The organism is Spiroplasma endosymbiont of Seladonia tumulorum, from assembly GCF_964020235.1.
In the GTDB taxonomy this organism is placed as follows: domain Bacteria; phylum Bacillota_I; class Bacilli_A; order Mycoplasmatales; family Mycoplasmataceae; genus Spiroplasma.
On sequence record NZ_OZ026545.1, the window covers coordinates 1,326,445 to 1,557,130 of the forward strand.

Here is a 230,686-nt window from a genome sequence, read left to right on the forward strand (position 1 = left end):
AAATTGGTCCTGGTTTAAATATTAATGAAGCAGATTATTTGGATTTAGGAACTTTTAAAATTAATTTAACTTATATTAATGTTTATGGTATGGGTTTGTCAGGAAATGTTAAAGGTAGTGATGATGAAGATTTGATGATAACTTTGCAATTATCAAAAGCAGCAATTGATAAAAAATTAAATAATTGAGGGAAAATTATTATTGCTTTTTGAAAATATATAAATAGTTTAAAAATTACAACTCAGGCAGTTGAACTTAAAGTTTCTAATTTACTATTTAAAAAGTTATTAGATAAAAATCAAAGAGATGGATTAAAAGGAGTAACAAAAATTTTATTGGATGATTTTAAAAGTTCTGAGGCAGCAACGGATTTAGAAGACATTGAATTATTTAATTTAATATCACATCCATTATTTGAGAGAGCAAAAGGAGAAAAAATAGTTGATATTAATAAACGAGAAGGCTCAGTTTTAGAATGAAAATATTCTGAAAACGAAAGTTGAGCTACTTTATTTACTTTTGGAAAAAATTTAAATAGTGGTTTATATTATTCTTTTGCTGGGATTGGGGAAAATAAATTACCAAGTAATTGTGTTTTATTTCTAATATATCCAATAGTGAAATAAATGATTAAAAAATATATTAAGAATAATTTATTGTTAAAGATAGATAAATTTAAAAACTTAATCTTTTAATTGATCTTTTAATTCAGAGAGGACAATAAATTATGAAAAAGAACTTAGAATTATTATTACCTAGATTTTTTTTGTTAAATACTAATTTATTTTATAAAATAAGAAAAAAAAGAAAAAAAATAAATTTAATAAAAAGAAAAAATAATATAAGTAAAAAAAATATTATTTGTGAAAAAATTAAATTAAAAACACCTGTAACTAAAGTTGATGGTTTTGCAAGAATAAATTTTAGTGAAAATGTATTTTTTTGAACTAAAGAATTATTCCCTAAAAATAAATACTCATTATTTCAAATAAAAGGATTAATCAAATAGTTATGAAGGATGAGCAGAAGGAACTAGTTTTGACTCACAAACTAGCAATGGTTGGGTGAATTTATTTTCATTTGACTCTTCTGAAAAAATAGTATCGGGAATACCTTTAGTAAGCGAAAAAAAATATTGGTAATATTTGATATACAGCTGATAAAGATACATATGCTATCGCATATGGCGAATTATTTTTAGATTTTGAATATGTTAATAATACTATTAATGTTAAATTAACAGCTAAAGCAACTGCTGCTAATCCAACCTTCTTGGGTTGAACCAAGACGCAGACAAAATTTTACTTTGAAATTATAATTTCTTAATTACATTATTTAAAAGCAAATTATTAACTTAATTACAGTGTGTTAATAAATCAAAATAAAAACTAAGCATTTTAAAGTTTAGTTTTTTCTTAGTATATGATATTATGGCAAAAGAATTAACTATGAAAATATTAAATTTATATTAAAAAAATGAAAGGAAAACATAAATGAAAAAAATATTATGTTTAATAAGTGCAACAGCAATTGGAATTAATGGGATGTCTTTTACAGTTGCTAATAATTCATATGAACATATAACTACTAACAAACAATTAGAAAAATTAAAACCAAACCAAATTATTAATTTAACTAAATATAATGATCAAAAATTAAGCAGGTCAGAAAGAAAAACACTAGAAAAATTTAAAATAGTTTCATCTTCGGCACGTCCTATTGTAGAATTAGAATTAGATAAACAATTAGCAAGGTTAGTGCCAAAAGTAATGCCAAAATTATTAACTGCTAACCAGTATTCTTTTCAAAAAATGCTTTTGAAAAATATTATAAATTTTTGTCATCGGACTTATTAAAATTAACAATAACAGCTAAGACTTGAATGGAAATAGTTGTTTTATTTATGTTAAATTTAAAAGAAGATTTTATAATTAAATTGAAAAATGGAATTGCTAATTTTCATAGAAAAGATCATAGTGCATGATGAAATTCAATTACAGACAATAATATAAATTCTTTTGCTTATTTAATTTGAGAAAATTTTCCTTACTATTATGACTTATTTCTTAATTTAGACCTTGATTATCAAACTGTAAAAATTACTTCTTATTCTGGATATACATATTATTATTAAGATCAACAAAATCCTTGAAAATATAACGATATTCTTGGTAAAAGAACAGAACTAAAAAATAATCAAGACGACCTTACCTTCCAGCAGGAATTGAATACAGCTGTTTAAGAAAGATATAGATATGATAATGACCAATGTATTGGAAAAAATAATGTTGTTGAATGATCAACAAGAACAAAAATTAAAATTAAAATTAACAAAATTATTTGAGAGAAAATAAATACACTTTTCTTTTCCAATGGTAAATATGATTTTATTAGTAAATTAACAAATTTATTATCAGTCTTTCCTTCTGCATATAATGATACTAAATATAAACTTAATTTAAAAGAGTTAAATTCTTTTGCTGATTTAATATGAGAAAATTTTAGTTATTATTATAATAGTTCTTTAAAATTAAAAAATAATGAGTCAATTCGAATAACTTCATATATTGGATATAAAGGTGGTTTTTGACAACGTGATTATTTTGAATATTATAATGAAATTGTTGATAGCAATAATGATATTGTTGAATGAAAAAAATGGAAGAAAAATCCAAAATAGTCAAGTTAAAATAATAGCGAAAATACATGATGAATTTCGGAAAAAAAGACAAACAACAGAGCACCCTGATATGACTACTCCTTCAACTAGTGGGATGACACAGTCAAACTTAGATGAAAAATTAGCAAAAGTGTTAACAATGACAATAAATAAGTCATTAGGTGCAGAGCAAAGACCTTCAACAAGTGGAACTTCTTCAATTTTAAATAAAATTGATAATTATTTAGATGAGACAGAAACACAAGAGGATAAAGGCTCAAATGAATTAGAAGATTCTATGCTTCCTTTAATAATAAGTGAAATTGATAAATATTTTGAAAGTTCTGAAGGTGAGTTGGTATTATTAAAAAATGAAATTAATAAAAATTTTGATAAAAGAGAAAGGATTGAGGCAGGCTTAAAAAATGAAATTGATAATTACTTTCGCAATAGATGGAGTGTTTCAGATTCACTACGAGATAAAATTAATCAATATTTTAGTGATAAGGAAATCCAAAGTAAAAGTATTTGAAAAAATGTATAAAAATATGAAAAAACCATTTAAAACTATAAAAGAGTTAATTTCAAGAACAAATCAAGAATATGAATCAATGAGTTGCAGTCAAGAATATTTTCGTCAACATGAAGAGATTGAAATTGAAGATGACATAACGCCATTGTTACCAGTAAGAAATAATTTTATTTTAAAATTTATAATATTAGCTATCATTGGTGATATATTAGGTGCCAGAGTATTAAAAGATTTAAATTTGATTTAAAAAATAATTTAAAATAATTAATAGAATATGCATTTAAAGAAGTCAGTATCCTTAAAAAATTTTACGAACTTTTTAAAAGAGATGCATTTTTATTTGGAGAAAATTAATTACAATAATAATTTGATTATATTAATGTTACTTATTAAATTTATATAAAAAAAGTTAAAAAAGTTTAACTTTTTTTATGTTTAGTGTAAGATATAACTAATAGTTTTTAAATAAAAATAATATTATAGTAAAAAAGAATGGATTAGGGAAGTATAAATATGGCAGATCAGGTTACCACAGATCAACAGTTATTACAAAAAGAAAAAAATGTAAAAAATGAATTAAATACTATTCGTACAAAATGCCGCATTATTCTGGGAATTATGTATGGATTAATTTCTGCAGTTGGGTATTCTATTGTCCTATTAATGCTATATATTATTCCAGAACAAGGACCATATGGTAATTTAGCAGCGCCAATTAATGCCACTTTTTATGTGACAGTTCAAGAAATAATGGCAACTTTTGTGATGTTTATTTTTTATAAGCCAAAAAAATTTATTAATTTTTTAAAATTACTTCGTCACAAAGAAACTTGACTAATAGTATTATATGGTTTTTTAGGTGGTCCGGTTGCAATGGTATTTTTTCAGTTATCAGTTTTATTAACAATTAATCATCAAGGTGGTACAGATGGAACTGTTCCAGGATTATTGTTAAATTTAAATGTTATTTTAACGCCAATTGGAAGTGTTATTTTCTTTCGTGCTCGTCAAAGTAAATATACCTGAACTGCTTTAGCAATTTCTACATGTTTAATTTTAGGAATGTCAATTCATTTTGCAATTAAAGAAGGATTAGCTTGATCATCGATTGGAGGGATGTGTTTAGCTTTAGTGACCGCTGGCTTTTATGCAATGGAAGCATTAGGAATGTCCCATTTAATGAGTTCTTCAAAAATTAAATTTACAAATCATGAAACAGTATCAATTAAAACTAGTTCTTCAGCGATATTAATGTTATTATTAGGGACACCAATTGCTGCAGTTTTTTCCTATCAAAGTTTCTTAGATGGTTATAAAATTTTTGCTAATTTTCAATATTATGATTATGCATTAATTGTTCTTGTTGGAGGAATTATTATGGGTAGTTCTCGAATGCTATATTATGCATGTTTAGCAATGTCTGGACCCACCTATACAACTTCAACCCAATTATTAATGTTTTTTTGAACCCCAATTTTTCAATATATTTTTATTGCAGTAAATGTTCCAAATAAAATTTCAGAACCAACATGATATTATTGAGTGTATGTTATTCCAATTGTCTTTTGTACTTTTATTATTTCTAGCAATGAATTTTTAGTTCATGCTAGTAAAGTTGGATGAAAGCGGGTCTTTCATGAATTATTTGGTAAGATTCCAAAACAAAATACAAACTAAGGTTAATAAAAAATAAAAATGTAAGGTATTTTACATTTTTATTTTGGAAATTATATGATTAAATATTAATAGCAAGCAAAGGAATGAACAAATGAAACAAATAGTCTTTTATTTTTACGTGCGGTCCAGTTAGCTGTGATTGCTTCATATGAATTGGTTGGCAAAAATGATAAAAATATGTTAGACCAAAAAGCAGTTGATATTATTAATAAATTGTTAACAAGTAATGATGTTAAAGCAAAAATTGCAATTGGCGAAGGTGAACTTGATGCAACACCAATGTTATATCAAGGGCAAACTTTTTCTTATCAACAAGCAATTACGATTGATATTGCAGTTGACCCCATTGAAGGGACAATACCGGCTAGTAAAAATGAACCGGGTTTAATTTCATGTATTGCTGTTGTTAAAAATAATACAATGTTACAAATCCTAGAAATGTATATGGAAAAATTGTTTTTATCACAGGACTTAGCTGTAATAGTTGATTTTAATCAATTAATTGAAGCAATTTTATTGACTTTATTAAAAATTAAGCAAAATTTATCATGTATTATTTTAAATAAACCGCGTCATCAAAAAATAATAAAAACAATGCGTCAATTAGGCATTAAGGTTGAATTAATTAATGAAGGAGATGTATTAGGAGCAATTGATGTTGTTTTAAAGAAGGCTGATTTTTTGTATAGAATTGGTGGTGCACCAGAAGGAGTTCTAATGAGTGCATTAGCAATTGCAACTAATTATAAAATGTTTGCACGTTTAATTCGGTATGAGCAAATTTGACCAAATGAAAAAGAAACAGCATTACGAATGAAAATTGAACAGCAAGGTTTAGAACAAAAAAATTAGTTACAACACAATTTTTTCTGAACAAGATTTAGTTGCTGATAAACAAGCAATTTTTTTTGCCGCTAGTTTAACAGGTGGAACAGTTTTAAAACCATTACAAATTATTGAGAAAGAATATGTTGTCTAGAGTGCACCCATTTTAGTAAGTACTAATAAAAAAGTATTTACTTTTTTTAATTATATCTTTTTCTTTACGATTTGAATATCATGTATTTCATTTTATAACATCTTGTATATATTCTTCATGTGAATTATATATTTTATTATGGATTGTAGCTTTCTTAAGTAATGAATGAAAACTTTCTATAACAATATTATCTGCACAGTGGTAATTTTTTCCCATTGAAATTGTAATACCGTTAGATAAACATTTATCGTGATAAATAGTGGATGTATATTGATATCCGTGATCTGAGTGAATTATTATTCCATTCAGATCTTTTTTTATTAATTTTATTTTATTAATTGCATCATTTAAATTATCCATTACTAATTTATTGTCATTATATTTAGATCACTTTACATCAACTATTTCTTTAGTATATCCATCAATAATTGTTGATTGATAATATCTTTCTCCTTTTCAAATTAAATATGTTACATCAGTATATAGTACTGAAAACCTTGTTTTTATATCATTGAATTTACGATTAATTAAATCAGGATATTGCAATAAGCTTTTTTCTTTATTCTGTTTATATTTCATTTTTCTTCTCATTTTTTTTACATATTCAGGTTGTATTTGATTATCACGCATAATTCTTAAAACTTTTTTTGAATTATATTTTATACCATAATCTTCCTTTAAATATTTAGTAATTCTTCGATAACCAAATTGTTTTAAATTTTCTTCATAGACTTTTACAATATCATTTATTGCCTTTTTTTCTTTTTTGCTACTGTCATAATTTTTATATTTATCTCAATAACTACGTTTTAACCCTGTTACTTCTAGTAATAATTTTATTGAATATTCACAAAAATTTTGTTTAATAAAAGAGACAATTCTTAGTTTGCTTAATTGTAAAAGTCATGGAGCTTTTTTAATAATTCATACCTTGTTTTATAATATTCTAAATTTCTTTTGCCAAAAGAAATTTTAGGTCCTTTAGGATTGTTTAATTTTCCTTTTTTATGATTTGCTCATCAAGATTCTACTGTATTTGCATTTATATTATATTGTTTTGCTACTATTCAACAACTTTTTTGTTTAATTTCCTCAATGATTTTTGTTCTAAATTCTGATGTATATTTGTTATATTTTTGTCCTTTTTTTGCCATATAAAAATGCACCCCCTATAAAAATTTAGCAAAATCTTTTTTTATTTTACTTACTTTTTGGGGTGCACTCTAGTCATTCTTTTATTGGTTATAATAATATTTATCATCAAATTATATTAAAATATCCAATAACAGATAATGTTGAAGAGTTATTAAAACAATATAGTAAATAATTTTAGAGGAGGTTAGAACAATGCCATTTCGCTTAGAGAAAATTGCATTTGGAACTTTATTTTTTAAAAAAGAAGAGGCGATTATTAATGCTTTACAAAATGGTTATAAAATTATTGATACTGCTAAAGTTTATCAAAATGAAGAAATTGTTGGACGAGCAATTAAAAAATATTTAAATTCTAATAACCAAAGGCGAGAAGATATTATTATTGAAACAAAAATTTGTTGTGATGATATTGAGACAGAGAATAATACCAATGCTGTGCTAGAGTCGTTAAAACGATTCAATGTTACTTATTTAAATATTGTTTTAATTCATTGCCCAAATTTAAATTTTTACAAAACTATCAAAGCCTATACCGAATTGCTACAATGCAAAGCGAAAGGGTTAATTAATGTTGTTGGTGTAAGTAATTTTGATAAGGATATGATTGAAATTTTGTTTGAAGAAACGAATATTTATCCAAATTTAAATCAAATTGAATTTAATCCTTTTAACCAAAGATGAGATCGTGGACAATATTGTCAAAATAAAAACATTTTGGTACAAGAATATTCACCAATTGCTAATACAATGGAAAATCAAATTCTAGTTGCCGAAGCTAAAAAATATAATTGTACTGTTGCTCAATTAGTTTTAGCTTGAATCCAATATTTTAGTATTCAACCAATTGTTAAAGCAGAACTATTACGTCATATCCAAGAAAACAAGCAGAGTGAAAAGATTAGACTAACTAAAAAAACAATTCAAATCTTACAGAGTCTTAATATGTATGATAATATTTATCCCGAAACATTTGATAGGTTTTAATGAAAAATATTATTATTTTTATAAAATAATAAAAAACAATAATATAAATTATTGTTTTTATTTATAAATTTAAGTATATTCTTTCTTAGTGCAAAAAAATTGAAAGAATTTTTAAATAAATTATTAATTATTAGTGTTTTTTCGTTTCTTATTAAAAAGTTTGTTATTTTAAAGGATTGTAACATTTTTCCTTGGTGAAGGATTTAATTTTTGTCATTTTTTGAATTTTTGTTATCTGTATTTGTTTTATCTTTTTTTAGGTCTTTTGCAGTATTTTGAGTTTGCTCTGGTTTTTTACAAGCTGTTAAACTTGATGCTGATATACTAAATATTCCAATTGCACCTAAAATACTAAATAATCTTTTCATAGATTTAAAATGGTACCTCCTTTCTAAAAAATAGTTTAATTAAAAATTAAACTATTAGTAATATCTTATAAAAAATAATAAAATCAAAAGTAAATTTTGTTTTTATCAAATTATTTGTAAATTAAATTTATAATTTTAAAAATAATTTGATATTTTTTAAAATATCTTATTTTTAAATTTCTATGCTAAAATTCACAATGGTAATGAAAACTTAAAAAATGTTATAATATAAGTATAGGTAAATAGGTCCAAAATGGAGGTATAGAAAATGGCAGAAAAAACAATGGCTGAGATTTTAGCTATAGCTAAAAGAGTTAAAACATCAATTGATTCTCCCCAAACTTTAAATAAAGAAAAACCTTTTGATTTTAGACATTTAACCCTTGAACAAAAGTTAAAATTAAGACAAGCGGCTAATAATCCAAAAGATCCAAATTATAAAATTTGACTACAATTAAATCACAAAAAACAAGCGTCTAATTGAATTAAAATTGATAAAAAGAAAATAAAAGATTTAATTGAAGATGATAATAATTAATAAAATTTTATTAAACTAAAAAATAGTTTCTAATAAGGTAATGTTATTATCAAGTTGGTTATTAGAGAGATCCTAATAGCCATAATCATCTTGTTAATATTAATATTTTAACATCCGTACCCCACGGATGTTTTTAATTAGAATTAAATGAATGTAATTTTTAATTTAGATAATATTTTGTTATAATGCTCTAGTGCGATGTAATATTTTATTAACTTTAAATAATGAAAAAATATTTTTATACCTATCAAAATTAATTTTATTTAAGGAGAAAGGTTATGAAAAAAAATGAAGATATTACAATAATTATTATTTTAATAACTAGTGTAATAATTATCTTTTCTATTGGAGGATTATTTTGATGTGTTTTAAAAGACGATAATGAAATTGACTATGCTAAACATAGTGATTGTTTACTATACCGTAATCATAGTAAAGAAAAAATAAATTTATCTAATTTAAATAATAACCAATTAGTAAAAGGAACATTACAATCTTTTAATAGTAAATTTAAAAAAAGATATCGTTAACTGATGAAGATTTTGCATTTATTCATCATTGTGAAAATAATATGACTTATCAAGCAAGCCAGATGTCAATTAACAATTTTAACAAAAAGAAAAAATTTAACCATTTTCAAACATTTGCTAATGTTGTGCATGGAGTAACAAATAATCAAGTTTATTCTTATCAATTTGCGGAAATGGTTACTGCTGTTGCTTCTGATAGGCAAAAGTTATTTATTAATAATTTAATTACTTTTGCTAATTTATTTGTTAATATTTATGGTTTTCCAATTTTTCAAAAATTATGATATAGTATTGAATTTAATAATGATATTATTAAAAGTAATGGCAATAACCCTTTTGCAGTAACAAAGTTAAAAAAGAATGGCCATTATTTAGCCCAATGTATGATTATTAGTGGCCGAACATTGCAAGAGCATGTAAACAAAAAACAATATGAAACTGGTTTTTATTCAACAGCAAATAATATTTCAACAATTATTCATGAAATAGGACATGCCATTGCAAATTATGCATCAGTTTGGCCCTCTGATCGAATTTATTTTAATCATAATATTAATGTTGATACTGGTAAATGTATTTGTGAATCTAGTAGCGAGCAACTAAATATTCGTGCATTTATTACTAATCCTGGTGATTTATTAGTTCAATATTTAGGACATCAAGTTGGAATTAGCAATAAATACTCCGTTTCAACAACAATTAGCAGCATGGTCGTTTATTCAATCTGGTTATGGACGAACTAGTGATAATGATGAATTATTTGCAGAAGGATTTGCCCAGTGAATGTTAACACCTGATGAAGAAAAAGGACTTAATTGAGAAATTTTAAATGAATTTTATAGTACGTACTTTAGAAATTATTATTATTTAAATTAAAAGCCAACTCTAGCAAGAGTTGGTTTTTAATTTACAAAAATCATAAAATAATTTAGTTAAATCCTAAAGGTTTCTAATAATATATAAGGAACTTTGGTCTCAATAGTTGTTAGTTGTTGTTGATAAAACTAATTCATCGTTTTCATTCATTTGTTGATATTTTGTATGAAAATTAGAATAGTGTTCATATATTAAATTAGTAATAGTTTGAATATTATCATTTGTAATTGATCTTCCCGCACAAGAATGATCTTCTTCTGGGATATTTCAAATAGTTGCATTTAATTAAACCATAAATTCTGACTTATTTTTATTTTCAAATTTATTTATTATTTCTTCAACTTGATAAAAACTTAATTTAACTTTTAAAACATCGGGTGCTAAAAATTTATATCATTTTTCAAAAATTTCATCTTTCATCATTTTGTTTTTGTTTATTAATAAGTAAATATCATCAAAATATTGTTGAATATAAATATTATTATTTATTTTATCAAAATAAATTTTTCTTATACCTTTTCCTGTTATTAAATCTAATTCAATAATATTTACTTCGTTATTTTTTAAATAATAAATCATATCATTTTCACCAACAAGATAAAGAGTATTGTTTGCAGTTGTTATTAATGAGATTTTTCCTCTTACCTCATTTATTTGTTCTGGATTTGTTTCGTCATTTTTAATACATAAGCACCAAAATCAGTTCCAAAATAAATATCATTGTTGATAATTTCAATTGTTCAAACATTTTCATCAATACCATTTATTTTAGTGGCAGTTGTTTCGCCATTTTTTAAAACATAAAGACCCTGATTCGTTGCAAAGTATACATTATGATTTTTATCAATTTCTAATAAATGAACACTTACATAGTCAAGTCCATTTATTTTAGTGGCGGTTGTTTCGTCATCAGTTAAAAAATAAATTCCATCAAAAGTGCTAAAATAAATTTGATTGTTAACTGTTATTCCATTAACATATTGAGTATTAATATTTTTTATCTTAGTGGCGGTTGTTTCCCGATTTTTTAAGATGTAAACACCATCATCACTTCCAAAATAAACATTCTTGTTAAGAACATTAATTGTATTAATTTTTATATTATTAATGTTATTTATTTTAATAGCGGTTGTTTCCCATTTTTTTAAGATATAAGCGCCTTTCTCAGTTCCAATGTAAGTAATATTTTTATGAAAAGTAATAGTTTTAACCAATTCATTAATTCCATTAATCTTTTGTTTTTTTTTGTATTCTTATACTGCAAATAATAAAGTTCATTTTTAGTGCCTATAAAACTATTACCTTTATCGTCAAAAGCAATAAATTGTACTGTTTCTGTATTAATTTTTATTGTAGAAACCACAAACATTTTGTACTTTTGTGGTATTTACATTTTTAGAAACAAATTTTATTAATATTTTAAATAAGGAGTTGAAATTATGCAAACAAAGCAATATTTTATTTTGCGGTCGCTAGTGAAAAAGTATGGTAAAGATATTGTTATTAATACTGTCAATAAGATTGCAAAAGATATTGAAATTAAAAAGTAAAAGAATAAATTATTCCGCGTAATTTATTAGCGGATAATTTATTCAATAATGTTTTTAAGTGGAGCGAAGCGACAACGAGCAGAGCGAGTTTGCAAATTTCAATTTTTTAATTTATGAAAGGAGTTATATCATGCCAGTATGATTAACATGAATATTTAGTATTTTGATTTTGTTAGGTATTTTTGCGTGAATTGGTTTATCAATTTATCAAAAAGTTAGACAAATTCAAGGTAAGAAAAAAGAAAAAAAAGAACTTGAAAAAAGGAGGATAGAAAATAATAAATTTTTTAGCAGATGCAGTTACTTTTGGGACTGGAATGGATTCTATTTGAACTGGGTTAGGTAATGCAATGGGTAAAGTAAAAGATGCTGTATATGGTATTTTACCGCAGTTAATGACTTTTTTAGGTGATGCGTGAATTATTTTAATTCCATTTGGATTATTTATTATTATTAAGATATTAAACTTTTTCCGTCATATGGTTAAAGGATTTTAATAGAATATAACACTATATTTTAAGTTATTTTAAACAAAATTAAGGCACACTAATTTATTTATTTTTTATTAATTTATTTTATATAACTATTACTTTAAAACTTAATAGTATTTTTCAGTGTGCCAATTTTTACTGTTTGTAAATTGTACTATGAAGTGTAGCACTCTACTTATTTTTATTATAACACCAATAAAATAAATGTTCAATATAATTTATTTTTAAAAAATTTAGTAGTTTTGTTTTAAATTTATGAATTTTGGCACACTGAAAAATAAAATGATTAAAATTTTTATAGGTAATTATATTAAAAATTAAACATTTGTATAAAAACTTCTTTTAAAGATAGTCAATGTAAAGATTTTTTAAGTTTAGAGTTTATTATATTAGCAACTTCTTGATAATAATTTCTTGAATAAATACTTAAATCAATTCCTTTGGAAAATCAATGTCTAAAATCACGAATTGCTCTTTCAACTTTTGCTTTTTGTGTTGGAGTTCCAGCATCACAAAAATATACTTTAGCATTTGTTATTTTTTCAATTTTTTCTCAATCAGCAAATTCTTTGCCTTGATCTGTTATTATTCCTTTGCGTCTATCTTTAAAAAATCTGTTAGAAAAAATTCGTTTTAATGCGTTTGTAACTTCTTTTGTTGTTTTTTCTTTTAATGGTTCAATGATTTTAAATTGCGTTAATTCTTCGATTAAAACTAAACAAACACTATTATTTTTACCAACCATAGTGTCCATTTGAAATCAACCAAATTCATATTTATCATGTTTTGCTTCTTCAATAGTTCTAAAATTTCTTATTTTACCGCGATTATCAATCCTATTTTTTGTTTTATATTTTCTACCATGAAAATACAAATTATATTTTTTGAAATTTAAAAATCCCAAATGAATATATTTATATAAAGTTTTAAAACATACTGGAAATTTAATACCAAACTCTTTTTCATATTTTTTACAGATTTGTTCTGGTGAATCATGAAATTTGTTATATTTTTCATCTAGTCATTCTAAAATATTTAGCAATAATGATGATTTTTTAAAACATTTTTGTCGTTTTTGTAAATAATCTTCGTGTGCTAATTTAGCGTCATATTCATTATCTTTTAACCTTTTTATTTCTTGTCTAATTGTATTGCGATTTTTATGCAATATTTTTACTATTTTAGATATATTGGGTTGACCATTTTTTCTTTTTAAAGAATCAAGTTCTAATAAATCTTTTAACATTACTCTTTCTTTAAAAGTAAAATGATGCTTTGTTTTATCCAGTTTAAAAAATCCTTTCTTTTATATACAAAGTTAATTGTATAGTTTTTTGAGTTTTTGGGCGAGCGGTTGATTTTCTTAAATTTTTGTGATAAAATGACTTATAAGTTAAAAAAGTTTTTGAGATTCTTTCAAACAAATTTGGGAACCTTTATAAAATTCTTCGCTTAATGCTTAGAATTTTTCCCAAGTATTTTGAAAAGCGCGGCAAAAGTTTTTTTAAATTTTAAATAATTTTTCACAAAACTATAGAAAATCACCGCGAGCCCAGATTTAGTACAATATAATCAAAATAATAACCATTATAATTCATCTCCTTTCTAAAATAGACTTCTTGCGATACCTGGTTATTTATGCTTAAAAATTAATTAAAATTTTTAAAAATGATTATTTTAAAGTTTAATTTAAATTTTTTAATTTGTAATTATCTTTATTTTTGTTAGTATCGCAAGAAGTCTAATATATTTAAAAGCGCTTGTATATATAATGTCAATAGATCTTGAAAAAAAGTTTCAAGATGAAAGAAAGGAAATTATATTAAATAAAAAAACTTTTAAGTTTATTAAGTGTATTAACTATTAGTGGAACTGCTGCACCAACAACAATTGCCGCTAGTCCTTATGAAAAAGAAAAAAATTAAATAATAACATTGATTATTTACAAATAGATAATTCAGAAAATTTAATTAGAAATAAAAGACAAAATAGATTATTTAAAAATTATAATAATAAATTAACTATTGATAGAAATGATATAAATATAAATTATTTATTAATGAATTAATTAATTATTTAATAAATGAAAATATTATTGAAATCATATTTGAAAGTAACAACAATAATATATATCAAATAAGAAGAAATTATAGTAGTAATATTAATAATTATTTAATAATACCTGTTGAAATTATTGACGGTAATGTAACAAGAAATATAGAATTAGTTATAAGATTAAGTAATTTTTATTTAGTTGGATTTATTGTTGGTACTGGAACTTTTCAAGGAAATACTATTAGAAATTATTATTATTTTACAGAAAACAATAATATGGATTTAACACATATAGAAAATACTATTGCAGCTGATTTTAGTTTAAATTATAATGGAAATTATAATACCCTTATTAATACAAATAATTTTTCACTTAGTTGAGGTAATATTTTTGATGCATTTATTATTTTATCTAAAACAAATACAAGTAATCGAAATTGAAATAATTTATGACTACATTTAGCGCGTGTTATTGTAACTACATCTGAGTCAATAAGATTTAGAAGTATATTTAATTTAATTTCAAATGAAATTCAAACTTATAGTGGTGAATTATCTTGAAATAATGATATTAGTAATATTGTAACTAATTGACAAAGTAGAAGTAATAATATTATTGATGCAATTAATAATATTTAATCAAGATTTGGTAATAACAACGGGGTTATTAATGAATGATTTTATAATTTATTATCACAATTACCATTAAATACAATTGCTCAAGCTCTTGCAAATACAGATGTTAGAGTTATTCTTGAATTACTTTTACAACCAACATTAAATTGTAATAGAAAAACAAGAAGTATAAATAATAACATAAAAAATGAATATTGTGATGCAATTAAAGATAAAAATGAAGGTTATAATTTAGGTAACAGAAAAGTAACTGTAGTTAAAATATTAAATGAAAATACAAAAGTAGGAAAATTACAAGCTGGTGATATTTATATTGGAACTACAAGCGGTGTATTTCTTTGATTTAAAAGAGATAATCAAATTAATGTTCATAAATTTAATGGCTTGGATTCTAATATAGAAGATATGTGATTTGATGGACAGGGAAGTATTTTTGTTAAAACAAATAACTTAAAATATCATTTAAATTTACATGGATGAGATAATCAAGCAGTATGTACAAGTGCTGAAGCACTTGGAATTGTTGGAAAAAATACTGCAAAAGGCGCTATAACAGAAGCTCTTATCGGCGCGTCTGTGGGTACAGCTATTTTTCCAGTTATTGGTACTGGAATTGGTACGTTTATTGGTTCTGTTTTTGGATCGGGTGCAGGCGCTAGTTATTCTATTGTAGATAGAATAAGTCATGATAAATGTTATTAAATATTTTAAAAAATAAATATGAAAAAAATATTAAGTCTTTTAAGTTCAAGCGTATTAATTGGAACAAGTACAACCAGTTTAGTTGCTTGTAATACATCACAATATACAGAAAAAGAATTATCAGATTTAAAAGAAAAAAATAATATAGAAACAAACGATGGTATTTTAGAATGAATAGCACCACAAGAAAAACCTTTTAAACAATTAGGTAATAAATATTATTTTGTAATATGACGTGGTGATGAAAATTTTGATTGACGTATTATTAAATTTAAAAATGATACAGATGTAAGTTTTTCACAAAAGACAATTGATAATTTAAAAGATCAATATTATTTAATTTTAAGCAGTTATTTAGGTGTGCGTGCCGTTAATTTATATATACACCAACCGGGATTTACTGGTTTTACACATTTATGAGTTAAAAATGATAATTATTTTAAATTTGTTTATTGTTGAAATGATGATAAAGAACCAAATACACCATTTATTTTACCTAAAACAGGGCAAATTATAGACTGAAATTTAAAGCAACAAAATAATATTAATGGTAATGATGAAATTAAAGTAACTATTAAAAACAAAGATATTTCAGAAAACCCTATTTATCAATTAGAAACAAATTATTTTAATTGATTATCAATAACAAATGAATTAGAAACAAATAATATTCCTTCTTTTATTCCGGCAGAAATTAAACTATCAGATGGTGAATACGGCAAATATTTAACAAATTTAATTATCTCTAATGACAAAATAGAAGAATATTTAAACTATTTTTCTCAATGATATAGATTACTTTATTCTAAGGCAATTTGAATGCGTATGACTAAAAATTTAGTTGAAGATAATATTAAAATAACTTATGATGAAAAACTTTTTACTTTAAATCAAATTGAAATATCGGGTATATGGGGTTATGGAAATTATGATATTACAATTTTTATTGAAAAACCAAATGAAAAAATTATTGAAGGAAAAGATATTAACCTTAGAATTAATTCAAAATACTACTATTGGAACTAAAGACAGCGGAAAAGATAGAAATACATACTTGCAATTAATTGAAGATAATACATGATATTTGTATAAAAATGGTATTGAAGATGAAAATTCATATTCAAATATTGCAGTTGTTAATTTTCTAAAACAATCAAATAGTGTAATATTTTCCTATTCACCCACAAAAGAAAAAATTAATATTAATAATTTACAATTATTTAATAAAAATAACGAAAAATTATCATTAATTACATTAGAAATATAAAAAGTTATTTTCAACATCTTTATTTGGTTCTTTATCATCATTTCAACAATAAACAAATTTAAAATAATTATCATTTTTAACTCATAAATGTGTAAAACCAGTAAATCCCGGTTGGTGTATATATAAATTAACGGCACGTACACCTAAATAACTGCTTAAAATTAAATAATATTGATCTTTTAAATTATCAATTGTCTTTTGTGAAAAACCTACATCTGTATCATTTTTAAATTTAATAATACGTCAATCAAAATTTTCATCACCACGTCATATTACAAAATAATATTTATTACCTAATTGTTTAAAAGGTTTTTCTTGTGGTGCTATTCATTCTAAAATACCATCGTTTGTTTCTATATTATTTTTTTCTTTTAAATCTGATAATTCTTTTTCTGTATATTGTGATGTATTACAAGCAACTAAACTGGTTGTACTTGTTCCAATTAATACGCTTGAACTTAAAAGACTTAATATTTTTTTTCATATTTATTTTTTAAAATATTTAATAACATTTATCATGACTTATTCTATCTACAATAGAATAACTAGCGCCTGCACCCGATCCAAAAACAGAACCAATAAACGTACCAATTCCAGTACCAATAACTGGAAAAATAGCTGTACCCACAGACGCGCCGATAAGAGCTTCTGTTATAGCGCCTTTTGCAGTATTTTTTCCAACAATTCCAAGTGCTTCAGCACTTGTACATACTGCTTGATTATCTCATCCATGTAAATTTAAATGATATTTTAAGTTATTTGTTTTAACAAAAATACTTCCCTGTCCATCAAATCACATATCTTCTATATTAGAATCCAAGCCATTAAATTTATGAACATTAATTTGATTATCTCTTTTAAATCAAAGAAATACACCGCTTGTAGTTCCAATATAAATATCACCAGCTTGTAATTTTCCTACTTTTGTATTTTCATTTAATATTTTAACTACAGTTACTTTTCTGTTACCTAAATTATAACCTTCATTTTTATCTTTAATTGCATCACAATATTCATTTTTTATGTTATTATTTATACTTCTTGTTTTTCTATTACAATTTAATGTTGGTTGTAAAAGTAATTCAAGAATAACTCTAACATCTGTATTTGCAAGAGCTTGAGCAATTGTATTTAATGGTAATTGTGATAATAAATTATAAAATCATTCATTAATAACCCCGTTGTTATTACCAAATCTTGATTAAATATTATTAATTGCATCAATAATATTATTACTTCTACTTTGTCAATTAGTTACAATATTACTAATATCATTATTTCAAGATAATTCACCACTATAAGTTTGAATTTCATTTGAAATTAAATTAAATATACTTCTAAATCTTATTGACTCAGATGTAGTTACAATAACACGCGCTAAATGTGGTCATAAATTATTTCAATTTCGATTACTTGTATTTGTTTTAGATAAAATAATAAATGCATCAAAAATATTACCTCAACTAAGTGAAAAATTATTTGTATTAATAAGGGTATTATAATTTCCATTATAATTTAAACTAAAATCAGCTGCAATAGTATTTTCTATATGTGTTAAATCCATATTATTGTTTTCTGTAAAATAATAATAATTTCTAATAGTATTTCCTTGAAAAGTTCCAGTACCAACAATAAATCCAACTAAATAAAAATTACTTAATCTTATAACTAATTCTATATTTCTTGTTACATTACCGTCAATAATTTCAACAGGTATTATTAAATAATTATTAATATTACTACTATAATTTCTTCTTATTTGATGTATATTATTGTTGTTACTTTCAAATATGATTTCAATAATATTTTCATTTATTAAATAATTAATTAATTCATTAATAAATAATTTATATTTATATCATTTCTATCAATAGTTAATTTATTATTATAATTTTTAAATAATCTATTTTGTCTTTTATTTCTAATTAAATTTTCTGAATTATCTATTTGTAAATAATCAATGTTATTATTTAATTTTTTTTCTTTTTCATAAGGACTAGCGGCAATTGTTGTTGGTGCAGCAGTTCCACTAATAGTTAATACACTTAATAAACTTAAAAGTTTTTTTATTTAATATAATTTCCTTTTCTCTCATCTTAAAACTTTTTTCAAGATACATAGAAATTATATATATAATACAAGTATTTTTGAATATTAGTAGTAAAGAAGTGGTAATTTTACAAAAGCTGAGGTTTTATAAAAAATATAAATCACAAATTATGAATAAAAAATGATAAAAAGTTAATTAAATTTTCAAATGTTATAATTAACATAGTTATGTTATATATTTTTTTAAAAATGGGGGTAAATTAATGAAATATATTATTAATGATTTTAATTTAAGTGATTTACAAGCTAAATTGCAATATTTTTTAAGTAAAAACTATCAAAATAAATATTATAAAAGAATAAAAAAGAAAATATTTGTATATATTAATTTATGTAAGGATTTTTTTCTTGAAACTAAGTTGTTATTAAAAGACTTGATTAAAAAATATTTTAAAAATAAATTTTCAACTTTTTATTACTGAGCAAATAAAATTTTACTTGCATATGCAAATAATAATTTTGAAGATTTATTATTAAAATCAACAGCTCCTAATAATATTAATTATCAATATAGTAATGATGTTCGTGAAAATATCTGTGATTTATATTTTGAGTATTGTAATAAACATGCTGGGGGTGTTTTATCTTTGTATTATAATTTAAAAAAGGAATTCATGGCGAAGAATTAAAAAATAAAGCACCTAAAAATTTAAAAACATTTTTCCGTTGACTTAAAAAAGATAAGCGTTGATTAAAAATAAAAAATAAAATTAAAGAAATTAAAAGACAACATTCAAGATATGAAGTTAAAGAATTAGAATTATTAGAAATGGATGCAAAATATTTTATGCCAAGTAAATTTCCATTTGATAAAAAATATTATGTTTATGATTTTATTGATGAAAGAATCAGAGGAGTATTCGGTTATATTTATGATAAATTATGCACTGAGAATTCTATTGATGCCGTTAAAAGAGCAATCAGTGATTTTAAAAAAATATTTGGTATTAAAATAACACGAATTAGAACTGAAAACGGTTTTGAATTTATTAATAGTCATCGGAATAATCAAAAAAGTACTGTTAAAGAAACTAATTTTACTCAATTTTTAACAGATAAAAATATTTTACATCAAACAACACCTGTTCGTTCTCCTCAGTCAAATGGTAAAATTGAAAGATTTTATCAAAATTATACTAAGTTATTTGTATTTGATGAAAAAATATTGGATGCAGTTGGTTTACAAAATAAATTAAATGATTACTATTATTTTTATAATTTTGAAAGAGTACATAAATCTTTAAATTTTCAGACACCATTTGAATTTTTAACTAATTTAACTAAATAATTTTAAATTTATAAAGTTTTATTTAAACTATTTTTTAGTGTGTCAATTTTAAAATTTTTATTTATATATGTATCATTTTAAATAATATTTTTATATTTTAAATTATATATTTTATTATTTTTTTTGCAATCTCCAAAATGTGTGTGGTATACTACATGTATTAATTTTTATTAACTTAGCATATTCAGTTTCAGTATTAATAAAGTTTGTTAAAATTTCATTATTATTATTATTATTATTAGGTTTAATAGCAGTAATTGTGCTTATTCCATTTAAAATAGCTGTTGACATTGTTAAGATACTTAATATTTTTTTCATATAATTTTCTGCTCCTTTCTTTTGCTATATTAATCAAAATTATTTTTTAAAAAATAAAAATAACAAATTATTTTCATAGAAACAAAAATGATATAGGTGTTATTATAAAATTTTATTATGAAAATATTTATTATTCTTAAATATTCAATACTTCCAATTTTAATTTAATTAATATAACAGCCTAAATCATTTTTCTGATTTAGTAATTGTATTTTAGCATTAAAAAAATGAAAATATTTTTTAATTGTTTTAAAGATAAAAAAAGAAATGTTTTTAAACATTTTCTCCTTTTAATAGTTTTTGTAAATAATCACCAACGCCGCCTTCATCATTAGTTAAGTGTGTAATTCCCCGAGCATTAGTTTTTAAATTGTCATTTCCATTTTTCATTGCGATTCCATAACCAACATTTTGCAATAGTTCTAAGTCATTCATTTCATCACCAAAGGCAATAACATCACGAATATCAACGTTATAATATTGTGCTAAAATATTAGCTGCAAATCCTTTTGAAACAAGTTTATTTGTAATGTTAATCATTATTTGCACCTGACCGCTACTATAATGCCCAATGTTAACTTGGACAGAGTTTTTAAAATTTTCAAAAATTCGTAAAATTTGATCTTTTTCATTAGCATTGTTTAAATATAAGGCCATATTACTAGCTGGACCTTTTCAAGCAGTATAAGGATTGGCAATAAAATATTCATCATCAGCCACATCATCAAGATGAAAGTAATTTTCAATTGCCTCATCTTTTTTTCAACAAATTGCTTTATCATAATGTTCAATTAAGACATTTGCAACAATATTTTTTACATCAGGATGGTTGATAATACTCATAATAACATCATAAGAAATTGGAAAAACTAAACGTTTAAACTCTCGTTTTAATGGGTCATGAATATGACCACCATCAAAGTTTGTTAATAAGGTGTCTAACCCTAATTCACGATAAAAGCGAATACTTGCTCGATGAGGGCGACCAGTTGTAATACATACTTTATGCCCAGCTTTAACAGCTTCTTTGATCACATCTTGTGTTTTTGGATGGATTGTTTTGCCATCATTCATCAATGTTGTACCATCTAAATCAATTAGAATTAAACGTTTTTTATTTAAATGTTGTAATTTCATGGGACTCCTTTCTAAAAAATAATTATGTTTCTAATCCCTGTATCTCTTATTATATCTAATATTTTTATATTTATATTATTTTTAAAAATTTAGCAGTATTTAATTGACTTTGCTAATTAGTATGATAATATATAATTGTAAAATTAGCAAACAAGCATATAGAGTGCTAAAAATTAAAGGAGGCAAAAGTATGGATTTAACACAACAATATGAACCAGGTAAAGATCCAAAAGTTCTTGAAAAATTTGCCAAAAATCTTAATAAAGAGGCTCTTGCTGGAAAATTAGACCCAATTATTGGACGTGAAGATGAAATTAATCGAGTAATTCGAATTTTATCACGAAGAACAAAAAATAATCCGGTCTTAATTGGTGAACCTGGTGTTGGGAAAACAGCGATTGTTGAAGGACTAGCACAGCGAATTGTTAAAGGTGATATTCCTAGTAATTTAAAAAATAAAACAATATATGAATTAGATATGGGAGCATTAATTGCTGGTGCGAAATTTCAAGGTGAATTTGAAGAACGTTTAAAAGCAGTTTTAAATAAAGTTAAAGAATCAAATGGCGATATTATTTTATTTATTGATGAGTTGCATTTAATTGTGGGAGCTGGTAAAACACAAGGTAGTATGGATGCTAGTAATTTATTAAAACCAATGTTAGCGCGTGGCGATTTGCATTGTATTGGTGCAACGACTTTAGATGAACATCGTTTATATATTGAAAAAGATGCTGCGTTAGAGCGACGCTTTCAAAAAGTAGTTGTCAGTGAATCAACCATTGATGAAAGTATTTCAATTTTACGAGGTTTAAAAGAACGATTTGAAACCTTTCATGGGGTTAAAATTCATGATAATGCTTTAGTTGCATCAGTTAACTTATCGTCTCGGTACATTACTGACCGGTTTTTGCCAGATAAAGCAATTGACTTAATTGATGAAGCTTCTGCAACAATTAAAACAGAAATTGCATCAGTTCCAACCGAATTAGATAATTTAAATCGGCGAATTGTTCAGTTAAAAATTGAAAAAGCAGCTTTGCAAAAAGAAACTGATAAGGCATCTAATGAACGGTTAGTTGATATTGAAAATGAATTGAAACCATTAAAAGCAAAACAACAAAAATTAGATATTCAATGAAATTCGGAAAAAGAAAGTATTACTAAATTAAAAAACTTAAAATCACAAGTTGAACAATTGAAAAAAGAGTTAGAGCAAGCGCAATTAAGTGGTGATTTTAATCGTGCTGGTGAAATTCAATATGCTTTATTACCAAAACTAGAAAAACAATTACATGAACAAAAAAAACAAGCTTCAGGTTCACATCTTTTGAAAGAAGATGTAACTGAGCGTGATATTGCTGCAATTGTTGGAAAGTGAACTGGTATTCCAGTTGACCGTTTAGTAGAAACAGAAAAGGCAAAATTATTAAATTTAAGTAAGATTTTACGACGTCGTGTTCGCGGTCAAAACGAAGCAATTCAAGTAGTTGCTGATGCAATTATTCGTAGTCAAAGTGGAATTAAAGACCCAAATAAACCAATTGGTAGTTTCTTATTTTTAGGACCAACAGGAGTTGGGAAAACAGAAGTTGCCTGTAGTTTAGCATATGTTCTTTTTAACTCAGAAAAACAAATGGTACGATTAGATATGTCTGAATATATGGAAAAACATTCAGTAAGTAAATTAATTGGGGCGCCACCAGGTTATGTTGGTCATGAACAGGGTGGACAATTAACCGAGGCTGTTCGTCGAAGCCCATATTCAATTGTTTTATTTGATGAAATTGAAAAAGCACATCCTGATATTTTAAATATTTTGTTGCAAATTTTAGAAGATGGTCGTTTAACTGATTCATTAGGTAAAACTGTTGATTTTAAAAATACAATTATTATTATGACTTCTAATATTGGGTCAGAATATTTATTAAATGAAAATAATGATGATGATGGTTTATTAATTCAAAAAGAATTAGCTAGAAAATTTAAACCAGAGTTTTTAAATCGAATTGATAATGTTGTGACCTTTAATGCTTTATCAAAAGATGTTATTAAAGAAATTATTGAAAAAGAATTAGCTGAATTAACACAACGAATTGAAAATAGTAAAAACATTCGTATTAGTTATTCTGAAAAAGTATTAGAAAAAATTTTAAACGAAGGATATGATCGTGAATTTGGAGCACGGCCAATTAAGCGATATATTCAACGAAATCTTGAATCGTTAATTGCTCATGCTATTATTTCAGAAGAAGTTCAAGAGGGTAAATTTTATACAATTGATGTAGTTAAGAACGAAATGGTTATTAAGAATAGCACAAAATTAAATTAGCACTTGCATTCTTTAAATGATAAATTTATAATATTAAGTGTTAGCACTATTTAGTGTTAATTGCCAAATATTTATAAGAATTGTAGAATGGAGGTGTTGCTGGTGTTAACCCAACGACAAGAAAACATTTTAAAAGTAATTGTAGAAGAATACACAAAAACAGCACAGCCTGTTGGAAGTAAAGCTATTATAGCTTCGTCCTTAATAGATTCTTCTTCTGCAACAATTCGTAATGAATGTGCAATTTTAGAAAAAGAAGGTTTTTTAGAAAAAGAACATGCTTCATCGGGAAGAATTCCATCAACAAAAGGTTATCGTTATTATGTTGATAACTTGATGGTTGAGAAAAATATTGATGATATTAAAAACCGGATTGAAGCCTTATTTGTTAATCGAAATATGTCAATTAATGATATTCTTGATCAAACAGGCCAAATTTTAAGTGAAATGACAAATTTAACAACAGTTGTTGTTGGTCCAAACTTTCAAGAAGAATTATTAAAAAAAATTGAATTATTGCCAATTTCTGAAACACAAGCAGTTGTTGTCTTTGTTTTAACAAATGGGCATGTTGAGAATAAAATGTTTACAATTGATAAAAATAGTTCAATGAACGATTTAAAAATTTCTGTTGAACTATTTAATACACGGTTAGAAAATACTAAAATAACTGATATTCCAACAAAATTTGAGGTAATTCGTCCAATTTTAGAACAACAAGTAAAACATTATGAATATATTTTAAAACAATTTGTTAACGCTTTAACAAGTATTGTTAAACCAAGTTATTCAACTCATGGGATTCAATATATGCTCCAAAATCCGGAATATAATAACTCAGAACGAATTAAACAAGTTATTCGCTTAATTGAAACAATTTCACCGTTTGATTATTTTAAAAAACAACAGAATAACCCAAGCGAAAATCTTGTTTCAATTCAAATTGGGAATGAAACAGGGTTTAACAATGATGATATGGCTTTGTTGACAACAACTTATAAGGTTGATGATATGCAAGAAGGAGGAATTGCTTTAGTAGGGCCAAAGCGGTTAGAATATGATAAGCTTTATGAAGTTCTTGAATGATTAGCTTATCGGATTAAAGAAGCATATCAAAAAGAAGAAAGAGAGGGTGAGATTAATGAGTAATGAAAAAAATGATAAATCTTCGCCAAACCAATTAAAAGAAAAAATTCAACAATTACGGAAAGAATTAGCAAATAATCAACCTGCTGATTCACCGTCAGAATCAGGGAAAACAGCAACAGCACCGACAGCTGAAGCAAATAATTTGGCAATTATTGAAGATTTAGAACATGAAATTGATTTATTATTAAAAGACAATTTACGCTTGCGAGAAGAAAAATTATTAGCTTTAGCTGATGGTGAAAATTTAAAGAAAAGAATTCATGAAGAAGTTGCTGATATTAAACGTTATCGTGCAGCAGGGATGGCAGAAAAATTATTGCCAACATTAGATAACTTTGAACGTGCTTTGCAAGTTACTAATGTAACACCAGAAGTGAAAAATTTTTTAACAGGGTTTGAAATGAATTATCGTATGTTTAAAACGGTTTTTGAAGAAGAAGGTATTACCGCAATGGAGACAAAAGTAGGAGAACACTTTAATTTTAATTTCCATTCGGCAATTGAAATTATTGAAACAACTGATGTTTCATCAGGATGTATTGTTAAAATTTTACAAAAAGGATATATGATTCATGATCGTGTCTTACGTCATGCATCAGTGCAAGTTGCAAAATAATTAATTTAAAAGAGGAAGGTATGATAATATGGCAAAAATTATTGGTATTGATTTAGGAACAACAAATTCATGTGTTGCTGTGATGGAAGGAAAAGATTTTAAAGTTTTAGAAAATCCCGAAGGGCAAAGAACAACACCATCAGTTGTTTCATTTAAAAATGAAGAAATTATTGTGGGAGATGCGGCAAAACGGCAAGTAGTAACAAACCCAAATACAATTAGTTCAATTAAACGTAAAATGGGGACATCAGAAAAAGTTCATGTTAATAATAAAGATTATAGTCCTGAACAAATTTCTGCTGAAATTTTACGTTATTTAAAAAACTATGCTGAGAAAAAAATAGGACAAAAAGTTTCAAAAGCAGTTATTACTGTTCCAGCTTATTTTAATGACGCACAACGACAAGCAACAAAAGATGCTGGAAAAATTGCTGGATTAGAAGTTGAAAGAATTATTAATGAACCAACTGCGGCAGCATTAGCTTATGGAATTGATAAAGTTAATAAAGAGCAAAAAGTTTTAGTATTTGACTTAGGGGGAGGAACTTTTGATGTTTCAATCTTAGATTTAGCAGATGGAACATTTGAGGTTTTAGCAACTGCTGGGGATAATCATTTAGGAGGAGATGACTTTGATGAAGTTATTATTCAATGAATGGTTGATGAATTTAAAAAAGATAATGGTATTGATTTAAAAACAGATAAAATGGCAATGCAACGATTGAAAGAAGAAGCAGAAAAAGCGAAAAAAAATCTTTCTTCACAATTACAAACTGAAATTGCAGCACCATTTATTACTGCGCGTGATGGAAATCCATTACATTTAAACCTAACATTAACAAGAGCAAAATTTGATGAAATGACAAAAAGCCTTGTTCAATGAACAATTGAACCAGTTCGTAAAGCATTAGCTGATGCAAAATTAAAACCTAGTGATTTAGACCAAGTTTTACTAGTGGGAGGAAGTACGAGAATTCCAGCGGTACAAGAAGTTATTAAACATGAATTAGGAAAAGAACCAAACCGCACAATTAATCCTGATGAAGTTGTTGCAATTGGTGCAGCAATTCAAGGGGGAGTTTTAGCTGGTGATGTAAAAGATGTCTTATTATTAGATGTTACACCATTATCATTAGGTATTGAAACATTAGGAGGAGTCTCAACTGTTTTAATTCCTCGTAATGCCACAATTCCAACATCAAAATCACAAGTGTTTTCAACCGCTGCTGATAATCAACCAGCTGTTGATATTCATGTTTTACAAGGGGAACGTAAAATGGCAGCAGATAATAAATCATTAGGACGATTCCAATTGTCTGGGATTGAACCAGCACCAAAAGGAATTCCCCAAATTGAAGTTAAGTTTTCAATTGATGCAAACGGAATTGTATCAGTTACTGCAAAAGATTTAAAAACAAGTAAAGAACAATCAGTTACCATTACTAATGGTGGTGGTTTAACAGAAGAAGAAATTCAACGAATGATTAATGAAGCAGAACAAAATAAAGATAAAGATGAGCAAAAATTAAAAAACATTGAATTGCGTAATAAGGCAGAGTCATATCTTTCAACAATTACACAAGCTTTAGAAGGAAAAAAGGATAAAATGGATCCTGAACAGTTAAAAGCTTCTGAAGAAATGGCCAAAGAAATTAAAGAATTGTTAGAAAAAGAAGATTATGCTGGTTTAGAAGCAAAAACAGCAGCATTAGAACAAGCAATGGCTGAAGCTTCAAAATTTATAAATGACCAACAAGGTGATCAATCTGAACCAGAAGTTACGAATGATGATGACAAAAAAGATAAATAAGACAATAATGATGACTAAAATTCTTTTAGTTATCTTTTCTTTAAAAGAGAAAGTAGGAAGATGGTAATGGGAAAACGAGACTATTATGAAGTATTGGGCGTTAATCGTAATGCCACTGATGATGAAATTAAACGTGCTTTTCGACAATTAGCAAAAAAATATCATCCTGATGTTTCAAAAGAGAAAGATGCCGAAGCAAAGTTTAAGGAAATTAATGAAGCTTATGAAGTTTTATCTGATCCAAATAAACGTCGCAATTATGATCAGTTTGGTCATGCTGGAACTGACCCCAATGGTTTTGGTGGTTTTGGTGGCTTTAGTCATGGTTTTAGTAGTACGGGAGATTTTGAAGATATTTTCTCTGGTGGTTTTGGTAGTTTTGGTGATATTTTTGAAAACTTTTTTGGTGGTGGTAAAAAACGCCGTGGTTTTAGTAATCAACCAATTAGAGGGGAAAATATTGCTGCACGTGTTACGTTAACGTTAAAAGAACAAATGTTTGGGAAAAAAATAAACCTAGATTTAAATATTGATAAAAAATGTGAAATGTGTGATGGAACTGGAGCAAAAGGCCCTAAAAAAGACATTCATACTTGTACAACTTGTGATGGTTATGGTTATGTTAACCTTGAACAGCGTAGTATTTTTGGTGTGATTCAATCACAACAACCTTGTCATGATTGTAAAGGGCGCGGAAAAGTAATTACTAATAAATGTTCAAAATGTAAAGGTCAAGGGAATTATCGTGGAAAAAAAACAGTAGAAATTGAGTTACCGAAATCAATTTATGAAAATCAACGGTTGCGAATTCGTGAAAAAGGAAACTACGGTCTAAATAATGGTCCACGGGGAGATATTTTTTTAGAAATTTCAGTAAAACCAAATAAATATTTTAAGCGGGTTAATGATAACCTTGATTTAAATTTACCAGTATCTTATTTAGATGCTTTACTAGGAGCTGAAATTAAAGTTCCAACTTTTGATGGGGATGTTCATTTGAAATTACCACCAAATACAAAAACAAATAGTATTTTTAATATTCCAAATCATGGGTTTTTCAAATCACCAACATCGACAAAACGAGGAGATTTAATTGTTAATGTGATTGTAGCAATTCCAACAAAATTATCGCCAGAAGAAAAAACAATTTTACAAAAGTTAAGAAATAATAGTTCGTTTAAAATTACTGATAATTTCTATGAGGATTTATAATTATTAAAAAAAGTTTTAATTATGATATTAATATCATGCTTAAAACTTTTTATTTTTTTGTTTCTTGTTCTTTTCAACGGTAATAACCATAAATCCCAGTTCTTAAAACATAAGCATTATGATATCCTAATTGTCGTAGTTCTAATGCTGCTTCACTACTGCGATTACCACCATTGTATAATGTAATAATTAATTGGTTTTTGTCTGATAAGTAACGCGATGGATCTTGGAGCAAATCAAAAATATAAACATTGATTGAATTTGGAATTTGTCGTAACGCTTTAAATTCAATCTCAGTGCGGACATCTAATAATAAAGCTTGTTCTTTTTGTGTTTCAAAGATTTCATTATCCATATAGACTGCTTTTTGGTTCATTATGTACTCCTTTTTTTTGTATATTTATATCATATCGTAAATATAAAATAATGTGTGATAAAATTAAGAAGATTAAGTATCATAGAGAGGAATTAAGAGTTTTGATGGCAAAACAAGTATTTAAAAAAATAATAAATAATCAGGAACTAATTGTTAAGCATGGCCAATTAGCAAAACAAGCAAGTGGCTCAATTTTAGTACGTTTTGGTGATACTGTTGTTTTAGTAACCACAACAGTTAATAACAAACTTAGTGAAAGTGATTTTTTTCCTTTAACAGTTGTTTTTCAAGAAAAATTATATTCAGTCGGAAAAATTCCGGGTGGATTTTTAAAACGAGAAGGGAAGCCATCTGAATATGGTACTTTATCAGCACGAGTAATTGACCGTGCTTTACGGCCATTATTTTCAGAAAATTTTCGTAATGAAGTTCAAATTGTTATTAATGTTCTTGCTGTTGATAATGATCATGATGTGCGGGTGGTTAGTTTATTTGCGGCATCATTAGCACTTAGTATTTCTAAAATTCCATTTGCTGGTCCAGTAGCGGGAGCATTGGTAACTGTTGATCAAAATAATAATATTATTATTAATCCAACATTAGAACAAATTAATAATGGCAAAATGGAATTAATTGTTGCTGGAACAGCGGAGGCAATTAATATGGTTGAAGCGGGGGCAAAAGAAGTTTCTGAAAGTTTAATGTTGCAAGCAATTTTAGCGGGACATGATGTTATTCGACAATTAATTACTTTTCAGCATGAAATTATTGCAAAAGTTGGGGTACCAAAAATGGAAGTTGAGTTGTTTCAAATTCGCCCTGAAATTATTACTTATGTTAATAACAATTATGCAAAAGAGTTAATTACAGCTGCTCGAATTAAAGAAAAAACAAAACGTTATGAAACAATTGAACATTTAGTTGAACAAGCAATTAATAATTATTCTATTCCAGTTCCACTTTCAGAAAAAGAACAGAAAAAATTGACTCTAGAATTAAAAACAGCTTTACATAATATTATTCGTCAAGAAGTGCGTCGCCAAATTTTAATTGATAAAACACGCTTAGATGGCCGAAAATTAGATCAAATTCGCCCATTAAGTAGTGAAATTGATATATTACCAGTTGTTCATGGTAGTGCTTTGTTTACTAGGGGTGAAACACAAGTTTTATCAGTTGTAACATTAGGTGCATTAGGTGAAAATCAAATTATTGATGGAATTACCGATGAAGAAGGTAAACGTTTTATGCATCATTATAACTTTCCACCATTTTCAGTTGGTGAAACTGGGCGGATGGGTCCTCCTTCACGACGAGAAATTGGTCATGGCGCATTAGGAGAAAAAGCATTATTACAAATTATTCCTAGCGGAAAAGTGTTTCCATATACAATTCGAATTGTTTCCGAAGTTTTAGAATCAAATGGTAGTACTTCCCAAGCATCAATTTGTGCTGCTACATTAGCTCTAATGGCGGCTGGAGTGCCAATTACAGCTCCAGTAGTTGGGATTGCCATGGGTTTAATCAAAGAAAAAAATAACTATACTATTTTAACTGATATTCAAGGGATGGAAGATCATCTTGGTGATATGGACTTTAAAGTAGCCGGAACTGCAAAGGGAATTTGTGCCTTACAAATGGACATTAAAATTGCAGAAATTAATAAGGCAATTCTCCAAGAAGCTTTAGAAGCGGCAAAAGAAGCACGGTTAACAATTTTAGATAATGTTTTAGCAACTATTTCTGAACCACGAGCACATTTAGCACCAACAGCACCAAAAATGAAAACATTTATGATTCCTGTTGATAAAATTCGGGAAGTTATTGGTCCGGGTGGTAAAATGATTACAGCTATTATTGAAAAATCAGATGATGTTAAAATCGATATTGAGGATGATGGCCAAGTGACAATTTACCATAGAGAAAGCACAGCGATTGAAAAAGCATATCAGTTAATTAAAGCAATTGCAATGCCAGTTATTGTTGGTGAAGAAATAATTGGACCAGTTGTTAAAATTGAAAAATTTGGTGTTTTTGTTAATTTAAAAGAAAATCTTGATGGTTTAATTCATATTTCTAAATTAGCTAAACAACATGTTGAAAAAGCAGAAGATATTGTTCAATTAAACGATATTGTTAAAGTTAAAGTAATAGAAATTGATGGGAAAGGGAAAATTAAGTTACAATTAATTGAAATATTACCTAAAAAGTAACTTAATTTTTTAATGTTGGTTCTTAAATAAATAACTAAAATATTTGTTATAATTAAATAAGGAGTTAGGTGATTTAATTATGAGTAAAATTGCAATTGATATGATGGGAACTGATTTAGGCATTAAACCAATTATTGACGCTTTGAAAGTTTTTATGAAGAAATATGACGATGTTACTTTTATTTTAATTGGAGCTGAGAAGGAACTGAAGGCTGCCACCGCAGCAGCAAAGTTAGATAATACAAAATATGAAATTTTTGCTACAACAGAAGTAATTGCAATGACAGAAGGTATGATGGAAGTTCGTCGTAAACCAAATAGTTCAATGGTTCGTGGAACTGAATTATTGCGTGAACAAAAAGTAGATGCTTTGGTATCTGGTGGTTCAACTGCAGCTTTTTTAGCAGCGTGTCATTTTATTGTGGGAGAAATTTCCGGAGTTTCACGGCCAGCTTTTATGCCTTTTATTCCAACAGTTAACAAGAGAAAGCCTGTTTTAATGCTAGATGTTGGTGCTAATTTAGAAAATGATGCCCAAGATCTTGTTAATTTTGCAATTATGGCTAGTGTTTATGCGCAAGAAATTATACACAATCCAAAACCAAGTGTGGCAATCTTAAATATTGGTGAAGAAGCATCAAAAGGAAAAGATTATCATAAAGAAGCTTATAAATTATTAGCAAATAATAAAAATATTTTTTTTAAAGGAAATATTGAGCCACGTGATATTACTAGTGATGTTGTTGATATTATTGTAACAGATGGTTTTACTGGTAATATTGCTCTAAAAACATTGGAAGGAATGGCTAAAAATTTAATGGGTGTTATTAAACACGAATTAACAAAGAATTTTTATCGAAAATTAAAAGCTTTTTCGTTACGAAAAGCTTTTCGGGGAGTTCGTGAAACCTTTGATTATCGAAATAATGCAGCAGCATTAGTCTTAGGATTAAGAGCAATTGCTGTTAAAACGCATGGTAGTAGTGATGAAAAATCATGAATTAGTACATTAGAATTAACTCGTACCGCAGTTGTCAATGATTTTGTGCAAAAAATGACAGTTAAATTGTTAAAGGGGGATTAATTATACGATGCAGTTTATAAACAAACAGCCAGAACAACTTTTTTTCGAGTTAAAAGTTTTTTTAAAACAGCATCATGTTTTTATTAAAGAACCACAATATTATTTAGAAGCCTTAACTCATAATTCTTATGCAAATGAAAATAATTTAAGTTATACTTATCAACGAATGGAATTTTTGGGTGATGCAATTTTAGCAAAAGAAATTTCCTTATACTTATTTTTAAGTTTTCCTGATAAAAATGAAGGTGAAATTACTAATTTACGTAGTAAAATTGTTCGGGAAGGAACATTAGCAGAATTAGTTCGTCGAATGAATTGAGCACCTTTCTTATTATTAGGAAAAGGAGAAATTAAAACAAAAGGATATGAAAAAAATCGTATTTTAGCTGATATTTATGAGTCAATGATTGCTGCATTATATCTTGATTTGGGTGAAGAAGTTGTTCGTAATTTTATTAATGACACCCTTATTCAAATGGTTTCTAATCCTGGTTTTTTTGATCAAATTCGAGATTACAAAACTGAATTACAAGAATTTTTACAAGCTGGTGATGCGCGAACATTAGAATATAAATTAATTAAAGAATCACCACCATTAGAAGGAAATCGAGTTTTATATACTGTGGTTGCAGAAATTGGGGGAATTCGTTATGGCGAAGGATGCGGTTACACTCATAAAGAAGCTGAGCAATTAGCTGCTCGTGATGCGCTACAAAAATTAGCAACAAAATCAAAATATCATTTCGAAAATAAATAACAATGTAATATGACTAAACTAATTTAAGTATATGGAGATGAAAAGTAATGATGATAAGACATTTGTTTAAGAATTTTTGATTAAGTTTTACTAGAAATAGTTTACAAGTTTTAGGCCTATTTTTAATGTTAGGAATTATTATTACCTTGTTTGGGGGAATGATTATGTCAAGCAGTTTAAGTACGGTTCAATTAGAATTAATTGGTAATGACTTGTATGATACTAATATTTCATTTCAATTTAATCATAATTTAAAAATTGTTTCAAACCATCAAAATTTATCATATGGTTTAAACAATATTAATTATATTAACGAAGATGGAGATTTAGACAATAATAAAGTAGAAAGTCCTTATTTTCAGTTAAAACCAAATGGCAAAGATACTTATCAAATTGTATTGGATTCAGAAAGTAACCAGTCAGGAAAATGGCTTGCTTCAAATAGTTCAAATTCATATTTTATGGAACAGTTAAAGAAAAACGGTGAAGTAATATTAAACTTTAATACTAATATTGTTCCTGATAGTGTTTATTTTTTTAGTAATGCTGATTATCATGAATTGGTTAGTTATTTACAAAATCCAGCAAACTTGATTCCATTCGTAAGTTCACCAGATAATCCTAGATTAGTCACAGATACATTAATTTTTACTAATGCTTATAAGGATTTTAGTACAAATCAGAAACGAATTTATAACTTACAAACTCGTCTTTTAAATTCTGTTATTATTGGTTCAGTTGCTGATCGTGCTCTAATGAGTGAAACAATGCGACTTTACGATATTTTTAAAGCAGAAAACTTTTATATTCAAAGTGTGCAACCATATTATTGGACAACACCAATTATGGTAAAAGGAAATTATCAAGATTTTTTAAATTATCAGGTAAGCGATGATTATCCTTCAATTATTATTAATAATTCTTATGCTTCACATAATAAAATCAAGATTAATGATCTTTTTAATATTTATGGTTACCAATATCGTGTGATTGGTTTTGCCACAAATGCTTATGTTAATAGTGCAGCAAATGAGTCAACTTTTATTTATAACCCATATTTATGACTTCGTGGTCCTGAATATACAAATTTATTAACAAAAATCACTAATGATGCACCACAGCTTATTAACAGCATAATTAGTATTCACGCTGCTTTTGCATCAACAGAACTAAATCCTGGTTTTTTGCATGCTCAAAATAGTTGAAGTGATATTGCAAATGTTTATGATAATGCTACTTTTTCACGTTCTGCAGTTGCTTATACACCATTACATCATATGAAAGAACTTATTAAAAATAAAGAAGATATTATTTGGTCAATTTTAATTGCAATTTCATTATTATTAATAATTTCATCTTTCATTATGATTAGTATGATTGTTAATAAACTATTATTAAACCGGGGAATTATTGGTAATTTAAAAGCACAAGGATACGGAACGGGAACAATTGCGTTTTTACTTCTTTCTTGTTTTTTATTATTAATGTTTATTATTTCTTCATTATCATTAATAACAAGTTGAATCTTCTCTTTTATCTTAAATATTACTTATCAAGGTTTTTTAGAATTTACTACTTATATTTCAGTTCCCCCTTGGTGATTAATAGTTGGAACATATTTGTTACCTAGTTTTGTTGTTTGTTTCTATGCTTTTTTATTCATTATTATTGAAGTGTCACGACCAACATTAGTTTTACTAAAACCAAAAGTAGTTAAAACACGAATTCCAAAAGGTCATCATTTATTACATTTAAATTTTAAATATAAAATTAGTCTTAAATTTGCGTTAGATGCTAAGTGAAAATTATTATTAACACTTGTTGTAACAACGTTAACCGGAGCAATGTTGTTTACAGGATTAACAACAATTATTAATTTTAGTCAAATTAATCTTAATTTAAAAACAAATGCAAATTGGAAGTATGTTTATCGTTATGATAATAATTATAATTATGGTGCTAGTGAAACACCACCATATGATTATTTAGTTTATGAAAATCCCGAGACAGTTAAAGAACCGGATGTTTCTGGATATTATTTATTACAACCCGAAATACGACAATTTACAGAAGAATTAGTATTAAAAAAATATAATATTTTTGGTTTTGGTGATCCAGTATGTGGGCCATTTGTTGGTGACAGTAATATTATTAAGTCGTTTAAATACAAATGATTTAAAGCAAGATCTTATGAATGATATGTTGAAAATTGTAAAGATACCCAGTATTATGAACAAATTACCAAATTTATTAAGGGAACAGTTTATGAATATTTTATTAATCAACTAAGTAAGGAAGATGGAATTATTACGATAGGTTATCAACCAATTATTTATGGTCCATATCAATCAGAAATTTTTGCAAATACCGAAAATTTATATGCACGAGAAGCAATAAACTATAGTTTATTAGAACAGTTTTTAAACGAATATCAAATTGCTAACACAAATTCAAAAATTAATTTATCAATTCCAACCTTTTATTGGAATTTTATTAGTCATAGAAATTTAAAAAGTCTATATGGTAGTACTATTGAATTTTATGATTATAAAAATAATACAACGTTATTTTACCCAAATGTTGAGAAAAAAACAGATATTAATTGATTCTTTAATAAAATTAAGAGTTTTGATCAACCTGATGATGATAGCTTATTACGAGCAGCACAAACTAATCATTTTAGTCCAGTTGTTAATTATGCGATTTTGCAAGTTAATGAAATGAAAAAATTAATTCAAAGTAAAAAATGATTTCATGGTAAAAATCCTAATTAAGATCCAAAAAATTATCGGATTCAATTATACCCAATTATTATTAATCATGCTTATCGTTATTTAAATAATATTAATATTGGTGACATTTTATTAGATAATTTTAATGATCGAAGTGCGATATTTTATATTGTTGTTAATCAATTTGATAATGGAATGAAAAATATGTTTTTAATTAATAAGTATAATAATCAACGCTTAACGCCAAAACGTTTAGCAAACCTATATTCTGCATTACGCGATAATGAAACATATCATTATATTGGTGTTTATGATAAAAATAATAATTATGATGCTTCATTTGAAACAGAGTATGAATCAGCACCAATTTATAATGGAACACAAAATTTAAAAATTTTATTGCAACAAACAGTTAATTTACAAATTATTTTATTCTTAATTTATTTATTAATTTTAGTTGCTTCAATTGTGGCATGTATTTTCCAAATTTTTATTATTACAAATATCATTTTAAAAGATAATTTAAAAGTTTTGAATAGTTTTAAAGCACTAGGGTATTCTAATTTATTAATTTTTAATCGGATGTTTTTGATTTATTTACCAATTATTTTAATTAACTGAGTAATTTCAATTCCCATTGGGATAACCATTATTGGCTTAATTCGCTATCAAATTATTTTTAATATGTTATCATATGTGTCAGGAACTGTTAATATTGGTGATTATTTGATTAGTTTTTTAGTATTACTTGTAATGTTTATTATTGCTTTTGTTTTAAATAAAAAATTTATAGACCATCGTTATCCAATTTTAAAAACAATGAATTGAAATTAATGAGGAGATTATTTATATTTTGTTATTAATGTTTAAAAGGAGAGTTAAATGGATACATATTTATTAAAACAATTGCAGATTTTAGCAACCGATGAAAAAAATTTAACAAATCAAACAATTGCTCGTTATATTTTAGATAATATTACAACAATTAGTAAGTTAACTACGAATGAATTAGCTAATCATTGTTTTACTTCAACAGCGGGTATTATTCGATTCTGCCAAAAATTGGGATTAGAGGGAATTAATGAATTAAAATTTAAATTAAAATACTTAACAGAAAATGTTACATTAAATTCGCAACAATTTAGTGCAAATAAACAATTAGTACAAAATGAGACATCTTTTTTTGATGAATATTTGAAAATTAAGATTGAATCTGCACAAGATTTACATGCTAATTTTTTTGAAACTGATTTATCAGTTTTAATTGAAAAAATTATTACCGCAAAAACAGTTTTTATTTTTACTTTTAATTTAGCATATAATGTTTCCCGAAATTTTGTTCAGAGATTACGGTGAATTAATAAAAATGTTATTCATCAAAATGATTTAAATTCAATTGAATCATATTTGCCAATGATTAATGAAAATGATATGGTTCTTTATATAACATTAAGTGGACAATCAACTTTCATTGCAACAATTGCAAAACAAGTTAAACCGATTGTGTATTCATTTGGTATTATTGGGAAGAAAACTGAGTTAATTACTAGTTTAAGTGATTATTTTGTTATTAATTCTCGGGAAAATGATATTTGAGATGTTTTTTCAATTCGTTCACAAACTGTTATGCAGTTTTTAGATTATTTATATGCAAAAATTATTCGGAAAAATATTTAATAAAATTAATTACATTTTTTAGAACTATATTTCAAAATATAGTTTTTTTCTTGTTAAAAATATTGTTTTTGCTTTAATAAAAGGAAGAACAAAAACAGTTTAATATTTTAATTTTAGGAGGTCAATATGAGTAATAAAAACAAAAATAATCTTTTTTTATTAGAACAAATTATTTTAAATTCATCTGCAAAAACTCAAGATGAAGCATTTCATGAATTAGCAGCAGTAGCGTATCAAGCGGGTTGCATTGATAATTCCGAAAAATTAGTAAAAGCATTATGAGCGCGCGAACATGAAACATCAACTGGTTTAGAAGATGGTTTTGCAATTCCACATGCTCGAATTAAAGACATTAAAAAGCCAGCTGTTATTTTTGTTCGCTATCAAACTGGATTAGTATGGTCAACTTTTGATAATACAAAGGTTCAAGTTGCCATTGCACTAATTATTCCGACTAATAAAAAAAATGACATTCACTTAGAAGTTTTAAGTAATGTTGCTAAAAAATTATTAAATTCAAATCTACGTCAAGTTTTAAAAACATCAACTAATAAAATTGAAATCTTGGAATTATTACAGGCAGTTGATAATGAAAAGATAGTTAACAATGAAAGCTATCAAGGTTATGTTTTAGGAATTACAGCTTGTCCAGCTGGAGTAGCGCACACTTATATGGCTGCCAAAAAAATTGAAGATGAAGCGAAAAAATTAGGATATGCTGTAAAAGTTGAAAAACAAGGTGCTAATGGATATGAAGATAAATTAACACCAGAGGATATTTCAAATGCTAATGTTTTAATTATTGCTGCTGATATTGCAGTTGGTGAACAAGAACGATTTGTTGATATTCCTATTTTAAAAGTAGCAGTTACTGAACCATTACATGATATTGAAACGGTTTTTCAAAAAGCCACACAAATTATGCGACCGTTACCTAACCAACAGATTCCAACTAAAGAATTTAAAAAAGATAAAAAAGAAAAAGGATGATTTAAATTACATTTTAAAGCTGGCGCTGTTAGTTTAAAAAATGCTGTTTTAACAGGGATTTCCTATGCAGTGCCTGTCATTGTTGCTGGAACAGCAATTCAAGCTTTAATTACAATTATTACTCAAATTGCGGGTGTTGATTATATTAAGGAACATGCTAATTGATTAAATAATTTAAGTGATGTTGCTGGTAAAAGTTTAAGTATTTTATTAGCTCCAGTGTTAGCAGCCTATATTGCATATGCTATGGCAGATAAGCCAGGTTTAACACCAGGTTTTTTAGGAGGATTAGCTTGTGTTTATGTAACAAAAACCGCCAATGATGGCACTGTAATTGTTGATGGACTAGGTTTTTTAGGTGGTTTAATTATTGGCATTGTTGTCGGTTATATGATGAAAGGATTTAAAAAGTATCTTGTTAATAAAAAAATGCAAGGTGTCTTAACTTGATTTGTTTATCCTGTTTTAGGATCGTTAATTAGTATTTGTTTAATTCTCTTTGTGATTGGTCAACCAATTGCCTTATTAATTAATGTTATTTTTAGTGGATTGACAACTTTACAAACTTCAAATTTAGCAGCAATATTGGGAATTATTATTGGAATGATGTGTGTTTTTGATTTGGGAGGTCCTTTTAATAAAGTGGCATGAACTTTCTCATTTGCATCATTTTCACAAGCTTTTACAAGTGGACAATTGACTAATCCAACCTTGTTAGTTCCATATGCATGCTTTTGAGCTGCTGGAATTGGAACTGGATGAACGACTACTTTAGTAACTTTTATTGGTCGTCGGTTTTCAAATCAATATGAAAAAGAAGCTGGAAAAATGTCATGAATCTTATCTTCGTTAGGAATTACTGAAGGAGCAATACCATTTGCTTTATCAGACCCATTCCGTGTGATTCCTTCTTTTATGATAGGAAGTGCTGTATCTGGGGGTTTATGCGCAGCTTTTAATTTAGGTTCAACCATTACGGGAGGTGGTTTTATTACAATGGCAGGAATCCAATCAACAACAGGAACTGTTGCAATTGGTGTTGCCATTCTACTGTGATTAATTTTTGCAATTATTGGTTGTGCAATTTCAACAACATTATTATTGGGATTAAAATATATTAAAGCAAAACCAGCTTTAGAGCAAAAAGTGCATACTTGGACAATTAATATTATGTCATTGGGAATTGCTCCAAGTATTAAAAAACAACAATTAAAAAAATATAATAAATTATCATCAAGTGAACAAGAAAAATATTTAAATCAAAAACAGAAAAAAAAACAAAGATTAAGGTAGAAAGGTAAAGATAAATTTGCGATGAAATATAATTTTGATATTATCATTGATCGAACAAAAAATTCCGAACGAAAATGAGATCAAACATATATTGCAGATAATTATCATTTAACTGGTGATAATATCATTAATTCATCAATTGCTGATTTAGATTTTCTTACACCACAGCCAATTACCAATGCTATTTTAAATCGTGCAGAAAAAGGAGTATATAGTTATACTTATGTTAGTAATGATTTTTATGAAGCGGTAAGTATTTGATATTATTATCAACATCAACTTACAATTCCAAAAGATAAAATCAAACTTGTACATGGGACAGTTAATGCTCTTCATCAACTAATTCAATGTTTAACTGATGTTAATGATTATGTTTTAATTCAAACGCCAGTTTATGGCCCCTTTGGGCGGGCAGTTTTAAATAATAACCGTCAATTATTAACAAATCAATTAAGATGAGAGGATAATCGTTATCAAATAGATTTTGTTAATTTTGCAAACATTATAAAAAAATATCAACCAAAAATATTTATTTTATGTAATCCGCATAATCCTGGTGGGCGTGTTTGAACAAGAGCAGAATTACAAAAAATAATTGCAATTTGTCAACAATATCATGTTTTAATAATATCAGATGAAGTACACGGCGATTTAGCATTACCAAATGTTAAATTTAATTCGTTGCTATCATTTTCAATTCAAAATAATGAGGTTATTGTTTGTAATTCTCCAAACAAGGCTTTTAATCTTGGCGGATTAAAATCATCATATTTAATTACATTTAACGACAAATTACGAAAGAAAATTGATGAACAATATGAATCTGCTTCGATTACATCACCAAATGTTTTTACAATTCCAGCTTATTTTGCTGCATATACTAATCCAGAAGTATTAACTTGAAAAACAACTATGTTAAAATATATTATTAAAAATTATATTTTTGTAAAAACAACCTTAGAACAAATTCGGGGGTTAAAAATAATGCAGTTAGAAGCCTCATATTTGGTTTGGATTAATTATAAAGGGACTAAAATGTCACCGCAGGAAGTTAACAAATTATTATTAAAATATAAATTAATTGTTAGTAAAAATGATGATTTTGTTGAAGCACCAATAACTTGCTTTCGAATTAATATTGGGACTTCATTTGCGATGGTAACAAATATCATCAATATTTTAACAATGATTTTTAAAAAGTCAGAAAGGAATGATTAATTATGAGTAAAAAAATTATTTCAACACATTTGGCGCCAAAAGCAATTGGGCCATATTCACAAGCAGTTAAAATAGGGAACTTCTTATATGTTTCTGGTCAATTGCCATTAGATTCAACAACAATGATGATTGAAGGAACAACAATTACAGAACAAACAAAATGTGCTTTAGAAAATTTAAAAGCAATTGTACAATCAGCAGGTTACAGTTTAACAGATGTTGTTAAAGTTAATATTTTCTTAAAAGATATTAATGATTTCCCAACAATGAATGAAGTTTATCAAAAATATTTTACAGAAAATTTTCCAGCTCGTTCTGCTGTTGCAGTTGCAAATTTACCTAAAAATGCTTTAGTTGAAATTGAAGCAATTGGATGTTTAAGAGAAGAAAATTAAAAAACTATGTTTTAAAAAAGAGAAAATTGAATTTTCTCTTTTTTATTTTTAAAATGTATTCATTAATGAAGTTATAATCTAATGACAAATTATTATTTAAATTTTCTTCTTATTTTGCAAATAATTTGATAAAAATAAATTCTAACTTTTTTTGTTTAACTTTTTTATATAATGGCATCGTGTACGATGAAGCGGCAAAAAACAACTCTTGTTAAGGTTGTTTTTTATTTGAAATAAAACAACTCCTAAAAGGAGGCAATGATAATTAAACAACAAAAAATATGTGATGTTAATGATTGTTAAAAAAAGTATCATTCATTACCGAAGAATTTTTATCAAATAAAGTTTTATGAACTTGTGAAAAACATAAAGATTTATTGAATAAAGTAAAAGATAAAACACAAAAGCGGTTTTATAAACGCTTAGAAAATTCAAAAATTATCTTTGATTGAGAAACTGGTTCTTTAAAACTTAAATTTTATAAAACAACTTAATGCAGTGTGGGACGGTTATTTTAAATAACTAAGTGTTTCCATAAGAACATGAGTATCAACTCATTCCCACCGCCGGCCGAGGCAAGTACTGAAATAGTGTATGAGGAAATATGTAAATCGGCGCTGGTTTTATAACTAAGCGATAGTCGTGATAAGTGCGAGGTCAACATCGAACGACAATAAAATAAAGAGATGATCACTTTATAAATAAATTTGCGATTAGTATTAGGCTCTTCAAGGTGCAAGTAAATTTATTTTAAAAACTGAACGCTTTGACCTTAAATGGTGCGGATGAAGAGAGAGAAAACTCTCTGGCGTAAAAAACAAAAAACAACTGTGGATTATTAAATGATCGATATTTTAGATTTAGCTTCCGATGGATGAAAAATATTACAAATTGACCAAAAAATAAAAGGAATAATTTAGGAGGTAAATATGAAAAAGTTAAATAAAATTTGTCTTAAACAAAAATATTGAGGTTATTGCTTTAAATGCGATCAAAAAAATAAATTACAAGAATTAATGCTTAAAAGTTATTCAGTATCATTTGAAGATATGACTGATGAACATTGTGCATTAGGTAGAAAGAATTAAGATTAAAAAATCTATGAAATGTCAAAGAATTAATTGTATTGATAATGGTTTTTGAGGAAATAGTTATTTAGAAAAAAATAACTTAAATAATCAATTTGAATACAATATAAATTACAAAAAATCAATAATCTTATGTCAAAAACATTGATTACAAATTTATAATTTAGAAAATTTAATTGTAAATAAAAAGAACTTAGGATAAATAATTATGGAAAAAAGATATTTATTAGTAGCAAAAAATAGTTTTGGAATAAACACTACATATTTTTACACAATTAAAGAAACAAAAGCATATTCTAAAAATTTAAAGTATAGTAAAACAACTATTATTGATTTAGAAAATGAAAATATTAAATGACAAGGATGTGAATAATAATGATAAATTTAAAAGAATTATTGAATGAATTATTTGATAACTACCCAGAAGCGGCACAAGATTATAGTTTAGATATTTGAGATAGATATTACCTTGAATTTGGTAGTATTCATTATTCTTAGGTTTTTAATAAAATTAAGTAATTAGAAACAAATTAAGTTTCGCTTATAATTGAATGATAACAAAATTTATAAAAAATTCAACTTTTTTTTAAAATATAATTTTTAGTTGAAAAAATAATTTATAAAATTATGAATTTTGACATACTAAAAAATACTTTTTAAAGTTATTGCTAATTTTAAAAGGTTTTTTATTTTTTATAAAGATAAAAATTGATTTTGAAATTGATTTAAATTAAATATATTAAATTCAATCTTTTCTTTATTTTTATTAGTTTTATCAACTTTCTCATCATTAATTTGATTATTAAATCTTAACATAGAAGCAATTAACATATTGATAAATGTTTCTTTACAATATATTTTTGCGCCACGCCCTTTAACAGCCTTAATATAATGCGATACATCATTCTCAACATAACAACCAATATTATATTCTAATGATTGATTTACAATACCTTCTTCATTACTTTTAATTAATTCAATGATTTCTAATAAAAATATTTTTTTATTACCATTAACATATGGTAAATGACATATTAAAAAATCTAATAATAATTTATAATTTCCAGTAAAGAAATATATTTTTGCTAATTTATATTTTATTCTATGAATTTTGATTCTATTTCGATTTGGGAATAATTGTTTAAATCTATTTGATAAATGAAATTTATCTAAACTATATGATACAGTGTTATTTTTATATTTTGCTTTTACTGCTCTATAAATTTTTTTAATTTGTTTTTCACCATCACTTAATATTAATATTTTAGTATTTTGATTAATATCTGGTGCAGAAGATAACATATTAGGTTGCACTGATAAAATATATAACATTGCTAAAAATGTTGTTAGGCCACCAATAATTTCTTTTTTAAAAGTTGTTTTTAAATCATCAAACCTAAAAAAGCTTCAATCTTTTTTAAAACATATATTTTTTTCTCCATCTAGCTCTATTTGTAAAAATAAAAAACATTAACCTTGTTTAATTAACATAAGTTAATGCAAAATGAAGCATTAACCTATAGAGTCTTCTTATAAATGGTAAGACGTAGAAACACTAGACCATATTACTAGCATATATAGGAATTGTTTAATACATTTACTTTTTAAATATACCGAATTTCATAAAAAATTACAATCCCTTTAATAAAAACATATTACATTTTCAGAAAAAGGAAAAAATGCTTTAAAACTAGTATAAGTTTTAAAAGACTTGATAAATTCTGTTGGTAAATAGTCTATTCCTAATGCTATTAAATTTTGACGATAATTTTCTACTAAATTCGCTCAACAAAATCATCCCAAAATCAAATAAACAATGCCAATAATAGATAAAATTTGAATTGTAATGTCAATTGCATTAATAACAGTATTGTCTTTTAAAAACTGTATTAAAATAACTAAAATTGTTGCTACAATAAATAAAAATATTGTAAACAACAAAAATCATGACAAAAATTTTAATCAAAAAAAGCATTTTGATTGTTTTGTTTTTTGGTTATAAACATAATAAAAATGAAAAATCATATCATAAATTTTTACAATACTTTGGTCTTTATCATCAGTACGACGAATAATGACAGCATTACTTATTTTTGAAAAATTCCGTGCTTTAACAATATGGTTTTGTTCTCCAATATTAATATCTTGTAAATCATTGTCATCTAACATTTTTCGTAATAACATCCGTGGTTTTAATGTTGTTTTTTTCTTTTTAAACCTTAATAAAATAAGACCAAATATTAATCAACCTACAAAAGCAGTCCAATTACAATAATAAAAATAAAATAAACTAATCCTGTTATTTGCGTTAAATTAAACATTTTTTAATCACGTTCCTCTCCCATATACATCAATCATACCGTATTTTTTAAAAAACAGCATTTTAAAATGTTATTTTTTTATATTCTTTCATTAATTTATCATTATTTTACAGTACCTATTGGTAGTATGACATATGTATTAAATCTACCCTTTGCATTTTTTCCCAAACAAGTAATTTCTATTTTTCTTGGAATTGTTAAATCAAAAGAAAGAGTATCAATTTTATTATCTTTGATATAAAACTCTTTTGGGAAGATAGGAGTTACATCATAATCATTTTTTGTTAATTTAGTGCTTAGTTCTGCATGCAATGTTGCTAAAATTGCATCACGAATTGGCTCTGATCATTCAAAAAACTGAACATCTTTAATATTCTTAACATTAACTTTTTTAATTAGGTTAATTTTAGTAATACCACTAATATCAATTGGAAATTGTAATTTTATTTCCTCTTTTTTTGGATTATTATTATTTATTAATAACAAAGGAGCTTTATCTGAATCTTTTCTTTGCTTTTCTTCTTCCAATTTGTTTTGTTTTGAATAACTACAAGCACAAGAAACAATTGTTATTCCACTTATGCTCATTATTCTTAAGGTCATTAAATATGTAAATAGTTTTTTCATTAATAAAATATAAGTTCCTTTCTAAAATTTAATGGCATAAATAATTTAAACTATTACTTAGAATTTGCACTGTGTAAATTCAAGCAGCAAATTCTGTCTCTTGTTATTATATCATTATTAGGTGTTGCTGTTATGTTTATATATGAAACACGCGATGGTGATTTAGATATTATGTTAAGTACTGCTTTATTTACTAATTTTGTATCTAAAATTAATGAAGAAGAACAAGCAGCAGATATTTGAATATTACCTAATCAAGATAATACTGGTTATATATTTCATGTAATTATTAATGATAAATATATTCAAATTGATTCATATCCTAATGATGAAAATATTCAAGCAGGAGCAGTTAATGGAAAAATAAAAGAAAGTTTAAGAATTGAAAAAAGAACATATATTAATAAATTAGGTCGTTTTCCATTAATACAAATTCCTAACTTTATTCGTGTTAATCAACAAGGACAAACAAGTAGTACAATGTTAAATGCTTATCCAGATATTTACCCTACTATGTGATTAATTGAAGATTTACAAGATAATTTATTTATTAAAAAGAAAACAAGAAGATTTTCAAGAGCAAGAGGATATATTCAAGCAACTGCTGCTGAAATTAGTAATGTAAAAGATAAGAAAAAAACCTGAGATGATTATGAAAGTGATTTTGTTATTCAAAATGTAAATAATAATTATGATGAAAAAAGTGGTAATGCAACTGTTAATTATACGCAAGGACAATATAATTCTAGTGATTATAATCTAGATACTGACCATATTTTAAAAATTGTATTTCGTGGTATTGGTTTATCATGACAAGCAGATGAACAAGGAACTTATACTAATCAAAATCAAACATTAATTATGCAAGCAGAAGATATTGAATCGCAAGCAGTAGCAGTATGACAAGAGTTCTTATTAGATTATTTATATCGTTTATTTGATTGTTGATGAATATTTCATAAATATTGAAAAGTTGAAAATAACAATTGAGATAAAAGTGAACGCCCCTAGAGTGCACCCATTTTAGTAAGTACTAATAAAAAAGTATTTACTATTTTTTTAATTATATCTTTTTCTTTACGATTTGAATATCATGTATTTCATTTTATAACATCTTGTATATATTCTTCATGTGAATTATATATTTTATTATGGATTGTAGCTTTCTTAAGTAATGAATGAAAACTTTCTATAACAATATTATCTGCACAGTGGTAATTTTTTCCCATTGAAATTGTAATACCGTTAAATAAACATTTATCGTGATAAACAGTGGATGTATATTGATATCCGTGATCTGAGTGAATTATTATTCCATTCAGATCTTTTTTATTAATTTTATTTTATTAATTGCATCATTTAAATTATCCATTACTAATTTATTGTCATTATATTTAGATCACTTTACATCAACTATTTCTTTAGTATATCCATCAATAATTGTTGATTGATAATATCTTTCTCCTTTTCAAATTAAATATGTTACATCAGTATATAGTACTGAAAACCTTGTTTTTATATCATTGAATTTACGATTAATTAAATCAGGATATTGCAATAAGCTTTTTTCTTTATTCTGTTTATATTTCATTTTTCTTCTCATTTTTCTTACATATTCAAGTTGTATTTGATTATCACGCATAATTCTTAAAACTTTTTTTGAATTATATTTTATACCATAATCTTCCTTTAAATATTTAGTAATTCTTCGATAACCAAATTGTTTTAAATTTTCTTCATAGACTTTTACAATATCATTTATTGCTTTTTTATCTTTTTTGCTACTGTCATAATTTTTATATTTATCTCAATAACTACGTTTTAACCCTGTTACTTCTAGTAATAATTTTATTGAATATTCACAAAAATTTTGTTTAATAAAAGAGACAATTCTTAGTTTGCTTAATTGTAAAAGTCATGGAGCTTTTTTAATAATTCATACCTTGTTTTATAATATTCTAAATTTCTTTTGCCAAAAGAAATTTTAGGTCCTTTAGGATTGTTTAATTTTCCTTTTTTATGATTTGCTCATCAAGATTCTACTGTATTTGCATTTATATTATATTGTTTTGCTACTATTCAACAACTTTTTTGTTTAATTTCCTCAATGATTTTTGTTCTAAATTCTGATGTATATTTGTTATATTTTTGTCCTTTTTTGCCATATAAAAATGCACCCCCTATAAAAATTTAGCAAAATCTTTTTTTATTTTACTTACTTTTTTGGGTGCACTATAGGGGCGTTCACTTTTATCTCAATTGTTATTTTCAACTTTTCAATATTTATGAAATATTCATCAACAATCAAATAAATGATATAAATAATCTAATAAGAACTCTTGTCATACTGCTACTGCTTGCGATTCAATATCTTCTGCTTGCATAATTAATGTTTGATTTTGATTAGTATAAGTTCCTTGTTCATCTGCTTGTCATGATAAACCAATACCACGAAATACAATTTTTAAAATATGGTCAGTATCTAGATTATAATCACTAGAATTATATTGTCCTTGCGTATAATTAACAGTTGCATTACCACTTTTTTCATCATAATTATTATTTACATTTTGAATAACAAAATCACTTTCATAATCATCTCAGGTTTTTTTCTTATCTTTTACATTACTAATTTCAGCAGCAGTTGCTTGAATATATCCTCTTGCTCTTGAAAATCTTCTTGTTTTCTTTTTAATAAATAAATTATCTTGTAAATCTTCAATTAATCACATAGTAGGGTAAATATCTGGATAAGCATTTAACATTGTACTACTTGTTTGTCCTTGTTGATTAACACGAATAAAGTTAGGAATTTGTATTAATGGAAAACGACCTAATTTATTAATATATGTTCTTTTTTCAATTCTTAAACTTTCTTTTATTTTTCCATTAACTGCTCCTGCTTGAATATTTTCATCATTAGGATATGAATCAATTTGAATATATTTATCATTAATAATTACATGAAATATATAACCAGTATTATCTTGATTAGGTAATATTCAAATATCTGCTGCTTGTTCTTCTTCATTAATTTTAGATACAAAATTAGTAAATAAAGCAGTACTTAACATAATATCTAAATCACCATCGCGTGTTTCATATATAAACATAACAGCAACACCTAATAATGATATAATAACAAGAGACAGAATTTGCTGCTTGAATTTACACAGTGCAAATTCTAAGTAATAGTTTAAATTATTTATGCCATTAAATTTTAGAAAGGAACTTATATTTTATTAATGAAAAAACTATTTACATATTTAATGACCTTAAGAATAATGAGCATAAGTGGAATAACAATTGTTTCTTGTGCTTGTAGTTATTCAAAACAAAACAAATTGGAAGAAGAAAAGCAAAGAAAAGATTCAGATAAAGCTCCTTTGTTATTAATAAATAATAATAATCCAAAAAAAGAGGAAATAAAATTACAATTTCCAATTGATATTAGTGGTATTACTAAAATTAACCTAATTAAAAAAGTTAATGTTAAGAATATTAAAGATGTTCAGTTTTCTGAATGATCAGAGCCAATTCGTGATGCAATTTTAGCAACATTGCATGCAGAACTAAGCACTAAATTAACAAAAAATGATTATGATGTAACTCCTATCTTCCCAAAAGAGTTTTATATCAAAGATAATAAAATTGATACTCTTTCTTTTGATTTAACAATTCCAAGAAAAATAGAAATTACCTGTTTGGGAAAAAATGCAAAGGGTAGATTTAATACATATGTCATACTACCAATAGGTACTGTAAAATAATGATAAATTAATGAAAGAATATAAAAAAATAACATTTTAAAATGCTGTTTTTTAAAAAATACGGTATGATTGATGTATATGGGAGAGGAACGTGATTAAAAAATGTTTAATTTAACGCAAATAACAGGATTAGTTTATTTTATTTTTATTATTGTAATTGGACTGCTTTTGTAGGTTGATTAATATTTGGTCTTATTTTATTAAGGTTTAAAAAGAAAAAAACAACATTAAAACCACGGATGTTATTACGGAAAATGTTAGATGACAATGATTTACAAGATATTAATATTGGAGAACAAAACCATATTGTTAAAGCACGGAATTTTTCAAAAATAAGTAATGCTGTCATTATTCGTCGTACTGATGATAAAGACCAAAGTATTGTAAAAATTTATGATATGATTTTTCATTTTTATTATGTTTATAACTTACAATATTTTTATTTATTGTAGCAACAATTTTAGTTATTTTAATACAGTTTTTAAAAGACAATACTGTTATTAATGCAATTGACATTACAATTCAAATTTTATCTATTATTGGCATTGTTTATTTGATTTTGGGATGATTTTGTTGAGCGAATTTAGTAGAAAATTATCGTCAAAATTTAATAGCATTAGGAATAGACTATTTACCAACAGAATTTATCAAGTCTTTTAAAACTTATACTAGTTTTAAAGCATTTTTTCCTTTTTCTGAAAATGTAATATGTTTTTATTAAAGGGATTGTAATTTTTTATGAAATTCGGTATATTTAAAAAGTAAATGTATTAAACAATTCCTATATATGCTAGTAATATGGTCTAGTGTTTCTACGTCTTACCATTTATAAGAAGACTCTATAGGTTAATGCTTCATTTTGCATTAACTTATGTTAATTAAACAAGGTTAATGTTTTTTATTTTTACAAATAGAGCTAGATGGAGAAAAAAATATATGTTTTAAAAAAGATTGAAGCTTTTTTAGGTTTGATGATTTAAAAACAACTTTTAAAAAAATTATTGGTGGCCTAACAACATTTTTAGCAATGTTATATATTTTATCAGTGCAACCTAATATGTTATCTTCTGCACCAGATATTAATCATCCAAGTGATCCAAGTCAAAATATGGCATTTGGAGGGATTTTTATTTTCACGGCAATTGGTGCTTTTATTGCTACTTTAATTATGGGTTTATCAGCGAATATGCCAGTTGGAGTAGCACCTGGAATGGGGCTAAATGCTATTTTTACTTTTAATGTTGCTAATAATAGATTAGGATATCAAGGGGCTTTAATTGTTGTAATGCTTTCAGCAATATTTTTCTGCCTTATTTCAATAACTAAATTACGAACAATTATTATTAATGCGATTCCAGATTCATTAAAATTAGCAATTGGTGCTGGAATTGGTTTTTTATTGCTTATATTGGTTTACACAATATTGGATTTGTTGGCGATAATGCCGTTGCTTCAGATGGGGTTGTCGTTAATGGCGGAATTCCGGTTGCAACATTAGGAAATTTAAAAACTAACTGACCAATAATTTTAATGGGATTTGGTGTTTTAATGTTAATTTTAGTTTTACATTTTTAAAAAATTCCGGGAGCCTTTGCCATTGCAATTTTGGGAGGATTAGGAGTTTCTTTGATTATCGGAAATGTTGTTGATAATGATTTTATTCGTTACAATTTTGCGCATTGAAAGGGATGAAGTTATAGTGATTTTAATGGTTTTAATACCACTTTAAAATCAACATTTGCAGCATTTGCTAATCCAAAAATTTGAACATCACCAACGATGTATATTTCAATTTTTGTTTTCCTATTTGTTGATTTTTTTGATACAACAGGAACGTTATACTCTGTTTCAACTCAAATTTCATTAACAACTGGTGAAAAATATGAATTAAAATCACGTGCTTTAATGGCAGATTCAGTAGGAACTTTAACTGGAAGTCTTTTAGTCTGTTCTCCGGTTACTAGTTTTGTTGAATCAACAACGGGAGTTTCCCAAGGAGCTCGAAGTGGTTTTTCTGCTATTATTACAGGGTTAATGTTTTTAGTAGCAATTCCACTTTTTCTAATTTTTAAATTAATTACTCCGGCAATTGCTGGAGCTGCCGTGATTTTTGTTGGTACATTAATGGTTAGTCAAATTAAAGATATTGAGTAAGTTAAACCAAAATTTGGAATTTCAGCCTTCTTTACTATTATCATTATGATAGTTACATTTTCAATTACAAATGGGTTGGCACTTGGATTTATTGCTTATGCCTTTATTTGTTTAATTACTAAAAAAGTTAAAACAGTTGCCACTCCAATTTACATTTTAGATCTTTGTTTTATTGGCTATTTTATTGCTTTTGCTTTTGTCCAAACTGGTTAAAAACAAAATAAGATAAATAATGATTTAATATATAAAGATTATTCTAATTAATTTTCTATAAATAACAATGTTTTATAATTTTATTATGTCTAATAAAGTAAGAAAATATTAATAAATCAGGAGCATTATCCTGATTTTATTTTATTTAAATAACCACCTCAAATTAAAAAGCCAATGATGCTATTTGCAATAAAAAAACTTGCTTGAATTAACATATTAATATTAATTGTTATTGGATAATTACCACCAATACTATTAACTCCTGCAAACATTGCAAATTGTAAAATATTTGAAAGTAATCATAAAATTCATTGTTCTTTTAGTCGTAAAAACATTAAAATTGAAGTAATAATTGCAATGCTATTGATTGTACTGTCAAAAATATGAGCAATAGGTTGGTTTAAATAAACATAATCTGTTTTTACTAATGCATAATGAAAAGCTGGAATTTCATAATATCAAGCAATCGCAAGAATAGCACAAATACCTAAAGAAATTGGTAAAATTATTCATCATTTTGAGTTTCGAATGTTTAATGAGGAATCTTGTTCAAAAATAAAAGTTTTTTGTCATGTATATCAACCAATAAATTGAAATGGTAAATAAAAAAATAAATTTAATTGAGCATAACCAGTATAACCAAAACCAAATGAAAAAAGACCAAATGTAGTCACACTAATTAATCCTCAAAAATAATTGCTCATTTTACCAAAACTAATTAAAACAACATTTAAAATACTTGTAAAACTGACTAAACCACTTAATGAATAAAGTGTAGCGTCAATTCATTTAGGAATATTTCCTAAATAAGGTTTGGGAGTATTTAAGATATTAACAATACTAAAAAAAGAAGGATTATGGTTAGCATCAATAAAATGATTAAAATCAAAAAAAGATAAAAAAGTAACAATAATCCCAATGCAAATTAAAAGAATTTTAAAAGTTTTTGGTAACTCTTTGATATCTTTACCAATTGTTTTGATTCCTAAAAAGTTAATTGGTTTTGTAATAATAAATCATTTTTGCTGTTCATTTTTCATTTTTTGTATAAGTATCTTGTTTCTTTCTTTCATTATTTATCAAGTCTATAACTATATCTTAACAAAAAATAATATGTTTTATTCTTTTAAATGAAATCTTTTTGAAGATATAACTCATAAAAAAAAATCCTAAAAATAGTTGCTTGTTTTTTTATTTTTAGTATATAATGAGTAAGGCTAAAAAGATATGCCATGCCTAGTTAGCTCAGTAGGTAGAGCACTCGGCTGTTAACCGATCGGTCGCAGGTTCGAGTCCTGCACTAGGCGCCATTATTTTTTTGAAAATTTTTATTGATATTTACCGGCCTGTTGGTGAAGCGGTTAACACACATGCCTTTCACGCATGCATTCACGGGTTCAAACCCCGTACAGGTCACCATTTTCGGGTGTTAGCTCAGTTGGGAGAGCGCCTGCCTTACAAGCAGGTGGTCAGCGGTTCAAGTCCGTTACACCCGACCATTTTTTATATTAATAAGCTGGCTTAGCTCAATAGGTAGAGCAACTGACTTGTAATCAGTAGGTTGGGAGTTCAATTCTTCTAGCCAGCACCATTGTCTGTCTCCTGTTAGCTCAGTCGGTAGAGCAACTGGCTTTTAACCAGTGGGTCAAAGGTTCAAGTCCTTTACAGGAGACCATTTTTAAAACAGAGTAACCGGGTGTGGCGGAATTGGCAGACGCACCAGACTTAGGATCTGGCGGGGTAACTCGTGGGGGTTCAAGTCCCTTCACCCGGACCATAATTAAAAAACAAATTAGCACTTTCAGAGTGTTTTTTATTTGTAAAATTATGAATATAAATATAATACTTAAAAAATAATTTAGATCATTATTTTAATTTAAATACATATAACAATTATAGCCTTTTGAACAATTAATATTTTATTAAATAATAATAATTCTAACGAAAGGGAATATCTAAAAATGAAAAAAATAGTGAATTTATTAATCGGTATTAGTTTAATAGGAAGTAGTTGACCAATGGTCAATACTAATAGTAGTTATAATCCACAAGTACAAATATTAAACCGAAGTAAACGGCAAGGAAATTTTAAAGCATTAAATGAAGAAATTAAAAATTGAATCTTAGGTGAGTTAGTTGATAATTTGCCAGAAACAATTTTAAAAAAATATATAAATTAAATAAAAAAATTAAAAAAAAATAGTTTAAGAATAATTAATGTTAGGGAAAACGTAGCTAGAATAATTTGAGATGAAGATGTTGATAGCACAACAAATTTTACTGATGTTTATTTTACAGTTTATGATTCAAGTAATTCAGTATTTTATAATGATAATCCAAGTTTAGAAACTTGTCAGTCTTTAGCGTCTACTTCACATGAAGAAACTAACAAAAATCAAATTGGAGAACCAATTTATGCAACAGTTTTGCCAAAAAGTCAAAGAAATAAGCAAGATAATGTTGCGCCACTGGTTTTACCTCGAAAATTAAATAATCTTTTATTAAATACAGAATTAGGTGATTTACCGGATAATTTACCAGAAACAATTTTTGAAAGAGTAATACTTTTAAATACGGATATTGATTTAGATGAGGTTGTTATTCATGACATTACACATGATTTAACAATAATTAGTAGTAATTCAAATAGCACTAGATATTATGGCAGAGTTATTGTTCATTTTACTTTAAATAATAAGGAAGTAAAAACAATTAAAGAAAATAAAAATAAACAAGATCCAAATTCGGATGCTAATGATAGTGTTAATAAATTAATTAGTAAATTTAATAAATTATGTTCAAATAACGAAATTAATAATTTAAATCCTAAAAAAGTTCTAACGGGAAATATGGTGGTGGTCGTTTACATGCAGGAGATACATATCTTGGGACAAACAATGGTATTTATTTAAAACATGGTCATGGTCAAATTGACAAGTTTGATGACTTGGAGTTTCCTATAATTGCAATTGAATTAGATAAAAAAAGAAGCGCTTATGTTTTAAACAATACTGGTAAAATTTATCATTTGGATTTATATGGTTGAGGACATTACCAAGTGTCAAAAATAATCACAAACAATATAAACTTAAATTGAAAAATAATGGGGCCAATAACAGATGATACAAAAGTATGAGAAAAAACAATAAATTTAATTAAATGATCAGATTATGCTAATAGTTTGCAAGAATTTAAAGAAAAATACAAGTATATTGAAATTAATAATGTTGATTCTTCTGCAAATGGTCAGGGGACAACAATTTCTAATATTAAAACAAATATTAAGTTTAATACAGAAAACATTAAGGAAAATTGAAATTCTAATCAAAATCATGTTTCTCTTTTAAAGTACAATATTAAAGGATAATCATCGGTTTAGTCGGTTAACAAAAAAAACAGTTAATTCAATTCAAAAAAAGGAATCCCTTTTGTTGTTACAACAGGGCGCCTAGCTAATGATGCAATTCGTCAAGCGCGAAAACTAAAAGTTCATAAGTATGATGGTTATGTTTTGGCAAATAATGGAGCAAGTGCTTATTCTTTTAAAACTAATAGTTTTTTATGAATGATGATTTTTACAACAGCAGAAATTAAAACCATTTTTGATTTTACTTATCGCAAATATAAAGTTCATTTTTTTAGTAATAATAGTACTTATGTTTACGAATATGGTGAGAATTCTTATTATTGATCAAAAATAATGCGAACAAAATATAAAATTATCACCAAGGTCGCTGATATTACAGAGGATATTACACATGCTAGTGTTATTGCCCATCAGTCCTTAGATGATAAGGGTGCTAGTGAATTAATGACAAAGTTACGACAATTATTACCGCAATTAGATATTACTCAATATAATAATCGTGTTTTTGAAATTGCATGCAAGGGGATTTCAAAAGGTAGTGCCTTGCAATTTTTATCCCATCATATTGGAATTGATATTAGTCAAACTTATTCATTTGGTGATTCTTATAATGATCTTGAATTAATTCGCCAAGCTGGAGTTGGAATTGCGGTTAGCAATGCGATTGATGAGTTAAAAACAATGGCAAATGAAGTAACATTATCAAATCGTGAAAATGGGCCAGCAAAATATTTGCAACAGTTTTTCTTAAAAAATAGTACTTTTATGATATGATAAAAAAGCAAGAGAATTCAGTAAAGGAGAGAATTAAAATGGCTGTAAATGAAGTAAAAAATATTGATGAATTCGAAAAAACAATTAGTGATGCAAAGTTAACTTTAGTTGATTTTTATGCTGATTGATGTGGACCATGTAAAATGATTGCTCCAATTATTAATGAATTAGCAAAAACGCGTAGTGATGTTAATTTTATTAAAGTTAATGTTGATGTTTTACAAGATCTTGCTCAGCATTATGGAATTTTATCAATCCCAACATTAATTACCTTTCAAAATGGAAATGAATTAAAACGTAAAACAGGATTTGTAACTGCTAACGAAATTGAACAAGATTTATTAAGTTAACAAAGTTTTTACTAATAATTTAAAAAGGAGAAGGTGAATAAAAAATGGCAATGTCAATGAAGAAACGTCGTCGTTTAATGGCAGAAAAAAAAGCGGCGAAAATCTTGACTCGTAAAGAAGCTGCAAAAAAACAAAAAGAAGAAACAAAAGTTTCAAAGTAGGATATTTAATCTTTAATGGATAATGTTTAATTTAATGAAGATATAGTAATGAACTTTTTAAATCAAAAATTTATTAAATCATTAATTGTAACCCTAATTTATCTAAGGATTTTTATAAAATTAAAAAATATTTTACAATAAAAAGCACTTAATTATGTTAAATTTTTTAAATATAATTAAGTGTTTTTTTATTTAAAAACAGTTTATAAAATAGTAATAATTTAAAATAATAAATTTAGAAATAAAAAAGTAGTTTTTATTTTATCCTAAAATAGAAAACACAACAGCAGAAATTAAAGCAAAACCAAAGTTAATTCCAAGCGTAGCAAGCAGAATAAAACCTTTTTTCTTTAAATATCAGACATAACCATTATATTCCGTTTTCAAATGTGAATATTTTGTAATAATATGAAAACCAAGGTCTGCTTGTCAGGGTGCTAATTCTTTTGTTGTATTTAGTTTTCGGAGTGGATTTTTAACTAAAATTCAGTTAGTAATAAACATTACTAAAATAATAATAATTAGAATACCAAAGAAAATTTGCGATAAGTCACTATTACTTAACTGTAATTGTTTTTTACATAATATTAGTGGCGTCATGATGCTAACTTGGATTAATAAAAAAATAATATTAGTAATTAAACTAATAATTCAAAAATTTTTAAGAGATGTTTTCATTAGTTAATTAAATTTTTTAGGAAAATTTTTATTAAGTAAGTTAAAAAATGCTAACAAATTCATCCTCAGCAATTCGTAAACGAGGGAAACTTGTTCCTTTAACATTATCATCATAATATCCAAATAACATTCCTAACGATAAATGTCATTTTGTTGGGTCCACAATATTATGTTCTGTAAAAAATGAGGTTGCTTGCAGTGGCGTAATTCCGCCCATAATACTTGATCCAATTTTTAATTCAGCAGCTTGTAATGCCATAAAACTAGCGACAAGATGTGTTTGTTCATCCGAAAACATATCTGGACTTGGATAACTTTTTAAGTAATTATTCATTCCTCGCACATTTGTTTTTAATGTTTCACCACTAAAAATTCGTTCTAAGCGATTGGTTAAAAATTCTTCAGATGTTAAATAATCACCATTTGTTCCTAATAATAATGCTAAAATTGGGGCATCCTTTACTTTTTGCTGATTGCCAGACATAAAACAGTTTAATGCTGCTTGTTCTTTTAATTTCTGATCTTTGATAATAATAACTTTTACTGGTTCTAAGCCATTAGAACTAGGTGCTAAGGCTCCAGTTGTTAAAATTGTTTTTAAATCACTTTCACTAACTGCTTTTGTTTTATCATAGATTTTAATTGCTTTTCGAAACTTTGCTGCTTCTTGTACGCTCATAATTTTCTCCCATTCTGTAATTTATTTATAAATTTATTATACGCTAATAAAAATGTAATTAAAAGTGTTTAAATTACTAACAAATTTTGGAACAATGTTATAATTAAAAAGATAAAAATTTAGAAAGGGTAATAAAGATGGAATTTTCGCATAAAGCAATTGAACAAAAATGACAACAATATTGAGAAGAACATCAAACTTTTAAAACAACAAATAATTCAGAGCAGAAAGCTTATATTTTAGATATGTTTCCATACCCATCAGGAGCAGGTTTACATGTTGGACATCCAAAAGGATATGTTGCAACTGATGTAATTAGTCGTATGCGAAAATTGCAAGGTTATGATGTTTTGCATCCAATTGGTTGAGATGCATTTGGTTTACCAGCTGAACAATATGCTTTACAAACAGGGAATGATCCAGCAGAATTTACTTTGCAAAACATTGCTAATTTTCATAACCAATTAAAAGCACTTGGCTTTAGTTATGACTATGAAAAAGAAGTTAATACTTCTTCACCAGAGTTTTTTAAAACAACACAATTAATTTTTGAATTATTATATCAAAATGGATTAGCTGAGATGCGTGATGTTGATGTTAATTGATGTCCTGAATTAGGCACAGTCTTAGCTAATGAAGAAGTCTTAAATATTAATGGAAAAATGGTTTCTGAACGTGGACAATTTCCAGTTTTTAAAAAACCAATGCGACAATGGGTTTTAAAAATTACTGCCTATGCAGAAAAATTATTAGCAGGATTAGATGAAGTTGATTGGCCAGAATCAGTTAAAGAGTTACAACGAAATTGAATTGGAAAATCAGTTGGTGCTGAAATTAAGTTTGCGGTCCAAAATAATCCAGAAATTATTAATGTTTTTACAACCCGTGCTGATACAATTTTTGGTGTTGAGTATCTTGTTTTAGCACCTGAGCATCCATTAGTCTCAAAATTAACAACATTTGAATATGAAGCTGCTGTTACAAAATTTTTAGCAGCAACAAAAGCAAAAACTGACTTAGATCGGCAAGATATTAGTAAAGAAAAAAATGGAATGTTTATTGGTAGTTATGCTATTAACCCAATTAATGAAAAACTTATTCCAATTTGAATTGCTGATTATGTGTTACCATTTTATGCAACTGGTGCTGTGATGGCTGTGCCAGATCATGATGAACGGGATTATTTATTTGCTTTAAAATATCATTTACCAATTAGTTATGTTATTGAAGGAGAACATCATAATAAATTACATAATAAAGATGGTAAACATATTAATTCTGATTTTTTGAATGGTTTAATGACAAAAGAAGCAACAAAAAAAGCAATTGATGTTTTAACAACAGCTGGAAAAGCGAAAGTTAAAACTACTTATAAACTTCGTGATTGGTTATTTTCTCGTCAACGATATTGAGGAGAACCTTTTCCAATTATTCATTGAGAAGACGGTTCAATTAGTTTAGTTGATGAAACAGAATTACCGTTAGAATTACCAAAAATGACAAATATTAAACCATCACAAACTGGAGAATCACCATTAGCTAATGCCACAGAATGATTAACTGTTATTGACAGTACTGGAAAAAAAGGACGCCGAGAAACTAATACGATGCCGCAATGAGCGGGTAGTTGTTGATATTATTTAGCTTATATTTTAATGGAAGATAAGCAACTGTTAGACTTACGTAATGCTAAAGCACAAGCTTTATTAAAAAAATGATTACCAGTTGATTTATATGTTGGTGGCCAAGAACATGCTGTTTTGCATTTATTATATTCACGTTTTTGACATAAATTTTTATATGACCAAAAATTAGTTCCAACTTCTGAACCATTTTATAAATTAGTTAATCAAGGAATGATTTTAGGGACAGATGGCTCAAAAATGAGTAAATCAAAAGGAAATGTGATTAATCCTGATGATATTATTAAATCACATGGGGCTGATACATTACGTTTATATGAAATGTTTATGGGACCAATTGAAGCATCATTGCCTTGAAATCCAAATGGGTTAGATTCAGCACGAAAATGATTAGATCGCGTTTATCGTCTTATTAAAAATAATAATTTTTCGCAAGATAATAATCATGAGTTAGATTTTGTTTATCATAGAATGGTTAAAAACAGCACAGAAATGTTAGAAAAATTAAGTTTTAATACAGCAATTTCACAACTAATGGTCTTTATTAATGCTTGTTATAAAATAAAAGGTCCAATTTATCAACCGTATTTTGAAGGGTTTACTAAAATGTTAAGTTTGTTTGCTCCACATTTAGCAGAAGAAATTTGAACAAAATTAAATCAACCATCATCAGTTGCATTGTCAACATGACCAACATATGATGAAAAATATTTACAAAAAAATGAGGTTATAATTGCAGTTCAAGTTAATGGTAAATTACGTGCTAAATTAGAAGTACCACTTGATACATCAGAAGAAGAATTATCAGCTTTGGCTAAAGCTAATAGCAATGTTCAAACCTTTTTAGATAAGCATGAGATTATTAAAGAAATTATTATTAAAAATAAAATTGTTAATTTTGTTATAAAATAAATAGAAAAGATATTAATTATTTAATCAAAGGAGAAAAGTAATGCAATTTGTTCGTTCTAACAATGGACCATGAGGTTTTTTTGATCCAGCAGGTTCATATCTGCCAAGGGCTGATTGAACTGACCAGTGATTTTTTAAAGGTCATAATTATGTTTTTCAATTAGTTGGCATTAGTATTTTTGTTTTAATTATTGGTTCATTATTTGTTTGCAGAAAGTATTATGCAAAAACTGTTAATTGACAATGGTTTCGGATTTCAATCGGGATTTATCAAATTATAACTTATTTCTTAACATATGCGATTTGAGTAACTTATTTAGCAGTTGTTTTAAAAACAGAGTGAATTTGAGGACCGGTGGGACCTTCGCAAATTCGTGGTTTAAGTGAAGTTATGCCATTACACTTATGTAGTTTACACCAGTTATTATCGGGCTTTATTTTAATTTTTCCTAGTCGAAAATTTTTTGAAGTTGTTGCTCCTTCAGCAATTGTTTTACCAATTTTACCAATTATAACGCCGGTTAATGGTTATTGAAGTTTAGATAATTTCTTTTACTATAATTACTTTATTCTTCATACATTAATTATTTTTGCTTATTTATATGTTTATAAATATGGTTTAGTGGGAAAGCCTTATAGTGGTTTATTATTTAAATGACAGTTATTATGATTAACATTATTTTCTGTTATTGCAGTAATTTGAGACTGAATTTTTAAAACAAACCAATTATTTGTGGGGCCAAGTAGCGGTGAACCATGGAACAATGGTGGTTTTAATGTTGGTGGTTGAAATACAAACTTTATTGGTGCAAAATATATGTGGCCATTTGCTTGATTACCAATGTTTTTCTTAGGGATTGTAATTGTTTCATTAACCCATATTTTATTATTTTATCTACCACAAAGTTTTTTATATGATAAAAAAACAAGAAAATTAGAATCTGTTCCTCGCGGCGTATGTAATAAATTTCATACTAAAGAAGGATTAACTTACATTGCTTTTACTTTTAAATATATTTTTTGATCAGATAATAAAACTCATTATCATCTTAATCAAACTAATTTATTAAAATTTACTGATATTGAATTATTAACAATTCGCAATAAGAATCATAGTTAGCAAAGCTAACTATTTTTTATTTAATTAAGTTTTCAATTTAAAATAAAGGTATAATATAACTAAATGAAAGAAAAGGTGGCGAGAACAATGGTTAAATATGCAATTATTGCAAATGATTATCAAGAATCAACACAGTTAGTTAATAAAATTAGTAAACTTTTACAAGAAAATCAATTAAAAGAAGATCTTAGTAACCCACAGTATGTTTTTATCATTGGCGGGGATGGAACTTTATTAAGAGCAGTTAATAAATTTCAAGATATTATTGATAAAGTTTTTTTTATTGTAATTAAATCTGGTTCATTAGGATTTTATGCCAACTATGATGAAAATACTTATCCTAAAGCAATTAAAGCAATTATTAATAATAAAGTTCATGTTCGTCAAATGCCATTATTAGAAATTAAATATAATGGTAATCTTATTCGCTATGCATTAAATGAAGCAAAAGTTGTTGACCATGTTAAAACAATTCGTACTGACATTTATGTTAATAATGATTTATTGGAGCATTTCCGGGGAAGTGGGCTTGTTTTTGCAACTAAAACTGGTTCAACAGGTTATATGCGAGCAATTAATGGTTCCATTATTGCATCTAATATTTCCACTCTATGGCAATTAAAAGAAATTGCTCCGGTGGCAAATTCAACTTTTTCCACAATTAACGCTTCAATTATTTTAAACCAAGATCAAATAATAAGGTTAAATGGTGAGTTGAAAGGAAAAAGTTTAGTGATTGATACTTATGAATCAGAAATTTTAAGTTCCGATGTAGAGTTAAAAATTAGTCAAAAAACATTGAACTTATGCTATGATAAAGAAAATGATTTGAGTCTAATTGCGAAGATGAAGTTATTATTTGCTCATTGCAATGATAACAGAGGAGATGATTAATAATGCAAACTGAATATATTATTATCATTGTTGTGGCAATGATTTTAATGCTGTTGTTTATTTTAATGATGATTTTTCGGAAAAAGATTTTTAATTTTCAAAAAATTCTTGTTCCAAAACAAACGATTTCTTTTTCTATTAATGATTTAATTAGTATTTTAGGAACAAAAACAAATATTACAATGGTTAAAGCAACCTTAACTCGGTTGCGAGTAACAGTAAAAGATTTAGACGAAGTTGATTTGGTTTTGTTAAAAACTAAATTTAAATTAAAAAATATTGATATTGTTGCCCAAACTGTTATTTTGCCATTTGGCAATATCAGTTTAGCAATAAAAGATGAAATGAATAAAATTATTGGAACATAATTATTACAATTTTTTATTATTGTTTATTTTTATCTGCAAATAATTTGTTAAAAGCACTTTCGTGCTTTTTTTGTTACTTTTAAGAGATAATTTAATTATAAAGTGAAGGAAGAATTGCAATGATATTTGAAGAGTTTATTTTTTATGTACCAGCGTGAGGACGATTGAAGCAACCTTTCAATAAAAAATTTAATAAAAATCGACACCACTATAAAAACAGACATGAAGAAGCAAGGAATGGCGGAAGACAATTATATAATGATTGAGAAAATAAATTAACAAAAAATGTGAAAAAGGAATTCAAGGAGTATTTGGAACAATATACCGGAAGTCATTATGAACCAATTAATGAATATTTACGAAAGACAAATGGAAAAATATATCATGATATTGAAGCTATTCCAACTGAACTTAAATTTACAAAAAATGATTTAAAGAAAGTTAATAATAAAATTTTAAAATTAGATAAATCATTTCAAAAAGCAAAAACAAATGAAAAATTAGTTGTTTTTCGTCGGGTTAGTGGCTATCAATTTTCAGACCATGACCTTAATTTACGTGATGCAAATAATAAAATTAATCGTGATTTATTTACGCAAATTCGGCAAGACTATACTGGTGAAAAATTTACGCAACATAGTTTTTTAAGTACGTCTTTATCAAAAGACCCTCATAAATCATATTCTGGGGAGCGTTATCCAATTTTGTTAAGAATTAGTTTACCAAAAGGAACAAAAGCAATTTATGTTGATGAAATTAGTAAGTATTATGGTCAAAATGAATTATTGTTAAATCGTGGTTATACCTTTCGTTATCATAACTTCCTTATTGTTAAAGATAAAACCATAGGTAAAGAAAGTATTAAAGTTGAGGTTTCTTTAGCACGAGAAGATAAAAAATTTTAAATAATAAAGTAAAGAATGAAAAGGAGAAGTAAATATTATGGAAAAAAATACAGATATTGATAATATTAAACAACAAAGCTCTTGCCTTAACAGTGATTGTGAGCATGCGTTAGATAGTGATGATGATGGCATTCCTGATTGTTGAGAAATCAATGGTTATACAGTTGAAGGGGGATTAATTGTTCCTTGAGATGATAAAAAACACAAACTAGGTAAATTTATAAAATATAAATCAGACCCGTATAATAGTCATACCACGGGAAATCCTTATTCGGATGCTGAAAAAGTATTAGGAAAAATTGACCAAGGAGTTTTACCAGAAGCACGTCATCCGCTTGTTGCTGCTTATCCTAAAATTGGAGTAATGATGAGTAAAATGATTTTATCTAACAATTTTAATGTTACAAATGAGCAAGGAAGATCAGTTGGCCAACAAAAAAAGTAATACTATTAGTGTTTCAACTTCTAGTAGTAATACTGAAGCAACAACTGTTGGAGCATCGGTTTCAGCAGGAAATTTCTTTTTTTCCGAGTCTTTCTGTTAGTACTAATATTTCACATGAATGATCTAGTACGGTATCTTCTGAACATTCTAGTTCTAATACATCATCGCAAGAACAAGGACAAACATGAACACATTCATTAGGAATTAATACTTCTGAAGTTGCATTTTTAAATGGGAATGTTAAGTATTTAAATGTTGGAACAGCGCCAATTTATGAAGTTCGTCCAACGCTTAATTTTGTATTAGGAATTGGTGAATTATCAAATACAATTGTTTTAGGAATTCTTGCTTGAATTGGTTTATCGATTTATCAAAAAATTCGTCAAATTCGAGGTAAGAAAAAAGAAAAAAAGAAATTGAAAACAAGGAGGATAAAGAATAATGTTAGGTATGTATTTAACAACAGCTGTTAATTTTCTAGCTACAGATACTCCTACTATTTCAGGTGGAATGGATTCTATTTGAAGTGGTTTGGGACAAGCAATGATGAAAGTTAAAGATGCTGTTTATGCTGTGTTACCACAATTAATGACCTTTTTAGGTGATGCTTGAATTATTTTAATTCCATTTGGAATTTGAGTAATTATTAAAATATTAAACTTTTTCCGTGTCATGGTTAAAGGCTTTTAATATTTATTATAACTGATCCATTCATATATTTTAGCTATGGCACATTAGCTTTTATGTGAGTTGATTAATTATAAACGTATAATTTTATATTTTAATAGCTATTAGTTAAAACTAAGTAGTTATTTTCAGTGTGCCTTAATTTTTAATTTTATATATTTAACAATGTTTATTACAATACATATACATTATTTAAACATTTTATAGTAAAGAGGAGGATTAGAATGAAATTTATTAGTCCGTTGTCTTGGCCAGATGGAAAAGCTAAACACTTTGATAAAATTAAAGCATTATTACCGGCTAAATTTGATAAATTTATAGATTTATTTTGTGGCGGTGCTTCAGTTGGCTTAAATGTGTTAGACCAGCAGTTATGTAACAAAGTAGTTTTTAATGATTTGCATACTAGTTTAATTGAATTTTGACAATATGATATTCATTTATTTGAATTGAATTATTTGAAAAAATTAGCATATCCTAATTCAAAAACTATTAATGAATTGAAAGAAAAAATGTTTGATGATTATTGTTTAAATTTTAGTAGTCGGAAAAAAGCTTAGTTTTTATAAAAATTATAAATAAAGTAATTAAATACAAATTAAAGTAATCGCTTATTAGAACGATTTTTTTATTTGCATTATTCATCAGATAGTATCTTTAAAATTAAAAATTAACCTATTTTGCCCTACAAACTAGTTAATTTTTATAATTTCCTTTCTGTGATTTATTATATTTTTTCGGTTTAACAATTAATAATATCATTTTTAATAAAGGTACTATCTGATGAATAATGCAATACTAAAACTTAATATTTTGATGCTTAAAGATGGATAACTCATCTATGGCACGAAGTCTTAAAGAAAGTGTGAAAGCGATTGGATTTACTCTCCTATTTATTTCTTTAATTCTCGACAAGATTAATCACTTGTGAAATGTCAGAGCATGTGTTTTTTGGTTTGTTTTCATAAAAAAAGTGCTGTTAAACCGAAAAAAACAATATCGGACACTAAAAAAACAAGAGGGTTGGAACTCCAAAAGGTTATTTTCTTTATATAAAGTTGTGTAGGGATGGATGAAGCGTAATTAATAACTGGGTAAACTGTTTTTTTATTTCCGTATGGGGGTAAACTCTATCAAAATATCCTATCCGCCCCCGCTCACTCCACAAAGTGAAGCGGGCGGCGAAGTAATTAAATGGCGCTGTGTATATATAAACGGCAAATTTATATCTTGTTAAGTTAATAATAAAATATTTTTAATAAATTGCAACAACTTTTTCAGAAAAAATTAAATTTTTGTAATTTTATCTTATTTTATTCATATTTAAGCGCACTAAAAATAATTTATTAAATTTTAACTAATAAATTTATTTAAAATTTTGTAAAAACATTGTCTTTGCACTTAATCAATTTAAACATGGTCGGAGTTTATCATTTATAACATTAACTACTCAATCTATCATTTTTTGACTAATATTATTAAAATCAATTCCCTTAGAAAGTCAATATCTAAATTCACCGTTCATATGCTCAATTAATGGTTTTTATTGTGGTTTACCGGGGTCACAAAAATAAACTTGTGTTTCAGCAAATATTTTTATTTCTCTTCATTTACTAAATTCTTTTCCTCTATCAGTTATTATTCCTTTAATTTTCCCAATTAAATTATTATTTTTAACAATATCTTTAAATTTTTCTAAAACTTCATTAGCAGTATTATTTTTTAATTTCATTACAAAATAATTTTTACTTGATTGTTCTACTAAAACTAAATTACTAGATTGATGGTCTTTTCCTACAACAGTATCCATTTCAAATCATCCAACATTAGAAACTTTATTTTCAATATCTCAAATTGATTTAAAGTTAGTTAATTTACCACGATTATCAGTTTTTCCTTTTGTTTTGTATTTTTTACCACGATGGGGTAAATTTTCTTTTTTTAATCCAAATTCACCTAAGCGAATTCATTTATACAATGTTTTAACACAAACAGGAAATTTAACACCAAATTCCAAGAAATAACGATAAATTAATTGTTCGGGTGTATCGTGGTATTTATTAAATCTTATTTTAATAAAATCTAACTGCTCTTTTGTAAATTTAGGTAGTTTTTTAATGCATTTTTTACGTTTTTGTTTATAATCTTTTTGTGCTTGATATGGATTATAATATTGTATATTTTTAAATCGCTTAATTTCTCTTTTAACAGTATTAACTCCACGACCCGTTTGTCGTGATATTTCAGATAAATTAATTGTGCCATTTTTCTTTTTACAAGTATCAGATAATAATAAATCTTTAAATAAATCTCGCTCATCAAATGTTAAATGTTTAAATTTTCTCATTTTTATACAAATTCCTTTCATTTTTTCTTATAATGTATTATATATAAAATAAAGAGGTCAATAAATATGCAAGAATTTAGTAAAATTAATAATAAAAAACGAATTACTAGTTATGAACATTTAAATAAAAAATATAATTTAAATTTTAGTGACTATAATTTTGGTTTTGATTGAGAAGTATTTAAAGATTTTGTTGGTGATAGTTATGCCCGATATTTTACTTCGCCATGTTTTTTTAAGTTTGTCTCAGCGGGGCGTGGTACTAATAAAACATGAAATCACCTAGCAGAAAAATTATTTTTTGCTTGTAATTTTACCGATGCTTCATCTAACATTTTACGAAGATATGCCAATACCCACGAAGATACTACATTTGGCGATACAATTAATGTCTGCAACTATCTATATGATAAATATGAGATTGATATAGGGTATGACAATGAAAATGGTATTGTTTGACCTAAAAATGTTAAAGAAGGTGGCGAAATTGTTTTTCCTAGTGGTGTTCGCATTGCTTTTGCTGGTTATGCTAATGGTAATAAAATTATGGGGAAAGTTGGTAAAGGTAGTGGTATTATATCAGCATGAACTGACGAAATGATACATGCTGAAGAAAAAGAAATCTTAACTGATAAAGAACTAGATAAAAGATATAATAATTTAAGAGTTTCAATGTTTCGTTCTAAAAGTTTAAAAGTGTCTTACGAAAAATACACGGATGAAAATGATAATGAACAATATAATTTAGATAATCCTATTCCAGTAAAAGAATTATCTTGGACATTTCAAGAATGAGACAACATAGCAAAACAATATATAACAGTTACAACATATTTTTATAAAACATATTCTAATCAATTTACCTTTAATCCTTTTGATAAATACCATATCTTTTATGAAAAATTTGTAACGCCATATTTACCTTTAAATGAAAGAATTAAAAATATTTTAAAAGAACACAATCAGGTATATTCAGAAAACAAACAAGCATTTAATGGTTTGGGTATTTTTAATTTGCGTTTAACTATGGGGGCTGTTTGAAATAAAATACCTGATATTACCAAAAAAATTGTTTTAGCAAATAAAGAAGAACGACCCGATTTATTTGAACTTGAATATTACGGTTTTGAATATAACGATAATGACCCCAGTATTTATGTTTTACGAAATTATCGTAAATATATTAAAGAGTATAATTTACAAGATTTTTATAATATAAATACAAAACAATATCAATTTGATAGTTATTCAATTGGTGTTGATTATGCTAATGGTAGTGAAGACCATACAGTATTTTTATTTAGTGGTTATAAAATTAATGAAAATAATGAATATGATAAATATTTAATTAAAAAAATGTTGTTACCCCAAAAAACGCAATGAATTTAAATGAAATAGTTGAACATTACGGACAATGAATAATTAACTGTTTTGATAAATTTGATGGTTTTGAATATGCTACATTTCATTATGATATTAATGCTCATGACTTTATGCAAAAATTACAAGAAGATATTTACCCTTATTTAGGTTATAAAATTAAGATGTTTAAAGCCAAAAAACATCAGACATCCCTTAATAAAGAAGCGGGAATAATTAATCGTGTAACATGAATAAGAAAAATGTTTGTTCAAGGCAAAATATATGGTATATTATATAACTTCCCATTTTTAGATAAGTGTATTAGTGAATTAAGATTTAGCGATACCAAAACAAACACACCCGACAGTAAAATGTACCACGATCCATATGATGCTTTGTTTTATGGTTCTTATCCGTATCGCTTTAAAATGGGTATATAAAATGTATTATAATATTATTGAAATAAAATTAGAGAATATTTCAATTAATTTTTATCTATATTTTTATTAAATCTGTAATAGCAGATTTTTTAGGTTTTGGGCGAGCGGTTGATTTTCTTAAATTTTTGTGATAAAATGACTTACAAGTTAAAAAAGATTTTGAGGTTCTTTCAAACAAATTTGGGAACCTTTATAAAATTCTTCGCTTAACGCTTAGAATTTTTCCCAAGTATTTTGAAAAGCGCGGCAAAAGTTTTTTTAAACTTTAAGGCATTTTTCGCAAAACTTATGAAAATCACCGCGAGCCCAAATTAGTACAATATAATCACAATAATAATCATTTAAATAACTTCCTTTCTCAAATATGTTTAAAAAGTGCTTGTATATATATATATATATAATGTCACTAGATCTTGATAAAAATTTTCAAGATAAAAGAAAGGAAATAATAAAATGAAAAAACTTTTAAGTTTATTTAGTCTATTAACTATTGGTGGAACCGCTGTACCAACAACAATTGCTGCTAGCCCCTATCAAAAAGAAGAAACTAAATTAGAAATTAGTAAAGTTAATTATTCACAAAAAAATAATTTAGAAAAATTAAATAGAGTAAAAAGACAAGATAATAAAAAAAATAATATTGTTGGAATTTCAGAAATTGTTATTATAACAAATAAAAGTATTATTTCTTCCGGTGTAGTTTTAAATAATAAATTATACTTTGGTTCTTTTGATCATAATGTTTATGAATATAATCCTAAAACTGAACAACAAAAAGTTGTAATTACAACAAATGGAAGTATTTTATCTTCTGGAGTAGCTTTAAATAACAAATTATACTTTGGTTCAAAAGATAATAAAGTTTATGAATATGATACATTGCAATTAATTGAATCTAAAATTATTAATATGAGAGATCAAGTAAAAAGAGGGTTATATTTATATCATAAAAAACAAAATCCTAATTCTGAAATTAAACAGATTTTAAATATTAATTTAAAAATTTAACAGAATCTGAACTTGTTTTAGAAGAAACACAAAAAAAATAAATCATATAATTTAGAACAAGATCTTAATGATATTTGTAAAGATTCTAACTCAACATTTATAAATAATAGTAGTATTGAACAAATTCAAAATACAGTTTCTTGTTCTAAACAATTAACAGAAACAAATACATTTCAAAAAATGAATGGATTTTCTAAATCAGAAACAACATCAAATACTGATAATTGAAGTACAAATGTAAATACTAAAGTTACAGCAAAAGCTAGTAGTAATGCTGGTGTTCCTGTTGTTTTTGGTGCAAAACTTGAAGTTGCAGTTGAAGCTGGTGGTGGTTATACATGAGGGAAGTCAAAAACTTATACTATAACAGATACTTCAAATTCTTCTGAAACAGAAATTAAAACAACCACAAACACTACAACAATAACTGTTCCATCTCAACCAGTAAAGGTGCCACCACATAGTAAAATTTCAGTTTATGTTACTTCTTTACAAAATAATATAGAGCTTATTTTAAATTATTATCAAAAAATTGAAGGTATGGTTAGTGCAAAATTAATTGATAAAAATAATAATGAAATAATAGTTAATATTTCAATTAAAGATGCTATGCTTAGTTTATTTGAAAATGAAATTTTACCCTCAAAAATAAAAATAAATAATGATAATAGTATAAATTTTTACTATGATATTAAAAGTAAAAAAGAAATAATTATGCATCAGACTGAGATTGGGGAAGCTATTCCCTTAAATTCGGAAGAAAAAAATGTAACATTTAAAAATAAAAAAACAGATATAGTGGTAGTAAAGAATTAATTATAAACACGATATGAAAAAGAAATTAAGTCTTTTGGGAACAATCACTTTAATAGGAACAAGTACAGCCAGTTTAGTTGCCTGTAATACACCACAATATATCGAGGAACAATTAAATAAACTAAAAGAAAAAAATAATATAAAAACAAAAAATGGTATTTTAGAATGAATAGCATATCAAGAAAAACCATTTAATCAAGTGGATAATAAATGATATTTTGCTATATGGAAACCTAATAATTCTATTTATTGAAAAATATCAAAATTTAAACACGATACAAATAAAGGAAAAAAATGAGGATTGAGATCCATTAAAACCATATTATATTGATCTCTTTTTATGGGTTTTTGAAACAAAAGAACAAGATTTATTAATAGATGATCAATCAGAAGGTAAAATAGAACGAATTTTTTGAAATGAAGATAAGGGACGAAATTTTAAAGCAGTTTATCGTTGAAATTTAGAAGATACTAATGTACCTAATTTAATTATTGATAAAACCGGTAATGTAAAAGTTAATGAATAATAAAAAGTCATTTTAATAAATGACTTTTTATATTTCTAATATAATTAATGATAATTTTTCATTATTTTTATTAAATAGTTGTAAATTATTAATATTAATTTGTTCTTTTTCAGTAAAAATTGTAATTTCATAATTACCATAACCTCATATACCTGATATTTCAATTTGATTTAAATTAAATAGTTTTTTATCAAAAGTTATTTTAATACTATAATCAATTAAATCTTCGATTGTACTAATTCAATCTATTTTAGAATAAAGTAATTTATATCATTCAGAAAAATAATTTAAATAGTTTTCTATTTTGTCATTAAAAACAATTAAATTAGTTAAATATTTCCCATATTCACCATCAGATAATTTAATTTCTGATGGAATAAGAGAAGGAATGTTATTTGTTTCTAATTCATTTGTTACGGATAATCAATTAAAAAAATTTGCTTCTAATCGATAAATAGGATTTTCTGAAATATCTTTGTTTTTAACACTTACTTTAATTTCATTATCTTTGTTATTATTAACATTTATTTGTTGTTTTAAATTTCAATCAATAATCTTTCCAGTACTTGAATCAATTAAAGGTTTAAGAGGTTCACCACCACCATTTCAACGATAAACTGCTTTAAAATTTCGTCCCTTATCTTCATTTCAAAAAATTCGTTCTATTTTACCTTCTGATTGATCATCTATTAATAAATCTTGTTCTTTTGTTTCAAAAACCCATAAAAAGAGATCAATATAATATGGTTTTAATGGATCTCAATCCTCATTTTTTTCCTTTATTTGTATCGTGTTTAAATTTTGATATTTTTCAATAAATAGAATTATTAGGTTTCCATATAGCAAAATATCATTTATTATCCACTTGATTAAATGGTTTTTCTTGTGCTTTAATTTCTTTTCAATAATTTACTGTAATTGGTGGATTAGAACCAATAAAATCAAAATATAATGAATATATTTGTACTTGACAATCTGAAAAATAAAAATATCCTTCTTCTAATCTATTTGGTTTTGAAATTAGTTTAAAATAATAAGGAGCAATTAATTTAATATCATCATTATAGCCTTTATTAATTGCATACTTGCTATATGTATAATTTGATAACATATAAATAATTTGTTTAAATCTTTTGACAACATTTTCATTAAGAAATGTGGAATTATCTAATTTTCAATTTTCAAATAAACCATCAATTACATCTTCTGGTTTTTGTCCTTCAAATTTTTGGCGCAGTTCAGCCGCTTTATTGGTAGGATTACCTTTTTCATCGTATTTTGCTCCTTGAAATTTACGGTCATAATTTTAACGATATGTTAAATAATTTAATAAAACTTTTTCTAAACCATTTTTATTTACCAAATCTAAAATATCTTTTCCTTGAATATAGTTTTTGGCTATACTTCATGGTAAAAAACTTTCAGTAAATCAATACTGAAATATTCTTACATTAGGGTTTGTTTCAATTGGCATTGATAGTAAAGGTACTAAACTAGCGTTTTCAACTATTGATGATGGATAAGAATAAACACCATTAACATTGCCTCAACACTTAATATTTCCAAATAACATTGATTTAGGGTATTTAATTTCAATCCCAGTAAATACTGTGTCTTCGGGTAATGATTTTTGTAATACTAAATGAATACTATTTTGGTTTTTTCATTTAAAATCAGTTATTTTAACTAAATGCATAGATTTAATAATATTAACACCATCGGGTGAATAAGGGCCTTTGTATTCTTCAATGATATAACATTCATTTTTGTTATCTTCACTAATTGGCTCATTAATAGATACTATTTTTAAGTCATAGGATTCTAAAAATTCTTTGTCTTGTTTTGAAATATCATTAATTAAAATATCTTTTTCATCAATCATAACATAACTTGTGCTATTATCTTGGACTGTGGTATTTTGTTGAATTTGTAATTTAAAGTTAAAATCACTAATTTCATAACCAGTTATTTTAATATATTCATCTTTGTCAATAAAACCTATTTTAACGCTATTTTGAGAGTAATTTAAGATTGGTTTTTGCTTTGTCTTAACAATATTATTAATTTTATAAATATATAAGGTTCTTGCACGGTCTTCAGTAAATAATTGTTCTAAGTCAGGGTTGCTGTACTGCGATTGAGCAGCAAAATCTAACGGAATACTATCGATTGAATAGTCAATTGGTTCATCATTTTCCGCTAATTGTGCTAACATTTTTTCAGATGGTTTTAACATTATTCTTGTTCTCCTTCTTCATTAGGCATATTGATAATAGTTTCGTTGTTTTTTAATTGTCTGTTTAAAGTAGCATTTACTGGTAAGCGAACATCAACAATTAACTCATCAATATTTTTAATATTGAATGTTCTACTGTTTAAAATCGCATTATCATATTTAATTAACTTAATAATGAATTCAGTTAATTTAATTTCTCTAATATATATCATTTGTTCATATGATGCGTTTGTTTGAATATTTACTCCCGCAACTTCTGCTTGTGTTTGTTGGGCTCCCTTAGCAATGGCGGGAACATGATGGCGATTTATTTTATAGTAATTAGTTAATAATCAATCATATATTTTGGTTAATTGTTCACCTTTAAAATTACCCGCAATATAATCTACTGGTTGAAAATTACTATCAGGGTCTCCTTCAACTAATAACAAGTCATTTTCAATAAATAAAGCTAGCATTTTACTAATTTCTTGGTCAACTACACCAGTCACGCCGTTAGTATTAATAATAAATTTACCACTATTTAATAATGGATCTAACATTATCTTTTCAGCAATAATATCTAAAATACTAGCAAATTGTTTACCATAACGAGCAGAAGGCTCAAAATTAGGGTTATTAGGAATAATTTGAATTGGAATAAAATTAAGTGGTAATATTTCTTCTCTTTGTAAAGTTGTATAGTTATTTCATTTAGCATCATCAATATATAAGTCGGTAATAGTACTATATAATCGTGTTTTTAACTTTCTAATAACTTTAACTTGTTTAGTTACAGCATCAATCTCTAATTTTTCAGTAATAAAAATACTCTGGTCATTTTTAATATAAGAGTCATAATCAAAAGTACAAGATACTAAATTACCTAATTCATCATATTGGTCATTGTAAAAATCAATAGTAATAAAATTAAGTTTTGAATTATTAACAAAAATAAAGTATGTACCCCTACCATTCTTATTAATTTTATATTCGTTATATCAATTTTTATTAGTAAAGTCTTGCATCTTTAAAAAGTTATTAATTAATTTAGTATCTAATTGTTGATTAGTAAGTGGATTATAAATGCTAATTCCTAAATCTCGTGGATTTAAAAAATTAGCATTATCTTCACAAATTCTTTTTTTTAAAATCTCATTATGTTTTTGAACAGTAACATTTTTACGATTAGTAATAGTTGATGCTAAATTAAGATAATAACTATCAATATCATAATCTTTTTTTATTTTCTTTTTTGCTGGTAACAATCCCATTTATAACTTCCCCTTTATTTTGTTTCTTCTTTTTTAATAACATCTTCAATACTATCTTCTTTTTGTTTTTTGTTATGTGTTTTGATAAATCTAATTGTTTCAATAATCAAAACTATAATTCCAGCTCCGATAAGCATTGCTGAAACAATAACATATGCCGGTCAAGAAATACCTAATGTTTTTTCTCCTATAAAACAAATAATAATTCCTGCGATAAAAAACAATGATGAAACTCCAAAGATTTTCAAAAACATAATTACATCTTTAATATTTACTTTTGACATAATAACATCTCCTTTCTAATTTACCTTTTTTCTTTCAATAAACACAAATCCCAAAGGTCTAAATGTTGCTGGACCATTAACTCCAATATTAATCAATCCATCAGGATTAATAGATAATGCTAAACATGCACTATTAACACCTATTTGATCATATATAACACCTATTGTTTGTCTAAAACTATGCCTTGTTTGCAACATCCCTTGACTTTTTAAATCTCCTTTGATATTTTTTCCTGAGGCTCAAATTCTATAAATATAATTTTCTTTATCAAAATTAGGAATAGTATATCCTTTTTGTCCAACTTTAAAATCACTAGTATCAACAATTTCTCAATCTGGAACTTTTGGTATAACAATTGATTTTTTTAATTCATCTAAAATTTCTTCTTTTATTTTTGCAAGTTTTTCATCTTTAATTTTTTCTATAACAAGTTTATCTAATAAAGCATCAACTTCTAATTGAGTATAATATGCTTCTAAATCAATCATTGTTAAATCAATACCTTCTTTTTGAAAAGTACGAAACATTTTTTTTAAAGTTGTTAGATTAGCCAATGATTTTGCATAGCTAGGCAATAGACCTTGTTAAGTAATCATAGGGTCATTTTGCGATGAATAATTAATATCACCAACACTCATATTTGCCGAAGTAAAAAATTCAATTGGAATGCGGTTAAATGTTCAATGCTCAATCGTAATAAACACCATATTAATACAAATTTTCTTTAATAATGGATCTTTAAATGTTTCAAACTTTAGTTTTGAAAATGGATAGTTTAAGTAAGAATTAATCATATTTTTGGCTCTTAAAGCAAATGTTTTAAATCATAATTCTACATCACCTTTAAAGAACTTATTATAACGAACTGGAACTTGTGTAATTTTACCTGTCATTGGAATAAAATTATTATAATTTTCCAAAGTAACATTTTGTCATAATTCATTTAACATTTAATCATCTCCTTATCATTTACTTTTTTTAAAATATATTTTCTTTAATATAAATTTTTTACTATTTAGTAATGTTTTTGTTTTAATTGTTTTGTTTAAATCTTGTTTTGTTCTGAGTTGTTTATATGCTTGAAATACTAGTCCATTACCTAACAAACTAGTAACCACACTATCTTCTAGCGTATTTAACAATTTATCTTTATTAAAGTTATTTTTAAATTGTTCTTGCATTTTTAATATCTTAGCAATTATCCGATATATTTTAAAACTATCTTTTACTACTTGCTGATAAACAAGTGGGGCAAAAGAAACTAAATTAAACAAACTTGTTTTTTTAAATCCCCAACCAATAAACCACTCACTGTTCATATAGAATTTAAACGGTTCAGGAGCCAAAACAAACTGTTCTGCTTTGATTAAAGTTGTCATAACGACAATAGGGACATATTTAGGATTTTTATAATATATTGTTAAAGCAACTTCTCCCGCAACTGATAATGGAACAATTTTTACTGCTAAAAAAACATCAGAACCATAAGCAAAGGGTAATAATTGGCCTTTTTTAATAGCTTTAGTTTCAAATTTAGAGAATATTTTTTAGTTTTATCAGTAATTTTATTAATTACTTTTTGTTTAATTGTAATTATTTGTTTTTCAATTGGAGCTAATAATTTTTTAGTTACTTTTTGAATATAAAAATTTGGGTTTAAATGATTTAAAATTTTATTTAATTTAATTGGTGTTTGGTGAAAAATATTTAATAATTTATTATTATATATTTTACTGCTCCGCATTAAATTAGCATTTAATAGTAGATTTTTACCAACACCTTTTTTATGAAGATTAGTCATAATGTTATATCACTCATTAGTATTAATTTTGCTTATTTTATCAATATTTAATCCATATTCATATAACAATTTATTAGCATTTTTTTCATTTACGCGCGGTATTTTTTGAACTAATGTAGGGCTTATTTTTTGAATATTTTTCTCAATTTTTAATAAATTATTAATTGTTTCTAAATTAGAAACTTTAAAACCTTTATAAAAATCATTTCGGGCCAATTTACCAAATGTATATAATAAAGTTTCATTATTAGCCTGCTTTGTAAAATCAAATATTAATTTAGAAGATAAAATCTTTTTGCCTGTAACTTGTTTTACAACATCTTCTAAATTATTAGCAGTTATTACACCTAATTTTTCAAGTAATTTAGTTTCTTTTGCTAATTTTAAAATTCTAGTTGTTCGAGCAGCACGCGTTAATTTACCAACACCGCCAATTGCTGGAAACAAATTTAAGGCGGTACTTTTTGCTGTTACTTCTGATGTTAATTTATCATATATTTGATTTACGGCAAAATCGGTTGCTGTTTCTACTCCAAACGAAATAAATGCTGCGGCAAAATTAGATAATCCCGTACCAAGACCAACAGCCGAAGCAATACCACCAGTTAAAACTGATAAACCAAGAGCTAAAACTTGAATTCCTAAAAATTCTAATAACTGTAAACCAAAATTTTTTTCTTGTTGTTGGATTGACAATCTAGTTGGATTTTTTTAACAGCATAAATAAGAGCTGTTTTAGATGTTCTAATTGGCATATCTATCAAACGAAAAAGTACGATTTTTTAGTACTATTAAGAATTTTTAATTTTAACATCAATCGGAGATGTTTGACCAGTAGCGTTGTTTTTACCTTCAATTTGAACAGAAACAGTTTTATCATTTGTAATATTAATTGGTCAATCTTCACCTTTACTTTCAATAAAGTAATCAAAATCACTTTCAGTTAAAGAACTATTTACGGCTTTAACTGCTTTTAAAACAACATCTTTAAATTGTGGTTTTAACTGTTCGGCTGTTGTTTGTGTTGGATTTACAACATGAATAGTTGGTTTATCTAATTTATTAATTTTACTAATATCAATTTTTGTAACAATATGTTTAATAATTCCTTTAGGTTCAACTACTGCTCCACCTAAATATAAAACTCTTTCCATAATTAAAGTATTACCCATTCCAGTACCTAACGCAGCAGCACCAACCCTTAGCGGAGTATGGTCTTTTTTGCGTAAAATAAGAGGATCATATTTTTTACTAAATTTAAAGGCAATTGCATTAACTCCGTTTGGTAATAATTCAATTGTTCCTTCTGAACCATCTTTATTAATAATTGGTAATTTTTTAGGAACCATATAATATGTTGTTCCTTCAACAGTTTTCATTGCTCCACTTGTTTCAATTACGCTATTTATTTGGTCATTTGCGCCAAGTTGTAACTGTAATTTATTACGAATTCCACGAATAAAATCTGCCGAATCCAAGACAACTGTTTCTGATGGGGTAAAGCCATTTTCATATATTTTATCCATAATTTCATCGTGGATTTGTAAAGCATTTGTATCATCTGATTTTTGTCCTTGAATAGTTGTAACAGTTCCTTTATTAATAATTTCTAAAATTTTATTGCGTTTATAAGCAACTTCAGTATCCATTGCTTGCTCAATATCAGCCGCCCAAAGATTAGGATTAAAATCATTTTCTACAGGGTCTAATTTACGAGCAAAAGTTAAAATTGTATCTAATTCAACTGTTCCATCTTCAAACTTTACTTCAGTATAGTTTAAAAGACTGTCATCAGTATTAAATACTTTTTTATCTTTTCCTATACCTTCATTATATTTAATATTTTTCTTTCTTTTATATGTTAAACCAAACTTATTTGCTTCTTTTCACGCAAATAATGCCTCTCAGCTAAATTTTTGTTGATAAGTTTGTAAATATCATTGGTCAAATGATTCACAATCTTTTTGTGTTGCTTGATTAACAATATCGCCGAATATTCTTTGTGGATTTTGTGCCATAATTTTATACCTTCTTTCTTATTTATTAAATACATTGTCTGTATCTAAAATATTGTTTTCTTTATTTTCTGATTTTGGTACGCCACCAGTATTAACTGTTTGTACCTTAATTAATTCATCATAAACACTCTGCAATTGTACTTTAATGATTTCAATATCATCAGTAATATCATAAGATTTTAATAAAACATTTTTAAAATCTTCATTATCAGTTAAAGAATTAATAAAATCAATTACTTCAATTTGTTTTAATTGAATTGTTTGTTCTTCAATTTGTGAAGTTAATTCAGTATTTTTTGTTTGTAGTTCGTTGATTTGTTGATTACTATTTTCTAAATTACTTGCATTAAATTCTTCAACTTCAACAGTATTTTCTAAAATAATTTCAGCAGTTTTAATATCTAAACTACCATCTTCATTTTTAATAGGTTCATTATTTTTATCAATAAGAACAAATTTTACATTTTTTAATGCCATTGTTTTTCCTCCTATTTTTTAATACTTGTATTTGTTCTTTTTCTAATCGCTTTTTGTATAATTTCGAAACTATCGACTCGAAAAGATAAAAAATAGCGTTTAGTTTTTATATTTAACTGATTAAATACTGAGCCTTTAATTTTTATCTCATCATCTTTTTTTAATTTCAAAAAAGCAGATACAACTGACGGATTATAAATTGATAATGTTGAGTAATTTAATCCTTCTCACTGACATTTCGCAGAACAAGCATCAACTTCAACACCAGCAGCAACCAGTGCCTTAATTTTAGTTTTAATTGGGTTTTCATGTAATCTAACAGTTAATTCTAATTTATTAACTTTTTTATTTTAGATTTATTAGTTATTGATTTTTTAAGTAAATTACTTTTTGTTTGTGCCATTTTTATCAACTCCTTCTGTTATAAAATATTGTAAATGTTTTCAAGCATCGTGTTCGTGCTCTGTCATTTTAATATTTCCTTTATAAATATAATTTTTCTTAACAACTGGCGATTGTAAAACATAATTTAAATTAAATAGATATTTACATAAAACTTTTAAACCACCAATAAATTTAGGAGTAGCTAATGGATTTTTTATTTTTAAACCTTTATTAAGTTGATAATCTTCAATTATTACAATAACTTTATTTAAATAAGAACAAATTTTATTTTTAAACTCATTTAATATTAAATACATATTATTTATTGCTTCTTCTTCATTTTTAGAATTAAAAGTAATATTATTAATTATTTTCTTTTGCAAAACATTATAAATAATCATACCAGTTTGTCCAATTCCAGCAGGGTCAATTGCAATAATATATTTTAATTTATTTGTTTTATTTTTTTTGTCAATTTGTAATATTTTTCATCCATCGGATGCTAAATCTAAAATATCGTTAATTTTGTAATGTTGCATATAAGAAGCAATTACATCTCAATTGTTTTTAAATAAAATTAAGTACATTTTGGCTCATTCTAAACATTGCAAATCATAATGCTTTTTATGATGTGAAATACGACAATTAACAGGCTGACAATTAACTCAATCAAATGACGTTGTTATTTCATTTCAAGTTTTATTAATATACAAACTTTTATATTCTGTCATTTATCTATACTCCTTAATTATTTTTATTTGCTGCTCAAATTTCATCATTAATATCATTTACCGTTACTAGATAAGCTCGTATCATTAATTCTTGTAATTTATTTTTAATTTTTTTATTTCATTTTTTCATCAAATATTTTCCTTTCTGTAAAAAAAACATAATATTCCTTTATTGGTTAATATTTTGATATTTAGTAAATAATTTATTTTAGTATTTAATTACTTCGCCCCCGCTTCACTTTGAAGGTGAGCGGGGGCGGGATAAGATATTTTGATAGAGTTTACCCCCATACGGAAATAAACAAAGAAACAGTTTACCCAGTTATTAATTACGCTTCATCCATCCCTAGACAACTTTATATAAAGAAAATAACCTTTTGGAGTTCCAACCCTCTTGTTTTTTTAGTGTCCGATATTGTTTTTTCGGTTTAACAGCACTCTTTTTATGAAAACAAGCAAAAAACACGCGCTCTGACATTTCGCAAGTGATTAATCTTGCCGAGAATTAAAGAAATAAATAGGAGTAGTAAATCCAATCGCTTTCACACTTTCTTTAAGGCTTCGTGCCATAGATGAGTTATTCATCTTTAAGCATCAAAATATTAAATTTTAAGTGCCGCATTATTCATCGGATAATACCTTTATTGAAAGGATTTATAAAAATATTGTTTATTTTGTGTAGGGAAAACAGAATTTAATCTGTTTTTTTATGATAAAAGTTCTAAATTTAAAGATACTATCCGATGAATAATGCAAATAAATTTATGTTTTTTAATATAAAAATAAAAAAAAACAATCTCACAAGAGTTGTTTTTTGCCGGTTCATCGTACAGGACGCCTGTGCTTATCCAGTAACTGCAAATAATATTAATGATGAAATTTGATCAACAAATAAAAAAATTAAGGAGTATATATAATGACAGAATATATAATGAAGATTTTAAAAATGTTTTATTAAAATCTTATGATATTACTGATGATATTGAAATCATTAAAACACAATTGCAAAGTGTTTATGATGAATTAATTAAGGTACAAACAGTTAATACTGGGGGCGTACCAAAAGTAGTAAACAAAGAAAACAATATTTTAGATACAGACAATGTATTTAAAAAATAGAAAGAAGGAATAAAAATATGGATCCAAAAACAATTTTTGGCGATATTGCTAATCAAGCAACACAAAGAGACTGAGAAACATTTGAACAATGATATTTACAAACTTATCAACAAAAATTTAGTTGAGAAGCTTTATTTGCGTGAAAAGAAGCAAATAAATTTGGTTTAACATATAAAAGAAAGAAAAATATTAAATATAATGAAGGTTTGGGAAAAAATGGACAAGTATTTAATACCGATGATAATCTTCTAAAATATTCAACAGTAGAATTTGAAGATAGAGTTGTTGAATTAGATACAATTTTAACTTTTGCTCGTAAATTAGACCCTGTAGAAAATGATTTTAATCCTAATCTTTGGGCGGCTGATATTGAGCAAGCAATGGATACTGAGGTTGCTTATAAACGCAATAAAATTTTAGAAATTATTAATAAAGGAACAGTTACAACTATTCAAGGCAAAAAAGCAGATGATACAAATGCTTTACAAATTCATGATGAAATTATGGATAAAATATATGAAAACGGCTTTACTCCATCAGAAACAATTGTTTTAGGTTCGGCTGATTTTATTCGTGGAATTCGTAATAAATTACAGTTACAACTTGGAGCAAACGACCAAATAAATAGTGTAATCACAACAAGTGGAGCAATAAAAACTGTTAAAGGAACAACATACTATATGGTTCCTAAAAAATTACCAATTATTAATAAAAATGGTTCAGAAGGAACAATTGAATTATTACCAGATGGTGTTAATGCAATTGCCTTTAAGTTTAGCAAAAAATATGACCCTCTTATTTTACACAAAAAAGATCATACTCCGTTAAGAGTTGGTGCTGCTGCGTTAGGTACTGGAATGGGTAATACTTTGATTATGGAAAGAGTTTTATATTTAGGTGGAGCAGTGGTTGAACCAAAAGGAATTATTAAACATATTGTTTCAAAAATTGATATTAGTAAAATTAATAAATTAGATAAACCAACTATTCATGTTGCAGACCCAACAAAAGCAACAGCCGAACAGTTAAAACCACAATTTAAAGATGTTGTTTTAAAAGCAGTAAAAGCAGTAAATAGTTCTTTAACTGAAAGTGATTTTGATTACTTTATTGAAAGTGATGGTGTTGATTGACCAATAAATATTACAAATGATACCAAGGTTTTTGTCTAAATTGAAGGTAAAAAAACGCTACTGGTCAAACAAATCCGATTGATGTTAAAATTAAAAATTCTTAATAATACTAAAAAATCGTACTTTTTCGTTTGATAAATGATATGCCAATTGGAACATCTAAAACAGCCCTTATTTATGCTGTTTAAAAAAATCCAACTAGATTGTCAATCCAACAACAAGAAAAAAGTTTTGGTTTACAGTTATTAGAATTTTTAGGAATTCAAGTTTTAGCTCTTGGTTTATCAGTTTTAACTGGTGGTATTGCTTCGGCTGTTGGTCTTGGTGCGGGATTATCTAATTTTGCCGCAGCATTTATCTCGTTTGGAGTAGAAACAGCAACCGATTTTGCCGTAAATCAAATATATGATAAATTAACATCAGAAGTAACAGCAAAAAGTACCGCCTTAAATTTGTTACCAGCAATTGGTGGAATTGGTAAATTAACGCGTGCTGTTCGAACAACTAGAATTTTAAAATTAGCAAAAGAAACTAAACTACTTGAAAAATTAGGTGTAATAACTGCTAATAATTTAGAAGATGTTGTAAGGCAAGTTACAGGTAAAAAGATTTTATCTTCTAAATTAATATTTGATTTTACAAAGCAGGCTAATAATGAAACTTTATTATATACAATTGGAAAATTAGCCCGAAATGATTTTTATAAAGGTTTTAAAGTTTCTAATTTAGAAACAATTAATAATTTATTAAAAATTGAGAAAAATATTCAAAAAATAAATCCTAAATTAGTTTAAAAAATACCACGCGTGAATGAAAAAAATGCTAATAAATGATTGTCTGAATATAGATTAAATATTGATAAAATAAGTAAAATTAATACTAATGAGTGATATAACATTATGACTAATCTTCATAAAAAAGGTGTTGGTAAAAATCTACTATTAAATGCTAATTTAATGCGGGGCAGTAAAATATATAATAATAAATTATTAAATATTTTTCATCAAACACCAATTAAATTAAATAAAATTTTAAATCATTTAAACCCAAATTTTTATATTCAAAAAGTAACTAAAAAATTATTAGCCCCAATTGAAAAACAAATAATTACTATTAAACAAAAAGTAATTAGTAAAATTACTGATAAAACTAAAAAAATATTATCTAAATTTGAAACTAAGGCTATTAAAAAGGGTCAATTATTACCTTTTGCTTATGGTTCTGATGTTTTTTAGCAGTTAAAATTGTTCCTTTATCAGTTGCGGGTGAAGTTGCTTTAACAATATATTATAAAAATCCTAAATATGTCCCTATTGTCGTTATGACAACTTTAATCAAAGCAGAACAGTTTGTTTTGGCTCCTGAACCGTTTAAATTCTATATGAACAGTGAGTGGTTTATTGGTTGGGGATTTAAAAAAACAAGTTTGTTTAATTTAGTTTCTTTTGCCCCACTTGCTTATCAGCAAGTAGTAAAAGGTAGTTTTAAAATATATAGGACAATTGCTAAGATATTAAAAATGCAAGAACAATTTAAAAATAACTTTAATAAAGATAAATTGTCAAATACGCTAGAAGATAGTGCAATTACTAGTTTATTGGGTAATGGACTAGTATTTCAAGCATATAAACAACTCAGAACAAAACAAGATTTAAACAAAAAAATTAAAACAAAAACATTACTAAATAGTAAAAAATTTATATTAAAGAAAATATATTCTAAAAAAGTAAATGATAAGGAGATGATTAAATGTTAAATGAATTATGACAAAATGTTACTTTGGAAAATTATAATAATTTTATTCCAATGACAGGTAAAATTACAAAAGTTCCAGTTCGTTATAATAAGTTCTTTAAAGGTGATGTAGAATTATGATTTAAAACATTTGCTTTAAGAGCCCAAAATATGATTAATTCTTACTTAAACTATCCATTTTCAAAGCTAAAATTTGAAACATTTAAAGACCCATTATTAAAGAAAATTTGTATTAATATGGTGTTTATTACGATTGAACATTGAACATTTAACCGTATTTCAATTGAGTTTTTTGCTTCGGCAAATATGAGTGTTGGTGATATTAATTATTCTTCACAAAATGACCCTATGGCAACATGACAAGGTCTATTGCCTACCTATGCAAAATCATTGGCTAATTTAACAACTTTAAAGAAAATGTTTCGTACTTTTCAAGAAGAAGGTATTGATTTAACAATGATTGATTTAGAAGCATATTATACTCAATTAGAAGTTGATGCTTTATTAGATAAACTTGTTATAGAAAAAATTAAAGATGAAAAACTTGCAAAAATAAAAGAAGAAATTTTAGATGAATTAAAAAAACAATTGTTATACCAAAAGTTCCAGATTGAGAAATTGTTGATACTAGTGATTTTATAGTTGGTCAAACTGGATATAATATTCCTAATTTTGATAAAGAAAATTATATTTATAGAATTTGAGCCTCAGGAAAAAATATCAAAGGAGATTTAAAAAGTCAAAAGATGTTGTAAACAAGGCATAGTTTTAGACAAACAATAGGTGTTATATATAATCAAATAGGTGTTAATAGTGCATGTTTAGCATTATCTATTAATCCTGATGGATTGATTAATATTGGAGTTAATGGTCCAACAACATTTAGACCTTTGGGATTTGTGTTTATTGAAAGAAAAAAGGTAAATTAGAAAGGAGATGTTATTATGCCAAAAGTAGAAGTTAAAGATGTAATTATGTTTTTGAAAATATTTGGAGTTTCATCATTGTTTTTTATTGCAGGAATTATTATTTGTTTTATAGGAGAAAAAACATTAGGTATTTCTTGACCAGCATATGTTATTGTTTCAGCAATGCTTATCGGAGCTGGAATTATAGTTTTGATTATTGAAACAATTAGATTTATCAAAACACATAACAAAAAACAAAAAGAAGATAGTATTGAAGATGTTATTAAAAAAGAAGATAAAAAATAAAGAGGTGTTATAAATGGGATTATTACCAGCAAAAAAGAAATTAAAAAAAAGAATATGATATTGATAGTTATTATCTTAATTTAGCATCAACGATTACTAATCGTAAAAATGTTACTGTTCAAAAACATAATGAGATTTTAGAAAAAAGAATTTGTGAAGATAATGCTAATTTTTTAAATCCGCGAGATTTAGAAATTAGCATTTATAATCCACTTACTAATCAAAAAATAGATACTAAATTAATTAATAGCTTTTTAAAAATGCAGGACTTTACCGATAAGAATTGATATAACGAATATAAAATTAATAAGAATAGTAAAGGTGCATATTTTATTTTTGCTAATAATTCAAAACTTAATTTTATTACTATTGATTTTTACAATGACCAGTATGATGAATTAGGTAATTTAGTATCTTGTACTTTTGATTATGACCCTTATATTAAAAATGACCAGAGTATTTTTATTACTGAAAAATTAGAGATTGATGATGTAACTAAACAAGTTAAAGTTATTAGAAAGTTAAAAACACGATTATATAGTACTATTACCGACTTATATATTGATGATGCTAAATGAAATAACTATACAACTTTACAAAGAGAAGAAATATTACCACTTAATTTTATTCCAATTCAAATTATTTCTAATAACCCTAATTTTGAGCCTTCTGCTCGTTATGGTAAACAATTTGCTAGTATTTTAGATATTATTGCTGAAAAGATAATGTTAGATCCATTATTAAATAGTGGTAAATTTACTATTAATACTAAATGGAGTTACTGGTGTGGTTGACCAAGAAATTAGTAAAATGCTGGCATCATTTATTGAAAATGACTTGTTATTAGTTGAAGGAGACCCTGATAGTAATTTTCAACCAGTAGACTATATTGCTGGTAATTTTAAAGGTGAGCAATTAACTAAAATATATGATTGATTATTAACAAATTACTATAAAATAAATCGACATCATGTTCCCGCCATTGCTAAGGGCGCACAACAAACTCAGGCAGAAGTTGCTGGTGTAAATATTTAAACAAACGCATCATACGAACAAATGATATATATTAGAGAAATTAAATTAACTGAATTTATTATTAAGTTAGTTAAATATGATAATGCTATTTTAAACAGTAGAACATTCAATATTAAAAATATTGACGAGTTAATTGTTGATGTTCGTTTACCAGTAAATGCTACTTTAAACAGACAATTAAAAAACAACGAAACTATTATCAATATGCCTAATGAAGAAGGAGAACAAGAATAATGTTAAAACCATCTGAAAAAATGTTAGCACAATTAGCAGAAAATGATGAACCAATTGACTATTCAATTGATAGTATTCCGTTAGATTTTGCTATTCAATCGCAGTACAGCGACCCTGATTTAGAACAATTATTTACAGAAGCCCGTGCAAGAACCTTATATATTTATAAAATTAATAAATCTTGTTAAGACAAAACAAAAACCAACCTTAAACTATTCTCAAAATAGCGTTAAAATAGGTTTTATTGACAAAGATGAATATATTAAAATAACTGGTTATGAAATTAGTGATTTTAATTTTAAATTACAAATTCAACAAAACACCACAGTCCAAGATAATAGCACAAGTTATGTAATGATTGATGAAAAAGATATTTTAATCAATGATATTTCAAAACAAGACAAAGAATTTTTAGAATTCTATGACTTAAAAATAGTTTCTATTAATGAACCAATTACCGAAAACAATAAAAATAAATGTTATATTATTGAAGAATATAAGCGTCCTTATTCACCTGATGGCATTGATATTATTAAATCTACCCACTTAGTTAAAATAACTGATTTTAAGTGAAAAAATCAGAATAGTATTCATTTAGTTTTACAAAAATCATTGCCAGAAGATACAGTATTTACTGGCATTGAAATTAAATACCCTAAATCAATGTTATTTGGAAATATTAAGTGTTGAGGCAATATCAATGGTGTTTATTCTTATCCATCATCAAATATTGAAAATGCTAGTTTAGTACCATTATTATCAATGCCAATTGAAACAAACCCTAATTTAAGAGTATTTCAATATTGATTTACCGAAAGTTTTTACCATGAAGTATTGCCAAAAATTATATTCAAGGTGGTGATATTTTAGGTTTAGTAAACAAAAATGGTTTAGAAAAAGTATTATTAAATTATTTAACATATCGTTATAATTATGACCGTAAATTTCAAGGAGCAAAATACGACGAAATCAAATGTATTAATTATTCATTACCCGTAATGTTCAACTATTTCATTTAAATTCATTATTATCTTATCATCATTAAATTTAATGTCAATAATTTACTTTTTTTTATTGTATTATGTAAATATTTTAAAAAAGGGTAGGAAAAAATGAAAAAGTTTAAACATTTAAGTTTTATTGAAAGATGTAATTTAAAAGAAGCGTTAGAATCTGATATTTTTAAGAAAAAAATGGCACTCTTAATATATCAAAAATAGCAAGATATATGGGTCGTAGTAAAAGTACTATTAAATATCACTTAAAACATTATAAACATATTAAACGATATCATCCTATGCAAGAACATAAACGATATTTAGAAAATCGTAAAAATTGTAAAAAGAAAACTACTTTAACTTTTAAACAATTATTATGATTAGATGAAAAATTTAATAATTTTCATTATACACCTAAACAAATATGTAAATTATATGAAATTGAATTTAATGATAAATTCCCTATGTGTTTTAAAACACTTTATAAATATATTTATTTAGGTTTATTTGGTTTAAATAAACGTAATTTGTATTTTCATAGTAAAAAAAAGATACATAAAGGGAAAAAATATAAACGTGGTAATTTAAGCAATGATTTTAAAACTATTAAACAAGCAAAACATGAAAAAGGTACTTTTGGTTGATTTCAAATGGATACTATTGTTAGTAAAGATAAGAAATCAGCATGTTTAACATTAACAGAAGAATTTACTAAATTTACCTTTTTAAAAAATTAAAAGAAAAAAATTCAACAGAAGTATTAGAAACTTTAAAACAAATTTTTAAAAATAAACTTTTAAAAAAACATTTAAAGGGAATTATAACTGATCAAGGAAAAGAATTTTGAAATTGAAAAGATATTGAAAAATATCTTAAAACAAATGTATATTTTTGTGATAAAGGTAGTCCTACACAAAAACCAATTGTAGAAAGAATGAATAGAGATATAAGGCGAGAATTACCAAAAAGTACTGATTTTAGAATTATTAAACAAGATAAAATAGATTGAATAATTAATACAATTAATGATAAGATAAGACCTTGTTTAAATTGAGAAACACCAACACAGTTATTTAATAAATATATTAAATAAATTTATTAAATAAAAAAACTTAATAAATTATTTTTTAGTGTGCCCAAATATACTAATTTTAAATAAATTAAAAAAATAATTTAAAAATACTTGCAAACTTATTTTTAAGTGCTATTATTTTAATTAATAAGAGTAGGAAATAACTAATTGCATTTACACTATACATGTTGATAAAAAAAACAATTTTTAAAAGAATTAACAAATTTTTCGTATTCATTTGCAAAATATTTTGATACTGTTGAAATTATAAATAAATTAGAAAAAAGTGTTGATAATTTGCAACAAGTTAATTTAAATTATGATTTTGATAATTGAAAATTAGTATCAAGTATTTTAGGAGAAGGAAATACTAAAAAATGATACATAGGTATTTTAAAAAAAGATAATAAATGAAATATTATAAAATGAAATGGAAACAAAGAATTTTATTCATATTATTATGATAAAATTTATCGTTGAGATGGAGAAGGTCAACCACAAACACCAAAAATTGATAGTGGTGGAAATGTTAAGTTTGAAGTAAATATTTATAAAGAAAAAGTTAAGGATTTTTTAAATAATTATTTAGATGTTATTATCCAAGAAAATATTTGAGTTCAACAAGGTGGTAACCCTGATTATGATGATCCAAATTTGGGTAGTCAAAGAATAATATTTGATTTTGAAATTATTAATAATTTGGATAAGTCTAGTACTGGCACTATTTTAACTAAAAAATCAATTTATCGGATGATTTTGACGATTGATGAAAAGAAAAATATTATTGTTGGGAGTTTAGAGTTAACACATCTTAAGCAATATTGAAATGGATATGATTATAATAATTATCGGTATACTGATGATTTAGGTTTTTTATTTTCTTTTATGAAAGATAAGGAAAATACATTTAATTTTAGTGCTGAAACATATAATTATTATCAGGGTAATACTCCTAATACTGGTAAAGAGATTTTTGAACAGATGAAAGGTCAAATTGATATTAATAAATTTTTAAAAGCATTTTTTGCTCATGCTTTAGTTCCAGTATTTCAAAATCTTAGTAATTTTATTGAAAGTGGATATATTGATAATTTACAATATGATACGGTTTTAATTAACTTTTTTGGTTTAAAATTAGTTAATTTTACAGATGTATTAATTGAGGAAAGCAATATTAATAAAACTCAATTTGAAAAATTATTAAATAGTATGTTTACGGTTTCTCAAAATTTTTATAAAGATTATTTACGAACAATTTTTGATTTAGAAAATAATACTTATGTGCAAGGATATAATAAAAAATATGGTTTATTAGTGAATAATGGTTTTAAAATTTATCCACGTTACTTTTATTTTTCTGATAAATACAAACAATTAGATATTAAATTGTATTCAGCGTTTAAAAATCGGTTTTATAATACAAATTATGGTAATGTGTTTAACTATGATTTTTCAGTTATAAAACATTTTCATTTTCAACATTTAAAAATATTTTGGATTTAAAAATTATGAGATTTAATTTTAGTTAATTTAAAATAATTTAATTTTAGTTTTTAAACTATTTTTTAGTATGTTAAAATATAAAATTACTTTTTGTATTTTTATTTTTTTGTGTTATTATGTTTTTATAAAAGAAAAAAGTTTCTTGTTTTTAAATAAATTAAGTAATACCCCCGTTTATATGCAACACTCCCTTTTATTACTGTAAATTGTAAATGCAAGTGCAACAAATCTATTAACTAAATAATAACATAAAAAAATTTCTTTAAAATATTAAATCATCAAAAAAATATTGTTTTTTTTATAAAATATTATATACTTGTCCCTGTAAGAGAAAGAAAATTTAAAAATATGAATTATATAAAAGTAGGGTTAAAAGTAATTAAAATAATTGTTAATGTTTTTTCTCTTATTCATGTATTTTTTAATTATGTTTGTTTTTATAAAATCACTACTTAATAGAAAAGGAAATATAAACTATGAAAAAATTTTTATCAATCGTATCAATTTTTAGTTTAACAACAACTGGCGCAACAACATTAGTTGCATGTACCAAAGTTGGTGATAGCAAAGATGAGAGTAACAACTCTGAAAGTAACAATGATTTAGCAAAAATTAAAATAATTGAAGCACCAAAAGAAATGACTGTTATGGACCCAATAGAGTTACAAAAGCTGAGATTAAAATAGTATTAGATCCAATTTTTTATCAGCGGTACAATGAATTAATAAAACGGCCACAACAGCTGATTTTACTTATGATGTTTTTAAAGATAAAGATGGTAGTGAATTAGAAACTGTTAATTTACAAGATAGTAAAGTTGATGTTTATGTTCAAATTGTTGCAGCGCAGGATAGTATGGTTGTTATTGGCAATACCGGATATATTAAAGTAACTTTACCACAACTTACAAAAATAGAAAAAGTCGATATTTCTTCTCGCGAGGGTACTATTCCATATAGTGCTTTAAAAATTAAAGCAGCGAATCCAAATGCGACAACTATTAATGAATTAAAAAAAATTAATATTGAAGCAACGCTTGTTGCTAAAGTGCTAAAAATTGTGAAAGATATAGTATAAGCAGTAACTGCTGAGGATTATACAATTACAAATAATGCTCAGCCAGGTGATTATTCAAAGCAACAAGAAGTCATAATTTTAGTTAAAGCAAAAGACACTTCAAAATATATTTCTGGAAAATTTGCTTTTAAGGGTTATGTAAAAGCTATCAAATAATATTTTCATTTTATTAAAAAGATTAACACGATAAAAAGTTAATCTTTTTTATTTCATATGATAATTTATAATAAAAATTATTTTGATTTTAAATTTTAATTTGGTGCAGTTTATATTACAGTTTACATACTAATAAAAAATAAAAAAAAATTTGCTAATTATGAATAGTTTTTCATAAATTAATAGTATAATTTAAATACCTTAAAGCACAAAATAATTTATTTTAATCAAAAACAGCAATCATTAGGAGGTTATAAGATATGGCCAAACAAAAGTTAACTAAATGGTATTATAACAATTTAAAGGTTAATAATTGAAATTTATATGTTGCTGTTTCTGAACAAGGTGTAACTTTTATTGGTTCTAATAACAAAGGGTTTAATGAATTAGAATCTTGGTTGAAGAAAAAGGGACCAAATATTTTATTAATTGTTGATCAAGAAGGAAAAACGAACCTTGTTATGGAGCAATTAACGGAATATTTAATGGGAAAACGAACATTTTTTACTTTAGCGTTTGATTTCACTGGTACTTTGTTTCAAAAAAGGTTTGAGCAGAAGTTGCTAAAATACCATATGGAACAACAACTTGTTATGCTGATATTGCACAAAAAATTGGACATCCGCAAGCAATGCGAGCTGTGGGGGACAGCAATTGGCAATAATGCCATCACAATTCTTGTTCCCTGTCATCGTGTTTTAGGCAAAAATAATGCTTTACGTGGCTATCGTGGTGGGTTAGAAATGAAAGCATCGTTATTACAATTAGAAAATATTTGATAATTAGTATTTGTTATTTTAAATTTATGCTTTATTAAAAGTAGTTTTTATTACAATTAATTTTATTTTTAATTAGTATGTTGGTTATCAACAATAAATTTTTAATATATTAAAAGGAGAAAAAATTATGGGAAAGTTTCATACAATAGCAAGTAGTTTATTAGTGTTTGGAACTATTAATATGACATTTGTACCTACTTCTAGTTTTATTAATCAAAAGGGATATATTGCAGAACTATCACCAACAGCAGTTTCATCACTTAACGAAGATGATTTTATTTATTCAGGCTATTTATTACAGTATTTTATTTATAAGTCTTCCAATATTGACCAAAACAAAACAGTAAAAATGATAGAAAACAATATTGTTGCTAATAAAGATATAATTTATAATACTAAAACTAATATTAATAATGTGAGAATCGATACGAAAGAATTATTTGAAATGTCATTAATGGCCTCGATTATTAATACTAGTATTTATGGAATGAAAACTTGGAAAGAATTTTTTGCCGAAGCATATTCAAAATGAATGACAATGCCAAACGAAATGAAAAATAAAAGCTGAGAGATTTTAAATAATTTTTTTATTGATATTTATACTCCGCTTCAAAAAGAGAATTTTGGTTCCTGAATTACTTCTTTACAAAAACAACGTGCTAAAATTGATCAGTATGTTGCAAAGTCAAATATTAGTTATAATACTAATTTAACAACTAAACCAATTAATGCAGTTGATTTAAAATATTTTTTGCCATCTTTTGAACTTGGTTTACAACAATTAATTCCCCAAAATAGGAAATTATGAGCACGGAATTATACTTTTAATGCTCTTAAAACAAGTTTAATTATGTGGCAGTCAAGTGGAATGCAAGATATTGAAACTGATAATGTTAGTTTTGACGGAAATATTCTACGAAATAGCATTATTAATAATGGTAAGCAGGATTTAACAGCGGAATTAGGAAATATGATGAATGATTCATATACGCGAGCATCACAATCAGCGATTATAAAATTTGAAAATTTTATGAATACTAGTAAACAGCAATATTATTCATCATTTGATAAGTTAGATGAAGATTTAAAAAAGATAACAGAATATGAAAATAATTATTATTATGAAAAAGGGAGCACTATTTTCTTAAAAGATAGCGTGCAAGCAATGCAAAAATATTATCAATGAACTGATGAACTGATGGAGTTTCTTAAAGAACAAATTTTAAATTTATTTAATATGACTTATGCAATAACTGGTGACAATTTTAAATATTTTTTAACTGGATTTTTATTTTCTCCTGATGCTCCATTGTTAGAAGAAGGTAGACAAACAGCAGCTTATACAAATTATTCTTTTCAATCATTACCAGGGTCAAATCGTTTTATTTCAACTAGACGGGCTTATATCGTTATTTCTGCAAAAGAATTTGATAATGTTTTGCAAGGAAAAACTATTTCTGAATATTTAATTGGATGATGAAGCTCATTAAATGTTTTTTGTACTTTGAACCATGAGATGGGGCATGCTGTTGATGCTTACTATGGAATGATTAAAGAAGCACGAAATGTTGCATCAAAATATTTTAAGAATCTTGTAAATAGTTTAGGAATTAAAGGGCAATATATGGGTAACATTTTTGGCTATGATGATATTGCAAGTTATAATCAAAAGGTTAACATTATTAAAATTGTTTTAATTATTATGTTTGGTGCTTTTTGCACAAGTATTATTATTGCCGTTGTTTGAGGTACTAGTCGTAAGATTAGACCTCAAAAGAAATAGAAATGGTAAAAATGCAACAATATTGCATTTTTTATTTAAAAATAAAGGAGGAAAAAAATGAGTAGTAAAAAACAAATGACAAAATTTGGATTTATTGTTTCATCATTAGGTGCAGCAATTGGATTAGGGGTAATTTGAGGATTACCTGGTTATATTAATAAATATGGTGGATTTTATTTTTTCGTAATATATATTTTTGCATTATTAATTGTGGGAGTTCCATTATTAATTTTTGAATTTAACTTAGGAAATCTTCGACGTAAAAGTGTAATTAACATTTTTGATAAAGAAAGTGTTCGCTTTAGTCGTTTTATGGGTTGGTTTCAATCAACTTTAATGATTATTATTCCGATTTATTATGCTGTTTTGGTTGGTTATACTATTATTTCGATTGGAATTGAATTTAGTCCTACCTTGATTAGTAATGTTGATGGAAATATTTTTAACCATCAGATTTTACAGCGTGGTGGTTTTGGTGTAACTAACAATGGTGGTTTTCAATGAATTGTATTTTTAGCTTTTTTATTTGTTGTTTTGTTAGTTGGTCTTGTCTTATTATTTGGAATTAAGGGAATTGAAAAAGTTAATAAGTTTTTTATGCCCTTATTATTTTTAATTATTTTAATTTTAGCAATTTATATTTTAACAGTCCCAGGGAGCCATCAAGGATTAGCAACGTTGTTTTTAACAAATAATTTAGAGAAATTAAAGCAAAGTCAAACATGAAGTAGTGTTTTTTCCTTAGCTTTTTTTACAACATCATTAGGAATGGGAATGATGATGCGCTTTGCTGGTGTAGGTCCACATAATCAAGATAATGCTTCAAAAGCTTACTTATTAGTAATTGGAATTTTATTTTTATCCATTATTAACTTAATCTTTATTTTTGGTGCATCAGGGGCTATTGTTAATAATTTGGTTACTGATAAAAATGATATTTTATTATTTCAACAACAAATTGCTACTAAGTTTGGTAATGATTCAATGGTTTTTGTTTTTAATGTTTTGCCAGAAACTTTCCATATTATTAATCAAAATACTGTTGTGGGAGTTGGGAATTTCTTAGGAGTTTTATTCTTTTTAGCTTTATTTATTGCCGGATTAAGTACAACGGTTGGTAATGTTGAAGTTATTGTGGATGCTATTGAAACACAATATGAAATTAGTAATCAAAAAGTAATTTGTGGGATTTGTTTAACAATTATTGTTGTTGGTTTATCACTAGTTTTTGAGAGCACATATCAGGTAATTAATTCCTTTCAATTATTAGCAGCAGGATTAGATTTAATTTTAGTATCTTTAGCACAAGTTATTTTCTTTGTTTGATATGCAAAAAAACTACATATTGTAATTAATTACAATAACCAAGTATCATGAATTAAATTAAATAAGTTATATAAAATTATGATGTATTATTTAATTCCACTTATATTAGTTGTTATTGTTGGTTTTTCAGTTTATAATTTTATTATTAGTTGTACAAAAAACGCTTGATATATCTCAGTATTAGCTTTTGTGTTAGGTATTTTTGTACCAGTCCTAGTTGCAAGTCTGAATAGTTATTATGGCATAAAACGAGAAAAAGGAGGACAGAAACCATGTTAGTTACCATCGCCATTGTTGTTTTATTAGTTTTAGCAATTTTATTAGCAGTTGCTTTTGGCTTTTTTATCTATAAAGATTGACAACGTAGCCAGCATACATTAGAAGTTGATCAGAAATTAGCATTAAAACATAAGTTAAAAGAAGATTTAGAACCAAGTTTAGATCATAAAACTAATGAAAGAAAGTAAATTTAATATTTTTTAATTATCATGCTGTTTGATAATTTCAATTAATTCTATTGATGATGAGCAGTTTTTTATACTAGTTAAAAATTCTTTTTTTGCAAATAGTTTAGCAATCGATTGAAGTAATTCTATATGTGAAAAATTATCTTCTGCAGCAAGAGCTAAGCAATATTTAATATGGTATTTGTCCTCTTTTTGAAATTTAACTGGAATTTTAAAATATGTAAAACTTATTCCAGTTTTTAAAATTGTTGAGTCAGGCATAATATGCAATAATGCTAATTTTGGTGCCACAACATAATAAGGACCTAAATCATTTGTTATTTCAATAATTTTAGTGAGAAAATCAGTTTTAACATAATTATTTGTAATTAATAATTCAGATGCTAATTCAATTGCTTGCTCTCATTTATTAATTGGTTTTTCAATATATTGTAATAATTTTTCATTAAATATTTTCATTTTCTATAAACCTTTCTATTTTTTTATTATTTTTATTATAGAAAGAAGATAGTAAAGTACAAGAAAATTACTTGTTTTTGTATTTTTTTATTCAAATGCAAATTTTTTGAAAATTTAATACATTATAATTTTTAGTGAAGGAGGGTATAAATGATTCCAATAATTGCTTTGGATTTATATAATTTAACATCCTTAGAAAAATATGTGGCAATTGAAATCAATAAAAAACCGGAATATTTTTTAAATAATTCAATCACAATTATTAATAAAAAACTAGGAATAGCAACATCAACAATATCAAGATTATCGAAAAAAAATAGGATATAAAAATTTTAAAGAACTTAAAATGTTTATTTATGAAAAAATTAAACAAATTAAAAGTAGTTTTAATTTTCAATATAATGATAATTTACCTAATTTAATTCAAAAAATTAAAAATATTAATTTATATTCTATTTTTGAAACAATTAATAACTTAAATTTATTAGAACTAGAAAATATTATTAACTGTATTTTTACTTCTAAACGTATTTTTGTTTTTGGTGTTGGTTCATCTTCTGTTATTTGTTCTGAATTAAATGATAGTTTAATTAAATTAGGATTTAATTCTTATACATCGCAAGATTTTCATGGTCAGTTATTGTTTTTAAATTCATTTAATGATAATGATTTATTGATTCTTTTTTCAAAATCTGGTCGTACGCGTGAAATTCTTGAAATATTAAAAAATGGAATTAAATATAAAATTCCAATTACTTTAGTAACTTCAAATTTAAATTGTGGCTATGAAAAATATTTATATAATAAAATTATTTTTCGAACGTTAGAGCAACTTTCCCGCTATTCAGCTGTATCTTCTAAAATTACACAATTGCTATTTGTGGATATTATTTTTAACCAAATTATGGAAAGAAAAAAACAATTTAAAAAATTAATTTTACATGGAACTCACATAATTAAAAATTGAAACAAAATTAATTCTTAATTTTATACTATAGTTCCTTTTTTATTTCAATTATTAATTAAAATAACACCTTTTTGAATTTCTTCATATATTGATGGTTTTTTATCTATTAACATTGTTATTAAAATATTAGTTATAATTAGTTGCAAAATATTGCTAGAAATAATTGAAAAATAAGTTGAATCTAAATAAGAATGATATAAAATTCTATAATCTGGTTGAATCAAATCACTATTATTCTACTTAGTTGTAACTAAAACCGTTTTTATATTGTTTTTTCTACTTAATTTAAGTAATTCAAGAATTTCACGCGTACGACCAGATTTTGAAAAAAGAATCAATAAATCATTATCATTAAATGAATTTAAAAACAATAACTGACCATGAAAATCTTGCGATGTATAAGAATTAAATCCTAATTTAATTAAACTATCATTTAATTCAGAACAAATAACAGAAGATGAACCAACACCAAAAACAAAAATACGTTTAGAAGTAAAAATACAGTTAATAATATTTTCTAGTTCTAATAAATTTAAGTTATTAATTGTTTCAAAAATAGAATATAAATTAATATTTTTAATTTTTTGAATTAAATTAGGTAAATTATCATTATATTGAAAATTAAAACTACTTTTAATTTGTTTAATTTTTTCATAAATAAACATTTTAAGTTCTTTAAAATTTTTATATCCTATTTTTTTTCGATAATCTTGATATTGTTGATGTTGCTATTCCTAGTTTTTTATTAATAATTGTGATTGAATTATTTAAAAAATATTCCGGTTTTTTATTGATTTCAATTGCCACATATTTTTCTAAGGATGTTAAATTATATAAATCCAAAGCAATTATTGGAATCATTTATACCCTCCTTCACTAAAAATTATAATGTATTAAATTTTCAAAAAATTTGCATTTGAATAAAAAAATACAAAAACAAGTAATTTTCTTGTACTTTACTATCTTCTTTCTATAATAAAAATAATAAAAAAATAGAAAGGTTTATAGAAAATGAAAATATTTAATGAAAAATTATTACAATATATTGAAAAACCAATTAATAAATGAGAGCAAGCAATTGAATTAGCATCTGAATTATTAATTACAAATAATTATGTTAAAACTGATTTTCTCACTAAAATTATTGAAATAACAAATGATTTAGGTCCTTATTATGTTGTGGCACCAAAATTAGCATTATTGCATATTATGCCTGACTCAACAATTTTAAAAACTGGAATAAGTTTTACATATTTTAAAATTCCAGTTAAATTTCAAAAAGAGGACAAATACCATATTAAATATTGCTTAGCTCTTGCTGCAGAAGATAATTTTTCACATATAGAATTACTTCAATCGATTGCTAAACTATTTGCAAAAAAAGAATTTTTAACTAGTATAAAAAACTGCTCATCATCAATAGAATTAATTGAAATTATCAAACAGCATGATAATTAAAAAATATTAAATTTACTTTCTTTCATTAGTTTTATGGTCTAAACTTGGTTCTAAATCTTCTTTTAACTTATGTTTTAATGCTAATTTCTGATCAACTTCTAATGTATGCTGACTACGTTGTCAATCTTTATAGATAAAAAAGCCAAAAGCAACTGCTAATAAAATTGCTAAAACTAATAAAACAACAATGGCGATGGTAACTAACATGGTTTCTGTCCTCCTTTTTCTCGTTTTATGCCATAATAACTATTCAGACTTGCAACTAGGACTGGTACAAAAATACCTAACACAAAAGCTAATACTGAGATATATCAAGCGTTTTTTGTACAACTAATAATAAAATTATAAACTGAAAAACCAACAATAACAACTAATATAAGTGGAATTAAATAATACATCATAATTTTATATAACTTATTTAATTTAATTCATGATACTTGGTTATTGTAATTAATTACAATATGTAGTTTTTTTGCATATCAAACAAAGAAAATAACTTGTGCTAAAGATACTAAAATTAAATCTAATCCTGCTGCTAATAATTGAAAGGAATTAATTACCTGATATGTGCTCTCAAAAACTAGTGATAAACCAACAACAATAATTGTTAAACAAATCCCACAAATTACTTTTTGATTACTAATTTCATATTGTGTTTCAATAGCATCCACAATAACTTCAACATTACCAACCGTTGTACTTAATCCGGCAATAAATAAAGCTAAAAAGAATAAAACTCCTAAGAAATTCCCAACTCCCACAACAGTATTTTGATTAATAATATGGAAAGTTTCTGGCAAAACATTAAAAACAAAAACCATTGAATCATTACCAAACTTAGTAGCAATTTGTTGTTGAAATAATAAAATATCATTTTTATCAGTAACCAAATTATTAACAATAGCCCCTGATGCACCAAAAATAAAGATTAAGTTAATAATGGATAAAAATAAAATTCCAATTACTAATAAGTAAGCTTTTGAAGCATTATCTTGATTATGTGGACCTACACCAGCAAAGCGCATCATCATTCCCATTCCTAATGATGTTGTAAAAAAAGCTAAGGAAAAAACACTACTTCATGTTTGACTTTGCTTTAATTTCTCTAAATTATTTGTTAAAAACAACGTTGCTAATCCTTGATGGCTCCCTGGGACTGTTAAAATATAAATTGCTAAAATTAAAATAATTAAAAATAATAAGGGCATAAAAAACTTATTAACTTTTTCAATTCCCTTAATTCCAAATAATAAGACAAGACCAACTAACAAAACAACAAATAAAAAAGCTAAAAATACAATTCATTGAAAACCACCATTGTTAGTTACGCCAAAACCACCACGCTGTAAAATCTGATGGTTAAAAATATTTCCATCAACATTACTAATCAAGGTAGGACTAAATTCAATTCCAATCGAAATAATAGTATAACCAACCAAAACAGCATAATAAATCGGAATAATAATCATTAAAGTTGATTGAAACCAACCCATAAAACGACTAAAGCGAACACTTTCTTTATCAAAAATGTTAATTACACTTTTACGTCGAAGATTTCCTAAGTTAAATTCAAAAATTAATAATGGAACTCCCACAATTAATAATGCAAAAATATATATTACGAAAAAATAAAATCCACCATATTTATTAATATAACCAGGTAATCCTCAAATTACCCCTAATCCAATTGCTGCACCTAATGATGAAACAATAAATCCAAATTTTGTCATTTGTTTTTTACTACTCATTTTTTTCCTCCTTTATTTTTAAATAAAAAATGCAATATTGTTACATTTTTACCATTTCTATTTCTTTTGAGGTCTAATCTTACGACTAGTACCTCAAACAACGGCAATAATAATACTTGTGCAAAAAGCACCAAACATAATAATTAAAACAATTTTAATAATGTTAACCTTTTGATTATAACTTGCAATATCATCATAGCCAAAAATGTTACCCATATATTGCCCTTTAATTCCTAAACTATTTACAAGATTCTTAAAATATTTTGATGCAACATTTCGTGCTTCTTTAATCATTCCATAGTAAGCATCAACAGCATGCCCCATCTCATGGTTCAAAGTACAAAAAACATTTAATGAGCTTCATCATCCAATTAAATATTCAGAAATAGTTTTTCCTTGCAAAACATTATCAAATTCTTTTGCAGAAATAACGATATAAGCCCGTCTAGTTGAAATAAAACGATTTGACCCTGGTAATGATTGAAAAGAATAATTTGTATAAGCTGCTGTTTGTCTACCTTCTTCTAACAATGGAGCATCAGGAGAAAATAAAAATCCAGTTAAAAAATATTTAAAATTGTCACCAGTTATTGCATAAGTCATATTAAATAAATTTAAAATTTGTTCTTTAAGAAACTCCATCAGTTCATCAGTTCATTGATAATATTTTTGCATTGCTTGCACGCTATCTTTTAAGAAAATAGTGCTCCCTTTTTCATAATAATAATTATTTTCATATTCTGTTATCTTTTTTAAATCTTCATCTAACTTATCAAATGATGAATAATATTGCTGTTTACTAGTATTCATAAAATTTTCAAATTTTATAATCGCTGATTGTGATGCTCGCGTATATGAATCATTCATCATATTTCCTAATTCCGCTGTTAAATCCTGCTTACCATTATTAATAATGCTATTTCGTAGAATATTTCCGTCAAAACTAACATTATCAGTTTCAATATCTTGCATTCCACTTGACTGCCACATAATTAAACTTGTTTTAAGAGCATTAAAAGTATAATTCCGTGCTCATAATTTCCTATTTTGGGGAATTAATTGTTGTAAACCAAGTTCAAAAGATGGCAAAAAATATTTTAAATCAACTGCATTAATTGGTTTAGTTGTTAAATTAGTATTATAACTAATATTTGACTTTGCAACATACTGATCAATTTTAGCACGTTGTTTTTGTAAAGAAGTAATTCAGGAACCAAAATTCTCTTTTTGAAGCGGAGTATAAATATCAATAAAAAAATTATTTAAAATCTCTCAGCTTTTATTTTTCATTTCGTTTGGCATTGTCATTCATTTTGAATATGCTTCGGCAAAAAATTCTTTCCAAGTTTTCATTCCATAAATACTAGTATTAATAATCGAGGCCATTAATGACATTTCAAATAATTCTTTCGTATCGATTCTCACATTATTAATATTAGTTTTAGTATTATAAATTATATCTTTATTAGCAACAATATTGTTTTCTATCATTTTTACTGTTTTGTTTTGGTCAATATTGGAAGACTTATAAATAAAATACTGTAATAAATAGCCTGAATAAATAAAATCATCTTCGTCAAGTGATGAAACTGCTGTTGGTGATAGTTCTGTAATATATCCCTTTTGATTAATAAAACTAGAAGTAGGTACAAATGTCATATTAATAGTTCCAAACACTAATAAACTACTTGCTATTGTATGAAACTTTCCCATAATTTTTTCTCCTTTTAATATATTAAAAATTTATTGTTGATAACCAACATACTAATTAAAAATAAAATTAATTGTAATAAAAACTACTTTTAATAAAGCATAAATTTAAAATAACAAATACTAATTATCAAATATTTTCTAATTGTAATAACGATGCTTTCATTTCTAACCCACCACGATAGCCACGTAAAGCATTATTTTTGCCTAAAACACGATGACAGGGAACAAGAATTGTGATGGCATTATTGCCAATTGCTGTCCCCCACAGCTCGCATTGCTTGCGGATGTCCAATTTTTTGTGCAATATCAGCATAACAAGTTGTTGTTCCATATGGTATTTTAGCAACTTCTGCTCAAACCTTTTTTGAAACAAAGTACCAGTGAAATCAAACGCTAAAGTAAAAAATGTTCGTTTTCCCATTAAATATTCCGTTAATTGCTCCATAACAAGGTTCGTTTTTCCTTCTTGATCAACAATTAATAAAATATTTGGTCCCTTTTTCTTCAACCAAGATTCTAATTCATTAAACCCTTTGTTATTAGAACCAATAAAAGTTACACCTTGTTCAGAAACAGCAACATATAAATTTCAATTATTAACCTTTAAATTGTTATAATACCATTTAGTTAACTTTTGTTTGGCCATATCTTATAACCTCCTAATGATTGCTGTTTTTGATTAAAATAAATTATTTTGTGCTTTAAGGTATTTAAATTATACTATTAATTTATGAAAAACTATTTATAATTAGCAAATTTTTTTTATTTTTTATTAGTATGTAAACTGTAATATAAACTGCACCAAATTAAAATTTAAAATCAAAATAATTTTTATTATAAATTATCATATGAAATAAAAAAGATTAACTTTTTATCGTGTTAATATTTTTAATAAAATGAAAATATTATTTGATAGCTTTTACATAACCCTTAAAAGCAAATTTTCCAGAAATATATTTTGAAGTGTCTTTTGCTTTAACTAAAATTATGACTTCTTGTTGCTTTGAATAATCACCTGGCTGAGCATTATTTGTAATTGTATAACCCTCAGCAGTTACTGCTTATACTATATCTTTCACAATTTTTAGCACTTTAGCAACAAGCGTTGCTTCAATATTAATTTTTTTTAATTCATTAATAGTTGTCGCATTTGGATTCGCTGCTTTAATTTCTAAAGCACTATATGGAATAGTACCCTCGCGAGAAGAAATATCGACTTTTTCTATTTTTGTAAGTTGTGGTAAAGTTACTTTAATATATCCGGTATTGCCAATAACAACCATACTATCCTGCGCTGCAACAATTTGAACATAAACATCAACTTTACTATCTTGTAAATTAACAGTTTCTAATTCACTACCATCTTTATCTTTAAAAACATCATAAGTAAAATCAGCTGTTGTGGCCGTTTTATTAATTCATTGTACCGCTGATAAAACAATTGGATCTAATACTATTTTAATCTCAGCTTTTGTAACTCTATTGGGTCTATAACAGTCATTTCTTTTGGTGCTTCAATTATTTTAATTTTTGCTAAATCATTGTTACTTTCAGAGTTGTTACTCTCATCTTTGCTATCACCAACTTTGGTACATGCAACTAATGTTGTTGCGCCAGTTGTTGTTAAACTAAAAATTGATACGATTGATAAAAATTTTTTCATAGTTTATATTTCTTTTTCTATTAAGTAGTGATTTTATAAAAACAAACATAATTAAAAAATACATGAATAAGAGAAAAAACATTAACAATTATTTTAATTACTTTTAACCCTACTTTGTATAGTGTAAATGCAATTAGTTATTTCCTACTCTTATTAATTAAAATAATAGCACTTAAAAATAAGTTTGCAAGTATTTTTAAATTATTTTTTTAATTTATTTAAAATTAGTATATTTGGGCACACTAAAAAATAATTTATTAAGTTTTTTTACTTAATAAATTTATTTAATATATTTATTAAATAACTGTGTTGGTGTTTCTCAATTTAAACAAGGTCTTATCTTATCATTAATTGTATTAATTATTCAATCTATTTTATCTTGTTTAATAATTCTAAAATCAGTACTTTTTGGTAATTCTCGCCTTATATCTCTATTCATTCTTTCAACTTTAGGTTTTTGTGTTGGAGTTCCAGCATCACAAAAGTATACATTTGCATTAGTAATCTTTTCATTTTTTTCATTTACTAAATTTCTTTACCTTGATCAGTTATTATTCCTTTTATATTTTCCTTATAAAGTTTATTTTTAAAAATACTTTTAATGGCTTTATTAACCTCTTCTGAATTATGGTGGTCTAATTTAAAACAAATCGTATATAAACTTTTTTCTTCTGTAAAAGTTAAACAAGCAGATTGATGGTCTTTACCTACTATACAGTTCATTTGAAATCAACCAAAAGTACCTTTTTCATGTTATGCTTCTTCAATAAATCTAATATTAGTTAATTGACCACGATCATCTTTTCTCTTTTTTGTTTTAAACTTTTTACCTTTAAATGGCAGTTTTTTCTTAATTTCAGTATTTTCATCATCAAAAACTCCATATTCAATATAATTGTAAAGTGTCACATGTGAAAATGGAAACTTTTCATTATACTTTTTTTCATATTCAAAAATAATTAACATTGGTGAATAGCGTCTTTTACTTAAAATTTTTCTTATATGATTTACAACTTTTTTTCTAATTGTAGTATATTTTATAGATTTTTTTCTTTTATTTTTATAATCATCATTCGCTTTTTTAGGATCGTATTCTTCTTTAAGTCTTTTAGCCTCTAATCTAATTGTATTACGACTTTTATTCATTACTTTTCCTATTTTAGAATAATTAGGTGTGCCATCTTTCTTTTTAAATTTTTTGTATATTAAATATTCTTTTAAATCATTTTTTTCTGCTAAATTAAAATGTTTAAATTTTTTCTTTTCTTTTCTTTTTTCATAAGACAACCTAGCCCTTTCTATTAAAATATTTATACACTAAAAATTAAAATTTTGTTGACAATACTTTAAATGATGGTAGGATGGTGATGTAATTTAATACAAGTAGGATTTACTAGCCCTTAATCGCTTGTTTAAAAATTATTAAAAAATAGAGACTTGAAATAGAGTGCACCCATTTTAGTAAGTACTAATAAAAAGTAAATACTTTTTATTAGTACTTACTAAAATGGGTGCACTCTACTTTACCCCTAAATCATTTATACGAAAAATATTGGGAGATTGTGTTAAAATAAGATTATAATTATTATAACTATCTATAATTTTATTATTTTTAAATGCATCTAAAGAATTATTTAAAAATTTAGTTATTTTAAATTCTAATGAATCTGGATGTTGTCATATAACAAAATAATATTTATTATCAATTTGATTAAATGGTTGATCATCAGGATAGACCTCTTTTCAATAATTTATTGGCGCCGGCGGAATAGGACCACCGATAAAATTAAAATATGATGAATTTAATTTAACTTTGCAATGTTCAAATTCTCAATATCCAGTTTCTACCTCTCTTGGATTAGATATTAACTCAAAATAATAAGGAGAAAATAATTTAACATCATCATTATAACCTTTATTAATTGCATATTTACTATATGTATAATTTGATAACATGTATATAACTTGTTTAATTCTTTTTACATATGTTTTATGTAATTCACTTGGATTGTCTAATTTTCAGTTTTCAAATAAACCATCAATTACATCTTCGGGTTTTTGTCCTTCGAATTTTTGGCGTAATTCTGCGGCTTTATTAGTAGGATTACTTTTTTCATCGTATTTTGCTCCTTGAAATTTACGGTCATAATTATAACGATAAGTTAAATAATTTAATAAAACTTTTTCTAAACCATTATTTTTTATTAAACTTAAAATATCATCTGGTTGAATATATATTTTTGCAATAAACCATGGTAAAAAACTTTCCGTAAATCAATATTGAAATATTCTTACATTAGGGTTTGTTTCAATAGGTATTGATAGTAAAGGTACTAAACTAGCGTTTTCAATATTTGATGATGGATAAGAATAAACACCATTAACATTTCCTCAGCATTTAATATTACCAAATAGCATAGATTTAGGGTATTTAATCTCAATCCCAGTAAATACTGTATCTTCTGGCAATGATTTTTGTAATACTAAATAAATGCTATTTTGATTTTTTCATTTAAAATCAGTTATTTTAACTAAATGCGTAGATTTAATAATATCAACACCATTAGATGTATAAGGGCGTTTATATTCTGCAATGATATAACATTCATTTTTGTTGTTTTCAGTAATTGGTTCATTAATAGATATTATTTTTAAGTCTAATGTTTCTAAAAATTCTTTGTCTTTTTTTGAAATATCATTAATTAAAATATCTTTTTCATCAATCATTACATAACTTGTGCTATTATCTTGGACTGTGGTGTTTTGTTGAATTTGTAATTTAAAATTAAAATTACTAATTTCATAACCAGTTATTTTAATATATTCATCTTTGTCAATAAAACCTATTTTAACGCTATTTTGAGAATAGTTTAAGGTTGGTTTTTGTTTTGTCTTAACAAGATTATTAATTTTATAAATATATAAGGTTCTTGCACGGACTTCTGTAAATAATTGTTCTAAATCAGGGTCGCTGTACTGCGATTGACTAGCAAAATCTAATGGAATACTATCAATTGAATAGTCAATTGGTTCATCATTTTCTGCTAATTGTGCTAACATTTTTTCAGATGGTTTTAACATTATTCTTGTTCTCCTTCTTCATTAGGCATATTGATAATAGTTTCGTTGTTTTTTAATTGTCTGTTTAAAGTAGCATTTACTAATAAGCGAACATCAACAATTAACTCGTCAATATTTTTAATATTGAATGTTCTACTGTTTAAAATAACATTATCATATTTAATTAACTTAATAATAAATTCAGTTAATTTAATTTCTCTAATATATATCATTTGTTCGTATGATGCGTTTGTTTGAATATTTACACCAGCAACTTCTGCCTGAGTTTGTTGTGCTCCCTTAGCAATGGCGGGAACATGATGTCGATTTATTTTATAGTAATTTGTTAATAATCAATCATATATTTTAGTTAATTGCTCACCTTTAAAATTACCAGCAATATAGTCTACTGGTTGAAAATTACTATCAGGGTCTCCTTCAACTAATAACAAGTCATTTTCAATAAATGATGCCAGCATTTTACTAATTTCTTGGTCAACCACACCAGTAACTCCATTAGTATTAATAGTAAATTTACCACTATTTAATAATGGATCTAACATTATCTTTTCAGCAATAATATCTAAAATACTAGCAAATTGTTTACCATAACGAGCAGAAGGCTCAAAATTAGGGTTATTAGGAATAATTTGAATTGGAATAAAATTAAGTGGTAATATTTTTTCTCTTTGTAAAGTTGTATAGTTATTTCATTTAGCATCATCAATATATAAGTCGGTAATAGTACTGTATAATCGTGTTTTTAACTTTCTAATAACTTTTACTTGTTTAGTTACATAATCAATTTCTAATTTTTCAGTAATAAAAATACTCTTGTCATTTTTAATATAAGGGTCATAATCAAAAGTGCAAGATACTAAATTACCTAATTCATCATACTGGTCATTGTAAAAATCAATAGTAATAAAATTAAGTTTTGAATTATTAGCAAAAATAAAATATGCACCCTTACCATTTTTATTAATTTTATATTCGTTATATCAATTCTTATTAGTAAAGTCTTGCATTTTTAAAAATTTATTAATTAATTTAGTGTCTAAATACTGTTTATTAATTGGATTATAAATGCTAATTTCTAAATCACGTGGATTTAAAAAATTAGCATTATCTTCACAAATTCTTTTTTCTAAAATTTCATTATGTTTTTGAACAGTAACATTTTTACGATTAGTAATCGTTGATGCTAAATTAAGATAATAACTATCAATATCATAACTCTTTTTTAATTTCTTTTTTGCTGGCAACAATCCCATTTATAACACCTCTTTATTTTGTATCTTCTTTTTTAATAACATCTTCAATACTATCTTGTTTTTGTTGTTTGTTATGTGTTTTGATAAATCTAATTGTTTCAATAATCAAAACTATAATTCCAGCTCCGATAAGCATTGCTGAAACAATAACATATGCTGGTCAAGAAATACCTAATGTTTTTTCTCCTATAAAACAAATAATAATTCCTGCGATAAAAAACAATGATGAAACTCCAAAGATTTTCAAAAACATAATTACATCTTTAATATTTACTTTTGGCATAAAATCATCTCCTTTCTAACTTACTTTTTTTCTTTCAATAAACACAAATTCCAAAGGTCTAAATGTTGCTGGACCATTAACTCCAATATTAATCAATCCATCAGGATTAATAGATAATGCTAAACATGCACTATTAACACCTATTTGATCATATATAACACCTATTGTTTGTCTAAAACTATGCCTTGTTTGCAACATCCCTTGACTTTTTAAATCTCCTTTGCTATCTTTTCCTGAGGCTCAAATTCTATAAATATAATTTTCTTTATCAAAATTAGGAATAGTATATCCTTTTTGACCAACTTTAAAATCACTAGTATCAACAATTTCTCAATCTGGAACATTTGGTATAACAATTGATTTTTTTAATTCATCTAAAATTTCTTCTTTTATTTTTGCAAGTTTTTCATCTTTATTTTTTTTATAACAAGTTTATCTAATAAAGCATCAACTTCTAATTGAGTATAATATGCTTCTAAATCAATCATTGTTAAATCAATACCTTCTTCTTGAAAAGTACGAAACATTTTCTTTAAAGTTGTTAAATTAGCCAATGATTTTGCATAGGTAGGCAATAGACCTTGTCATGTTGCCATAGGGTCATTTTGTGAAGAATAATTAATATCACCAACACTCATATTTGCCGAAGTAAAAAACTCAATTGGAATACGGTTAAATGTTCAATGTTCAATCGTAATAAACACCATATTAATACAAATTTTCTTTAATAATGGGTCTTTAAATGTTTCAAATTTTAGCTTTGAAAATGGATAGTTTAAGTAAGAATTAATCATATTTTGGGCTCTTAAAGCAAATGTTTTAAATCATAATTCTACATCACCTTTAAAGAACTTATTATAACGAACTGAAACTTTTGTAATTTTACCTGTCATTGGAATAAAATTATTATAATTTTCCAAAGTAACATTTTGTCATAATTCATTTAACATTTAATCATCTCCTTATCATTTATTTTTTTTAGAATATATTTTATTTAAAATAAACTTTTTACTATTTAATAGTGTTTTTGTTTTAATTGTTTTGTTTAAATCTTGTTTTGTTTTGAGTTGTTTATATGCTTGAAATACTAGTCCATTACCCAATAAACTAGTAATTGCACTATCTTCTAGCGTATTTAACAATTTATCTTTATTAAAGTTATTTTTAAATTGTTCTTGCATTTTTAATATCTTAGCAATTGTCCGATATATTTTAAAACTATCTTTTATTACTTGCTGATAAGCAAGCGGGGCAAAAGAAACTAAATTAAACAAACTTGTTTTTTTAAATCCCCAACCAATAAACCACTCACTGTTCATATAGAATTTAAACGGTTCAGGAGCCAAAACAAACTGTTCTGCTTTGATTAAAGTTGTCATAACGACAATAGGGACATATTTAGGATTTTTATAATATATTGTTAAAGCAACTTCACCCGCAACTGATAAAGGAACAATTTTAACTGCTAAAAAAACATCAGAACCATAAGCAAAAGGTAATAATTGACCTTTTTAATAGCCTTAGTTTCAAATTTAAATAATATTTTTTTAGTTTTATCAGTAATTTTACTAATTACTTTTTGTTTAATAGTAATTATTTGTTTTTCAATTGGGGCTAATAATTTTTTAGTTACTTTTTGAATATAAAAATTTGGGTTTAAATGATTTAAAATTTTATTTAATTTAATTGGTGTTTGATAAAAAATATTTAATAATTTATTATTAAATATTTTACTGCCCCGCATTAAATTAGCATTTAATAGTAGATTTTTACCAACACCTTTTTTATGAAGATTAGTCATAATGTTATATCACTCATTAGTATTAATTTTACTTATTTTATCAATATTTAATCCATATTCAGACAATCATTTATTAGCATTTTTTTCATTCACGCGTGGTATTTTTTGAACTAATTTAGGACTTATTTTTTGAATATTTTTCTCAATTTTTAATAAATTATTAATTGTTTCTAAATTAGAAACTTTAAAACCTTTATAAAAATCATTTCGGGCTAATTTTCCAATTGTATATAATAAAGTTTCATTATTAGCCTGCTTTGTAAAATCAAATATTAATTTAGAAGATAAAATCTTTTTACCTGTAACTTGCCTTACAACATCTTCTAAATTATTAGCAGTTATTACACCTAATTTTTCAAGTAGTTTAGTTTCTTTTGCTAATTTTAAAATTCTAGTTGTTCGAACAGCACGCGTTAATTTACCAATTCCACCAATTGCTGGTAACAAATTTAAGGCGGTACTTTTTGCTGTTACTTCTGATGTTAATTTATCATATATTTGATTTACGGCAAAATCGGTTGCTGTTTCTACTCCAAACGAGATAAATGCTGCGGCAAAATTAGATAATCCCGCACCAAGACCAACAGCCGAAGCAATACCACCAGTTAAAACTGATAAACCAAGAGCTAAAACTTGAATTCCTAAAAATTCTAATAACTGTAAACCAAAACTTTTTTCTTGTTGTTGGATTGACAATCTAGTTGGATTTTTTTTAACAGCATAAATAAGGGCTGTTTTAGATGTTCCAATTGGCATATCATTTATCAAACGAAAAAGTACTATTTTTTAGTACTATTAAGAATTTTTAATTTTAACATCAATCGGATTTGTTTGACCAGTAGCGTTGTTTTTACCTTCAATTTGGACAAAAACCTTGGTATCATTTGTAATATTTATTGGTCAATCAACACCAGCACTTTCAATAAAGTAATCAAAATCACTTTCAGTTAAAGAACTATTTACTGCTTTTACTGCTTTTAAAACAACATCTTTAAATTGTGGTTTTAACTGTTCGGCTGTTGCTTTTGTTGGGTCTGCAACATGAATAGTTGGTTTATCTAATTTATTAATTTTACTAATATCAATTTTTGAAACAATATGTTTAATAATTCCTTTTGGTTCAACCACTGCTCCACCTAAATATAAAACTCTTTCCATAATCAAAGTATTACCCATTCCAGTACCTAACGCAGCAGCACCAACTCTTAACGGAGTATGGTTTTTTTGCGTAAAATAAGAGGGTCATATTTTTTGCTAAACTTAAAGGCAATTGCATTAACTCCATTTGGTAATAATTCAATTGTTCCTTCTGAACCATCTTTATTAATAATTGGTAATTTTTTAAAAACCATATAGTATGTTGTTCCTTCAACAGTTTTCATTGCTCCACTTGTTGTGATTACACTATTTATTTGGTCGTTTGCTCCAAGTTGTAACTGTAATTTATTACGAATTCCACGAATAAAATCAGCCGAACCTAAAACAATTGTTTCTGATGGAGTAAAGCCGTTTTCATATATTTTATCCATAATTTCATCATGAATTTGTAAAGCATTTGTATCATCTGCTTTTTGGCCTTGAATAGTTGTAACTGTTCCTTTATTAATAATTTTTAAAATTTTATTGCGTTTATAAGCAACCTCAGTATCCATTGCTTGCTCAATATCGGCAGCCCAAAGATTAGGATTAAAATCATTTTCTATAGGATCTAATTTACGAGCAAAAGTTAAAATTGTATCTAATTCAACAACTCCATCTTCAAATTCTACTGTTGAATATTTTAGAAGATTATCATCGGTATTAAATACTTGTCCATCTTTTCCCAAACCTTCATTATATTTAATATTTTTCTTTCTTTTATATGTTAAACCAAATTTATTTGCTTCTTTTCACGCAAATAAAGCTTCTCAACTAAATTTTTTTTGATAAGTTTGTAAATATCATTGTTCAAATGTTTCTCGGTCTCTTTGTGTTGCTTGATTAGCAATATCGCCAAATATTCTTTGTGGGTTTTGTGCCATAATTTTATTTCCTTCTTTCTATTTATTAAATACATTGTCTGTATCTAAAATATTGTTTTCTTTATTTTCTACTTTTGGTACGCCGCCAGTGTTAACTGTTTGTACCTTAATTAATTCATCATAAACACTTTGCAATTGTGTTTTAATGATTTCAATATCATCAGTAATATCATAAGACTTTAATAAAACATTTTTAAAGTCTTCATTATCAGTTAAAGAATTAATAAAGTCAATTACTTCAATTTTTTTTAATTGAATTGTTTGTTGTTCAACTTGTGAAGTTAATTCAGTATTTTTTGTTTGTAGTTCGTTGATTTGTTGATTACTATTTTCTAAATTACTTGCATTAAATTCTTCAACTTCAGCAGTATTTTCTAAAATAATTTCAGCAGTTTTAATATCTAAACTACCATCTTCGTTTTTAGTGGGTTTATTATTTTCATTAATAAGAACATATTTTACATTTTTTAATGCCATCGTTTTTCCTCCTATTTTTTAATATTTGTATTTGTTCTTTTTCTGATCGCTTTTTGTATAATTTCGAAACTATCGACTCGAAAAGATAAAAAATAGCGTTTAGTTTTTATATTTAACTGATTAAATACTGAGCCTTTAATTTTTATTTCATCATCTTTTCTTAATTTCAAAAACTCAGTTAAAATAGATGGGTTATATATTGATAATGTTGAGTAATTTAATCCGTCTCATTGACATTTAGCCGAACAAGCATCAACTTCAACACCCCCAGCAACCAATGCCTTAATTTTAGTTTTAATCGGATTTTCATGTAATCTAACAGTTAATTCTAATTTATTAACTTTTTTATTTTTTATTTTAGGTTTATTGGTTATTGATTTTTTAGGTAAATTACTTTTTGTTTGTGCCATTTTTATCAACTCCTTTTACTAAAAAATACTGTAAATGTTTTCAAACATCGTGTTCGTGCTCTGACATTTTAATATTTCCTTTATAAATATAATTTTTCTTAACAACTGGCGATTGTAAAACATAATTTAAATTAAATAGATATTTGCATAAAACTTTTAAACCACCAATAAATTTAGGAGTAGATAATGGATTTTTTATTTTTAAACCCTTATGAAGTTGATAATCTTCAATTATTACAATAACTTTATTTAAATAAGAACAAATTTTATTTTTAAATTGATTTAATATTAAATAAATATTATTTATTGCTTCTTCTTCATTTTTGGAATTAAAAGTAATATTATTAATTATTTTCTTTTTCAAAACATTATAAATAATAATACCAGTTTGTCCAATTCCAGCAGGGTCAATTGCAATAATATATTTTAATTTATTTGTTTTATTTTTTTGTCAATTTGTAATATTTTTCATCCATCGGATGCTAAATCTAAAATATCGTTAATTTTGTAATGTTGCATATATGAAACAATAACATCTCACTTGTCTTTAAATAAATTTAAGTACATTTTGGCTCATTCTAAACATTGCAAATCATAATGCTTTTTATGATGTGAAATACGACAATTAATAGGTTGACAATTAACTCAATCAAATGATGTTGTTATTTCATTTCAAGTTTTATTAATATATTTACTTTTATATTCTGTCATTTATCTATACTCCTTAATTTTTTTTATTTGTTGCTCAAATTTCATCATTAATATCATTTACCGTTACTGGATAAGCTCGTATCATTAATTCTTGTAATTTATTTTTAATTTTTTTATTTCATTTTTTCATCAAATATTTTCCTTTCTGTAAAAAAACATAATATTCCTTTATTGGTTAATATTTTGATATTTAGTAAATAATTTATTTTAGTATTTAATTACTTTGCCGCCCGCTTCACTTTGAAGGTGAGCGGGGGGCGAATAGGATATTTTGATAGAGTTTATCCCCCATACGGAAATAAACAAAAAACAGTTTACCCAGTTATTAATTACGCTTCATCCATCCCTAGACAACTTTATATAAAGAAAATAACCTTTTGGAGTTCCAACCCTCTTGTTTTTTAGTGTCCGATATTGTTTTTTTCGGTTTAACAACACTCTTTTTATGAAAACAAGCCAAAAAACACATGCTCTGACATTTCGCAAGTGATTAATCTTGCCGAGAATTAAAGAAATAAATAGGAGTAGTAAATCCAATCGCTTTCACACTTTCTTTAAGGCTTCGTGCCATAGATGAGTTATCCATCTTTAAGCATCAAAAAATATTAAGTTTTAAAGATTGAATTTTGGATTAATCGTTAGATAGTATCTTTATTTTTTTATCTCATTATCTTTTTTAATTCTTTGTTTATTAAATATATTTTTTAGTAATTATATTTAACAATTAATTAACAACTAAATAAAACAATTATTCAAAATTTTTTAAGAAAAGAAAGGATGGATTTTTCTGAAAAAACATATTTTATTAAGTGTAAAAGATATTATCTAACGATTAATCCAATAAATATAAGTATTTTTTACAAAATAAAAAGCACTTTATTCTTTTTCAATAAAGTGCTACATTTGCATTTACAATTTACAAATTTAAAAAAATGTAAAAATTTATCTTTTTTATAAATTTAATGTATAACTTTTTTATAAAAAGAATTGGAGGAAATATAGAGTAATGAAAGATTATACACATTTAAAATTTGATGAACGAAGTTTATTTAAGGATTTATTTTTATCTGATAGTTGCAAAAAGAAAAATGGCACACTTAATTTATCTGAAATATCAAGACAAACAGGAAGAGATATTAATACTGTTAAAAGAGAAATTAATAGATTTAAAAATATAGAAGATTATAATTTATATGAAGCACAAAAAGATTATAAACAAAAGCGTAAGAAATCTATTAAAAAACTACCTACATTTACAGAAGAACAACAAGAATTTTTAAATTTAAGATTTAATATTTTGGGTGATTCACCAGCAGAAATTATTCAGCGATTTTTAATAAAGTTTGGTATCAAATTTCCTGCCTGCCTTAAAACATTTTATAAATGAATTTATTTAGGTCTTTTGGGTTTGTTAAAGAAAAATTTATTAAATGCTGGTAGAAGAAAAAGAACAAAGAAAAGATCTGATAATCGTGGAAAATTAGATGAAAGATTTAAAACAATATGAGATATTGAAAAAAAAGAAACAGAGGTTGGTTGATTTGAAATGGATACAGTAGTTGGAAAAGACCATCAATCTAGTTGTTTAGTATTAGTTGAACAAAATAGTAAAAATTATTTTGCAATGAAATTAGAAGAACATACTGCTAATGAAGTTTAAAAAAACTTGAAGAATTAGTTAAAATTAATGGTTTAGTTGGAAAAATTAAAGGAATAATAACAGATAGAGGAAGAGAATTTAGTAAGTTTGAAGAAATGGAAAAAATTACTGGTTCTAATATTTATTATTGTGACCCAGGTTCACCGAAACAAAAACCCTTAATTGAAAGAATGAACCGTGAATTTAGAAAACGATATGGTAAAGGAACAGATTTTAATCCTGTTACGCAACAAGAAATAAATTTAGTAGTTGATATTATAAATGAAAAACTACGGCCCTGTTTAAATTGAAGAACGGCAAAAGAGATATTTTCAGAGAATTTTAAATAAGTTTATTTGAATAATTTAATAAACTATTTTTCAGTGTGTTAAAATTAAGATAAATTTACAAATAATTTAACAAATAATTTATTTTTTTTAAAAAAATAGTTGCATTTATTTTAAAAAGTGTTATTATCAAAAAAACAAGAGATAAATTTGGAACTTAGATTTACATAATACATAAAGTAAAAAAATGAAAATTATTATATTGTTTATGGTTTTACGTACTTTAATGTCTTTAATTTTAGTATTAAAAATTTACCATTTAAAAATCGTTGAACTAAGATAGAATTAGAATCACATTTTAACATACTAATGGCAAAAAATCTCTTTGATTTGCAGCTTGAGAAATTTGCAAAAATAGTAATGTAGTTTTGACATTATTTTAAATTAGAAACATATTATGATAATTATCGTCTTGTTTTTAAACTAGACCAAACTATTTTTGATGATGTAGTTAAAACGGTTGGTAGTTTAAAACAAACATCAGAATTAAAAACTCTTGCTTGAATTTTTAATTCTATTTTTAAAAATTTTAATTCAAAATTTAATGTTCATCTAAAACTATTTGAGTACGTTTGGACCCCGAGTATCAACTTTAAAATTAGTTGAACTAAAAATGAAAAATCCTTTATTGTAAAAGCATTATATGAAACTACTGATTTTAATATAATCCCGCGTTTAATTAATTTTTATGATAATAGTTTTAGATATAGTTTCTTTATTAATCCAAGTAGCAAAGACCTTAAGATTGATAATGATAAATATTCATTTTTACATATAATAGAATTTGAGGTTGATTAATAAGTATTGAAAAAAATTGGAATAAAATAATTTAAACTAAAATTAATAACAATCACCAAAAAAAGACTGAAAATCAGTCTTTTTTTGGCTAAGAATATATATTCATAATTTTTACAATTAATTAAAGTTTTTTATAATTAATGATTTTTACTTGTCATAATTTTATTATAAAACTTAAAATAGCAAAAAGATTTAACAAACAACAAATTTGAATTAGTAGAGTGCACCCAAAAAAGTAAGTAAAATAAAAAAAGATTTTGCTAAATTTTTATAGGGGGTGCATTTTTATATGGCAAAAAAAGGACAAAAATATAACAAATATACATCAGAATTTAGAACAAAAATCATTGAGGAAATTAAACAAAAAAGTTGTTGAATAGTAGCAAAACAATATAATATAAATGCAAATACAGTAGAATCTTGATGAGCAAATCATAAAAAAGGAAAATTAAACAATCCTAAAGGACCTAAAATTTCTTTTGCCAAAAGAAATTTAGAATATTATAAAACAAGGTATGAATTATTAAAAAAGCTCCATGACTTTTACAATTAAGCAAACTAAGAATTGTCTCTTTTATTAAACAAAATTTTTGTGAATATTCAATAAAATTATTACTAGAAGTAACAGGGTTAAAACGTAGTTATTGAGATAAATATAAAAATTATGACAGTAGCAAAAAAGATAAAAAAGCAATAAATGATATTGTAAAAGTCTATGAAGAAAATTTAAAACAATTTGGTTATCGAAGAATTACTAAATATTTAAAGGAAGATTATGGTATAAAATATAATTCAAAAAAAAGTTTTAAGAATTATGCGTGATAATCAAATACAATCTGAATATGTAAGAAAAATGAGAAGAAAAATGAAATATAAACAGAATAAAGAAAAAAGCTTATTGCAATATCCTGATTTAATTAATCGTAAATTCAATGATATAAAAACAAGGTTTTCAGTACTATATACTGATGTAACATATTTAATTTGAAAAGGAGAAAGATATTATCAATCAACAATTATTGATGGATATACTAAAGAAATAGTTGATGTAAAGTGATCTAAATATAATGACAATAAATTAGTAATGGATAATTTAAATGATGCAATTAATAAAATAAAATTAATAAAAAAAGATCTGAATGGAATAATAATTCACTCAGATCACGGATATCAATATACATCCACTATTTATCACGATAAATGTTTATCTAACGGTATTACAATTTCAATGGGAAAAAATTACCACTGTGCAGATAATATTGTTATAGAAAGTTTTCATTCATTACTTAAGAAAGCTACAATCCATAATAAAATATATAATTCACATGAAGAATATATACAAGATGTTATAAAATGAAATACATGATATTCAAATCGTAAAGAAAAAGATATAATTAAAAAAAAGTAAATACTTTTTATTAGTACTTACTAAAATGGGTGCACTCTATTAGTAATCTTTTTTATTGTTATTAAAGGTATTAAGATCTAATAAATAAAATGTCATTATTTGCATAATTCATGTTAAGAACAGAAGCATTAAAAAATGATATAAAATAATATGAACATAATTATATGATGTAAAAAATACTAAAATTAATTTTTTATTTATTGGATTAATTATCTCATTAGCAGGATAATTATATAGATAAAGTAGTGTTTGATAAGATATAACAATGTAAGCAATTAATCCGAAAATACTTAAATAAAGTGGAATAAAATTTATAATTTTATTAAGAACATATTTATTTTTTGTTTTTATTTTAATAAAATTTTTACTCGTTTCCTGTTTCTTGTTTAATTCTTCATTATATTTTAAGATAATGTGTTGATTATTATAACTTACTTTGTATAAATTTAATAATAAATAGAAAATAAAAATAAGAATCATTAACATTAGTTTAGTAATTAAAGATAAATGATTTAATGATATTAATAATAAAGGCATAATAAGAATAAAATAAACACTTAAAACTGAACAATAATAAATTCACTCTCTTTTTAAATTAACTACAATACTAGTTTGTTCTGTCAATGAACTAAAATTTTGAGAATAGGTACGGTTTTTCATTATTTTAAATAAAAATTTTTGTTTATCATTTTTAATTATATATAGTTGTAAATATCAATCCATAACATTAACAATTACACTGATACTTACTAATATTAAAATGTTAATAATAAATCAATGCCAATTAATCTTTCAACTATAATGAATTAAAAGTGAAAAAAAATTATTAATATTGTTGTAATTAGACGTGATAATAAACTATTTTTAAAGTTATTTTTATTAATAATCATCAAAATCTTATTGATTTCAACAACCAGTTATAACTGGTGGAAATCATAGCATTCTAAAAATTACCCCATTTTTTAATCAAAATTGACGCCCTAGTAAACAACCTGCAACTTGAACTCCTTGTGTGTTGTTTATACATTAAAATAATTAATATTCTTTTCATTATTAACTTTCCTTTCCTTTTGAATTTAGCATTATTTTTAAAAATTATTGTGTTAGTAAAGTGAAAAATCATAACTTTCTCTTAAGTTTATTATAACAAATACAAGTCGTTTATATAGGGAAAAGATATCTTAAAAAAGAACTGAAAATATGATGTAACACTTTATTTTTATTCTACCTTTCCTAATTTATCTTCTTAATTTTGTTGCATTTTTATTAATAAGGTATTATAATAATAAAGTAATTAAAATAGGTCAAGAAAGAGCACAATCGTGCTCTTTCTTTAACGCCATAAATTTAGTTATGTTTGATTAAGAAAGGATGGTGATGAATGGAACATTTTATACAACAAGAAACAAAATTGAAAGCAGCTTTGGAAAATTATTTAGCAAAGCAAAATTTAACTTTGTTTGCAATTAATTATTTACAAGAGTTTGACACAAATGTTGTACAAGTGTTAATTGAAGATAAAACAACTGTGCTTGATTTAGATCACCTAACAGTTATTAGTGAAGAAATTAATGAATTGGTTGATAGTCTTGATTTATTTTCAGAAGAATACTTGTTAGAGGTTTCAACACCAGGTGCTGAGCGACCATTACGAAATTGAAATGAACTACAACAACATGTTAAGGAGTATGTTTATTTAGAATTTAACGAAAAAGTCAATAATTTAGTTGAAGTTACTGGTGAATTATCAATGGTTGATCAGCAACAAAATCTTACTATTACTTATTTTGTTAAAGGTGCTCGCAAAACCTTACAAACAAATTATCAAAATATTAAATTTGCGCGTTGTGCGGTTAAATTTTAAGAAAGGAATGTTATATAGTATGATTGATGGTGCAAAATTATTGGCAACAATTGATGAAATTGTTAGTGAAAAACAAATTAGCCGTGATTTAATTTTAGATTCAATTAAAGAAGGAATTAGGAAGGCTTATGAAAAACATTTTGATCCAGAAGCAACAATTATTGTTGAGATTGATCAAAAAACAGGACAAATTAAAGTTGAAAAAGAATTAACTGTTGTTAAAAAAGTAGAAGATGATTTATTAGAAATTGGTCTAAATGAAGCCAAAGAAAAATATGGTGAGCAAATTACAATTGATGATAAAGTTTATGAACCAGTTAATTCAGAAGAATTTTCACGATTAGCAATTTTCCAAGTTGGCCAAATTATTAAACAACAAATTAAAGAAGCAGAAAAGGATTCAATTTTTGATGAATATATTATCCAAAAAGGGCACTTAATGACAGGTGTTGTTATTGCTGCTGAAGAAAAATACTTATTAGTTGAAGTCGAACGAACATTTGCTTATATTCCTCGAAAAAATTTGATCTTTTCTGACCATTTTGAAGTTGGCCAACCAATTACTTTTTTAGCAGAAGATGTTGTTAAATCAAAAAATGCAGGACAAATTACTGGTTCACGAACAAGCAATGATTTTTTATATCGTTTATTAGAACGTGAGATTCCAGAAATTTTTGAGCAAGTAATTGAAGTAAAAGCAATTGCTCGTGATCCTGGGCGTCGTAGTAAGATTGCTGTTTATAGTACAAATGAAAATATTGATCCAATTGGTGCTTGTGTTGGTAGCAAGGGCAGTCGAATTAATAAAGTAACAGCTGAATTACAAGATGAAAAAATTGATATTTGTATTTATAATGATAATAGTCAACAATTTATTATTAACTCATTATCCCCCGTAAAAGTAATTTCAATTACAACTAATGATGAAGGAAAAGAAGCTGACGTTGTTGTTCCTGATGAGCAATTATCATTAGCAATTGGAAAAGGCGGAAGTGCCGCAAAATTAGTTGCAAAGTTAACAAAATGAAAACTAAACATTATGAGTTATAGTGAAGCGTTAACGAAACAAGTTGAAATTTTATGAAATGGAAATTTAACAACTGATGAACTTAGTGCGTTACAAGTTAAATTAAAAGATAAAATTAAACCAAAAGCCACTGTTGAAACAAATACTGTTGATATAACAGCCAGTTTACCAGTTAAAGAATTTGAAATTATTGAAGAACAAATGGCTGAAGAAACAATGATTTTAGATGAAGAAAATTATCATGTTGATGATTTAACAGAATCAACTCCTAAAGTATTAGAAAATGAAATTCAAGAAATTGAAGACAATCTTTCTTATTTTGAGAGTGAACAATTTGAAAATCAAGATGATGATGACGATGAAATTAATTATGACGACTATGATAATTATTATGATCAAGATAAGTAATTAACTAGGAGAGATATCGATGACAAATCATAAAAAAATTCCCTTACGAAAATGTGTTGTTTCACAACAAATGTTACCAAAAAAAGAATTGGTACGAATTGTTAAGACATCAAACGGGGAAATTATTATTGATCCAACCGGAAAGGCCAATGGACGCGGTGCTTATTTGCGACCAACATTAAAGATTTATGAAAAAGCAAAAAAGAGTCACGCGTTAGAACGTGCTTTAAAAACAAAGTTAACCGATCAATTTTACGAAATGTTATATTGTAAAATTAGCGAAGGTTGAGATTAACGATGATAGATCAAAAAGGATATAGTTATCTTGGTCTAGCCAAACGAGGGGGTAAACTAATCACAGGGGCTTGTTTGTTAACTGCCATTCAACAAAAAACTGTTTATTTAGTATTAACAAGCAGTGATGTTGGTGCTACGCAAGCAAAAAAATATCAACAAAAATGTTTTTATTATAAGATCCCTTATTTTAATTGCCTTGATTTCAATTTAACCCAACAAGCTTTAGGAACAAATAATGTTAAAATGATTGGTATTAGTGACCAACATCTTGCCCAACGGTTGCTGACATTATTAAATAATTCTTAAAATTCAAAAAGGAGGAGGGACAGATGAGTAGTCAAAATAACAAACAAAATAAAAAAACATTAGCTAAAAAGCAACGAAATCGGATTCAATCACAATTAAAAACGGTTGAAGCACATGTTACCGAAGGAGTTTTTGTTTATGATGAGGCATTAACTATTGCTGAGTTTGCCCAAAAAATTAATAAACTCGTTAGTGAAATTATTAAATACTTTTTTAGTAAGGGGATAATGTTAAATCAAAATACTTTTTTAACTGAAGATCAATTGGGAGAGTTATGTTTAGAATTCGGGTTAGATTTTAAACGTGAAAAATCAGTAACACATGAAAACTTAATTGAAAGTTTTGAAGTTAATGATGACCCTGCTTCGTTAGAAAAACGACCACCAATTGTCACAATTATGGGCCATGTTGATCATGGGAAAACAACCCTATTAGATACCATTCGTAATACTAATGTGGTAAGTACAGAACATGGGGGAATTACACAACATATTGGGGCTTATCAAATTAAAACGAAACATGGTGAAAAGATTACCTTTGTTGATACTCCTGGACATGAAGCTTTTACACAAATGCGCGCACGAGGGAGTGCAGTAACCGATATTGTTGTCTTAGTTGTTGCCGCTGATGATGGTGTAATGTTGCAAACTAAAGAAGCCATTGATCATGCCAAAGCAGCTGGCGTACCAATTATTGTTTTTGTTAATAAAATGGATAAAGTTGGAGTAAATTTAGATAATATTTTAATGCAATTATCACAAGAAGAATTAACTCCAGAAGAGTGAGGAGGAACAACTCCTTATGTTAAAGGAAGTGCTAAACAAAAACAAGGAATTGATGAATTATTAGATACAATTTTATTAATGGTTGATTTAATGGAATTAAAAGCAAATCCAAATCGTTTTGCGTTAGGAACAGTGCTTGAATCACACTTAAATCGTGGCTTAGGACCAGTTGCAACACTATTGGTGCAATCAGGAACATTGAATATTAAAGATGCCTTAGTTGTTGGTTATACTTTTGGTTATGTTCGTGATTTATCTGATGAGAGTGGTAAAAAAATTAAATCAGCAGGACCATCAACTCCAGTTATGATTCATGGTTTAAATGAAGTACCAAATGCTGGTGACCGTTTTTTGGTTTTTCGAGATGAAAAATTAGCACGTGAAATTGCTTTAAAACGAAAAACAATTGATACAATGAATAAACGTTATAAAAATCAAAATTTCTCGTTAGAAAGTTTATCAGCCCAAATTAAAGATGGACAATTAAAACAAATTAATATTATTTTAAAAGCTGATACTCAAGGAACAGTTGAAGCGGTAAAAGCAAGTCTATTAAAAATTAATATTCCAGGTGTAAGAATTAATGTTTTACGAGCAACTGTTGGGGCAATTTCTGAAAGTGATGTAACATTAGGTTTAGCTAGTCAAGCATTTATTGTTGGTTTTAATGTTCGTCCAACAGCTCATGTTCGGAAAAAAGCCGAAGATGAAGGTGTTGCAATTCGTTTGCATACAATTATTTATAAATTAACTGAAGAAATAGTTGCCGCAGCGGAAGGAATGTTAGATCCAGAAATGGTCGAAGAAGTGTTAGGACAAGCGGAAGTACGTCAAATTTTCCGTCATTCTGATATTGGAACTATTGCTGGTTGTTATGTTACTGATGGTATTATTCCACGAAAATCACGAGTTCGAGTTTTACGTGATGGAGTTATTGTCTATAGTGGTGAATTGGTATCATTAAAACATGTTAAAGATGATATTAAAGAAGCCAAAACAGGGGTTGAATGTGGGTTAACAATTAAAAACTATAATGATTTAAAAGAGCAAGATGTTATTGAAGCTTATACTGAGAAAGCCGTTACAAAGTAATGGTTTTTTTTTGGTTGTTTTATGTTATTTTTGGTTGTTTTTGGTTAAAAATAAGATATAATTACAATTGGTGAGAAGATATTGCAGTTATCACCAACAACATTACGCCGTGATTTAACGGAAATGGAGCAACAAGAGTTATTAAAACGAGTCCATGGTGGTGGTGTTAAATTACAAAAGAGTTATGAGGTTCGGATAGAAAAACAATTAAATGAAAAAATCCAACAGCATGCAGAAGAAAAATATTTAATTGCTCGCCATGCGGTTAAAAAAATTAAACCAAAAATGTGTCTTTATTTGGATGTTGGTTCATTAACCTTAGCATTAATTAAGTTATTACAACCAGCAGATGATTTAATAATTATTACTAATTCAATCTTCCATGTAGAACTATTAGCTTTAGGAGGATTTAATAATGTTTATGTCTTGGAAGGAAAATATAAACACCTAACAGGAGCATTAATTGGTTGAGAAGCCATTACGATTTTACAAAAATATCAAATTGATTGTGCTTTTTTAGGCGTGAATGGGATTAATGGTCAGGATTTATATACGACCGACCCAGATGAAGCAATGATTAAATTAAACGAGCAACAAAAAGTTATATTCTTGTTGATTCATCAAAATTTAACATTAAATCATTAGTAAAATTCGCTTCTCGTTCGGAAGTTGAAATTATTACAAGTTCATAGAAAGGAACAAAGGATAAAAAAATATGAAAATAATTGATTATTTTACTGAAGCAACAACCTTTTTAAAAACTTCTGCGACAGATAAAGCTGAAGTCTTTGCAACATTAGCAACAGCATTAGTTAACAATGAAACAGTTACTGATTCAGCAAAGCTAATTAAAGCTTTAGAAAAACGTGAAACAGAAGGTCCAACGGGGGTTGGTGATGGTTTAGCAATTCCCCACTGTTCAAGTAGTAGTGTTACTAAACCATCAATTGCAATTATGACATTAGAAAAGGCAGTTAATTGACAAAGTTTAGATAACAAACCAGTTGATATCATTTTTATGATTACTACGCCAGAACAAGGAGGAGAGCAACATTTACAAGCACTAGCAAAATTAGCTGGTTTTTTAGGAAAAAATGAAGTTGTAACCCAAATTCGTGCGGCAAAAACTTTTGCTGATATTCTTAAAGCATTTATTAAACCAGTTACTGACCACGATAAAGTGAAAACCGATGGTCACTATGATGTTATTGGTATTACAGCTTGTCCAACTGGAATTGCCCATACTTATATGGCAAAAGAAAAAATGGAAGAAGCAGCAAAGGCAATGGGCTTAACAATTAAAGTTGAAACGCAAGGGCGTAGCGGTAATGAAAATGTTTTAACAGCAACCGACATTGCTAATGCAAAAGCAATTATTCTTGGGATTGATAAAAAAATTACGGGAATGGATCGTTTTAAGGGTGTTTCATATTTAGAAACAAGTACAAAAGATGTTATTTACCATGGCTCTAATGTTATTCAAGATGCTTTGAATGGTAAACGTTTAACAATTGGCAAAGGTGGTAACCATGAAGTTGGTGAATTAAGTTTAAAAAACTTTAAAGATGTAACAAAAAACCTCTTAGGAGGAGTTTCACGAATGTTACCATTTGTGGTTGCTGGAGGAATTATTTTAGGAATTGGTTTCTTATTAGATTCAGGTAAAACAGGAAAAGATTTTGGGGTAACTCGTGATATTGCTGCATGATTTTCAGGATTAGGAAAAGTAATCTTTGGTATGATGGTTCCAATTTTAGGTGCTTATGTATGTTACTCGATTGTGGGATCACAAGGATTATTACCCGGGATGACAGCAGGATTAATTGCTAATGCTCCTGGAATGTTATATGATGCAGAAAATAAAACGGGATGAGCAAATACATGAGGGCGATTATTCCCTGATTCAATTTCAAACTTTAACTCAGGATTTTTTGGAGCCTTAATTGGTGCTTATCTTGTTGCCTTTGCTGTATATGGATGTCAAAAAGGATTTGCTCGGTTCCACCCATCACTACGAGGAGTTCGTGATATTGTATTAATCCCTGTTCTAACAGCTTTAGCAGCAGGAGTCTTAATGTTTGGTTTAAATATCCCACTAGGATATTTAAACTACGGTTTAAGTTTAGGTTTAAAAGCAATTGCTGATTATAATTTAAATGCTTTAATTGGAATTATTATTGGTTTAATGATGGCTACTGATATGGGTGGACCAATTAATAAAGCTGCCTATGTGTTTGGAACCTTAACAATTGATGCTACACAAACAGCTTATGAAGGAATTCGCTCAACGAATGGGGGAACAGTCTTTATGGCTTGTGCAATGTTAGCAGGAATGGTACCACCATTAGCATTAGCCCTATGTACAAGAATGTTTAAAAAATATTGAACAAAAAAAGATGTTGAGCAAGGAAATACTAACTATTTCTTAGCCGCATGTTTTATTACCGAAGGGGCAATTCCATTTGCTGCTGCTGACCCAAAACGAACAATTCCATCAATTATGGCTGGAAGTACTATTACTAGCGCAATTGTTAGTGGTTTTGGTGTAACCTTAGCAGCACCGCACGGAGGGGTTTTTGTCTTTCCGCTATTGCAAATTCAAGATAATGGTAAAAATTGATTTAGTATTGCTAATCATGGTGCTTCAATTGGAGTAGCAGTCTTAATTTCAGTTATTGCACTAATTATTGGAAGCTTTATTAGTGCCTTGATTCTTGGATTTTGAAGAATACATGATGTTAAAAACAATAAAATTACTTTAGCAATTTAATTTAAAAAGTAAAAACCCTAGAGTGCACCCCAAAAAGTAAGTAAAATAAAAAAAGATTTTGCTAAATTTTTATAGGGGGTGCATTTTTATATAACAAAAAAAGGACAAAAATATAACAAATATACATCAGAATTTAGAACAAAAATCATTGAGGAAATTAAACAAAAAAGTTGTTGAATAGTAGCAAAACAATATAATATAAATGCAAATACAGTAGAATCTTGATGAGCAAATCATAAAAAAGGAAAATTAAACAATCCTAAAGGACCTAAAATTTCTTTTGGCAAAAGAAATTTAGAATATTATAAAACAAGGTATGAATTATTAAAAAAGCTCCATGACTTTTACAATTAAGCAAACTAAGAATTGTCTCTTTTATTAAACAAAATTTTTGTGAATATTCAATAAAATTATTACTAGAAGTAACAGGGTTAAAACGTAGTTATTGAGATAAATATAAAAATTATGACAGTAGCAAAAAAGATAAAAAAGCAATAAATGATATTGTAAAAGTCTATGAAGAAAATTTAAAACAATTTGGTTATCGAAGAATTACTAAATATTTAAAGGAAGATTATGGTATAAAATATAATTCAAAAAAAGTTTTAAGAATTATGCGTGATAATCAAATACAATCTGAATATGTAAGAAAAATGAGAAGAAAAATGAAATATAAACAGAATAAAGAAAAAAGCTTATTGCAATATCCTGATTTAATTAATCGTAAATTCAATGATATAAAAACAAGGTTTTCAGTACTATATACTGATGTAACATATTTAATTTGAAAAGGAGAAAGATATTATCAATCAACAATTATTGATGGATATACTAAAGAAATAGTTGATGTAAAGTGATCTAAATATAATGACAATAAATTAGTAATGGATAATTTAAATGATGCAATTAATAAAATAAAATTAATAAAAAAAGATCTGAATGGAATAATAATTCACTCAGATCACGGATATCAATATACATCCACTATTTATCACGATAAATGTTTATCTAACGGTATTACAATTTCAATGGGAAAAAATTACCACTGTGCAGATAATATTGTTATAGAAAGTTTTCATTCATTACTTAAGAAAGCTACAATCCATAATAAAATATATAATTCACATGAAGAATATATACAAGATGTTATAAAATGAAATACATGATATTCAAATCGTAAAGAAAAAGATATAATTAAAAAAAGTAAATACTTTTTATTAGTACTTACTAAAATGGGTGCACTCTACCCAACTCATTGGGTTTTTATAATACTAAAATAAAAAGGGAAGGAGTACGAAAAAATGATTTATACATTAACATTAAATCCCGCAATTGACCAAGTTATTGAAGTCCCTAATTTCCAGGTAGGAGAAACTAATAAAGCGATTAGTGAGTATGAGGTAATTGGTGGCAAAGGAATTAATGTTGCCGTAATGTTGCAGCATTTAGGATATTCAACTACAGCATTAGGCTTTTTGGGGCGTGATAATAAGGAAATGTTTGAACATTATTTGATAGAGCAAAAGGTTGGTGCTTGTTTTCATGAAGTTAATGGTAAAAACCGAACTAATATAAAAATTAAAAGTTTAGAAATAAAACAAGAAACAGAATTAAATGGTCTTGCTTTTTCTGTTAGTGCTGATGATGTTATGGCATTGTTAACAATTCTTAAAACAGAATTAACCAAAAATGATTGTTTAATTATTTCTGGTTCATTACCACGCAATTGTCTATCTGATTTATATCAAACAATTAGTACTTACTGTGATGAAAATGAAATCTTATTTGTTGTTGATGCAACAAAGGATGTTTTATTATCAACTTTATCAGCTAAACCATTCTTAATTAAACCAAATTTAGCGGAATTAAATGAACTATTTGAAACAAATTACCAATTTACTCAAAAAGCAAAAATTGTTGCTTTAGGAAAAAGATTGCAAGAACAAGGGGCACAGAATGTTTTAATTAGTAATGGTAAGGATGGGAGCATCTTAATTACTCCAACAAATGTTTATGTTGGTAATACTGCAACAGGACAATTAATTAATTCAGTTGGCGCTGGTGATTCAATGGTTGCTGGATTTGTTGGAGCATATTTAGCAACAGATGATTATCAAGAAGCAATGTTAACTGGTATTTGTGCTGGATCAGCGACAGCATTTAGTCAAGGGATTGCTGACAAATTGTTAGTGGAAAGTTTAAAACAACAAATCAAAATTAGTACTTTTAAATAAAAAAATGATATTTAATAATATCATTTTTTTATTTTATGTCATATTGTTCATTGCTGTTACAATTATGGTTTATGCCCAAAATATATCTTTTTAAATCTTGTTAATGAATATTTATGATACCAAAAATTGTTGGAATTGAGAATTTTACTTTCCTAAGATCAATTATAATACTTCTTTGGAGAGTATAAAATGGAATTTTTTTTCTTGAAAATGGTATAGTTTGGCAAATTACGCTTTATTTACGATAAAGTTAAAATGAAAATCTTTTCCTTAATGGTAAAATAAGGAAAAAATTACTTTAAAGTAGGAGGATTTTATGGCAATTATTTTAGAAGCCAAAGCTATTAGCAAAAAATACCATCAAAAATTTGTTTTAAAAGATGTTAATTTAATAATCCATCAACATGAAAAAATTGGTTTAATTAATGCTAATGGAAGTGGCAAAACAACATTAAGCGAGATTATTGCTGGTGTGCGAAAGCCTAATAATGGTGAAATTATTTATTAACCAAATTTAACCACTGGAATGCAGTTTCAAAATTCCCAATATCCACCTGGGTTAACAATAATGGATATGATTAAATATTATTGTAAAGTATTTCAGTTATCTTTCCAGCAGGATGAAATTAAACAATTAATTAGCACTTATCAGTTAACAGAAGTTGCTAAAAAAAGATTGTTAAATTATCAGGAGGTCAGCAACAGCGATTAAACATTTTATTGTCAGTTATTCATCAGCCACAATTAGTAATTTTGGATGAAGTTTCAACTGGCTTAGATATTGCAGTTAAAGAAACTATTTTTCAATTTTTAGAACAAAATATTATTAATCAACGAGCAACATTGCTCGTACCACACAATATGGAAGAAATTGAACGTTTTTGTGAACGGGTTATCTATTTATCAGCAGGAAAAATTAAAGCTGATTTAGCAGTAACTGATATTCTTCAAAAGTATGGTAGTGTTTTTAACTATACAAAAGAGATGTTTGAAAATGAACAAAATAAAGACTCTTTTAATTAAGAGTCTTTATTTTTATTAACACTTTGATTGTAGTCTTCGGTAATTACGTTAGCCGCCTTAATCTTATTTTCTAAATTTGGATGAATTTTTAATAAACTTTGAAAAATGATATCAGATATTAAAATTTGAACAATTTTAGAAGATAATGCTGGAAAACGCTCATTTTGCTGGAATCTTCTTAGGAGTTGGTGCGACTATTTCATCAAAAGTTGATCCTGCTTCAGCAGCTTGATACTTTGGAAATTTTTTTAAATAAAATGGGAGATATTGCCTTTGGCAATTTGCCAGTATTATTTTGTATTTCTGTTGCAATGGCCTATACGGAGGATGCTGGAGTAGCAGCATTGACTTCAGTGGTCGGGTTTTTAGTTTTTAATGCAATTCAGTTGTCATTTTTAAATGAGGCATATGCTCATATTCAATATGTTGTTAATATTGAGGGGGGTGCTTCACCAATTATGGGATTAACTGTTGAAGGTGTAACATCAGCCAGTCCAACTTTACTAACGGGTGAACAATTATTGGAATGAATGAGAACCAGTGATATTTATAAAGAATTAGTGAAAGGGAATGTTACTGTCACAATTGTTAGTTCAGCACGAGTAACTGATCAATTTAACTTGTTATTTTACACTGGTCAAACATGAGCAGTTCAAAATAAATTATTAACTTCTAATTTAGGAATTAATTCATTAAATACTGGTGTTTTTGGAGGGATTTTTGTTGGAGCGATTGCGGCTTTCGCTTATAATCGTTTTCATAAAACACAATTACCTTCAGCGTTAAGTTTTTTTAGTGGGACAAAATTAGTTCCAATTATTATGTTTATGGCAGTAATTCCATTAGCTTTTATTTTTATGATTATTTGACCATTAATTGAAACTGGGCTAGCATGATTTGAAAATAACTCAGGAAAATTACCAGTAGGGTTAGATTCTTTAATCTTTGAGATTTTTGAGCGATCATTAGTGCCATTGGGGTTACATCATGTGTTTTATTCACCATTATGATGAACACAAGCCGGGGGAAGTATGGCAGATTTAATCGCTAATGTTTCAAAAGACCCTTTAAGTTATATAGCTTTCCTTAAAGATTTACAAGGAGCTGGTTATATTGATGCTAATATTGATTTAAGTACAATTACAGTTGGAGCAGCACAAGCAGCAATTACTAGTTGAGTATCAGAACTAAATGCTTCAACAATAGCAGCAGTTGGTGATCAAACAATTATGTATAAAGTTATTGCTGATCCAAAAATTACCTTTACAATGGTTCTACATATGGGGTTAAATTTAAGACGATTCCAAACTGGGAAGTTCCCATTTATGATGTTTGGATTACCAGCAGCAGGAATGTACTTTAGTGTTCCAAAAGAAAATCGAAAACAAGTAATGGGAATTTACTTTTTAGCAGCCTTTACTTGCTTCTTAACAGGAATTACAGAACCAATTGAATTTACTTTCTTATTTGTAGCACCATGGTTATTTTATGGTGTTCATATGCCATTATGTGCAATTTCATTTATGTTAATGGGATTATTACATGTGCATACATCAATGACCGTTTCAGGTGGATTTATTGACTTTATTGTCTTTGGTATTATTCCATTTGTTGGTGGAAAAGGAACAAACTTCTATTGAATTTTTGCAGTTGGAATTCCATATATTGGAATTTATTTTGCAGCTTTCTACTTCGCAATTAAATATGGGAAAGTTCAAATTCCTGGTCGTGATGGTATCACAAAACTATATACTAAAGCTGATTTTAAAGCAAAAAAAGTACTAATGAAACAACTTCATCAGCACCAGCAAAGGGTGATGCGGCAAAAAGAGAAAAAGCACGTAAAATTATTGAATTTTTAGGTGGTGCTGATAATATTACGGCAGTTGACTCATGTGCATCACGTTTACGAATTACAGTTGTTGATAGTAAACTTGTCAATCAAGATGGAATTAAAGGATTAGGTGGCAGCACCGGAATGCTTATTTGTGGTCAATCGGTTCAAATTATTTATGGTGGAGAACAAGAAGTAATTAAACCGTATATGCGTGAATTATTAGCTGAAATGCGTAATAATAAAGAGACAGCGAATTTAAATTCAAAACAGGGTTAAAATTAAATAGATATCAAAAAAACATTAATTTTTTAATTAATGTTTTTTTGTCTATTTTAACAAATGATATTTTGTGATAAAATTATAATATATAAAAATGGAGTGGAAAATAATGACATCAATTTTTGGATATCCAAAAGAGGAATTACAATTAGATTTAGTTGCGCATGGTGGTTTTAAGAAGTATTTAGCAGAGCAAATCTTTGATTGAATATATGTCAAAAACATATATTTTTTTGATGAAATGACAAATATTTCTAAAACTGATCGTAATAAATTACAAAAATACTATACGATTGAGCCATTAAAAATTGTTGTTCAACAACAGTCAAAAGATGAAACAGTAAAGTTTTTGTTTCAGTTAGCAGAGGGTTATAAAATTGAAACAGTTTTAATGCCTCAAAGTTATGGTAATTCTGTTTGTGTTACAACACAAGTTGGTTGTAATATGGCGCGCACTTTTTGTGCCTCAGGACTATTAAAAAAACCCGGAATTTATCAACTGCCGAAATTGTTCAACAAGTTATGATGGTTAATCGTTATTTAGCAACAACAAATTAACGTGTAAGCCATGTTGTTGTAATGGGAATTGGCGAACCATTTGATAATTTTGATAATACGCTTAAGTTTGTCATCATTATTAATGACTCAAAAGGTTATCAAATTGGTGCGCGCCATATTACAATTTCTACTTGTGGGTTAGTTCCAAAAATTAAACAATTTGCAGAATTAAAGACCCAAGTTAATTTAGCAATTTCATTACATGCTCCAAATAATACGATTCGTAATCAATTAATGCCAATTAATAAAGCTTATCCAGTAGAAAAATTAATGGATGCAGATCGTTATTATATTGAGTTAACTAATCGGCGTGTTACTTTTGAGTATATTTTAATTGAGAATGTTAATGATAGTTGTGAAACAGCATTAGAATTAGCAAAGTTAATTCGAGGATTAAATGCTTATGTTAATTTAATTTCTTATAATACAGTTGCAGAAAATGGGTATCAACGCAGTACAAAAATTAATCAATTTTTTGAAACTTTACAACAGCAAAAAATTAATTGTATTGTTCGTCGTGAATTTGGGCACGATATTGATGCTGCTTGTGGTCAATTACGAGCTAAAAATGAAGGGATTATTAGAAAATAATTATGCAAATACGGTTTGGATACAAAACTGATATTGGTGCTTATCGTAGTAGTAATCAAGATTACTTTGATTTTGCCAATAATAGTTTTAACAATTATATTGCCATTGTTTGTGATGGGATGGGTGGTCATCAACATGGCGAAGTTGCCAGTAAAATGGCTGTTGATAGTTTGGTGGAACATTTTAAACGGACAAATTTTAATCATTTGTCCGATGAAAAAATTAATAAATGGTTTCGTCAAACAATTTTAGCAATTCAACAGGAAATGGTTACTTATGCTCAAATTTATCCTGATACAAGTGATATGGGAACAACAGTTGTTGCTGCCTTAATTGCTAATGGAAAAGTATATGTTATTAATATTGGTGACTCACGGTTATATAAATTACATCATGATAAAATTTATCAAATTACTACTGACCAAAATATGGAAAATTCAACAGAATATCGAGAAAAACAAGAATTAGAATTTCAAGGTCAATATAAAAAACAATATAATATGCATACTTTTTGAAAAGTATTAACAAGTGCTTTAGGACCAACAAAGAATTTAAAAATTGATACTTATGTTATTGAAGATATTAAAGGACAGTATTTATTAACCACTGATGGAATTCATGATTATGTTGATGAAATTGATTTAATTGAAACATTAAAATCAGCAAATAAATTAAACGATAAGGTTAAAATTTTAATTGATCGGGCATTAGAAAATCTATCAACTGATAATTTAACCGGAATTGTTTTTGAAATAACAGATTAAAGCACTGTTATTTTTATTTGTTGTTTTTTTCTTCTTAGTTTTTTGTGTTATGATGTTTACAAGTTAAAATAATAAGATAAAAGGGTGCAGAAAATGGAACAAATCACAATTGGAACAGTGTTACACAATCGTTATCAGGTTTTAGCTAAAATTGCAGATGGTGGTATGGCTGAAGTTTTTGAAGGATATGATATGTTATTAAAGCGGCATGTCGCAATTAAAATTATGACATTAACATTATCAAAAAATAAAGAAGCAGTAGAACGTTTTAAAAAAGAATATAATTCAATTGCGCAGTTTTTCCATAATAATGTGGTTAAAGTTTATGGTTCATTTCAGGCGTATGATCGTCATTGTTTAGTTTTGGAATTAGTTAAAGGTTATACTTTGAAAGATCGTTTACTAACATTAGGTCCTTGCACTGTTAAAGAATTATTATATTTTTTTGATGAAATTAATTTAGCTATTACGGAAGCTCATCATAATGATATTATTCATCGTGATATTAAACCAGAAAATATTTTGATTTCATATGATGGTAAAATCAAGGTTGCTGATTTTGGGGTTGCAATTTTAGAAAATAGTGAAGATTTAGAATGTGGCAAAATCATTGGAACATCAAAATATATGGCACCAGAAATTGTCCACCAATCAAAACCAGCAACAAAACGCAGTGATATTTATGCTTTAGGCATTATGTTATATGAGTTAGCTGTTGGGATGGCTCCTTTTGTAGGAAAAAATCCAACTTTTGTTGCAGTTAAACATGTCAAAGAATTGCCACTACGACCACGGTTAGTAAATCCCTTAATTCCACAAAGTTTAGAAAATGTTATTTTAAAAGCAATTGCGAAAGATCCAAGTGAGCGGTTTCAGACAGTAGTAGATTTTAATACTAGTTTACAAGCAATTGAAACATCAGAACATCGCTCGGAAAAACCTTTAAAGTTATCAAATATGTTTGAAGTAAAAGGTAAGCAGTGTAAGATTTATGATCGGTATTATTCTTATCCATGATTTTTAAGAATTAAGGTTGCTTGATGATTTAGTTTCTTACTAGTTTGTTTCATTATTGCCTTAGTTTGTCTTTGCTTGTTTTTACCAGGGTAGAATAATATGCATCAAACAGGAATGATTATTTGCATTGTTAGCGAGTTTTGTTATGTTAAAAATGATATTGACCATCAAATTTATGCTTGCAAAGCAAAAGGATTATTTCGTCATCAAGAAATTAAACCAGTTGTTGGTGATTATGTTCAATTTGAAATTCAAAATGACAAGCAAGGAATTATTTATCAAATTGAACCGCGTAAAAATGAATTATACCGGCCACGAATTGCTAATGTTGATCAAGTTATTATTATTACAGCAATGGCAGAACCGGCTTTTAATTCATATTTATTAAATAAATATTTAGCATTTATTGAATACAAAAGTTTAAAACCAGTTATTGTTTTCACTAAAAAAGATTTAGTGAAAACAGATAAACTTTATCAAAAATATTTTAACTGATATCCAAAGTTAGGTTATGAAGTTTATTTTATTAGTAATAAAAAAAATGATAAAAAAGTATGACAACAATTTGAACAACTTTTTCAGAATAAAATCACAGTGTTAACTGGGCAAACTGGTAGTGGGAAATCATCAACTCTAAATACGCTATTACAAGCAGAGATAATTAAAACGCAAGAAATTTCTAAAGCATTAGGCCGCGGAAAACATACAACGACGGCTAGTGCATTATATGAGTTATTGGATGGAATGATTGCTGATACACCAGGTTTTTCAACATTTGATTTAAGAGATTATGAAAAAGAAGGATTAGCCCGCTCTTATCATTTATTTAATCAATATGCTAATGAATGTAAGTTTCGAACTTGCTTGCATTTACATGAGCCACATTGCAAAATAAAAGCATTAGTTCAAGCAGATGTTATTCCACAATTTTTTTATAATGATTATGTTCGCATTATGCAAGAACAATAGAAAGAGGTAATGATGAAAAAATATTTTGTTGCACCAAGTGTTTTAAGTGCAAATTATTTAATCCTACAAGAAGAGTTAGCAGCAATTAAGAAAGCAGGTGCTCAATGAATTCATTTTGATGTAATGGATGGTGATTTTGTACCAAATTTAACTTTTGGTCCAAAGATTTTAGCTGATATTACTAGTTATAGCGATTTATATCTTGATTGTCACTTAATGGTTAAAATTAAAAATAGTAGTGTTGAAAATTACTTGCTGCCCTTTATTAAAGCAGGTGCATCAGCAATTACTTTGCATTATGAAACATTAACTGAACCACAATTAACTGAATTTTTAAGTTTACGAACAAAATTAAACATAAAAATTGGGTTAGCAATTAAACCATCAACTCCAGTTGAAATTATTTACCCGTATTTAAATCGTCTTGACTTAGTCTTAGTAATGACAGTAGAACCTGGTTTTAGTGGTCAAGCTTTTATTCCAGCAGCAGCAGCAAAGATTAAAATTTTACGACATTATCTTGATCAAAATAATGGCAAAACACTAATTGAAGTTGATGGGGGAATTAATGCTGAAACTGCAACCCTTTGTAAACAATATGGGGTTGATGTGTTAGTAGCGGGTAGTTATTTATTTGGCCATGTTGATTTAGCAGCAAGGTTGAAAGGATTATTAGCAGATGAAAGCAAATAAAGTTTTAATTGTTTGTTCAGAAACAAATTTAGATTTACAGCAGTATCAAGATTATTATAAAATTGGTGTGGAACGAGGTGCCTTAGATTTAATTAAAACTTTTGATACTTTTGATCTTTTTTGTTGTGACCAAGATAGTTTAACAACAACAGAAGCAAAACTAATTACTAGTAAAGCAAAAGAGTTATTAATAGTTTCCCAAATTAAAGATTATATTGATGGTGAATTAGCCTTACAAGAAGCGTTAAAATTAAAACCACAAGAAATTATTTTTATTGCACAAGGTAATCGCTTTGATATGGAGTTGAGTTGTTTTAACTTTATTTATCGCTATAATATTATTTTTATAAATGATAATACTTATGCTTATTTATTAAAATCAGGAATGAATGAAGTTTATCAAAAGGCAGGTTATCGTTATTTTTCATTATTTAGTTTGCAAGCAGCAACTGTGACAATTAGTAATTTAAAATATAATGCTAACCAATTAAAATTGTCAGAATTATCGCTTAATGCAGTTAGTAATGAATTTCTTACGTCAGTCGGGAATATTGATGTTTTAACAGGACAAGTTGTTGCAATTTATAGTAAATAAAAATCGGTTTTTAAAACCGATTATTTTTTTGCTTTAAAATTTGGTACCCATGATCGGGCTCGAACCGATACGAATTTCTTCGGTAGATTTTGAGTCTACTGCGTCTGCCAATTCCGCCACATGGGCATTTGTACCTTTTAATTTTATCGTATTTTAGAGAAAAAGGAAGCATAAATTTTAAAATTTATGCTTCCTTTTTTATTATTTTGTGACTGTGTCCTTGAACTTTATTTATTGCGCAATTTGACCTTTACGCTTTAATGTTTTTAAAGTTCTTGTTGCAACACGTAATGTTTTAACTTCACCATCAACAACAATGCTTACTTTTTGTAAATTAACATTTCATTTACGACGAGTTGCATTTAACGCGTGTGAACGTTTGTTTCCTTGTAAAGCGCTTTTACCAGTAATTTCACATTTTCTTGCCATAATTTCACTCCTTTATATCTACATACTATAAAATAATAACTAATTTTTAAATTAAAAGCAAGTATAAATATAATTTGGGTGAGTATAATTTTTATGAAAACCTTTAGTTTTTGCTAAATTTAAATTAAAAAATGGATAAAACTATTGTTAAGAGTGTCATCCATCTTTATCTTATCTTGAATTTTCTTCAACTTGTGTTACCTGTTCTGGTTGATTTTCTTGTTGGTTCATATTTTTTACTTGTTTGTTAATTGTAATAATACTCTTTTTTTGTAAATCTGTTAAATGTGGTTTGGGAGGAACAGGTGGTTTGCTTTTTTGATTGTCTTGTGCTTGAATAGCACTTGGTCCTGGTTGTGATTCTAAATTTAATAATTCTTGATTAGATAATTTTAAACGTGGTGGTTTTGCAATTGGATTTATTTTTGATTTAGGTAAATATCATTGGGTATTTTTTGTGCATCAATTATTGCTTTGTCTGTATTTAATACAAAGTTATTAAGTTTAGTTCTTAAATTTTGATAAGTACCACGAATTGTTTCAATAATTTCTTTTCCATTTGGAATAATTTCTTCATTTTTATGTTGAAAATGAGGAAAAATTACTTTTTTGTATAATTCATTTGCAACATTTTTAATATCTGATAATTCTTCTAAATTTATTGTTTCTTTTAGATTTTTATCTTTTTTTATTATTTTAAGATATTTATTTTCTAACTTGTTAAAATCTTTTAAATAATGTTTTAAAATCACTATCCACTTTATCTAAAATAAATAAAAATTTTATTTTGTTCATATGTTTACACCTTTTTTATTGTACAGTAACGTTATTTACTAATTAAAATAGTCATACACTACTTATATAATAACTCATTTTATTAAAAAATAATATTTTTTATAATATCGTAAGTTATTTTATAATTGAAAATTGTTTAGTTACTTAGTATTTAGTAAATATTTTACTTAATGATTGAATTTTAAAAGGTGGTAATTAACTTTAATTTATAGTAAGATTACATCTAGGAGGGAAAATGTTATGATTGAAATGACAGTACGAAAAACAAGTGAACAAGGGAATAATCATTATTCTTTTACTCAAACTTTATCATTTGATAATACAATTGGAGGAAAACGTAATCAAAAATCATTAAACCATAGTATTGCTCATGCAATAGCTTCTTTAAGAGTACAACATGGATTTTCTTAAGAGGATATTAATGAATGTATTAAAATTAAAAATGTTTCAGAAAAAAAGAAATTAATACAAAAGACTTTGTTTTGAAATATCAAGAATTAATATTAGCGGAAGAGAAGACATTAGAGAAACTTGTTAGTTCTAGTCATATGTTAACAAATATTGATGATTTTTTTAAATAATTTTAAATGGGAAAGACAACGAAAAGTTAACAATTTAATTAAGAAAATATAATAAATTTATTGTTTTATTATATTTTCTAGTTATAATTAATAATGTTATTTAGTTTAGTGGTGATTTTTATGATTGAAAAAATTAATGTAGCTAAAATTGCAGATTTAGTTCATGCAGCAGTAATTACAGTTCCTGGGGTCGCTGGATTCGCAAAGGTTGATGATACTGAAAATAATGAAGATAATGTGATAATGCTACTTAAAGATTACTCACAGTCAATTAAATTGAGACAAGATGGTCGTAATTTTTATATAGATATCTTTATTATTTTGCTAGAAGGAGTAAATATTAAAGATATTGCCCGAGAAATACAAATTAGGATTAAATATGAATTAGAAAAACTGGATATTTATTCGAACGATATTATGATTTATGTGAATGTAAATATTCAAGACTTATTAATTTAGGTAGGAAATTTATTAAAATGAGATATTTGAATGATGCAAGATTTACAGTTATATCACTTAGGAGAACTAAAAAAGGGAAATTAATTGATGAAAAATGTAAAGGTGATAGAAATGGAATTTAATGCAAAATCTTTTAAAGATTCACTGATCAGCGGTTATAATAATTTATATAATTTTTATCCAGAAATTGATAAATTAAATGTTTTTCCAGTTCCTGATGGCGATACGGGAACAAATATGAATTTAACGATGACTAATGCTGTTAAGGAAATTAATGAACTCAATTCGGAGTCAATTAGTAAGGTTGCTGATGTTTTTGCACGTGGCTTAATTATGGGAGCTCGTGGTAATTCAGGTGTTATTTTGTCACAGATCTTTCGTGGTTTTGCCAATGGTTTAAAAGAATTTGATGAATTAAATTTTGATTCAGTTAAAGCAGGAATTTCACAAGCAAATGAGGTTGCTTATAAAGCGGTAATGAAACCGGTTGAAGGAACAATTTTAACTGTAATTCGTGAAACTGCGGAACATGTTTCAACATTAGAAAAAGAAATTCCTGTTCCAGAGTTATTCCAAAATATTGTTGATTTTGCAACTGAGTCATTGAATCATACTCCGGAGTTACTGCCAGTTTTAAAAGAAGTTGGTGTTGTTGATTCAGGTGGTTTTGGTTTAGTAAAAATATTTGAAGGCATTACAGAATATTGAAAAACAGGAAAAATTGTGCCACAACGAAAAAAACAGGTTGAAAATACTGGTGAAAATGTTGTTATGGATTTACAAAATGAAGAATTTGGTTATTGTACTGAAGCAATTGTAATGTTAGATCATAAGCATATTAATAAAATTAATGTAATGCAAATTCGCCAAACATTAGAAGATCAAGGTGGAAAATCAATTGTTGCAGTTGTTGATAATGATATTTTAAAAGTTCATGTCCATACTTTACTTCCTGGTTATATTTTAACTTTTTTACAACAACATGGTGAGTTTAAGAATATTAAAATTGAAAATATGAATTTACAAGCAGCCAAACATGTTAAAACAATTAAAATTGATCGGCAATTGAAAAATCCGGCCGTTATTATTGCTGTCACACCATCAAATGGCATTGCTAATTTTTTCAAAACTGATTTAAATATTCAATTTACAGTTAATGGTGGAGCATCAATGAATCCATCAACGGATGATTATTTAAGTGCAATTGAAGCAGTTGATGCGGTTGATGTCTTTATTTTACCAAACAATAGTAACGCAATTTTAGCAGCGCAACAAGCAGCAAAAGTTGAACGTAAGTCCAATGTCTATGTTGTGCCAACAACATCAATTCAAGAAGGAATGGTAGCAGCTTTATCATTTGAACCGGGAGAGACACCGAAAAAGATTTATTCAACATTAAAAGCAAGTCTTAAAAATGTGACAAGTTTGTCAATTACTGTTTCAGCAAAAACAACTTCAATTGATGGTGTTAAAATTAACAAAGGAGAATATATGGGAATTATGAATAAAAAAATTATTTGTTCATTTCCAACCTTATCACAAACAATGAAATACTTGTTTGGCCGAGCAATTACAAAATCAACAGAAATTGTTACAATTTTTGCTGGTGAAGAAGCAGAAACACTCGATATTAATGCAATTCGAAAATATTTAGATGAAAGTTTTGATGTTGAATATGAATTTATTGATGGTGATCAAACATTATACCCGTTTTTAATTGCTGTAGAATAAAAAAAATAATAGAATGAATTTAAGTTTTTTATTTATTTATCTTGAAATGAATTATGAATATGATAATATAGTAGGGGTTTAGATTTTATGGCACTATAGCCAAGGTGGCAAAGGCATGGGACTGCAACTCCCCGATCGTCGGTTCGAATCCGACTAGTGCCTCCATTTAAATCTGCTCAACATTTAAATACTGCTTTATTTCTTATGCGCCCATAGATCAATTGGATAGATCGTTTGACTACGGATCAAAAGGTTGAGGGTTCGAATCCTTCTGGGCGCGCCATTTATTTAAATGTTATTTTTTTTCGGAAAGTAGCTTAGCTTGGTAGAGCACTCGGTTTGGGACCGAGGGGTCGCAGGTTCGAATCCTGTCTTTCCGACCATTTTTTATACTATTTTGGGCCCGTAGCTCAGCTGGGAGAGCACCTGCCTTGCACGCAGGGGGTCGACGGTTCGATCCCGTTCGGGTCCACCATTAACTTTAGTAAAGCAATTAAACTTGATATGGCGGGATAGCTCAGCTGGTTAGAGCGCTCGGCTCATACCCGAGAGGTCAAGAGTTCAAGTCTCTTTCTCGCTACCATGGACCCTTAGCTCAGTTGGTTAGAGCATCCGGCTCATAACCGGATGGTCACTGGTTCAAGTCCAGTAGGGTCCACCATTTATTTTTTAGTTGCTTTCCGAGCATTTTTTGGAAGATTACCCAAGTCTGGTTGAAGGGATCGGTCTTGAAAACCGACAGGCGGTGAAAGCCGCGCGGGGGTTCGAATCCCTCATCTTCCGCCATTTTTTAAAAAAACTTGCAATTAAAAGTTAAGTTATGATAGTATTAAAATTGTGGGGTGGAGCAGTGGTAGCTCGTTGGGCTCATAACCCAAAGGTCGCAGGTTCAAGTCCTGCCCCCGCAACCAATGGTCTTGTAGTGAAGTGGTTATCATGCCTCTCTGTCACAGAGGAGATCGCGGGTTCAAGTCCCGTCAAGACCGCCAATCGTGGTTCAGTAGCTCAGTTGGTAGAGCATTTGATTGAAGCTCAAAGTGTCGGCAGTTCAATTCTGTCCTGAACCACCATTGAATTTAGTTAAAAATAACCCTAGACTCTAAATTAATCGTAGATTAGTTTAGAGTTTTTTATTTTTGTTATATAATTAATAAAGGTGATGGGAATGTTTTCAAGATTGACAAAAGATATAACCTTTTATTTAAAACGTGAAGAGTGAAAGTTTGCGTTAAATGAAGACAATTTTAAATATAAACCACGCTTTGTCTTAGACCGTTATCAGAAAAAGATGGGAACTAAGAATTTCCGTAATTTTAAATATTGAATTTTTAAACGTTGAATTTTAAAAAATTTTGCTTATACCCAAGATTTTATTCATCGGTTTTATAAATATCAACGGAAATTAGATTTAGTGCTAACTGGTCGTGAACAAGAGTTTATTTATAATGTTGAAGAAGTTAATTTTACATTATGACGTCCCTTAAAAGTTTTACCAGTGGAATTTGATTTACAACCAAAGGAAAAGTGCCATTTTAAAAATAATGCTGTTAATATTCATCTTTTTACAACCCATAAAGATATTAAGTTTTTTTGTAAGGGTGTTCTATTAATTACTAATAAGCGGTTTATTATTGATGGTTTAGATAAGAATAATAATAAGAAAGTAGTTCAGTTTAATTTAACAGATATTTCAAATGTTGAATTTATTGATATTGGTGTTAAAATTACGGTTGGAAAGCAAACTTATTTGATTCGGGAAAATAATCATATGTTAATTTTAGCATTGCTTTATCGTTGCTTGGGGCATAAGAAAGTTACCTTTGATCTTAAAAAACTACCACTAAATTTTAAGTTTTAAGATAAAAAGATGAGAGAGACAAAATGATTTTAAAAAATGCGAAAATAATTTGTGAAGAAGAAGTAATTTCAAATGGTTGAATTGAAATTAAAGATAATAAAATTATTAAAATTACAGCAGGTCATACTGACCAAAGAGGTTATGATTTACAACAAGCAATTATTATGCCTGGTTTTATTGACTGTCATGTGCATGGTGGATATGGTGAAGATACTGAAAAAGGCACAATTGCTAGTTTTCAAAAATTTGCTCAAGCAGTACCACAAGAAGGAATTACCAAATATTGCCAAGCAATTATTACTGGCAGTGATGATACTTTAACAAAAATTTTAACGGTATATCAAGATTATATGAAAAATTATAATAAGGGCCCGCAAGCACGACAAATTGGTGCCCATTTAGAAGGACCTTTTATTTCCCATAATTTTAAAGGTACACATGATGAAACATTATTACAAGAACCAAACATTCACCTGTTAGAAAAATGAATAGAAGCTTCAAGTAATAACATTCGGATTGTCACATATGCGCCTGAAGAAGAAAATGGTACTTTTACAAAGAAGTTTTTATTAGAGCATCAAATTTTACCATCAATTGGACATTTAAATGCAACATATGATTTAGTCGCAAAACGAGTAGCAATGGGAGTCCACCATGTAACACACTTATATAATGCTATAAGCAAATATGATCATCGTCAGCCTGGTGTTGTTCCTGCTGCATTAAATTTTGATGAAATTTTATGTGAATTAATTAGTGATGGAATTCATATTAATCCAAACATCATTAATTTAACTTATAAAATTAAAGGAGCAAAAGGAATTTGCTTAGTAACTGATGCAATGCTTGCAAAAGGATTACCTGATGGTGAATATCAATTTGGGCCATTGCCAGTTGTTAAAACTGGACAACAAGTTGTCATTAAAGGCACAACTACAATTGCGGGGTCAGTTGCAACCTATGATTATTGTGTTCGTAATTTTCAGCAGTTTACTAATTGTTCATTCCAAGATTTAGCATTAGTTACTAGTACTAATATTGCTAAACAATTAGGAATTTATTCAACGACTGGTTCAATCGCTGTTGGTAAATTAGCAGATTTAGTTGTGTTAGATGCTGACTTAAAAGTTTTAATGACCTTATGTGAAGGTGAAATTGCTTATTCACAACATCATTTAACACAAAAATAGAAATTTGTTTTAATAAATTATAAAACAATAGGGAGGAATAAAAAATGAAATTAATTATTGTTGAAGATAAAAATGCAATTGGGAAAGTTGTTGGACAAATTTTTGTAAATTATGTGCAGCAAAATCCAAAAGTTGTTTTTGGTTTAGCAACTGGTTCATCACCAGAAACAACTTATCAATATATTATTGAAGATTATAAAAAAAATAAGACAGACTGTAATAAAGTAACAACTTTTAACTTAGATGAATACATTGGTTTAAAACCAAGCCATCCACAAAGTTATCGTTACTTTATGAATGAAAAATTATTTAATCACTTAAATATTAATAAAAAGCATACTTATGTACCATTAGGGACAGGTGATTATATTGCTTATGCGAAAGAATATGATAATTTAATTGCAAAAGCAGGGGGAATTGACTTACAATTATTAGGTCTTGGTACTAATGGGCATGTTGGTTTTAATGAACCACCAGCAGATTTTAATTCTTTAACAGGTGTTGTTGATTTAGTTCCTTCAACAATTGAAGCTAATGCTCGTTTTTTTACTTCACCAGGTGATGTTCCCCAGCAAGCAGTGTCAATGGGCATTAAATCAATTTTAAATGCAAAAAAAAATATTTTAATTGCTAATGGTACAAATAAAGCACACGCGGTTAAGCAACTAGTTGAAGGTGAAATTAGTAAGTTATGACCTTGTACAGCTTTGCAAATGCATCAAGATGTTAGTGTCGTAGTTGATAAAGCAGCTGCTGGATTATTACAAACACGAGGAATTAATCTTAGTTAAAAATGAATTGAAAGAAAATTTAATAATTTTAACAAAAACCTTTTTTGTTCAAAGAAATACTTTTTTAGCAGAAGTATAACAATATCAGTGAGAAAAATTGGACCTAGTAATTATTCAAAAGAGTTTTTTATTAAAACTTTTTTTGAGTGATACAATTTATAAGTACTATTTATTAACTAGATAATAATTAAAACACGCTCTTAATTTTAAGATTGGGGGGTATGCTCTATCACTGAAATTGAACAATTATTATCACAGTCATATGCTGAATGCGTTAATTATTTATTAAAAAAATATGGGCCAGTTGCAAAAGATTACTTTTCTGATTTTGGTTGTACTAAAAAGACAAGTGGAATCACGTGGGGAAATAAAGGCTTATATATTCATCATATTGATGAAGATAAAGCAATTATGTTATCAACTCCGACATATGCAAAGAAAAATCCATTTGATTATCAAAAAGCTGATCATTTAGTCTATTGCAATTTATTAGAACATTTAGTTTTACATATTAAAATTGTTGAATATCCAAATCCAGCCCAAAATCCGGGTGAAACCTGTGAGGTAGGCGGAATCTATAATTATATTGTTCCTGAATTAAATGATATTTATAGTGGAATTGTTTATAAACAAGCTTGAAAACAAAAAGTGACAGAAATTATTTTGCCACTTAAAAATGATTATTTTAAATACATCAAACAACTAGTAAATCTTAATTTTGATTATGCTTTACTAAAATCTTTTAATACTAAATATGATTTGTGAAGTAATGATAAAAATAAACAAATCTATAAAAGATTGAAAAAACTAGGAGTAACAAGCTAATATGTAAAACTTTAATAAATAAAAAAACATCTCTTTTGAGATGTTTTTTAAACTAAACGGTTGTATCATTCAACAATTAGTGCTTCATTAATATTACTATTTAGTTCTTCACGAAGAGGGAAACGAACATATGTTCCTGTCATTTTAGTTTTATCAAATTTAACAAATTCTAATGTACTAACTTGACTATCTAAACTTTCTAAAATCTTAACATTTTTTTGTGAACTTTCTTTTACACTAATCACATCACCAGGTTTACAATTATACGATGGAATATCAACTTTCTTCCCATTAACAAGAATATGAGCATGATTTACTAATTGACGAGCTCCTGCTCTTGTTTGTGATAGTCCCATACGATGCACGATGTTATCTAAACGTGATTCTAACATAATTAAGAAGTTTGTTCCGGCAATCCCTTTCATTTTTTTTGATTTACTGTAAGTGTTACGGAATTGACGTTCTGTTAAACCATACATATAACAAACTTTTTGTTTTTCATGTAATTGTAATCCATAGTTTGATAATTTTGAACGACGTTGTCCATGTTGACCAGGTGATGTTGTTCTTTTTTTCCCTTTTGAAAACTCTTTGTCGTTTTCTAAGATACTAAAACCATATCTTCTTGCTTTTTTAAATATACTTCCACGATAACGTGCCATTAAAAAACCTCCTATATATCATTATGACATACAAAAAGATTCATTGAATTGCTCTAATAAAGGAAGTTTTTTGCTTCGCCCTAACAGCTAGGGTTACTTTAACATTAAATCTTAATTAATAAAAAACTAAGAACATTACTATGCAATTCTGCTGCTTCTCTGTGTTGTCTAAAGAATATTGTATAATAAAATAAAGGATAATTCAATATTTTTTTCTAATTTTTAATGTAATATCTTTTGCAAGTGCTATAATTCAATTGATATATAGTAATGATTGGGGGCTAGGCAAAATGGAAAATATTATTAATAATCCAATTAAATTAATATTATTAATTTTATTTTTTGTCTGCTTGTTACTATTAATAATAACATTAGTGTTGTGAGGGCAAAAGCGTTATTTAAAAACAATTGAAATTAAAGTTTTACAAAAATTTGATATTTTAAAACGATTACCGTTAAAACATAAAATTTTTCGGATTTCTGAAATTGCTCGTTATAATAATCGCTATGCAAAAGACTTGATTATCTGACGAACAAAGTATGAAATTATTTATGAGAAAAAATTAATAAGTTGTTTAGAAGTATTTCGTAAATTATATCAAATTAATAAAACAACATCCAAGAAAATGCCGAAAGTAGCAGTACAAAAAATTATTCCGTTGTTAAAAGAATTAACTTTATTGGAAGAAGAAGCTCGTCGGTTATTAGATAAAATTAACAGTCAATTGCGAATTGAATTATTACAACGAGATTATATTTTGGCACATAAGAAAATGTTTAATTCATTGTTAGAAGATGCAGTTAAATTGCAAATGAATGTATCTTTAGATTCTAAAAAAATTAGTGATTTTGAACGAAATATTGAAAGTATGTTTGATGAATTTGAAGATTATTTAACAGCGGGTGATTTTGTTAAAACAGAACAAATTTTATCCAATATTACTACTTCCTTAACCATTTTTGTTGAAATTTTAGACAATATTCCACAAATTAAAACCTTGTTAACAAAAGTGGTTCCAAATAAACTTTCTTTATTAAAAGATAAATATGTTCTTTTTAATAAAGATGAAAGTAGTCGTGATTTATTAAAGTATAGTTTTGATGAATTAACCCAAAAGATTGATGAAACTAAAATTTTAATTTCTAAATATATTGATAACTTGCAATATAAAAAAGCAACCAAGAAAACAATTGAAATTATTAATCAAATTAGTGATTTTGATCAAAGTATTGAACACCAAAAAGCAATTATTTCATGTTTTAAAAAATATTATCAAGTTGTAATGGATTATATTAATAAAATTGAACGGAGTTTTAATGCGATTTCTCGACAAATTGAGGCATTACGTAGTTCATCAACATTAACGGCACATGAAGAAGGCATTTATCGTGAAGCAATGGGAAAAACAAAGGATTTAACACATGATACTAACCGCTTAGTCTTAAAAATTAATCGTAATGGTCGCGATTATGTTAATTTTAATCAAGAATTAGTACATTTATTAGAAAATGCTGTTATAACTCAAGAAGCATTAGAAAATGTTGTAAAGATTATTGAAAAGCGTAATTTTGCAGAAACTGAAATTCGAAAAACAATTCATTTGTTAGAAGTGGTTTTGTTACAAGCTGAAGTCCGCTTAAATCAATTACAATATAAAAAATTATTAACAAAATATGAAAAAGCAATTAGTGATTATCGACAATCCTTGGAAAAAATTAAACGAATATCATTTAATGTTAATAATCCTAGTGAAGTTGATGAAGTAACAGGTAAACTAAATCGTTTGAAAACAGAAGTTTTAAAATTGTTTGAAAAAATTAAAAATAATATTTTATTAGATTTATTATCACAAGAAACATTAGTTTATGCACAAAAATTTATTTTAACAAATGATGATGTTGATGACCAGTTATGTAATGCTCAGATTGCTTATCGCGATGGTGATTATGATGACTCATTATTTTTAGCGTTAAAAATTATTCATGAAGAACAAGGAAAAATATAGAAAATGGAGTATAAAATGAATTTTGATGTAATATTAATTCGTTATGGAGAATTAACAACCAAAGGGAAAAACCGTAATTATTTTACAAGAGTTTTAGTTAATAATATTAAAACAAAATTAACAGGATATGAAAATCAATATCAAATTAAAAAAGAATTTGATCGTTTATTTATTGAACTATTAGATGCAACGGTTAGTATGGAAATTGTTAACATTGTTAAAAATATTTTTGGTTCTTCATCGTTATCATTAACCAAAAAAGTTGCTTGTGATTTATCAGAGATTGCTAATTGTGCAATTAATATCGTAAATTATTATCAACCAGCAACTTTTAAATTAGAAGTGCGCCGAAATGATAAGACTTTTCCACTGACATCAGCGGAAATTAAGCAACAATTAGCACCAAAAATATTACAACAAACAAAGGTTAAAGTTGATGTTCATCAATCAGTTTTGCAAATTGATGTTGAAGTACGCCGAACATTTACATATGTTTTTGTTAATAAGATTAAAACAATTGGTGGTTTACCAGTTGGAATATCTGGACGAGGATTAGTAATGTTATCAGGAGGAATTGATTCACCAGTTGCAGCTTTTTTAACAATGAAACGGGGAATGAATATTGAATATTTACATTTTGCGACACCGCCACATACGACAGAAGAAGCATTACAAAAGGTTAAAACTTTAGTTCAAAAATTAAATTATTACGCTGGTCAAAATCAGCAACGATTGCATGTGGTTAATTTTTCAATGTTACAACATGAATTAATGCATATTCCTGATGCTAGTTATCGAATTATTATTATGCGAAGAATGTTTTATCGTATTGCTAATTTATTAGCTAAAGATTTAAAATGTCAGGCAATTATTACTGGAGAATCATTAGGACAAGTTGCTTCTCAAACAATTGAAAGTATTAATACAATCAATGATGTTTCTACATTGCCGATTTTGCGGCCAGTATTGTGTTTTGATAAAAATGAAATTATTGATATTGCAAAACAAATTGATACTTATCAAACATCAATTTTACCGTTTGAAGATTGTTGTAGTTTATTTGTTCCAAAGAATCCTGTTACAAAACCACGTTTAAAACAAGCAGAATTTCAAGAAAAGAATTTAATGTGAACAGAAATTATTGATGTTATAATTAAAAAAAATATAACAACATATGTGGTTGGTAAGGATGTGATTTATGAAGAAGAAAACTAGTTTTTAAAAAAAAGAAAGAAGTAGCAAAACAATTAGTTAATGAATCTGAATTACAAAAAGCAGAACAATCACGAACAAACTTATTAAAAGAAACAATATTAATTGATGAAGAATTTTCAATTATTCGTGATGTTAAAGATGAAGATATTAAAATAATAAATATGAAAAAAGAACAAAATTCTTTTTATAATGAAAATGCAATTGATTTAGAAAAAGAATTATTAAAAGAAATGGTTCCAAAGAAAAAAGCCCGTTTATGACGTTATTTAGTTTTTGGGATCTTAGCGCTTTTAATTGTAATTATGATCATTATTATTGCAATTAAATTATAAAATTAGGCCACAATTGTGGTTTTTTTTTTTTTTTTTCGCTACAATGATAGGAGAGTGAGGTAGCAATGATGACAATTTCCCATTTAAATGTTCGAACAAGTTATAGTTTATTATCATCTTTAATTACTTTTGAAAAATATTTTAATTATGCTATGACAACTAATTTATCATCATTGGCAATTTGTGATAATAATATGTTTGGGGTTTATGAATTTCACCAGCTTTGTCAAAAAAATAAAATTAAACCAATTATTGGCTTAAATGTTATTATTTTCTTGAATGATATTCCTTATAATATGAATTTATTTGCTCATAATCAAAATGGTTATTTTAATTTAGTTGAAATTTCATCTTTAATAATGATTAATGCTGAACATAAGCAAAATGTAACATTAGAGGAAATTAGTAAATTTTTAACAACAGATGTCAAGATTATTATTAATTATACAACAGATAATTTTCAACCTGAGTTATATCAAACGCTAAGAAAAATTTTAAAAGTTGGAACGGATTTATATTTAGGTATTAATAATGGGAATTTTTCGTTGTTAGAGTCGTTGCAAGCATTAGTTGCAAATGAACAAATTATTTGAAATAATAAAGTACAATATTTTACAAGTGAAGATTTTACTGCTTATAAAGTTGTTGATACAATTAAAACACAAACTTTATTTAAAGAAAGTAAGATGAAAGATTTATATGGTTGAGTTTTACCACCCCCCCTTTATCAACAATATTTTGACAATATTAAAACATTTATTACGACAATTGATGTTTTTCCTTTGCATAAAGGGACTATTTTTGATAATTTATTACGTTATCCAACCCCAGAAGGGCAGACCGCACAACAGTTTTTACAAGAAATTTGTCAAACAGCTTTAAAACAAAAAAAAATTAATGGTTCTAAAACAACATATCTGCAACGATTAACTTATGAATTAACGGTGATTAATAAAATGGGTTTTAATGATTATTTTTTAAATGTATGAGATTATGTTCGTTATGCAAAACAACAAAATATTTTTGTTGGTCCTGGCCGCGGTAGTGCTGCTGGTAGTCTTGTAAGTTATTTATTAAATATTACAACAATTGATCCAATTGCTTATAATTTACTTTTTGAACGATTTTTAAATCCAGAGCGAAAAAGTTTACCAGATATTGATATTGATTTTGAAGATGATAAACGAGAAATGGTTGTTGAATATTTATTTGAAAAATATGGTAGTGAACATGTTGCCCATATTATTACTTTTCAAACAATTGGGATGAAAATGGCAATTCGAGATATTTGTCGAATTTTTGATATCGCAATTGAAGAAGCAGATAAAATGAGCAAAGCAGTTCCATTAGAATATAATTATCATTATAAAGAAGCAATTAATGCTAATCCTCTTTTTGAAATTTATCAAAAGAAATATCCCCAAGTGTTTTTGCATTTAAAAAAAATTATTGGTTTACCACGTCAAACAGGGACCCATGCAGCAGGTGTTGTTTTAACACAACAACGCTTACAAACAATTATTCCAATTAAAGAAGGCTATAATGGAATTTATCAAACACAATATTCAATGAATTATTTAGAAGAATTGGGAATTCTAAAAATGGATTTATTAGGATTACGAAATTTAACAATTTTACATGATGTGATTGATAATATTTACCAAGAAACAAAAGTAAAATTAAATGTTGACACCTTACCATTAAATGACCAAAAAACTTATCAATTATTAGCGCAAGGGGATACAAAAGGGATTTTTCAATTAGAATCACCAGGGATGACGAAGGTTTTAGTTGATATGGTTCCAGACCAATTAGAAGATATTGTTGCAACGTCTTCATTATATCGTCCTGGTCCACAAGATAATATTCCTTTGTTTATTAAACGAAAAAAAAATTTGGCAAAAGTTACCTATATTGATGAACGTCTAACTGAAATTTTAGCACCAACTTATGGCATTATTGTTTATCAAGAGCAAGTTATGCTAATTGCTCAAAAAGTTGCTAATTTTTCACTAGCTAAAGCTGATGTGCTTCGTCGTGCAATGGGGAAAAAAGATGCATCAATTATGAGCCAAATGAAAACTGAATTTATTGAAGAGGCTGTAAAAAATAATTATGTTGAAAAAATAGCACAAGAAATTTGAGAATTAATTTATAAATTTGCTGACTATGGGTTTAATCGGAGCCATGCAGTTGCATATTCATTGTTAGGTTATCAAATGGCCTATTTAAAAGCAAATTATCCTTCCCAGTTTTTAGCCAGTTTATTGACACATGTTATTGGGGATGAACATAAAACAAATGATTATATTGCTTTAGCAAAAAAGAATCATTTAACAATTGTGCCACCAAATATTAATGCTCCATATCGACAGTATCATACAATTGATAATCAAATTTGTGTTCCATTATTAATTATTAAACAAATTGGTTTTGCTTTTTTTAATAAAATTGCCCAAGAGTATCAAACTAATGGGATGTTTATGGATTTATATGATTTGTTTATTCGTTTATATAAGAAAGGCTTAAATCGAAAAACTTATGAGGCATTATGTTTTTCTGGAGCATTAGATGTTTTTAAGTTGAACCGGATTACCTTATTTAATAATTACCACCGGATTCTTACTTATATTGAGTTGATTAAAACGCAAGAAGAGAATGAAAATTTGGTTGTTGATTTTTCATTAGCTGAAAAACCAGAACTAGTAATTGAACCAAACGATGAAGTTATATGTCTAGAAAAAGAATATGAATTTTTAGGATTTTATTTATCAAATCATCCATTAAAATATATTCGTGAAAAAGCAGGGTACCAAGATAAAACAACATTAATTAGTAATTTGCGTTTAAGTTTAGGATCAACAAATATTTTAGTTCTCGTGAAGCGAGTAAAAGTAATTACTGATAAAAACAACAATAAAATGGCATTCTTAGATTGTTATGATGAAAGTGGCGAAATTAGTATTACTGCTTTTGTTGGTATTTATAAAGATTATGTTAATTTGTTAAAAACTAATAATGTCTTATTATTAAATATTAAGTTAGGAACATATAATAATAAAATTAATGGGATTATTAATCGCATTAAATTTATTAGTGGGGAGCAAGAATAAATGTTTATTGAAGTTATTGCAAGAAACTACGAAGAATGCCAAATTATTGAACAAGCTGGAAATATTGACCGAATTGAATTATGTGCTGATTTATCGCGCGGAGGGTTAACACCATCTTATGCAGTTATTCAAGAATGTACTAAACGAATTAAAGTTCCTATTCGGGTAATGGTTCGTCACCGTGATGCTGATTTTTATTGTCCGGCTGATGAATATTTTCAACTTAAAAAAGATATTGCTTATATTAAAACAACAAAGGCAGAAGGTATTGTGGTCGGTATTTTAACACCTACGCATCAAATTGATTTATTACGGATGGAAGAATTAATTGCCTTAGCACATCCATTAGCAATTACTTTTCACAGGGCTTTTGATTTAATTGAAGATAAAATTACTGCTATTCAACAATTAGTTCAATTAGGAATTAGCACAGCTTTAACCCAAGGTGGGATAACTCCAATTATGAAAAATTTAGTAACTTTACAAAGTCTTCGGAATTATGGTGTTCAAATTCAAGGAGGTAGTGGTATTAATTTGACTAATTATCGCGAAATTAGTCATTATTGTGATGCGATTCATCTTGGCAGTGCTGTGCATTATGACGGGACTTGAAATACTGCCCTTGATATAGTAAAACTTCAACAATTAAAATAGGAAAATTTTTAATTAATTATAATTAATTTGCTACTTTTTCTAAAAACTTTAAAAAAAGTAATATAATTATTTGGTAATGATTAATAACAGAAAGGAATAAAAAATGAACATTTTTAAAAACATACTTGAAAAAATTAATACCTTTTCTCACAAAATAAAAATTATTTTTCCAGAAGGAAATTCTGAACGAATTCAAACAGTAGCGAAACAATTAATTGGTACAAATATTACGCCAATTCTTGTTTTTGCAACACGAGCAGAAGTTCCTACAACAATTGATGAATTACAAAGCGAAGTTATTGTTGCCGAAGAGCAAAATGAAACAGAATTAGCAGAATATTTCGTTGAATTACGAAAAGGAAAAATTTCATTATTAGAAGCTAAAGAATTAGTTCGTGAATGTAATTATTTAGCAATTTTATGAGTTAAAAAAGGTCTTGCTGATGGAATGGTTGGTGGAATTACTTATGATACAAAAGATATTATTGGTCCAGCATTGCGAATTATTAAAGCAAAACCAAGTGTAAAATTAGTTTCATCATTTTTTTTTATGGTTCGGAATAATGAACGTTATATTTTTACTGATTGTGCTTTGAATATTGATCCAACGACTGAGGAATTAGCAGATATTGCTTATTTAGGATATGAAGCTAGTCAAGTTTTTGGTTTTCAAAAGCCAAACATGGCATTATTATCCTTTTCAACAAAAGGTTCATCAGGGCGTGGGACTTCTGTTGATAAAGTCCGTACTGCTTTTGAACTTGTCCAAGCAAAGAATTTAAAAAATTGTTCTGTTGATGGTGAGTTTCAATTTGATGCCGCGTGAGATGATGCTATTCGTAATAAAAAAGCGCCGTCATCAGTCTTAAAAGCACCTGTTGATATTTTTGTTTTTCCAAATTTGGATGCGGGAAACATTGGATATAAAATTGCCCAACGATTAGGGGGATTTGAAGCAATTGGTCCAATTGTTATTGGATTAGACCGCCCAGTTAATGATTTATCACGTGGTGCTACTATTAATGACATTTACAATACTGTTTTAGTGACAGCATATTTATGTATATATAAATCAAATGATTAGAAAGGAAAAAAAAGAAAAATGATTTTAGTAATAAATGCGGGTAGTAGTTCAATGAAATTTCAATTATATAAAGTTGATTCAGCAAAAAATTATGAAGTAATTTGCAAAGGATTAGCTGAACGAATTAACATTGATGGAATTTTTACCCTTAAATTTAATGGTCAGGAGTTTCAAACAAAAGAAAATTTTCCAGATCATAAAGCAGCAGCGAAAGTTTTAATCGCTAAATTAAAAGAACATCATATTATTCAAGATTTTACTGACATTCAAGGAATTGGACATCGAATTGTGCATGGTGGTGAAAAGTTTACACAATCAATAATTATTAACGATGAAGTATTTGCAGAAATTAAACGAATGGTAACATTAGCTCCGCTGCATAATCCACCAGCAATTGCTGCCATTGAAGCTTTTCGTAAGATTGTTGATGTTCCAAATGTTGCAGTATTTGATACTTCATTTCATACAACAATTCCTGAAGAAAATTATTTATATTCAGTTCCCTATGAATGATATAGTAATTATCAAGTCCGTCGTTATGGTTTTCATGGCATTTCTTATCGTTATATTACAAAACGATTAGCTGAAATTTTACAAAAACCAGTGACTGAAGTTAATGCAATTATTTGTCATTTAGGCAATGGTGCTTCAATTTGTGCAGTTAAAAATGGTAAAAGTTTTAATACTTCAATGGGTTTAACCCCATTAGAAGGATTAATTATGGGGACACGAAGTGGCGATATTGACCCTTCAATCCACCAATTTATTGCAAATCAAACTGGTGCAACATTAGATGAAATAACTAATATTTTAAATAAAGAATCTGGTTTATTAGGAATTTCGGGAGTATCATCTGATTTACGTGATGTTTTTAAAAGTAACACGGATAATCAACGTAGTAAATTAGCATTGTTAATGAGTACAAAAAGAATTGCAAAATATATTGTTAGTTATGCTAATGATTTAAAAACAAAACCAGATGCAATTGTTTTTACCGCTGGAATTGGTGAAAATTCTGATGAAATGCGCCAATTAGTTGTTAATGAAGTTACTTTATTAAACTTAAAATTATCTTCGTCAGCAAATCAAAGGTCATATGAAACGGAAAATCTAATTTCAACTCCAAAAGCAGATGTTCTTGTTTATGCAATGCGAACAAATGAAGAAGTAATGATTTGTGAAGATACTTATCATTTAATTAATTCATAAGATAATTTTATTATTATTTAAAATATAATTCTTCACGATGAAAAGGTTTAGATGCTAATAGCATCTAAACCTTTTCATTTTAGTCCATTTTTTAAATTAAGTGTTTTGCAAAAATTTTATTAATACTAAAATGAACAACTAAAATCATGGCAGTTGAAAAAAGGTAAATGCAGTGTCAGAAATCCAGTGGAATCTTTCCATTACAACAGCAAAATTCATTGCTAAAACATGAATTAATCAAATAATAAAACATAATTTTATTTTTCAGTTAATTTTATTGTTCTGCTTTTTTAAAAAATAAAAGAATAATTGAGCCAGTACAATATGTAGCATTAATATGACCACTTGGGAAAGCGTATTCTCATGGAGTTTTAAATGTTGGCATATTAACATTACTAAATAAACCAATTGGTGGTTTTCACTAAGGATATTGTCATTCTGAGGAAATATTATTAAGATAACCGTTACCTAAGTTATATCCAAAATGAAAACCCGATTTAAGATAAGCAGCTAAGAATTCAGGATGGGCATCAATTAAATCACCAAAAATAGCATTATAATAATAGATTCGATGTGTTGCACCTTTTAAAATCACAATAATAATATATGTACTAATTAAAAAACTTAATCCTTTAGTTGCTTTTATTCATGTTTGTTCTGTTAACAAACGGTTAGTTTTAACTAATCGATAGCAAACATAATAAAGACCAATTCCTAATAAGAATGATTGGTAAAGAAAAACTAAAATAGCACTTGTTAATTTATACTTATAATTATCAAATAGAAGATAGTCAATTCCAGGTCCAAAGCCTTCGTTAAGACTTGGAATTAAGGCTAAATTAACAATATTACCAATAAGTCATGCTCCTATGGCTAGGAAATAATAGATTATAGTAATCCAATAATTTTTTATAAATTTTTGCTTTTCTTGTTTTATTTTAAGCAAAAACCATGTTTCTAATAATATTGTTAGATAAATGATAATTACAATAACAATTTCAGTATCTCCTAATTGATCATAAAAACGGACTCAATATTTAACAAATTCATTTGATAAAGGTTTTGCAAGTTCAGCAGCAATTTGGTAGTCAATTTGATATCATCCCGTTGCAATAAGAACTCTTAAACTAATAAAAGAAATTATAAATAATGGAATTGCAAAAAAATAAATATTTCATTTTTTTAATAAAAAAGATGTTATTTTTTTTGTCGCATATAGTTTCCTTGTTTTTTCTTTCATTGTTGTTAATTAAATAGGAATTTAGTAAAAAATATAAGTTCTTTTCTTTTTAATTATATATTAAAAAATAAAATTTTAATTTTAATTTTAAAACTTTTCACGGTATAATTACTTAGAACATGTTATTAATAATTAAAATGATAATTATAATTACTTTAATTATTGGTTCACAATAGGGTTTTTAATTAAATATAACGAAAGATATAATTTAAAATAAAAGGAAATATGTGTGGGTGATTAAAATGAAAACAGATTTCAAAAAGTATTTTCAAGTATTTTTTAATATATATTTTATTTTGTTTACTTTATATTTTGGAATTTCGTTATTTTTACCTTGTTTTGTACCACATTATACAAATTGAGCATTTGTTAGTATTTCATTAAATATAACTTATATTGTTTTAATAACGGGTGCTTTTTTATTTTTCTTAGCTGTTTTAATCCAAATTTTAAGTGATTTTAAACATTATAAACGGATCATCTTACAATGAGATAATATTTTAAAAGTTAATGTTATTGTAATTTTATTATGATTAGCAAATATTTTTTGATTATCATACACTATTTATTGAAATATTACGATAACAGGATTACTTAGTCGTTTTACGCAGTTTTATTTTCAACTTTATCAATCAATTTTAATTTCGTTTTATTTCTTTTATGCTTTATTTATTATTACCTTTTTTATTGCTTTTGTCATATTACGGATTTATTTAATTTATTGGTATAAAATTAATGATTTAATTTATTTTAATCCGTTTCTTAATCTAAAATTATTTTTAAATATTTTGGAACCGTATCTTTTTATGCGATATCGAATTAATATATTATTTATTTTTTTATTAAAAAAACTAATTATTATTTCATTTATTATTGCAAATATTATTAAAACATATCGATTAATTCTTTTAAAAAAGGAAATAACCCCACCACAACAGGGCAGTATTATTACCAAAATTTTAACAAAATAATCTTTTTAAAATTAATAAACTAATTTTAATATTAACTATGTAATAAAAATTATTGAAAAACAAAGGAGAATAAAATAATGAAAAAATTAATGATGATTTTAGCATCAGTATCACTATTAAGCCCAATTGCTGTCCCAACAATTGCATGTCATAGTCCTAAAACTGGGGGTGAAATTAATACAACAAAAATACCAACTGTTGGTACTATTAAAGCAAATTTAAAAAAAGCAGGTTATGATGTTGATAACTTAGATGTTGATTTAGCGCCAGGAATGAAAACAGCAATTATTCGTTTTATGCCAGATGTTTCAAATCGCCCATTTTTAACAAAAAAAGTTGATTTAAAATGAACAACAAATGATATTAGTAAAATTATTACTGTTACATCATTGCCATATGATAATGGTTCTGGTACAAAATTAACCGTCGATGAAGTGTTAACTGTTGTTAATAGTTTAAATGGAACAAATTTTACTTTTTCTGATATTGAAATAAATCTTGATCAAGAAATTAGTCAATGAGTAATTACGCCAAAACCAGGTGGTAATTTTATTGGTTCAGCAGTTGAAATTGTTAATGAACCAATTACATTTTCGCAAGCATTTCCATTTAAAAATATTGGTGATATTTATCTCGCTGATGCAGTCTGAGCAGATTATAAAAAAGACCCTGAGGGTACAACAATGAATATGACAGCAGCAATTATGGAGTTTGTTGGGGACCGAAATCGTTTCGCAAGTTTATATAAAGATGCAATGTTAAAAGCGATGATGGGAGCTTTAGATGGTGGAATTGAAATATCAATTAATCAAGATAATGGGGAAGGGACTTTAAAAATTACAACGGAAGTTGAGCATGTTATTAATCATTCAACACTAACTGCTAATTTTACAGTCAAGACAACACCACGTAAGTTTTTAACGCAAGATAATGTTAAACCAACAGAAAAATTAATCCCTGTTAAATTAGATAAGATTTATACAAAAGAAACTGAAAACAAACTTCGTTATGATCTTGTTACAAAGCTATTAGGAAAACAATTTGCTGATCAATATCAGGAGATTTGATATAATGAAATTTGAGTAACTTTTAATGAGGATGGTAAAGGAGCAACTATTGAGGCTAAACCAGGTTCAAAAATTTTAGCAGCTTCTGATACTTTAGCTTCTTTAATGACAAAAATTCCAGCTTATAAATTAAATGTTACATTTGAATAAAAAGAAAAAATAAACTCATTAATCTTATGAGTTTATTTTTTTATTTGAACAGGCTATAATTAAAATTATTGCGGAATACAATAAAACATTAAAATATTTAGGGGGAATACAATGACAACAATTTCATATGTTTTATTAGGAATTATTTTAGTTATTTTAGTTACTTTTCTAATAATTTATTTAGTAAAAACACATAAAAAACCGCTTGTAAATAATGATTCAGCATTATTACAGAAAGATATTCAAGCATCAAAAGAATTATTAGAGAAACAAGGATTAGGATTACAAAATCAACTTTCTGAACAAAAAAGAGAATTATTAACTTTAATTAGTGAATTTCAAACAAATTCAGTTAAAAATGATACTAAATTTAATCAAAACTTAACAATTTTAAACGAAGGATTAAGTAATTTTCAAAATAACTTGTCAAAGCAAGATATTGACTTAAAAAATAATTTAAACCATCAAGGTGAAATTATTTCTAAATCATTTACTGATGTTTTATCAAATTTAAAAGTTTTAAAAGAATCAACTACAACATTAAAAGAAGTTGAAGAAAAAGTTAAAACTTTAAATGATATTTTTTTAAATAATAAAAAACGAGGTAATTTAGGTGAATATTTATTAGAAAAAGTTTTAAGTGATATGTATGGTGAAAGTCATCAAGGATGAGACCGCCAATATAAATTGCCGACAGGAACTGTTGTTGATGCATTAGTTAAAACTGGTGGAGCAAAAGAAAACATTGCTATTGATGCAAAATTTCCATTAACAAATTATAATAAATACTTAGAAGCAAGTGATACCGCAATTAAAAATAAATATTTAAATCTTTTTAAACAAGATTTAAAAGATCGAATTAATGAAGTTGCTAAGTATATTAATCTTGAAAATGAAATTTCAAGTGCAATTATGTTTGTTCCTTCCGAAGATTTATTCGCATTTATTTATGGCCAATTTCCAGATGATATTATTACTTTTGCATTTAAAAAACGGGTGTGAGTTACTTCACCAACAACATTATCAGCAATTTTATTTGTTTTAGAAAAACATATGCGTGAAGTTGTTTTTAATCAAAATATTGAAGTTATTAAAACTAATTTATTAAAAATAAAAGGCGAATTTGATCGTTGAGTTGAACGTTGACAAGAGTTTACGAAAAATTTTGCAAAATTTAATACTAATATTGAACAATTAAATACCACACATAATAAAATTCATAGTCAATATCAAAAAATTTTAAATGAGCAACAGTTAGAACAACCAGCAGATTAAAATGAATGACGATAAAAGAAAAATATCTTAGAAGTAAGATATTTTTTAATAATTTTTGAAATTAATTGTTAACAGAATTTCAATTTTATTTTCCTTGTTATTGATTTTAATTAAAATTATAATTATGTAAAGGTCAACACAAGGAAAGGAAGAATAAAAATAAAAACACTAACAATGAAATTAAAACTTTTTAATGGCGTTGAAATCCTATTAATTGGGTTAGGTACATATAAAATGACTGATGAGCATGAAGTTTATAAAGCTGTTATTGCCGCATTACAAAATGGTTATCGTCATATTGACACTGCTCAAATCTATGGAAATGAAGAATTAATTGGCAAAGCAACCAAAGATAGTGGTGTTCCACGAAAAGAAATCTTTTTAACAAGTAAGATTTGAAATGCTAATCATAAGTACGATGTGGCATTACATGAAGTAGATAACATACTAACACGGTTAGATACGGATTATTTAGATTTATGTTTAGTTCATTGGCCCACTGCCGAACGAAATGAATGTTTTCGTACGTTAGAGACAGAGTATAAAGCAAAAAAAATTCGTGCAATTGGAGTCAGCAATTTTGAAGTTAGCCATTTACAAGAGTTAATTGCAATTAGTGAAATCAAACCAATGGTTAATCAACTTGAATTTCATCCTGGTTTAAATAATACTGATGTTGTTAAATTTTGCCAAGCAAACAACATTATTATTGAATCATGAGCAACTTTAATGCAAGGACAATGTATGACAAATTCAACTGTTCTTAAAATTGCAGAAAAACACCAGAAAAGTCCTGCCCAAATTTGTTTAAAATGAGCAATACAACAAAATATTGTTGTTATTCCAAAATCAACCCATAAGGAACGTATTATTGCTAATAGTGAACTAGATGATTTTATGTTAAATGATGAAGATATGGCAGCATTATTTGCTTTACCACAAGTAAGATTAGAAGCTGATCCAAATAATTTTAATTTTTAATCACTATTTTTTGTTATAATTTAAAAGATAGTTTATCAAAAGGAATGATTTGATGAAAAAATTGCTTAATTTTTTTGGAACGATGATAATGTTTACAACTTCAAGTATTTTAACGATTAGTTGTATTTATCCAGAACATTATTATATTCCAACCCAAGATGCAACATTGCAGCCAGCGGTTGGCAAGTTTTTAACACATTTTATGTTACAACCTATTAATGATGAAAATAAATATTGAGTAAAACATCAAAATGATAATACAATTTTCACAATGTTTTCAAAAGAAAGAGAAGCTCATACTTTATGACCAATTATTAATTATAATTTTAATAATCCTTCAAATGTTCTAGCATTTGAGCTACCAACAACTAATGTTTTATTTAAAACATATATTGCAAGTATGTCAACCCATTTGCCAACAGCTAATCAATTATATCGTGATTTTATTTTGTTTCCGTTAATTCGTAATACAACGGAGTATACTTATACGACGGGACAAACAACAATGGAAGAATATACTTTAGATGGTAGCCATTTTCCAACAACGATTTATTATTTAACAATTAATTTAAATTCAAATGTTTTTTGAAGTTATGAACTTAATAAAGATTTACAAGAATATTTAATTAATTATATTCAGAATCATCCAAGGTTTATTTTTAAACAAAATATGACAACAGCAGAAATTATTAAATTATGGCTAACAAATGTTTATAGTGATTCAAATAATTTTAAAATTAGTAATATTAAGACAATTGAAAATATTGATGAATTATATTGTTATTTAAAAAATAAAATTACTTTTCATTTTGATCAGTTAGATACTAGTAAAGTTAATCAAAATGGAAAATTTAATTTTAAAGTAACTGACCAAAATGGTAATTATATGTGAGAATTAAATGAATTAAAATACCAAATTCAAAACTAAATATAGCAAAAATAAACACATAAATTTTATACTTTATGTGTCTATTTTTTATTTAAAGGCTACTTTTTTTATAATTTAATCCAACAACATTTTTAACTTTTGTTATTTTTTTATTAGCAATTGCTCGTGCTTTTGTTGCTCCTAAATCAATTAATTCATCAATTGTTTGATCTTGCATTAATTTGTTGTATTTTTTTTGAATTGGTTCTAAAACTTCAATAATTGTATTGGCAACTTGTTCTTTTAATTGGCCATAATCGTGTTGAACAAATTCCTTAACAGCTGCTTCAATTGTTACTTTTTTTAAAACAGCATAAATTGTTAAAAGATTACTTACGCCTGGTTTTTGCTCAGGATTATAAGCAATTTTTCCTTCTGAATCAGTTACGGCACTACGGATTTTTTTTCGAATTATTTCGGGTGCATCTAATAAGCCAATAAAAGACTTAGGATCATTGGAAGACTTACTCATTTTTTTAGTTGGATTTTGTAAATCCATAATTTTACCACCAACTGGTGGAATAAAGTCGGTCGGAATTTTAAATAAATCTTGTTGATAACGATTATTCATTCGTTCGGCAATATTTCGTGTTAATTCAATGTGTTGTTTTTGGTCTTTTCCAACTGGAACTAAATCAGCATCATATAATAAAATATCCGCGGCCATTAAAGTTGGGTAAGTTAATAATCCGGTTGGAATAAATTCAGTTCCACTTTCTGCTTTCATTTTTATTGATTTGTCTTTAAATTGTGTCATTCGTGATAATTCCCCAATAGTTGTATTGCACAATAAAATATGTGCTAATAAGGTAACTTCTAAGACATCTGATTGAACAAAAATAATTGCTTTTTGTGGGTCCAAACCACATGCATAATATAATGCAACCATATTTTTAATGTTATTTCGTAATTCTTCTTTGCTAATTGGAATTGTAATTGCATGTAAGTTTGCCACAAAAATAATTAAATTATTATCTTTTTGTAATTCAATAAAATTTTTTATCGCCCCAATATAATTTCCTAAAGTTAATTGTCCTGTCGCAGTAATGCCTGAAACAATTGTTGTTTTTTTTTGTTCCATATGTTCTCCCTTCTTGTCCAAATTTAATAACATATTTAGTAATATCATAGCAAATATTTTAGTTTTTCCAAAAGAAAAACAATAAAAGTAGTATTTTTCTTGGATTTTCAACCGATTTTGTTTACTATTTTTTGAACAAATAATATAATAACATTATACACTTAGAAGGAGAGTAAAAAAATATGTCGAGAATTGAGAAAATTAATGCTCGTGAAGTAATTGATTCACGAGGAAATCCAACTATTCAAGTTGAAGTTTGAACAGAATTTGACGGATATGGTTCAGCAATGGTACCATCAGGAGCTTCAACTGGAAGTCGTGAAGCATTAGAATTAAGAGATGGTGATAAAGGACGTTATCAAGGGAAAGGTGTTTTAAAAGCAGTTGGGAATGTTAATACAAAAATTGCCGAACAACTGGTTGGAATGGAAGTAACAAACCAAGTTGAAATTGATCATGCCATGATTACTTTAGATGGAACTGATTTTAAAAAGAATTTAGGTGCTAATGCAATGCTAGGAGTATCAATGGCTGTTGCAAAAGCAGCTGCTTCGGAATTAGAAATGCCATTATACAAATATTTAGGTGGTGTAAATGGGAAAAAACTACCTGTTCCAATGTTAAATATTATTAATGGAGGAGAACATGCTGATAGTGCAATTGATTTCCAAGAATTTATGATTATGCCAGTTGGAGCTGAAACTTTTAAAGAAACTTTAAGATGATCATCAGAAATTTTTCATACTTTAAAAAAAATCTTACATGATAAAGGTGATATTACTGCTGTTGGTGATGAAGGTGGTTTTGCTCCACATTTTAATTGAGCATATAAAGATCAAACTTTAGCTTCATTTCAAACAAAAACACCAGCTGAGGTTGCCTTAGATTTAATTGTTGAAGCAATTGAAAAAGCAGGATATAAACCAGGTAAAGAAGGTGTTATGATTGCAATGGATTGTGCTTCATCAGAATTATATTTTGATGATAAAAAATATCACTTTAAGAAAATTGAAAAAGTTACTGGTAAAGAATATGCCATGACAACAGAAGAATTAATTAAATATTTAGGCAAATTAGTTGATAAATACCCAATTATTTCAATTGAAGATGGTTTAGCAGAAGGTGATTGAGCTGGTTTTGAATTACAAGTAAAAACAATGGGACATAAAATTCAAATTGTTGGTGATGACTTATTTGTTACAAATCCAAAAATTACAGCAGAAGGGATTGCTCGTAACGCCGCAAATTCTGTTTTAATTAAATTAAACCAAATTGGAACAGTTACTGAAACAATTGATACAATTCAATTAGCACAAAAAGCAGGTTGAACAGCAGTTGTTTCACATCGTTCAGGAGAAACAGAAGATTCAACAATTGCTGATTTAGCAGTCGCTTTAAATACTGGTCAAATTAAAACAGGAAGTATGTCACGAAGTGATAGAATTGCAAAATATAATCGTTTATTAGCAATTGAAGATGAGTTAGGAACAGTAGCTGAATATGATGGAATTAAAACATTTTATAATTTAAAAAAACATGTTGCTGATTTAAAAAAATAACCTTATAAAAGGTTATTTTTTTATTATGATTATATAAATATTTATGGTGATAAAAGAACGTAACAATACCAAATATTTGAAATTTTAAAAAATAGTTGAAACATCGTTTTGATACTATATGTAATAATATGATAGTATTATATTGTATTGAAGAGGGGTAATAAAAATGAAATTGGCGAGCAATAATTTAAAAAAACAAATTAATAGTAAAATTAAAAATATGGATATTGATTTGAAATATGAAAAGAAAAAATTAGAAATTAATTCTGATAAAATTGTTGTCTCCATAAATGAAATTAAAAACAACCCTATTTTTAAAGAATTATTTATTAATTTATCAGATAAATAAAAAAATGTGAGTAAAAATATACTCACATTTTTTTATCTTAAATTTAAAAATATGCTATAAAATTTAATATCATATGCATTTTATTTAAAATTAAAAATATTTTAACTTACTTAATAAGCGTATTAATTTATTCGATCTCTTTTAATCAGTTTAAAGTACGCTTAACAGCAACTTTTCATCCTTTTAATAATTTTGCTACAATTTCTTGTTTTAATTTAGCATGATATTTTTTCCAACAGCGGATATTTTTTTAATTTCTGCTGGTGATGTTCAGAATCCAACAGCTAATCCGGCTAGAAAAGCAGCTCCCATGGCTGTGGTTTCAATATTTTGCGGGCGAATTACTTCAACTTGTGAAATATCAAATTGAAATTGCATTAAATATTCATTTTGACTAGCACCACCGTCAACTTTAATTCGTTTAATTGGCTGTTGTAAATCTTCAGCCATGGCAGTAATGACATCATATGCTTGATAAGCAAGTGATTCTAATGTTGCTTTAACTAAATGTTCTCGTTTTGTTCCACGCTCTAATCCAAAAATTGCACCACGTGAATAAGAATCACAGTAAGGTGATCCTAACCCGGTAAAGGAAGGAACAACATAAACTTGCTGGTCACCTTGAACAAGATTAGTATATCAATCTGTTTCACTAGCATGATAAACAATTTTAATTTGATCACGAAGTCATTGAATAACAGCTCCAGCAACAAAGACTGACCCTTCTAAGGCATAAGTAATTTTGTTTTGATAATCTAAGGCTATTGTTGTTAATAAACCATTTTTTGATGTAACTGGTTTTTCACCAGTATTTATTAAAATAAAACATCCCGTTCCATAAGTGCTTTTAACTTCCCCTGGCTCTAAACATAATTGCCCAAATAGTTATATGATTTAATAACTTGTAAAATAACATTCATAACAGCAATTACAACTAAAATTATAATAATTGCTATAATCGGCCATTTTAAAGCACTTAAATCATTTCCTCTTGCTTCAGGATTATCAGCGTTTCGCATTATTGAAATTAAAATAATAATTAATTTTCAAATTGCAAAAACAACTGCCAAACCCATTATTACTCCCAAAACAACATTACTTCATAATATAACAACATCCATTATTCCACTAAAATCTGCTGTGTTGTTTGATTTCATATTTTCATCCTCCTTTGTTGTTTTAAAAATTTGCTTTTACTGAATTTGTTTCTTTTTTGATAATAAATATTTTTCTTTTTTCGATAATATTGCTGTTGATTATTAAAGTAATTTTTAATGATTATGAAACGATTCATGAATTGGGATACCTATAAGAACAAAAAAATAATATATTAATATTGTTTTCATTATAAATATTATGAATATATTTACAAAATGGGCAATTAATCATTTCTGCACCTCTTTCTAAAAAACAAGATATTAATTATCTTGTTTTGTGTTATTTTAATTATTTATGTTGTTTTTCTTTTTTATTTTCAATTAGTTCTCAAATAAAAAATAACAAATCAAATATTATTTTTCCAATAAAAAGAATATCCACAGCAACAAGTATAATGTATATCATTAAACGGAAAAAAGCTATCTGTATTCCTCATTCGTTATACTGAAAACTAGATCATGGTCATATTTTAAAATAAAAAAACAAAAATGTTGTTATTGTTATCAATAAACTCGTTAAACAAATTTTAAAAATATCATTTTTTCATACTTTTTTTAAAAAATTTTTTTACATTAAATTTATTCCTTTCTTAATTGTTTTCTTTAATTTCATCTGTTGATATATTTTCATTATTTAAATTGTTTTTGTTTTATTTTTAATTAATTGTAAAATTTCAAAACAAATACACAATATAAATAAACTACCAATGACAATGTTAAAAATACAAACCACAACATATGCAAAAATCCCGCCATCATAATTTATTCATTCCCTACATAAAATTAAAAATGTAGTCATTAAAACACACATTATAATTGATAGGAAACTAATAAATAATTTTAATAAATTAATTTCTTTTAAAAACTTTTTCACATTAAATCACTTCCTTCTTTAAAAAATTTATATATAATTTATTTATATTTATAATTTGTTAAAATTTAAAATTAAATTAATAGGAGATAAAAAATGAAAAACAAAAAACGATATGAAAAAACATGATATGTAATTTTAGTTATTTTATTTTTTGTATTATTTATTTTGTTATCATTTGGTTTAATTGGGATAATTGGTTTAATTACTACATTAAAATTTCTTAATTTCTTTAATTTTAAAAATTTCTCTGAATATATTATTCCACTTATGATTTCTTGATTTTCAGTTGCCAGTTGATTTATAATAAAAAATATATTTGGTTTATTAATTGTTGATAAAATGTGAATATTGTTTAAGGCTGAAATAATAACCATTAAACATCTAGATATGTATGTTGAATTAAGAAATAAAATTATAAATGAATGTAAAAATTATGATATGAATTACAAAAATCATTCTTTATATAAAAAAATAAATAAAATTATTATTTTTTATTTAGAAAGTAAAATAACAAATTAATTGTTTTTAATTTTATCTAAAATAATTTTTGTATTTTTAATCTTTGTTTTAATTTTTTCTAAATTTTTCTGGTCAAAATCACTATTTTTAATTTCGCTTAATAAATTTAAAACACTATTTAAGTTGTTTATTTGTTTTTCTAACAACTTAATTACTTGTTGTTTTTGTTCGTCTGTAAAATAATTTTCTTTTTGACATAGTAAAATTTGATATTCGCAATTATTTAGTTCAGACATTTTAATAAATTTTTCTGCTTGCGTTTGTTTTAGTTCTGTTTGATAATCTTCTTCATTTTCATAATCATTTTTACTATTTTCAATTTCTTTAATTACTTCATCATATTCTTTAATTTCTGCTGTAATTTCTTGTTTTAATTTTTCATAGTAAAAAACATCTTTTACTATTGGTTCTTTTGGTTTTGCTGGTGGTAAGTGTGTTTTGTTATTTGCAATATTACCACAACTAATCAAATTCACTGTGTTTGTACACGATAACGAAAATATTGATAACAAACTAAGTAGTTTTTTCATTTTTTTATCACATCCTTAATTTTTTTTCATTTTATTTGATTTTTTGTTGCCTAACTACCATTAATAGAAATTTGATATTTTTTTGACAAATATAATACAATTATGATTTTTAACATGACAAAAAATATTAATTAATAGATTTCATTATTTAAGTTTTGGAAGAATATTTTTGTTTTGTTATATAATTTAAAATATAAAGGAATTAATATTGTGTTTAAAATTAAAAATGTATTTTGTGAAATAACAAACAATAAAGATAGAACTGTTAATTTAATAATATCCAATAATTTTATATCTTATAATAATGAAAAATTAGATGAAATGGTAAAAGAAGTTGTTGATTTATATATCCCAGAATGACTAGAAAATAAAACTAACAAAAAACTAAATAAAAATAATATTGGATATTTAGGTAATAATTTTACAATAATCATTTATAGTTTATGAGAATGAGATAAATTAATATCGATTACAAAAAACAAAAACCTTCTTATTAATGCTAAAAACTTTATACCAATAATATCACCGTGAGAAAAATATAAATGGAAAAGACTAAATTCAAAATCAAATAAAAATTTTAATAAATATATTGATAATTTATTAAAATTAGAAAAAAACAAGTTAATTATAATAATAAATTATCAATCATAACTTATTATCCTCTACCAATATTGGGTATTAAAAATGGAGGGAATCATAGAACATTATATTTATATAAATTATTAATTAATAAAGAAATTAATGAATTAATATTTAATGTCAAAAATGAAATAAATATTGAAAATATATTAAAAAATATTGTTGTTAAAAACAATAATTTGATTTTTTTAAACTGTAAAAAAGATAATTTAAATCAAGTTATTAGTATTTTATATAATTGCAGAATTTTAATGAAAATATTTTATTCATTAGTTATGAATAGGTAAATTAATTTATTAAATTAATTATCATTTCTAAATTATTTATTATCATTTTTTCTTGATTCTTTTGTAAACAAAAATAACAAGTTTCTCAAATATAAAATCCTTCGATAATTTTTGTATAATTAGTTAATTTAAAACAATTATTTTTATTTTTACAGCCATTATTTTTTATTTCATTAAAAACATCTTCATGATATTTTAATTCTTTAATTAATAGTTTTTTCATATTTGTTGTATCCTAAATAAAAACCATTATCTCAATAATTATCATTTTCAATATTTTCTAAATCTTCTAGTAATTGTTTTAGTTCTGTTTCTGTTAATTTTCGCTGTGTTGTTTTGTTATCATAATGATTGTTATATTCATTTAGTAAATTATTATTAGCATTAATTTTGTTTTGCGAATTAAACTGTTTTTTGTTTTCTTGTTTTAATTTTTCAAAAGTTAAAAGTAAATTTTTTCCCACAATATTACCATTTTTATTATCGATACTACTATGAACCGCATAATTTTTATTTTCATCAATTTTTAAACTAAAATAATTTTGATAACTTGATAAACCTAAGTAATTTTTATCTAAAACAACGCAATCTTTTTGTTTGTTTATTAAAATGTGCGTTTTATTATTTATTTCTTGTGAAATTAAATTTTGGTTTAAATAAATTTTTTTTATCACATTTAACTCCCCCTTTTATTTTTTTTATTTTTGGCATTTATAAAATTTATTAATCGTTAATCATTCTGAATTTAAAATAGTGAACTCTTATTCACATCTAATACAGTCAATAATTATATTTCCATTTAATCTTGCTTTGGGTTTTGAATAATTTTTTTTATGATAATCACCTCGCTTTTTTTGCTTTTAATTTTATTTTTCCTAAAATTAATATCCAATAGTAGTTTAAAAATAAATAATTAATTAAACCATAAAACCACTTTTTAACAAACTGGTTCTATATTTTTGTCTGGCTCTTTTTTTCAATTAATATCAGATAAATGATTTACCACTGTATAACCAAATTTATCTTCAACATAATTTTCTATAATTTTATTTTACGATTTTTCTTGTAATTCTTTAAACTTTTTTGTTAAATATTCATTAATATCTTTTATATTATCTATTGTTCCACTTGATCAACAATATCCTGTTCAATATTGTTCTAAACCAAATTTATATCAAAAGTTTTCTTTTTCTTCATGATCGGTATTTTTTGAAATTAAATCCGTTATTTTATAATGATCTTTTATATTATCTGAATCTTTTATAACTAAATAGATGTTTTATCCTCCTTACTAGGTAATTTGTCATATTTTGAACTGTCAACTAATATTCAATCGATAGAACCTGTTGAATATGGATTTTTGTAAAAACCTTCTTTAAATAATTGTGATTTTTCTAATTCATCATAATTAATTTTTAACAATTTATACTCTTTAATATGCGTATCAATTTCATCTTTTAAGTATTCAATTTCTTTATCTTTTTCAGAAATTTCATTTTCATAAAAATTAACTAAATCACCTAATGTTTTTGGTAATAAACCATTATGACATAATCTAATTTCTTGTTTAGCTTTTTCTATTAATTCTTTAACTTTGTTAAATTTAATTGATTCTGTTATATTCATTATTTAAAATCTCTCTTTCATATTCTTAAATATCCTTAATTGGTAAATTGTTTAAATAATTATTAAGTGCTTGAGTTAATTCTTCTTCATTTTTATAATCATAAACTCTTTTAAAATATCTAAATATTTCATCTCAACTTAAATATTTTGATAATATGTTTCATTCTTTATATTGCTTTTTATCAAACATATTAAATTTCCTCCAAATTTTCTAATATTTCACAACATTTTAAATAACTAAACGATCATCTAAAAACTTAAATAAAAAACAAAATAAAATAAGAGTCACAAACAAACATATTTATCTTTTTTTTCTTTTTAAAAATATATGGGTTTTTTGCAAAAATACAATAAACATTTGTGCATCATAAATGTTTATTATCACCATCTATTTTTGATCTACATTTAGGACAACTTTTCCTCATTATTTTTATCTCCTTTATTTTTTATTTATCAAAAATAAAAAACCAACTAATTTTAATAAATAGTTGGTTTAATTTTTTTATCGTATTTGATTTAAAATATTTTCAATATTATTAACTTTATCAATTAAAGCTTCCATAATTTGTTCTAAATTGCTTAAATTGTTTTCTGTTGTTGTTTTAATTTCGTTAATTAACTCGCTAATCGTATTTTTGATATTATTTTCAACCATATAATTTCTCCTTTCTAATTTTTGATATTAATAATTCATCATTTATTTTTCTTAAAAATTAATTTTTTAATAATTTGGTGATTATTTTTGCATTGTAAAGTCAAAAATCAAAGATTATAACTTATTTTTTGTTTATTAATAAATTCTAATTTTGCTAAGCAATGCCGAGCATACTTTTTACAATATAAACCGCCTTTTCTGTTTCTGGTTAATTTTGTAAAGTACTCATTGATATAACACTGACATTGATTAATTAATACTGTCTTATTTGCTAATTTAATTTTTAACTCTTTTCAAAAGAGTTCTTTTAAAAACACTTTCAAAACCTCCTTATAAATAGTAAGATTTCTAAATTTTTTTATTGTGGAACACTTACCCTTTAACCATTGCAGGTTAAAGATTTATCTCCAAACCACTATAACTCTTTTATATTGCCTAAAAGAATTGCCTCCATTATGTCGTAGCGGTACGGCCACCCCTATATTGTTTATCCTCGCTTGCTTGGTTTTACGACATTCCAACCAATTCCAAAAACTGTTAAACCAACAAAAAGTGGTGCTCATGCTCCTAAATTACCACTACTATATTTTCCAATTGCTAATATTGCGGCAATTAAGACAAAAGTTCCAATAAATTCTGCAAAAAAATTAAAAAATGGGTTGCGGTGAGTTGGACCTGTCGCATGAATTGCAAGAATAAAGTCGGGATTATCAGTTACTGTATCTTTAATATGTTTTCAATAAAATACATCAACAATAATTTGACCAATGATTGCGCCGACAATTTGTCCTAATAACAAGGCAGGTAATAAGAATCAACCATTAGTAATAAAAAAAGTTTGTTGAACAACCATTGCAATGGTAACAGCTGGGTTTAAATGAGCAACACCATGCAAAGCGCTACTAATCATTGCTCCAATTAGAACAGCAAATCCTTAACTAGCAGTAATGGCAAAAAAACCTTGGCCATTTCCTTTAGTGTTTTTTAGTAAAATATTCGCAACAACGCCATTACCTAGAATTATTAATATCATTGTACCAAATAACTCTAGTCCAAAATGTTGAAAAAATAATTTAGTATTTGTCATAATTAACCTCCTTTCTGTAATAATTTAATAAAAAAGTTTAACTAAAATTTGCTAAATATTTTTAGCAAACTACTGTAAAGAAATTAATTTTTGGTAATATTTGGTAAAACAGGAATTAATTTCTTCAATAATTAAGGCTTATTTTTTTCATAAATCATAATTTTCTAAGTTATATAAAATTGTTGATAAAATATGAATCAAGGAAAGGGGCTCCGCCCCTAGATCGCTGCGCGACCTGTACCCCGCAAACAACACACGGGGAGGACATAAAGTCCCTTCTTCGGCGTGTTTGCTTGTCTGTTTGTCTCTGTCTGTGTCTGTCTTTGTTTTGCTTGTATTTGTATCTGCTTTTACTTTTATAAATATCGCATAACACCATTAAACATCGCTAGTGAAATAATAGCACCAAGCAATAATTTAAAAGTTATATCAAAGGCAAATAAATTACTAATATTTTCTCAAAGCAAATTAACATTATGCATCGTATTTCCCAAAGCATTAATATATTTGCCAACCTCTTTAATACCAGGCAAAGTATTAAACGCTCAAATAAGAGCATTAATAATATGTTTATCTAATCTATATCACGGAGCATCTAAGAAAGGCAATTGTCATATTTTTCCACCATTAATTTCATTTTGTCAATCTTTAACATTATATATACTAAAATTAAAGCCGTGAATTTCAACAGAATTTCCAGCAATTAATTTAGTACTAATAAACTCAAAAACATTAAAACCCTTATATTTATCATTATTAGCCATATCTAACATTTTTTTATTTTTGAAAATACATTATACACACTCGGTAATTTATCAGTTTCAGTGTTTCAATTTGAATAAAAATAATATGAAAAATCTTTAACATCCACTTTATAAGCGTTATAAAATCTAACTATTGGACTAGAAAAATATTCATCATGTCCAGTCCCTCGTAAACTAAAATACAAAGCCTTTGGATATAACAAAAAACCATTTTTACAATGTAAATTGTAAATGCAAATGTAACACTTTATTGAAAAAGAATAAAGTGCTTTTTATTTTGTAAAAAATACTTATATTTATTGGATTAATCGTTAGATAGTATCTTTTACACTTAATAAAATATGTTTTTTCAGAAAAACCCATCCTTTCTTTTCTTAAAAAATTTTGAATAATTGTTTTATTTAGTTGTTAGTTAATTGTTAAATATAATTACTAAAAAATATATTTAATAAACAAAGAATTAAAAAAGATAATGAGATAAAAAAATAAAGATACTATCTAACGATTAATCCAAAATTCAATCTTTAAAACTTAATATTTTTTGATGCTTAAAGATGGATAACTCATCTATGGCACGAAGTCTTAAAGAAAGTGTGAAAGCGATTGGATTTACTACTCCTATTTATTTCTTTAATTCTCGGCAAGATTAATCACTTGCGAAATGTCAGAGCATGTGTTTTTTGGCTTGTTTTCATAAAAAGAGTGTTGTTAAACCGAAAAAAACAATATCGGACACTAAAAAAACAAGAGGGTTGGAACTCCAAAAGGTTATTTTCTTTATATAAAGTTGTGTAGGGATGGATGAAGCGTAATTAATAACTGGATAAACTGTTTTTTGTTTATTTCCGTATGGGGGTAAACTCTATCAAAATATCCTATCCGCCCCCGCTCACCTTTAAAGTGAAGCGGGCGGCGAAGTAATTAAATACTAAAATAAATTATTTACTAAATATCAAAACATTAACCAATAAAGGAATATTATGTTTTTTTACAGAAGGAAAAATATTTGATGAAAAAATGAAATAAAAAAATTAAAAATAAATTACAAGAATTAATGATACGAGCTTATCCAGTAACGGTAAATGATATTAATGATGAAATTTGAGCAACAAATAAAAAGAATTAAGGAGTATAGATAAAATGACAGAATATAAAAGTAAATATATTAATAAAATTTGAAATGAAATAATAACATCATTTGATTGAGTTAATTGTCAACCTATTAATTGTCGTATTTCACATCATAAAAAGCATTATGATTTGCAATGTTTAGAATGAGCCAAAATGTACTTAAATTTATTTAAAAACAAGTGAGATGTTATTGTTTCATATATGCAATATTATAAAATTAACGATATTTTAGATTTAGCATCCGATGGATGAAAAATATTACAAATTGACAAAAAAATAAAACAAATAAATTAAAATATATTATTGCAATTGATCCTGCTGGAATTGGACAAACTGGTATTATTATTTATAATGTTTTACAAAAGAAAATAATTAATAATATTACTTTTAATTCTAAAAATGAAGAAGAAGCAATAAATAATATTTATTTAATATTAAATCAATTTAAAAATAAAATTTGTTCTTATTTAAATAAAGTTATTGTAATAATTGAAGATTATCAACTTCACAGGGGTTTAAAAATAAAAAATCCATTAGCTACTCCTAAATTCATTGGTGGTTTAAAAGTTTTATGCAAATATCTATTTAATTTAAATTATGTTTTACAATCGCCAGTTGTTAAGAAAAATTATATTTATAAAGGAAATATTAAAATGTCAGAGCACGAATTAGATGCTTGAAAACATTTACAGTATTTTTTAGCAAAAGGAGTTGATAAAAATGGCACAAACAAAAAGTAATTTACTTAAAAAATCAATAACCAATAAACCTAAAATAAAAAATAAAAAAGTTAATAAATTAGAATTAACTGTTAGATTACATGAAAATCCGATTAAAACAAAAATTAAGGCTCTTGTTGCTGGTGGTGTTGAAGTTGATGCTTGTTCGGCTAAATGTCAATGAGACGGATTAAATTACTCAACATTATCAATATATAACCCATTTATTTTAACTGAGTTTTTGAAATTAAAAAAAATGATAAGATAAAAATTAAAGGCTCAGTATTTAATCAGTTAAATATAAAAACTAAACGCTATTTTTTATCTTTTCGAGTCGATAGTTTCGAAATTATACAAAAAGCGATTAGAAAAAAGAACAAATACAAATATTAAAAAATAGGAGGAAAAACGATGGCATTAAAAAATGTAAAATATGTTCTTATTAATGAAAATAATGAACCCACTAAAAACGAAGATGGTAGTTTAGATATTAAAACTGCTGAAATTATTTTAAAAAATACTGCTGAAGTTGAAGAATTTAATGCAAGTAATTTAGAAAATAGTAATCAACAAATCAACGAACTACAAACAAAAAATACTGAATTAACTTCACAAGTTGAACAACAAACAATTCAATTAAAAAAAATTGAAGTAATTGACTTTATTAATTCTTTAACTGATAATGAAGACTTTAAAAATGTTTTATTAAAGTATTATGATATTACTAATGATATTGAAATCATTAAAACACAATTGCAAAGTGTTTATGATGAATTAATTAAGGTACAAACAGTTAACACTGGCGGCGTACCAAAAGTAGAAAACAAAGAAAACAATATTTTAGATACAGACAATGTATTTAATAAATAGAAAGAAGGAAGTAAATTATGGCACAAAACCCGCAAAGAATATTTGGCGATATTGCTAATCAAGCAACACAAAGAGACTGAGAAACATTTGAACAATGATATTTACAAACTTATCAACAAAAATTTAGTTGAGAAGCTTTATTTGCGTGAAAAGAAGCAAATAAATTTGGTTTAACATATAAAAGAAAGAAAAATATTAAATATAATGAAGGTTTGGGAAAAAATGGACAAGTATTTAATACCGATGATAATCTTCTAAAATATTTAACAGTAGAATTTGAAGATGGAGTTGTTGAATTAGATACAATTTTAACTTTTGCTCGTAAATTAGATCCTGTAGAAAATGATTTTAATCCTAATCTTTGGGCTGCCGATATTAAGCAAGCAATGGATACTGAGGTTGCTTATAAACGCAATAAAATTTTAGAAATTATTAATAAAGGAACAGTTACAACTATTCAAGGCAAAAAAGCAGATGATACAAATGCTTTACAAATTCATGATGAAATTATGGATAAAATATATGAAAACGGCTTTACTCCATCAGAAACAATTGTTTTAGGTTCGGCTGATTTTATTCGTGGAATTCGTAATAAATTACAGTTACAACTTGGAGCAAACGACCAAATAAATAGTGTAATCACAACAAGTGGAGCAATGAAAACTGTTGAAGGAACAACATACTATATTGTTCCTAAAAATTACCAATTATTAATAAAGATGGTTCAGAAGGAACAATTGAATTATTACCAGATGGTGTTAATGCAATTGCCTTTAAGTTTAGCAAAAAATATGACCCTCTTATTTTACGCAAAAAAGATCATACTCCGTTAAGAGTTGGTGCTGCTGCGTTAGGTACTGGAATCGGTAATACTTTGATTATGGAAAGAGTTTTATATTTAGGTGGAGCAGTGGTTGAACCAAAAGGAATTATTAAACATATTGTTGCAAAAATTGATATTAGTAAAATTAATAAAATAGATAAACCAACTATTCATGTTGCAGACCCAACAAAAGCAACAGCCGAACAGTTAAAACTACAATTTAAAGATGTTGTTTTAAAAGCAGTAAAAGCAGTAAATAGTTCTTTAACTGAAAGTGATTTTGATTACTTTATTGAAAGTAAAGGTGAAGACTGACCAATTAATATTACAAATGATAAAACAGTTGCAGTTCAAATTGAAGGTAAAAACAACGCTACTGGTCAAACAAATCCGATTGATGTTAAAATTAAAAATTCTTAATAGTACTAAAAAATAGTACTTTTTCGTTTGAAAAATGATATGCCAATTGGAACATCTAAAACAGCCCTTATTTATGTTGTTAAAAAAAATCCAACTAAATTGTCAATCCAACAACAAGAAAAAAGTTTTGGTTTACAGTTATTAGAATTTTTAGGAATTCAAGTTTTAGCTCTTGGTTTATCAGTTTTAACTGGTGGTATTGCTTCGGCTGTTGGTCTTGGTGCGGGATTATCTAATTTTGCCGCAGCATTTATCTCGTTTGGAGTAAAAACAGCAACCGATTTTGCCGTAAATCAAATATATGATAAATTAACATCAGAAGTAACAGCAAAAAGTACCGTTTTAAATTTGTTACCAGCAATTGGTGGAATTGGTAAATTAACGCGTGCTGTTCGAACAACTAGAATTTTAAAATTAGCAAAAGAAACTAAACTACTTGAAAAATTAGGTGTAATAACTGCTAATAACTTAGAAGATGTTGTAAGGCAAGTTACAGGTAAAAAGATTTTATCTGATAAATTAATATTTGATTTTACAAAGCAGGCTAATAATGAAACTTTATTATATACAATTGGGAAATTAGCCTGAAATGATTTTTATAAAGGTTTTAAAGTTTCTAATTTAGAAACAATTAATAATTTATTAAAAATTGAGAAAAATATTCAAAAAATAAGTCCTAAATTAGTTCAAAAAATACCACGCGTGAATGAAAAAAATGCTAATAAATGATTGTCTGAATATGGATTAAATATTGATAAAATAAGTAAAATTAATACTAATGAGTGATATAACATTATGACTAATTTTCATAAAAAAGGTGTTGGTAAAAATCTACTATTAAATGCTAATTAAATGAGGGGCAGTAAAATATATAATAATAAACTATTAAATATTTTTCATCAAACACCAATTAAATTAAATAAAATTTTAAATCATTTAAACCCAAATTTTTATATTCAAAAAGTAAATAAAAAATTATTAACCTCAATTAAAAAACAAATAATTACTATTAAACAAAAAGTAATTAGTAAAATTATTGATAAAACTAAAAAAATATTATCTAAATTTGAAACTAAGGCTATTAAAAAAGGTCAATTATTACCTTTTGCTTATGGTTCTGATGTTTTTTTAGCAGTTAAAATTGTTCCTTTATCAGTTGCGGGTGAAGTTGCTTTAACAATATATTATAAAAATCCTAAATATGTCCCTATTGTCGTTATGACAACTTTAATCAAAGCAGAACAGTTTGTTTTGGCTCCTGAACCGTTTAAATTCTATATGAACAGTGAGTGGTTTATTGGTTGAGGATTTAAAAAAACAAGTTTGTTTAATTTAGTTTCTTTTGCTCCACTTGCTTATCAGCAAGTAGTAAAAGATAGTTTTAAAATATATCGGACAATTGCTAAGATATTAAAAATGCAAGAACAATTTAAAAATAACTTTAATAAAGATAAATTGTTAAATACGCTAGAAGATAGTGCAATTACTAGTTTATTGGGTAATGGACTAGTATTTCTAGCATATAAACAACTCAGAACAAAACAAGATTTAAACAAAAAAATTAAAACAAAAACATTACTAAATAGTAAAAAATTTATATTAAAGAAAATATATTCTAAAAAAGTAAATGATAAGGAGATGATTAAATGTTAAATGAATTATAACAAAATGTTACTTTGGAAAATTATAATAATTTTATTCCAATGACAGGTAAAATTACAAAAGTTCCAGTTCGTTATAATAAGTTCTTTAAACATTTGCTTTAAGAGCCCAAAATATGATTAATTCTTACTTAAACTATCCATTTTCAAAGCTAAAATTTGAAACATTTAAAGACCCATTATTAAAGAAAATTTGTATTAATATGGTGTTTATTACGATTGAACATTGAACATTTAACCGTATTCCAATTGAATTTTTTACTTCGGCAAATATGAGTGTTGGTGATATTAATTATTCTTCACAAAATGACCCTATGGCAACATGACAAGGTCTATTGCCTAGCTATGCAAAATCATTGGCTAATTTAACAACTTTAAAGAAAATGTTTCGTACTTTTCAAGAAGAAGGTATTGATTTAACAATGATTGATTTAGAAGCATATTATACTCAATTAGAAGTTGATGCTTTATTAGATAAACTTGTTATAGAAAAAATTAAAGATGAAAAACTTGCAAAAATAAAAGAAGAAATTTTAGATGAATTAAAAAAATCAATTGTTATACCAAATGTTCCAGATTGAGAAATTGTTGATACTAGTGATTTTAAAGTTGGTCAAAAAGGATATACTATTCCTAATTTTGATAAAGAAAATTATATTTATAGAATTTGAGCCTCAGGAAAAGATAGCAAAGGAGATTTAAAAAGTCAAGGGATGTTGCAAACAAGGCATAGTTTTAGACAAACAATAGGTGTTATATATGATCAAATAGGTGTTAATAGTGCATGTTTAGCATTATCTATTAATCCTGATGGATTGATTAATATTGGAGTTAATGGTCCAGCAACATTTAGACCTTTGGGATTTGTGTTTATTGAAAGAAAAAAGGTAAATTAGAAAGGAGATGTTATTATGCCAAAAGTAGAAGTTAAAGATGTAATTATGTTTTTGAAAATATTTGGAATTTCATCATTGTTTTTTATTGCAGGAATTATTATTTGTTTTATAGGAGAAAAAACATTAGGTATTTCTTGACCAGCATATGTTATTGTTTCAGCAATGCTTATCGGAGCTGGAATTATAGTTTTGATTATTGAAACAATTAGATTTATCAAAACACATAACAAACAACAAAAACAAGATAGTATTGAAGATGTTATTAAAAAAGAAGAAACAAAATAAAGAGGTGTTATAAATGGGATTATTACCAGCAAAAAAGAAATTAAAAAAAGAATATGATATTGATAGTTATTATCTTAATTTAGCATCAACGATTACTAATCGTAAAAATGTTACTGTTCAAAAACATAATGAGATTTTAGAAAAAAGAATTTGTGAAGATAATGCTAATTTTTTAAATCCGCGAGATTTAGAAATTAGCATTTATAATCCACTTACTAATCAAAAAATAGATACTAAATTAATTAATAACTTTTTAAAAATACAGGACTTTACCAATAAGAATTGATATAACGAATATAAAATTAATAAGAATGGTAAAGGTGCATATTTTATTTTTGCTAATAATTCAAAACTTAATTTTATTACTATTGATTTTTATAATAACCAGTATGATGAATTAGGTAATTTAGTATCTTGCACTTTTGATTATGACCCTTATATTAAAAATGACCAGAGTATTTTTATTACTAAAAAATTAGAGATTGATGCTGTAACTAAACAAGTTAAAGTTATTAGAAAGTTAAAAACACGATTATATAGTACTATTACCGACTTATATATTGATGATGCTAAATGAAATAACTATACAACTTTACAAAAAGAAGAAATATTACCACTTAATTTTATTCCAATTCAAATTATTCCTAATAACCCTAATTTTGAGCCTTCTGCTCGTTATGGTAAACAATTTGCTAGTATTTTAGATATTATTGCTGAAAAGATAATGTTAGATCCATTATTAAATAGTGGTAAATTTACTATTAATACTAATGGAGTTACTGGTGTGGTTGACCAAGAAATTAGTAAAATGCTGGCATCATTTATTGAAAATGACTTGTTATTAGTTGAAGGAGACCCTGATAGTAATTTTCAACCAGTAGACTATATTGCTGGTAATTTTAAAGGTGAGCAATTAACTAAAATATATGATTGATTATTAACAAATTACTATAAAATAAATCGACATCATGTTCCTGCCATTGCTAAGGGAGCACAACAAACGCAGGCAGAAGTTGCTGGTGTAAATATTCAAACAAACGCATCATACGAACAAATGATATATATTAGAGAAATTAAATTAACTGAATTTATTATTAAGTTAATTAAATATGATAATGCTATTTTAAACAGTAAAACATTCAATATTAAAAATATTGACGAGTTAATTGTTGATTTTCGCTTACCAATAAATGCTACTTTAAACAGACAATTAAAAAACAACGAAACTATTATCAATATGCCTAATGAAGAAGGAAAACAAGAATAATGTTAAAACCATCTGAAAAAATGTTAGCAAAATTAGCAGAAAATGATGAACCAATTGATTATTCAATTGATAGTATTCCGTTAGATTTTGCTATTCAATCACAGTATAGCGACCCCGATTTAGAACAATTATTTAGTGAAGACCGTGCTAGAACCCTTTATATTTATAAAATTAATAATCTTGTTAAGACAAAGCAAAAACCAATCTTAAACTACTCTCAAAATAGCGTTAAAATAGGTTTTATTGACAAAGATGAATATATTAAAATAACTGGTTATGAAATTAGTGATTTTAATTTTAAATTACAAATTCAACAAAATACCACAGTCCAAGATAATAGCACAAGTTATGTAATGATTGATGAAAAAGATATTTTAATTAATGATATTTCAAAAAAAGACAAAGAATTTTTAAAATCCTATGACTTAAAAATAGTATCTATTAATGAACCAATTACCGAAGACAATAAAAATGAATGTTATATTATCGAAGAATAAAAAAAACCTTATTTACCTGATGGTGTTGATATTATTAAATCTACTCATTTAGTTAAGGTGACTGATTTTAAATGAAAAAACCAAAATAGTATTCATTTAGTATTACAAAAATTATTACCCGAAGATACAGTATTTACTGGTATTGAAATTAAATATTCTAAATCTATGCTATTTGGTAATATTAAATGCTGAGGCAATGTGAATGGTGTTTATTCTTATCCATCATTAAATATTGAAAATGCTAGTTTAGTACCTTTGTTATCAATGCCAATTGAAACAAACCCTAATTTAAGAGTATTTCAATATTGATTTACTGAAAGTTTTTTACCATGAAGTATTGCCAAAAACTATATTAAAGGTAAAGATATATTAGGTTTATTAGATATTAAAGAATTAAATATTGTTTTATTAAATTATTTAACATATCGTTATAATTATGATCGAAAATTTCAAGGAGCAAAATACGATGAAAAAGGTAACCCTACTAATAAGGCAGCAGAATTACGCCAAAAATTCGAAGGACAAAAACCCGAAGATGTAATTGATGGTTTATTTGAAAACTGAAAATTAGATAATTATAAATCTTTAAATGATAATGCTGTCAAAAGATTTAAACAAATTATTTACATGTTATCAAACTATACATATAGTAAATACGCAATTAATAAAGGTTATAATGATGATATTAAATTATTTGCTCCTTATTATTTTGAATTAATTTCAACTCCTAATAAAATAGAAGATGGTTATTGAGAATTTAAAGATTGTCAAGTACTGTTAAAATCATCATATTTTAATTTTTCTGGCGGACCTACTCCGCCTAAAAATTATTGAAAAAAAGTTTATGCAAGTGAAAAACCATTTAATCAAGTTGATAATAAATATTATTTTGTTGTGTAACGTGGCGATAAAAATGATAATTGAAGAATTGCAAAATTTAAAAATGATAATATATATAAAAAAATAGATGAATATAATAATTTTTGGGGAATTCGTAAAGCTTTTGTTAATAATTATGGCGACGGAATTGTTATAAATAAAATAAAAAATAATCAAGAATTAAGATATAGAATTTGGCCTAATAATGATTATTTCAAAGCAGTTTATCATTGAAATAATAACAGTGAACCTAATACACCAATTATTGGGTAGTATACATTATTTTGAGGTTTTTAATAAAATTAAGTAATTAGAAACAAATTAAGTTTCGCTTATAACTAAATTGTAACAAAATTTATAAAAAATTCAACTTTTTTTAAAGCATAATTTTTATTTGAAGAAATAATTTATAAAATTATAAATTTTGACACACTAAAAAATACTTTTGAAAATAGTACAGAAAAAACAATTAATATGATTTATTGACCAATTAAATAAAAATGTTATAATTATAATTAATCAAAGTGGAGTTGGTATCTATTTTAAAAGTAATAGGTTCGGTGGTTTACAGCCTACTCCACTTTTTTCTTTTTTATCTTGGTTTAATTGTAATTTTAACAGGTTTTTTATTTTTTATAAAGATAAAAATTGATTTTGAGATTGATTTAAATTAAATATATTAAATTCAATTTTTTCTTTATTATTTTTATTAGTTTTATCAACTTTCTCATCATTAATTTGATTATTAAGTTTTAACATAGAAGCAATTAACATATTGATAAATGTTTCTTTACAATATATTTTCGCGCCACGCCCTTTAACAGCCTTAATATAATGTGATACATCACCTTCAACATGACAACCAATATTATATTCTAACGCTTGATTTTCAATTCCTTCTTTATTATTTTTAATTAATTCAATAGTTTCTAATAAAAATATTTTTTTATTACCATTAACATATGGTAAATGACATATTAAAAAATCTAATAATAATTTATAATTTCCAGTAAAGAAATATATTTTTGCTAATTTATATTTTATTCTATGAATTTTGATTCTATTTCGATTTGGGAATAATTGTTTAAATCTATTTGATAAATGAAATTTATCTAAACTATATGATACAGTGTTATTTTTATATTTTGCTTTTACTGCTCTATAAATTTTTTTAATTTGTTTTTCACCATCACTTAATATTAATATTTTATTATCTTCATTAATATCATAAGTATCCATTGATTTAAAAATTTTATCAATAAAATTATCAATATTAGATTTATCATTTTTATTCTTATGATTTTTATTCATCATTTGAAAAACGCCTTTTTTCTTTTTCATTTTTTTTCTGGTTTTTGTTGACTTTTCTTCATCAACACCAACATGCATAGTTGAAAGAAATATTTTATTTTCAACTCTTTTTTTATTTTCTCGCATTGGCACAAAAGCCCCGTCAACTTGAATATATAAAACATTATTTGGAATTTTAATTTTATTGTTATTTTTATTACTAATGTAATCGGTTTCTTCTAAATCTGCATTTTTAAAAATATTAGATATTGTTCTTTCACTAATATTAGCGTTTTCGACAGTATCTAAAATATCTTTATATCTTTTTCCATCACCCATAAATGAAGTAATTTTATTTATTAAATTTTGTTCATTTCTTTGGTATTTTTTTAAACCTAATTCTTCATCCAAAGGATAGCGATTTATATATTCATTTTTTTCTTCATCATATTTAACATATCTTCTTCTTTTTAAAGGTATATCTCCATCTTCTGTTCTAATTGTTTTTGGTATTTTTGATACAACCTTATATCCTTGTAATATTTGTCCTTGTTGATATAATTTAAATATCTCATTATCTATTTCAATCAAGAAATTTTTAGTTTCATTTTTTGTTTCTATTCTTTTATTTTCTTTATAATTTCCTAATAAATTTTGTTTTAATTCCATTTTATAATTTCCTTTCGTAATTAAACAATTTTTTTAAATTATGATACTTAATTGATACTTAATACTTCATATAATCTTATCAAAAAAAAGGAGGCTAATTAAAAATGCAAGATTTTACAAAAATTAATAACAAAAAACGAATTACTAGTTATGAACATTTAAATAAAAAATATGATTTAAATTTCAGTGACTATAATTTTGGCTTTGATTGAAAAGTATTTAAAGATTTTGTTGGTGATAGTTATGCCCGATATTTTACTTCGCCAACTTTTTTTAAGTTTGTTTCAGCGGGGCGTGGTACTAATAAAACATGAAATCATTTAGCAGAAAAATTATTTTTTGCTTGTAATTTTACCGATGCTTCATCTAATATTCTACGAAGATATGCCAACACTCACGAAGATACTACATTTGGCGATACAATTAATGTCTGTAACTATCTTTATGATAAATATGGGATTGATATAGGACCTGACAATGAAAATGGCATTGTTTGACCTAAAAATGTTAAAGAAGGTGGAGAAATTGTTTTTCCTAGTGGTGTTCGCATTGCTTTTGCGGGTTATGCTAATGGTAATAAAATTATGGGAAAAGTTGGTAAAGGTAGTGGTATTATATCGGCGTGAACAGATGAAATGATACATGCTGAAGAAAAAGAAATTTTAACGGACAAAGAACTAGATAAAAGATATAATAATTTAAGAGTTTCAATGTTTCGTTCAAAAAGTTTAAAAGTATCTTATGAAAAATATATAGACGAAAATGATAATGAACAATATAATTTAGATAATCCTATTCCAGTAACAGAATTATCTTGGACATTTCAAGAATGAGACAACATAGCAAAACAATACATAACAGTAACAACATATTTTCATAAAACATATTCTAATCAATTTACTTTTAATCCTTTTGATAAATACCATGTCTTTTATGAAAAATTTGTAACCCCATATTTACCCTTAAATGAAAGAATTAAAAATATTTTAAAGGAACACAATCAAGTATATTCAGAAAACAAAAAAGCACTTAATGGTTTGGGTATTTTTAATTTACGATTAACAATGGGTGCTGTTTGAAATAAAATACCTAATATTACTAAAAAACTTGTTTTAACAAACAAACAAGAACGACCTGATTTATTTGAACTTGAATACTACGGTTTTGAATATAACGATAATAACCCCAGTATTTATGTTTTACGAAATTATCGTAAATATATTAAAGAGTATAATTTACAAGATTTTTATAATTCCAATACAAAACAGTATCAATTTGATAGTTATTCAATTGGTGTGGATTATGCTAATGGTAGTGAAGACCACACGGTGTTTTTATTTAGTGGTTATAAAATTAATGAAAATAATGAATATGATAAATATTTAATTGAAGAAAATGTTGTTACCCCCAAAAAACGCAATGAATTTAAATGAAATAGTTGAACATTACGGACAATGAATAATCAATACTTTTGATAAATTTTATGGTTTTGAATATGCTACATTTCATTATGATATTAATGCCCACGATTTTATGCAAAAATTGCAAGAAGATATTTACCCTTATTTGGGTTATAAAATTAAAATGTTTAAAGCTAAAAAACATCAAACTTCGTTGAATAAAGAAGCGGGTATAATCAATCGTGTAACATGAATAAGAAAAATGTTTGTCCAAGGCAAAATATATGGCATTTTAAATAATTTTCCATTTTTAGATAAGTGCATTAGTGAACTAAGATTTAGTGATACCAAAACAAACACACCCGATAGTAAAATGTACCATGACCCATATGATGCTTTGTTTTATGGTTCTTATCCATATCGTTTTAAAATGAAAATATAAAAAAGGTTTTAAAAACCTTCTAAAATTTATAAATTTTATTTACTTTTTATTTATTAAATAATTAGTATTTAATGATTTTTCTAAACTAGGTGATTTTTCTTGTATTTTATTACCATCATCATTTTTCAATAGTTCAGGATGAAAATTTTTATAACTTAATTTAAGATGTTTTCTAACTGAATTAAAATCTAGTATCTCAACTTCAATTTCATCACCAACATCAAAAAAATCTCTAATATCTCTAACAAAGTAATCTGAAATCTCACTAATATGAATTAAACCACCAGCCTTTTCTGCTCTACAAAAAGCACCATAAGGTGTAATGTTTGTTATTTTAACATTAACTTTATTTCCTTTTTTATACATAAAATTAAATATACTTCCTTTCTTTAAATGCTTTAATTATATCATTAAGACTATAAAAATCATTTGCAGGAATTGGGCGAGCGGTTGATTTTCTTAAATTTTTGTGATAAAATAACTTACAAGTTAAAAAAGATTTTGAGATTCTTTCAAATAAATTTGGGAACCTTTATAAAATTCTTCGCTTAACGCTTAGAATTTTTCCCAAGTATTTTGAAAAGCGCGGCAAAAGTTTTTTTAAACTTTAAGGCATTTTTCGCAAAACTTATGAAAATCCCGCGAGCCCAGATTGATTAAAAACTTTAAATAATATTGAAAGGATAATTATTATGAAGTTGTTGAAATTAGTTAAAAAACATAAAATAATATCAATATATATAATATTATCTACCATTTTAATTTTATGCATGATTGTATTAGTTACACTTACTGCAATTACTCATGAAAAAGACAAAAAATATAAAACTTTTTTTGAAAGAGATAATACTACAATAGTTTGTAATAAAGGTGAAAAAATTGGAAAAATGAAAATAAGATACAAAACAAAAGATAATAAAAATTTACAAAAATATAAAATAAAACTTTATTGTACAAACAATCCAATTGTTGAAGGAAGTTATCCTGATAAATTATATTCTATTGCCTTAGGAGGGTTTTTCAATAAATTTGAAAAAAAATGAATTTATATAGTTTTAATATAGATACATGAAATTCAGATGTTTATTCAAAAGAATGAGATAGAAAATATCCTGATGATTATTTCATAAATTAAAAAAGTCATTTTAATAAATGACTTTTTTTACATTTCTATTGTAACTAATGATAATTTTTCATTGCTTTTATTAAATAATTCTAAATTATTAATATTAATTTGTTCTTTTTCAGTAAAAATTGTAATATCATAATCTCCATAACCTCATATTCCTGATATTTCAATTTTGCTTAAAAAATTAATATTTTGTGAAAAAAGTATTTTAATATTATTTTCAACAAAATTATTAATTAAATTTAATCATTCTGATTTTGAATATATAATGCTTTCTTTATGAAAATCAAATAGTTTTTCTAAACATATTTCTAATTTATTATTAGAAATAATTAAATTAGTTAAGTATTTGCCATATTCTCCATCTGATAGTTTAATTTCTGCCGGAATAAGTGAAGGAATATTATTTGTTTCTAATTCATTTGTTACGGATAATCAATTAAAAAAATTTGTTTCTAATTGATAAACTTTATTTTCTGAAATATTATTATTTATATTTTTTAAATTATTTAATTTTATATTTTCTATATTAATATTTTTTAAATCAGAAAAATTAAAATATGATGATTTTAATTTAACTCTGCAATCTTCAAATATTCAGTAATCTTTTTCTGATTCATTTGATATTGAAACTAGTTCAAAATAATACGGAGCAATTAATTTAATATCATCATTATAACCTTTATTTACTGCCATATTACTATATACATAATTTGACAACATGTATACAATTTGTTTAAATCTTTTTACTGCCCTATCATTAAGATAAGATGGGTTTCTAAATTTTCATTCTTCAAATAAACCATCAATAACATTTTCTGGTTTTTGTCCTTCAAATTTTTGGCGTAATTCAGCAATTTTATTTATAGGATTTCTTTTTTCATCATATTTAGCACCTTCAAATTTTCGATCATAATTATAACGATATGTTAAATAATTTAATAAAACAATATTTAATTCTTTAATATCTAATAAACCTAATATATCTTTACCTTTAATATAGTTTTTGGCAATACTTCATGGTAAAAAACTTTCAGTAAATCAATATTGAAATACTCTTAAATTAGGGTTTGTTTCAATTGGCATTGATAGTAAGGGTACTAAGTTAGCATTTTGAATAATTGATTGTGGATAAGAATAAACACCATTCACATTGCCTCAGCATTTAATATTTCCAAATAACATTGATTTAGGATATTTAATTTCAATTCCAGTAAAGACAGTATCTTCGGGTAATGATTTATGTAATACTAAATGAATACTATTTTGATTTTTTCATTTAAAGTCAGTTATTTTAACTAAATGAGTAGATTTAATAATATCAACACCATCAAGTGAATAAGGGCGTTTGTATTCTTCAATGATATAACATTCATTTTTGTTGTCTTCGGTAATTGGTTCATTAATAGATACTATTTTTAAGTCATAGGATTCTAAAAATTTTTTGTCTTTTTTTGAAATATCATTAATTAAAATATCTTTTTCATCAATTATTACATAACTTGTGCTATTATCTTGGACTGTGGTATTTTGTTGAATTTGTAATTTAAAATTAAAATCACTAATTTCATAACCAGTTATTTTAATATATTCATCTTTGTCAATAAAACCTATTTTAACGCTATTTTGAGAGTAGTTTAAGATTGGTTTTTGCTTTGTCTTAACAAGATTATTAATTTTATAAATATAAAGGGTTCTAGCACGGTCTTCACTAAATAATTGTTCTAAATCGGGGTCGCTATACTGTGATTGAATAGCAAAATCTAACGGAATACTATCAATTGAATAATCAATTGGTTCATCATTTTCTGCTAATTTTGCTAACATTTTTTCAGATGGTTTTAACATTATTCTTGTTCTCCTTCTTCATTAGGAATATTGATAATAGTTTCGTTGTTTTTTAATTGTTTGTTTAAAGTAGCATTTACTGGTAAGCGAACATCAACAATTAACTCATCAATATTTTTAATATTGAATGTTCTACTATTTAAAACAGCATTATCATATTTAATTAACTTAATAATAAATTCAGTTAATTTAATCTCTCTAATGTATATCATTTGTTCGTATGATGCATTTGTTTGAATATTTACACCAGCAACTTCTGCTTGCGTTTGTTGTGCTCCCTTAGCAATGGCGGGAACATGATGGCGATTTATTTTATAGTAATTAGTTAACAATCAATCATATATTTTAGTTAATTGTTCACCTTTAAAATTACCAGCGATATAGTCTACTGGTTGAAAATTACTATCAGGGTCTCCTTCAACTAATAACAAGTCATTTTCAATAAATGATGCCAGCATTTTACTAATTTCTTGGTCAACCACACCAGTAACTCCATTAGTATTAATGGTAAATTTACCACTATTTAACAATGGGTCTAACATTATCTTTTCAGCAATAATATCTAAAATACTAGCAAATTGCTTACCATAGCGAGCAGAAGGTTCAAAATTAGGGTTATTAGGAATAATTTGAATTGGAATAAAATTAAGTGGTAATATTTCTTCTTTTTGTAAAGTTGTATAGTTATTTCATTTAACATCATCAATATATAAGTCGGTAATAATACTATATAATCGTGTTTTTAACTTTCTAATAACTTTAACTTGTTTAGTTACAGAATCAATCTCTAATTTTTCAGTAATAAAAATACTCTGGTCATTTTTAATATAAGGGTCATAATCAAAAGTGCAAGATACTAAATTACCTAATTCATCATAATGGTCATTGTAAAAATCAATAGTAATAAAATTAAGTTTTGAATTATTAGCAAAAATAAAATATGCACCCTTACCATTTTTATTAATTTTATATTCGTTATATCAATTCTTATTAGTAAAGTCTTGCATTTTTAAAAAGATATTAATTAATTTAGAGTTTATTTGTTGATTAGTAATAAAATTATAAATGCTAATTTCTAAATCTCGTGGATTTAAAAAATTAGCATTATCTTCACAAATTCTTTTTTCTAAAATCTCATTATGTTTTTGAACAGTAACATTTTTACGATTAGTAATTGTTGATGCTAAATTAAGATAATAACTATCAATATCATATTCTTTTTTTAATTTCTTTTTGGCTGGTAACAATCCCATTTATAACACCTCTTTATTTTGTTTCTTCTTTTTTAATAACATCTTCAATACTATCTTGTTTTTTATCTTTCTTAAAAAATTCAAAAATTTTATCAATTAAATAGACTAAAACACCACTAATAAGTAATGATAAACCAATATAAAAATATTCTGGTCATGAAATTTCAATTACTTTAAATGCTTTGCAAAAAAATAACACAATTGCACTTATTATTAAAATTGCCCCTAATCCCCAAATAAATATTTTACGAATTAATAATAAAATTTCTGATTTATAATCTTTTAAATTCATTTATAACACTCTACTTTCTTTCTAAATTATTTTTTTATTTTAATAAATTAGCATTAATTTGTAATTAATTCATTATTATTTTTAATTGTAATATTTTTATTAAACATAATTATCTTCGTTAATTTATTGTAACTCTTCTAATTTTAGAATTGTTGGCGAATATTCATCACCCGTCATTGAAATTACTACTTTATGATTATTAGAAGAATTATCTACATTTAAAAAACCAATTCTTGTTGCCCCGCCTTTTCCCAAGGCCAAACTAGTTGAAATAGTTTGCAAACCACCACCATTATTTTTACATTCAAAACAAGTTGTTATAACAAAATCTGCGGTTGGTCGTTCTCAAATAAAATGAACTTTATATTTTTTCCCTAAAATAAATTTATATTTAATTACTTTTTCGTTTACTCTTTCTCCAACTTCTTTTCACTGCCCAATACTTTTTTTAAAGCATAATGTTCATTAATGTATTTAGTGGTTGGTAATGTGTCATCTGTTGCTTCTAGTCCGGGCGTTTTGTTTGTTTTAACAACACTAAAATCTGCAACTTGGTCATTATTTTGGAAGCTTGGGTCTCATATTCTTAATTCACCAGTTTCAGCACTAAAATCAGCATTATTACGCTTACTAACATTTGGCATTAAAGTAATTTTATTTTGTTTTAAATCTGAAACCGCAATTTCTCCATTATTATTTTTAATAATACTTTTATTATCAATCTTAGTTTTTTCTTTTTCTATTAAAACATCAACTTCAAATTGGGTATAATATGCTTCTAAATCTATCATTGTTAAATCAATACCTTCTTTTTGAAAAGTACGAAACATTTTTTTAAAGTTGTTAGATTAGCCAATGATTTTGCATAGCTAGGCAATAGACCTTGTCATGTTGCCATAGGGTCATTTTGTGAAGAATAATTAATATCACCAACACTCATATTTGCCGAAGTAAAAAATTCAATTGGAATGCGATTAAATGTTCAATGTTCAATCGTAATAAACACCATATTAATACAAATTTTCTTTAATAATGGGTCTTTAAATGTTTCAAATTTTAGCTTTGAAAATGGATAGTTTAAGTAAGAATTAATCATATTTTGGGCTCTTAAAGCAAATGTTTTAAATCATAATTCTACATCACCTTTAAAGAACTTATTATAACGAACTGGAACTTGTGTAATTTTACCTGTCATTGGAATAAAATTATTATAATTTTCCAAAGTAACATTTTGTCATAATTCATTTAACATTTAATCATCTCCTTATCATTTATTTCTTTTTGATTTGATTTTATTTAAGATAAACTTTTTACTACTTGATAGTGTTTTTGTTTTAATTTTTTTGTTTAAATCTTGTTTTGTTCTGAGTTGTTTATATGCTTGAAATACTAGTCCATTACCCAATAAACTAGTAATTGCACTATCTTCTAGCGTATTTAACAATTTATCTTTATTAAAGTTATTTTTAAATTGTTCTTGCATTTTTAATATCTTAGCAATTGTCCGATATATTTTAAAACTATCTTTTACTACTTGCTGATAAGCAAGTGGGGCAATAGAAACTAAATTAAACAAACTTGTTTTTTTAAATCCCCAACCAATAAACCACTCACTGTTCATATAGAATTTAAACGGTTCAGGAGCCAAAACAAACTGTTCTGCTTTGATTAAAGTTGTCATAACGACAATAGGGACATATTTAGGATTTTTGTAATATATTGTTAAAGCAACTTCACCCGCAACTGATAAAGGAACAATTTTAACTGCTAAAAAAACATCAGAACCATAAGCAAAAGGTAATAATTGACCTTTTTTAATAGCCTTAGTTTCAAATTTAGATAATATTTTTTTAGTTTTATCAGTAATTTTACTAATTACTTTTTGTTTAATAGTAATTATTTGTTTTTCAATAGGGGCTAATAATTTTTTAGTTACTTTTTGAATATAAAAATTTGGGTTTAAATGATTTAAAATTTTATTTAATTTAATTGGTGTTTGATGAAAAATATTTAATAATTTATTATTATATATTTTACTGCCCCTCATTAAATTAGCATTTAATAGTAGATTTTTACCAACACCTTTTTATGAAGATTAGTCATAATGTTATATCACTCATTAGTATTAATTTTACTTATTTTATCAATATTTAATCCATATTCAGACAATCATTTATTAGCATTTTTTTCATTCACGCGTGGTATTTTTTGAACTAATTTAGGACTTATTTTTTGAATATTTTTCTCAATTTTTAATAAATTATTAATTGTTTCTAAATTAGAAACTTTAAAACCTTTATAAAAATCATTTCGGGCTAATTTTCCAATTGTATATAATAAAGTTTCATTATTAGCATGCTTTGTAAAATCAAATATTAATTTAGAAGATAAAATCTTTTTACCTGTAACTTGCCTTACAACATCTTCTAAATTATTAGCAGTTATTACACCTAATTTTTCAAGTAGTTTAGTTTCTTTTGCTAATTTTAAAATTCTAGTTGTTCGAACAGCACGCGTTAATTTACCAATTCCACCAATTGCTGGTAACAAATTTAAGGCGGTACTTTTTGCTGTTACTTCTGATGTTAATTTATCATATATTTGATTTACGGTAAAATCGGTTGCTGTTTCTACTCCAAACGAGATAAATGCTGCGGCAAAATTAGATAATCCCGCACCAAGACCAACAGCCGAAGCAATACCACCAGTTAAAACTGATAAACCAAGAGCTAAAACTTGAATTCCTAAAAATTCTAATAACTGTAAACCAAAACTTTTTTCTTGTTGTTGGATTGACAATCTAGTTGGATTTTTTTTAACAGCATAAATAAGGGCTGTTTTAGATGTTCCAATTGGCATATCATTTATCAAACGAAAAAGTACTATTTTTTAGTACTATTAAGAATTTTTAATTTTAACATCAATCGGATTTGTTTGACCAGTAGCGTTGTTTTTACCTTCAATTTGAACTGCAACTGTTTTATCATTTGTAATATTAATTGGTCAGTCTTCACCTTTACTTTCAATAAAGTAATCAAAATCACTTTCAGTTAAAGAACTATTTACTGCTTTTACTGCTTTTAAAACAACATCTTTAAATTGTGGTTTTAACTGTTCGGCTGTTGCTTTTGTTGGGTCTGTAACATGTATAGTTGGTTTATCTATTTTATTAATTTTACTAATATCAATTTTTGCAACAATATGTTTAATAATTCCCTTAGGTTCAACTACTGCTCCACCTAAATATAAAACTCTTTCCATAATCAAAGTATTACCCATACCAGTACCTAACGCAGCAGCACCAACTCTTAACGGAGTATGGTCTTTTTTGCGTAAAATAAGAGGGTCATATTTTTTGCTAAACTTAAAGGCAATTGCATTAACTCCATTTGGTAATAATTCAATTGTTCCTTCTGAACCATCTTTATTAATAATTGGTAATTTTTTAGGAACCATATAGTATGTTGTTCCTTCAACAGTTTTCATTGCTCCACTTGTTGTGATTACACTATTTATTTGGTCGTTTGCTCCAAGTTGTAACTGTAATTTATTACGAATTCCACGAATAAAATCAGCCGAACCTAAAACAATTGTTTCTGATGGAGTAAAGCCGTTTTCATATATTTTATCCATAATTTCATCATGAATTTGTAAAGCATTTGTATCATCTGCTTTTTTGCCTTGAATAGTTGTAACTGTTCCTTTATTAATAATTTCTAAAATTTTATTACGTTTATAAGCAACTTCAGTATCCATTGCTTGTTCAATATCAGCTGCTCAAAGATTAGGATTAAAATCACTTTCTATGGGATCTAATTTACGAGCAAAAGTTAAAATTGTATCTAATTCAACAATTCCATCTTCAAATTCCACTGTTGAATATTTTAGTAGGTTATCATCAGTATTAAATACTTGTCCTTCGTTTCCTAGACCTTCATTGTATTTAATATTTTTCTTTCTTTTATATGTTAAACCAAACTTATTGGCTTCTTTTCACGCAAATAGTGCTTCTCAACTAAATTTTTGTTGATAAGTTTGTAAATATCATTGTTCAAATGTTTCTCGGTCTCTTTGTGTTGCTTGATTAGCAATATCGCCAAATATTCTTTGTGGATTTTGTGCCACAATTATCTCCTTCTTTCTTATTTATTAAATACATTGTCTGTATCTAAAATATTGTTTTCTTTGTTTTCTGCTTTTGGTACGCCACCAGTATTAACTATTTGTACCTTAATTAATTCATCATAAACACTTTGCAATTGTGCTTTAATGATTTCAATATCATCAGTAATATCATAAGACTTTAATAAAACATTTTTAAATTCTTCATTATCAGTTAAAGAATTAATAAAGTCAATTATTTCAATTTGTTTTAATTGAATTATTTGTTGTTCAATTTGTGAAGTTAATTCAGTATTTTTTGTTTGTAGTTCGTTGATTTGCTGATTATTACTTTCTAAATTACTTGCATTAAATTCTTCAACTTCAGCAGTATTTTTTAAAATAATTTCAGCAGTTTTAATATCTAAACTACCATCTTCGTTTTTAGTGGGTTCATTATTTTCATCAATAAGAACATATTTTACATTTTTTAATGCCATTGTTTTTCCTCCTATTTTTTAATATTTGTATTTATTCTTTTTCTAATTGCTTTTTGTATAATTTCAAAACTATCGACTCGAAAAGATAAAAAATAGCGCTTAGTTTTTATATTTAACTGATTAAATACTGAGCCTTTAATTTTTATCTCATCATCTTTTTTTAATTTCAAAAACTCAGTTAAAACAGATGGGTTATATATTGATAATGTTGAGTAATTTAATCCTTCTCACTGACATTTAGCCGAACAAGCATCAACTTCAACACCACCAGCAACAAGAGCCTTAATTTTTGTTTTAATAGGATTTTCATGTAATCTAACAGTTAATTCTAACTTATTAACTTTTTTATTTTTTATTTTAGGTTTACAGTTATTAGAATTTTTAGGTAAATTACTTTTTGTTTGAGACATTATTTAACATCCTTATTAGATAATTTGTCATATTTTGAACTGTCAACTAATATTCAATCGATAGAACCTGTTGAATATGGATTTTTGTAAAAATCTTCTTTATATAATTGTTTTGCTTCTAAAGTATATTGATTACATTCTAAATCTGCCACATCTTGTTTTAATTTAGATATTTCTTTATCTTTTTCAGCAAGTTCTTTTTTAAGTGTTTCATTTTCTTCTTTAATTTTGTTAAATTTAATTGATTCTGTTATAGTCATTATTTATCACTTCCTTTTTTAAAAAATATTGTAAATGTTTTCAAGCATCTAATTCGTGCTCTGACATTTTAATATTTCCTTTATAAATATAATTTTTTTTAACAACTGGCGATTGTAAAACATAATTTAAATTAAATAGATATTTACATAAAACTTTTAAACCACCAATGAATTTAGGAGTAGATAATGGATTTTTTATTTTTAAACCTTTATGAAGTTGATAATCTTCAATTATTACAACAACTTTATTTAAATAAGAACAAATTTTATTTTTAAATTGATTTAATATTAAATATATATTATTTATTGCTTCTTCTTCATTTTTGGAATTAAAAGTAATATTATTAATTATTTTCTTTTGCAAAACATTATAAATAATAATACCAGTTTGACCAACTCCAGCAGGGTCAATTGCAATAATATATTTTAATTTATTTGTTTTATTTTTTTTGTCAATTTGTAATATTTTTCATCCATCAAATGCTAAATCTAAAATATCGTTAATTTTATAATATTGCATATATGAAACAATAACATCTCACTTGTTTTTAAATAAATTTAAGTACATTTTGGCTCATTCTAAACATTGCAAATCATAATGCTTTTTATGATGTGAAATACGACAATTAATAGGTTGACAATTAACTCAATCAAATGATGCTGTTATTTCATTTCAAGTTTTATTAATATATTTGCTTTTATATTCTGTCATTTTATCTATACTCCTTAATTCTTTTTATTTGTTGCTCAAATTTCATTATTAATATCATTTACCGTTACTGGATAAGCTCGTATCATTAATTCTTGTAATTTATTTTTAATTTTTTTATTTCATTTTTTCATCAAATATTTTTCCTTCTGTAAAAAAACATAATATTCCTTTATTGGTTAATATTTTGATATTTAGTAAATAATTTATTTTAGTATTTAATTACTTCGCCGCCCGCTTCACTTTGGGAAGTGAGCGGGGGCGGATAGGATATTTTGATAGAGTTTATCCCCCATACGGAAATAAACAAAAAACAGTTTACCCAGTTATTAATTACGCTTCATCCATCCCTAGACAACTTTATATAAAGAAAATAACCTTTTGGAGTTCCAACCCTCTTGTTTTTTTAGTGTCCGATATTGTTTTTTTCGGTTTAACAGCACTTTTTTTATGAAAACAAGCCAAAAAACACATGCTCTGACATTTCGCAAGTGATTAATCTTGCCGAGAATTAAAGAAATAAATAGGAGTAGTAAATCCAATCGCTTTCACACTTTCTTTAAGGCTTCGTGCCATAGATGAGTTATCTATCTTTAAGCATCAAAAAATATTAAGTTTTAGATTGCATTATTCATCAGATAGTACCTTTATTAAAAATGATATTATTAGTTGTTAAACCGAAAAAATATAATAAATCACAGAAAGGAAATTATAAAAATTAACTAATTTGTAGGGAAAAAATAGGTTAATTTTTAATTTTAAAGATACTATCTGATGAATAATGCAAATAAAAAAATCGCTCTAATAAGCGATTACTTTAATTTGTATTTAATTACTTTATTTATAATTTTTATAAAACCTCAACCTTTTTCCGACTACCCAATTATTGACCCAAAAACTGGACAAATTATCGATTGAAATTTAAAACAACAAAATAATATAATTAGTAATGATGAAATTAAAGTAACTGTTAAAATTAAAGATATTTCAGAAAATCATATTTATCAATTAGAAGCAAATTATTTTAATTGGTTATCCATAACAAATGAATTAGAAACAAACAATATCCCATCTCTTATTCCGGCTGAAATTAAATTATCTGATGGCGAATATGGCAAATATTTAACAAATTTAATTATTTCTAATGACAAAATAGAAGACTATTTAAACTATTTTTCACAATGATATAGATTACTTTATTCAAAAGCAGTTTGAATAAGCATGACTAAAAATTTAGTTAAAGATAGTATTGAAATAACTTATGATGTTAAACTATTTTCTTTAAATCAAATTGAAATATCTGGGATATGGGGCTATGGGAATTATGATATTACAATTTTTACAGAAAAAAAAACAAATTAATATTAATAAATTACAATTATTTAATAGAAATAATGAAAAAATATCATTGATTACATTAGAAATATAAAAAAGTCACTTATTAAAATGACTTTTTTATATTTCATTAACTTTTACCATTCCATCTTTATCAACTATTAAATTAGGCTCTTGTATATCTAAATTTCAACGATAAACTGCTTTAAAATAATCATTATTAGGCCAAATTCTATATCTTAATTCTTGATTATTTTTTATTTTATTTATAACAATTCCGTCGCCATAATTATTAACAAAAGCTTTACGAATTCCCCAAAAATTATTATATTCATCTATTTTTTTATATATATTATCATTTTTAAATTTTGCAATTCTTCAATTATCATTTTTATCGCCACGCCACACAACAAAATAATATTTATTATCAACTTGATTAAATGGTTTTTCTTGTGGTGCTATTCATTCTAAATTATTTTTAATTTCTTGGTTAACAGTATTTATTTTGTTTTTGTCTTTCAGTTCTTTTAATTCTTCTTGTGTATATTCTTTTTTTGTGGTGTATTACTATTACAAGCAACTAAACTTGTTGTGCTTGTTCCAATTAAAGTGATTGTTCCCAAAAGACTTAATATCTTTTTCATTATTATTTTATTTTTTATAATTCTTCTTTTTCTAATTTTTTATAAATAATTGTATGATCTCAACCGTATAAGTTTAAATGATAAATTTCACCTGTATTATTTAAAACATATGCACTACCTTTACCATCTAATTCGATATCAATGATTGGAAAATTTAAACCATCAAACTTATAATTTACCACTGTACCACTATCATTTTCATTAAAAGATTTAAAATAAACACCACTATTTGTTCCTATATAAATAGTGCCTTTTTTAATATTATTATTTTCAGAACTATTTTTTTGTAAAACTTTCATTGATATTGCTTTAATATTATTTGGTAGTATAATTTTTTCATTTCCTCAACCGTATAAGTTTAAATGATAAATTTCATTAGTATTATTTAAAACATATGCACTACCTTTACCATCTAATTCGATATCAATGATTGGAAAATTTAAACCATCAAACTTATCAATTTGACCATGGCCATGTTTTAAATAAACTCAGTTATTTGTCTCAATATAAGTATCACCTTCTTTTAAATTTCCGCCTTTAGTATTTTTATCCAAAACTTTTATATGATTTAAATAATTTAAATTATTATTAGAATTTAAATTATCAAATTTACTAATTAATTTATTAACACTATCATTAGTATCAGAATTTAAATCTTGTTTATTTTCATTTTCTTTGATTGTTTTTACTTCCTCATTATTTAAAGTAAATTGAACGATAACACTGCCTAAATATCTATCACTATTTTCAATAGCACTAATTATTGCAGAATCTATTGTAATTTCTGATAAATTAATATTACTTAAATTTAGATTATTATTTAATAATACTAATCTTTCTAAAATTGTTTCTGGTAAATTATTTGGTAGCTCACCTAAATCAGTATTTAAAATAACAGAAGATATTTGACTTATTCGTGGAATAAAATTTAATACTACACCATTAAAATCATTTTCACCATTAATTTCAAAAATATTTATAGTTGTACTTGAAATATAATCAATATATAAATAATTAGTAAATTCTTCTATATTAAGATAATATATTTGAATATTTTGATTTAATTCTAGCAAACGTTTTATAATTTTTTCTTCTCTATTATCTGGTAGTTCACCTAAATCAGTATTTAAAATAAGATTTTCTAAATTTTTATTTTTTTGTTCACTTTCATTTGGATTATTTTCTGTACCAACATTATTTAAAAAAGAATCTGAATCTACAAAAACCATTAATTCAACCGACCCTAGACAACTTAAATCAATAATTTGATGACCATATATTATATTTTCTGTTTCTGAAAAATTTGGATCTAAAATTAAATATTCTGTATTTTTTGGATTATTTTTGTCTATTCTTATACCATAAATAATAACTGCATGTTTAACAAAATTTTTTTATAGTAATTATCATTAAATGTTTCTTCATTACTGTTGTGGTTATTGTATAAAAGAAATCCATTTACATTTAAAATTATTGGGTTATTATTCTCTATATTATTAGAAATAAGTTTTTCAAAATTATTAAGTTCACTTGATCTTATTCCAAAACCAGGACGTAAAGTATGAAATTGAGCATAGGTTTGTTCAGCAGAAAAAATATTGTTTATGTTATAATAATTTTTTAAAAAATTATTAAGTTTTTTTTGACAGTTACAATATCTGTACCAAGCTCATTTATATTTAAATAATCAACTAGTTTTTGCGCAATTTCTTGTGCAATACTATTATCTATCTCTGGATTATAAAATATTAAAATAGACATTATACTTAATATAAAACATGTTTTTGCAAAACCACTAAAATCTGAAATTTTAGACACTTTTATTTCTTCTATTATTTTTTCTTCTTTTGGTGAATTTTGTCTTTTTCTTCTTTTTAAAGTTTCTGTATTTGTATCTTGTTTCATAATTACTGGCTGCAATTGTTGTTGGCACAGAAGTTCCACTAATTATTAATACACTTAATAAACTAAGTAATTTTTTCATTTTGTATAATTTCCTTTCTTTTATCTTGAAACTTTTTTTCAAGATCTATTGAAATTATATATACAAGCGCTTTTAAATATATTTTAGAAAGGTAATTATTTAAATGATTATTATTGTGATTATATTGTACTAAATCTGGGCTCGCGGTGATTTTCATAAGTTTTGCGAAAAATTACTTAAAGTTTAAAAAAACTCTTGCCGCGCTTTTCAAAATACTTGGGAAAAATTCTAAGCGTTAAGCGAAGAATTTTATAAAGGTTCCCAAATTTGTTTGAAAGAACCCCAAAATCTTTTTTAACTTATAAGTCATTTTATCACAAAACTTATGGAAATCACCGCGAGCCCAAAACCTCAAAAAACTATAAATTAACTTTGTATATAAAAGAAAGGATTTTTTAAAATGGATAAAACAAAGCATCATTTTACTTTTAAAGAAAGAGTAATATTAAAAGATTTATTAGAACTTGATTCTTTAAAAAGAAAAAATGGTAAATCCAATATATCTAAAATAGCAAAAATATTGCATAAAAATCGCAATACAATTAGACGAGAAATAAAAAGGTTAAAAGATAATGAATATGACGCTAAATTAGCACACGAAGATTATTTACAAAAACGACAAAAATGTTTTAAAAAAATAATCATTATTGCTAAATATTTTAGAATGACTAGATGAAAAATATAACAAATTTCATGATTCACCAGAACAAATCTGTAAAAAATATGAAAAAGAGTTTGGTGTTAAATTTCCCATATGTTTTAAAACTTTATATAAATATATTCATTTGGGATTTTTAAATTTCAAGAAAGATAATTTGTATTTTCACGGTAGAAAATATAAAACAAAAAATAGGATTGATAATCGCGGGAAAATAAGAAATTTTAGAACTATTGAAGAAGCAAAACATGATAAATATGAATTTGGTTGATTTCAAATGGACACTATGGTTGGTAAAAATAATAGTGTTTGTTTAGTTTTAATCGAAGAATTAACGCAATTTAAAATCATTGAACCATTAAAAGAAAAAACAACAAAAGAAGTTACAAACGCATTAAAACGAATTTTTTCTAACGGATTTTTTAAAGATAGATGCAAAGGAATAATAACAGATCAAGGCAAAGAATTTGCTGATTAAGAAAAAATTGAAAAAATAACAAATGCTAAAGTATATTTTTGTGATGCTGGAACTCCAACTCAAAAACCCAAAGTTGAAAGAGCAATTCGTGATTTTAGACATTGATTTTCCAAAGGAATTGATTTAAGTATTTATTCAAAAAATTATTATCAAGAAGTTGCTAATATAATAAACTCTAAACTTAAAAAATCTTTTCATTGACTATCTTCAAAAGAAGTTTTTATACAAATGTTTAATTTTTAATATAATTACTTATAAAAATTTTAATCATTTTATTTTTCAGTGTGCCAAAATTCATAAATTTAAAACAAAACTACTAAATTTTTTTAAAATAAATTATATTGAACATTTATTTTATTGGTGTTATAATAAAATTAAGTAGAGTGTTACACTTCATAGTACAATTTACATAATTATATTTAACAATTAACTAACAACTAAATAAAACAATTATTCAAAATTTTTTAAGAAAAGAAAGGATGGATTTTTCTGAAAAAACATATTTTATTAAGTGTAAAAGATACTATCTAACGATTAATCCAATAAATATAAGTATTTTTTGCAAAATAAAAAGCACTTTATTCTTTTTCAATAAAGTGCTACATTTGCATTTACAATTTACAGATGTTTTTATTTTTATTTATAGTATGTAAAGAATAAGGTCAAAGTATTAAACATATTAAATTTAAGGAATTATTATTAATGAAAAAATGAAAAAAACTAATTTATACTATTAATACTGCATTGATTTTACTAGTAATATTTTTGCTGAGTTTTATTTTATGAATATTATATACTGTTTATTTGCCTATATAATGTTCCAATTAAGATGAATCCGGAACCATTAGTAGAATTAGTTCCAAAACCACCAGTTACAGTAATTCCCAAGGTTTCACCTAAGCCTAAGCAAGGGAAAAACAGCATTGATTTAGAATATCAATATGTTCCTAATTCAACTTGATTTTATCAACGTGGTTATAATGGCTTATGAATTGATAATTATCAAACAACATATCTTGAAAAAAATTTAACAAATGCTTTTTTAATGCAAGTACAAAATACTGATTTACCATTTTATACGCAAGAAGTTTTTAAGTCTTATGAAGAATTATCTAATTTTTGATATGATGAAACAAAACAAGGATGACAACAAGTTATTAATACTTTTTGTCCAGATTATCAAGAAGAATTAAAAGCATTATTAGTAAAATTTTATAATTTTATTAGTAATATTTGATCAAAAGATATTGTTAAAAAATTTGTTAGAATATTAAGAATTAATGATAATCGTGGTTCGGTTGTTGGTTCTACATATTGAGAAGGGTTTAAACAAACTATTACGCTTGAACGAAATATCTTGCTTTGTAGTCATAAAGTAAACGGATTTAACTCTTGGCGAAATGGCTGATGAAGCTCTGGTGAAATTTTTAATGTTATTTTTCATGAATTGGGGCATACCGTTGATATTAATTTTAGTCGTCAAGTCAATGTTATTAAAGAAATTAAAGTTTTTTTAGCAAATAAAATTAAGAATAGCCAAGGTTTAACGCAAAAACAAATTTTAAATTTATTTCATTTAAGTAGTTATTCTTTTAATAATCTTGGTGATTTTGTTGCAGAAGGATTTGTATATTGGTTTTTAGCAAGTGATGCTTTGAAAATAAAAGCGTGAGAATTATGACACGAATTTTGAACATCCTTTTTACCAAGATTAATAAAATAAATTACATTTAGTTTTAAATTTCTGGATTATTTTTTTAAGATTAAGTATCTTTTAATTAAGCATTAATTGTATTATAATATACTATAATTATATTATTAAAATAAATTATTAATATTTAGTGAGGCAGAAAAATGAAGATACATCCCCTTGTAAAAGAAATTTTAATTACTATTAAAGAAATTGATGAAAAATGTTTTGAATTAGGGCAACAAATTAGTCATTATTATCTTAATGAATATCCAGCAAAAGATAATACGATTTTATGCTTAGGATTATTAAAAGGATGTATTCCTTTTATGGCAAAATTTATTTCTTATTTAGTTGGTATTGAATGTGAAACGGAATATATGGTTGTTTCATCTTATTTTGGTGGTATTAAGAGTAAAGATACGCCCCAAATTTTACTTGATTTACCAATGCCAATAACAAATCGAGACATTTTATTAGTCGAAGATATTATTGATAGTGGTAAAACAATTAAAATGATTAAAGACTATTTATATCTAAAAGGAGCACGTAGTGTAAAAGTTGTTACTTTATTAGATAAAAAAGCTGGTCGGAAAGTAGATTTAGTTGCTGATTGATATGGATTTGATGTTCCACCTGCTTTTTTAATTGGCTTTGGTTTAGATTATCAAGAACGTTTACGTAATTTGCCATATATTGCGATTGCTGATCAGAAAAAAATAGCAACATGAAAATGAGACATAAAGGACTAATAGACAATTAAATGATTTAGTTATCATTGGAGGAATAAATGAAAAAAGTAACGACAAGAATGATTACAATTAATAGTATTATTATTGCAATTTTTTTATTGTTTGCTTTAGTTCCATCATTAGGATATATTACGATTGGTCCAGTTAGTTTAACCTTAATGCATATTTTATTTTTAATAGGAATGTATGCTTTATATATTACAATGAATTTAAATTTAATTTGAGCAGGTTTAATTTATGGTCTTATTTTTGGTTTATCCTCATTAATTCAAACATTAATTTCACCAGGTCCAACTAGTTTTATTTTTCTTAATCCATTGTTTTCTGTTGTGCCACGGGTTTTAATGGGACTTTGTGTTGGTGTTTTAGCTTATTTTTTAACAAAAACTTCGGTTAAAATTGAAACAAAAATTTATACTAATCAAATTACAGAATTGACTTGATACCAACGACATTATTTAAAAATTTATAATATTATTATTGCTTTTACTGCAGCTACGTTAAATACTATTTTTGTTTTAGTTTTTATGTATTTTATTGGTCCTTTAATTTATACTGACCCAGATCAACAACGCTTTTTTCACACTTTTACTTGAATTATTTTAGCAACGAATTATTTACCAGAAATATTGTTAGCGGTTGCTATTTTTCCACCAGTTGCATATGCATTAAAAAAACTTTATAATAATAATTAATATATTGAGTGCACTTTCAGTTTGAATTGCATTATTTAATAGAAAATTATAAAATTAAAATAGAAAGAAGCGAAAAAACAGTGAAACAATCAACAGGCCTTATTTTTATAAAAGTTATTTTATTTTTGTTATTATCTCCAATTTTATATTTTTGATATCTATTATCATGACCATTAGCTTATTTTTTTACTCGCCTTCGTTCATCAAGTGAGTTTACAGCGCAATTACAAAATAATAATAATGAATGACTAAATATTATTGTAATTATTTTGTTATGAATTTTTTGTTCATTTATTATTGCATTTTTATTTTTATTTTATTCTTTAGCGCAATACTTACGAGTTTATCAAACATTGCCTAATGCATTGCGTGGTTTATTTGGTTTAGCATGGATTATTTTATTTTTTCAGAAAGTTTTGAAAATTAAATCTTAATTATAATAAAGTAAGATAAAATAATGGTATAACAGAGAGGAAGGTTTGGATGAAAAAGAAAATTGCAATTTTAGGAGATTCACTAACTTTTGGTTATTTACCGATGGGAACTGGCAAAATGGCAGATGCTGATAATTGACCAGTAAAATTAGAAAATTTATTAACAAAATATTATCAAACAGGAGAAATTGAAATTCAAACTGATGCCCAACCAGGACGAACAATTATTAAGCCATTAATTGATTTTGGTTTTCCCCAAGATAATGGAATGGACAATTTATCAGTTTTATATCAAAAAACACATCCAATTGATTTATTCATGATTTTTTTAGGAACAAATGATTATTTTGGTTATGATGCTTATGCAAAATTAAAAGAAATCCCAGATTATCCAATTGAAACAAAAATTGTTGATTCATTAGGGGAATTGATTAATAAAATGAAAGTATTGCATAAAGATAATAAAGAAGAAGTGAATTATCATGTTTTAGTAGTTTGCCCACCAAAAGTATTAACATTGCATGATGGTGAATTGTTGACATCCTTGCCAGAAGCTTATCAAAAATATTGTGCAAAATTAAATATTCCTGTTGTTAATTTACAATTATCAGCAAATCCACATCCCGAAGATCAAAATGAATATGATGGTATTCATTATACACCAATGGAAACAATGCCTGTTGCCCAAACCATTTTTGATGTTATTGTTGCAGAAAATTTATTAAATTTAAATTAATTTTAGTAACAAGCAATTAGAAAGGAATTAAGCATAAATGATTATTGGTGTTTATGGTTATATTGGAGCAGGAAAAACAAGTGCCTGTGAATACTTACAAAATAAATATCATTTCACTTATTTAAATGCGGATAAAATTGCAAAAGAAATTATGCAAGAGCCAACCGTTTTGCTTTTTTTAGAGCAAACTTTTCCGGGAATAGTTATTAATGGTGTTGTTAATCGTGAGCGTTTACGAACAATTATTTTTACTAATCCTCTTGCTAACAATAAGTTGAATAATTATTTATGACCAAAAGTTAATCAACAAATTATCACAATTATTAATAATAATCCAAACCAAAAATTTTTAATTGAAGCAATTGGTTTAAGCACATTAGCGCTTTCTTTTACAGCAAAAATATTTATTACTGCTAGTAAAAAGAACATTATTACGCGAATTAATGCTCGTGATCAACAATCATCAGAACAAACAGAACAGTTATTAAAAATTCAAGCAACTTTTTTAAAACAGATAAAACCCGATTATAAAATAACCACTAACAAATCACTGCCAGAACTGTACCAAGAATTAGATAAGATAATGGAAGACATATTAGGAGATGAACAATAATGCACCGTTTTGTTGCCAATCAATTAGAAAATAATTACTTTATTTTAGCTGAAGATGATGTTAAACAAATTAAACAAGTTTTGCGTTTAAGAGACCAAACACAAATTATTTGCATTTATAATGGTGAACATTATTTAACGATATTAGAAGTACAAACACCACAAAAGTACTTATTTAAATTAATTAAAAAATTACAGCAAAATCATGAAAGTCCAATTAAAGTACGATTAATTGCAGGTCTAATTCGGAATGCAAAATGAGATTATTTATTACAAAAAGCAACAGAATTAGGAGTTAATGAAATCATTCCCTTTCAGTTTAGTCGTTGTGTGGTACAATTAAAAAGTGAAAATAATTTTAAAAAGATTGAACGTTGAACAAAAATTTGTAAGGAAGCAGCAGAACAATCTTACCGTAATCAAGTACCGTTCGTAAATGATGTTGAAAGTGATTTAAAGGTGTTACAACAATATCAAAGTGATGTTAATCTTGTTTGCTATGAAAACGTTGCAGAAACATTATCAATAAAACAGTTTTTACAACATGATTTTAAAACAATTACAGTTGTAATTGGCCCTGAAGGTGGATTTACTCCACATGAAATTGCGGTTTTATCTTCATATCAATATTACCCCATTTCATTAGGGCAACGAATTTTACGAGCTGAAACAGTACCAGTTGCACTTTTAGCAATGATTATGTATGAAAAAGAATTATAGGAGAAGGCAAAGGTGACAAAAGTAGTATCGATTAAAGCACTAGTTAGTGTTGCAAATATAATATTATATACAGCTTTAGTACTAATTTTTCTAATTTTAGGATTACAAAAATGAGATATTGCAACAGTAACTGGCTACAAAATTGGCTATGTTTTAATTGGTTTTGCTATTATTATTTTTATTATTTATCATTTAGTTCGTATTCATGAGTTAAAAAAGACACCATTTCAATTATTACGCAAACATATTATTTTTATGCAATTTTTTTATATTGGTCAATATTTGATTTTTGTGATTAGTTTATTTTTTTTAATTTTAGCTAATACAAAAGTTTTAAATCCAGCCCAAATTTGTATTTTTTGATATGTATGATTTCCAACAGTCTTTGTTGGTACAATTGCTTGTTCAATCTTGGAATCAATTGTTCGTGTAGAAGAACGAATTTTTATTGTTAAAAAAAATTGACAAGATTCAGAACAATGAGCAAAAGAACAGGAAAAAAATAATACTGTTTTAACAAATGAGCAGCAAGCAAAAAAGAGCGAAAATCCTTTGTTTGATGATGATAAAAATAATAATTAGTTTATAATTAAAAAAAGAGAAATTAATAACGGAGGATGAAAAAATGAAAAAAATATTAAGTTTATTAGGAGCAATAATGATTGGGACTACTATTGGATCAAATGTTGTTGCATGTGTGCCTCCTAAAAATGGTGGCAACAATAATAATATTGTTGGGGACAAATTAGACTTGAATTCATTTTCTTATGATAAAATTATTTCCAAAAAATTTAGTTTAAAAAAAAATAATGCAATCGTTAATGATGAAATTAATTTAACTTCAGCAATTACAAAAGGAATTCAAAATTTATCTCCAGTATATTTGCCTTGAGATGAAGTTAATATTACGGTTAACTTTTTAAATGATAAATTTACTTTTAATCAAGTTTATGTCAAAATGGAAGCAAAACCAGATGCAAAATCAGTAAAAGGTTCAGTAATGTGAGGAAATTTAGAAACAAAATCTTATGTTGATCTTCGTCCAAATTTAAAAAATTGATTATCATTAGCATCACCAAAATTAGAAGTTAAAGATCCAAGTAAATTAGATGCTGTTGCTACTAAGACATTAGGTGGCCCAGCCTTTAACCAAAGTAATTTGGACGGTCATGGCTTACAAGGAACATATCATGAAGACCAAAAACGTTATATAGTTTCAGTTAAAAGCGATCAAAGTAACTTTTTCCTAACAAGTGAAATTATTTTTAATGTTAATATGAAATAACTAATTTACCAACACTTAACAAAAATGAAAGGTACATAGTGAGGTGCTTTTATGTTAAAGATTGGAACCATTGGTACAGGCAATATTGTGAGTGAATTTATTGATGCTTGTCGTGATGTACAAGGAGTTAAAATTACTTCCCTTTATTCACGTAGTTTAGAAAAAGCTAAATTTTTTGCTTCAAAAAATAATTTATTAGTCCATATTGTAGATAATTTTGAAGATATGTTAGATTATATTGATATTATTTATATTGCTTCACCAAATGGTTTGCATTATCAACAAGCAAAGTATTTTTTGCAACAACAAAAGCATGTTTTAGTTGAAAAACCGGCAACTTTTTTTGCACATGAATTAATTGAATTAAAACAAATAGCAGAAATTAATAATGTTTTTTTGATGGAAGCTTTTAAACCCTTACATTTGCCAGCTTATCAAATTTTACAAACAAATGTTAATAAAATTAAACCTTTTTTAGCTTGTTTTCATTGCAACCAGTATTCAAGTCGAATAAAAGAAGTTTTATTAGACCAATATAATTCTGTTTTTGATGAGACTTTAGAAAAAGGTTCTTTATATAATATGTTAATTTATCCTGTTGAATTAGCAGTTGCTTTATTTGGACCAGTCAAAGATGTTAATGCAATGAGTCATAAGTTAAAGAATGGTGTTGATATTAATAATGCTGTTCTTTTACAACATAGTAATAATATTTTAACTAGTATTGTTTGTTCAAAAGCATTGACAGGCATTAGTCCTAGTGAAATTTTAAGTTATGATACTACAATTAATGTTACTAATCTAACAAAATTAGAAGCAATTACAAAATATAATCGCCTTACAAATCAAACAACAGTTTTACCATTAGGATCAGAACATAATAATAAAATGTACTATGAATTACAATTTACAAAATTTTAATAATTACTCAAATTCCAAATGGAATTAAAATAATTCAAGCATCACTTAAAAAGGTCATTAATTGTGGTAACACAGCATAAACAGCATCTTTAACTTTCATCATTGCTTGTCCCAAACCGCTTCAAATAAAATCCATTCCACCTGAAATAGTAGGAGTATCTGTAGCTAAAAAATTAACAGCTGTTGTTAAATACATACCTAACATTATTCTTTATCCTCCTTGTTTTCAATTTCTTTTTTTCTTTTTTCTTACCTCGAATTTGACGAATTTTTTGATAAATCGATAAACCAATTCAAGCAAGAATTCCTAAAATAATAACAATACTAAATATTCATGTTAACCATACTGGCATAATATATCTCCTTTCAATAAATTAAAAAATTGAAATTTGCAAACTCGCTCCGCTCGTTGTCGCTTTGCTCCACTTAAAAACATTATTGAATAAATTACCCGCTAATAAATTACGCGGGATAATTTATTCTTTTACTTTTTAATTTCAATATCATTTGCAATCTTTTTGACAGTATTAATAACATTATCTTTACCATACTTTTTCACTAACGACCGCAAAATAAAATATTGCTTTGTCTGCATAATTTCAACTCCTTAAAACTAACTTAAAAAAGTTAACTAAATTGATAGTTAACTTTTTATCGGTTGGTATTTACAATTTACAGATTCATTATAAATTACATTTTTTCATAATAATTTTATTAATAAAAGATTTCGTATAACTAGTAGCATTTTTATTAAAATCCTTCTTTATTACTCCATCATTGTCAACATAAATAAATCCTTTTTCAAATAAAGCATCACAGCCAAATAAACACTTAGGTACTACAATATTTTTATCCCTTTTCTCATCCTCATCACATTCAACACATTTTTTATAAAATTAGTCTAATAATATTAACAACAAAATAAAACATAAATAAATAAAAAAGAAAATCATTTGTCAAGTTTTTTCGGGATAATACTAATGGTGTTGACAACATTATTATTTAAACTACTTGTGAAATAACTTTTTATGAAAAACAAAAATCTAATGTGTTTTTGTTTACCATATGTTACCAGAATATAAACCTTAAATTATTCAAAACTATAAAATATTTGTTAAATAATAATGTGGCACCTATTCATTTTTATGATGCTAAAAAATGAATAAAAAATGATTAGTACTTTAGTTATCAAAATTAATACTGCTGAAATTATAAACTAATACATAAGAATGAAAAACCTCTTACAATAAGAATCTAAGATTATATGGAACAGCTTAATATCCTCTTTAAACACCAAGCAAATCCCCCCTGCTAACTTATTGTAATTTTTTACATAATATATTCATTTTTGATGAAAACCTCTTACTTGTTAAGAGGTTTTATTTTTTAAATTCTACTTCTAAACAATATATTTTTGTTTGTTGTGATGGTAACTTATTAATTCATGGTTTTTGGTCAAGCGGAATTGTTTGATAATTAATGTCATCTTGATGGCCATCTTATGGTTCAACACAAATATATTTTGCATCATTTTGACATTTTCAAATTAATACATTTGGATAACCTTTTGTTGTTAAACTAATTTCTCGAGTTGAATCAACAATTAAAACTTTGTTTGTTGTTTGTTTTAGTAACGCATAACATTAACCAGTTGTAAAATCATATTGATTTATTAAAAACTGAGAATTTGTTTCTTTCTTCATTTCTGAACCTAAAAAAGTCACATCAGGAATATGGGTAATTATTTGTGGATTATCAAAAATAATTTTACCAGTATGCTCATCACAAATAAATGCTGGATGTCAACCAAAATTATATGGCAATGATTTTAAGTCAAGATTAGTAATCTTAACTTTATTAATTAATTTATTTGCTTCTAATTGATATGTTACTTCCAATTTAAACAAAAATGGATACTGATGATAAAATTCTTTTGTTGCTCTATATTCAACCACTAATGTATCTGCTGTATAAGTAAGAACTTTTCAAGCAGTAATTACACGAAAAAAACCGTGCCCCATCATCGTATAAATTTTATCTGCTAATTGATATTCATTATTAATTAACTTTCCTGTGATTGGAAAACAAATTGGTCACGATTTTTTTCATGTACTATCTTGTTGATAAATATATTCCTTGCCAGCTTTTTTAAATGAAATTAATTCAAACGGATCAGAACTAAGAGTTGCTTCTAAATTTTTGTTTTTTAAAAAATACATTATTTTTTATTTTCCTTTGCTGCTTTATGTCAACTAATAACCTGTTCGATGTGGTTTATTTTTCATAATATTAACACCTCCACTTGTTCCAATTCGCGTTGCTCCTGCTGTAATCATTGCTAAAGCACCAGCTTTAGTACGAACTCCACCAGCTGCCTTAACTTGCATACGTTCTCCAACTGTTTTTTTCATTAGTTTAACATTGGCAATCGTTGCACCTGCTTTACTAAAACCTGTTGAAGTTTTAACAAAATCAAGACCTGCTTCTTCTGCTAACTGACACGCTTTAATAATTTCTGTATCAGATAATAAGCATGTTTTTAATATTACTTTTACAATATGTTGCCCAGCTGCTTTTTTACATGCTGCCATATCGGCACGAACTAAATCATAATTATTTGATTTAAACTGACTAATATTCATTACCATATCAATTTCTGTTGCTCCATCGGCTAATGCCGTTGAAATTTCTGTCACTTTTGTTATGGTAGCATTCGCCCCCAATGGAAAACCAACCACAACGCAAACATTAACTGTAGTATCTTGTAATAAATTATGCGCTAATTGAACATAAGTTGGATTAATACAAACGGATGCAAAATCATATTCTTTTGCTTCAGCACATAATTTTTTAATTTCTACTATAGTTGCATCTGGTTTCAATAAAGTATGATCAATATATTTATTTAATTTCATTTAATAATTCTCCCTGTTGTTCTTCATTAATTTGAACTGCTTCTAAAACACGAATCGCCGCAATTGAGTAATCTAATAACCGCTTCATTTCCGAATAGTTCTCACTATTTATTATATTAATAAAATACTGTACTATGAAGTGTAGCACTTTATTTGATTTCAGTATAACACCAATAAAATAAATGTTCAATATAATTTATTTTAAAAAAATTAGTAGTCGGAAAAAAGCTTATGTTTTATAAAAATTATAAATAAAGTAATTAAATACAAATTAAAGTAATCGCCTATTAGAACGATTTTTTTATTTGCATTATTCATCAGATAGTATCTTTAAAATTAAAAATTAACCTATTTTGCCCTACAAAATAGGTTAATTTTTATAATTTCCTTTCTGTGATTTATTATATTTTTTCGGTTTAACAACTAATAATATCATTTTTAATAAAGGTACTATCTGATGAATAATGCAATACTAAAACTTAATATTTTGATGCTTAAAGATGGATAACTCATCTATGGCACGAAATCTTAAAGAAAGTGTGAAAGCGATTGGATTTACTCTCCTATTTATTTCTTTAATTCTCGACAAGATTAATCACTTGTGAAATGTCAGAGCATGTGTTTTTTTGCTTGTTTTCATAAAAAGAGTGCTGTTAAACCGAAAAAACAATATCGGACACTAAAAAAACAAGAGGGTTGGAACTCCAAAAGGTTATTTTCTTTATATAAAGTTGTCTAGGGATGGATGAAGCGTAATTAATAACTGGGTAAACTGTTTTTTTATTTCCGTATGGGGGTAAACTCTATCAAAATATCCTATCCGCCCCCGCTCACTCCCCAAAGTGAAGCGGGCGGTGAAGTAATTAAATACTAAAATAAATTACAAGAATTAATGATATGTGCTTATCCAGTAACTGCAAATAATATTAATGATGAAATTTGAGCAACAAATAAAAAAATTAAGGAGTATATATAATGACAGAATATAAAAGTTTGTATATTAATAAAACTTGAAATGAAATAACAACATCTATTGATTGAGTTAATTGTCAACCTATTAATTGTCGTATTTCACATCATAAAAAGCATTATGATTTGCAATGTTTAGAATGAGCAAAAATGTACTTAATTTTATTTGAAAACAAGTGAGATATTATTGCTTCTTATATGCAACATTACAAAATTAACGATATTTTAGATTTAGCATCAGATGGATGAAAAATATTACAAATTGACAAAAAAATAAACCAGATAAATTAAAATATATTATTGCAATTGACCCTGCTGGAATTGGTCAAACTGGTATTATTATTTATAATGTTTTGCAAAAGAAAATAATTAATAATATTACTTTTAATTCCAAAAATGAAGAAGAAGTAATAAATAATATGTATTTAATATTAAATGAGTTTAAAAATAAAATTTGTTCTTATTTAAATAAAGTTATTGTAATAATTGAAGATTTTCAACTTCACAAAGGTTTAAAAATAAAAAATCCATTATCTACTCCTAAATTCATTGGTGGTTTAAAAGTTTTATGCAAATATCTATTTAATTTAAATTATGTTTTACAATCACCAGTTGTTAAGAAAAATTATATTTATAAAGGAAATATTAAAATGACAGAGCACGAATTAGATGCTTGAAAACATTTACAATATTTTTTAAAAAAGGAAGTGATAGATAATAACAATAACAGAATCAATTAAATTTAACAAACTTAAAGAAGAAAATGAAACACTTAAAAAAGAACTTGCTGAAAAAGAACAAGAAATAAATAGTTTTAAACAACAAATAGATATGGCACATAATTTTAATCAAAATTTAGGTAGTGAAATTGAAGAATTAAAACAACAACAATTATATAAAGAAGATTTTTACAAAAATCCATATTCAACAGGTTTTATCGATTGAATATTAGTTGACAGTTCAAAATATAACAAATTATCTAATAAGGATGTTAAATAATGTCTCAAACAAAAAAATTTACCTAAAAAATCAATAACTAATAAACCTAAAATAAAAAATAAAAAAGTTAATAAGTTAGAATTAACTGTTAGATTACATGAAAATCCTATTAAAACAAAAATTAAGGCTCTTGTTGCTGGTGGTGTTGAAGTTGATGCTTGTTCGGCTAAATGTCAGTGAGAAGGATTAAATTACTCAACATTATCAATATATAACCCATCTGTTTTAAATGAGTTTTTGAAATTATGTAAATTGTACTATGAAGTGCAGCAATTTATTTGATTTCATTATAACATCAATAAAATAAATGTTCAATATAATTTATTTTAAAAAAATTTAATAGTTTTGTCTTAAATTTATGAATTTTGACACACTGAAAAATAAAATGATTAAAATTTTATAAGTAATCATATTAAAAATTAAACATTTGTATAAAAACTTCTTTTAAAGATAGTCAATGTAAAGATTTTTTAAGTTTAGAGTTTATTATATTAGCAACTTCTTGATAATAATTTCTTGAATAAATACTTAAATCAGCCCCTTTTAAAAATTAATGTCTAAAATCACGAATTGCTCTTTCAACTTTGGGTTTTTGTGTTGGAGTTCCAGCATCACAAAAATATACTTTAGCATTTGTTATTTTTTCAATTTTTTCTCAATCAGCAAATTCTTTGCTTTAATCTGTTATTATTTCTTTGCATCTATCTTTGAAAAATCTGTTAGAAAAAATTCGTTCTACTGTGTTTGTAACTTCTTTTGTTGTTTTTTCTTTTAATGGTTCAATGATTTTAAATTGGGTTAATTCTTCGATTAAAACTAAACAAACACTATTGTTTTTACCAACCATAGTATCCATTTGAAATCAACCAAATTCATATTTATCATGTTTTGCTTCTTCAATAGTTCTAAAATTTCTTATTTTTCCACGGTTATCAATTCTATTTTTTGTTTTATATTTTCTACCATGAAAATACAAATTATCTTTCGTGAAATTTAAAAATCCCAAATGAATATATTTATATAAAGTTTTAAAAGATACTGGAAATTTAACACCAAACTCTTTTTCATATTTTTACAGATTTGTTCTGATGAATCATGAAATTTGTTATATTTTTCATCTAGTCATTCTAAAATATTTAGCAATAATGATGATTTTTTAAAACATTTTTGTCGTTTTTGTAAATAATCTTCGTGTGCTAATTTAGCGTCATATTCATTATCTTTTAATCTTTTTATTTCTCGTCTAATTGTATTGCGATTTTTATGCAATATTTTTGCTATTTTAGATATATTGGGTTGACCATTTTTTCTTTTTAAAGAATCAAGTTCTAATAAATCTTTTAACATTACTTTTTCTTTAAAAGTAAAATGATGCTTTGTTTTATCCATTTTAAAAAATCCCTTCTTTTATATACAAAGTTAATTATATAGTTTTTTGAGATTTTGGGCGAGCGGTTGATTTTTAATAATTTTTATGATAAAATGACTTAAAAGTTAAAAAAAGTTTTGAAAATCCTTCAAATAAATTTGGGAACCTTTATAAAATTCTTCGCTTAACGCTTAGAATTTTTCCCAAGTATTTTGAAAAGCGCGGCAAGAGTTTTTTTAAACTTTAAGGCATTTTTCACAAACTATAGAAAATCCCGCGAGCCCAGATTTAGTACAATATAATCACAATAATAATCATTTAAATAATTACCTTTCTCAAATATGCTTTAAAAGTGCTTGACTTGCATATATATATAATGTCAATAGATCTTAAAAAAAATTTTCAAGATTAAAGAAAGGAAATTATATAAAATGAAAAAACTGTTAAGTTTATTAAGTGTATTAACAATTAGTGGAATTTCTGTGCCAACAACAATTGCCGCCAGTTCTTATCAAAAAGAAAATAAAAAATTATTAAATAATAATATTAAAAATTTAAAACGAATTAAAAGAAGTTATCCCCATCTTTGCAAAATATAATTACAACAATTAATATTGGTAAAATAAAAAAAGTTAACAAAAAAACTATTTTAAAAAGATTAAGTGAAATTAATCACCCAATTGTGTCAAGAACTGATTTCTTAGAAAATGTTGAATTTGAAAATATAACCGCTAATTCAGCAATAATTTATGCTAGACAAAATGTTTTGCACGCAGAACAACCAATACCTCATTCAAAAAGATTTACAGTTAATTTTGATTCTAATGTAGTTAATTTTAATGAAATATTAGGTGTAACAAATGAAAACGTTATTTTAAATTTTGGAACAATTATAAATAATAGGCCCGAAACAATTGTAAATGAATTTATACAAAGATATGAATTAGAAAATTTATTGACAGTTGATGATTTAATAATTACAAATTTAACAAGCAGCTCAGTATTAATAGAAAGTTTAAATATTAATTATTTACTTTCTATAAATATAATTTTTATTTCAAGATATTTAAGTTTAAGAACATTTATTACTAATACTAATTTAGGTAATTTAGAATCAAATTCAAAGAAAAATATAATTGATAGAATAGAACAATTAAATAATTTAAATTATCATCATGGTAAAAATATAAGATTAGAAATTAGAAACATTACAAGAAGTTCAGCTGAAATTTTATTTAGTCAAACAACTAATAGTAGTAGTTCATTACATACATTTCATTCTACTGAAAATCTTGATTATAATGATGTATTGAGGGTTTCTTTTTCTATAAAAAAAATTAATTTATCATCTGTTATTACTAATACTGATTTAGGTGATATACCAGATAATTCATTTCAAACAATTATTAGAGAAGTTATTAGAAGAAATCCAAATTCTAAATTAACAATTAATGATTTAATTAATTTAATAGAACACAGGATTATTTTTTATGAAAACACAGGCGAAGGTAGAATACAATTTTATACTGAATATTTAGAAAATACACCTTAATACAGGCAACATCGTTATTTCTTTTAATGTTATACATTTATCATCTGTTATTACTAATACTGATTTAGATGATATACCAGATAATTCATTTCAAACAATTAATTATTAGAGAAGTTATTAGAAGAAATCCAAATTCTGGATTAACAGTTAATGATTTAGTAGTTATAAGAGCAACTACAAATTCAGCAACAATTACAAGTCAAAATAATAATTATTTTGGAAATATCAATGTATCTTTTAATAGAAGTAAAAAAAAGTAATCAAATATATAAACTACATGATGATAATTTAAATGATAATACTATTGAAAAATGATATAAGTTTTTACAACCTGATCAATTAAAAATCAGTTTTAACAAAGAAACCTGAGAAAAAAAATAAACCACATATTGAAGCAATAATTAATGTTGTAAATAAATTTTCACTAAGTAATCATAGTTTATTTCAAAAATATAATGAAGAAAATAAAAATACTTTAATTGCTTCTTTAATTCGTCATTTTACAGAAATAAATTATAGTTTTCAGTCAAGAAATTATTTATCTGTTACAACAAATACATTTGGTCTTACTTTTAATATTGAAAAAACGAAACTAAAAATAAAATAATTAAAGATGAGATTTAAAATATGAAAAAAATATTAAGTCTTTTAGGAACAATCACTTTAATTGGAACAAGTACACCAAGTTTAGTTGCTTGTAATAAAAAACACGAATATACACCAGAAGAATTAGAAAAATTTAAAAAAGAAAATAAAATAAATACAAAAAACCAAACCATTAGAGACAATTTAGAATGAATAGCACCACAAGAAAAACCATTTAACAAAATTGATGATAAATATTATTTTGTTGTGTGGCGTGGCGATAAAAATGATAATTGAAGAATTGCAAAATTTAAAAATGATAATATATATAAAAAAATAGATGAATATAATAATTTTTGGGGAATTCGTAAAGCTTTTGTTAATAATTATGGCGACGGAATTGTTATAAATAAAATAAAAAATAATCAAGAATTAAGATATAGAATTTGGCCTAATAATGATTATTTTAAAGCAGTTTATCGTTGAAATTTAGATATACAAGAGCCTAATTTAATAGTTGATAAAGATGGAATGGTAAAAGTTAATGAAATATAAAAAAGTCATTTTAATAAGTGACTTTTTTATATTTCTAATGTAATCAATGATATTTTTTCATTATTTCTATTAAATAATTGTAATTTATTAATATTAATTTGTTTTTTTTCTGTAAAAATTGTAATATCATAATTCCCATAGCCCCATATCCCAGATATTTCAATTTGATTTAAAGAAAATAGTTTAACATCATAAGTTATTTCAATACTATCTTTAACTAAATTTTTAGTCATGCTTATTCAAACTGCTTTTGAATAAAGTAATCTATATCATTGTGAAAAATAGTTTAAATAGTCTTCTATTCTGTCATTAGAAATAATTAAATTAGTTAAATATTTACCATATTCACCATCAGATAGTTTAATTTCAGCAGGAATAAGAGAAGGAATGCTATTTGTTTCTAATTCATTTGTTATGGATAATCAATTAAAATAATTTGCTTCTAATTGATAAATAGGGTTTTCTGAAATATCTTTGTTTTTAACAGTTACTTTAATTTTATTGTCTTTTTTGTTATTAACATTTCTTTGTTGTTTTAAATTTCAATCAGTAATTTGTCCAGTTTTTGGGTCAATAAATGGTTTATTTGGTTCATCAACACTATTTCAACAATAAACTGATTTAAAATAATTATCCGCTGTTTTTCATCAATAAACTCAACCATCGCCTATTATTTGCAAATTAACTTGTCCAAAACCTCTATTTTTTAAATTTAATACCCGTCCATTTCAATTATCAACAATTCTTTTTTTCATTGTCACTTAAAAGAATATTATTTTCAAATTTAGAAATATGCCAATCATCATTTTTATTTACACGTGATATTACAAAATAATATTTATCATCAATTTTGTTAAATGGTTTTTCTTGTGGTGCTATTCATTCTAAATTGTCTCTAATGGTTTGGTTTTTTGTATTTATTTTATTTTCTTTTTTAAATTTTTCTAATTCTTCTGGTGTATATTCGTGTTTTTTATTACAAGCAACTAAACTTGGTGTACTTGTTCCAATTAAAGTGATTGTTCCTAAAAGACTTAATATTTTTTTCATATTTTAAATCTCATCTTTAATTATTTTATTTTTAGTTTCGTTTTTTCAATATTAAAAGTAAGACCAAATGTATTTGTTGTAACAGATAAATAATTTCTTGACTGAAAACTATAATTTATTTCTGTAAAATGACGAATTAAAGAAGCAATTAAAGTATTTTTATTTTCTTCATTATATTTTTGAAATAAACTATGATTACTTAGTGAAAATTTATTTACAACATTAATTATTGCTTCAATATGTGGTTTATTTTTTTTCTCAGGTTTCTTTGTTAAAACTGATTTTTAATTGATCAGGTTGTAAAAACTTATATCATTTTTCAATAGTATTATCATTTAAATTATCATCATGTAGTTTATATATTTGATTACTTTTTTTTACTTCTATTAAAAGATACATTGATATTTCCAAAATAATTATTATTTTGACTTGTAATTGTTGCTGAATTTGTAGTTGCTCTTATAACTACTAAATCATTAACTGTTAATCCAGAATTTGGATTTCTTCTAATAACTTCTCTAATAATTAATTGTTTGAAATGAATTATCTGGTATATCACCTAAATCAGTATTAGTAATAACAGATGATAAATGTATAACATTAAAAGAAATAACGATGTTGCCTGTATTAAGGTGTATTTTCTAAATATTCAGTATAAAATTGTATTCTACCTTCGCCTGTGTTTTCATAAAAAATAATCCTGTGTTCTATTAAATTAATTAAATCATTAATTGTTAATTTAGAATTTGGATTTCTTCTAATAACTTCTCTAATAATTGTTTGAAATGAATTATCTGGTATATCACCTAAATAAGTATTAGTAATAACAGATGATAAATTAATTTTTTTTATAGAAAAAGAAACCCTCAATACATCATTATAATCAAGATTTTCAGTAGAATGAAATGTATGTAATGAACTACTACTATTAGTTGTTTGACTAAATAAAATTTCAGCTGAATTTCTTGTAATGTTTCTAATTTCTAATCTTATATTTTTACCATGATGATAATTTAAATTATTTAATTGTTTTATTCTATCAATTATATTTTTCTTTGAATTTGATTCTAAATTACCTAAATTAGTATTAGTAATAAATGTTCTTAAACTTAAATATCTTGAAATAAAAATTATATTTATAGAAAGTAAATAATTAATATTTAAACTTTCTATTAATACTGAGCTGCTTGTTAAATTTGTAATTATTAAATCATCAACTGTCAATAAATTTTCTAATTCATATCTTTGTATAAATTCATTTACAATTGTTTCGGGCCTATTATTTATAATTGTTCCAAAATTTAAAATAACGTTTTCATTTGTTACACCTAATATTTCATTAAAATTAACTACATTAGAATCAAAATTAACTGTAAATCTTATTGAATGAGGTATTGGTTGTTCTGCGTGCAAAACATTTTGTCTAGCATAAATTATTGCTGAATTAGCGGTTATATTTTCAAATTCAACATTTTCTAAGAAATCAGTTCTTGACACAATTGGGTGATTAATTTCACTTAATCTTTTTAAAATAGTTTTTTTGTTAACTTTTTTTATTTTACCAATATTAATTGTTGTAATTATATTTTGCAAAGATGGGGGATAACTTCTTTTAATTCGTTTTAAATTTTTAATATTATTATTTAATAATTTTTTATTTTCTTTTTGATAAGAACTGGCGGCAACTGTTGTTGGAACAGCAGTCCCACTAACGATCAATACACTTAATAAACTTAACAGTTTTTTCATTTTGTTTAATTTCCTTTCTTTTATCTTGAAACTTTTTATCAAGATCTATTGACATTATATATATATGCAAGTCAAGCATTTTTAAAGCATATTTGAGAAAGGTAATTATTTAAATGATTATTATTGTGATTATATTGTACTAAATCTGGGCTCGCGGGATTTTCTATAGTTTGTGAAAAATGCCTTAAAGTTTAAAAAAACTCTTGCCGCGCTTTTCAAAATACTTGGGAAAAATTCTAAGCGTTTAAGCGAAGAATTTTATAAAGGTTCCCAAATTTGTTTGAAAGAATCTCAAAACTTTTTTTAACTTGTAAGTCATTTTATCACAAAAATTTAAGAAAATCAACCGCTCGCCCAAAACCTCAAAAAAACTATATAATTAGTTTTGTGCATAAAAGAAGGGATTTTTTAGAATGAATAAAACAAAACATCATTTTTCTTTTAAAGAAAGAGTAATGTTAAAAGATTTATTAGAACTTGATTCATTAAAAAAATGGTCAACCCAATATATCTAAAATAGCAAAAATATTGCATAAAAATCGCAATACAATTAGACGAGAAATAAAAAGATTAAAAGATAATGAATATGATGCTAAATTAGCACACGAAGATTATTTGCAAAAGCGACAAAAATGTTTTAAAAAATCATCATTATTGTTAAATATTTTAGAATGATTAGATGAAAAATATAACAAATTTCATGATTCATCAGAACAAATCTGTAAAAATATGAAAAAGAATTTGGTATTAAATTTCCAGTATCTTTTAAAACTTTATATAAATATATTCATTTGGGATTTTTAAATTTCAAGAAAGATAATTTGTATTTTCACGGTAGAAAATATAAAACAAAAAATAGAATTGATAACCGTGGAAAAATAAGAAATTTTAGAACTATTGAAGAAGCAAAACATGATAAATATGAATTTGGTTGATATCAAATGGATAGTATGGTTGGTAAAAACAATAGTGTTTGTTTAGTTTTAATCGAAGAATTAACCCAATTTAAAATCATTGAACCATTAAAAGAAAAAATAACAAAAGAAGTTACAAACACAGTAGAACGAATTTTTTTAACAGATTTTTAAAAGATAGATGTAAAGGAATAATAACAGATAGAGGAAAAGAATTTGCTAATTGAGAAAAAAATTGAAAAAATAACAAATGCTAAAGTATATTTTTGTGATGCTGGAACTCCAACACAAAAACCCAAAGTTGAAAGAGCAATTCGTGATTTTAGACATTGATTTTCCAAAGGAATTGATTTAAGTATTTATTCAAGAAATTATTATCAAGAAGTTGCTAATATAATAAACTCTAAACTTAAAAAATCTTTACATTGACTATCTTCAAAAGAAGTTTTTATACAAATGTTTAATTTTTAATATAATTACCTATAAAAATTTTAATCATTTTATTTTTCAGTGTGCCAAAATTCATAAATTTAAAACAAAACTACTAAATTTTTTTAAATAAATTATATTGAACATTTATTTTATTGGTGTTATAATAAAATAAAGTAGAGTGCTACACTTCATAGTACAATTTACAAACCGGAAGCTTATTTGCCAGGAAAAGATTTATACATTAATAAAGATGCTCGCCAAAATATGGAGTTAGACTTGATGCGGTTAAGTGCTTTTTATGCTTTAACAACTCGTAAAGATGTTATTGTCGTGGCTTCTGTTGCTGCAATTTATGGAGCACAAGATCCAAATGAATATAAAAAATCTTTTTTGCAAATTAATCGTAATCAAAAAATTAGTAAAAAAGATTTAGCCAATTTTTTAGTATCATCAGGATATGTTCGTAATGATATTGAATTGATTCCAGGTAGTTTTAGTGCTAAAGGTGATGTAATTAAAATTGTTCCAGGGTGAAATGTTAAAACTTTTATTCGCATTGATTTGTTTGGAGATAAAATTGATGATTTAGCTTATATTAATGGAATTACTGGTGATGTTACACAGCGGTTATCAACATTAACAATTTTTCCAGCGCAAGATTATATTACTTCTCCAGAACGCTTTGCTGAAGCAATTAAACGAATTGAAGCAGAATTAAAAGTTCGCTTAGCTGAATTAGAAGCAGCTGGAAAAATTATTGAATTACAACGTTTAAAACAACGAACTGAATATGATTTAGATTTACTTCGTGAAAGTGGAATATGTTCTGGAATTGAAAACTATTCACGACATTTAGATTTACGAGAAGAAGGTGAAGCGCCGTATACTTTGATTGATTTTTTTGGCCAAGATTTTTTAACTATTATTGATGAATCACATATGTCATTGCCGCAAATTCGAGCAATGTATAACACAGATCGAAGTCGAAAAGAAACCTTAGTAAATTATGGTTTTCGTTTAAAAAGTGCATTAGATAATCGTTCCTTAAATTTTGATGAATTTAATCAAAAATTAACGGGATTATTAGATCCAACCGTAGAAGTAAAATCAACAGTAGGACAAATTAATGATATTATTGAACAAGTAAAAATTCGTCGAAAAAAAATGAACGTGTTTTTATTACTACTTTAACAATTCGGATGTCAGAAGATTTAACAAGTTACTTACAAGAACAAAATGTTAAAGTTGCATATTTACATAGTGAATTAAAAACTTTAGAACGTAGTCAAATCTTATTGGATTTACGAAAAGGAGTTTATGATTGTATTATTGGTGTTAACTTAATTCGTGAAGGAATTGATATTCCAGAAGTATCATTAATTTGTATTCTTGATGCTGATAAGCAAGGATTTTTACGAAATGAACGAAGTTTAATTCAAACAATTGGTCGTGCTGCAAGGAATGCGGTTGGGAATGTTATTTTATATGCTGATAGTGTTTCTGAATCAATGCAAAAAGCAATGCGAGAAACTGCTCGCCGTCGGCAAATTCAAGAGGCATATAATTTGAAATATCATATTACTCCAACAACAATTATTAAGAATATTCGTGATTATACTAATATTAAACGTCAAAATGATAAATTACATAACATTAAAAATAAAAAATCAAAAGAATATAAAACAGCTAAAGAAGGATTACTACAAGATTTACGAAAAGAAATGTATGAGGCAAGTAAAAAACTTGATTTTGAACGAGCTGCAGAATTACGCGATATTATTATTGAAATTGAAGCAGAATAATGATTTGTGATAGTATTAATTTACAGGGAGGAACTGGGAATGACAAAGTTTATTGTAAAAGATATTGTTGATAAATTTGGCTACGAGGTGTTAGCTGGAAGGGAAGGTCTTAAACGACCTATTAAAATTTATGGTCTTAATCGACCAGGATTAGAATTAGCTGGCTTTGATTTTGAAAAAAATAATAGTAATCGTCGGGTAGTTTTGTTATCAAATAAAGAGCAATTATTTGTGAATACCTTAAGTGAAAAAGAAAGAAGAGAGAGCTATGAGTATATTTTAAATGAAAATATTCCAATGATTATTTTAACGGAAAAATTTACTGATAAATTATTATTAGAAATTGCAAAAAAACATAGTTGTCCAGTTGTTCGTGCAAGCAATATTACAACAAGTCGTTTATATCAAATGGTATTAGAATTTTTTGATGAACATTTCGCACCAGTAACAGAAGAACATGCATCATTAATTAATGTTTTTGGGAAAGGAATTTTATTAAAAGGAAAATCAGGAATTGGAAAATCAGAAATGACATTAGAATTAATTAAAAAAAATCATTTGTTTGTTGGTGATGATCGGATTATTATTCAGCAACGAAATAATAGATTATATGGGCAATCACATGAAATGTTAAAAAATTTAATTGAAGTCCGTGGTTTAGGAATCTTAGATTTAAGTAAAATTTATGGTTTGCAAGTGTTATTAGATGAATCAAAAATTGATTTAGTAATTGAATTAATTCATTTAGATGATGAACAATATAAATCAATTGACCGATTAGGATCTAAGTATAAACATATTAAAATTTTAGATACAAAGGTACCAATTGTAACAATTCCAGTTACATATGGGCGTAATGTTAGTGAATTAGTTGAGACAGCAGTTTCAAAATTAAAATTAGATGAAGCGGGAATTTCTTCGATGCAAATTTTACAAGATCGTTTTAAAGAATATTCAAAATAAAATTGAGAAGGAGTTTATAACGTGAATTTAGCAACATGAATTGTCCACGATACTTATGGAAATTGATTTCGTCCTTATTGATTTTTAATTTTTTGTGGTTTTGCAATTACCATTATTTTATCATGAATTAATTTTCGTAAACGTGATATTCCAACGCAAGGATTTTACTGAGGAATTTTTGTGATTACACCGATTGCTTTATTAGGGGCTAGTTTTTTGGGTAAATATGATGTTAAAAATCCAATTTTCTTTTTTACATTATTTGCTTTCTGAGAACCAGGAATGAGTATTCATGGGGGGCTAATTTTTGGTTTAATTGCCGGCTGAATTTGATTTGGTTTTGAATCACGAAAACATAATATTTCGTTATGAGTATATGCTGATTTAATTGTTCCAAATATTTTGTTAGCACAAGCAATTGGGCGATGAGGTAATTTTTTTAATCATGAATTATTAGGAGCACCAATTGCACACAAACAATTAATGTGATTGCCAAGTTTTATTCGTGATAATTTTTTTAAATGATATGTCCCAACTCTGGTACCAAATAATTTTCATCCAACAGAGGCAATTGGGATTAACGGAAACCCTGTTGACCCAACTGATTTTAATAATGTGCAATATTTTCAACCAATTTTTCTATATGAATCATTGGCTAATATTTTATTATGATTCTTAATTGTGATTACATTACCATTAATATTTTGTTATAGTTATTATTGAAGGTTTAAAAAAGAAGAACCCGATTTTATGCAGTTATCGTGAAAAGGTGTTTGAGCAAAATGATACTATGATATCAAACCCGATCCAATGGTTGTTAATAATTTATCACAACAAGTAAATTTGAAAAAAGTTTATTTTAAAAATAAGCATAAGATGACAAAAAAACAAGTGATGAAAGCACATTGGAAATATTGTGGTGCACGATTAAAACAAATTTTTACAGCTGATGTCCGAGAATTAGAAAAAAAAGAAAACCCTCATCGTTTAAAAATTTTCCGTTGTGGAATTAAAACTGGGATGTATATTGCTGGTTATAATTTCATTCGGATTATTTTAGAAACACAACGAGATGATCATGATTTATTTTTAAAAAATATGCGAACATTGGATTATGTTATTCTTAGTTTAATGATTGTAATTGGTATTATTTTAATATTATTTGCCCAATGGATAGCTGTTATAAAATGAAGAAAAGGCGGATGATTATATGAAAAACAATACTAATGAAATATATGATATTTTAATTATTGGAGCTGGTCCTGGTGGGATGACAGCAGGAATTTATGCTGCACGAGCAATGGCAAATATTGCAATGATTGAAAAAGGAGCACCAGGAGGAAAAGCAACAAAGACAAGTGAAATTGAAAATTATCCTGGTTTTGATAATATTCAAGGCTATGAATTAGCCATGAAAATGTTTGAACAAACCCAAAAATTAAAAATCTCATATATTGCTGATCGTGTGACAAATATTATAAGACAAGATAATTTGTTTAAATTAGAGTTATTTTCAAAAAAAATCTTATTAGCAAAAGCAGTTATTGTTGCAACCGGAACAGTTGAACGTAAATTAGGAGTGCCTGGTGAATTAGAATTAGAAGGACATGGAGTTTCATATTGTGCAGTTTGTGATGGCGCTTTATATAAAGAAAAAGATGTAGTTGTTGTTGGGGGAGGCTATGCTGCTCTTGAAGAAGCTCTTTATTTAGCGCGCTTTGTTAATAAAGTTTATCTAATTCATCGTCGTGATGAATTTCGTGCTGATAATAATATTGTGAATAAAGTAAAAGCACATCCTAAAATTAATTTTATTGTTGATACAATAGTAACTGAAATTAAGGATGTAACCGAAAAACGGGTGACAACAGTTGTTATTAAAAATGTGAAAACAGGTAAAATTGATAATTTACCAGTTAGTGCTATTTTCCCATATATTGGGGCGATTCCAATTAGTGATTTTGCAAAAAACTTAGGAGTTTTAAATGAAGAAGGCTATTTTATTGTTAATAATAAATGTTTAACAGCATTGCCAGGATTATATGCCGCTGGTGATGTGACAAATACAACATTACGACAAATTGCAACTGCGATTAGTGATGGAGCAAAAGCAGCGCAATTTGCCTTAGAATACCTTAATAGTTGTCATTAAAAAGGTATTTTTTGCGGTAAGATATATATTGGATAAAGATGAAAAAGAAAGTGAGAAGAATTTATGACAAACAAAAAAGAATTAAAAGATGTTCAAGTTAAAGGAAAAAAAGTTTTAGTCCGTGTTGATTTTAATGTTCCAATGAAGGAAGGGCAAGTTACTGATGATAATCGGATTACTGCAGCTTTATCCACAATTAAATATTTGTTAGCACAAGAAGCAAAAGTAATTTTATTTTCTCATTTAGGGAAAGTTAAAACAGCTGATGATTTAGAAAAACGTGATATGGCGCCAGTGGCAAAGGTATTAGAACAAAAATTAGGACAACCAGTTAAGTTTATTAATGCTTTTGAAGGAAAACAATTGGAAGAAGCTATTGATGAAATGCATAATCAAGATGTAATTTTATTTCAAAATACACGCTTTGCTGATATTATTAATAGTAATGGTCAAATTAGTGTTGATAGTGATGGCAAAGCAACTGCAAAACGAGAAAGCAAAAATGATCCTGCTTTAGGGAAATATTGAGCAAGTTTAGGTGATGTTTTTGTTAATGATGCATTTGGAACTGCGCATCGTGCTCATTCTTCAAATGTTGGGATTGCAGAAAATATTGCTGAATCATGTTTAGGATTTTTAGTGGAAAAAGAAGTAAAAATGTTGTCACAAGGAGTAGACAATCCAGTTAAACCATTTGTTGCTATTATTGGTGGCGCAAAGGTTTCTGATAAAATTGGGGTAATTGAACATTTATTAACAAAAGCAGATAAGATTTTAATTGGTGGTGGAATGGCATATACTTTTTTTGCTGCTCAAGGTCACAAAATTGGAAATTCATTATTAGAAGTTGATAAAGTTGAAATTGCTAAAACCTTTTTAGCAAAAGCAAAAGGAAAAATTATTTTACCAATTGATGCATTAGAAGCACCTGAATTTGCTGATGTACCAGCAAAAGTTACAACAGGTTTGGATATTGATGATGGTTATATGGGATTAGATATTGGTTCCAAAACAATTGAATTATTTAAAAAAGAATTAGCGGATGCAAAAACGGTTGCTTGAAATGGACCAATGGGAGTTTTTGAATTTAAAAATTATAGTATTGGAACAAAAGCTGTTTGTGAAGCAATTGCTGAATTAAAAGGAGCCTTTACTTTAATTGGAGGAGGCGATTCAGCTGCAGCGGCAATTCAATTAGGATATAAAGATAAATTTACGCATATTTCAACTGGTGGTGGTGCTAGTTTAGAATATATGGAAGGGAAACCACTGCCTGGTATTGAAGCTGTTCAAAATAAATAATATAATAAAACGACAAAATGTCGTTTTATTGTCAAAATGGAATAACTATGCCAACTATTGTTTTTTATGATAGAATAAATGTGAATGTTTATAATTATATAGAATAGAGGAGATAGTTGAATGGCAGTTAGCGATCGTAAAATTGTAAAAAAACATGGGAAAATAGCAGATAAAATTATGGCGTTAGATGAAACAATGAGAGCATTGTCTGATGATGCATTAAAAGAAAAGACAAATGAATTTAAAACGAAGTTAGCAGAAGGTGCTACATTAGATGATATTTTAGTTGAAGCATTTGCTGTTGCCCGTGAAGCAGCTCGTCGAATTTTAGGATTACATGCTTATCGTGTCCAACTAATTGGGGGTATTGTTCTTCATGAAGGTGATGTGGCTGAAATGAAAACAGGAGAAGGAAAAACTTTAACTGCTTTAATACCAACATATTTGAATGGTTTAACTGGTAAGGG

Annotated in this window: 265 protein-coding genes, 17 tRNA genes, 16 pseudogenes and 2 riboswitches (2 of these 300 running past the window's edge); of the genes and pseudogenes, 194 read left to right on the forward strand and 104 right to left on the reverse strand. The window is 25.9% G+C overall.

Features of this window, described 5'->3' with window-relative positions:
• The 8 genes from AACL22_RS08435 to AACL22_RS08470 form a co-directional block, all read left to right on the forward strand.
• Positions 1-626 carry the final stretch of a lipoprotein gene (locus AACL22_RS08435; RefSeq protein WP_338991314.1) on the forward strand. The gene continues 1,012 nt to the left of window position 1, outside the view, so only the last 626 of its 1,638 coding nucleotides appear in the window; its start codon lies off the left edge, out of view; the stop codon is at positions 624-626.
• Between the two features lie 101 nt (positions 627-727).
• Entirely contained in the window at positions 728-1,009 is a 282-nt protein-coding gene (locus AACL22_RS08440) for a hypothetical protein (protein ID WP_338991317.1), read from the forward strand.
• Between the two features lie 484 nt (positions 1,010-1,493).
• Complete coding sequence (locus AACL22_RS08445; RefSeq protein ID WP_338991320.1) at positions 1,494-1,856, forward strand: hypothetical protein; 363 nt, start codon at positions 1,494-1,496, stop codon at positions 1,854-1,856.
• A 26-nt stretch (positions 1,857-1,882) separates the two neighbouring features.
• Positions 1,883-2,134: a hypothetical protein gene (locus AACL22_RS08450; RefSeq protein ID WP_338991322.1), complete on the forward strand. Its 252-nt coding sequence runs from the start codon at positions 1,883-1,885 to the stop codon at positions 2,132-2,134.
• Between the two features lie 502 nt (positions 2,135-2,636).
• Positions 2,637-3,203 carry a hypothetical protein gene (locus tag AACL22_RS08455; RefSeq protein ID WP_338991325.1) on the forward strand — a complete coding sequence of 189 codons (567 nt, stop codon included), beginning with the start codon at positions 2,637-2,639 and terminating at the stop codon, positions 3,201-3,203.
• A 4-nt stretch (positions 3,204-3,207) separates the two neighbouring features.
• Entirely contained in the window at positions 3,208-3,438 is a 231-nt protein-coding gene (locus AACL22_RS08460; RefSeq protein WP_338991328.1) for a hypothetical protein, read from the forward strand.
• A 266-nt stretch (positions 3,439-3,704) separates the two neighbouring features.
• Positions 3,705-4,868 carry a hypothetical protein gene (locus AACL22_RS08465; RefSeq protein ID WP_338991331.1) on the forward strand — a complete coding sequence of 388 codons (1,164 nt, stop codon included), beginning with the start codon at positions 3,705-3,707 and terminating at the stop codon, positions 4,866-4,868.
• Between the two features lie 135 nt (positions 4,869-5,003).
• On the forward strand, positions 5,004-5,720 hold the full coding sequence (locus AACL22_RS08470) for a fructose-bisphosphatase class II (protein ID WP_338991333.1): 717 nt from the start codon (positions 5,004-5,006) through the stop codon (positions 5,718-5,720).
• A gap of 139 nt (positions 5,721-5,859) precedes the next feature.
• Here the strand turns inward: AACL22_RS08470 and AACL22_RS08475 are convergent, their stop codons facing one another.
• Entirely contained in the window at positions 5,860-6,771 is a 912-nt protein-coding gene (locus AACL22_RS08475) for an IS3 family transposase (protein WP_338993048.1), read from the reverse strand.
• On the reverse strand, positions 6,738-7,001 hold the full coding sequence (locus AACL22_RS08480; protein ID WP_338988671.1) for a hypothetical protein: 264 nt from the start codon (positions 6,999-7,001) through the stop codon (positions 6,738-6,740). Before AACL22_RS08480 ends, AACL22_RS08475 begins: the two co-directional genes overlap by 34 nt.
• A 193-nt stretch (positions 7,002-7,194) precedes the next feature.
• Here AACL22_RS08480 and AACL22_RS08485 point away from each other — a divergent pair, with 193 nt between their 5' ends.
• Entirely contained in the window at positions 7,195-7,986 is a 792-nt protein-coding gene (locus tag AACL22_RS08485) for an aldo/keto reductase (RefSeq protein WP_338991335.1), read from the forward strand.
• Positions 7,987-8,189: 203 nt separating this feature from the next.
• Here the strand turns inward: AACL22_RS08485 and AACL22_RS08490 are convergent, their stop codons facing one another.
• Positions 8,190-8,354, reverse strand: a complete 165-nt coding sequence (locus AACL22_RS08490) for a lipoprotein (RefSeq protein WP_338991337.1) — start codon at positions 8,352-8,354, stop codon at positions 8,190-8,192.
• A 268-nt stretch (positions 8,355-8,622) separates the two neighbouring features.
• Here AACL22_RS08490 and AACL22_RS08495 point away from each other — a divergent pair, with 268 nt between their 5' ends.
• The 3 genes from AACL22_RS08495 to AACL22_RS08505 all read left to right on the forward strand — a co-directional run bounded on the left by AACL22_RS08495 (position 8,623) and on the right by AACL22_RS08505 (position 10,165).
• Positions 8,623-8,892 carry a hypothetical protein gene (locus AACL22_RS08495; protein WP_338991339.1) on the forward strand — a complete coding sequence of 90 codons (270 nt, stop codon included), beginning with the start codon at positions 8,623-8,625 and terminating at the stop codon, positions 8,890-8,892.
• A 278-nt stretch (positions 8,893-9,170) separates the two neighbouring features.
• Positions 9,171-9,422, forward strand: a complete 252-nt coding sequence (locus tag AACL22_RS08500) for a hypothetical protein (RefSeq protein WP_338991340.1) — start codon at positions 9,171-9,173, stop codon at positions 9,420-9,422.
• A 62-nt stretch (positions 9,423-9,484) separates the two neighbouring features.
• Positions 9,485-10,165, forward strand: coding sequence for a hypothetical protein (locus AACL22_RS08505; RefSeq protein ID WP_338991343.1), 681 nt, complete (start codon positions 9,485-9,487; stop codon positions 10,163-10,165).
• Between the two features lie 418 nt (positions 10,166-10,583).
• Here AACL22_RS08505 and AACL22_RS08510 read toward each other — a convergent pair whose 3' ends face one another.
• Together AACL22_RS08510 and AACL22_RS08515 are read right to left on the reverse strand one after the other, a co-directional pair.
• Positions 10,584-10,877, reverse strand: a complete 294-nt coding sequence (locus tag AACL22_RS08510) for a hypothetical protein (RefSeq protein WP_338991346.1) — start codon at positions 10,875-10,877, stop codon at positions 10,584-10,586.
• A gap of 71 nt (positions 10,878-10,948) precedes the next feature.
• Positions 10,949-11,512 carry a hypothetical protein gene (locus AACL22_RS08515; protein WP_338991349.1) on the reverse strand — a complete coding sequence of 188 codons (564 nt, stop codon included), beginning with the start codon at positions 11,510-11,512 and terminating at the stop codon, positions 10,949-10,951.
• Positions 11,513-11,978: 466 nt separating this feature from the next.
• Here AACL22_RS08515 and AACL22_RS08520 point away from each other — a divergent pair, with 466 nt between their 5' ends.
• Both AACL22_RS08520 and AACL22_RS08525 read left to right on the forward strand, forming a co-directional pair.
• Positions 11,979-12,194 carry a hypothetical protein gene (locus tag AACL22_RS08520; protein WP_338991352.1) on the forward strand — a complete coding sequence of 72 codons (216 nt, stop codon included), beginning with the start codon at positions 11,979-11,981 and terminating at the stop codon, positions 12,192-12,194.
• A complete protein-coding gene (locus AACL22_RS08525) occupies positions 12,166-12,345 on the forward strand; it encodes a hypothetical protein (RefSeq protein ID WP_338991355.1) in 180 nt (59 codons plus the stop codon). Before AACL22_RS08520 ends, AACL22_RS08525 begins: the two co-directional genes overlap by 29 nt.
• 304 nt (positions 12,346-12,649) lie before the next feature.
• Here AACL22_RS08525 and AACL22_RS08530 read toward each other — a convergent pair whose 3' ends face one another.
• Positions 12,650-13,627 carry an IS30 family transposase gene (locus tag AACL22_RS08530; RefSeq protein ID WP_422397507.1) on the reverse strand — a complete coding sequence of 326 codons (978 nt, stop codon included), beginning with the start codon at positions 13,625-13,627 and terminating at the stop codon, positions 12,650-12,652.
• Between the two features lie 887 nt (positions 13,628-14,514).
• Between AACL22_RS08530 and AACL22_RS08535 the strand changes: the two genes are divergently transcribed.
• The 4 genes from AACL22_RS08535 (at position 14,515) to AACL22_RS08550 (ending at position 16,999) form a co-directional block, all read left to right on the forward strand.
• Positions 14,515-15,033, forward strand: coding sequence for a ribosome-inactivating family protein (locus tag AACL22_RS08535; RefSeq protein WP_338993049.1), 519 nt, complete (start codon positions 14,515-14,517; stop codon positions 15,031-15,033).
• A gap of 402 nt (positions 15,034-15,435) precedes the next feature.
• A complete protein-coding gene (locus AACL22_RS08540) occupies positions 15,436-15,732 on the forward strand; it encodes a hypothetical protein (protein ID WP_338991362.1) in 297 nt (98 codons plus the stop codon).
• An 18-nt stretch (positions 15,733-15,750) separates the two neighbouring features.
• Entirely contained in the window at positions 15,751-16,758 is a 1,008-nt protein-coding gene (locus AACL22_RS08545; protein ID WP_338991365.1) for a lipoprotein, read from the forward strand.
• Between the two features lie 28 nt (positions 16,759-16,786).
• Positions 16,787-16,999 carry a hypothetical protein gene (locus AACL22_RS08550; protein WP_338991367.1) on the forward strand — a complete coding sequence of 71 codons (213 nt, stop codon included), beginning with the start codon at positions 16,787-16,789 and terminating at the stop codon, positions 16,997-16,999.
• A 502-nt stretch (positions 17,000-17,501) separates the two neighbouring features.
• Here the strand turns inward: AACL22_RS08550 and AACL22_RS08555 are convergent.
• A complete protein-coding gene (locus tag AACL22_RS08555) occupies positions 17,502-17,798 on the reverse strand; it encodes a hypothetical protein (RefSeq protein ID WP_338991362.1) in 297 nt (98 codons plus the stop codon).
• A 402-nt stretch (positions 17,799-18,200) separates the two neighbouring features.
• Positions 18,201-18,845 carry a ribosome-inactivating family protein gene (locus AACL22_RS08560; protein WP_338993050.1) on the reverse strand — a complete coding sequence of 215 codons (645 nt, stop codon included), beginning with the start codon at positions 18,843-18,845 and terminating at the stop codon, positions 18,201-18,203.
• A 466-nt stretch (positions 18,846-19,311) separates the two neighbouring features.
• Here AACL22_RS08560 and AACL22_RS08565 point away from each other — a divergent pair, with 466 nt between their 5' ends.
• Positions 19,312-19,737 carry a hypothetical protein gene (locus tag AACL22_RS08565; RefSeq protein WP_338991369.1) on the forward strand — a complete coding sequence of 142 codons (426 nt, stop codon included), beginning with the start codon at positions 19,312-19,314 and terminating at the stop codon, positions 19,735-19,737.
• Positions 19,738-19,877: 140 nt separating this feature from the next.
• Entirely contained in the window at positions 19,878-20,396 is a 519-nt protein-coding gene (locus AACL22_RS08570; RefSeq protein ID WP_338991370.1) for an integrase core domain-containing protein, read from the forward strand.
• Between the two features lie 114 nt (positions 20,397-20,510).
• Here AACL22_RS08570 and AACL22_RS08575 read toward each other — a convergent pair whose 3' ends face one another.
• Both AACL22_RS08575 and AACL22_RS08580 read right to left on the reverse strand, forming a co-directional pair.
• A complete protein-coding gene (locus AACL22_RS08575) occupies positions 20,511-20,714 on the reverse strand; it encodes a hypothetical protein (protein ID WP_338991371.1) in 204 nt (67 codons plus the stop codon).
• 273 nt (positions 20,715-20,987) lie between these two features.
• On the reverse strand, positions 20,988-21,851 hold the full coding sequence (locus tag AACL22_RS08580; RefSeq protein WP_338991373.1) for a Cof-type HAD-IIB family hydrolase: 864 nt from the start codon (positions 21,849-21,851) through the stop codon (positions 20,988-20,990).
• A 190-nt stretch (positions 21,852-22,041) separates the two neighbouring features.
• On the opposite strand from AACL22_RS08580, the gene AACL22_RS08585 reads away from it, so the two are divergent.
• The 5 genes from AACL22_RS08585 to dnaJ all read left to right on the forward strand — a co-directional run bounded on the left by AACL22_RS08585 (position 22,042) and on the right by dnaJ (position 28,970).
• Entirely contained in the window at positions 22,042-24,183 is a 2,142-nt protein-coding gene (locus AACL22_RS08585; protein ID WP_338991375.1) for an ATP-dependent Clp protease ATP-binding subunit, read from the forward strand.
• A 102-nt stretch (positions 24,184-24,285) separates the two neighbouring features.
• Entirely contained in the window at positions 24,286-25,332 is a 1,047-nt protein-coding gene (hrcA, locus tag AACL22_RS08590; RefSeq protein ID WP_338991377.1) for a heat-inducible transcriptional repressor HrcA, read from the forward strand.
• Entirely contained in the window at positions 25,325-25,948 is a 624-nt protein-coding gene (locus tag AACL22_RS08595; RefSeq protein ID WP_338991379.1) for a nucleotide exchange factor GrpE, read from the forward strand. The genes hrcA and AACL22_RS08595 overlap by 8 nt, the downstream gene beginning before the upstream one ends.
• Before the next feature lie 28 nt (positions 25,949-25,976).
• Positions 25,977-27,758: a molecular chaperone DnaK gene (gene dnaK, locus AACL22_RS08600; RefSeq protein ID WP_338991381.1), complete on the forward strand. Its 1,782-nt coding sequence runs from the start codon at positions 25,977-25,979 to the stop codon at positions 27,756-27,758.
• Between the two features lie 66 nt (positions 27,759-27,824).
• Positions 27,825-28,970 carry a molecular chaperone DnaJ gene (dnaJ, locus tag AACL22_RS08605; protein ID WP_338991383.1) on the forward strand — a complete coding sequence of 382 codons (1,146 nt, stop codon included), beginning with the start codon at positions 27,825-27,827 and terminating at the stop codon, positions 28,968-28,970.
• A gap of 49 nt (positions 28,971-29,019) precedes the next feature.
• Here dnaJ and AACL22_RS08610 read toward each other — a convergent pair whose 3' ends face one another.
• Positions 29,020-29,346 (reverse strand): rhodanese-like domain-containing protein, encoded by a 327-nt coding sequence (locus tag AACL22_RS08610; protein ID WP_338991385.1) that lies wholly within the window; start codon positions 29,344-29,346, stop codon positions 29,020-29,022.
• Positions 29,347-29,450: 104 nt separating this feature from the next.
• Between AACL22_RS08610 and AACL22_RS08615 the strand changes: the two genes are divergently transcribed.
• From AACL22_RS08615 to AACL22_RS08675, 13 genes are all read left to right on the forward strand, one after another.
• Positions 29,451-31,559, forward strand: a complete 2,109-nt coding sequence (locus AACL22_RS08615) for a polyribonucleotide nucleotidyltransferase (protein ID WP_338991387.1) — start codon at positions 29,451-29,453, stop codon at positions 31,557-31,559.
• A 79-nt stretch (positions 31,560-31,638) separates the two neighbouring features.
• Positions 31,639-32,643, forward strand: coding sequence for a phosphate acyltransferase PlsX (gene plsX / locus AACL22_RS08620; RefSeq protein ID WP_338991389.1), 1,005 nt, complete (start codon positions 31,639-31,641; stop codon positions 32,641-32,643).
• A 7-nt stretch (positions 32,644-32,650) separates the two neighbouring features.
• On the forward strand, positions 32,651-33,400 hold the full coding sequence (gene rnc / locus AACL22_RS08625; RefSeq protein WP_338991392.1) for a ribonuclease III: 750 nt from the start codon (positions 32,651-32,653) through the stop codon (positions 33,398-33,400).
• A 164-nt stretch (positions 33,401-33,564) separates the two neighbouring features.
• Positions 33,565-36,174 carry an ABC transporter permease gene (locus tag AACL22_RS08630; RefSeq protein ID WP_338991395.1) on the forward strand — a complete coding sequence of 870 codons (2,610 nt, stop codon included), beginning with the start codon at positions 33,565-33,567 and terminating at the stop codon, positions 36,172-36,174.
• Between the two features lie 153 nt (positions 36,175-36,327).
• On the forward strand, positions 36,328-36,966 hold the full coding sequence (locus AACL22_RS08635; RefSeq protein WP_338991398.1) for an FtsX-like permease family protein: 639 nt from the start codon (positions 36,328-36,330) through the stop codon (positions 36,964-36,966).
• A gap of 48 nt (positions 36,967-37,014) precedes the next feature.
• The gene (locus AACL22_RS08640) at positions 37,015-37,809 is read left to right on the forward strand and encodes a MurR/RpiR family transcriptional regulator (RefSeq protein WP_338991400.1); all 795 of its coding nucleotides are present in this window, start codon (positions 37,015-37,017) and stop codon (positions 37,807-37,809) included.
• 126 nt (positions 37,810-37,935) lie between these two features.
• Positions 37,936-40,092 (forward strand): fructose-specific PTS transporter subunit EIIC, encoded by a 2,157-nt coding sequence (locus tag AACL22_RS08645; RefSeq protein WP_338991403.1) that lies wholly within the window; start codon positions 37,936-37,938, stop codon positions 40,090-40,092.
• A 21-nt stretch (positions 40,093-40,113) separates the two neighbouring features.
• Positions 40,114-41,310 carry a MalY/PatB family protein gene (locus AACL22_RS08650; RefSeq protein ID WP_338991405.1) on the forward strand — a complete coding sequence of 399 codons (1,197 nt, stop codon included), beginning with the start codon at positions 40,114-40,116 and terminating at the stop codon, positions 41,308-41,310.
• A gap of 2 nt (positions 41,311-41,312) precedes the next feature.
• Complete coding sequence (locus tag AACL22_RS08655) at positions 41,313-41,705, forward strand: RidA family protein (RefSeq protein WP_338991408.1); 393 nt, start codon at positions 41,313-41,315, stop codon at positions 41,703-41,705.
• Positions 41,706-42,001: 296 nt separating this feature from the next.
• Positions 42,002-42,199 (forward strand): hypothetical protein, encoded by a 198-nt coding sequence (locus tag AACL22_RS08660; RefSeq protein ID WP_338991410.1) that lies wholly within the window; start codon positions 42,002-42,004, stop codon positions 42,197-42,199.
• A 435-nt stretch (positions 42,200-42,634) separates the two neighbouring features.
• Complete coding sequence (locus AACL22_RS08665) at positions 42,635-42,793, forward strand: hypothetical protein (protein WP_338991412.1); 159 nt, start codon at positions 42,635-42,637, stop codon at positions 42,791-42,793.
• A 13-nt stretch (positions 42,794-42,806) separates the two neighbouring features.
• The gene (locus AACL22_RS08670; protein WP_338991414.1) at positions 42,807-42,995 is read left to right on the forward strand and encodes a hypothetical protein; all 189 of its coding nucleotides are present in this window, start codon (positions 42,807-42,809) and stop codon (positions 42,993-42,995) included.
• A gap of 6 nt (positions 42,996-43,001) precedes the next feature.
• Positions 43,002-43,166, forward strand: a complete 165-nt coding sequence (locus AACL22_RS08675; RefSeq protein ID WP_338991416.1) for a hypothetical protein — start codon at positions 43,002-43,004, stop codon at positions 43,164-43,166.
• A gap of 902 nt (positions 43,167-44,068) precedes the next feature.
• On the opposite strand, the pseudogene AACL22_RS13845 reads toward AACL22_RS08675, so the two are convergent.
• The 3 genes and pseudogenes from AACL22_RS13845 to AACL22_RS08690 form a co-directional block, all read right to left on the reverse strand.
• Positions 44,069-44,221 (reverse strand): annotated as a pseudogene (locus tag AACL22_RS13845) (NCS2 family permease); the annotation flags it as partial.
• A 72-nt stretch (positions 44,222-44,293) separates the two neighbouring features.
• Positions 44,294-44,394, reverse strand: a riboswitch (purine riboswitch).
• A gap of 40 nt (positions 44,395-44,434) precedes the next feature.
• Positions 44,435-44,977: a hypothetical protein gene (locus AACL22_RS08685; protein WP_338991422.1), complete on the reverse strand. Its 543-nt coding sequence runs from the start codon at positions 44,975-44,977 to the stop codon at positions 44,435-44,437.
• A 239-nt stretch (positions 44,978-45,216) separates the two neighbouring features.
• Positions 45,217-45,741, reverse strand: coding sequence for a hypothetical protein (locus AACL22_RS08690; RefSeq protein ID WP_338991424.1), 525 nt, complete (start codon positions 45,739-45,741; stop codon positions 45,217-45,219).
• Positions 45,742-45,873: 132 nt separating this feature from the next.
• Here AACL22_RS08690 and AACL22_RS08695 point away from each other — a divergent pair, with 132 nt between their 5' ends.
• Complete coding sequence (locus AACL22_RS08695) at positions 45,874-46,752, forward strand: hypothetical protein (RefSeq protein WP_338991427.1); 879 nt, start codon at positions 45,874-45,876, stop codon at positions 46,750-46,752.
• On the opposite strand, the gene AACL22_RS08700 is transcribed toward AACL22_RS08695, so the two are convergent.
• The 3 genes from AACL22_RS08700 to AACL22_RS08710 form a co-directional block, all read right to left on the reverse strand.
• Positions 46,749-46,970, reverse strand: coding sequence for a hypothetical protein (locus AACL22_RS08700; protein ID WP_338991430.1), 222 nt, complete (start codon positions 46,968-46,970; stop codon positions 46,749-46,751). The genes AACL22_RS08695 and AACL22_RS08700 overlap by 4 nt on opposite strands.
• Before the next feature lie 80 nt (positions 46,971-47,050).
• Positions 47,051-47,677 carry an IS3 family transposase gene (locus tag AACL22_RS08705; protein ID WP_338993051.1) on the reverse strand — a complete coding sequence of 209 codons (627 nt, stop codon included), beginning with the start codon at positions 47,675-47,677 and terminating at the stop codon, positions 47,051-47,053.
• Between the two features lie 244 nt (positions 47,678-47,921).
• Positions 47,922-48,854 carry a hypothetical protein gene (locus AACL22_RS08710; RefSeq protein WP_338991433.1) on the reverse strand — a complete coding sequence of 311 codons (933 nt, stop codon included), beginning with the start codon at positions 48,852-48,854 and terminating at the stop codon, positions 47,922-47,924.
• Positions 48,855-48,986: 132 nt separating this feature from the next.
• Between AACL22_RS08710 and AACL22_RS08715 the strand changes: the two genes are divergently transcribed.
• The 5 genes from AACL22_RS08715 to AACL22_RS08735 all read left to right on the forward strand — a co-directional run bounded on the left by AACL22_RS08715 (position 48,987) and on the right by AACL22_RS08735 (position 51,878).
• Entirely contained in the window at positions 48,987-49,511 is a 525-nt protein-coding gene (locus AACL22_RS08715) for a hypothetical protein (protein ID WP_338991436.1), read from the forward strand.
• 239 nt (positions 49,512-49,750) lie between these two features.
• A complete protein-coding gene (locus AACL22_RS08720) occupies positions 49,751-49,963 on the forward strand; it encodes a hypothetical protein (RefSeq protein ID WP_338991438.1) in 213 nt (70 codons plus the stop codon).
• A 309-nt stretch (positions 49,964-50,272) separates the two neighbouring features.
• A riboswitch (purine riboswitch) is annotated at positions 50,273-50,373 on the forward strand.
• A 165-nt stretch (positions 50,374-50,538) separates the two neighbouring features.
• A complete protein-coding gene (locus tag AACL22_RS08725) occupies positions 50,539-51,009 on the forward strand; it encodes a hypothetical protein (RefSeq protein WP_338991441.1) in 471 nt (156 codons plus the stop codon).
• A 128-nt stretch (positions 51,010-51,137) separates the two neighbouring features.
• Positions 51,138-51,665: a solute carrier family 23 protein gene (locus AACL22_RS08730; RefSeq protein ID WP_338991444.1), complete on the forward strand. Its 528-nt coding sequence runs from the start codon at positions 51,138-51,140 to the stop codon at positions 51,663-51,665.
• Positions 51,666-51,740: 75 nt separating this feature from the next.
• Positions 51,741-51,878: a hypothetical protein gene (locus AACL22_RS08735; RefSeq protein ID WP_338991447.1), complete on the forward strand. Its 138-nt coding sequence runs from the start codon at positions 51,741-51,743 to the stop codon at positions 51,876-51,878.
• A 125-nt stretch (positions 51,879-52,003) separates the two neighbouring features.
• Here AACL22_RS08735 and pnuC read toward each other — a convergent pair whose 3' ends face one another.
• The gene (gene pnuC, locus AACL22_RS08740) at positions 52,004-52,918 is read right to left on the reverse strand and encodes a nicotinamide riboside transporter PnuC (RefSeq protein ID WP_338991449.1); all 915 of its coding nucleotides are present in this window, start codon (positions 52,916-52,918) and stop codon (positions 52,004-52,006) included.
• A 194-nt stretch (positions 52,919-53,112) separates the two neighbouring features.
• Here pnuC and AACL22_RS08745 point away from each other — a divergent pair.
• The 11 genes from AACL22_RS08745 to trxA all read left to right on the forward strand — a co-directional run bounded on the left by AACL22_RS08745 (position 53,113) and on the right by trxA (position 56,369).
• Positions 53,113-53,188, forward strand: a tRNA-Asn gene (locus AACL22_RS08745).
• A gap of 33 nt (positions 53,189-53,221) precedes the next feature.
• A tRNA-Glu gene (locus AACL22_RS08750) sits at positions 53,222-53,297 on the forward strand.
• Between the two features lie 4 nt (positions 53,298-53,301).
• Positions 53,302-53,377: transfer RNA gene (locus AACL22_RS08755), tRNA-Val, on the forward strand.
• A 16-nt stretch (positions 53,378-53,393) separates the two neighbouring features.
• Positions 53,394-53,469 (forward strand) — tRNA-Thr (locus tag AACL22_RS08760).
• Positions 53,470-53,477: 8 nt separating this feature from the next.
• Positions 53,478-53,553: transfer RNA gene (locus AACL22_RS08765), tRNA-Lys, on the forward strand.
• A gap of 17 nt (positions 53,554-53,570) precedes the next feature.
• A tRNA-Leu gene (locus AACL22_RS08770) sits at positions 53,571-53,655 on the forward strand.
• A gap of 184 nt (positions 53,656-53,839) precedes the next feature.
• Positions 53,840-54,058, forward strand: a complete 219-nt coding sequence (locus AACL22_RS08775; protein ID WP_338991451.1) for a hypothetical protein — start codon at positions 53,840-53,842, stop codon at positions 54,056-54,058.
• Positions 54,059-54,304: 246 nt separating this feature from the next.
• Positions 54,305-54,790 (forward strand): hypothetical protein, encoded by a 486-nt coding sequence (locus AACL22_RS08780; protein ID WP_338991454.1) that lies wholly within the window; start codon positions 54,305-54,307, stop codon positions 54,788-54,790.
• A gap of 35 nt (positions 54,791-54,825) precedes the next feature.
• Positions 54,826-55,245: a hypothetical protein gene (locus AACL22_RS08785; protein WP_338991457.1), complete on the forward strand. Its 420-nt coding sequence runs from the start codon at positions 54,826-54,828 to the stop codon at positions 55,243-55,245.
• A gap of 96 nt (positions 55,246-55,341) precedes the next feature.
• Positions 55,342-56,022 carry an HAD-IIB family hydrolase gene (locus AACL22_RS08790; RefSeq protein WP_338993052.1) on the forward strand — a complete coding sequence of 227 codons (681 nt, stop codon included), beginning with the start codon at positions 55,342-55,344 and terminating at the stop codon, positions 56,020-56,022.
• Positions 56,023-56,057: 35 nt separating this feature from the next.
• Positions 56,058-56,369 carry a thioredoxin gene (trxA, locus tag AACL22_RS08795; RefSeq protein ID WP_338991460.1) on the forward strand — a complete coding sequence of 104 codons (312 nt, stop codon included), beginning with the start codon at positions 56,058-56,060 and terminating at the stop codon, positions 56,367-56,369.
• 422 nt (positions 56,370-56,791) lie between these two features.
• On the opposite strand, the gene AACL22_RS08800 is transcribed toward trxA, so the two are convergent.
• Both AACL22_RS08800 and AACL22_RS08805 read right to left on the reverse strand, forming a co-directional pair.
• The gene (locus tag AACL22_RS08800) at positions 56,792-57,130 is read right to left on the reverse strand and encodes a hypothetical protein (protein WP_338991463.1); all 339 of its coding nucleotides are present in this window, start codon (positions 57,128-57,130) and stop codon (positions 56,792-56,794) included.
• Between the two features lie 118 nt (positions 57,131-57,248).
• Positions 57,249-57,887, reverse strand: coding sequence for a nitroreductase family protein (locus AACL22_RS08805; RefSeq protein WP_338991465.1), 639 nt, complete (start codon positions 57,885-57,887; stop codon positions 57,249-57,251).
• Between the two features lie 137 nt (positions 57,888-58,024).
• On the opposite strand from AACL22_RS08805, the gene leuS reads away from it, so the two are divergent.
• The 9 genes from leuS (at position 58,025) to AACL22_RS08850 (ending at position 65,421) form a co-directional block, all read left to right on the forward strand.
• Complete coding sequence (gene leuS / locus AACL22_RS08810) at positions 58,025-60,442, forward strand: leucine--tRNA ligase (RefSeq protein WP_338991467.1); 2,418 nt, start codon at positions 58,025-58,027, stop codon at positions 60,440-60,442.
• 40 nt (positions 60,443-60,482) lie between these two features.
• Positions 60,483-61,562, forward strand: a complete 1,080-nt coding sequence (locus AACL22_RS08815; protein WP_338991469.1) for a hypothetical protein — start codon at positions 60,483-60,485, stop codon at positions 61,560-61,562.
• 87 nt (positions 61,563-61,649) lie between these two features.
• On the forward strand, positions 61,650-62,456 hold the full coding sequence (locus tag AACL22_RS08820) for an NAD(+)/NADH kinase (protein ID WP_338991471.1): 807 nt from the start codon (positions 61,650-61,652) through the stop codon (positions 62,454-62,456).
• A gap of 2 nt (positions 62,457-62,458) precedes the next feature.
• Entirely contained in the window at positions 62,459-62,824 is a 366-nt protein-coding gene (locus tag AACL22_RS08825; RefSeq protein WP_338991474.1) for a PTS transporter subunit EIIB, read from the forward strand.
• Between the two features lie 119 nt (positions 62,825-62,943).
• On the forward strand, positions 62,944-63,729 hold the full coding sequence (locus AACL22_RS08830) for an ADP-ribosyltransferase (RefSeq protein WP_338991477.1): 786 nt from the start codon (positions 62,944-62,946) through the stop codon (positions 63,727-63,729).
• Between the two features lie 37 nt (positions 63,730-63,766).
• The gene (locus AACL22_RS08835; RefSeq protein WP_338991479.1) at positions 63,767-64,174 is read left to right on the forward strand and encodes a binary toxin-like calcium binding domain-containing protein; all 408 of its coding nucleotides are present in this window, start codon (positions 63,767-63,769) and stop codon (positions 64,172-64,174) included.
• 47 nt (positions 64,175-64,221) lie between these two features.
• Positions 64,222-64,647: a hypothetical protein gene (locus tag AACL22_RS08840; RefSeq protein WP_338991481.1), complete on the forward strand. Its 426-nt coding sequence runs from the start codon at positions 64,222-64,224 to the stop codon at positions 64,645-64,647.
• Entirely contained in the window at positions 64,616-64,864 is a 249-nt protein-coding gene (locus AACL22_RS08845; RefSeq protein ID WP_338990511.1) for a hypothetical protein, read from the forward strand. The genes AACL22_RS08840 and AACL22_RS08845 overlap by 32 nt, the downstream gene beginning before the upstream one ends.
• 221 nt (positions 64,865-65,085) lie before the next feature.
• Positions 65,086-65,421 carry a DNA adenine methylase gene (locus AACL22_RS08850; RefSeq protein WP_338991484.1) on the forward strand — a complete coding sequence of 112 codons (336 nt, stop codon included), beginning with the start codon at positions 65,086-65,088 and terminating at the stop codon, positions 65,419-65,421.
• 806 nt (positions 65,422-66,227) lie between these two features.
• On the opposite strand, the pseudogene AACL22_RS08855 reads toward AACL22_RS08850, so the two are convergent.
• A pseudogene (locus tag AACL22_RS08855) lies at positions 66,228-67,208 on the reverse strand (IS30 family transposase).
• A gap of 66 nt (positions 67,209-67,274) precedes the next feature.
• Between AACL22_RS08855 and AACL22_RS08860 the strand changes: the two are divergent.
• The 6 genes and pseudogenes from AACL22_RS08860 to AACL22_RS08880 all read left to right on the forward strand — a co-directional run bounded on the left by AACL22_RS08860 (position 67,275) and on the right by AACL22_RS08880 (position 71,361).
• Positions 67,275-68,597 carry a hypothetical protein gene (locus tag AACL22_RS08860; RefSeq protein ID WP_338991488.1) on the forward strand — a complete coding sequence of 441 codons (1,323 nt, stop codon included), beginning with the start codon at positions 67,275-67,277 and terminating at the stop codon, positions 68,595-68,597.
• Positions 68,588-69,010 (forward strand): hypothetical protein, encoded by a 423-nt coding sequence (locus AACL22_RS08865; RefSeq protein WP_338990150.1) that lies wholly within the window; start codon positions 68,588-68,590, stop codon positions 69,008-69,010. Before AACL22_RS08860 ends, AACL22_RS08865 begins: the two co-directional genes overlap by 10 nt.
• A gap of 453 nt (positions 69,011-69,463) precedes the next feature.
• Complete coding sequence (locus tag AACL22_RS08870) at positions 69,464-70,018, forward strand: hypothetical protein (protein WP_338991490.1); 555 nt, start codon at positions 69,464-69,466, stop codon at positions 70,016-70,018.
• A gap of 180 nt (positions 70,019-70,198) precedes the next feature.
• On the forward strand, positions 70,199-70,834 hold the full coding sequence (locus AACL22_RS08875; protein ID WP_338989166.1) for a hypothetical protein: 636 nt from the start codon (positions 70,199-70,201) through the stop codon (positions 70,832-70,834).
• A 13-nt stretch (positions 70,835-70,847) separates the two neighbouring features.
• Positions 70,848-70,910: pseudogene (locus AACL22_RS13850) on the forward strand (hypothetical protein); the annotation flags it as partial.
• Between the two features lie 142 nt (positions 70,911-71,052).
• Positions 71,053-71,361, forward strand: coding sequence for a hypothetical protein (locus tag AACL22_RS08880; protein ID WP_338988777.1), 309 nt, complete (start codon positions 71,053-71,055; stop codon positions 71,359-71,361).
• A 27-nt stretch (positions 71,362-71,388) separates the two neighbouring features.
• Here AACL22_RS08880 and AACL22_RS08885 read toward each other — a convergent pair whose 3' ends face one another.
• The 12 genes from AACL22_RS08885 to AACL22_RS08940 all read right to left on the reverse strand — a co-directional run bounded on the left by AACL22_RS08885 (position 71,389) and on the right by AACL22_RS08940 (position 80,546).
• On the reverse strand, positions 71,389-72,207 hold the full coding sequence (locus tag AACL22_RS08885; RefSeq protein ID WP_338991493.1) for a hypothetical protein: 819 nt from the start codon (positions 72,205-72,207) through the stop codon (positions 71,389-71,391).
• 460 nt (positions 72,208-72,667) lie between these two features.
• Positions 72,668-73,597 carry a hypothetical protein gene (locus tag AACL22_RS08890; protein ID WP_338991496.1) on the reverse strand — a complete coding sequence of 310 codons (930 nt, stop codon included), beginning with the start codon at positions 73,595-73,597 and terminating at the stop codon, positions 72,668-72,670.
• Positions 73,597-74,850: a hypothetical protein gene (locus AACL22_RS08895; RefSeq protein ID WP_338991500.1), complete on the reverse strand. Its 1,254-nt coding sequence runs from the start codon at positions 74,848-74,850 to the stop codon at positions 73,597-73,599. The genes AACL22_RS08890 and AACL22_RS08895 overlap by 1 nt, the downstream gene beginning before the upstream one ends.
• A gap of 14 nt (positions 74,851-74,864) precedes the next feature.
• On the reverse strand, positions 74,865-75,134 hold the full coding sequence (locus AACL22_RS08900; protein WP_338988785.1) for a hypothetical protein: 270 nt from the start codon (positions 75,132-75,134) through the stop codon (positions 74,865-74,867).
• Positions 75,135-75,149: 15 nt separating this feature from the next.
• Positions 75,150-75,710 carry a hypothetical protein gene (locus tag AACL22_RS08905; protein WP_338991503.1) on the reverse strand — a complete coding sequence of 187 codons (561 nt, stop codon included), beginning with the start codon at positions 75,708-75,710 and terminating at the stop codon, positions 75,150-75,152.
• Positions 75,711-75,719: 9 nt separating this feature from the next.
• Positions 75,720-76,085: a hypothetical protein gene (locus tag AACL22_RS08910; RefSeq protein ID WP_338988789.1), complete on the reverse strand. Its 366-nt coding sequence runs from the start codon at positions 76,083-76,085 to the stop codon at positions 75,720-75,722.
• A 12-nt stretch (positions 76,086-76,097) separates the two neighbouring features.
• Positions 76,098-76,514, reverse strand: a complete 417-nt coding sequence (locus AACL22_RS08915) for a hypothetical protein (protein ID WP_338990158.1) — start codon at positions 76,512-76,514, stop codon at positions 76,098-76,100.
• A gap of 86 nt (positions 76,515-76,600) precedes the next feature.
• On the reverse strand, positions 76,601-77,632 hold the full coding sequence (locus tag AACL22_RS08920; RefSeq protein ID WP_338991505.1) for a hypothetical protein: 1,032 nt from the start codon (positions 77,630-77,632) through the stop codon (positions 76,601-76,603).
• 95 nt (positions 77,633-77,727) lie between these two features.
• Positions 77,728-78,954, reverse strand: coding sequence for a hypothetical protein (locus AACL22_RS08925; protein WP_338990163.1), 1,227 nt, complete (start codon positions 78,952-78,954; stop codon positions 77,728-77,730).
• 18 nt (positions 78,955-78,972) lie between these two features.
• Positions 78,973-79,431, reverse strand: coding sequence for a hypothetical protein (locus tag AACL22_RS08930; RefSeq protein ID WP_338988799.1), 459 nt, complete (start codon positions 79,429-79,431; stop codon positions 78,973-78,975).
• An 11-nt stretch (positions 79,432-79,442) separates the two neighbouring features.
• The gene (locus AACL22_RS08935) at positions 79,443-79,601 is read right to left on the reverse strand and encodes a hypothetical protein (protein WP_338990165.1); all 159 of its coding nucleotides are present in this window, start codon (positions 79,599-79,601) and stop codon (positions 79,443-79,445) included.
• Between the two features lie 213 nt (positions 79,602-79,814).
• Positions 79,815-80,546: a hypothetical protein gene (locus AACL22_RS08940; protein WP_338989924.1), complete on the reverse strand. Its 732-nt coding sequence runs from the start codon at positions 80,544-80,546 to the stop codon at positions 79,815-79,817.
• A gap of 870 nt (positions 80,547-81,416) precedes the next feature.
• On the opposite strand from AACL22_RS08940, the gene AACL22_RS08945 reads away from it, so the two are divergent.
• From AACL22_RS08945 to AACL22_RS09060, 22 genes and pseudogenes are all read left to right on the forward strand, one after another.
• Entirely contained in the window at positions 81,417-81,665 is a 249-nt protein-coding gene (locus AACL22_RS08945) for a hypothetical protein (protein WP_338991509.1), read from the forward strand.
• Between the two features lie 17 nt (positions 81,666-81,682).
• Positions 81,683-82,837 (forward strand): hypothetical protein, encoded by a 1,155-nt coding sequence (locus AACL22_RS08950; RefSeq protein ID WP_338991513.1) that lies wholly within the window; start codon positions 81,683-81,685, stop codon positions 82,835-82,837.
• Between the two features lie 164 nt (positions 82,838-83,001).
• Positions 83,002-83,592, forward strand: coding sequence for a hypothetical protein (locus AACL22_RS08955; RefSeq protein WP_338991517.1), 591 nt, complete (start codon positions 83,002-83,004; stop codon positions 83,590-83,592).
• A 12-nt stretch (positions 83,593-83,604) separates the two neighbouring features.
• On the forward strand, positions 83,605-84,033 hold the full coding sequence (locus AACL22_RS08960; RefSeq protein WP_338991520.1) for a hypothetical protein: 429 nt from the start codon (positions 83,605-83,607) through the stop codon (positions 84,031-84,033).
• Between the two features lie 86 nt (positions 84,034-84,119).
• Positions 84,120-84,554, forward strand: a complete 435-nt coding sequence (locus tag AACL22_RS08965) for a hypothetical protein (protein ID WP_338991522.1) — start codon at positions 84,120-84,122, stop codon at positions 84,552-84,554.
• Positions 84,548-85,195, forward strand: a complete 648-nt coding sequence (locus AACL22_RS08970) for a hypothetical protein (protein ID WP_338991525.1) — start codon at positions 84,548-84,550, stop codon at positions 85,193-85,195. The genes AACL22_RS08965 and AACL22_RS08970 overlap by 7 nt, the downstream gene beginning before the upstream one ends.
• 302 nt (positions 85,196-85,497) lie before the next feature.
• Positions 85,498-85,767, forward strand: coding sequence for a hypothetical protein (locus AACL22_RS08975; RefSeq protein WP_338991529.1), 270 nt, complete (start codon positions 85,498-85,500; stop codon positions 85,765-85,767).
• 260 nt (positions 85,768-86,027) lie between these two features.
• Positions 86,028-86,573 (forward strand): hypothetical protein, encoded by a 546-nt coding sequence (locus AACL22_RS08980; RefSeq protein ID WP_338991532.1) that lies wholly within the window; start codon positions 86,028-86,030, stop codon positions 86,571-86,573.
• Positions 86,554-86,802: a hypothetical protein gene (locus AACL22_RS08985; protein ID WP_338991536.1), complete on the forward strand. Its 249-nt coding sequence runs from the start codon at positions 86,554-86,556 to the stop codon at positions 86,800-86,802. The genes AACL22_RS08980 and AACL22_RS08985 overlap by 20 nt, the downstream gene beginning before the upstream one ends.
• 21 nt (positions 86,803-86,823) lie before the next feature.
• The gene (locus tag AACL22_RS08990) at positions 86,824-87,036 is read left to right on the forward strand and encodes a hypothetical protein (RefSeq protein WP_338991539.1); all 213 of its coding nucleotides are present in this window, start codon (positions 86,824-86,826) and stop codon (positions 87,034-87,036) included.
• On the forward strand, positions 87,036-87,224 hold the full coding sequence (locus tag AACL22_RS08995; protein WP_338991542.1) for a hypothetical protein: 189 nt from the start codon (positions 87,036-87,038) through the stop codon (positions 87,222-87,224). The genes AACL22_RS08990 and AACL22_RS08995 overlap by 1 nt, the downstream gene beginning before the upstream one ends.
• The gene (locus AACL22_RS09000; RefSeq protein WP_338991545.1) at positions 87,181-87,906 is read left to right on the forward strand and encodes a hypothetical protein; all 726 of its coding nucleotides are present in this window, start codon (positions 87,181-87,183) and stop codon (positions 87,904-87,906) included. The genes AACL22_RS08995 and AACL22_RS09000 overlap by 44 nt, the downstream gene beginning before the upstream one ends.
• Positions 87,840-88,055: a hypothetical protein gene (locus tag AACL22_RS09005; RefSeq protein WP_338991548.1), complete on the forward strand. Its 216-nt coding sequence runs from the start codon at positions 87,840-87,842 to the stop codon at positions 88,053-88,055. Before AACL22_RS09000 ends, AACL22_RS09005 begins: the two co-directional genes overlap by 67 nt.
• 93 nt (positions 88,056-88,148) lie before the next feature.
• A pseudogene (locus AACL22_RS13855) lies at positions 88,149-89,127 on the forward strand (IS30 family transposase).
• A gap of 174 nt (positions 89,128-89,301) precedes the next feature.
• A pseudogene (locus AACL22_RS09020) lies at positions 89,302-90,579 on the forward strand (spiroplasma phage ORF1-like family protein); the annotation flags it as partial.
• 506 nt (positions 90,580-91,085) lie between these two features.
• On the forward strand, positions 91,086-91,295 hold the full coding sequence (locus AACL22_RS09025; protein WP_338991552.1) for a lipoprotein: 210 nt from the start codon (positions 91,086-91,088) through the stop codon (positions 91,293-91,295).
• Between the two features lie 169 nt (positions 91,296-91,464).
• Positions 91,465-91,686 carry a hypothetical protein gene (locus AACL22_RS09030; RefSeq protein WP_338991554.1) on the forward strand — a complete coding sequence of 74 codons (222 nt, stop codon included), beginning with the start codon at positions 91,465-91,467 and terminating at the stop codon, positions 91,684-91,686.
• Between the two features lie 15 nt (positions 91,687-91,701).
• Positions 91,702-91,842, forward strand: a pseudogene (locus AACL22_RS13860) (hypothetical protein); the annotation flags it as partial.
• Positions 91,843-92,102: 260 nt separating this feature from the next.
• Positions 92,103-92,624, forward strand: a complete 522-nt coding sequence (locus tag AACL22_RS13865; RefSeq protein ID WP_338991570.1) for a methylated-DNA--[protein]-cysteine S-methyltransferase — start codon at positions 92,103-92,105, stop codon at positions 92,622-92,624.
• 124 nt (positions 92,625-92,748) lie between these two features.
• The gene (locus tag AACL22_RS09050) at positions 92,749-94,404 is read left to right on the forward strand and encodes a hypothetical protein (RefSeq protein ID WP_338991557.1); all 1,656 of its coding nucleotides are present in this window, start codon (positions 92,749-92,751) and stop codon (positions 94,402-94,404) included.
• Positions 94,405-94,461: 57 nt separating this feature from the next.
• Positions 94,462-96,009, forward strand: a complete 1,548-nt coding sequence (locus AACL22_RS09055) for a sodium-dependent transporter (RefSeq protein ID WP_338991559.1) — start codon at positions 94,462-94,464, stop codon at positions 96,007-96,009.
• On the forward strand, positions 96,003-96,197 hold the full coding sequence (locus AACL22_RS09060; RefSeq protein WP_338991561.1) for a hypothetical protein: 195 nt from the start codon (positions 96,003-96,005) through the stop codon (positions 96,195-96,197). The genes AACL22_RS09055 and AACL22_RS09060 overlap by 7 nt, the downstream gene beginning before the upstream one ends.
• A gap of 12 nt (positions 96,198-96,209) precedes the next feature.
• On the opposite strand, the gene AACL22_RS09065 is transcribed toward AACL22_RS09060, so the two are convergent.
• Positions 96,210-96,656 (reverse strand): PTS sugar transporter subunit IIA, encoded by a 447-nt coding sequence (locus tag AACL22_RS09065; protein ID WP_338991563.1) that lies wholly within the window; start codon positions 96,654-96,656, stop codon positions 96,210-96,212.
• Between the two features lie 150 nt (positions 96,657-96,806).
• On the opposite strand from AACL22_RS09065, the gene AACL22_RS09070 reads away from it, so the two are divergent.
• The gene (locus AACL22_RS09070; protein WP_338991564.1) at positions 96,807-96,983 is read left to right on the forward strand and encodes a hypothetical protein; all 177 of its coding nucleotides are present in this window, start codon (positions 96,807-96,809) and stop codon (positions 96,981-96,983) included.
• 19 nt (positions 96,984-97,002) lie between these two features.
• Positions 97,003-97,641 carry an SIS domain-containing protein gene (locus AACL22_RS09075; protein WP_338991565.1) on the forward strand — a complete coding sequence of 213 codons (639 nt, stop codon included), beginning with the start codon at positions 97,003-97,005 and terminating at the stop codon, positions 97,639-97,641.
• Between the two features lie 218 nt (positions 97,642-97,859).
• Here AACL22_RS09075 and AACL22_RS09080 read toward each other — a convergent pair whose 3' ends face one another.
• Together AACL22_RS09080 and AACL22_RS09085 are read right to left on the reverse strand one after the other, a co-directional pair.
• Positions 97,860-98,288 (reverse strand): SIS domain-containing protein, encoded by a 429-nt coding sequence (locus AACL22_RS09080; protein WP_338991566.1) that lies wholly within the window; start codon positions 98,286-98,288, stop codon positions 97,860-97,862.
• A 19-nt stretch (positions 98,289-98,307) separates the two neighbouring features.
• Positions 98,308-98,484: a hypothetical protein gene (locus AACL22_RS09085; RefSeq protein ID WP_338991564.1), complete on the reverse strand. Its 177-nt coding sequence runs from the start codon at positions 98,482-98,484 to the stop codon at positions 98,308-98,310.
• Positions 98,485-98,634: 150 nt separating this feature from the next.
• Here AACL22_RS09085 and AACL22_RS09090 point away from each other — a divergent pair, with 150 nt between their 5' ends.
• On the forward strand, positions 98,635-99,081 hold the full coding sequence (locus tag AACL22_RS09090; protein WP_338991563.1) for a PTS sugar transporter subunit IIA: 447 nt from the start codon (positions 98,635-98,637) through the stop codon (positions 99,079-99,081).
• Between the two features lie 12 nt (positions 99,082-99,093).
• On the opposite strand, the gene AACL22_RS09095 is transcribed toward AACL22_RS09090, so the two are convergent.
• From AACL22_RS09095 to AACL22_RS09200, 21 genes and pseudogenes are all read right to left on the reverse strand, one after another.
• On the reverse strand, positions 99,094-99,288 hold the full coding sequence (locus AACL22_RS09095) for a hypothetical protein (protein WP_338991561.1): 195 nt from the start codon (positions 99,286-99,288) through the stop codon (positions 99,094-99,096).
• Positions 99,282-100,829 carry a sodium-dependent transporter gene (locus AACL22_RS09100; protein ID WP_338991559.1) on the reverse strand — a complete coding sequence of 516 codons (1,548 nt, stop codon included), beginning with the start codon at positions 100,827-100,829 and terminating at the stop codon, positions 99,282-99,284. The genes AACL22_RS09095 and AACL22_RS09100 overlap by 7 nt, the downstream gene beginning before the upstream one ends.
• 57 nt (positions 100,830-100,886) lie before the next feature.
• Positions 100,887-102,542 carry a hypothetical protein gene (locus AACL22_RS09105; RefSeq protein WP_338991568.1) on the reverse strand — a complete coding sequence of 552 codons (1,656 nt, stop codon included), beginning with the start codon at positions 102,540-102,542 and terminating at the stop codon, positions 100,887-100,889.
• A gap of 124 nt (positions 102,543-102,666) precedes the next feature.
• Entirely contained in the window at positions 102,667-103,188 is a 522-nt protein-coding gene (locus AACL22_RS09110; protein ID WP_338991570.1) for a methylated-DNA--[protein]-cysteine S-methyltransferase, read from the reverse strand.
• Between the two features lie 259 nt (positions 103,189-103,447).
• A pseudogene (locus AACL22_RS13870) lies at positions 103,448-103,588 on the reverse strand (hypothetical protein); the annotation flags it as partial.
• Positions 103,589-103,603: 15 nt separating this feature from the next.
• A complete protein-coding gene (locus AACL22_RS09115) occupies positions 103,604-103,825 on the reverse strand; it encodes a hypothetical protein (protein WP_338991573.1) in 222 nt (73 codons plus the stop codon).
• Positions 103,826-103,995: 170 nt separating this feature from the next.
• Complete coding sequence (locus AACL22_RS09120) at positions 103,996-104,205, reverse strand: lipoprotein (RefSeq protein ID WP_338991575.1); 210 nt, start codon at positions 104,203-104,205, stop codon at positions 103,996-103,998.
• Positions 104,206-104,485: 280 nt separating this feature from the next.
• Positions 104,486-105,492, reverse strand: a pseudogene (locus AACL22_RS13875) (IS30 family transposase).
• Between the two features lie 231 nt (positions 105,493-105,723).
• Complete coding sequence (locus AACL22_RS09140; protein WP_338991582.1) at positions 105,724-107,286, reverse strand: hypothetical protein; 1,563 nt, start codon at positions 107,284-107,286, stop codon at positions 105,724-105,726.
• Positions 107,286-108,539, reverse strand: coding sequence for a hypothetical protein (locus tag AACL22_RS09145; RefSeq protein WP_338991584.1), 1,254 nt, complete (start codon positions 108,537-108,539; stop codon positions 107,286-107,288). Before AACL22_RS09145 ends, AACL22_RS09140 begins: the two co-directional genes overlap by 1 nt.
• A gap of 13 nt (positions 108,540-108,552) precedes the next feature.
• A complete protein-coding gene (locus AACL22_RS09150; protein ID WP_338991587.1) occupies positions 108,553-108,822 on the reverse strand; it encodes a hypothetical protein in 270 nt (89 codons plus the stop codon).
• A 15-nt stretch (positions 108,823-108,837) separates the two neighbouring features.
• Positions 108,838-109,020 carry a hypothetical protein gene (locus tag AACL22_RS09155; protein ID WP_338991589.1) on the reverse strand — a complete coding sequence of 61 codons (183 nt, stop codon included), beginning with the start codon at positions 109,018-109,020 and terminating at the stop codon, positions 108,838-108,840.
• A 191-nt stretch (positions 109,021-109,211) separates the two neighbouring features.
• Entirely contained in the window at positions 109,212-109,772 is a 561-nt protein-coding gene (locus AACL22_RS09160; RefSeq protein WP_338991591.1) for a hypothetical protein, read from the reverse strand.
• Positions 109,773-109,784: 12 nt separating this feature from the next.
• Positions 109,785-110,201 (reverse strand): hypothetical protein, encoded by a 417-nt coding sequence (locus AACL22_RS09165; RefSeq protein WP_338991595.1) that lies wholly within the window; start codon positions 110,199-110,201, stop codon positions 109,785-109,787.
• An 86-nt stretch (positions 110,202-110,287) separates the two neighbouring features.
• Positions 110,288-111,379 (reverse strand): hypothetical protein, encoded by a 1,092-nt coding sequence (locus tag AACL22_RS09170; protein ID WP_338991598.1) that lies wholly within the window; start codon positions 111,377-111,379, stop codon positions 110,288-110,290.
• Between the two features lie 39 nt (positions 111,380-111,418).
• Positions 111,419-111,799 carry a hypothetical protein gene (locus AACL22_RS09175; protein ID WP_338991600.1) on the reverse strand — a complete coding sequence of 127 codons (381 nt, stop codon included), beginning with the start codon at positions 111,797-111,799 and terminating at the stop codon, positions 111,419-111,421.
• 29 nt (positions 111,800-111,828) lie between these two features.
• Positions 111,829-112,644: a hypothetical protein gene (locus AACL22_RS09180; protein ID WP_338991603.1), complete on the reverse strand. Its 816-nt coding sequence runs from the start codon at positions 112,642-112,644 to the stop codon at positions 111,829-111,831.
• An 18-nt stretch (positions 112,645-112,662) separates the two neighbouring features.
• On the reverse strand, positions 112,663-113,121 hold the full coding sequence (locus AACL22_RS09185; RefSeq protein WP_338991606.1) for a hypothetical protein: 459 nt from the start codon (positions 113,119-113,121) through the stop codon (positions 112,663-112,665).
• Between the two features lie 11 nt (positions 113,122-113,132).
• Complete coding sequence (locus AACL22_RS09190) at positions 113,133-113,531, reverse strand: hypothetical protein (protein ID WP_338991609.1); 399 nt, start codon at positions 113,529-113,531, stop codon at positions 113,133-113,135.
• The gene (locus AACL22_RS09195; protein WP_338991612.1) at positions 113,512-114,003 is read right to left on the reverse strand and encodes a hypothetical protein; all 492 of its coding nucleotides are present in this window, start codon (positions 114,001-114,003) and stop codon (positions 113,512-113,514) included. The genes AACL22_RS09190 and AACL22_RS09195 overlap by 20 nt, the downstream gene beginning before the upstream one ends.
• The gene (locus tag AACL22_RS09200) at positions 113,958-114,242 is read right to left on the reverse strand and encodes a hypothetical protein (RefSeq protein WP_338991615.1); all 285 of its coding nucleotides are present in this window, start codon (positions 114,240-114,242) and stop codon (positions 113,958-113,960) included. Before AACL22_RS09200 ends, AACL22_RS09195 begins: the two co-directional genes overlap by 46 nt.
• Before the next feature lie 1,006 nt (positions 114,243-115,248).
• On the opposite strand from AACL22_RS09200, the pseudogene AACL22_RS09205 reads away from it, so the two are divergent.
• From AACL22_RS09205 to AACL22_RS09325, 24 genes and pseudogenes are all read left to right on the forward strand, one after another.
• A pseudogene (locus AACL22_RS09205) lies at positions 115,249-116,231 on the forward strand (IS30 family transposase).
• A 1,084-nt stretch (positions 116,232-117,315) separates the two neighbouring features.
• Entirely contained in the window at positions 117,316-117,579 is a 264-nt protein-coding gene (locus tag AACL22_RS09210) for a hypothetical protein (protein WP_338988774.1), read from the forward strand.
• Positions 117,580-117,840: 261 nt separating this feature from the next.
• Positions 117,841-118,434, forward strand: coding sequence for a DDE-type integrase/transposase/recombinase (locus tag AACL22_RS09215; RefSeq protein WP_338991618.1), 594 nt, complete (start codon positions 117,841-117,843; stop codon positions 118,432-118,434).
• Between the two features lie 1,381 nt (positions 118,435-119,815).
• A complete protein-coding gene (locus AACL22_RS09220; protein WP_338991620.1) occupies positions 119,816-120,298 on the forward strand; it encodes a ribosome maturation factor RimP in 483 nt (160 codons plus the stop codon).
• Between the two features lie 19 nt (positions 120,299-120,317).
• Positions 120,318-121,733, forward strand: a complete 1,416-nt coding sequence (nusA, locus tag AACL22_RS09225; protein WP_338991623.1) for a transcription termination factor NusA — start codon at positions 120,318-120,320, stop codon at positions 121,731-121,733.
• A gap of 19 nt (positions 121,734-121,752) precedes the next feature.
• Entirely contained in the window at positions 121,753-122,028 is a 276-nt protein-coding gene (gene rnpM, locus AACL22_RS09230) for an RNase P modulator RnpM (protein WP_338991626.1), read from the forward strand.
• Between the two features lie 2 nt (positions 122,029-122,030).
• Complete coding sequence (locus AACL22_RS09235) at positions 122,031-122,336, forward strand: 50S ribosomal protein L7ae-like protein (protein ID WP_338991629.1); 306 nt, start codon at positions 122,031-122,033, stop codon at positions 122,334-122,336.
• Positions 122,337-122,359: 23 nt separating this feature from the next.
• A complete protein-coding gene (gene infB / locus AACL22_RS09240) occupies positions 122,360-124,213 on the forward strand; it encodes a translation initiation factor IF-2 (RefSeq protein ID WP_338991632.1) in 1,854 nt (617 codons plus the stop codon).
• A gap of 81 nt (positions 124,214-124,294) precedes the next feature.
• Positions 124,295-124,858 (forward strand): DeoR/GlpR family DNA-binding transcription regulator, encoded by a 564-nt coding sequence (locus AACL22_RS09245; RefSeq protein WP_338991635.1) that lies wholly within the window; start codon positions 124,295-124,297, stop codon positions 124,856-124,858.
• Between the two features lie 70 nt (positions 124,859-124,928).
• Complete coding sequence (locus AACL22_RS09250; protein ID WP_338991638.1) at positions 124,929-126,983, forward strand: fructose-specific PTS transporter subunit EIIC; 2,055 nt, start codon at positions 124,929-124,931, stop codon at positions 126,981-126,983.
• 78 nt (positions 126,984-127,061) lie between these two features.
• A complete protein-coding gene (locus AACL22_RS09255) occupies positions 127,062-127,337 on the forward strand; it encodes a hypothetical protein (protein WP_338991640.1) in 276 nt (91 codons plus the stop codon).
• Positions 127,338-127,477: 140 nt separating this feature from the next.
• Entirely contained in the window at positions 127,478-128,263 is a 786-nt protein-coding gene (locus tag AACL22_RS09260; protein ID WP_338993057.1) for an IS3 family transposase, read from the forward strand.
• 21 nt (positions 128,264-128,284) lie between these two features.
• Positions 128,285-129,217 carry a 1-phosphofructokinase gene (gene pfkB / locus AACL22_RS09265; RefSeq protein ID WP_338991641.1) on the forward strand — a complete coding sequence of 311 codons (933 nt, stop codon included), beginning with the start codon at positions 128,285-128,287 and terminating at the stop codon, positions 129,215-129,217.
• Positions 129,218-129,533: 316 nt separating this feature from the next.
• Positions 129,534-129,725: an ATP-binding cassette domain-containing protein gene (locus AACL22_RS09270; protein ID WP_338991643.1), complete on the forward strand. Its 192-nt coding sequence runs from the start codon at positions 129,534-129,536 to the stop codon at positions 129,723-129,725.
• Positions 129,726-129,934: 209 nt separating this feature from the next.
• A complete protein-coding gene (locus AACL22_RS09275; RefSeq protein WP_338993058.1) occupies positions 129,935-130,240 on the forward strand; it encodes a hypothetical protein in 306 nt (101 codons plus the stop codon).
• A gap of 236 nt (positions 130,241-130,476) precedes the next feature.
• Positions 130,477-132,102, forward strand: a complete 1,626-nt coding sequence (locus AACL22_RS09280; protein ID WP_338991645.1) for a PTS transporter subunit EIIC — start codon at positions 130,477-130,479, stop codon at positions 132,100-132,102.
• 14 nt (positions 132,103-132,116) lie between these two features.
• Positions 132,117-132,197, forward strand: a pseudogene (locus AACL22_RS09285) (PTS transporter subunit EIIB); the annotation flags it as partial.
• A gap of 21 nt (positions 132,198-132,218) precedes the next feature.
• Entirely contained in the window at positions 132,219-132,353 is a 135-nt protein-coding gene (locus tag AACL22_RS09290) for a hypothetical protein (RefSeq protein WP_338991647.1), read from the forward strand.
• Between the two features lie 112 nt (positions 132,354-132,465).
• Positions 132,466-133,505, forward strand: a pseudogene (gene rlmN, locus AACL22_RS13880) (23S rRNA (adenine(2503)-C(2))-methyltransferase RlmN).
• A gap of 2 nt (positions 133,506-133,507) precedes the next feature.
• The gene (locus AACL22_RS09305; protein ID WP_338991655.1) at positions 133,508-134,269 is read left to right on the forward strand and encodes a PP2C family protein-serine/threonine phosphatase; all 762 of its coding nucleotides are present in this window, start codon (positions 133,508-133,510) and stop codon (positions 134,267-134,269) included.
• Positions 134,270-134,362: 93 nt separating this feature from the next.
• Entirely contained in the window at positions 134,363-135,379 is a 1,017-nt protein-coding gene (locus AACL22_RS09310; RefSeq protein ID WP_338991657.1) for a protein kinase domain-containing protein, read from the forward strand.
• A 6-nt stretch (positions 135,380-135,385) separates the two neighbouring features.
• Positions 135,386-136,255, forward strand: a complete 870-nt coding sequence (gene rsgA, locus AACL22_RS09315) for a ribosome small subunit-dependent GTPase A (protein ID WP_338991660.1) — start codon at positions 135,386-135,388, stop codon at positions 136,253-136,255.
• Between the two features lie 12 nt (positions 136,256-136,267).
• On the forward strand, positions 136,268-136,948 hold the full coding sequence (gene rpe, locus AACL22_RS09320; RefSeq protein ID WP_422397508.1) for a ribulose-phosphate 3-epimerase: 681 nt from the start codon (positions 136,268-136,270) through the stop codon (positions 136,946-136,948).
• Positions 136,935-137,543: a thiamine diphosphokinase gene (locus tag AACL22_RS09325; protein WP_338991665.1), complete on the forward strand. Its 609-nt coding sequence runs from the start codon at positions 136,935-136,937 to the stop codon at positions 137,541-137,543. Before rpe ends, AACL22_RS09325 begins: the two co-directional genes overlap by 14 nt.
• Before the next feature lie 41 nt (positions 137,544-137,584).
• On the opposite strand, the gene AACL22_RS09330 is transcribed toward AACL22_RS09325, so the two are convergent.
• The 3 genes from AACL22_RS09330 to AACL22_RS09340 form a co-directional block, all read right to left on the reverse strand.
• Positions 137,585-137,669: transfer RNA gene (locus AACL22_RS09330), tRNA-Leu, on the reverse strand.
• A 105-nt stretch (positions 137,670-137,774) separates the two neighbouring features.
• Entirely contained in the window at positions 137,775-137,972 is a 198-nt protein-coding gene (rpmB, locus tag AACL22_RS09335; protein WP_338991668.1) for a 50S ribosomal protein L28, read from the reverse strand.
• A 419-nt stretch (positions 137,973-138,391) separates the two neighbouring features.
• Positions 138,392-138,724: a hypothetical protein gene (locus tag AACL22_RS09340; RefSeq protein WP_338991670.1), complete on the reverse strand. Its 333-nt coding sequence runs from the start codon at positions 138,722-138,724 to the stop codon at positions 138,392-138,394.
• A 283-nt stretch (positions 138,725-139,007) separates the two neighbouring features.
• On the opposite strand from AACL22_RS09340, the gene AACL22_RS09345 reads away from it, so the two are divergent.
• The 17 genes from AACL22_RS09345 to AACL22_RS09425 all read left to right on the forward strand — a co-directional run bounded on the left by AACL22_RS09345 (position 139,008) and on the right by AACL22_RS09425 (position 146,202).
• Positions 139,008-139,178, forward strand: a complete 171-nt coding sequence (locus tag AACL22_RS09345; RefSeq protein WP_338991673.1) for a hypothetical protein — start codon at positions 139,008-139,010, stop codon at positions 139,176-139,178.
• A gap of 290 nt (positions 139,179-139,468) precedes the next feature.
• Positions 139,469-139,807: an Asp23/Gls24 family envelope stress response protein gene (locus AACL22_RS09350; protein WP_114565311.1), complete on the forward strand. Its 339-nt coding sequence runs from the start codon at positions 139,469-139,471 to the stop codon at positions 139,805-139,807.
• A gap of 111 nt (positions 139,808-139,918) precedes the next feature.
• Positions 139,919-141,538: a DAK2 domain-containing protein gene (locus AACL22_RS09355; protein WP_422397509.1), complete on the forward strand. Its 1,620-nt coding sequence runs from the start codon at positions 139,919-139,921 to the stop codon at positions 141,536-141,538.
• Between the two features lie 89 nt (positions 141,539-141,627).
• Positions 141,628-141,703 (forward strand) — tRNA-Cys (locus AACL22_RS09360).
• A gap of 41 nt (positions 141,704-141,744) precedes the next feature.
• A tRNA-Arg gene (locus AACL22_RS09365) sits at positions 141,745-141,821 on the forward strand.
• A gap of 23 nt (positions 141,822-141,844) precedes the next feature.
• A tRNA-Pro gene (locus AACL22_RS09370) sits at positions 141,845-141,921 on the forward strand.
• A 16-nt stretch (positions 141,922-141,937) separates the two neighbouring features.
• Positions 141,938-142,013: transfer RNA gene (locus AACL22_RS09375), tRNA-Ala, on the forward strand.
• A 31-nt stretch (positions 142,014-142,044) separates the two neighbouring features.
• A tRNA-Met gene (locus tag AACL22_RS09380) sits at positions 142,045-142,121 on the forward strand.
• A 1-nt stretch (position 142,122) separates the two neighbouring features.
• Positions 142,123-142,199 (forward strand) — tRNA-Ile (locus tag AACL22_RS09385).
• A 32-nt stretch (positions 142,200-142,231) separates the two neighbouring features.
• Positions 142,232-142,324, forward strand: a tRNA-Ser gene (locus AACL22_RS09390).
• A gap of 50 nt (positions 142,325-142,374) precedes the next feature.
• Positions 142,375-142,449: transfer RNA gene (locus AACL22_RS09395), tRNA-Met, on the forward strand.
• Between the two features lie 2 nt (positions 142,450-142,451).
• Positions 142,452-142,527 (forward strand) — tRNA-Asp (locus tag AACL22_RS09400).
• 5 nt (positions 142,528-142,532) lie between these two features.
• A tRNA-Phe gene (locus AACL22_RS09405) sits at positions 142,533-142,608 on the forward strand.
• A gap of 107 nt (positions 142,609-142,715) precedes the next feature.
• A complete protein-coding gene (locus tag AACL22_RS09410) occupies positions 142,716-143,396 on the forward strand; it encodes a hypothetical protein (RefSeq protein ID WP_338991679.1) in 681 nt (226 codons plus the stop codon).
• A gap of 23 nt (positions 143,397-143,419) precedes the next feature.
• Positions 143,420-144,586, forward strand: coding sequence for an N-acetylglucosamine-6-phosphate deacetylase (gene nagA / locus AACL22_RS09415; protein ID WP_338991681.1), 1,167 nt, complete (start codon positions 143,420-143,422; stop codon positions 144,584-144,586).
• A 44-nt stretch (positions 144,587-144,630) separates the two neighbouring features.
• The gene (gene nagB / locus AACL22_RS09420) at positions 144,631-145,377 is read left to right on the forward strand and encodes a glucosamine-6-phosphate deaminase (protein WP_338991684.1); all 747 of its coding nucleotides are present in this window, start codon (positions 144,631-144,633) and stop codon (positions 145,375-145,377) included.
• A 411-nt stretch (positions 145,378-145,788) separates the two neighbouring features.
• Positions 145,789-146,202, forward strand: a complete 414-nt coding sequence (locus tag AACL22_RS09425) for a hypothetical protein (RefSeq protein ID WP_338991687.1) — start codon at positions 145,789-145,791, stop codon at positions 146,200-146,202.
• Between the two features lie 47 nt (positions 146,203-146,249).
• Here AACL22_RS09425 and rpsD read toward each other — a convergent pair whose 3' ends face one another.
• A complete protein-coding gene (gene rpsD / locus AACL22_RS09430) occupies positions 146,250-146,864 on the reverse strand; it encodes a 30S ribosomal protein S4 (protein ID WP_338991690.1) in 615 nt (204 codons plus the stop codon).
• A gap of 290 nt (positions 146,865-147,154) precedes the next feature.
• Between rpsD and AACL22_RS09435 the strand changes: the two genes are divergently transcribed.
• The 7 genes from AACL22_RS09435 (at position 147,155) to AACL22_RS09465 (ending at position 156,477) form a co-directional block, all read left to right on the forward strand.
• A complete protein-coding gene (locus AACL22_RS09435; RefSeq protein ID WP_338991693.1) occupies positions 147,155-148,870 on the forward strand; it encodes a septation ring formation regulator EzrA in 1,716 nt (571 codons plus the stop codon).
• A gap of 15 nt (positions 148,871-148,885) precedes the next feature.
• The gene (gene thiI / locus AACL22_RS09440; RefSeq protein ID WP_338991694.1) at positions 148,886-150,085 is read left to right on the forward strand and encodes a tRNA uracil 4-sulfurtransferase ThiI; all 1,200 of its coding nucleotides are present in this window, start codon (positions 148,886-148,888) and stop codon (positions 150,083-150,085) included.
• 161 nt (positions 150,086-150,246) lie between these two features.
• A complete protein-coding gene (locus AACL22_RS09445; RefSeq protein WP_338991697.1) occupies positions 150,247-150,417 on the forward strand; it encodes a hypothetical protein in 171 nt (56 codons plus the stop codon).
• A gap of 65 nt (positions 150,418-150,482) precedes the next feature.
• On the forward strand, positions 150,483-153,530 hold the full coding sequence (locus tag AACL22_RS09450; protein WP_338991699.1) for a DNA polymerase III subunit alpha: 3,048 nt from the start codon (positions 150,483-150,485) through the stop codon (positions 153,528-153,530).
• Complete coding sequence (locus AACL22_RS09455) at positions 153,531-154,184, forward strand: copper homeostasis protein CutC (protein ID WP_338991702.1); 654 nt, start codon at positions 153,531-153,533, stop codon at positions 154,182-154,184.
• Positions 154,185-154,287: 103 nt separating this feature from the next.
• A complete protein-coding gene (gene pta / locus AACL22_RS09460; RefSeq protein WP_338991705.1) occupies positions 154,288-155,268 on the forward strand; it encodes a phosphate acetyltransferase in 981 nt (326 codons plus the stop codon).
• Positions 155,269-155,286: 18 nt separating this feature from the next.
• Positions 155,287-156,477 (forward strand): acetate kinase, encoded by a 1,191-nt coding sequence (locus AACL22_RS09465; RefSeq protein WP_338991708.1) that lies wholly within the window; start codon positions 155,287-155,289, stop codon positions 156,475-156,477.
• Positions 156,478-156,898: 421 nt separating this feature from the next.
• Here the strand turns inward: AACL22_RS09465 and AACL22_RS09470 are convergent, their stop codons facing one another.
• Complete coding sequence (locus tag AACL22_RS09470) at positions 156,899-157,717, reverse strand: hypothetical protein (protein WP_338991709.1); 819 nt, start codon at positions 157,715-157,717, stop codon at positions 156,899-156,901.
• A 242-nt stretch (positions 157,718-157,959) separates the two neighbouring features.
• Here AACL22_RS09470 and AACL22_RS09475 point away from each other — a divergent pair, with 242 nt between their 5' ends.
• The 5 genes from AACL22_RS09475 (at position 157,960) to AACL22_RS09495 (ending at position 163,089) form a co-directional block, all read left to right on the forward strand.
• Positions 157,960-158,688: a hypothetical protein gene (locus AACL22_RS09475; protein WP_338991710.1), complete on the forward strand. Its 729-nt coding sequence runs from the start codon at positions 157,960-157,962 to the stop codon at positions 158,686-158,688.
• 77 nt (positions 158,689-158,765) lie between these two features.
• Complete coding sequence (locus tag AACL22_RS09480) at positions 158,766-159,905, forward strand: hypothetical protein (RefSeq protein WP_338991713.1); 1,140 nt, start codon at positions 158,766-158,768, stop codon at positions 159,903-159,905.
• A gap of 111 nt (positions 159,906-160,016) precedes the next feature.
• Positions 160,017-161,180, forward strand: a complete 1,164-nt coding sequence (locus AACL22_RS09485) for a DNA recombination protein RmuC (RefSeq protein ID WP_338991715.1) — start codon at positions 160,017-160,019, stop codon at positions 161,178-161,180.
• Between the two features lie 174 nt (positions 161,181-161,354).
• Complete coding sequence (locus AACL22_RS09490; protein WP_338991718.1) at positions 161,355-162,161, forward strand: aldo/keto reductase; 807 nt, start codon at positions 161,355-161,357, stop codon at positions 162,159-162,161.
• A gap of 52 nt (positions 162,162-162,213) precedes the next feature.
• On the forward strand, positions 162,214-163,089 hold the full coding sequence (locus tag AACL22_RS09495; protein WP_338991721.1) for a hypothetical protein: 876 nt from the start codon (positions 162,214-162,216) through the stop codon (positions 163,087-163,089).
• Positions 163,090-163,141: 52 nt separating this feature from the next.
• On the opposite strand, the gene trpS is transcribed toward AACL22_RS09495, so the two are convergent.
• Positions 163,142-164,170, reverse strand: a complete 1,029-nt coding sequence (trpS, locus tag AACL22_RS09500) for a tryptophan--tRNA ligase (protein WP_338991722.1) — start codon at positions 164,168-164,170, stop codon at positions 163,142-163,144.
• Positions 164,171-164,352: 182 nt separating this feature from the next.
• On the opposite strand from trpS, the gene eno reads away from it, so the two are divergent.
• Both eno and AACL22_RS09510 read left to right on the forward strand, forming a co-directional pair.
• Positions 164,353-165,729: a phosphopyruvate hydratase gene (gene eno / locus AACL22_RS09505; RefSeq protein ID WP_338991724.1), complete on the forward strand. Its 1,377-nt coding sequence runs from the start codon at positions 164,353-164,355 to the stop codon at positions 165,727-165,729.
• Positions 165,730-165,895: 166 nt separating this feature from the next.
• On the forward strand, positions 165,896-166,078 hold the full coding sequence (locus AACL22_RS09510) for a hypothetical protein (RefSeq protein WP_338991726.1): 183 nt from the start codon (positions 165,896-165,898) through the stop codon (positions 166,076-166,078).
• A 127-nt stretch (positions 166,079-166,205) separates the two neighbouring features.
• Here AACL22_RS09510 and AACL22_RS09515 read toward each other — a convergent pair.
• From AACL22_RS09515 to AACL22_RS09525, 3 genes and pseudogenes are all read right to left on the reverse strand, one after another.
• Positions 166,206-166,963 (reverse strand): annotated as a pseudogene (locus AACL22_RS09515) (FGGY-family carbohydrate kinase); the annotation flags it as partial.
• On the reverse strand, positions 166,942-167,235 hold the full coding sequence (locus tag AACL22_RS09520; protein ID WP_338991728.1) for an Mbov_0395 family pilin-like conjugal transfer protein: 294 nt from the start codon (positions 167,233-167,235) through the stop codon (positions 166,942-166,944). The gene AACL22_RS09520 and the pseudogene AACL22_RS09515, both read right to left, overlap by 22 nt.
• Positions 167,236-167,869: 634 nt before the next feature.
• Positions 167,870-168,109, reverse strand: coding sequence for a hypothetical protein (locus AACL22_RS09525; RefSeq protein WP_338991729.1), 240 nt, complete (start codon positions 168,107-168,109; stop codon positions 167,870-167,872).
• Positions 168,110-168,202: 93 nt separating this feature from the next.
• Here AACL22_RS09525 and AACL22_RS09530 point away from each other — a divergent pair, with 93 nt between their 5' ends.
• Entirely contained in the window at positions 168,203-168,628 is a 426-nt protein-coding gene (locus AACL22_RS09530) for a hypothetical protein (protein WP_338991730.1), read from the forward strand.
• Here the strand turns inward: AACL22_RS09530 and AACL22_RS09535 are convergent.
• On the reverse strand, positions 168,625-169,158 hold the full coding sequence (locus AACL22_RS09535; protein WP_338991732.1) for a hypothetical protein: 534 nt from the start codon (positions 169,156-169,158) through the stop codon (positions 168,625-168,627). The genes AACL22_RS09530 and AACL22_RS09535 overlap by 4 nt on opposite strands.
• A 174-nt stretch (positions 169,159-169,332) precedes the next feature.
• On the opposite strand from AACL22_RS09535, the gene AACL22_RS09540 reads away from it, so the two are divergent.
• Positions 169,333-169,809 (forward strand): hypothetical protein, encoded by a 477-nt coding sequence (locus AACL22_RS09540; RefSeq protein WP_338991735.1) that lies wholly within the window; start codon positions 169,333-169,335, stop codon positions 169,807-169,809.
• A 20-nt stretch (positions 169,810-169,829) separates the two neighbouring features.
• On the forward strand, positions 169,830-170,084 hold the full coding sequence (locus tag AACL22_RS09545; RefSeq protein WP_338991737.1) for a hypothetical protein: 255 nt from the start codon (positions 169,830-169,832) through the stop codon (positions 170,082-170,084).
• Between the two features lies 1 nt (position 170,085).
• Here AACL22_RS09545 and AACL22_RS09550 read toward each other — a convergent pair whose 3' ends face one another.
• The 9 genes from AACL22_RS09550 to AACL22_RS09590 all read right to left on the reverse strand — a co-directional run bounded on the left by AACL22_RS09550 (position 170,086) and on the right by AACL22_RS09590 (position 174,225).
• Complete coding sequence (locus AACL22_RS09550) at positions 170,086-170,307, reverse strand: hypothetical protein (protein ID WP_338991739.1); 222 nt, start codon at positions 170,305-170,307, stop codon at positions 170,086-170,088.
• Positions 170,288-170,758, reverse strand: a complete 471-nt coding sequence (locus tag AACL22_RS09555; RefSeq protein WP_338991741.1) for a hypothetical protein — start codon at positions 170,756-170,758, stop codon at positions 170,288-170,290. The genes AACL22_RS09550 and AACL22_RS09555 overlap by 20 nt, the downstream gene beginning before the upstream one ends.
• A gap of 592 nt (positions 170,759-171,350) precedes the next feature.
• On the reverse strand, positions 171,351-171,710 hold the full coding sequence (locus AACL22_RS09560) for a hypothetical protein (RefSeq protein WP_338991742.1): 360 nt from the start codon (positions 171,708-171,710) through the stop codon (positions 171,351-171,353).
• A gap of 25 nt (positions 171,711-171,735) precedes the next feature.
• Positions 171,736-171,900, reverse strand: a complete 165-nt coding sequence (locus tag AACL22_RS09565) for a hypothetical protein (RefSeq protein ID WP_338991744.1) — start codon at positions 171,898-171,900, stop codon at positions 171,736-171,738.
• A 312-nt stretch (positions 171,901-172,212) separates the two neighbouring features.
• Positions 172,213-172,365 (reverse strand): hypothetical protein, encoded by a 153-nt coding sequence (locus AACL22_RS09570; protein ID WP_158500439.1) that lies wholly within the window; start codon positions 172,363-172,365, stop codon positions 172,213-172,215.
• Positions 172,366-172,379: 14 nt separating this feature from the next.
• Complete coding sequence (locus tag AACL22_RS09575; protein WP_338991754.1) at positions 172,380-172,682, reverse strand: hypothetical protein; 303 nt, start codon at positions 172,680-172,682, stop codon at positions 172,380-172,382.
• 170 nt (positions 172,683-172,852) lie between these two features.
• Positions 172,853-173,275 (reverse strand): aquaporin, encoded by a 423-nt coding sequence (locus AACL22_RS09580; protein ID WP_422397486.1) that lies wholly within the window; start codon positions 173,273-173,275, stop codon positions 172,853-172,855.
• 24 nt (positions 173,276-173,299) lie between these two features.
• Positions 173,300-173,452, reverse strand: a complete 153-nt coding sequence (locus AACL22_RS09585; RefSeq protein WP_338991756.1) for a hypothetical protein — start codon at positions 173,450-173,452, stop codon at positions 173,300-173,302.
• Between the two features lie 356 nt (positions 173,453-173,808).
• A complete protein-coding gene (locus tag AACL22_RS09590; protein ID WP_338991758.1) occupies positions 173,809-174,225 on the reverse strand; it encodes a spiroplasma phage ORF1-like family protein in 417 nt (138 codons plus the stop codon).
• Positions 174,226-175,356: 1,131 nt separating this feature from the next.
• Between AACL22_RS09590 and AACL22_RS09595 the strand changes: the two genes are divergently transcribed.
• The 13 genes from AACL22_RS09595 to AACL22_RS09655 all read left to right on the forward strand — a co-directional run bounded on the left by AACL22_RS09595 (position 175,357) and on the right by AACL22_RS09655 (position 183,685).
• The gene (locus AACL22_RS09595) at positions 175,357-175,641 is read left to right on the forward strand and encodes a hypothetical protein (protein ID WP_338989535.1); all 285 of its coding nucleotides are present in this window, start codon (positions 175,357-175,359) and stop codon (positions 175,639-175,641) included.
• Positions 175,596-176,087 carry a hypothetical protein gene (locus AACL22_RS09600; RefSeq protein ID WP_338989536.1) on the forward strand — a complete coding sequence of 164 codons (492 nt, stop codon included), beginning with the start codon at positions 175,596-175,598 and terminating at the stop codon, positions 176,085-176,087. The genes AACL22_RS09595 and AACL22_RS09600 overlap by 46 nt, the downstream gene beginning before the upstream one ends.
• The gene (locus AACL22_RS09605) at positions 176,068-176,334 is read left to right on the forward strand and encodes a hypothetical protein (RefSeq protein WP_338989537.1); all 267 of its coding nucleotides are present in this window, start codon (positions 176,068-176,070) and stop codon (positions 176,332-176,334) included. The genes AACL22_RS09600 and AACL22_RS09605 overlap by 20 nt, the downstream gene beginning before the upstream one ends.
• A gap of 143 nt (positions 176,335-176,477) precedes the next feature.
• The gene (locus AACL22_RS09610; RefSeq protein WP_338989538.1) at positions 176,478-176,936 is read left to right on the forward strand and encodes a hypothetical protein; all 459 of its coding nucleotides are present in this window, start codon (positions 176,478-176,480) and stop codon (positions 176,934-176,936) included.
• A 17-nt stretch (positions 176,937-176,953) separates the two neighbouring features.
• The gene (locus AACL22_RS09615) at positions 176,954-177,769 is read left to right on the forward strand and encodes a hypothetical protein (RefSeq protein ID WP_338989539.1); all 816 of its coding nucleotides are present in this window, start codon (positions 176,954-176,956) and stop codon (positions 177,767-177,769) included.
• Positions 177,770-177,816: 47 nt separating this feature from the next.
• Positions 177,817-178,179 carry a hypothetical protein gene (locus AACL22_RS09620; protein ID WP_338991759.1) on the forward strand — a complete coding sequence of 121 codons (363 nt, stop codon included), beginning with the start codon at positions 177,817-177,819 and terminating at the stop codon, positions 178,177-178,179.
• Positions 178,180-178,218: 39 nt separating this feature from the next.
• On the forward strand, positions 178,219-179,031 hold the full coding sequence (locus AACL22_RS09625; RefSeq protein ID WP_338991761.1) for a hypothetical protein: 813 nt from the start codon (positions 178,219-178,221) through the stop codon (positions 179,029-179,031).
• On the forward strand, positions 179,032-179,832 hold the full coding sequence (locus AACL22_RS09630; RefSeq protein WP_338991763.1) for a hypothetical protein: 801 nt from the start codon (positions 179,032-179,034) through the stop codon (positions 179,830-179,832).
• A 124-nt stretch (positions 179,833-179,956) separates the two neighbouring features.
• Complete coding sequence (locus AACL22_RS09635) at positions 179,957-180,736, forward strand: hypothetical protein (protein WP_338991765.1); 780 nt, start codon at positions 179,957-179,959, stop codon at positions 180,734-180,736.
• A gap of 15 nt (positions 180,737-180,751) precedes the next feature.
• Positions 180,752-181,021, forward strand: coding sequence for a hypothetical protein (locus tag AACL22_RS09640; RefSeq protein WP_338991767.1), 270 nt, complete (start codon positions 180,752-180,754; stop codon positions 181,019-181,021).
• Positions 181,022-181,034: 13 nt separating this feature from the next.
• Positions 181,035-182,288, forward strand: a complete 1,254-nt coding sequence (locus AACL22_RS09645) for a hypothetical protein (RefSeq protein ID WP_338991769.1) — start codon at positions 181,035-181,037, stop codon at positions 182,286-182,288.
• Positions 182,288-182,785: a hypothetical protein gene (locus AACL22_RS09650; RefSeq protein ID WP_338991771.1), complete on the forward strand. Its 498-nt coding sequence runs from the start codon at positions 182,288-182,290 to the stop codon at positions 182,783-182,785. The genes AACL22_RS09645 and AACL22_RS09650 overlap by 1 nt, the downstream gene beginning before the upstream one ends.
• Before the next feature lie 57 nt (positions 182,786-182,842).
• On the forward strand, positions 182,843-183,685 hold the full coding sequence (locus tag AACL22_RS09655; RefSeq protein ID WP_338991772.1) for a hypothetical protein: 843 nt from the start codon (positions 182,843-182,845) through the stop codon (positions 183,683-183,685).
• A gap of 612 nt (positions 183,686-184,297) precedes the next feature.
• On the opposite strand, the gene AACL22_RS09660 is transcribed toward AACL22_RS09655, so the two are convergent.
• Positions 184,298-185,623 (reverse strand): Mbov_0401 family ICE element transposase-like protein, encoded by a 1,326-nt coding sequence (locus tag AACL22_RS09660; protein ID WP_338991773.1) that lies wholly within the window; start codon positions 185,621-185,623, stop codon positions 184,298-184,300.
• A 104-nt stretch (positions 185,624-185,727) separates the two neighbouring features.
• Here AACL22_RS09660 and AACL22_RS09665 point away from each other — a divergent pair, with 104 nt between their 5' ends.
• Positions 185,728-187,101, forward strand: a complete 1,374-nt coding sequence (locus AACL22_RS09665) for a hypothetical protein (protein ID WP_338991774.1) — start codon at positions 185,728-185,730, stop codon at positions 187,099-187,101.
• Positions 187,043-187,465, forward strand: coding sequence for a hypothetical protein (locus tag AACL22_RS09670; protein ID WP_338991775.1), 423 nt, complete (start codon positions 187,043-187,045; stop codon positions 187,463-187,465). The genes AACL22_RS09665 and AACL22_RS09670 overlap by 59 nt, the downstream gene beginning before the upstream one ends.
• A 39-nt stretch (positions 187,466-187,504) precedes the next feature.
• Here the strand turns inward: AACL22_RS09670 and AACL22_RS09675 are convergent, their stop codons facing one another.
• The gene (locus AACL22_RS09675) at positions 187,505-187,831 is read right to left on the reverse strand and encodes a S1 RNA-binding domain-containing protein (protein ID WP_338991776.1); all 327 of its coding nucleotides are present in this window, start codon (positions 187,829-187,831) and stop codon (positions 187,505-187,507) included.
• Between the two features lie 326 nt (positions 187,832-188,157).
• On the opposite strand from AACL22_RS09675, the gene AACL22_RS09680 reads away from it, so the two are divergent.
• Positions 188,158-188,529, forward strand: coding sequence for a hypothetical protein (locus AACL22_RS09680; RefSeq protein ID WP_338991777.1), 372 nt, complete (start codon positions 188,158-188,160; stop codon positions 188,527-188,529).
• 98 nt (positions 188,530-188,627) lie between these two features.
• Here AACL22_RS09680 and AACL22_RS09685 read toward each other — a convergent pair whose 3' ends face one another.
• The 13 genes from AACL22_RS09685 to AACL22_RS09745 all read right to left on the reverse strand — a co-directional run bounded on the left by AACL22_RS09685 (position 188,628) and on the right by AACL22_RS09745 (position 197,970).
• Positions 188,628-190,442 carry a hypothetical protein gene (locus tag AACL22_RS09685; protein ID WP_338991778.1) on the reverse strand — a complete coding sequence of 605 codons (1,815 nt, stop codon included), beginning with the start codon at positions 190,440-190,442 and terminating at the stop codon, positions 188,628-188,630.
• Complete coding sequence (locus tag AACL22_RS09690) at positions 190,442-191,695, reverse strand: hypothetical protein (protein WP_338991780.1); 1,254 nt, start codon at positions 191,693-191,695, stop codon at positions 190,442-190,444. The genes AACL22_RS09685 and AACL22_RS09690 overlap by 1 nt, the downstream gene beginning before the upstream one ends.
• Positions 191,696-191,708: 13 nt before the next feature.
• Complete coding sequence (locus AACL22_RS09695) at positions 191,709-191,987, reverse strand: hypothetical protein (RefSeq protein WP_338989080.1); 279 nt, start codon at positions 191,985-191,987, stop codon at positions 191,709-191,711.
• 123 nt (positions 191,988-192,110) lie between these two features.
• Entirely contained in the window at positions 192,111-192,248 is a 138-nt protein-coding gene (locus AACL22_RS09700) for a hypothetical protein (protein ID WP_338989081.1), read from the reverse strand.
• A gap of 146 nt (positions 192,249-192,394) precedes the next feature.
• Entirely contained in the window at positions 192,395-192,817 is a 423-nt protein-coding gene (locus tag AACL22_RS09705) for a hypothetical protein (RefSeq protein WP_338989082.1), read from the reverse strand.
• On the reverse strand, positions 192,781-193,239 hold the full coding sequence (locus AACL22_RS09710) for a hypothetical protein (RefSeq protein ID WP_338989084.1): 459 nt from the start codon (positions 193,237-193,239) through the stop codon (positions 192,781-192,783). Before AACL22_RS09710 ends, AACL22_RS09705 begins: the two co-directional genes overlap by 37 nt.
• A 12-nt stretch (positions 193,240-193,251) precedes the next feature.
• Entirely contained in the window at positions 193,252-194,034 is a 783-nt protein-coding gene (locus tag AACL22_RS09715) for a hypothetical protein (RefSeq protein WP_338991781.1), read from the reverse strand.
• An 11-nt stretch (positions 194,035-194,045) separates the two neighbouring features.
• Complete coding sequence (locus AACL22_RS09720) at positions 194,046-194,846, reverse strand: hypothetical protein (protein ID WP_338991782.1); 801 nt, start codon at positions 194,844-194,846, stop codon at positions 194,046-194,048.
• A gap of 39 nt (positions 194,847-194,885) precedes the next feature.
• On the reverse strand, positions 194,886-196,112 hold the full coding sequence (locus AACL22_RS09725; RefSeq protein ID WP_338989314.1) for a hypothetical protein: 1,227 nt from the start codon (positions 196,110-196,112) through the stop codon (positions 194,886-194,888).
• A 17-nt stretch (positions 196,113-196,129) separates the two neighbouring features.
• Positions 196,130-196,588 carry a hypothetical protein gene (locus tag AACL22_RS09730; RefSeq protein ID WP_338991784.1) on the reverse strand — a complete coding sequence of 153 codons (459 nt, stop codon included), beginning with the start codon at positions 196,586-196,588 and terminating at the stop codon, positions 196,130-196,132.
• An 11-nt stretch (positions 196,589-196,599) separates the two neighbouring features.
• Entirely contained in the window at positions 196,600-196,998 is a 399-nt protein-coding gene (locus tag AACL22_RS09735; RefSeq protein WP_338989310.1) for a hypothetical protein, read from the reverse strand.
• Positions 196,998-197,258: a hypothetical protein gene (locus AACL22_RS09740; protein ID WP_338989308.1), complete on the reverse strand. Its 261-nt coding sequence runs from the start codon at positions 197,256-197,258 to the stop codon at positions 196,998-197,000. The genes AACL22_RS09735 and AACL22_RS09740 overlap by 1 nt, the downstream gene beginning before the upstream one ends.
• The gene (locus AACL22_RS09745; protein ID WP_338991786.1) at positions 197,236-197,970 is read right to left on the reverse strand and encodes a hypothetical protein; all 735 of its coding nucleotides are present in this window, start codon (positions 197,968-197,970) and stop codon (positions 197,236-197,238) included. The genes AACL22_RS09740 and AACL22_RS09745 overlap by 23 nt, the downstream gene beginning before the upstream one ends.
• Before the next feature lie 771 nt (positions 197,971-198,741).
• Between AACL22_RS09745 and AACL22_RS09750 the strand changes: the two genes are divergently transcribed.
• The gene (locus AACL22_RS09750; protein ID WP_338991787.1) at positions 198,742-199,329 is read left to right on the forward strand and encodes a hypothetical protein; all 588 of its coding nucleotides are present in this window, start codon (positions 198,742-198,744) and stop codon (positions 199,327-199,329) included.
• A 93-nt stretch (positions 199,330-199,422) separates the two neighbouring features.
• On the opposite strand, the gene AACL22_RS09755 is transcribed toward AACL22_RS09750, so the two are convergent.
• The 4 genes from AACL22_RS09755 to AACL22_RS09770 all read right to left on the reverse strand — a co-directional run bounded on the left by AACL22_RS09755 (position 199,423) and on the right by AACL22_RS09770 (position 201,851).
• The gene (locus tag AACL22_RS09755; RefSeq protein WP_338991789.1) at positions 199,423-199,710 is read right to left on the reverse strand and encodes a hypothetical protein; all 288 of its coding nucleotides are present in this window, start codon (positions 199,708-199,710) and stop codon (positions 199,423-199,425) included.
• 119 nt (positions 199,711-199,829) lie between these two features.
• A complete protein-coding gene (locus AACL22_RS09760) occupies positions 199,830-199,946 on the reverse strand; it encodes a lipoprotein (protein ID WP_338991790.1) in 117 nt (38 codons plus the stop codon).
• A gap of 14 nt (positions 199,947-199,960) precedes the next feature.
• Positions 199,961-201,175 carry a hypothetical protein gene (locus AACL22_RS09765; RefSeq protein WP_338991791.1) on the reverse strand — a complete coding sequence of 405 codons (1,215 nt, stop codon included), beginning with the start codon at positions 201,173-201,175 and terminating at the stop codon, positions 199,961-199,963.
• Positions 201,176-201,566: 391 nt separating this feature from the next.
• Entirely contained in the window at positions 201,567-201,851 is a 285-nt protein-coding gene (locus AACL22_RS09770; RefSeq protein WP_338991792.1) for a hypothetical protein, read from the reverse strand.
• A 479-nt stretch (positions 201,852-202,330) separates the two neighbouring features.
• Between AACL22_RS09770 and AACL22_RS13885 the strand changes: the two are divergent.
• The 10 genes and pseudogenes from AACL22_RS13885 to AACL22_RS09825 all read left to right on the forward strand — a co-directional run bounded on the left by AACL22_RS13885 (position 202,331) and on the right by AACL22_RS09825 (position 210,911).
• Positions 202,331-203,309, forward strand: a pseudogene (locus tag AACL22_RS13885) (IS30 family transposase).
• A 586-nt stretch (positions 203,310-203,895) separates the two neighbouring features.
• Entirely contained in the window at positions 203,896-204,789 is an 894-nt protein-coding gene (locus tag AACL22_RS09785; RefSeq protein WP_338991795.1) for a hypothetical protein, read from the forward strand.
• Between the two features lie 131 nt (positions 204,790-204,920).
• The gene (gene hpt / locus AACL22_RS09790; RefSeq protein ID WP_338991796.1) at positions 204,921-205,508 is read left to right on the forward strand and encodes a hypoxanthine phosphoribosyltransferase; all 588 of its coding nucleotides are present in this window, start codon (positions 204,921-204,923) and stop codon (positions 205,506-205,508) included.
• A 38-nt stretch (positions 205,509-205,546) separates the two neighbouring features.
• On the forward strand, positions 205,547-206,203 hold the full coding sequence (locus AACL22_RS09795) for an ECF transporter S component (RefSeq protein ID WP_338991797.1): 657 nt from the start codon (positions 205,547-205,549) through the stop codon (positions 206,201-206,203).
• 483 nt (positions 206,204-206,686) lie between these two features.
• The gene (locus AACL22_RS09800) at positions 206,687-207,373 is read left to right on the forward strand and encodes a GDSL-type esterase/lipase family protein (RefSeq protein ID WP_338991798.1); all 687 of its coding nucleotides are present in this window, start codon (positions 206,687-206,689) and stop codon (positions 207,371-207,373) included.
• 37 nt (positions 207,374-207,410) lie between these two features.
• Positions 207,411-207,986 carry a dephospho-CoA kinase gene (gene coaE / locus AACL22_RS09805; protein ID WP_338991799.1) on the forward strand — a complete coding sequence of 192 codons (576 nt, stop codon included), beginning with the start codon at positions 207,411-207,413 and terminating at the stop codon, positions 207,984-207,986.
• On the forward strand, positions 207,986-208,705 hold the full coding sequence (locus AACL22_RS09810; RefSeq protein WP_338991800.1) for a 16S rRNA (uracil(1498)-N(3))-methyltransferase: 720 nt from the start codon (positions 207,986-207,988) through the stop codon (positions 208,703-208,705). The genes coaE and AACL22_RS09810 overlap by 1 nt, the downstream gene beginning before the upstream one ends.
• Before the next feature lie 12 nt (positions 208,706-208,717).
• Positions 208,718-209,287, forward strand: a complete 570-nt coding sequence (locus tag AACL22_RS09815; protein ID WP_338991801.1) for a hypothetical protein — start codon at positions 208,718-208,720, stop codon at positions 209,285-209,287.
• 43 nt (positions 209,288-209,330) lie between these two features.
• Positions 209,331-209,990 (forward strand): lipoprotein, encoded by a 660-nt coding sequence (locus AACL22_RS09820; protein ID WP_338991802.1) that lies wholly within the window; start codon positions 209,331-209,333, stop codon positions 209,988-209,990.
• A gap of 51 nt (positions 209,991-210,041) precedes the next feature.
• Complete coding sequence (locus AACL22_RS09825; protein WP_338991804.1) at positions 210,042-210,911, forward strand: Gfo/Idh/MocA family oxidoreductase; 870 nt, start codon at positions 210,042-210,044, stop codon at positions 210,909-210,911.
• Here the strand turns inward: AACL22_RS09825 and AACL22_RS09830 are convergent.
• The 4 genes from AACL22_RS09830 to deoC all read right to left on the reverse strand — a co-directional run bounded on the left by AACL22_RS09830 (position 210,898) and on the right by deoC (position 213,826).
• A complete protein-coding gene (locus AACL22_RS09830) occupies positions 210,898-211,116 on the reverse strand; it encodes a hypothetical protein (RefSeq protein WP_338991806.1) in 219 nt (72 codons plus the stop codon). The two genes, AACL22_RS09825 and AACL22_RS09830, sit on opposite strands and share 14 nt — an antisense overlap.
• Positions 211,085-211,264 carry a hypothetical protein gene (locus tag AACL22_RS09835; protein WP_338990480.1) on the reverse strand — a complete coding sequence of 60 codons (180 nt, stop codon included), beginning with the start codon at positions 211,262-211,264 and terminating at the stop codon, positions 211,085-211,087. The genes AACL22_RS09830 and AACL22_RS09835 overlap by 32 nt, the downstream gene beginning before the upstream one ends.
• A gap of 1,290 nt (positions 211,265-212,554) precedes the next feature.
• On the reverse strand, positions 212,555-213,130 hold the full coding sequence (locus AACL22_RS09840) for a hypothetical protein (protein ID WP_338991808.1): 576 nt from the start codon (positions 213,128-213,130) through the stop codon (positions 212,555-212,557).
• A 33-nt stretch (positions 213,131-213,163) separates the two neighbouring features.
• Complete coding sequence (deoC, locus tag AACL22_RS09845; protein WP_338991809.1) at positions 213,164-213,826, reverse strand: deoxyribose-phosphate aldolase; 663 nt, start codon at positions 213,824-213,826, stop codon at positions 213,164-213,166.
• 975 nt (positions 213,827-214,801) lie between these two features.
• On the opposite strand from deoC, the gene AACL22_RS09850 reads away from it, so the two are divergent.
• The 3 genes from AACL22_RS09850 to AACL22_RS09860 all read left to right on the forward strand — a co-directional run bounded on the left by AACL22_RS09850 (position 214,802) and on the right by AACL22_RS09860 (position 215,794).
• On the forward strand, positions 214,802-215,086 hold the full coding sequence (locus tag AACL22_RS09850; protein ID WP_338991811.1) for a hypothetical protein: 285 nt from the start codon (positions 214,802-214,804) through the stop codon (positions 215,084-215,086).
• Complete coding sequence (locus AACL22_RS09855; protein WP_338991812.1) at positions 215,041-215,535, forward strand: hypothetical protein; 495 nt, start codon at positions 215,041-215,043, stop codon at positions 215,533-215,535. Before AACL22_RS09850 ends, AACL22_RS09855 begins: the two co-directional genes overlap by 46 nt.
• A 91-nt stretch (positions 215,536-215,626) precedes the next feature.
• The gene (locus AACL22_RS09860) at positions 215,627-215,794 is read left to right on the forward strand and encodes a hypothetical protein (protein WP_338991814.1); all 168 of its coding nucleotides are present in this window, start codon (positions 215,627-215,629) and stop codon (positions 215,792-215,794) included.
• A gap of 412 nt (positions 215,795-216,206) precedes the next feature.
• Here AACL22_RS09860 and AACL22_RS13890 read toward each other — a convergent pair.
• Positions 216,207-217,183, reverse strand: a pseudogene (locus AACL22_RS13890) (IS30 family transposase).
• 411 nt (positions 217,184-217,594) lie between these two features.
• Between AACL22_RS13890 and AACL22_RS09875 the strand changes: the two are divergent.
• From AACL22_RS09875 to AACL22_RS09890, 4 genes are all read left to right on the forward strand, one after another.
• Entirely contained in the window at positions 217,595-217,762 is a 168-nt protein-coding gene (locus AACL22_RS09875; protein WP_338991818.1) for a hypothetical protein, read from the forward strand.
• Positions 217,750-218,715, forward strand: coding sequence for a hypothetical protein (locus AACL22_RS09880; RefSeq protein ID WP_338991820.1), 966 nt, complete (start codon positions 217,750-217,752; stop codon positions 218,713-218,715). Before AACL22_RS09875 ends, AACL22_RS09880 begins: the two co-directional genes overlap by 13 nt.
• A gap of 228 nt (positions 218,716-218,943) precedes the next feature.
• Positions 218,944-219,096, forward strand: a complete 153-nt coding sequence (locus AACL22_RS09885; RefSeq protein ID WP_338991822.1) for a hypothetical protein — start codon at positions 218,944-218,946, stop codon at positions 219,094-219,096.
• 246 nt (positions 219,097-219,342) lie between these two features.
• Positions 219,343-219,855: a lipoprotein gene (locus AACL22_RS09890; RefSeq protein WP_338991823.1), complete on the forward strand. Its 513-nt coding sequence runs from the start codon at positions 219,343-219,345 to the stop codon at positions 219,853-219,855.
• A gap of 26 nt (positions 219,856-219,881) precedes the next feature.
• On the opposite strand, the gene AACL22_RS09895 is transcribed toward AACL22_RS09890, so the two are convergent.
• The 4 genes from AACL22_RS09895 to AACL22_RS09910 all read right to left on the reverse strand — a co-directional run bounded on the left by AACL22_RS09895 (position 219,882) and on the right by AACL22_RS09910 (position 222,654).
• The gene (locus AACL22_RS09895) at positions 219,882-220,610 is read right to left on the reverse strand and encodes a hypothetical protein (protein WP_338991824.1); all 729 of its coding nucleotides are present in this window, start codon (positions 220,608-220,610) and stop codon (positions 219,882-219,884) included.
• Positions 220,588-220,905, reverse strand: coding sequence for a lipoprotein (locus tag AACL22_RS09900; protein WP_338991825.1), 318 nt, complete (start codon positions 220,903-220,905; stop codon positions 220,588-220,590). The genes AACL22_RS09895 and AACL22_RS09900 overlap by 23 nt, the downstream gene beginning before the upstream one ends.
• 246 nt (positions 220,906-221,151) lie before the next feature.
• Positions 221,152-221,304 (reverse strand): hypothetical protein, encoded by a 153-nt coding sequence (locus tag AACL22_RS09905; RefSeq protein WP_338991822.1) that lies wholly within the window; start codon positions 221,302-221,304, stop codon positions 221,152-221,154.
• 228 nt (positions 221,305-221,532) lie between these two features.
• Entirely contained in the window at positions 221,533-222,654 is a 1,122-nt protein-coding gene (locus AACL22_RS09910) for a hypothetical protein (protein ID WP_338991827.1), read from the reverse strand.
• Between the two features lie 413 nt (positions 222,655-223,067).
• On the opposite strand from AACL22_RS09910, the pseudogene AACL22_RS13895 reads away from it, so the two are divergent.
• The 7 genes and pseudogenes from AACL22_RS13895 to secA all read left to right on the forward strand — a co-directional run.
• Positions 223,068-224,039: pseudogene (locus AACL22_RS13895) on the forward strand (IS30 family transposase).
• Positions 224,040-224,201: 162 nt separating this feature from the next.
• A pseudogene (locus tag AACL22_RS13900) lies at positions 224,202-225,802 on the forward strand (helicase-related protein); the annotation flags it as partial.
• Positions 225,803-225,841: 39 nt separating this feature from the next.
• Positions 225,842-226,765 carry an HPr(Ser) kinase/phosphatase gene (gene hprK, locus AACL22_RS09940; RefSeq protein WP_338991837.1) on the forward strand — a complete coding sequence of 308 codons (924 nt, stop codon included), beginning with the start codon at positions 225,842-225,844 and terminating at the stop codon, positions 226,763-226,765.
• Positions 226,766-226,786: 21 nt separating this feature from the next.
• Complete coding sequence (locus tag AACL22_RS09945; RefSeq protein WP_338991839.1) at positions 226,787-227,992, forward strand: prolipoprotein diacylglyceryl transferase; 1,206 nt, start codon at positions 226,787-226,789, stop codon at positions 227,990-227,992.
• The gene (gene trxB / locus AACL22_RS09950; protein ID WP_338991841.1) at positions 227,976-228,917 is read left to right on the forward strand and encodes a thioredoxin-disulfide reductase; all 942 of its coding nucleotides are present in this window, start codon (positions 227,976-227,978) and stop codon (positions 228,915-228,917) included. Before AACL22_RS09945 ends, trxB begins: the two co-directional genes overlap by 17 nt.
• A gap of 63 nt (positions 228,918-228,980) precedes the next feature.
• A complete protein-coding gene (locus AACL22_RS09955) occupies positions 228,981-230,219 on the forward strand; it encodes a phosphoglycerate kinase (protein WP_338991842.1) in 1,239 nt (412 codons plus the stop codon).
• 120 nt (positions 230,220-230,339) lie between these two features.
• Positions 230,340-230,686 carry the beginning of a preprotein translocase subunit SecA gene (secA, locus tag AACL22_RS09960; protein ID WP_338991844.1) on the forward strand. Its footprint extends 2,044 nt past the window's final position, so 347 of the gene's 2,391 nt are visible here — the first part of the coding sequence; it begins with the start codon at positions 230,340-230,342; its stop codon lies beyond the right edge, outside the window.